The sequence below is a fragment of the Enterobacter asburiae genome (genome assembly GCF_008080435.1).
GTDB lineage: Bacteria > Pseudomonadota > Gammaproteobacteria > Enterobacterales > Enterobacteriaceae > Enterobacter > Enterobacter asburiae_C.
Genome location: NZ_VRKN01000003.1, coordinates 112,642 through 343,327 on the forward strand (window position 1 = coordinate 112,642; position 230,686 = coordinate 343,327).

Annotated in this window: 205 protein-coding genes, 1 tRNA gene and 10 pseudogenes (2 of these 216 running past the window's edge); 91 read left to right on the plus strand and 125 right to left on the minus strand. The window is 55.3% G+C overall.

Annotated elements, in window-relative coordinates; all coding sequences use genetic code 11:
* Both FU672_RS06395 and FU672_RS06400 read right to left on the minus strand, forming a co-directional pair.
* Window positions 1-270, minus strand: partial view of an SAM-dependent methyltransferase gene (locus FU672_RS06395; protein ID WP_148242599.1) — the start only. It extends 438 nt beyond the left edge of the window; 270 of the gene's 708 nt are visible here — the first part of the coding sequence; the start codon lies at window positions 268-270; the stop codon falls past the left edge of the window.
* Window positions 271-279: 9 nt separating this feature from the next.
* Entirely contained in the window at window positions 280-537 is a 258-nt protein-coding gene (locus FU672_RS06400) for a YjhX family toxin (RefSeq protein ID WP_148242600.1), read from the minus strand.
* A 314-nt stretch (window positions 538-851) separates the two neighbouring features.
* On the opposite strand from FU672_RS06400, the gene FU672_RS06405 reads away from it, so the two are divergent.
* Window positions 852-1,256, plus strand: coding sequence for a GNAT family N-acetyltransferase (locus FU672_RS06405; protein WP_148242601.1), 405 nt, complete (start codon window positions 852-854; stop codon window positions 1,254-1,256).
* Window positions 1,257-1,319: 63 nt separating this feature from the next.
* On the opposite strand, the gene FU672_RS06410 is transcribed toward FU672_RS06405, so the two are convergent.
* Together FU672_RS06410 and FU672_RS06415 are read right to left on the minus strand one after the other, a co-directional pair.
* Window positions 1,320-1,407 (minus strand) — tRNA-Ser (locus FU672_RS06410).
* A 130-nt stretch (window positions 1,408-1,537) separates the two neighbouring features.
* Window positions 1,538-3,166 (minus strand): ABC transporter substrate-binding protein, encoded by a 1,629-nt coding sequence (locus FU672_RS06415; RefSeq protein ID WP_148242602.1) that lies wholly within the window; start codon window positions 3,164-3,166, stop codon window positions 1,538-1,540.
* A 269-nt stretch (window positions 3,167-3,435) separates the two neighbouring features.
* Here FU672_RS06415 and yccA point away from each other — a divergent pair, with 269 nt between their 5' ends.
* Together yccA and tusE are read left to right on the plus strand one after the other, a co-directional pair.
* Window positions 3,436-4,095, plus strand: a complete 660-nt coding sequence (gene yccA, locus FU672_RS06425; RefSeq protein ID WP_023335168.1) for an FtsH protease modulator YccA — start codon at window positions 3,436-3,438, stop codon at window positions 4,093-4,095.
* 87 nt (window positions 4,096-4,182) lie between these two features.
* Complete coding sequence (gene tusE, locus FU672_RS06430; protein ID WP_047364346.1) at window positions 4,183-4,512, plus strand: sulfurtransferase TusE; 330 nt, start codon at window positions 4,183-4,185, stop codon at window positions 4,510-4,512.
* Here the strand turns inward: tusE and yccX are convergent.
* The 3 genes from yccX to FU672_RS06445 are packed head-to-tail and all read right to left on the minus strand — an operon-like array spanning window position 4,509 to window position 6,158.
* Window positions 4,509-4,790 carry an acylphosphatase gene (yccX, locus tag FU672_RS06435; RefSeq protein WP_059310384.1) on the minus strand — a complete coding sequence of 94 codons (282 nt, stop codon included), beginning with the start codon at window positions 4,788-4,790 and terminating at the stop codon, window positions 4,509-4,511. The genes tusE and yccX overlap by 4 nt on opposite strands.
* 11 nt (window positions 4,791-4,801) lie before the next feature.
* A complete protein-coding gene (locus tag FU672_RS06440; protein ID WP_148242604.1) occupies window positions 4,802-5,590 on the minus strand; it encodes an AraC family transcriptional regulator in 789 nt (262 codons plus the stop codon).
* 10 nt (window positions 5,591-5,600) lie between these two features.
* Window positions 5,601-6,158 (minus strand): kinase inhibitor, encoded by a 558-nt coding sequence (locus FU672_RS06445; RefSeq protein ID WP_148242605.1) that lies wholly within the window; start codon window positions 6,156-6,158, stop codon window positions 5,601-5,603.
* Window positions 6,159-6,332: 174 nt separating this feature from the next.
* Here FU672_RS06445 and rlmI point away from each other — a divergent pair, with 174 nt between their 5' ends.
* Together rlmI and hspQ are read left to right on the plus strand one after the other, a co-directional pair.
* Window positions 6,333-7,523 (plus strand): 23S rRNA (cytosine(1962)-C(5))-methyltransferase RlmI, encoded by a 1,191-nt coding sequence (gene rlmI, locus FU672_RS06450; protein WP_148242606.1) that lies wholly within the window; start codon window positions 6,333-6,335, stop codon window positions 7,521-7,523.
* A gap of 60 nt (window positions 7,524-7,583) precedes the next feature.
* Window positions 7,584-7,901 carry a heat shock protein HspQ gene (gene hspQ / locus FU672_RS06455; RefSeq protein ID WP_148242607.1) on the plus strand — a complete coding sequence of 106 codons (318 nt, stop codon included), beginning with the start codon at window positions 7,584-7,586 and terminating at the stop codon, window positions 7,899-7,901.
* A gap of 36 nt (window positions 7,902-7,937) precedes the next feature.
* On the opposite strand, the gene FU672_RS06460 is transcribed toward hspQ, so the two are convergent.
* A complete protein-coding gene (locus tag FU672_RS06460; RefSeq protein ID WP_008499920.1) occupies window positions 7,938-8,351 on the minus strand; it encodes a CoA-binding protein in 414 nt (137 codons plus the stop codon).
* Window positions 8,352-8,524: 173 nt separating this feature from the next.
* On the opposite strand from FU672_RS06460, the gene csgI reads away from it, so the two are divergent.
* Window positions 8,525-9,187 (plus strand): curli synthesis inhibitor, encoded by a 663-nt coding sequence (csgI, locus tag FU672_RS06465; protein WP_121425765.1) that lies wholly within the window; start codon window positions 8,525-8,527, stop codon window positions 9,185-9,187.
* Between the two features lie 80 nt (window positions 9,188-9,267).
* Window positions 9,268-9,726: a methylglyoxal synthase gene (gene mgsA, locus FU672_RS06470; protein WP_048991031.1), complete on the plus strand. Its 459-nt coding sequence runs from the start codon at window positions 9,268-9,270 to the stop codon at window positions 9,724-9,726.
* Window positions 9,727-9,784: 58 nt separating this feature from the next.
* On the opposite strand, the gene helD is transcribed toward mgsA, so the two are convergent.
* Complete coding sequence (helD, locus tag FU672_RS06475) at window positions 9,785-11,839, minus strand: DNA helicase IV (protein WP_148242608.1); 2,055 nt, start codon at window positions 11,837-11,839, stop codon at window positions 9,785-9,787.
* Window positions 11,840-11,962: 123 nt separating this feature from the next.
* Here helD and FU672_RS06480 point away from each other — a divergent pair, with 123 nt between their 5' ends.
* Window positions 11,963-12,409 carry a YccF domain-containing protein gene (locus tag FU672_RS06480; protein WP_148242609.1) on the plus strand — a complete coding sequence of 149 codons (447 nt, stop codon included), beginning with the start codon at window positions 11,963-11,965 and terminating at the stop codon, window positions 12,407-12,409.
* A gap of 19 nt (window positions 12,410-12,428) precedes the next feature.
* Window positions 12,429-14,591 carry a YccS family putative transporter gene (gene yccS, locus FU672_RS06485; protein WP_148242610.1) on the plus strand — a complete coding sequence of 721 codons (2,163 nt, stop codon included), beginning with the start codon at window positions 12,429-12,431 and terminating at the stop codon, window positions 14,589-14,591.
* Here yccS and FU672_RS06490 read toward each other — a convergent pair.
* The gene (locus FU672_RS06490; protein ID WP_148242611.1) at window positions 14,548-15,174 is read right to left on the minus strand and encodes a TfoX/Sxy family DNA transformation protein; all 627 of its coding nucleotides are present in this window, start codon (window positions 15,172-15,174) and stop codon (window positions 14,548-14,550) included. The two genes, yccS and FU672_RS06490, sit on opposite strands and share 44 nt — an antisense overlap.
* Before the next feature lie 217 nt (window positions 15,175-15,391).
* On the opposite strand from FU672_RS06490, the gene sulA reads away from it, so the two are divergent.
* Window positions 15,392-15,901 carry an SOS-induced cell division inhibitor SulA gene (sulA, locus tag FU672_RS06495; RefSeq protein WP_121425762.1) on the plus strand — a complete coding sequence of 170 codons (510 nt, stop codon included), beginning with the start codon at window positions 15,392-15,394 and terminating at the stop codon, window positions 15,899-15,901.
* 354 nt (window positions 15,902-16,255) lie between these two features.
* Window positions 16,256-17,311: a porin OmpA gene (ompA, locus tag FU672_RS06500; RefSeq protein WP_148242612.1), complete on the plus strand. Its 1,056-nt coding sequence runs from the start codon at window positions 16,256-16,258 to the stop codon at window positions 17,309-17,311.
* Between the two features lie 63 nt (window positions 17,312-17,374).
* On the opposite strand, the gene matP is transcribed toward ompA, so the two are convergent.
* The gene (gene matP, locus FU672_RS06505) at window positions 17,375-17,827 is read right to left on the minus strand and encodes a macrodomain Ter protein MatP (RefSeq protein WP_063143983.1); all 453 of its coding nucleotides are present in this window, start codon (window positions 17,825-17,827) and stop codon (window positions 17,375-17,377) included.
* A gap of 186 nt (window positions 17,828-18,013) precedes the next feature.
* Between matP and FU672_RS06510 the strand changes: the two genes are divergently transcribed.
* On the plus strand, window positions 18,014-19,774 hold the full coding sequence (locus FU672_RS06510; protein WP_148242613.1) for an AAA family ATPase: 1,761 nt from the start codon (window positions 18,014-18,016) through the stop codon (window positions 19,772-19,774).
* A 68-nt stretch (window positions 19,775-19,842) separates the two neighbouring features.
* Complete coding sequence (gene fabA / locus FU672_RS06515; protein WP_008499931.1) at window positions 19,843-20,361, plus strand: 3-hydroxyacyl-[acyl-carrier-protein] dehydratase FabA; 519 nt, start codon at window positions 19,843-19,845, stop codon at window positions 20,359-20,361.
* Between the two features lie 71 nt (window positions 20,362-20,432).
* Here the strand turns inward: fabA and rmf are convergent, their stop codons facing one another.
* The 6 genes from rmf to rlmKL all read right to left on the minus strand — a co-directional run bounded on the left by rmf (window position 20,433) and on the right by rlmKL (window position 28,360).
* A complete protein-coding gene (gene rmf / locus FU672_RS06520) occupies window positions 20,433-20,600 on the minus strand; it encodes a ribosome modulation factor (protein ID WP_013097261.1) in 168 nt (55 codons plus the stop codon).
* Between the two features lie 256 nt (window positions 20,601-20,856).
* The gene (pqiC, locus tag FU672_RS06525; protein WP_148242614.1) at window positions 20,857-21,423 is read right to left on the minus strand and encodes a membrane integrity-associated transporter subunit PqiC; all 567 of its coding nucleotides are present in this window, start codon (window positions 21,421-21,423) and stop codon (window positions 20,857-20,859) included.
* Complete coding sequence (pqiB, locus tag FU672_RS06530; RefSeq protein WP_148242615.1) at window positions 21,420-23,060, minus strand: intermembrane transport protein PqiB; 1,641 nt, start codon at window positions 23,058-23,060, stop codon at window positions 21,420-21,422. The genes pqiC and pqiB overlap by 4 nt, the downstream gene beginning before the upstream one ends.
* A 4-nt stretch (window positions 23,061-23,064) precedes the next feature.
* Window positions 23,065-24,318, minus strand: a complete 1,254-nt coding sequence (gene pqiA, locus FU672_RS06535; protein ID WP_148242616.1) for a membrane integrity-associated transporter subunit PqiA — start codon at window positions 24,316-24,318, stop codon at window positions 23,065-23,067.
* A gap of 13 nt (window positions 24,319-24,331) precedes the next feature.
* A complete protein-coding gene (locus FU672_RS06540) occupies window positions 24,332-26,239 on the minus strand; it encodes an ABC transporter ATP-binding protein (protein ID WP_148242617.1) in 1,908 nt (635 codons plus the stop codon).
* A 12-nt stretch (window positions 26,240-26,251) separates the two neighbouring features.
* Window positions 26,252-28,360 carry a bifunctional 23S rRNA (guanine(2069)-N(7))-methyltransferase RlmK/23S rRNA (guanine(2445)-N(2))-methyltransferase RlmL gene (rlmKL, locus tag FU672_RS06545; protein WP_148242618.1) on the minus strand — a complete coding sequence of 703 codons (2,109 nt, stop codon included), beginning with the start codon at window positions 28,358-28,360 and terminating at the stop codon, window positions 26,252-26,254.
* 98 nt (window positions 28,361-28,458) lie between these two features.
* Between rlmKL and FU672_RS06550 the strand changes: the two genes are divergently transcribed.
* Complete coding sequence (locus FU672_RS06550; RefSeq protein ID WP_148242619.1) at window positions 28,459-29,568, plus strand: YcbX family protein; 1,110 nt, start codon at window positions 28,459-28,461, stop codon at window positions 29,566-29,568.
* Here the strand turns inward: FU672_RS06550 and zapC are convergent.
* Window positions 29,565-30,107, minus strand: coding sequence for a cell division protein ZapC (gene zapC / locus FU672_RS06555; protein WP_148242620.1), 543 nt, complete (start codon window positions 30,105-30,107; stop codon window positions 29,565-29,567). The genes FU672_RS06550 and zapC overlap by 4 nt on opposite strands.
* A 165-nt stretch (window positions 30,108-30,272) precedes the next feature.
* The gene (pyrD, locus tag FU672_RS06560; RefSeq protein ID WP_148242621.1) at window positions 30,273-31,283 is read right to left on the minus strand and encodes a quinone-dependent dihydroorotate dehydrogenase; all 1,011 of its coding nucleotides are present in this window, start codon (window positions 31,281-31,283) and stop codon (window positions 30,273-30,275) included.
* Window positions 31,284-31,531: 248 nt separating this feature from the next.
* Here pyrD and ssuE point away from each other — a divergent pair, with 248 nt between their 5' ends.
* From ssuE to ssuB, 5 genes are read left to right on the plus strand one after another with little or no spacing between them, the layout of a single operon-like run.
* Complete coding sequence (gene ssuE / locus FU672_RS06570; protein WP_148242622.1) at window positions 31,532-32,107, plus strand: NADPH-dependent FMN reductase; 576 nt, start codon at window positions 31,532-31,534, stop codon at window positions 32,105-32,107.
* On the plus strand, window positions 32,100-33,062 hold the full coding sequence (locus FU672_RS06575) for a sulfonate ABC transporter substrate-binding protein (protein ID WP_148242624.1): 963 nt from the start codon (window positions 32,100-32,102) through the stop codon (window positions 33,060-33,062). The genes ssuE and FU672_RS06575 overlap by 8 nt, the downstream gene beginning before the upstream one ends.
* Entirely contained in the window at window positions 33,059-34,204 is a 1,146-nt protein-coding gene (gene ssuD / locus FU672_RS06580; protein WP_148242625.1) for an FMNH2-dependent alkanesulfonate monooxygenase, read from the plus strand. Before FU672_RS06575 ends, ssuD begins: the two co-directional genes overlap by 4 nt.
* Before the next feature lie 9 nt (window positions 34,205-34,213).
* The gene (gene ssuC / locus FU672_RS06585; RefSeq protein WP_023311016.1) at window positions 34,214-35,005 is read left to right on the plus strand and encodes an aliphatic sulfonate ABC transporter permease SsuC; all 792 of its coding nucleotides are present in this window, start codon (window positions 34,214-34,216) and stop codon (window positions 35,003-35,005) included.
* A complete protein-coding gene (gene ssuB, locus FU672_RS06590; RefSeq protein WP_148242627.1) occupies window positions 35,002-35,772 on the plus strand; it encodes an aliphatic sulfonates ABC transporter ATP-binding protein in 771 nt (256 codons plus the stop codon). Before ssuC ends, ssuB begins: the two co-directional genes overlap by 4 nt.
* A 49-nt stretch (window positions 35,773-35,821) precedes the next feature.
* On the opposite strand, the gene pepN is transcribed toward ssuB, so the two are convergent.
* Window positions 35,822-38,434 (minus strand): aminopeptidase N, encoded by a 2,613-nt coding sequence (gene pepN, locus FU672_RS06595; protein WP_148242629.1) that lies wholly within the window; start codon window positions 38,432-38,434, stop codon window positions 35,822-35,824.
* Between the two features lie 255 nt (window positions 38,435-38,689).
* Here pepN and pncB point away from each other — a divergent pair, with 255 nt between their 5' ends.
* The 4 genes from pncB to FU672_RS06615 all read left to right on the plus strand — a co-directional run bounded on the left by pncB (window position 38,690) and on the right by FU672_RS06615 (window position 44,559).
* A complete protein-coding gene (pncB, locus tag FU672_RS06600) occupies window positions 38,690-39,892 on the plus strand; it encodes a nicotinate phosphoribosyltransferase (protein ID WP_148242631.1) in 1,203 nt (400 codons plus the stop codon).
* Window positions 39,893-40,058: 166 nt separating this feature from the next.
* Window positions 40,059-41,459 carry an asparagine--tRNA ligase gene (asnS, locus tag FU672_RS06605; RefSeq protein WP_148242632.1) on the plus strand — a complete coding sequence of 467 codons (1,401 nt, stop codon included), beginning with the start codon at window positions 40,059-40,061 and terminating at the stop codon, window positions 41,457-41,459.
* 606 nt (window positions 41,460-42,065) lie between these two features.
* The gene (locus tag FU672_RS06610) at window positions 42,066-43,184 is read left to right on the plus strand and encodes a porin (RefSeq protein ID WP_316043721.1); all 1,119 of its coding nucleotides are present in this window, start codon (window positions 42,066-42,068) and stop codon (window positions 43,182-43,184) included.
* A 184-nt stretch (window positions 43,185-43,368) separates the two neighbouring features.
* Window positions 43,369-44,559: an amino acid aminotransferase gene (locus FU672_RS06615; protein ID WP_148242633.1), complete on the plus strand. Its 1,191-nt coding sequence runs from the start codon at window positions 43,369-43,371 to the stop codon at window positions 44,557-44,559.
* Between the two features lie 49 nt (window positions 44,560-44,608).
* Here FU672_RS06615 and FU672_RS06620 read toward each other — a convergent pair whose 3' ends face one another.
* The 7 genes from FU672_RS06620 to cmoM form a co-directional block, all read right to left on the minus strand.
* A complete protein-coding gene (locus FU672_RS06620) occupies window positions 44,609-45,256 on the minus strand; it encodes an MBL fold metallo-hydrolase (protein WP_148242634.1) in 648 nt (215 codons plus the stop codon).
* 20 nt (window positions 45,257-45,276) lie between these two features.
* A complete protein-coding gene (gene mepK, locus FU672_RS06625; protein WP_187360785.1) occupies window positions 45,277-45,828 on the minus strand; it encodes a peptidoglycan L,D-endopeptidase MepK in 552 nt (183 codons plus the stop codon).
* 174 nt (window positions 45,829-46,002) lie between these two features.
* On the minus strand, window positions 46,003-47,826 hold the full coding sequence (gene ldtD, locus FU672_RS06630) for a L,D-transpeptidase (protein ID WP_148242638.1): 1,824 nt from the start codon (window positions 47,824-47,826) through the stop codon (window positions 46,003-46,005).
* A 178-nt stretch (window positions 47,827-48,004) separates the two neighbouring features.
* On the minus strand, window positions 48,005-52,456 hold the full coding sequence (gene mukB / locus FU672_RS06635; RefSeq protein ID WP_148242640.1) for a chromosome partition protein MukB: 4,452 nt from the start codon (window positions 52,454-52,456) through the stop codon (window positions 48,005-48,007).
* Window positions 52,456-53,160 carry a chromosome partition protein MukE gene (mukE, locus tag FU672_RS06640; protein WP_148242642.1) on the minus strand — a complete coding sequence of 235 codons (705 nt, stop codon included), beginning with the start codon at window positions 53,158-53,160 and terminating at the stop codon, window positions 52,456-52,458. Before mukE ends, mukB begins: the two co-directional genes overlap by 1 nt.
* On the minus strand, window positions 53,141-54,463 hold the full coding sequence (gene mukF, locus FU672_RS06645) for a chromosome partition protein MukF (RefSeq protein ID WP_023311005.1): 1,323 nt from the start codon (window positions 54,461-54,463) through the stop codon (window positions 53,141-53,143). The genes mukE and mukF overlap by 20 nt, the downstream gene beginning before the upstream one ends.
* 3 nt (window positions 54,464-54,466) lie before the next feature.
* A complete protein-coding gene (cmoM, locus tag FU672_RS06650; protein WP_023311004.1) occupies window positions 54,467-55,246 on the minus strand; it encodes a tRNA uridine 5-oxyacetic acid(34) methyltransferase CmoM in 780 nt (259 codons plus the stop codon).
* Window positions 55,247-55,370: 124 nt separating this feature from the next.
* Between cmoM and elyC the strand changes: the two genes are divergently transcribed.
* Window positions 55,371-56,150, plus strand: a complete 780-nt coding sequence (gene elyC, locus FU672_RS06655; protein WP_032658191.1) for an envelope biogenesis factor ElyC — start codon at window positions 55,371-55,373, stop codon at window positions 56,148-56,150.
* On the opposite strand, the gene FU672_RS06660 is transcribed toward elyC, so the two are convergent.
* The 13 genes from FU672_RS06660 to FU672_RS06720 all read right to left on the minus strand — a co-directional run bounded on the left by FU672_RS06660 (window position 56,127) and on the right by FU672_RS06720 (window position 71,057).
* Window positions 56,127-57,020: a YcbJ family phosphotransferase gene (locus FU672_RS06660; protein ID WP_148242644.1), complete on the minus strand. Its 894-nt coding sequence runs from the start codon at window positions 57,018-57,020 to the stop codon at window positions 56,127-56,129. The two genes, elyC and FU672_RS06660, sit on opposite strands and share 24 nt — an antisense overlap.
* A 142-nt stretch (window positions 57,021-57,162) precedes the next feature.
* Window positions 57,163-57,909 carry a 3-deoxy-manno-octulosonate cytidylyltransferase gene (gene kdsB / locus FU672_RS06665; RefSeq protein WP_148242646.1) on the minus strand — a complete coding sequence of 249 codons (747 nt, stop codon included), beginning with the start codon at window positions 57,907-57,909 and terminating at the stop codon, window positions 57,163-57,165.
* Window positions 57,906-58,088: a protein YcaR gene (gene ycaR / locus FU672_RS06670; protein ID WP_006174474.1), complete on the minus strand. Its 183-nt coding sequence runs from the start codon at window positions 58,086-58,088 to the stop codon at window positions 57,906-57,908. The genes kdsB and ycaR overlap by 4 nt, the downstream gene beginning before the upstream one ends.
* A gap of 45 nt (window positions 58,089-58,133) precedes the next feature.
* Window positions 58,134-59,363 (minus strand): winged helix-turn-helix domain-containing protein, encoded by a 1,230-nt coding sequence (locus tag FU672_RS06675; protein WP_148242647.1) that lies wholly within the window; start codon window positions 59,361-59,363, stop codon window positions 58,134-58,136.
* Between the two features lie 44 nt (window positions 59,364-59,407).
* Window positions 59,408-60,385, minus strand: coding sequence for a tetraacyldisaccharide 4'-kinase (gene lpxK / locus FU672_RS06680; protein WP_148242648.1), 978 nt, complete (start codon window positions 60,383-60,385; stop codon window positions 59,408-59,410).
* The gene (msbA, locus tag FU672_RS06685; RefSeq protein ID WP_148242649.1) at window positions 60,382-62,133 is read right to left on the minus strand and encodes a lipid A ABC transporter ATP-binding protein/permease MsbA; all 1,752 of its coding nucleotides are present in this window, start codon (window positions 62,131-62,133) and stop codon (window positions 60,382-60,384) included. Before msbA ends, lpxK begins: the two co-directional genes overlap by 4 nt.
* Before the next feature lie 36 nt (window positions 62,134-62,169).
* A complete protein-coding gene (locus FU672_RS06690) occupies window positions 62,170-64,434 on the minus strand; it encodes a ComEC family protein (RefSeq protein ID WP_148242650.1) in 2,265 nt (754 codons plus the stop codon).
* A gap of 214 nt (window positions 64,435-64,648) precedes the next feature.
* On the minus strand, window positions 64,649-64,936 hold the full coding sequence (gene ihfB, locus FU672_RS06695; protein ID WP_008499965.1) for an integration host factor subunit beta: 288 nt from the start codon (window positions 64,934-64,936) through the stop codon (window positions 64,649-64,651).
* Window positions 64,937-65,106: 170 nt separating this feature from the next.
* Window positions 65,107-66,780 carry a 30S ribosomal protein S1 gene (gene rpsA, locus FU672_RS06700; protein WP_014169387.1) on the minus strand — a complete coding sequence of 558 codons (1,674 nt, stop codon included), beginning with the start codon at window positions 66,778-66,780 and terminating at the stop codon, window positions 65,107-65,109.
* A gap of 111 nt (window positions 66,781-66,891) precedes the next feature.
* Window positions 66,892-67,575, minus strand: a complete 684-nt coding sequence (cmk, locus tag FU672_RS06705; protein WP_013097305.1) for a (d)CMP kinase — start codon at window positions 67,573-67,575, stop codon at window positions 66,892-66,894.
* Window positions 67,576-67,760: 185 nt separating this feature from the next.
* Complete coding sequence (gene aroA / locus FU672_RS06710) at window positions 67,761-69,044, minus strand: 3-phosphoshikimate 1-carboxyvinyltransferase (RefSeq protein ID WP_148242652.1); 1,284 nt, start codon at window positions 69,042-69,044, stop codon at window positions 67,761-67,763.
* A 69-nt stretch (window positions 69,045-69,113) separates the two neighbouring features.
* On the minus strand, window positions 69,114-70,202 hold the full coding sequence (gene serC, locus FU672_RS06715; protein ID WP_148242654.1) for a 3-phosphoserine/phosphohydroxythreonine transaminase: 1,089 nt from the start codon (window positions 70,200-70,202) through the stop codon (window positions 69,114-69,116).
* 162 nt (window positions 70,203-70,364) lie between these two features.
* Complete coding sequence (locus FU672_RS06720) at window positions 70,365-71,057, minus strand: DUF421 domain-containing protein (protein WP_148242655.1); 693 nt, start codon at window positions 71,055-71,057, stop codon at window positions 70,365-70,367.
* 127 nt (window positions 71,058-71,184) lie between these two features.
* On the opposite strand from FU672_RS06720, the gene ycaO reads away from it, so the two are divergent.
* From ycaO to pflA, 4 genes are all read left to right on the plus strand, one after another.
* Window positions 71,185-72,945 (plus strand): 30S ribosomal protein S12 methylthiotransferase accessory factor YcaO, encoded by a 1,761-nt coding sequence (ycaO, locus tag FU672_RS06725; RefSeq protein ID WP_148242656.1) that lies wholly within the window; start codon window positions 71,185-71,187, stop codon window positions 72,943-72,945.
* 406 nt (window positions 72,946-73,351) lie between these two features.
* Window positions 73,352-74,209, plus strand: coding sequence for a formate transporter FocA (gene focA, locus FU672_RS06730; protein ID WP_129996308.1), 858 nt, complete (start codon window positions 73,352-73,354; stop codon window positions 74,207-74,209).
* Between the two features lie 51 nt (window positions 74,210-74,260).
* Window positions 74,261-76,543 (plus strand): formate C-acetyltransferase, encoded by a 2,283-nt coding sequence (gene pflB / locus FU672_RS06735; protein WP_148242657.1) that lies wholly within the window; start codon window positions 74,261-74,263, stop codon window positions 76,541-76,543.
* A 204-nt stretch (window positions 76,544-76,747) separates the two neighbouring features.
* Window positions 76,748-77,488 (plus strand): pyruvate formate lyase 1-activating protein, encoded by a 741-nt coding sequence (gene pflA / locus FU672_RS06740; protein ID WP_063144423.1) that lies wholly within the window; start codon window positions 76,748-76,750, stop codon window positions 77,486-77,488.
* Between the two features lie 36 nt (window positions 77,489-77,524).
* On the opposite strand, the gene FU672_RS06745 is transcribed toward pflA, so the two are convergent.
* The 10 genes from FU672_RS06745 to lrp all read right to left on the minus strand — a co-directional run bounded on the left by FU672_RS06745 (window position 77,525) and on the right by lrp (window position 91,542).
* Complete coding sequence (locus FU672_RS06745; protein WP_054829900.1) at window positions 77,525-78,046, minus strand: anti-virulence regulator CigR family protein; 522 nt, start codon at window positions 78,044-78,046, stop codon at window positions 77,525-77,527.
* A 123-nt stretch (window positions 78,047-78,169) separates the two neighbouring features.
* Window positions 78,170-79,318 (minus strand): MFS transporter, encoded by a 1,149-nt coding sequence (locus FU672_RS06750; RefSeq protein WP_148242658.1) that lies wholly within the window; start codon window positions 79,316-79,318, stop codon window positions 78,170-78,172.
* A 275-nt stretch (window positions 79,319-79,593) separates the two neighbouring features.
* The gene (locus FU672_RS06755; protein WP_033145086.1) at window positions 79,594-80,457 is read right to left on the minus strand and encodes a dimethyl sulfoxide reductase anchor subunit family protein; all 864 of its coding nucleotides are present in this window, start codon (window positions 80,455-80,457) and stop codon (window positions 79,594-79,596) included.
* 1 nt (window position 80,458) lies between these two features.
* Window positions 80,459-81,076 (minus strand): DMSO/selenate family reductase complex B subunit, encoded by a 618-nt coding sequence (locus tag FU672_RS06760; protein ID WP_021240882.1) that lies wholly within the window; start codon window positions 81,074-81,076, stop codon window positions 80,459-80,461.
* 10 nt (window positions 81,077-81,086) lie between these two features.
* Window positions 81,087-83,531, minus strand: coding sequence for a dimethylsulfoxide reductase subunit A (gene dmsA / locus FU672_RS06765; protein WP_148242659.1), 2,445 nt, complete (start codon window positions 83,529-83,531; stop codon window positions 81,087-81,089).
* Window positions 83,532-83,741: 210 nt separating this feature from the next.
* Window positions 83,742-85,034 carry a serine--tRNA ligase gene (serS, locus tag FU672_RS06770; RefSeq protein ID WP_008499983.1) on the minus strand — a complete coding sequence of 431 codons (1,293 nt, stop codon included), beginning with the start codon at window positions 85,032-85,034 and terminating at the stop codon, window positions 83,742-83,744.
* Between the two features lie 92 nt (window positions 85,035-85,126).
* Window positions 85,127-86,470 (minus strand): replication-associated recombination protein RarA, encoded by a 1,344-nt coding sequence (gene rarA / locus FU672_RS06775; RefSeq protein ID WP_148242660.1) that lies wholly within the window; start codon window positions 86,468-86,470, stop codon window positions 85,127-85,129.
* A 9-nt stretch (window positions 86,471-86,479) separates the two neighbouring features.
* On the minus strand, window positions 86,480-87,094 hold the full coding sequence (gene lolA, locus FU672_RS06780; RefSeq protein WP_148242661.1) for an outer membrane lipoprotein periplasmic chaperone LolA: 615 nt from the start codon (window positions 87,092-87,094) through the stop codon (window positions 86,480-86,482).
* Between the two features lie 128 nt (window positions 87,095-87,222).
* The gene (locus FU672_RS06785; protein WP_148242662.1) at window positions 87,223-90,912 is read right to left on the minus strand and encodes a DNA translocase FtsK 4TM domain-containing protein; all 3,690 of its coding nucleotides are present in this window, start codon (window positions 90,910-90,912) and stop codon (window positions 87,223-87,225) included.
* A 135-nt stretch (window positions 90,913-91,047) separates the two neighbouring features.
* Window positions 91,048-91,542, minus strand: coding sequence for a leucine-responsive transcriptional regulator Lrp (lrp, locus tag FU672_RS06790; protein ID WP_000228469.1), 495 nt, complete (start codon window positions 91,540-91,542; stop codon window positions 91,048-91,050).
* A 544-nt stretch (window positions 91,543-92,086) separates the two neighbouring features.
* On the opposite strand from lrp, the gene trxB reads away from it, so the two are divergent.
* The 5 genes from trxB to infA all read left to right on the plus strand — a co-directional run bounded on the left by trxB (window position 92,087) and on the right by infA (window position 97,910).
* Window positions 92,087-93,055, plus strand: coding sequence for a thioredoxin-disulfide reductase (trxB, locus tag FU672_RS06800; RefSeq protein ID WP_148242664.1), 969 nt, complete (start codon window positions 92,087-92,089; stop codon window positions 93,053-93,055).
* Between the two features lie 114 nt (window positions 93,056-93,169).
* Window positions 93,170-94,936, plus strand: coding sequence for a heme ABC transporter permease/ATP-binding protein CydD (cydD, locus tag FU672_RS06805; RefSeq protein ID WP_148242665.1), 1,767 nt, complete (start codon window positions 93,170-93,172; stop codon window positions 94,934-94,936).
* Entirely contained in the window at window positions 94,936-96,657 is a 1,722-nt protein-coding gene (gene cydC / locus FU672_RS06810; RefSeq protein WP_148242666.1) for a heme ABC transporter ATP-binding protein/permease CydC, read from the plus strand. The genes cydD and cydC overlap by 1 nt, the downstream gene beginning before the upstream one ends.
* A 45-nt stretch (window positions 96,658-96,702) precedes the next feature.
* Window positions 96,703-97,407 carry a leucyl/phenylalanyl-tRNA--protein transferase gene (aat, locus tag FU672_RS06815; protein ID WP_148242667.1) on the plus strand — a complete coding sequence of 235 codons (705 nt, stop codon included), beginning with the start codon at window positions 96,703-96,705 and terminating at the stop codon, window positions 97,405-97,407.
* Window positions 97,408-97,691: 284 nt separating this feature from the next.
* A complete protein-coding gene (gene infA, locus FU672_RS06820) occupies window positions 97,692-97,910 on the plus strand; it encodes a translation initiation factor IF-1 (RefSeq protein ID WP_002211347.1) in 219 nt (72 codons plus the stop codon).
* 71 nt (window positions 97,911-97,981) lie between these two features.
* Here infA and FU672_RS06825 read toward each other — a convergent pair whose 3' ends face one another.
* From FU672_RS06825 to clpS, 3 genes are all read right to left on the minus strand, one after another.
* A complete protein-coding gene (locus tag FU672_RS06825; protein ID WP_410053323.1) occupies window positions 97,982-98,443 on the minus strand; it encodes a hypothetical protein in 462 nt (153 codons plus the stop codon).
* A gap of 420 nt (window positions 98,444-98,863) precedes the next feature.
* The gene (gene clpA, locus FU672_RS06830) at window positions 98,864-101,143 is read right to left on the minus strand and encodes an ATP-dependent Clp protease ATP-binding subunit ClpA (protein WP_023335109.1); all 2,280 of its coding nucleotides are present in this window, start codon (window positions 101,141-101,143) and stop codon (window positions 98,864-98,866) included.
* Between the two features lie 27 nt (window positions 101,144-101,170).
* Entirely contained in the window at window positions 101,171-101,491 is a 321-nt protein-coding gene (clpS, locus tag FU672_RS06835) for an ATP-dependent Clp protease adapter ClpS (protein ID WP_006174393.1), read from the minus strand.
* 267 nt (window positions 101,492-101,758) lie between these two features.
* Between clpS and cspD the strand changes: the two genes are divergently transcribed.
* Window positions 101,759-101,980 carry a cold shock-like protein CspD gene (gene cspD / locus FU672_RS06840; protein WP_006809408.1) on the plus strand — a complete coding sequence of 74 codons (222 nt, stop codon included), beginning with the start codon at window positions 101,759-101,761 and terminating at the stop codon, window positions 101,978-101,980.
* A 70-nt stretch (window positions 101,981-102,050) separates the two neighbouring features.
* Here the strand turns inward: cspD and macB are convergent, their stop codons facing one another.
* The gene (macB, locus tag FU672_RS06845) at window positions 102,051-103,991 is read right to left on the minus strand and encodes a macrolide ABC transporter ATP-binding protein/permease MacB (protein ID WP_148242669.1); all 1,941 of its coding nucleotides are present in this window, start codon (window positions 103,989-103,991) and stop codon (window positions 102,051-102,053) included.
* Window positions 103,988-105,103 carry a macrolide transporter subunit MacA gene (macA, locus tag FU672_RS06850; protein WP_148242670.1) on the minus strand — a complete coding sequence of 372 codons (1,116 nt, stop codon included), beginning with the start codon at window positions 105,101-105,103 and terminating at the stop codon, window positions 103,988-103,990. Before macA ends, macB begins: the two co-directional genes overlap by 4 nt.
* Before the next feature lie 159 nt (window positions 105,104-105,262).
* On the opposite strand from macA, the gene FU672_RS06855 reads away from it, so the two are divergent.
* On the plus strand, window positions 105,263-106,219 hold the full coding sequence (locus FU672_RS06855) for a VirK/YbjX family protein (RefSeq protein WP_148242671.1): 957 nt from the start codon (window positions 105,263-105,265) through the stop codon (window positions 106,217-106,219).
* On the opposite strand, the gene FU672_RS06860 is transcribed toward FU672_RS06855, so the two are convergent.
* Entirely contained in the window at window positions 106,216-107,874 is a 1,659-nt protein-coding gene (locus FU672_RS06860; RefSeq protein ID WP_148242672.1) for an ATP-dependent endonuclease, read from the minus strand. The genes FU672_RS06855 and FU672_RS06860 overlap by 4 nt on opposite strands.
* Window positions 107,875-108,164: 290 nt before the next feature.
* On the opposite strand from FU672_RS06860, the gene aqpZ reads away from it, so the two are divergent.
* The 4 genes from aqpZ to hcr all read left to right on the plus strand — a co-directional run bounded on the left by aqpZ (window position 108,165) and on the right by hcr (window position 112,718).
* Entirely contained in the window at window positions 108,165-108,860 is a 696-nt protein-coding gene (aqpZ, locus tag FU672_RS06865) for an aquaporin Z (RefSeq protein ID WP_014883193.1), read from the plus strand.
* Window positions 108,861-109,042: 182 nt separating this feature from the next.
* Window positions 109,043-109,942 carry a LysO family transporter gene (locus tag FU672_RS06870; RefSeq protein ID WP_148242673.1) on the plus strand — a complete coding sequence of 300 codons (900 nt, stop codon included), beginning with the start codon at window positions 109,043-109,045 and terminating at the stop codon, window positions 109,940-109,942.
* A gap of 144 nt (window positions 109,943-110,086) precedes the next feature.
* Window positions 110,087-111,739: a hydroxylamine reductase gene (gene hcp / locus FU672_RS06875; RefSeq protein ID WP_148242674.1), complete on the plus strand. Its 1,653-nt coding sequence runs from the start codon at window positions 110,087-110,089 to the stop codon at window positions 111,737-111,739.
* Between the two features lie 10 nt (window positions 111,740-111,749).
* Window positions 111,750-112,718, plus strand: a complete 969-nt coding sequence (gene hcr / locus FU672_RS06880; RefSeq protein WP_148242675.1) for an NADH oxidoreductase — start codon at window positions 111,750-111,752, stop codon at window positions 112,716-112,718.
* A gap of 90 nt (window positions 112,719-112,808) precedes the next feature.
* Here the strand turns inward: hcr and FU672_RS06885 are convergent, their stop codons facing one another.
* A complete protein-coding gene (locus FU672_RS06885) occupies window positions 112,809-113,243 on the minus strand; it encodes a DoxX family protein (RefSeq protein WP_148242676.1) in 435 nt (144 codons plus the stop codon).
* A 151-nt stretch (window positions 113,244-113,394) separates the two neighbouring features.
* Between FU672_RS06885 and poxB the strand changes: the two genes are divergently transcribed.
* The 4 genes from poxB to FU672_RS06905 all read left to right on the plus strand — a co-directional run bounded on the left by poxB (window position 113,395) and on the right by FU672_RS06905 (window position 118,706).
* Window positions 113,395-115,113 (plus strand): ubiquinone-dependent pyruvate dehydrogenase, encoded by a 1,719-nt coding sequence (gene poxB / locus FU672_RS06890; RefSeq protein ID WP_148242677.1) that lies wholly within the window; start codon window positions 113,395-113,397, stop codon window positions 115,111-115,113.
* A gap of 38 nt (window positions 115,114-115,151) precedes the next feature.
* Window positions 115,152-116,153 carry a low-specificity L-threonine aldolase gene (gene ltaE, locus FU672_RS06895; protein ID WP_148242678.1) on the plus strand — a complete coding sequence of 334 codons (1,002 nt, stop codon included), beginning with the start codon at window positions 115,152-115,154 and terminating at the stop codon, window positions 116,151-116,153.
* A gap of 10 nt (window positions 116,154-116,163) precedes the next feature.
* Complete coding sequence (locus tag FU672_RS06900; protein ID WP_148242679.1) at window positions 116,164-117,600, plus strand: SDR family oxidoreductase; 1,437 nt, start codon at window positions 116,164-116,166, stop codon at window positions 117,598-117,600.
* Window positions 117,601-117,692: 92 nt separating this feature from the next.
* Window positions 117,693-118,706: a 3-beta-hydroxysteroid dehydrogenase gene (locus FU672_RS06905; protein ID WP_148242680.1), complete on the plus strand. Its 1,014-nt coding sequence runs from the start codon at window positions 117,693-117,695 to the stop codon at window positions 118,704-118,706.
* 160 nt (window positions 118,707-118,866) lie between these two features.
* Here the strand turns inward: FU672_RS06905 and FU672_RS06910 are convergent, their stop codons facing one another.
* From FU672_RS06910 to gspC, 15 genes are all read right to left on the minus strand, one after another.
* On the minus strand, window positions 118,867-120,651 hold the full coding sequence (locus FU672_RS06910) for a glycoside hydrolase family 19 protein (protein ID WP_148242681.1): 1,785 nt from the start codon (window positions 120,649-120,651) through the stop codon (window positions 118,867-118,869).
* A 132-nt stretch (window positions 120,652-120,783) separates the two neighbouring features.
* The gene (gene iagB, locus FU672_RS06915) at window positions 120,784-121,224 is read right to left on the minus strand and encodes a type III secretion system invasion protein IagB (RefSeq protein WP_148242682.1); all 441 of its coding nucleotides are present in this window, start codon (window positions 121,222-121,224) and stop codon (window positions 120,784-120,786) included.
* Between the two features lie 108 nt (window positions 121,225-121,332).
* Entirely contained in the window at window positions 121,333-124,044 is a 2,712-nt protein-coding gene (locus FU672_RS06920) for a glycosyl hydrolase family 18 protein (protein WP_148242683.1), read from the minus strand.
* Between the two features lie 240 nt (window positions 124,045-124,284).
* On the minus strand, window positions 124,285-125,082 hold the full coding sequence (locus FU672_RS06925; RefSeq protein ID WP_148242684.1) for a prepilin peptidase: 798 nt from the start codon (window positions 125,080-125,082) through the stop codon (window positions 124,285-124,287).
* The gene (locus FU672_RS06930) at window positions 125,079-125,564 is read right to left on the minus strand and encodes a type II secretion system protein M (RefSeq protein WP_148242685.1); all 486 of its coding nucleotides are present in this window, start codon (window positions 125,562-125,564) and stop codon (window positions 125,079-125,081) included. The genes FU672_RS06925 and FU672_RS06930 overlap by 4 nt, the downstream gene beginning before the upstream one ends.
* Window positions 125,561-126,694 carry a type II secretion system protein GspL gene (gene gspL, locus FU672_RS06935; protein ID WP_148242686.1) on the minus strand — a complete coding sequence of 378 codons (1,134 nt, stop codon included), beginning with the start codon at window positions 126,692-126,694 and terminating at the stop codon, window positions 125,561-125,563. The genes FU672_RS06930 and gspL overlap by 4 nt, the downstream gene beginning before the upstream one ends.
* A 15-nt stretch (window positions 126,695-126,709) precedes the next feature.
* The gene (gspK, locus tag FU672_RS06940; RefSeq protein ID WP_148242687.1) at window positions 126,710-127,720 is read right to left on the minus strand and encodes a type II secretion system minor pseudopilin GspK; all 1,011 of its coding nucleotides are present in this window, start codon (window positions 127,718-127,720) and stop codon (window positions 126,710-126,712) included.
* Complete coding sequence (gspJ, locus tag FU672_RS06945; RefSeq protein WP_148242688.1) at window positions 127,717-128,319, minus strand: type II secretion system minor pseudopilin GspJ; 603 nt, start codon at window positions 128,317-128,319, stop codon at window positions 127,717-127,719. The genes gspK and gspJ overlap by 4 nt, the downstream gene beginning before the upstream one ends.
* Window positions 128,316-128,696: a type II secretion system minor pseudopilin GspI gene (gene gspI / locus FU672_RS06950; RefSeq protein ID WP_148242689.1), complete on the minus strand. Its 381-nt coding sequence runs from the start codon at window positions 128,694-128,696 to the stop codon at window positions 128,316-128,318. Before gspI ends, gspJ begins: the two co-directional genes overlap by 4 nt.
* On the minus strand, window positions 128,689-129,174 hold the full coding sequence (gspH, locus tag FU672_RS06955) for a type II secretion system minor pseudopilin GspH (RefSeq protein WP_148242690.1): 486 nt from the start codon (window positions 129,172-129,174) through the stop codon (window positions 128,689-128,691). The genes gspI and gspH overlap by 8 nt, the downstream gene beginning before the upstream one ends.
* Complete coding sequence (gspG, locus tag FU672_RS06960) at window positions 129,174-129,623, minus strand: type II secretion system major pseudopilin GspG (protein WP_014169334.1); 450 nt, start codon at window positions 129,621-129,623, stop codon at window positions 129,174-129,176. Before gspG ends, gspH begins: the two co-directional genes overlap by 1 nt.
* Window positions 129,624-129,626: 3 nt before the next feature.
* Window positions 129,627-130,835 carry a type II secretion system inner membrane protein GspF gene (gene gspF / locus FU672_RS06965; RefSeq protein ID WP_148242691.1) on the minus strand — a complete coding sequence of 403 codons (1,209 nt, stop codon included), beginning with the start codon at window positions 130,833-130,835 and terminating at the stop codon, window positions 129,627-129,629.
* Entirely contained in the window at window positions 130,835-132,313 is a 1,479-nt protein-coding gene (gspE, locus tag FU672_RS06970; RefSeq protein ID WP_148242692.1) for a type II secretion system ATPase GspE, read from the minus strand. Before gspE ends, gspF begins: the two co-directional genes overlap by 1 nt.
* A 15-nt stretch (window positions 132,314-132,328) precedes the next feature.
* Window positions 132,329-134,248: a type II secretion system secretin GspD gene (gspD, locus tag FU672_RS06975; protein WP_148242693.1), complete on the minus strand. Its 1,920-nt coding sequence runs from the start codon at window positions 134,246-134,248 to the stop codon at window positions 132,329-132,331.
* 13 nt (window positions 134,249-134,261) lie between these two features.
* Window positions 134,262-134,993: a type II secretion system protein GspC gene (gene gspC / locus FU672_RS06980; protein WP_148242694.1), complete on the minus strand. Its 732-nt coding sequence runs from the start codon at window positions 134,991-134,993 to the stop codon at window positions 134,262-134,264.
* Window positions 134,994-135,293: 300 nt separating this feature from the next.
* Between gspC and FU672_RS06985 the strand changes: the two genes are divergently transcribed.
* Together FU672_RS06985 and FU672_RS06990 are read left to right on the plus strand one after the other, a co-directional pair.
* Entirely contained in the window at window positions 135,294-136,859 is a 1,566-nt protein-coding gene (locus FU672_RS06985) for an ExeA family protein (protein WP_148242695.1), read from the plus strand.
* Complete coding sequence (locus FU672_RS06990) at window positions 136,859-137,494, plus strand: type II secretion system protein GspB, cryptic system variant (RefSeq protein WP_148242696.1); 636 nt, start codon at window positions 136,859-136,861, stop codon at window positions 137,492-137,494. Before FU672_RS06985 ends, FU672_RS06990 begins: the two co-directional genes overlap by 1 nt.
* Here FU672_RS06990 and FU672_RS06995 read toward each other — a convergent pair whose 3' ends face one another.
* From FU672_RS06995 to FU672_RS07005, 3 genes are all read right to left on the minus strand, one after another.
* Window positions 137,495-138,118 carry a helix-turn-helix domain-containing protein gene (locus FU672_RS06995; RefSeq protein WP_148242697.1) on the minus strand — a complete coding sequence of 208 codons (624 nt, stop codon included), beginning with the start codon at window positions 138,116-138,118 and terminating at the stop codon, window positions 137,495-137,497.
* A 271-nt stretch (window positions 138,119-138,389) separates the two neighbouring features.
* A complete protein-coding gene (locus tag FU672_RS07000) occupies window positions 138,390-139,220 on the minus strand; it encodes an N-acetylmuramoyl-L-alanine amidase (protein WP_148242698.1) in 831 nt (276 codons plus the stop codon).
* Window positions 139,217-139,540, minus strand: a complete 324-nt coding sequence (locus FU672_RS07005; RefSeq protein WP_023310944.1) for a heavy metal-binding domain-containing protein — start codon at window positions 139,538-139,540, stop codon at window positions 139,217-139,219. The genes FU672_RS07000 and FU672_RS07005 overlap by 4 nt, the downstream gene beginning before the upstream one ends.
* 97 nt (window positions 139,541-139,637) lie before the next feature.
* Between FU672_RS07005 and FU672_RS07010 the strand changes: the two genes are divergently transcribed.
* The 6 genes from FU672_RS07010 to artJ all read left to right on the plus strand — a co-directional run bounded on the left by FU672_RS07010 (window position 139,638) and on the right by artJ (window position 144,157).
* Window positions 139,638-140,156, plus strand: a complete 519-nt coding sequence (locus FU672_RS07010) for a lipoprotein (protein ID WP_063144468.1) — start codon at window positions 139,638-139,640, stop codon at window positions 140,154-140,156.
* Window positions 140,157-140,382: 226 nt separating this feature from the next.
* Window positions 140,383-141,111, plus strand: a complete 729-nt coding sequence (gene artP / locus FU672_RS07015; protein WP_148242699.1) for an arginine ABC transporter ATP-binding protein ArtP — start codon at window positions 140,383-140,385, stop codon at window positions 141,109-141,111.
* A gap of 19 nt (window positions 141,112-141,130) precedes the next feature.
* On the plus strand, window positions 141,131-141,862 hold the full coding sequence (artI, locus tag FU672_RS07020) for an arginine ABC transporter substrate-binding protein ArtI (RefSeq protein WP_008500032.1): 732 nt from the start codon (window positions 141,131-141,133) through the stop codon (window positions 141,860-141,862).
* 6 nt (window positions 141,863-141,868) lie between these two features.
* Window positions 141,869-142,585 (plus strand): arginine ABC transporter permease ArtQ, encoded by a 717-nt coding sequence (gene artQ, locus FU672_RS07025; RefSeq protein WP_148242700.1) that lies wholly within the window; start codon window positions 141,869-141,871, stop codon window positions 142,583-142,585.
* Entirely contained in the window at window positions 142,585-143,253 is a 669-nt protein-coding gene (gene artM, locus FU672_RS07030; RefSeq protein WP_148242701.1) for an arginine ABC transporter permease ArtM, read from the plus strand. The genes artQ and artM overlap by 1 nt, the downstream gene beginning before the upstream one ends.
* Window positions 143,254-143,425: 172 nt before the next feature.
* Window positions 143,426-144,157 carry an arginine ABC transporter substrate-binding protein ArtJ gene (gene artJ / locus FU672_RS07035; RefSeq protein ID WP_148242702.1) on the plus strand — a complete coding sequence of 244 codons (732 nt, stop codon included), beginning with the start codon at window positions 143,426-143,428 and terminating at the stop codon, window positions 144,155-144,157.
* Between the two features lie 81 nt (window positions 144,158-144,238).
* Here the strand turns inward: artJ and FU672_RS07040 are convergent, their stop codons facing one another.
* Both FU672_RS07040 and FU672_RS07045 read right to left on the minus strand, forming a co-directional pair.
* Window positions 144,239-145,711, minus strand: coding sequence for a sensor histidine kinase (locus tag FU672_RS07040; protein WP_148242703.1), 1,473 nt, complete (start codon window positions 145,709-145,711; stop codon window positions 144,239-144,241).
* On the minus strand, window positions 145,708-146,430 hold the full coding sequence (locus FU672_RS07045) for a winged helix-turn-helix domain-containing protein (RefSeq protein WP_148242704.1): 723 nt from the start codon (window positions 146,428-146,430) through the stop codon (window positions 145,708-145,710). The genes FU672_RS07040 and FU672_RS07045 overlap by 4 nt, the downstream gene beginning before the upstream one ends.
* A gap of 144 nt (window positions 146,431-146,574) precedes the next feature.
* On the opposite strand from FU672_RS07045, the gene FU672_RS07050 reads away from it, so the two are divergent.
* Genes FU672_RS07050 through FU672_RS07060 form a run of 3 tightly spaced genes read left to right on the plus strand, consistent with a single transcriptional unit; the run spans window position 146,575 to window position 148,225 of the window.
* On the plus strand, window positions 146,575-147,171 hold the full coding sequence (locus tag FU672_RS07050) for a cytochrome b/b6 domain-containing protein (RefSeq protein WP_148242705.1): 597 nt from the start codon (window positions 146,575-146,577) through the stop codon (window positions 147,169-147,171).
* 9 nt (window positions 147,172-147,180) lie between these two features.
* Entirely contained in the window at window positions 147,181-147,951 is a 771-nt protein-coding gene (locus tag FU672_RS07055; RefSeq protein WP_148242706.1) for a molybdopterin-dependent oxidoreductase, read from the plus strand.
* Window positions 147,952-147,979: 28 nt separating this feature from the next.
* The gene (locus FU672_RS07060; protein ID WP_023335068.1) at window positions 147,980-148,225 is read left to right on the plus strand and encodes a pentapeptide MXKDX repeat protein; all 246 of its coding nucleotides are present in this window, start codon (window positions 147,980-147,982) and stop codon (window positions 148,223-148,225) included.
* A 40-nt stretch (window positions 148,226-148,265) separates the two neighbouring features.
* Here the strand turns inward: FU672_RS07060 and rlmC are convergent, their stop codons facing one another.
* From rlmC to nfsA, 9 genes are all read right to left on the minus strand, one after another.
* Complete coding sequence (rlmC, locus tag FU672_RS07065; protein WP_148242707.1) at window positions 148,266-149,393, minus strand: 23S rRNA (uracil(747)-C(5))-methyltransferase RlmC; 1,128 nt, start codon at window positions 149,391-149,393, stop codon at window positions 148,266-148,268.
* A gap of 40 nt (window positions 149,394-149,433) precedes the next feature.
* On the minus strand, window positions 149,434-149,907 hold the full coding sequence (locus tag FU672_RS07070; protein ID WP_148242708.1) for a YbjO family protein: 474 nt from the start codon (window positions 149,905-149,907) through the stop codon (window positions 149,434-149,436).
* Window positions 149,908-149,972: 65 nt separating this feature from the next.
* Complete coding sequence (gene potI / locus FU672_RS07075) at window positions 149,973-150,818, minus strand: putrescine ABC transporter permease PotI (RefSeq protein WP_023310934.1); 846 nt, start codon at window positions 150,816-150,818, stop codon at window positions 149,973-149,975.
* Window positions 150,815-151,768, minus strand: a complete 954-nt coding sequence (gene potH, locus FU672_RS07080; protein ID WP_148242709.1) for a putrescine ABC transporter permease PotH — start codon at window positions 151,766-151,768, stop codon at window positions 150,815-150,817. Before potH ends, potI begins: the two co-directional genes overlap by 4 nt.
* 9 nt (window positions 151,769-151,777) lie before the next feature.
* Entirely contained in the window at window positions 151,778-152,911 is a 1,134-nt protein-coding gene (gene potG / locus FU672_RS07085; protein WP_024907855.1) for a putrescine ABC transporter ATP-binding subunit PotG, read from the minus strand.
* A gap of 98 nt (window positions 152,912-153,009) precedes the next feature.
* Complete coding sequence (potF, locus tag FU672_RS07090; RefSeq protein ID WP_148242710.1) at window positions 153,010-154,122, minus strand: spermidine/putrescine ABC transporter substrate-binding protein PotF; 1,113 nt, start codon at window positions 154,120-154,122, stop codon at window positions 153,010-153,012.
* A gap of 351 nt (window positions 154,123-154,473) precedes the next feature.
* A complete protein-coding gene (locus tag FU672_RS07100; RefSeq protein ID WP_020884871.1) occupies window positions 154,474-154,950 on the minus strand; it encodes a YbjN domain-containing protein in 477 nt (158 codons plus the stop codon).
* 63 nt (window positions 154,951-155,013) lie between these two features.
* Window positions 155,014-155,916 carry a 30S ribosomal protein S6--L-glutamate ligase gene (rimK, locus tag FU672_RS07105; protein WP_148242712.1) on the minus strand — a complete coding sequence of 301 codons (903 nt, stop codon included), beginning with the start codon at window positions 155,914-155,916 and terminating at the stop codon, window positions 155,014-155,016.
* 69 nt (window positions 155,917-155,985) lie between these two features.
* Window positions 155,986-156,708, minus strand: a complete 723-nt coding sequence (gene nfsA / locus FU672_RS07110; protein WP_148242713.1) for a nitroreductase NfsA — start codon at window positions 156,706-156,708, stop codon at window positions 155,986-155,988.
* Between the two features lie 184 nt (window positions 156,709-156,892).
* On the opposite strand from nfsA, the gene FU672_RS07115 reads away from it, so the two are divergent.
* Window positions 156,893-157,162, plus strand: a complete 270-nt coding sequence (locus FU672_RS07115) for a GrxA family glutaredoxin (RefSeq protein WP_148242714.1) — start codon at window positions 156,893-156,895, stop codon at window positions 157,160-157,162.
* A gap of 30 nt (window positions 157,163-157,192) precedes the next feature.
* On the opposite strand, the gene FU672_RS07120 is transcribed toward FU672_RS07115, so the two are convergent.
* On the minus strand, window positions 157,193-157,567 hold the full coding sequence (locus tag FU672_RS07120; RefSeq protein WP_148242715.1) for an inner membrane protein YbjM: 375 nt from the start codon (window positions 157,565-157,567) through the stop codon (window positions 157,193-157,195).
* 273 nt (window positions 157,568-157,840) lie between these two features.
* On the opposite strand from FU672_RS07120, the gene FU672_RS07125 reads away from it, so the two are divergent.
* A complete protein-coding gene (locus tag FU672_RS07125; protein WP_014169303.1) occupies window positions 157,841-159,526 on the plus strand; it encodes an aspartate:alanine antiporter in 1,686 nt (561 codons plus the stop codon).
* A gap of 372 nt (window positions 159,527-159,898) precedes the next feature.
* Complete coding sequence (locus FU672_RS25085) at window positions 159,899-160,495, plus strand: GIY-YIG nuclease family protein (protein ID WP_044594536.1); 597 nt, start codon at window positions 159,899-159,901, stop codon at window positions 160,493-160,495.
* A gap of 27 nt (window positions 160,496-160,522) precedes the next feature.
* On the opposite strand, the gene FU672_RS07135 is transcribed toward FU672_RS25085, so the two are convergent.
* From FU672_RS07135 to FU672_RS07150, 4 genes and pseudogenes are all read right to left on the minus strand, one after another.
* Window positions 160,523-160,738, minus strand: a complete 216-nt coding sequence (locus FU672_RS07135; RefSeq protein WP_148242716.1) for an ogr/Delta-like zinc finger family protein — start codon at window positions 160,736-160,738, stop codon at window positions 160,523-160,525.
* A gap of 94 nt (window positions 160,739-160,832) precedes the next feature.
* A pseudogene (locus FU672_RS07140) lies at window positions 160,833-160,988 on the minus strand (phage late control D family protein); the annotation flags it as partial.
* A pseudogene (locus tag FU672_RS07145) lies at window positions 160,985-161,443 on the minus strand (phage tail protein). The pseudogenes FU672_RS07140 and FU672_RS07145, both read right to left, overlap by 4 nt.
* Window positions 161,421-161,636, minus strand: a pseudogene (locus tag FU672_RS07150) (phage baseplate assembly protein V); the annotation flags it as partial. The pseudogenes FU672_RS07145 and FU672_RS07150, both read right to left, overlap by 23 nt.
* Before the next feature lie 129 nt (window positions 161,637-161,765).
* Between FU672_RS07150 and FU672_RS07155 the strand changes: the two are divergent.
* Both FU672_RS07155 and FU672_RS07160 read left to right on the plus strand, forming a co-directional pair.
* Window positions 161,766-162,671, plus strand: coding sequence for an endonuclease/exonuclease/phosphatase family protein (locus FU672_RS07155; RefSeq protein WP_148242718.1), 906 nt, complete (start codon window positions 161,766-161,768; stop codon window positions 162,669-162,671).
* Complete coding sequence (locus FU672_RS07160; RefSeq protein ID WP_148242719.1) at window positions 162,668-163,180, plus strand: hypothetical protein; 513 nt, start codon at window positions 162,668-162,670, stop codon at window positions 163,178-163,180. Before FU672_RS07155 ends, FU672_RS07160 begins: the two co-directional genes overlap by 4 nt.
* Before the next feature lie 74 nt (window positions 163,181-163,254).
* Here FU672_RS07160 and FU672_RS07165 read toward each other — a convergent pair.
* Both FU672_RS07165 and FU672_RS07170 read right to left on the minus strand, forming a co-directional pair.
* Window positions 163,255-163,694, minus strand: a pseudogene (locus FU672_RS07165) (phage virion morphogenesis protein).
* Window positions 163,687-163,839, minus strand: a pseudogene (locus FU672_RS07170) (phage tail protein); the annotation flags it as partial. The pseudogenes FU672_RS07165 and FU672_RS07170, both read right to left, overlap by 8 nt.
* Here FU672_RS07170 and FU672_RS07175 point away from each other — a divergent pair.
* Window positions 163,831-164,438, plus strand: a pseudogene (locus tag FU672_RS07175) (phage portal protein); the annotation flags it as partial. The pseudogenes FU672_RS07170 and FU672_RS07175 overlap by 9 nt on opposite strands.
* Window positions 164,439-164,478: 40 nt before the next feature.
* On the opposite strand, the gene FU672_RS07180 reads toward FU672_RS07175, so the two are convergent.
* From FU672_RS07180 to FU672_RS07195, 3 genes and pseudogenes are all read right to left on the minus strand, one after another.
* The gene (locus tag FU672_RS07180; protein WP_148242720.1) at window positions 164,479-165,507 is read right to left on the minus strand and encodes a DUF4435 domain-containing protein; all 1,029 of its coding nucleotides are present in this window, start codon (window positions 165,505-165,507) and stop codon (window positions 164,479-164,481) included.
* Window position 165,508: 1 nt separating this feature from the next.
* Entirely contained in the window at window positions 165,509-166,708 is a 1,200-nt protein-coding gene (locus tag FU672_RS07185; protein ID WP_148242721.1) for an AAA family ATPase, read from the minus strand.
* 607 nt (window positions 166,709-167,315) lie between these two features.
* Window positions 167,316-168,221, minus strand: a pseudogene (locus tag FU672_RS07195) (replication endonuclease); the annotation flags it as partial.
* 26 nt (window positions 168,222-168,247) lie between these two features.
* On the opposite strand from FU672_RS07195, the gene FU672_RS25450 reads away from it, so the two are divergent.
* The 6 genes and pseudogenes from FU672_RS25450 to FU672_RS07220 all read left to right on the plus strand — a co-directional run bounded on the left by FU672_RS25450 (window position 168,248) and on the right by FU672_RS07220 (window position 171,882).
* On the plus strand, window positions 168,248-168,430 hold the full coding sequence (locus FU672_RS25450; RefSeq protein ID WP_410053324.1) for a hypothetical protein: 183 nt from the start codon (window positions 168,248-168,250) through the stop codon (window positions 168,428-168,430).
* Between the two features lie 63 nt (window positions 168,431-168,493).
* A pseudogene (locus FU672_RS07200) lies at window positions 168,494-168,715 on the plus strand (tyrosine-type recombinase/integrase); the annotation flags it as partial.
* Between the two features lie 183 nt (window positions 168,716-168,898).
* Window positions 168,899-169,219 carry a metalloregulator ArsR/SmtB family transcription factor gene (locus tag FU672_RS07205; protein WP_148242723.1) on the plus strand — a complete coding sequence of 107 codons (321 nt, stop codon included), beginning with the start codon at window positions 168,899-168,901 and terminating at the stop codon, window positions 169,217-169,219.
* A 40-nt stretch (window positions 169,220-169,259) separates the two neighbouring features.
* Window positions 169,260-170,549 carry an arsenic transporter gene (locus FU672_RS07210; protein WP_148242724.1) on the plus strand — a complete coding sequence of 430 codons (1,290 nt, stop codon included), beginning with the start codon at window positions 169,260-169,262 and terminating at the stop codon, window positions 170,547-170,549.
* Window positions 170,550-170,561: 12 nt separating this feature from the next.
* On the plus strand, window positions 170,562-170,993 hold the full coding sequence (arsC, locus tag FU672_RS07215; protein ID WP_148242725.1) for a glutaredoxin-dependent arsenate reductase: 432 nt from the start codon (window positions 170,562-170,564) through the stop codon (window positions 170,991-170,993).
* A gap of 118 nt (window positions 170,994-171,111) precedes the next feature.
* Window positions 171,112-171,882: an SDR family NAD(P)-dependent oxidoreductase gene (locus FU672_RS07220; protein ID WP_148242726.1), complete on the plus strand. Its 771-nt coding sequence runs from the start codon at window positions 171,112-171,114 to the stop codon at window positions 171,880-171,882.
* On the opposite strand, the gene FU672_RS07225 is transcribed toward FU672_RS07220, so the two are convergent.
* Window positions 171,879-172,430 (minus strand): TetR/AcrR family transcriptional regulator, encoded by a 552-nt coding sequence (locus tag FU672_RS07225; protein WP_023335053.1) that lies wholly within the window; start codon window positions 172,428-172,430, stop codon window positions 171,879-171,881. The two genes, FU672_RS07220 and FU672_RS07225, sit on opposite strands and share 4 nt — an antisense overlap.
* An 81-nt stretch (window positions 172,431-172,511) precedes the next feature.
* Between FU672_RS07225 and FU672_RS07230 the strand changes: the two genes are divergently transcribed.
* Both FU672_RS07230 and FU672_RS07235 read left to right on the plus strand, forming a co-directional pair.
* On the plus strand, window positions 172,512-173,726 hold the full coding sequence (locus FU672_RS07230) for an MFS transporter (protein WP_148242727.1): 1,215 nt from the start codon (window positions 172,512-172,514) through the stop codon (window positions 173,724-173,726).
* On the plus strand, window positions 173,716-174,528 hold the full coding sequence (locus FU672_RS07235; RefSeq protein ID WP_148242728.1) for a Cof-type HAD-IIB family hydrolase: 813 nt from the start codon (window positions 173,716-173,718) through the stop codon (window positions 174,526-174,528). The genes FU672_RS07230 and FU672_RS07235 overlap by 11 nt, the downstream gene beginning before the upstream one ends.
* Window positions 174,529-174,586: 58 nt before the next feature.
* On the opposite strand, the gene FU672_RS07240 is transcribed toward FU672_RS07235, so the two are convergent.
* The gene (locus FU672_RS07240) at window positions 174,587-175,819 is read right to left on the minus strand and encodes an MFS transporter (protein WP_148242729.1); all 1,233 of its coding nucleotides are present in this window, start codon (window positions 175,817-175,819) and stop codon (window positions 174,587-174,589) included.
* Window positions 175,820-175,987: 168 nt separating this feature from the next.
* Here FU672_RS07240 and FU672_RS07245 point away from each other — a divergent pair, with 168 nt between their 5' ends.
* The 3 genes from FU672_RS07245 to deoR all read left to right on the plus strand — a co-directional run bounded on the left by FU672_RS07245 (window position 175,988) and on the right by deoR (window position 178,159).
* Window positions 175,988-176,716, plus strand: coding sequence for a phosphatase PAP2 family protein (locus FU672_RS07245; protein ID WP_148242730.1), 729 nt, complete (start codon window positions 175,988-175,990; stop codon window positions 176,714-176,716).
* Between the two features lie 8 nt (window positions 176,717-176,724).
* Complete coding sequence (gene ybjG / locus FU672_RS07250) at window positions 176,725-177,333, plus strand: undecaprenyl-diphosphate phosphatase (RefSeq protein ID WP_148242731.1); 609 nt, start codon at window positions 176,725-176,727, stop codon at window positions 177,331-177,333.
* Window positions 177,334-177,400: 67 nt separating this feature from the next.
* A complete protein-coding gene (deoR, locus tag FU672_RS07255) occupies window positions 177,401-178,159 on the plus strand; it encodes a DNA-binding transcriptional repressor DeoR (protein ID WP_148242732.1) in 759 nt (252 codons plus the stop codon).
* 67 nt (window positions 178,160-178,226) lie between these two features.
* Here deoR and dacC read toward each other — a convergent pair whose 3' ends face one another.
* Window positions 178,227-179,432 (minus strand): serine-type D-Ala-D-Ala carboxypeptidase, encoded by a 1,206-nt coding sequence (gene dacC, locus FU672_RS07260; RefSeq protein WP_148242733.1) that lies wholly within the window; start codon window positions 179,430-179,432, stop codon window positions 178,227-178,229.
* Window positions 179,433-179,672: 240 nt separating this feature from the next.
* Here dacC and FU672_RS07265 point away from each other — a divergent pair, with 240 nt between their 5' ends.
* Complete coding sequence (locus tag FU672_RS07265) at window positions 179,673-180,299, plus strand: glutathione S-transferase family protein (protein WP_148242734.1); 627 nt, start codon at window positions 179,673-179,675, stop codon at window positions 180,297-180,299.
* Here FU672_RS07265 and FU672_RS07270 read toward each other — a convergent pair whose 3' ends face one another.
* The 6 genes and pseudogenes from FU672_RS07270 to FU672_RS07295 all read right to left on the minus strand — a co-directional run bounded on the left by FU672_RS07270 (window position 180,300) and on the right by FU672_RS07295 (window position 184,336).
* Entirely contained in the window at window positions 180,300-181,418 is a 1,119-nt protein-coding gene (locus FU672_RS07270) for a PQQ-dependent sugar dehydrogenase (protein WP_148242735.1), read from the minus strand.
* Between the two features lie 107 nt (window positions 181,419-181,525).
* Complete coding sequence (gene bssR / locus FU672_RS07275) at window positions 181,526-181,909, minus strand: biofilm formation regulator BssR (RefSeq protein WP_148242736.1); 384 nt, start codon at window positions 181,907-181,909, stop codon at window positions 181,526-181,528.
* A gap of 60 nt (window positions 181,910-181,969) precedes the next feature.
* The gene (locus FU672_RS07280) at window positions 181,970-182,278 is read right to left on the minus strand and encodes a hypothetical protein (protein ID WP_148242737.1); all 309 of its coding nucleotides are present in this window, start codon (window positions 182,276-182,278) and stop codon (window positions 181,970-181,972) included.
* Between the two features lie 21 nt (window positions 182,279-182,299).
* Window positions 182,300-182,556: pseudogene (locus tag FU672_RS07285) on the minus strand (bacteriocin immunity protein).
* Window positions 182,550-182,807: a DUF7683 domain-containing protein gene (locus FU672_RS07290; RefSeq protein WP_127341147.1), complete on the minus strand. Its 258-nt coding sequence runs from the start codon at window positions 182,805-182,807 to the stop codon at window positions 182,550-182,552. The pseudogene FU672_RS07285 and the gene FU672_RS07290 overlap by 7 nt, the downstream one beginning before the upstream one ends.
* Entirely contained in the window at window positions 182,804-184,336 is a 1,533-nt protein-coding gene (locus FU672_RS07295; RefSeq protein ID WP_148242738.1) for an S-type pyocin domain-containing protein, read from the minus strand. Before FU672_RS07295 ends, FU672_RS07290 begins: the two co-directional genes overlap by 4 nt.
* A gap of 265 nt (window positions 184,337-184,601) precedes the next feature.
* Here FU672_RS07295 and rimO point away from each other — a divergent pair, with 265 nt between their 5' ends.
* Window positions 184,602-185,927: a 30S ribosomal protein S12 methylthiotransferase RimO gene (gene rimO, locus FU672_RS07300; protein ID WP_148242739.1), complete on the plus strand. Its 1,326-nt coding sequence runs from the start codon at window positions 184,602-184,604 to the stop codon at window positions 185,925-185,927.
* A 63-nt stretch (window positions 185,928-185,990) separates the two neighbouring features.
* On the opposite strand, the gene gsiD is transcribed toward rimO, so the two are convergent.
* From gsiD to iaaA, 5 genes are read right to left on the minus strand one after another with little or no spacing between them, the layout of a single operon-like run.
* Window positions 185,991-186,902, minus strand: coding sequence for a glutathione ABC transporter permease GsiD (gene gsiD, locus FU672_RS07305; RefSeq protein WP_148242740.1), 912 nt, complete (start codon window positions 186,900-186,902; stop codon window positions 185,991-185,993).
* 1 nt (window position 186,903) lies between these two features.
* The gene (gsiC, locus tag FU672_RS07310; RefSeq protein ID WP_116343413.1) at window positions 186,904-187,824 is read right to left on the minus strand and encodes a glutathione ABC transporter permease GsiC; all 921 of its coding nucleotides are present in this window, start codon (window positions 187,822-187,824) and stop codon (window positions 186,904-186,906) included.
* 5 nt (window positions 187,825-187,829) lie between these two features.
* Entirely contained in the window at window positions 187,830-189,368 is a 1,539-nt protein-coding gene (gene gsiB / locus FU672_RS07315; protein WP_148242741.1) for a glutathione ABC transporter substrate-binding protein GsiB, read from the minus strand.
* Between the two features lie 23 nt (window positions 189,369-189,391).
* Window positions 189,392-191,263, minus strand: a complete 1,872-nt coding sequence (gene gsiA / locus FU672_RS07320; protein WP_148242742.1) for a glutathione ABC transporter ATP-binding protein GsiA — start codon at window positions 191,261-191,263, stop codon at window positions 189,392-189,394.
* Window positions 191,264-191,274: 11 nt separating this feature from the next.
* Window positions 191,275-192,213, minus strand: coding sequence for a beta-aspartyl-peptidase (gene iaaA / locus FU672_RS07325; protein WP_148242743.1), 939 nt, complete (start codon window positions 192,211-192,213; stop codon window positions 191,275-191,277).
* A 187-nt stretch (window positions 192,214-192,400) separates the two neighbouring features.
* On the opposite strand from iaaA, the gene moeA reads away from it, so the two are divergent.
* Window positions 192,401-193,633, plus strand: coding sequence for a molybdopterin molybdotransferase MoeA (gene moeA / locus FU672_RS07330; RefSeq protein WP_148242744.1), 1,233 nt, complete (start codon window positions 192,401-192,403; stop codon window positions 193,631-193,633).
* Between the two features lies 1 nt (window position 193,634).
* Complete coding sequence (moeB, locus tag FU672_RS07335) at window positions 193,635-194,387, plus strand: molybdopterin-synthase adenylyltransferase MoeB (RefSeq protein WP_148242745.1); 753 nt, start codon at window positions 193,635-193,637, stop codon at window positions 194,385-194,387.
* 98 nt (window positions 194,388-194,485) lie between these two features.
* On the opposite strand, the gene fsa is transcribed toward moeB, so the two are convergent.
* Complete coding sequence (gene fsa, locus FU672_RS07340; RefSeq protein WP_148242746.1) at window positions 194,486-195,148, minus strand: fructose-6-phosphate aldolase; 663 nt, start codon at window positions 195,146-195,148, stop codon at window positions 194,486-194,488.
* Window positions 195,149-195,276: 128 nt separating this feature from the next.
* Between fsa and FU672_RS07345 the strand changes: the two genes are divergently transcribed.
* The 4 genes from FU672_RS07345 to FU672_RS07360 all read left to right on the plus strand — a co-directional run bounded on the left by FU672_RS07345 (window position 195,277) and on the right by FU672_RS07360 (window position 201,028).
* The gene (locus FU672_RS07345; RefSeq protein ID WP_148242747.1) at window positions 195,277-196,176 is read left to right on the plus strand and encodes a glycyl-radical enzyme activating protein; all 900 of its coding nucleotides are present in this window, start codon (window positions 195,277-195,279) and stop codon (window positions 196,174-196,176) included.
* 4 nt (window positions 196,177-196,180) lie between these two features.
* On the plus strand, window positions 196,181-198,613 hold the full coding sequence (locus tag FU672_RS07350) for a formate C-acetyltransferase/glycerol dehydratase family glycyl radical enzyme (RefSeq protein WP_148242748.1): 2,433 nt from the start codon (window positions 196,181-196,183) through the stop codon (window positions 198,611-198,613).
* A 193-nt stretch (window positions 198,614-198,806) separates the two neighbouring features.
* Window positions 198,807-199,622: a Cof-type HAD-IIB family hydrolase gene (locus FU672_RS07355; protein ID WP_148242749.1), complete on the plus strand. Its 816-nt coding sequence runs from the start codon at window positions 198,807-198,809 to the stop codon at window positions 199,620-199,622.
* A 149-nt stretch (window positions 199,623-199,771) separates the two neighbouring features.
* Window positions 199,772-201,028 (plus strand): DUF1479 domain-containing protein, encoded by a 1,257-nt coding sequence (locus FU672_RS07360; protein WP_148242750.1) that lies wholly within the window; start codon window positions 199,772-199,774, stop codon window positions 201,026-201,028.
* Here FU672_RS07360 and FU672_RS07365 read toward each other — a convergent pair.
* Window positions 201,025-202,098, minus strand: coding sequence for a LacI family DNA-binding transcriptional regulator (locus FU672_RS07365; protein WP_148242751.1), 1,074 nt, complete (start codon window positions 202,096-202,098; stop codon window positions 201,025-201,027). The two genes, FU672_RS07360 and FU672_RS07365, sit on opposite strands and share 4 nt — an antisense overlap.
* Window positions 202,099-202,386: 288 nt before the next feature.
* Between FU672_RS07365 and FU672_RS07370 the strand changes: the two genes are divergently transcribed.
* Together FU672_RS07370 and FU672_RS07375 are read left to right on the plus strand one after the other, a co-directional pair.
* Window positions 202,387-203,688, plus strand: a complete 1,302-nt coding sequence (locus FU672_RS07370) for an MFS transporter (protein WP_148242752.1) — start codon at window positions 202,387-202,389, stop codon at window positions 203,686-203,688.
* A gap of 17 nt (window positions 203,689-203,705) precedes the next feature.
* Window positions 203,706-206,069 (plus strand): glycoside hydrolase family 31 protein, encoded by a 2,364-nt coding sequence (locus FU672_RS07375; protein ID WP_148242753.1) that lies wholly within the window; start codon window positions 203,706-203,708, stop codon window positions 206,067-206,069.
* A gap of 90 nt (window positions 206,070-206,159) precedes the next feature.
* Here the strand turns inward: FU672_RS07375 and FU672_RS07380 are convergent, their stop codons facing one another.
* Window positions 206,160-207,755: an ABC-F family ATPase gene (locus FU672_RS07380; RefSeq protein ID WP_148242754.1), complete on the minus strand. Its 1,596-nt coding sequence runs from the start codon at window positions 207,753-207,755 to the stop codon at window positions 206,160-206,162.
* A 222-nt stretch (window positions 207,756-207,977) separates the two neighbouring features.
* Here FU672_RS07380 and ldtB point away from each other — a divergent pair, with 222 nt between their 5' ends.
* Window positions 207,978-208,898 (plus strand): L,D-transpeptidase, encoded by a 921-nt coding sequence (gene ldtB / locus FU672_RS07385; protein WP_148242755.1) that lies wholly within the window; start codon window positions 207,978-207,980, stop codon window positions 208,896-208,898.
* Between the two features lie 43 nt (window positions 208,899-208,941).
* Here the strand turns inward: ldtB and FU672_RS07390 are convergent, their stop codons facing one another.
* The 9 genes from FU672_RS07390 to mntR form a co-directional block, all read right to left on the minus strand.
* Window positions 208,942-209,658 carry a GntR family transcriptional regulator gene (locus FU672_RS07390; protein ID WP_148242756.1) on the minus strand — a complete coding sequence of 239 codons (717 nt, stop codon included), beginning with the start codon at window positions 209,656-209,658 and terminating at the stop codon, window positions 208,942-208,944.
* A 15-nt stretch (window positions 209,659-209,673) separates the two neighbouring features.
* A complete protein-coding gene (locus FU672_RS07395; RefSeq protein WP_148242757.1) occupies window positions 209,674-210,996 on the minus strand; it encodes a PTS sugar transporter subunit IIC in 1,323 nt (440 codons plus the stop codon).
* A 51-nt stretch (window positions 210,997-211,047) separates the two neighbouring features.
* The gene (locus FU672_RS07400) at window positions 211,048-212,424 is read right to left on the minus strand and encodes a glycoside hydrolase family 1 protein (protein ID WP_148242758.1); all 1,377 of its coding nucleotides are present in this window, start codon (window positions 212,422-212,424) and stop codon (window positions 211,048-211,050) included.
* 163 nt (window positions 212,425-212,587) lie between these two features.
* Entirely contained in the window at window positions 212,588-213,625 is a 1,038-nt protein-coding gene (locus tag FU672_RS07405; RefSeq protein WP_148242759.1) for an aldo/keto reductase, read from the minus strand.
* Window positions 213,626-213,727: 102 nt separating this feature from the next.
* Complete coding sequence (locus tag FU672_RS07410) at window positions 213,728-215,251, minus strand: efflux transporter outer membrane subunit (protein ID WP_148242760.1); 1,524 nt, start codon at window positions 215,249-215,251, stop codon at window positions 213,728-213,730.
* Window positions 215,251-216,822, minus strand: coding sequence for a DHA2 family efflux MFS transporter permease subunit (locus FU672_RS07415; RefSeq protein WP_148242761.1), 1,572 nt, complete (start codon window positions 216,820-216,822; stop codon window positions 215,251-215,253). Before FU672_RS07415 ends, FU672_RS07410 begins: the two co-directional genes overlap by 1 nt.
* On the minus strand, window positions 216,819-217,913 hold the full coding sequence (locus tag FU672_RS07420) for an HlyD family secretion protein (protein WP_148242762.1): 1,095 nt from the start codon (window positions 217,911-217,913) through the stop codon (window positions 216,819-216,821). Before FU672_RS07420 ends, FU672_RS07415 begins: the two co-directional genes overlap by 4 nt.
* 101 nt (window positions 217,914-218,014) lie before the next feature.
* Entirely contained in the window at window positions 218,015-219,124 is a 1,110-nt protein-coding gene (locus FU672_RS07425) for an anion transporter (protein ID WP_148242763.1), read from the minus strand.
* On the minus strand, window positions 219,121-219,594 hold the full coding sequence (gene mntR, locus FU672_RS07430; RefSeq protein WP_023310887.1) for a manganese-binding transcriptional regulator MntR: 474 nt from the start codon (window positions 219,592-219,594) through the stop codon (window positions 219,121-219,123). The genes FU672_RS07425 and mntR overlap by 4 nt, the downstream gene beginning before the upstream one ends.
* A gap of 183 nt (window positions 219,595-219,777) precedes the next feature.
* Here mntR and mntS point away from each other — a divergent pair, with 183 nt between their 5' ends.
* Both mntS and FU672_RS07440 read left to right on the plus strand, forming a co-directional pair.
* The gene (mntS, locus tag FU672_RS07435) at window positions 219,778-219,906 is read left to right on the plus strand and encodes a manganase accumulation protein MntS (protein ID WP_148242764.1); all 129 of its coding nucleotides are present in this window, start codon (window positions 219,778-219,780) and stop codon (window positions 219,904-219,906) included.
* Between the two features lie 283 nt (window positions 219,907-220,189).
* Window positions 220,190-221,773 carry a phosphoethanolamine transferase gene (locus FU672_RS07440; protein WP_148242765.1) on the plus strand — a complete coding sequence of 528 codons (1,584 nt, stop codon included), beginning with the start codon at window positions 220,190-220,192 and terminating at the stop codon, window positions 221,771-221,773.
* A gap of 101 nt (window positions 221,774-221,874) precedes the next feature.
* Here FU672_RS07440 and ompX read toward each other — a convergent pair whose 3' ends face one another.
* Window positions 221,875-222,393, minus strand: coding sequence for an outer membrane protein OmpX (ompX, locus tag FU672_RS07445; RefSeq protein ID WP_023310884.1), 519 nt, complete (start codon window positions 222,391-222,393; stop codon window positions 221,875-221,877).
* Between the two features lie 354 nt (window positions 222,394-222,747).
* Here ompX and rhtA point away from each other — a divergent pair, with 354 nt between their 5' ends.
* Both rhtA and dps read left to right on the plus strand, forming a co-directional pair.
* Window positions 222,748-223,635, plus strand: coding sequence for a threonine/homoserine exporter RhtA (gene rhtA, locus FU672_RS07450; protein WP_148242766.1), 888 nt, complete (start codon window positions 222,748-222,750; stop codon window positions 223,633-223,635).
* A 299-nt stretch (window positions 223,636-223,934) separates the two neighbouring features.
* Window positions 223,935-224,438, plus strand: coding sequence for a DNA starvation/stationary phase protection protein Dps (gene dps, locus FU672_RS07455; protein WP_010428924.1), 504 nt, complete (start codon window positions 223,935-223,937; stop codon window positions 224,436-224,438).
* 45 nt (window positions 224,439-224,483) lie between these two features.
* Here dps and FU672_RS07460 read toward each other — a convergent pair.
* Window positions 224,484-224,689, minus strand: a pseudogene (locus tag FU672_RS07460) (IS4 family transposase); the annotation flags it as partial.
* Between the two features lie 200 nt (window positions 224,690-224,889).
* The gene (locus FU672_RS07465) at window positions 224,890-225,621 is read right to left on the minus strand and encodes a hypothetical protein (RefSeq protein ID WP_148242767.1); all 732 of its coding nucleotides are present in this window, start codon (window positions 225,619-225,621) and stop codon (window positions 224,890-224,892) included.
* A gap of 86 nt (window positions 225,622-225,707) precedes the next feature.
* On the opposite strand from FU672_RS07465, the gene FU672_RS07470 reads away from it, so the two are divergent.
* From FU672_RS07470 to ybiO, 5 genes are all read left to right on the plus strand, one after another.
* A complete protein-coding gene (locus FU672_RS07470) occupies window positions 225,708-226,448 on the plus strand; it encodes an SHOCT domain-containing protein (RefSeq protein ID WP_233423440.1) in 741 nt (246 codons plus the stop codon).
* A 609-nt stretch (window positions 226,449-227,057) separates the two neighbouring features.
* The gene (gene glnH, locus FU672_RS07480) at window positions 227,058-227,801 is read left to right on the plus strand and encodes a glutamine ABC transporter substrate-binding protein GlnH (RefSeq protein ID WP_023310880.1); all 744 of its coding nucleotides are present in this window, start codon (window positions 227,058-227,060) and stop codon (window positions 227,799-227,801) included.
* Window positions 227,802-227,894: 93 nt separating this feature from the next.
* The gene (gene glnP / locus FU672_RS07485) at window positions 227,895-228,554 is read left to right on the plus strand and encodes a glutamine ABC transporter permease GlnP (RefSeq protein WP_121931111.1); all 660 of its coding nucleotides are present in this window, start codon (window positions 227,895-227,897) and stop codon (window positions 228,552-228,554) included.
* The gene (gene glnQ / locus FU672_RS07490; RefSeq protein ID WP_148242769.1) at window positions 228,551-229,273 is read left to right on the plus strand and encodes a glutamine ABC transporter ATP-binding protein GlnQ; all 723 of its coding nucleotides are present in this window, start codon (window positions 228,551-228,553) and stop codon (window positions 229,271-229,273) included. The genes glnP and glnQ overlap by 4 nt, the downstream gene beginning before the upstream one ends.
* 125 nt (window positions 229,274-229,398) lie before the next feature.
* Window positions 229,399-230,686: the 5' portion of a mechanosensitive channel protein gene (gene ybiO, locus FU672_RS07495; RefSeq protein WP_148242770.1), read on the plus strand. 926 nt of this gene lie beyond the right edge of the window; the window shows 1,288 of its 2,214 coding nt (coding positions 1-1,288); it begins with the start codon at window positions 229,399-229,401; its stop codon lies beyond the right edge, outside the window.

Below are 230,686 nucleotides of genomic sequence, written 5' to 3' on the forward strand. Positions count from 1 at the left end.
AAAAATTTTTCCATCCAGACCCCGTTCGCTGAAACGCGCTGCGTTTTCGCCCGGCGTAATCCACAGATCGGCGGCAAAAACCGTGGCGTCATATTTTTCGGCGAGCAGGATAGAAGAGATCCCTTTCCCGCAGCCGAGATCGAGAATGCGCATCCCTGGATCAATCTGCAGTTGAGCAACCAGCTCCTCGGTAAGCCGCATGGCGTTTGGGCCCATCATGGCGTCGAGCAAAAAAGCGCGGTCATAGCTATCTGTGTAAGGTGTATTCATCACTTCTCCTTAGCGATTATCCAGCTGGGCGCGAACGTTGTTCAGCCCGGTGGTGTTGATGCGGTAAGGCTGCCCGTTCATGGAACGGATCAGCTTTTTGGTGCGGAGTTTTTTAAAGACGTTAAGCGTGCAGTCGCTCAGCACCAGCCCTTCACGGGTGTAGCACTCAACGGACGTAACGCGGCCAGAACTGTCGCGGACGTGAACAATACGTCCACCTTTGGCGAGAACGTGTAAGGTACGTTGTTCCTGACGGGATAAATTCATACTGGAAAACCTGTGTAATCATCATGCGTAAAAACGAGCCCACACCCGCAGGTGCGCGCGTAAGGTTTAAGCGCAGCGATAACCAGTCCGTCCTGAAAAGGGCGGGAAACTGATTATCTGATGAAAACATTCTCCAGCATCAAAGCCTCGGTAAGAGATAGCAAGATATTTACGGGGTGAATGATAACGCCTGTTTTTTACAGGGAAATAGCGGGGTTTTAAAAGTGTGAGGCGGATCGGTCCTAAAAATCGTGTTTAGTCAGTTTTACTGCCAGACTGGGGCATCCTGATGAACACTGACTGGAGCTCTTTTTATGCCTGATAACTATACCGTTGTTGAAACCGTCCCCACTGCAGAAGCGTTTTGTCGGCTGCGCGAAATCTCGGGTCTTAGCCCTCGCCCGCTGGAGGCGGCCCGAAAAGCGCTGCCCGGCAGCTGTTATGGCATGCATATTCTGTGTGAGGGAAAACCGGTGGGTATGGGGCGCATCGTGGGGGACGGCGCGCTGAATTTTGATATTGTCGACGTCGCCGTAGATCCCCTTCATCAGGGAAAAGGGCTTGGCAGAGTCATTATGGAAACGCTTGTTACATGGCTGGATAACCATGCCTGTAAAGGGGCTTATGTTTGTTTAATGGCAGATGTGCCTGAGCTGTATACGAAATTTGGTTTTACTCTTGTTCGCCCGGCGAGCGAAGGAATGGTCAGAATCTGGTGATGGGCAAACCCGCATTAAGCAAAAGAAAAACCCCAGGTTAACGAGTAACCTGGGGTTTATATCTGGCGGAAGCGCAGAGATTCGAACTCTGGAACCCTTTCGGGTCGCCGGTTTTCAAGACCGGTGCCTTCAACCGCTCGGCCACACTTCCTAAGTGAGGCGAACTATAAACACCTCACCGCGTGCTGTAAAGAGTAGCTACACTCGTTCGCTGTAAAAATAGTCAAAACGTGTTTAATCGGTTGAACTGACGACACATCGACGATTTTATCAGCACAGGCTTAGTGTTTTTTGATGTACATGTCTTTCGTGAAATAGTACCCCAGCTTATCCGGCGTAAATCCCCCGACCCACGGTTTCACCAGGTGCGTACGGACGTAGTGATAAACCGGAATGGCCGGCACATCACGACCCAGCAGATCTTCCGCCTGCTGGTAGAACTTACCCCGCTCCTCCGCTGTTTTGGCTTTTGCGGCATTGATTAGCGCCCGATCGTAGTCCGGATTGCTGTACTGGCTGGTGTTTTCGCTGTCGCCCGTGCGGAAGTTGTTCAGGAAGGTCGCAGCATCGTCGTAATCGGCAATCCACGCGTACCGCACCGCGTCAAAGTTGTGGGTGTGCATGGTATCCAGCATGGTTTTCCACTCCTGGTTTTGCAGCTTTGCATCCACGCCAAGGTTTTTCTTCCACATGGAGCTGGCCGCAATCGCGATACGCTGATGCGATTCAGAGGTGTTGTAGAGCAGATTGAAGCTCAGAGGATGGCTGGCGTTATATCCGGCCTCGTTCAGCAGCTTTTTCGCCTCAGCGATGCGCTTGTCCAGCGGCCAGCTGGCGTAATCCGGGTTCTGTAGCTTAACGCCGCCAATATCCGGCTGGCTGATGAGCCACGCCGGGCGCTGCCCCTGCCCTAATACTTTCCCGGCAATGATGTCTTTATCCAGCGCCATGTTCAGCGCCTTACGTACGCGCGCGTCGTTGAACGGCGGCCGGGTGGTATTGAATTCGTAGTAATAGGTCGCAAGCTGCGGAGAGACATCCAGCTGGCTGCCCAGGGTTTTCTTGAGCTGAGCAAACTGGTTAATCGGCACCGTGTACACGATATCAATTTCACCCGCTTTATAGCGGTTCACATCCGAGGCCTCGGACGTGATGGGCAGCCAGGTGACTTTGTTAATCACGGTGTGCGCGTTATCCCAGTAGCGCGGGTTGCGCTCTGCCACGATGCGTTCGTTGACCACCCACTGCGACAGCTTATACGCCCCGCTGCTGACGAAATGTTCCGGTTTGGTCCACTTATCCCCGAAACGGCCAATCAACACTTTATCCACCGGCACCAGCGACGGGTGCGCCAGCATCGCGAGGAAGGCTGCGTTTGGCTGTGTGAGCGTTACTTCCAGCGTGGTGTCGTTAATCGCTTTTACGCCCAGCGTATCAGGTGCTTTTTTCCCCTGGGCGATATCGGCCGCGTTGGCGATGTGCATGTTGCCCGGATAGCTCGCGTACGGCGAAGCTGTTTTCGGGTCGATCAGGCGCTGCCAGCTCCAGACCACATCTTCAGCGGTAATCGCCGTGCCGTCGCTCCAGGTGATGCCTGGACGCAAATGGAACGTCCAGACGGTGTTGTCCTTATTCTCCCATTTTTCCGCCAGTCGGGGCTGAATGTCTCCTGCAGGAGAGACGCTGACCAGCCCTTCGAATAAATCACTGATAATATTGAATTCGACATCGCTTTCGACTTTATGCGGGTCGAGCGAGGCCGGTTCACTGCCATTATTCCTGACCAGCTCCTGTTTATCGGCCAGCGCGGTTCCGGCTGGCACGTTAGCTGCCCAGGCTGCCGTGCTGGCGCACAGGATCCCTGCGGTTAACAAAGAGAGCGTAAAGTGCGTGCGTGTTTGTGGTTTCATTTCCTTCGCCTTATTGTCTGTTTTATAACGATCCGGGAATAACTCTTAGCGTTCGAATGGTAATAACGCAATATTTTTCAGTAACCTATAAGAGCTTGATCTGGTAAATTGTCGCAAACCGCTGTTCATACTGGTGAAACTGACTTCTGCAGAAGAAATAACCACCTCCAGCGCTAACGTGCTGAGTAAAGATGGGTAAAACCACTTTGAGACTGGCGTGCCGTTTCCTATTCTTTCCGCTAATTACATCTGTCATAAGAGAGTGACTCATGGATCGTATAATTACTTCTTCACGCGACCGCACATCGCTACTCAGTACCCACAAGGTGCTGCGCAATACCTATTTCATGCTCAGCCTGACGCTGGCATTCTCAGCGATCACTGCCACCGCCAGCACCGTGCTGATGCTGCCCTCTCCGGGGCTGATCCTGACGCTGGTGGGTATGTATGGTCTGATGTTCCTGACCTACAAAACCGCTGACAAGCCCGTCGGTATTCTGTCCGCGTTTGCCTTCACCGGCTTCCTGGGCTACATCCTGGGACCGATGCTGAATGCGTATCTGTCTGCCGGTATGGGTGACCTTATCGGCATGGCGCTGGGCGGTACCGCGCTGGTGTTCTTCTGCTGCTCGGCCTACGTGCTGACCACCCGTAAGGACATGTCCTTCCTCGGCGGTATGCTGATGGCGGGTGTCGTGGTAGTGCTGGTGGGTATGGTGGCAAATATCTTCCTGCAGCTGCCTGCCCTGCATCTGGCCATTAGCGCCGTGTTTATTCTGATTTCTTCAGGCGCGATCCTGTTTGAAACCAGCAACATCATTCGCGGCGGTGAGACGAACTATATCCGCGCCACCGTGAGCCTGTATGTGTCGCTGTACAACATCTTCGTCAGCCTGTTGAGCATCCTGGGCTTCGCCAGCCGCGATTAAGCCGCAGCGCTGTGAACCTGGCCCCGCTTATGCGGGGCTTTGTTTTTTGCTACACTGCTGCGGTTTTTGACTGACGCGTGAATGACTATGTTGAGTTTTGAAGGCAAAGAGATCGAGACCGATAACGACGGTTATCTGAAAGAGAGTGGCCAGTGGAGCGAAGCGCTGGCAGAAGTGATTGCAGAGAAAGAAGGGATTATCCTCTCTCCCGAACACTGGGAAGTGGTGCGTTTTGTCCGCGAGTTCTATCTTGAATTCAACACCTCTCCGGCGATCCGCATGCTGGTCAAAGCCATGGCCAATAAGTTCGGCGAAGAGAAAGGCAATAGCCGCTATCTGTATCGTCTGTTCCCGAAAGGTCCGGCAAAACAGGCCACCAAAATTGCCGGCCTGCCTAAACCGGTGAAATGCATTTAATAGCGAATACCGAAGTTCATATATTCCCGCCCGGGTTGATGCGGTTCCGTTAACACCTTATCAACCCGTGCGCTGCGCGGCCCACCCGCTTTCAGCCACGCCACCAGCTTGTCGACCTGCTCCGCTTCGCCGCAGGCGACCACCTCAACGCTGCCGTCATCCATATTTCGCGCGTATCCCGTGAGCCCAAGCTCAATCGCTTCGCGCTGGGTACTGTAGCGGAATCCGACGCCCTGAACAACGCCGTGAACCCAGGCAATGGTGCAGACTTTTGACATTCATCTTCTCCTTAACGTAGCGTTTTCGGTAAACAGCCATAGTGTTGCCGGAAACGGGCGGTGAAACGAGAGCTGGAAAGATACCCACATTGTAATGCGATTTCGCCAATCGGTAATCGGGTTGACTGTAACTGTGACAAAGCAACGGCCATCCTCACCTCCTCCACAATCTGGCGAAAACTCTGTGACTCGTCACGTAACCGTCTTCGCAGCGTCGGCACGCTTAAGGCCAGACGGCTGGCGACGTCCTGCGCGGTCCAGGCTCTGGCGGGCGATAGCATAATGAACTGCCGCACCTGCTCGGTCAGGTTACTGTTTCGCTCAATAAGCAGCGGACCTGCCACGCCATCATGCAGCAAGGCCAGCAAAAGACCGAAGGCCTGATGCTTTTGTAGCGCCTCCGGTAAATCCTGACGCACGGCGTGCAGCAGGTTGTCCCACATAAACGCCAGCCCCTCGCTCAGCGGGGCGCAGAGCGAATGCAACGTCGTGCGCGGCCAGGATTTCAGGTAATGCGCTTTAAACTCGGCAACGATCTCCGGAGACAACATCAGCAAGTCCGATCGAAACATGCCGTTCGCCGGCTGATTGATAATCTCCATCACCGTATTGGCAGGGATAATGATGAGTTGATCCCGTGTCGCCTCCAGGCGGTTATCATCCTGAACAATCACCTTACTGCCGTGAGTGATATGACAAATCGCCGGAAAAAAGAGTTTAACCTGGTGCAGGCGATGCATTTTGCTGGCAGTCACTTCACCCGCGGTAAGATGTTTATGTCGAAAATGGAACGCCTGCACTCTGCCATCCTTATCTGCTGTAGGTTGCTGTTAACTGAGCCTTTGCCAGAACGTGACTATTGATCATAAAACCGACCAGCGCGCCGCTGGCATTTTTGTCGACGGGCAGTTTATCCATGTTCAGGGCCCAGACGGTAATCTGATAGCGGTGAGGCTTATCCCCTGCGGGTGGACATGCACCGCCGAATCCAGAATAGCCGAAATCATTACGCCCCTGCACAACGCCGGCAGGTAATTTCTCGCCGTTCGGGTTACCGGCATCAGCGGGCAGCGTCATTGTATTTGCCGGTATATTGGCTACGGTCCAGTGCCACCAGCCACTGCCGGTGGGGGCATCCGGGTCATATACCGTGACGGCAAAACTTTTCGTACCGGCGGGCGGATTTTTCCATGCCAGCTGTGGAGAGATATTCCCACCATGGCAGCCAAATCCCTCAAATACCTGCTGTTGCACTAACCGGCGTTCGCCGGAAATATCCTGGCTGGTGATGCCGAAAGGCGTTGCCGCTAAAACCTGAAAACTCATCGCCGCCAGAGCGGCTATTGCTATCACACTGCGCTTTTTCATGGGTGCTTCCTCTGCTGTACCGGAAGCCCCACTGTAAAGCCTGCTGCAATGTCGTGATGTGCCTAAGCGATTTGATTTTGTGCCGAAACGCTCAATGGCATCCGCAGATGATTGCGCCTTGCTGAATGTGCTACTCTACGCGCCATTTCCGTGAAATCGACAGAACAGCAAATTATGAGTGTACGTTTAGTGTTAGCCAAAGGGCGCGAGAAGTCATTACTGCGCCGTCATCCCTGGGTCTTTTCCGGCGCGGTTGCCCGTATGGAAGGTAAAGCCAGCCTCGGTGAAACCATTGATATCGTTGACCATCAGGGGAAATGGTTAGCGCGAGGCGCTTACTCGCCAGCGTCCCAGATCCGGGCTCGCGTCTGGACGTTCGATAAAGATGAAACCATCGACATCGACTTCTTCGTCCGCCGCCTGCAGCAGGCGCAGCAGTGGCGCGACTGGCTGGCAAAACGCGACGGGCTGGACAGCTACCGCCTGATTGCCGGCGAGTCCGACGGTATGCCGGGCGTGACCATCGATCGCTTCGGTAACTTCCTGGTGTTGCAGCTCCTGAGCGCCGGAGCGGAATACCAGCGTGCCGCGCTGATTAGCGCGCTGCAAACGCTGTTCCCGCAGTGCGCCATTTATGACCGCAGCGATGTGGCGGTGCGCAAAAAAGAGGGCATGGAGCTGACTCAGGGGCCCGTCACGGGCGAACTACCACCCGCTCTTTTGCCGATTGAAGAACACGGCATGAAGCTGCTGGTGGATATTCAGGGCGGGCACAAAACGGGTTATTACCTCGACCAGCGCGACAGCCGTCTGGCTACGCGTCAGTACGTTGCCGACAAACGCGTGCTGAACTGCTTCTCCTATACCGGCGGTTTTGCCGTTTCGGCACTGATGGGCGGTTGTGCTCAGGTGGTGAGCGTGGACACCTCGCAGGAAGCGCTGGACGTGGCAAAACAGAACGTCGAGCTCAACAAGCTGGATTTGAGCAAAGCGGAGTTTGTACGCGATGACGTCTTCAAGCTGCTGCGCAAATATCGCGACCAGGGCGAGAAGTTCGACGTCATCGTGATGGATCCGCCAAAGTTTGTGGAAAACAAAAGCCAGCTGATGGGCGCGTGCCGTGGGTATAAAGATATCAACATGCTGGCTATCCAGCTGCTGAACCCGGGCGGGGTTCTGCTCACGTTCTCCTGCTCCGGCCTGATGACCACAGATTTATTTCAGAAAATCATCGCCGACGCCGCAATAGATGCTGCCCGTGATGTACAATTTATAGAGCAGTTCCGTCAGGCAGCCGATCACCCCGTGATTGCTACCTACCCGGAAGGACTGTATCTGAAAGGGTTTGCCTGTCGCGTCATGTAACTTGAAAAGAGAAATATTGCCCGCACATTGAGTGTAAGTCGTATTTCCCGGGAGGTGACTATGATTGCCAGCAAATTCGGTATCGGCCAGCAGGTCCGCCACACTTTGCTAGGGTATTTGGGTGTGGTCGTGGATATCGACCCGGAGTATTCCCTTGATGAACCGTCAGCAGACGAGCTGGCGGTGAACGCAGAGCTTCGCGCCGCGCCCTGGTACCATGTGGTGATGGAAGATGATGATGGACAACCCGTTCACACCTATCTGGCCGAAGCGCAGCTGAGTAGCGAGCTGCAGGAAGAGCATCCGGAGCAACCCACAATGGATGAACTTGCTCAGACTATCCGCAAACAGTTACAGGCTCCGCGCCTGCGGAACTAAGCGTGTAAAAAAAGCCCGATGAACGGGCTTTTTTTATTACTTCGCCAGCCCCAGACGGGGGATGTCGATCGCCGGACAACGGTCCATGACGACGTTCAACCCCGCATCCCGCGCCAGCACGGCGGCCTGCTCGTTAATCACACCCAACTGCATCCACAGCGTTTTCGCGCCTACGGCGATAGCGTCCTGCGCGACTTCCCACGCTGCCTCGGAATTACGGAAGACATCGACCATATCAATTTTTTCCGGCACGTCAGCGAGCGTGGCATAACCCTGCTGACCCAGCAATGTTTTCCCCGCCACTTTTGGCGAGACCGGGATGACGTGATAACCCTGATCGAGAAGGTATTTCATCACCCGATAGCTTGGACGATCGGGTTTATCGCTCGCGCCCACCAGCGCAATGGTACGCGTGGATGTCAGAATCTCGGCAATATCGTTCTCTTTCATGGTTTTCCTCCTGGCTTTTTTAAAAGTGTACGCCAAACCGCACATCTCAACCATCCATCCCATACAGATGCATGAGGGCAAAACGGCGAAATATGTCTATATGTTAGTAAACGTGATTCTCGAAAAATCTAGATACATTAATACGGCGACAGGATTTCTGACGGGAGCCTTCTATGAAAACCGGTATTGCCACTGCTCTGATTGCGTTAGTGATGCCGGTCTGCGTTTTTGCTACCACGCTCCGGCTCTCTACTGACATTGACCTCCTGGTACTGGACGGGAAAAAGGTCTCCAGTTCGTTATTGCGGGGTGCAGACAGCATCGAGTTAGATAACGGACCGCATCAGCTGGTCTTCCGGGTAGAAAAATCGATCGGCCTGGCTAATCACGAGCAAAGGATGTACATCTCCCCGCCGCTGATCGTCAGCTTTAATACCCGACAAATCAGTCAGGTGAATATCACCCTGCCTCGCCTTGAAACGGAGAAGGAATCTGCGGCCTTCGACGCTTCCCCCCGCATTGAACTGCTGGACGGGGATGCGATGCCGATTCCGGTGAAGCTGGATATTCTGGCGTTGACGGCCTCACCGAAAGGCCCGGATTACGAGGCCGCGACCCAGACCTATAACAAAGCGGGTAAACGCGCCTCGCTTCCGCAGTTTGCCACCATGATGGCCGACGACAGTACGCTGTTATCCGGCGTCTCTGAACTGGACGTTATTCCTCCCCAGTCCCAGACCCTGACGGAACAGCGCCTTAAATTCTGGTTCCAGCAGGCCGATCCCGACACGCGGGCCCGGTTTTTACAGTGGGCAAAACAACAACCTTCATCATAAGCCACATTTTTTACGCCTTTCTCTTGCAGCGTCAGACGGTTCCCGTCATCGTGTAGTCAGTTAACCTGATGGATATGATTATGGAACTGACGACACGCACGCTGCCTGAACGCAAACACATTGCTCTTGTGGCGCACGATCACTGTAAACAAATGCTGCTTAACTGGGTTCGCCGCCATCAGTCTTCGCTGGAAAAGCACGCGCTCTCAGCGACGGGGACAACCGGTAACCTGATCCAGCGCGAAACGGGTCTGCAAGTGAATGCTATGCTGAGCGGCCCGATGGGTGGCGATCAGCAGGTCGGCGCGCAAATTTCTGAAGGGAAGATTGATGTGCTGATCTTCTTCTGGGATCCGCTGAATGCGGTTCCGCACGACCCGGATGTCAAAGCCCTGCTGCGTCTGGCGACGGTGTGGAATATCCCGGTGGCGACGAACCTGTCGACGGCGGATTTCATCATCGAATCGCCGCAGTTTAACTCGCCGGTTGATATCCTTATTCCGGACTATCAGCGTTATCTTTCCGAGAGATTGAAGTAGTTTTTTTGCCGGGTGGCGGCTACGCCTTACCCGGCCTACAAAACCTTGCCTGACATCGTTATGGTTTACGCGCTACCGGCACATCAATACTCTTCAGGATATCGACAAACACGGATGGCTCTTCTTTATTGAACAGCAGCCACACGCGATGCCGCGCGCGGGTGATGGCCACATACAGCAAACGCCGCTCTTCGGCATCCGGGAAGTCTTCCGGCACCGGCAGTAGGGCCTCTTCCATCACCGACTCGCGGGCCGGCGCCGGGAAACCGTCGCTACCGTCTTTCAGCCCCACCACAATCACATAATCGGCCTGCTGCCCTTTGCTGGCGTGAATGGTCATAAATTCAAGCTGCAGTTTCGGCCAGCGGGTGGCGGCTTTTTCCAGCGCCGCAGGTTTGAGGTGATGATAGCGCGCCAGCACCAGAATACGTTCATCGGGCTTCGCGTAGCCGCTGAGCTTGTCCAGCAGCGGTTCCAGCTGGTCATCCGCCAGCAGGGTGACCGCTTTTTTATCTCCTGGGCGCAGGCTATTGAGCGGCTTTGCCAGCTGATGCGGGTTCTGCTGGATAAAGCGGTTGGCGATCTCACCAATTCGTGAATTGAAGCGGTAGGTGGTGTCCAGATCGCTGCGATCCCCTTCACCAAAATAGTGGTGGAACGCGGTCGTCAGGGAGAGCTGCGCCCCGCTGAAGCGATAGATGGCCTGCCAGTCGTCCCCCACCGCAAACAGCGACGTATGTTTATTTTGCGCCCGTAGCGCCGAGAGCAGTGCAGCACGCTGTGGAGAGATGTCCTGGAACTCATCCACCAGAATATGTTTCCACGGGCTGACAAAACGCCCCTTCTCAAGAATGATGATGGCCTGATGGATCAAACCGGAGAAATCGACGGCATTTTCCTCTTTCAGCGCGGTTTTCCAGGCTTTCAGCAGCGGAGCCATCAGCTTGACCCGCTTCGAAAACAGATCGCGGATCGCCTCCGGCGCGCTTTCAATCATTTCTGCCTGCGATCCGCCGTGCATTCGCATCAGGCTGACCCAGCGGTCAAGTCGCGAACCCAGCCGACGCGCCAGTTTATCATCCTGCCAGAAGCTGCCCTCTGGCACCTCCCAGTTGAGCTCTTCCTCCAGCCACTGACGCCACCCTTTCGCCTGCGCCTTCTTCTCACTGCACTGCTGGCGCCACGTTTTGATGAACAACGCCTGACGTGCCTGCGCGTCGTTTTCCAGTTTACTGATGGAAGGCACTTTTTTACTGCCCTGCTGAATAATATGCAGCGCAAGGGCATGGAAGGTTCTGGCTGTGATATCCCGGGTGTTCAGACGTTCCTGGATGCGTTCGTCCATCTCCTGGGCAGCCTTACGGCCAAAAGCCAGAAGCAGAATTTGATCGGCTACCGCTTCCCCGGTCGTCAGCAACCAGCCGGCACGCGCCACCAGCACCGACGTTTTACCGCTACCGGCCCCCGCCAGCACCAGCAGCGACTGCTCGCCGTTGACCACCGCGCGCGCCTGGGCCGGATTGAGCGGTGACGATTCCACCGTACTGAAAAAGTCGGCGTATTGGGTGAGCATGGCGTCCGTCCAGGCCTGGTTATGGGCGAGACGGCTTTTATCCTTATCGTTCAGCCAGGCCTGACACTGGCGCCAGGCGTCGCGACAATTGTCAAACTCCTCGAGACGCGTCACGGAGAGCGGCAGCGCCGAGAGCGCCTGTCGGATCTTTTGCTGCAACCCGGCAGTCTGTTGACGAGTCAGCCACGAATGCTGCGCATTGCTTTGCGCGATATCGTCCAGCACCTGCTGGAGCACCTGGGCGGCAATCACGCTCATATCCTGGCTCCACTGCTGCCAGAGTGCGTTCAGGTGATGATGGAAACGCTGAGTTTCCGCCCACTCGGTGCCATGAAGACGCACGACTTTATCGTCAGGCAGAACGAACTCCAGTTCGCCCCACACCAGCCCGCGTTTGCAATGGATAGCCAGAAGATGATTAAACGGAATAAGGTATTCGTGGCGTTCCCCGGAGACTTTCACCCCGGCATTAAGGAGAACCACCCTGTCGTAAGGGTGTTGCGCCAGGCGTTTGCCTAACGACGTTGCTTTCAGTTCCATGTTCCGCCAAATCCACGAAGAGATAATTTACCTGACAGTTTAACTGCCAGTTTTAAGGTGCTCCAGCCTAAAAAAACGTTACAATCATTGGGCGTTAATTTTATCGAAAGGAAGTGAGGGTTTATGCGTACCGTTCTGAATGTGTTGAATTTTGTGCTGGGCGGTTTTGCCACCACCCTTTCCTGGCTTTTTGCCACGCTGGTGAGCATCGTCCTGATTTTCACGCTTCCCCTGACCCGTTCCTGCTGGGAAATCACAAAACTCTCCTTAATTCCCTACGGGAATGAAGCCATCCACGTTGACGAGCTGGATCCGGAGAGCAAAAACGCCCTGATGAATACGGGCGGAACCCTGCTGAACATTCTGTGGCTGATTTTCTTCGGCTGGTGGCTGTGCATCATGCATATTTTTGCCGGTATTGCGCAGTGCATCACGATTATTGGTATTCCGGTGGGGATCGCGAACTTTAAGATCGCCGCTATCGCCCTTTGGCCCGTCGGTCGCAGGGTTGTTCCGGTAGAAGTGGCCCAGGCGGCGCGTGAAGCAAACGCTCGTCGTCGTTTTCAGTAAATAAGGACTGGCCGCGTTTATGCTAAGCCCACTGCTTCGCCGTTATACCTGGAACAGCACCTGGCTTTACAACGTCAGGATATTTATCGCGCTTTGCGGCACGGTTGCCCTGCCCTGGTGGCTGAATGATGTCAAGCTCACCATTCCACTTACGCTGGGGGTGGTAGCCGGGGCGCTGGCGGACCTGGACGATCGTCTGGCCGGGCGTTTACGTAACCTGGTCATTACGCTTGTCTGCTTTTTTATTGCGTCAGCGTCTGTTGAGTTGCTTTTCCCATGGCCCTGGCTGTTTGCCCTGGGTCTTACGCTCTCAACCAGCGGGTTTATTTTGCTGGGTGGCCTTGGACAGCGTTATGCCACCATCGCTTTTGGTGCATTGCTGATCGCCATCTACACCATGCTGGGCGTTTCCCTGTACGACCAGTGGTACCAGCAGCCGGTTCTGCTGTTGCTGGGCGCCATCTGGTATAACCTGCTGACGCTTACCGGTCATCTGATTTTCCCGGTTCGCCCGCTGCAGGATAACCTTGCCCGCAGCTTTGAGCAGTTAGCCCACTATCTGGAACTGAAATCCCGGCTGTTCGACCCGGATATCGAGGAAGAAAGCCAGGCTCCGCTCTACGATCTGGCGCTGGCAAATGGCCAGTTAGTCGCCACCCTTAACCAGACAAAAGCCTCTCTTCTTACCCGTCTGCGCGGCGATCGTGGTCAGCGCGGAACCCGAAGAACCTTACACTACTATTTTGCCGCCCAGGACATTCATGAACGTGCCAGCTCCTCGCACGTTCAGTATGCCGCCCTGCGCGAAAAGTTCCGCTACAGCGACGTGATGTTCCGCTTCCAGCGTCTGCTGTCCATGCAGTCCCAGGCGTGCCAGCAGCTCTCGCGCTCCATTCTGCTGCGCACGCCCTATCAGCATGACCCCCGTTTTGAACGCGTATTCAGCCATCTTGATGCGGCGCTCGATCGCGTTCAGGCCAGCGGAACGTCACCGGAACACATCAAAGCGCTGGGCTTTCTGCTGAACAACCTGCGGGCGATTGATGCTCAACTGGCGACAATTGAGTCCGAACAGGCGATGGCACAGCCGGGCAGTGAGGTGGAAAACCAGCTTGCTGATGACAGCGTGCACAGCGTTAGCGACATGTGGCTGCGGCTGAGCCGCAACTTTACCCCGGAGTCGGCTCTCTTTCGCCACGCGGTGAGAATGTCGCTGGTGCTGTGCGTGGGTTATGCCTTTATCCAGATAACCGGGCTGCACCACGGCTACTGGATCCTGCTCACCAGCCTGTTCGTCTGCCAGCCGAACTATAACGCCACCCGACATCGTCTTGCGCTGCGCATTATCGGCACGCTGGTCGGCGTCGCGATCGGCCTGCCAGTGCTCTATTTTGTGCCCTCCGTTGAAGGTCAATTGATCCTGATCGTGATCACCGGCGTGCTGTTCTTCGCGTTTCGCAACGTGCAGTATGCCCATGCCACCATGTTCATCACGCTGCTGGTGCTGCTCTGCTTTAACCTGCTGGGTGAAGGGTTTGAAGTCGCCCTGCCCCGCGTGATTGATACCCTGATTGGCTGCGCGATAGCCTGGGCCGCGGTCAGCTTTATCTGGCCGGACTGGCGTTTCCGCAATTTGCCGCGCGTGGTAGACAGGGCGATGAACGCCAACTGTCGATACCTTGACGCTATCCTGGAGCAGTACCACCAGGGGCGCGATAACCGCCTGGCTTACCGGATAGCACGTCGCGATGCGCACAACAGTGATGCCGAACTGGCCTCCGTTGTCTCTAACATGTCAACGGAGCCTCGCGCCACGGCGGAGATTCGTGAGACTGCGTTCCGCCTGCTCTGCCTGAACCATACGTTCACCAGCTATATTTCGACGCTGGGTGCCCACCGTGAGAAACTCACCAACCCGGGTATTCTCAACCTGCTCGATGACGCCGTCTGTTATGTCGATGACGCGCTTCATCACCGACCAGCCGATGAGCCCCGCGTTCAACAGGCGCTTGATGAACTGGCTCAACGCATTGCGCATCTTGACCCAGGAAACGACAGCAAAGCGCCGCTGGTTCTTCAGCAGATAGGCCTGCTTATCGCTCTGCTGCCTGAAATTTGCCGGCTGCAACAGCAAATCGCTACCTGGAGAAGTGATTCTCCTGTGGCTCAGGCAGCGCATTAAACCACTCCGTCAGCTCCCGGCGAATGCCTGCCGGGAGTGCCGCCTCATGCAGTCCCACAATGGCACCCTCCAGCGCGAAGAGCACTTTAATACTGAGCGCTTTGTTTTTTGCCCGCATCTTCAGCCAGCTTTCCCTCGCGCCCAGCGCCCGCAGCGTCTCTTCATTAGTAATACCCGCTTCGAAGAGCAACACTTCCAGCTGAAAAGTGAGGTTTGGTAGATCTTTAAGACGGTTTCGCTGATGCCGCTGATAACGCTCTTTCCTTGCCGCACTGAGCGCAAACGAGGAGAGCTGAAGCAACCGCTCCCTGTCCTGCCATAATCCGTCATCCACACGATAATAGTTGAGCAGCACCGGGCGGCCTCGCTTCATCAACGTCAAAAATGAAGAGGCATTTTTGACACAGTATTTCGCACTCTCCTCACAAGCCCGAAGATAAAGTTCGCCGTCTGACACCATGGCAAAAACCGCATCATCCACCGCCAGGGTGTAGCCTCCAAACAACGCGCGGTGATGTATCTCGCCAAGCGGAGAGAGGTATTCCTGGGATTTATAAATCCGTTCATAAGATATCTTTTTCATGATATTTCCCTTCAAAATCATAAAGTAACAACGAAATTTCTTACTAGCGGATCCGTTAGCAGGAAAATAGGCAACTTATCGCCGTTGAGCAAGATGATTTTTCGAGGGGCATCAATATTGAATGAATTTTGCGAGTCGCTTTCCGAAAATGAGGTTGATCTTTATGCATACAGGGGTTACTGTATATTCATACAGTAACTACAGGGCTGGAATGAATATGCACACTTCAGGCTATGCAAATCGCTCAACCTCTCTCTCTTCTACCGCAGGCAATGTCGCGCAGAATTCCGTCGAGCGTGTTTCCACGGGGCTTATCAGTGAAGTGGTTTATCGTGAAGACCAGCCCCTGTTGACGCAACTTCTGTTGTTGCCGTTATTGCAACAGCTTGGTCAGCAATCACGCTGGCAGCTTTGGCTCACGCCTCAGCAAAAACTGAGCCGTGAGTGGGTTCAGTCGGCAGGCCTTCCGCTCACCAAGGTCATGCAAATTAATCAGCTCTCGCCTTGCGATACCGTTGAGTCGATGATCCGCGCGTTACGCACCGGAAATTACAGCGTGGTGATTGGATGGTTACCGGAAGAATTGACGGAAGAGGAACATTTCCGTCTGACTGAAGCAGCTGAAGAAGGGAATGCGATCGGGTTCATTATGCGTCCGGTTCGATCGGATTCTTACCGCAGAGGACAACTTTCTGGGCTAAAAATTCACTCGAATTTGTATCATTGAGTGAAATTAAGATTTTTCCTGGAATTTTTTTTGACCACAAGATGGGATTTAAGTTCCCGGCCTCAAAATTGCGGCAAGGCTTGTCTGGTGCGGTTCTCCTTAATTTTATTGCACAAAATTCGTTCGGAAAATGTTAAATAATCGATATACGGAACTTTTTTTTTCATATGCCTGACGGACTTCACACTTGTAAGTTTTCAGCTACGTTGTAGACTTTACATCGCCAGGGGTGCTCGGCCTAAGCCGAAGATATCGGTAGATTTATATTTGACCACGCCCCCCGGTGAAGGATTTAACCGTGATTCTCTCCTGAGACTTTCATGGCGAATTTTGGATGATAACGAGGCGCAAAAAATGAAAAAGACAGCTATCGCGATTGCAGTGGCACTGGCTGGCTTCGCTACCGTAGCGCAGGCCGCTCCGAAAGATAATACCTGGTATGCAGGTGGTAAACTGGGCTGGTCTCAGTTCCACGACACCGGCTGGTACAACAGCAGCCTGAACAATGATGGCCCTACTCACGAGAGCCAGCTTGGTGCAGGTGCGTTCGGTGGCTATCAGGTTAACCCGTATGTTGGTTTTGAAATGGGTTACGACTGGTTAGGTCGTATGCCATACAAAGGCGACACCATCAACGGCGCTTTCAAAGCACAGGGCGTTCAGCTGACCGCTAAACTGGGCTACCCAATCACTGACGATCTGGACGTGTACACCCGTCTGGGCGGCATGGTATGGCGTGCAGACTCCAGCAACAACATCGCTGGTGACAACCATGATACCGGTGTTTCCCCAGTATTCGCTGGTGGCGTTGAGTGGGCTATGACCCGTGACATCGCTACCCGTCTGGAATACCAGTGGGTTAACAACATCGGCGACGGCAACACCGTTGGTGTTCGTCCAGACAACGGCATGCTGAGCGTAGGTGTTTCCTACCGTTTCGGCCAGCAGGAAGAAGCAGCACCAGTTGTTGCTCCAGCGCCGGCTCCAGCTCCAGAAGTACAGACCAAGCACTTCACTCTGAAGTCTGACGTTCTGTTCAACTTCAACAAAGCGACTCTGAAACCAGAAGGTCAGCAGGCACTGGATCAGCTGTACTCTCAGCTGAGCAACCTGGATCCTAAAGACGGTTCTGTAGTGGTTCTGGGCTTCACCGACCGTATCGGTTCTGACGCTTACAACCAGAAACTGTCTGAGAAACGTGCTCAGTCTGTTGTTGATTACCTGATCTCTAAAGGTATCCCAGCTAACAAGATCTCCCCACGTGGTATGGGCGAATCTAACCCAGTTACTGGCAACACCTGTGACAACGTGAAAGCTCGCGCTGCACTGATCGACTGCCTGGCTCCAGATCGTCGCGTAGAGATCGAAGTTAAAGGCATCAAAGACGTTGTAACTCAGCCAGCGGCATAAGTTATCGTCTTATAAAAAAACCCCGCCATGCGGGGTTTTTTATTGTCTGCAGAAAAGAAAAATCTATTTTTTACCCAACAGAGCCTGAAGGTCGTTCTTCAGTGTCGACATCTGGTTGGCGTACTTCTCTTTATGTTCGGCATCCTCAATTAACTGCACAATGGTTTCCGAAAGCGTTTTGCCCCGACGTTGTGCCAGCCCGGCCAGGCGTTGCCAGACAACGAACTCCAGGTCGATTGATTTTTTGCGAGTGTGCTGATGCTCAGCATTAAAATGCCGTTTGCGTCGCGCGCGGATAGTTTGCTTCATCCGGTTTAACAACGCGGGATTGATGTGTTTCTCAATCCAGCTGTTAACCTGTACCGGTTCATTTTCGAGGGTCAGCAAAATATCCACGGCTTCTTGCGCAGCGCTGGCTTCGATGTAGCAGGTGATCAGCTCCCCTTCACGGTGCTTTTTGACCAGGTACTTCCATTTCCAGCCGCTTTCAAGATTTTCCAGTTGTTGATATTTCATTGCGATCTCAGTGTTACCACGTAACTCTGTTCAGAATATCAGTTTTTTAGCAATCTGCTGAAAAGAAATCATATCCTGTGAGTGAATGCAGCCAATCGCCCTGTCGAAATACCCAATCCTGCTTGGGTAGAGCCCCCCGCTTACGGTATACTCCACGTTTTTACATCTGACTAAAAAACATCAACTTTGACCATTACGAAACTTGCATGGCGTGACCTTGTTCCGGATACCGAAAGTTACCAGGAACTGTTTGCACAGCCCGAACTCGCAAAAGAACACGAATTCATCCTTAGCGATACGCAGCCTCGTTTGCATTATGCGCTGGAGCAGGTGTTAAGCCCATGGGCAACGGCGCCCTTCATGCTGCTCAAGGCCCCGGAAGAGGCGGAATACCTGACGCTGCTCGGAGATGCCGTGCGCCAGCTGAAGCCAGGAGCGAACGCAGTTTTTGGCGGCCAGTATCGTATTGCGGGACATGATGTCACTTTTGAACCGGCGGCGCAGGTCGATGGCCGTTTTGCCGCTAAGGGCGAGGTGGTTACCGCTAACTGGGTCGAGGCGGAACAACTCTTTGGTTGTCTGCGCCAGTTTAACGGCGAACTTTCGCTCCAGCCGGGGCTGGTACATCGCGCAAATGGCGGTGTGCTCATCATCTCACTGCGCACCCTGCTCTCGCAGCCGCTGTTGTGGATGCGTCTGAAAACCATCGTGCACCAGCAGCGTTTCGACTGGGTCGGCTACGATGAGTCTCGTCCTCTGCCTGTCTCTGTTCCGTCTATGCCGCTGTCGCTGACCGTCGTGCTGACGGGCGACCGTGAATCGCTGGCGGACTTCCAGGAAATGGAACCAGAACTCGCTGAGCAGGCGGTGTATAGCGAATACGAAGACAACATCCAGATTGCTGACGCCGACGATATGGCGCAGTGGTGCCAGTGGGTGATGGCCGTTGCTGAACGTTTTGCGCTGCCAACCCCTGCGGCTGACGCGTGGCCGGGCTTAATCCGCGAAGCGGTACGCTACACCGGTGACCAGGAAACGCTGCCGCTTTGCCCGCTCTGGATCGGCAAACAGCTGCGTGAAGTGGGTGTGATCAGCGGTGACGGGGCGTTCACCGGAGAACAGCTCACTCAGATGTTGGCTCAGCGTGAGTGGCGAGAAGGCTATCTTGCCGACCGTATGCAGGATGAAATTCTGCTGGAACAAATTCTGGTGGAAACCGAAGGCGAGCGCGTCGGGCAGATCAACGCCCTGTCGGTGATTGAATTTCCTGGCCATCCGCGCGCATTCGGGGAACCGTCCCGTATCAGCTGCGTTGTGCACGTTGGTGATGGCGAGTTTACCGATATCGAACGGAAAGCCGAGCTGGGCGGCAACATTCACGCGAAAGGCATGATGATCATGCAGGCGTTTTTGATGTCAGAACTGCAGCTTGAGCAACAGATCCCCTTCTCCGCCTCGCTGACGTTTGAGCAGTCCTACAGCGAAGTGGATGGCGATAGCGCCTCTATGGCCGAGCTGTGCGCCTTAATCAGCGCCCTGGCGGAAGTGCCCATCAATCAGAACATCGCGATCACCGGTTCGGTGGACCAATTCGGTCGTGCCCAGCCAGTGGGAGGCCTCAACGAAAAAATTGAAGGCTTCTTCTCAATCTGTCAGCAGCGCGGTTTAAACGGTAAACAGGGTGTGATTATTCCTGCTCCCAACGCACGCCATTTGAGCCTCAGTCAGGATATTCTGGATGCGGTTGAGCAAGAGCAATTCACCATCTGGGCCATCGAAGGGATTGAGGATGCGCTACCCTTACTGACAAATCTGGTTTGGGATGGCGAAGGGCAAACCACCCTGATGCAGACTATCCAGGAGCGCATAGCTCAGGCGACACAGCAGGATGCTCGTCATCGTTATCCATGGCCGTTACGCTGGTTGGGCTGGTTTAGTTCGAACTGATCGGACTTGTTCAGCGTACACGTGTTAGCTATCCTGCGTCCTTCACTAAAATAAGGCTTACTGAGAACATGGTAGATAAACGCGAATCCTATACAAAAGAAGATCTTCTTGCCTCTGGTCGCGGTGAACTGTTTGGCGCAAAAGGCCCACAGTTACCGGCCCCGAACATGCTGATGATGGACCGTGTCGTGAAAATGACCGAAACCGGCGGCAACTTCGATAAGGGTTACGTAGAAGCAGAACTCGATATCAACCCGGACCTGTGGTTCTTCGGTTGCCACTTTATTGGCGATCCGGTAATGCCTGGCTGTCTGGGCCTGGATGCCATGTGGCAGCTGGTTGGCTTCTATCTGGGCTGGCTGGGCGGCGAAGGTAAAGGCCGCGCACTCGGTGTGGGCGAAGTAAAATTCACTGGCCAGGTTCTGCCTACAGCGAAGAAAGTCACCTATCGTATTCACTTCAAGCGCATCGTTAACCGCCGCCTGATTATGGGCCTGGCAGATGGCGAAGTGTTGGTAGATGGTCGTCTGATCTATAGCGCAAGCGACCTGAAAGTTGGCCTGTTCCAGGACACTTCCGCGTTCTGATCGTGCTTTTCGCACCCGCAGAAAGGCGAAACCTCCGCATTGCGGAGGTTTCTTTTTTGAAAGAGACGTTATCAGGCTATGAGTGCCCTGTCGCCGATGGCTTCTCGCCAGCCTCCAAGCCATTGTGACCTTTGATTTATCGTCTGATAAGGACACATTTCTTTAGAACGTCCAGCGATGCCGGCCTGATAACCACGTTGATGAGCCCGTTCCAGGCGATCTCGTTTCTGTCTCTTCATGCCTCGTTTCCCTCATTCTTTTGTCTGGTGGAAAGAAAACAGTGTCTGCACTAAATGCACAGGCACAGATAACGAATACCCCGAATTACTCGCAGCGTCAATGTTCAAAATTCATACGGGTGTCATATTTGTGAGCTACCTGGAAGTTCATTTGTACAAAAATTGTGATGTGGCACAACTAACAATCTGAAGTGAAAACGAAAAAAAAACCGCAATCAGCGACAGGCCAACTGCGGTTTTTGATGATGAATTTTACTTATGGCAGCCGGGAAATCTCCCTCGCGATGCTGGCCGACTCCTGGCCCCAACCCTGAGCCAGGACTTTGACCATTTCGTCATAGCCATCTTTCTGCTGCTTCAGCTCCAGATGGAAAGGACGCTTAATCAGCTGCCCCTGATGATTCAGCAACCACTCCCCGCTGATCACCACCGCACCGTCATAACGGCCGTGGAAGCCTGTTACCGTGACGTTCAGCGTATCCTGATCGTTACCCAACGGCTGCGACGCGACAACCCACCCCGGAAGCTGACTGCCCAGATTGGCCACCAGCGTGTTGCGCAGCTGCTGATCCAGAGGGCTGGCCCACAGGTTGTTCGTCGCAATCACGTATTTAACGTCGCTGGTCTGATAGACCACGCCGTTTCCTGCCAGATAATCCGGCACGGCAACCTGCTCAACCCACAGCTGACGGTTTCCCTGGCTGGCCGTACTTTGCCCACCGCTGTGGGTAGCCACAGGCAGCTGATAGTAGCTTTTATTATCTACCCCTGAACTGCACGCCGTTAACAGCAGAGCGCCAACCATCAATAGCCACTTGTTCATTCTTTTGCCCTCTTCGGCTCAGGATCCTTTTTATCTTTCGCTTCGAACACCAGCGCATTGCTCTTCTCGTTGAGCGTTTTCAGCACCGGCTGCAGTTCACGCAAGACCTGATCAAGACGCTGCATATCTGCCACCATCTTGTTGTAGGCCGCAGAGCCCGGCTGGAAGCCCTGCATACTGCGGTTCAGCTCACGCAGCGTTTTCTGCATGTCCTGCGGCAGCTGCTGCATACTCTGGCTCGCCGTGATCTTGTTGATGTTATCCAGCGTGGTTTGCAGACGACGCATCGTTGCCTGGCTTTCGCTCAGAGAGTTCGTCGCCGCTTCAATCATCGGATTCAGTGGCAGATTGTTGATCTTATCCAGCGTCTCCATCAGACGCTGCTGGATCTGAGCCAGACCGCTGCTTACCGTTGGAATGATCTTGTAGCCGCCAAATTCACGGATACCGGTAATCGGCGGTGCTTTCGGGTAGAAGTCCATATCCACGTACAGCGCACCTGTCACCAGGTTACCCGTTTTCAGCGATCCACGCAGGCCTCGTTCCATCAGTTGACTGATATGGGCGGCAATATCCTGATTCTCACCAATCTGATTAAGCAGACGTTCCGGCTCGATGCGGATCAGCACAGGAATACGATAATCATCGTCCAGCATCTGGCTCAGACCCGGGACAAAGAATGGAACTTGTCCAACCGTACCAAGACGAATACCTCGGAACTCAACCGGCGCTCCCGGCTGCAGACCGCGGACGGAATCTTTGAAGAACATCAGGAAGTCAATGTGATCGGTATAGAGCGCGTCCTGAATGCTTCGCTGATCGTCAAAGAGTCTGAACGCCGTTTTCTCCGCAACCGGCTGCCCCAGATCCTGCCCTTCTGGCACATCAAAGCTCACCCCGCCGCCAAACAGCGTGGTTAAGGAACCCATTTCTACGCGCATCCCCGCAGAGGTAAGATCCACCGCGATCCCACTGTCCTTCCAGAAGCGAACGTTGCTGGTTACCAGACGATCGTTTGGCGCATTGATGAACAGCTGATAGCTGATGGTACGCTTTTGCGCGTCGAAGGTGCTGGTTTCAACGGAACCGACGCGGTAGCCGCGGAACAGTACCGGGTCGCCCGCCGTCAGCTGGCCCGCTTTTTTGCTGTCGAGGATCACGCGGATACCCTTGGCATCAGGCGGCGCAAGCGGCGGTGAATCAAGAAGCTGATATTGCCCTGGATGGCTACCCTTCGTGCCGGGCTTCAGTTCAATATAGGCCCCAGAGAGCAGGGTTCCTAAGCCGCTGATCCCCTCACGTCCCACCTGCGGTTTAACCACCCAGAAAACGGAATCGCCATGCAGCAGTTTTTCCATGCCGGCATTAAGGCGCGCCTTAATCTCCACATGGGTTAAATCATCGGTCAGGGTTGCGCTTTCGACCACCCCCACATCCACGCTACGGCTTTTGATGGTCGTTTTACCGCCCTCAATCCCCTCGGCATTGGTGGTTATCAGCGTGACTTCCGGTCCCTGATGGCTGTAATGATAAAACAGGATCCATGCACCGATCAGCGCAGTCACGATGGGAAAAATCCACACCGGCGACCAGTTTTTGACCTTCTGCACTTTCGCCTCTCCACTCTTATTTTCCATGCTCTTACTCTTCCTCATGGCTTGATTCAGGCTCACGATCCCACGATAAACGAGGGTCGAAGGTCATGGCCGCAAACATGGTCATAATCACAACCAGTGCAAACATTAAAGCCCCCATCGCGGGATAAATATTCATCAAACCGCCCATCCGCACCAGCGCAGAGAGAACAGCGATGACAAACACGTCAATCATTGACCAGCGTCCGACAAACTCGACCACTTCATAAATCAGGTGCATGCGCTCGCTGTCGCGTTTCCCATGACCTTTCGCATCCCAGCAGAGCCAGGCGATGGCGATCATTTTTAGGGTTGGCACCATAATACTGGCGATAAAAATGACGCCGGCGACCGGATAAGAACCTTCACCCCACAGCAATACCACCCCGGCCAGGATCGTCGAGGGCATTTTGTCGCCGAGCAAATTGGTGATCATGATCGGCAGAATATTGGCCGGCAGATACAGCATGATGGACGTGACCAGCAGCGCCATCGTCCACTGCAGACTATTTTTACGGCGTACGTGACCTTTCGTTTCGCAGCGCGGACAAACGTCGAGATCGGCGGGCAGCACGGCGGTGCAGCATGGGCAAGAACGCAGCCCCTGACGAATACCGGGCACACCGACCTTCACCGTCTGCGCAAGCGTCGGCGCCGGGGCGATATCATCCCACACCCAGCGCCTGTCCACGCACTGGAATGCGCGCAGCTGCAGGACGCAGTACAGGCACCACGGAATAAAGCTGCTGCCAATCCCCACATCGCCGTACGCCATCAGCTTCACGAAACTGACCAGAATGCCCGCCAGAAAGATTTCGGCCATGCCCCAGCTTTTGAGCTGAAAAAGGATACGCGCGAGCCGGATTTTCAGGGGCGCCGGCATCCTTACGCGGTTGACCAGCAAAAGGATAACGACCAGGCAAAAAGCCGGGACTATCTGGACAAACAGGAGAAAAAAGGTGCCGAGGCTGGCGTAATCTTCCGAAAACATTACGCCCGGGATTTCAAGCAAATCCACCTGGCTGGTTATCCCCCCCACCTTCATATAGATGAAGGGGAAGAGATTGGAGAGCAGCAGCATGAACAATGCTGCCAGAGCGTAAGCAGTGGGACGCTGCCGCGGCGCATCCCACTCGGTTGTCAACGTCGCACCGCAACGTGGACACAGGGCTTTATGTCCGTGACCAAGCTCTGGCAACGCCACGAGCATATCGCATTGCGAGCATAAAATATGCCTGTCGGCATGGTGCTGGTCACACATATGTTATCCCTGTTTATGCGCCGTTTTTCAGAGACTCAAGGTACTCCCAGCGCTCAAATGCTTCTTCCAGGGCTTTTTCAGCCGCGGACAGTTCAGACAGTACTTTCTGAGTATAGTCATGCGATTGGCTAAAGAATGACGCATCAGCAACCTGTTTTTGCAGATCCTCAAGCGCGGCCTCCAGTTCTTCCAGACGCTGAGGTAGCCCCTCCAGTTCGCGCTGCAGGTTATAACTTAGTTTAGCCGAGGTTTTCTTGACAGTTTCTGCTTTTGTTACAGCAGGTTCAGAACTTGTTTTGGACTTTGACTGTTTCTGCGCCAGAGACTGCGATTGCTGCCCTTTTGCATCGTGATAACCGCCTACGTATTGTCCAATTCGCCCTTCACCTTCGAAGATCCAGCACTCGGTCACGGTGTTATCAACGAACTGACGATCGTGGCTAACCAGCATCACGGTACCCTGATAACCGTCAATCAGTTCTTCGAGCAGTTCCAGCGTTTCGACATCCAGGTCGTTCGTTGGTTCATCGAGAATCAACAAGTTACTTGGTTTCAGGAACAAACGCGCCAGCAGCAGACGATTACGCTCTCCTCCAGATAACGCACGCACTGGGGTCATTGCACGTTTCGGATGGAACAGGAAGTCCTGCAGATAGCCCAGCACGTGGCGCGGTTTGCCATTAACCATCACCTCTTGCTTACCTTCAGCAAGGTTATCCATTACCGTTCTGTCTGGGTCCAGTTCTGCACGGTGCTGGTCGAAGTAGGCGACTTCCAGCTTTGTCCCGCAGTGAACACGGCCGCTGTCAGCCTGCAGCTGACCGAGCATCAGCTTGAGTAACGTGGTTTTACCACAGCCGTTCGGGCCAATGAGCGCAATTTTATCGCCACGCTGCACCTGAGCGGAGAAGTCTTTCACCAGAACTTTCCCATCGACCTGGTAATCCACATTTTCCATTTCAAAGACAATCTTACCGGAGCGAGATGCCTCTTCGACCTGCATCTTCGCGCTCCCCATCACTTCACGGCGAGCACTGCGCTCGTTACGCATCGCTTTCAGGGCACGCACGCGGCCTTCGTTACGGGTACGGCGGGCTTTGATACCCTGGCGGATCCAGACCTCTTCCTGTGCCAGCTTGCGGTCAAACTCAGCATTTTGCAGCTCTTCCACACGCAGGTTTTCTTCTTTTTCCAGTAGATAGGTATCGTAATCGCCAGGATAAGTCACCAGCTTACCGCGATCGAGATCGACAATACGCGTTGCCATATTGCGGATAAACGAACGGTCGTGTGAGATGAAAATAATGGTGCCGTTAAAGGTTTTCAGGAACCCTTCCAGCCAGTCAATCGCTTCGATATCCAGGTGGTTGGTCGGTTCATCCAGCAACAGCACCTTCGGGCCGCTGACCAACGCACGCCCAAGCGCCGCTTTACGCAGCCAGCCGCCGGAGAGCGCCGACAGCTCCATATCCGCATCCAGACCTAACTGATCCAGCACTTCCGTAATACGGCTTTCAAGCTGCCACAGACCGTGATGATCCAGAAGCTCCTGCAGGCGTGCCATCTCATTGAGATTTTTTTCACTTGGGTCGGTCATCACCAGATGTGAAATTTCGTGATAGCCCTTCAGGTATTCAGCTTGCTCAGAAATCCCTTCTGCAACGAAATCATAAACGGTACCCGCCACGTTACGAGGAGGGTCCTGCTGCAGACGGGAAACAATCAGATCCTGCTCGTAAACAATGCGCCCGTCATCCAGGCCCTGTTCACGGTTGAGGATTTTCATCAGCGTGGATTTACCCGCGCCGTTACGGCCTACAAGACAGACGCGTTCGTTGTCTTCAATATGCAGTTCAGTATCATCGAGAAGTGGCGCATCGCTAAAAGAGAGCCACGCGCCATGCATGCTAATTAATGACATTTATTTTTCCTTTCAGACCGCGGTAATCAACCAGCAGTTATGAATTTGACGGTTACGGGCAAAGTCCTGAGACAGCGTTTTTTGGCTGATTTCTTGTGCTTTCAGTCCCAGGTCAGCTAAACCGTCATGATCCATACGGAAGCCGCGTTTGTTGTTCGAGAACATAATGGTGCCGCCCTTACGCAGCAGGCGCTTCAGGTCGGTCATCAGGCGCAGGTGATCGCGTTGTACGTCAAAGCTATCTTCCATACGCTTGGAGTTGGAGAAGGTCGGCGGATCGATAAAGATCAGATCGAACTGCTCGTCGGTATCACGCAGCCAGCCCAGCACGTCGGCCTGCATCAGGCGATGCTGACGTCCGGTTAAACCGTTAAGACGCAGGTTGCGCTCCGCCCATTCCAGATAGGTACGGGACATATCCACCGTGGTGGTGCTCCGCGCGCCGCCCAGACCGGCATGCACGCTCGCGCTACCGGTATAGGAGAACAGGTTGAGGAAATCTTTGCCCTTGCTCATCTCGCCCAGCATGCGACGGGCGATACGGTGGTCAAGGAACAGGCCGGTATCCAGATAGTCGGTCAGGTTTACCCACAGGCGGGCGTTGTATTCGCCCACTTCGATAAAATCGCCCTTCTCATTCATCTTCTGGTACTGGTTTTTCCCTTTCTGGCGCTCGCGGGTCTTCAGCACCAGCTTGTTCGGCGTGATGCCGAGCACGGCGATGGTGGCCGCAATCACATCCAGCATGCGCTGACGCGCTTTTTGCGCATCAATGGTTTTCGGTGGAGCATATTCCTGAATCACCACCCAGTCCGCGTAGCGGTCAACCGCCACGTTGTACTCCGGCAGGTCGGCGTCGTACAGGCGGTAGCATTCAATCCCTTCCTGCTTCGCCCACTTTTCATATTTCTTCAGGTTCTTGCGCAGGCGGTTGGCATAATCTTCCGCCACGCCAGATGGCTTGCTGTCCGCCGTTTTCTCCGCCAGATGGTAGTTCTTCTGCACGCAGTCCAGCGGACCGTTTTTCGCCTTAAACTGGCGATCGGCACGCAGCTGCAGGCAGCTCAGCAGCTCCGGCGAGGCGCTAAACAGAGACAGGTTCCAGCCGCCGAAGTAGTCCTTCATGTTGCGGCCCAGCAGGCTGTGCAGGGCAATCAGCGCCGGTTCACTGTCCAGACGCTCGCCGTATGGCGGGTTGCTGATCACGGTACCGTACGGGCCTTTTGGCAGCGGGTTGGTCAGATTCGCCACGTCTTTCACCTCGAAGGTAACCAGCTCGCCGATACCGGCGCGACGGGCGTTGCTGCGCGCGCGTTCAATTACGCGCGGGTCGCTGTCCGACCCGTAGAAGTGGGAGGTGTACTCCGCCAGACCTTTGCGTGCGCGGGTCTGCGCGTCGTCTTTGACCTCTTTCCAGAGCGCTTCGTCGTGCTGCGCCCAGCCTTTAAAGCCCCAGTGACCGCGATGCAGGCCCGGCGCGCGGTCAGTTGCCAGCATGGCCGCTTCAATCAGCAGCGTACCGGAACCACACATCGGGTCGAGCAGCGGCGTGCCCGGCTGCCAGCCGGAGCGCATTACGATGGCGGCGGCCAGCGTTTCTTTAATTGGCGCCATACCAGTACGATCGCGATAGCCGCGCAGGTGCAGACCTGCGCCGCTCAGATCGAGAGAAATACTCGCCGTGTCACCGTTCAGCCAGACGTTAATACGCAGATCCGGATTTTCGCGATCGACGTTCGGGCGTTCCTTATTTTTACGCGTGAAGCAGTCCACAATGGCGTCTTTTACGCGCAAGGCACCGTACTGGCTGTTGCGGATCTCATCGTTCACGCCGTTGAAATGCACTGCAAAGGTGGCATTTGGCGTGAAGATCTCTGTCCAGTCGATCATCTGGACGCCGGTATAGAGGTCCAGGTCGCTATAGACCTTGCACTCTTTCATCGGCAGCATTATGCGCGACGCCAGACGGCTCCACATCAGGCTCTGGTAAATAAGCCGCGTGTCGCCCTCAAAATGGACACCACCCTGAACCACCTGGCACTCTTGCGCGCCCAGGCTTTCCAGTTCAGTTTTTAACAGCTCTTCCAGCCCACGGGCCGTACTGGCAAACAGAGAATTCATATCGTCACTTTTACTCTTAGAAAATTGTCGCGCATTATAGCTAATATGGCGTGTATGTCATAAAGTTGAAGGCTTATTTTCATTTGTGGGAGTGTGCAGTGGCGACGTTATCCAGGCTTTTTATTCATCCGGTGAAATCCATGCGTGGCATCGGCGTCTCTCACGCGCTGGCCGACATGAGCGGATTCGCCTTCGATCGTATTTTTATGGTCACCGAGCCTGACGGCACGTTCATTACCGCACGCCAGTTCCCGCAGATGGTTCGCTTTACCCCTTCCCCGCTTCATGACGGTTTGCACCTTACCGCGCCGGACGGTTCCAGTGTGGTCATTCGCTTTGCTGATTTTGCGCCTGTCGATGCGCCAACGGAAGTGTGGGGCAATCATTTTACCGCGCGCATCGCCCCGGATGAAATTAACCGCTGGCTGAGCGATTTCTTCTCCCGTGACGTGCAGCTGCGCTGGGTTGGGCCTGAACCGACGCGTCGCGTGAAGCGTCATGACGCCGTTCCCCTCTCCTTCGCCGATGGCTTCCCGTTCCTGCTGACTAACGAAGCCTCACTGCGTGATTTACAAGGCCGCTGCAAAGCCAGCGTTCAAATGGAACAGTTTCGTCCGAACCTGGTGGCGACGGGTGTCGACGCCTGGGAAGAGGACACCTGGAAAGTGATCCGCATTGGCAGCGTCATTTTTGACGTGGTAAAGCCTTGCAGCCGCTGCATTTTCACAACGGTAAGCCCTGAGAAAGGCCAGAAGCACCCTTCCGGCGAACCGCTGAAGACGCTGCAGTCGTTCCGCACCTCGCAGGACAACGGCGATGTGGATTTCGGTCAGAACCTGATCCCGCGCTCCAGCGGCGCAATCCGCGTCGGTGATGAGATAGAGATTCTTGCCCGAGGGCCTGCAAGAGTGTACGGCTCAGGTCAGGAAGAAGAAATGGTCGACGTTGAGACGAATGTCGCCTCTGCGGTAGATATTCACTGGCAGGGCAACGTCATCCGTGGCAACAACCAGCAGGTATTACTGGAGCAACTGGAGCAGGCAGGTATTCGCGTACCCTATTCCTGTCGCGCAGGCATTTGCGGATGCTGCCGCATCAAGCTGGTGGATGGAGAGGTCAGTGCGCTGAAAAAATCAGCAATTGGGAATGACGGCACAATTCTGTGCTGTAGCTGCATACCGAAAACGTCCGTACAGCTGGAAGCTTAAACCGCCTGTTCGAGGCTGAAGGAATCTACGCGCAGCTGTGGCTTCAGCCTGTCATTCATCACTTTAATGGCATCGCCAAGCTGCATCGTCCGCCCGGCAATGGTTACGCCGGGCTGCGCCAGCAGACAGAGTGCGGCATTTTCGCCCGGCTCAACCACTAACAGACTCACCTCTTCTGCGGTATCGCTCAGATTAACGCTGGCCGCATCGCCCGTTGCCGGGGTCCAGCTCAAGGCGTGCGCAAGAAAATGCCAGCTTTTTGGCATTTGCGGTTTCAGGAAGCGGATAGCCACCAGCGCATTTAATACCAGCTCGGCACGCTGCTCTTTAGAGAGCACCAGATCGCGGCATTTTTCTTCAAAGGAGAAATAAAGCGCCGCATCGTCAACGCAAAAGCCCGACGGGGAAAACGCGTCCGGGGTTAACATTCGGCGGGCAAAACGAGAACGAAACAACATGCCATTAGCTAAATCGAGCATCATTCGGTCATGCTCGTCGCAAAAATACCAGCGCCAGTTATCGTCAGGTTTAATTCGCATGTGTCTCTCCCGTCCCCAAACGTCCTGTACTAAAAATGTCCTGATTGCCGCTTTGTTTATAACACCATTAATAAAAGACTATAATGTCTAAATAAGCAACAGTGACGGAATATAAAACAACCAGGGCTGGAAATAAAGCCCTGGTTGTCTGATTAAGAGAAAAGATTAGATATGAGTAACGATTTCTTTAATCAGCGGCGGTCCTTTAAAAATAAAGCCGGAATAGATTTGCACCAGTGACGCACCCGCCGCCATCTTCTCGCGCGCAGCAATCACTGAGTCAATGCCACCGACGCCAATAATTGGCAGACGTCCTTTTAATTCTGCAGACAGGGCACGAATAATTTCGGTGCTTTTTAATTGCACCGGACGTCCACTTAACCCACCCGCTTCGTCACAGTTTTTCATTCCCTGCACGAGGGAGCGATCGAGGGTGGTATTGGTTGCAATCACACCATCAATATTATGGCGAACTAAACTGTCGGCAACCTGGATCAATTCTTCGGCAGAAAGATCCGGGGCGATCTTAACCGCGACCGGAACATATTTATGGTGGATCGTCTGGAGTTCATTTTGTTTATTTTTAATGGCACTCAGAAGATCGTCCAGCGCTTCGCCATATTGTAAGGAACGCAGACCCGGGGTATTGGGTGACGAAATGTTCACCGCAATATAACCGGCATAGGCATAGACTTTTTCCATACAAATCAGATAGTCATCTTTACCCTGCTCTACCGGCGTGTCTTTATTTTTACCGATATTGATGCCTAATATTCCATCAAAATGGGCTTTTTTTACGTTCTCAACAAGGTGATCAACACCGAGATTATTGAAGCCCATGCGGTTGATCAGCCCTTCGGCTTCAACCAGGCGGAACAGGCGCGGCTTGTCATTTCCCGGCTGCGGTCTCGGTGTGACGGTACCGATTTCAATGGAGCCAAAGCCCATCGCGCCCAGGGCTTCAATGCACTCGCCATTTTTGTCCAGACCAGCCGCCAGACCCAGCGGATTTTTAAAGGTCAGACCCATGCACTGCACAGGTTTTTCCGGCACATTCTGACGCACCAGAGCGGCCAGAGGCGTTCCGGTAATACGACGTAATTGCTGCATTGTAAATTCATGAGCGCGCTCAGGGTCGAGCTGGAAAAGGGCTTTACGAACGAAGGGGTAGTACATGAACTCTCCTGGATTCCCGGTGTGCAAACCGGGAGTGGATTATGGGCGATCCACACGCGAAAGGGAATTGACCTGCGGCAAAAAATCAGCGTAAAACGCAATCGTTTACCTCCCTGTCTATTTCTTATGCACTTTTTCGCATTTTAATTGCAGATAAATCATTTAGTGGAATAACCGCGCGGTGTCACACTCCTGAAAATTGTTATGAATGTTAGATAAAAGCAAACAATTGGTTATAAGGAGGAAGTATGCGCGTCATTACCCTGGCCGGAAGTCCACGATTCCCGTCGCGCTCCAGCGCCCTGCTGGAATATGCCCGCGAAAAACTCAATGCCCTGGATGTGGAAGTGTGCCACTGGAACCTGCATAACTTCGAACCTGAAGATTTGCTCTATGCCCGTTTCGACAGCCCTGCGCTGAAAACCCTCATTGAGCAGCTTCACGGCGCTGACGGTTTAATTGTGGCAACGCCCATTTATAAAGCCTCTTTTTCCGGAGCGCTGAAAACCCTGCTCGATCTGCTTCCGGAACGCGCCCTGGACGGCAAGGTCGTGCTGCCGCTGGCAACGGGCGGTACGGTTGCCCATTTACTGGCCGTGGATTATGCCCTGAAGCCGGTGCTGAATGCGTTGAAAGCGCAGGAGATCCTCCACGGCGTTTTCGCAGATGACTCCCAGGTTATCGATTATCAACATAAACCTCATTTCACGCCAAACCTGCAAACCCGCCTCGATAATGCCCTGGAAACCTTCTGGCATGCTCTGCACCGCAGGGATATCCAGGTGCCGGCGTTTGGTCAGCCTCAAGGAGTCGCACATGTTTAAAACGTTAACCCGTATCGGACTGGCAGGTCTGATGGCGCTTACCTCGCTGGCTCATGCCGCGGAAACGGCTCCGGAAAGTTTACGCATTGGCTATCAGAAAGGCAGCGTCAGCATGGTGCTGGCGAAAAGCCACCAGCTTCTGGAAAAACGCTTCCCGGACACCAAATTCTCCTGGGTGGAGTTCCCGGCTGGCCCGCAGATGCTGGAGGCCCTGAACGTCGGCAGTATCGATCTTGGCAGCACGGGTGACATTCCGCCGATATTCGCCCAGGCGGCGGGAGCCGACCTCGTCTATGTTGGCGTTGAGCCGCCCAAACCGAAGGCCGAAGTGATTCTGGTGCCTGAAAACAGCGACATTAAAAGCGTCGCCGATCTCAAAGGCCATAAAGTTGCTTTCCAGAAAGGTTCCAGCTCACACAACCTGCTGCTGCGTGCCCTGCAAGAAGCCGGGCTCAAGTTCACTGATATTCAACCTGTTTACCTGACGCCTGCCGACGCGCGCGCCGCGTTCCAGCAGAAGAACGTTGATGCCTGGGCCATCTGGGATCCGTACTACTCCGCCGCATTACTGCAGGGCGACGTTCGCGTGCTGAAAGACGGTACCACGCTGAAACAGACTGGCTCGTTCTATCTTGCCGCGCGCCCTTATGCGGAAAAGAACGGCGCATTTATTCAGGGCGTACTGGATACCTTTACCCAGGCCGATGCGCTGACCCAGACCCAGCGTCAGGAGAGCATTGCCCTGCTGGCGAAAACCATGGGCTTACCTGAGCCGGTGATTGCGAGCTATCTCAACCACCGTCCGCCGACCACCATTACGCCCGTGGACGCGCACGTCGCCGCGCTTCAGCAACAAACTGCTGACCTCTTCTATCAAAACCGCCTGGTTCCAAAACAGGTCGATATTCGCGAACGCATCTGGCAGCCCGCAGGCAAAGAAGGAGCTAAATCATGAGTCTGAATCTTTTCTGGTTTTTACCCACCCACGGTGATGGACACTATCTCGGTACAGAAGAGGGTTCACGTCCGGTTGACCATGGCTATCTGCAGCAGATTGCGCAGGCGGCAGACCGAATCGGTTTCACCGGGGTACTGATCCCAACCGGACGCTCGTGCGAAGATGCCTGGCTGGTCGCCGCGTCGATGATCCCGGTCACCCAGCGTCTGAAATTCCTGGTCGCGTTACGCCCAAGCGTTGTCTCCCCCACCGTGGCGGCGCGTCAGGCGGCAACGCTGGACAGACTGTCCAACGGTCGCGCCCTGTTTAACCTGGTGACGGGCAGCGACCCGCAGGAGCTGGCGGGCGATGGGGTATTCCTCGACCATACCGAGCGCTATGAAGCCTCCGCCGAGTTCACCCGCGTCTGGCGACGTCTGCTGGAAGGTGAAACCGTCACCCTTGAAGGCAAGCATATTCACGTTCGTGACGCGAAACTCTACTTCCCGCCGGTGCAGCAGCCGCGCCCGCCTCTCTATTTTGGTGGATCGTCGGACGTTGCCCAGGATCTGGCGGCAGAGCAGGTCGATCTCTATCTGACCTGGGGCGAACCGCCTGAGCTGGTGAAAGAAAAAATTGCCCAGGTACGCGCTAAAGCGGCCGCCCATGGCCGCAAGGTTCGCTTCGGCATTCGCCTGCACGTGATTGTGCGCGAAACCAATGAAGAAGCCTGGCAGGCCGCCGACCGTCTGATTTCCCATCTGGATGATGAGACCATCGCGAAGGCGCAGGCCGCGTTTGCGAAAACCGACTCCGTCGGACAGCACCGAATGGCGTCCCTGCACAACGGCAAGCGCGAGAACCTGGAGATCAGTCCGAACCTGTGGGCGGGCGTCGGTCTGGTGCGCGGCGGTGCGGGCACGGCGCTGGTCGGCGACGGACCGACCATAGCCGCCCGGATTAATGAATACGCTGACCTGGGTATCGACAGCTTTATTCTCTCCGGTTATCCGCATCTGGAAGAGGCGTACAAGGTGGGCGAGCTGTTGTTCCCGCATCTGGATGTCGCCATTCCGGAAATTCCGCAGCCGCAGCGGCTTCAGCTTCAGGGCGAAGCCGTGGCGAACGAGTTTATTCCACGCAAAGCCGCACAGAGCTAAGGAGTGACCATGTCTGCCACCTCACAAAAATGGCTGCTGCGCGCCGCGCCGTGGTTTTTACCCGTCGGCATTGTGGCTCTCTGGCAGCTCGCGTCGTCCACCGGCTGGCTGTCGAGCCGCATTCTGCCCTCTCCGGAGGGCGTCGTAGAAGCGTTCTGGTCGCTGAGCGTGAGCGGTGAGCTATGGCAGCATCTGGCGATCAGCTCCTGGCGCGCCGTGATTGGGTTTTCCATCGGCGGCAGCATCGGTCTGGTTCTGGGCTTGATCAGCGGCCTTTCCCGCTGGGGCGAGAGGCTGCTGGATACGTCCATTCAGATGCTGCGCAACGTACCGCATCTGGCGCTGATCCCGCTGGTGATTTTGTGGTTTGGCATTGATGAGAGCGCCAAGATCTTCCTCGTGGCGCTGGGCACATTGTTTCCGATTTATATCAATACCTGGCACGGCATCCGTAATATCGATCGCGGCCTGGTGGAGATGGCGCGCAGCTACGGCTTATCGGGTTTTTCCCTCTTTATACACGTGATTCTGCCCGGCGCCCTGCCCTCCATTATGGTCGGGGTGCGTTTTGCGCTCGGCCTGATGTGGCTGACGCTGATTGTGGCGGAGACCATCTCGGCCAACTCCGGCATTGGCTACCTGGCGATGAACGCCCGCGAATTCCTGCAAACGGACGTGGTGGTGGTTGCCATCATCCTGTATGCCCTGCTCGGCAAACTCGCCGACGTCAGCGCCCAGTGGCTGGAGCGCAGCTGGCTGCGCTGGAACCCGGCCTACACCCTTCAGGAGGCGAAAGCATGAATACTGCACGACTGAACCAGGGAACACCGTTACTGCTGAACGGCGTGACCAAACGCTACGGCGAAAACACCATTCTTAACGGGTTGGATCTGCATATTCCCGCAGGACAATTCGTGGCCGTTGTCGGGCGCAGCGGCGGCGGCAAGAGTACCCTGCTACGGCTACTGGCCGGACTGGAAGCCCCCAACAGCGGTGACATTCTGGCAGGAACGACGCCGCTGGCAAATATTCAGGACGATACCCGCATGATGTTTCAGGATGCGCGCCTGCTGCCGTGGAAGACGGTTATCGACAATGTCGGGCTCGGTCTGAAGGGCAACTGGCGGGATGAGGCCCGCCAGGCGCTGGCCGCCGTTGGGCTGGAAAATCGTGCGGGTGAATGGCCTGCAGCCCTCTCGGGTGGGCAGAAGCAGCGCGTGGCGCTCGCGCGGGCATTGATTCACCGTCCGGGCCTGCTGTTGCTTGATGAACCGCTCGGCGCGCTCGATGCCCTGACGCGGATAGAAATGCAGGATTTGATTGGATCCCTGTGGCAGGCGCACGGCTTTACGGTACTGCTGGTGACGCATGACGTGAGCGAAGCCGTCGCGATGGCTGACCGGGTGCTGTTAATAGAGGACGGGAAAATAGGTCTGGATCTGTCGGTGGATCTTCCGCGGCCTCGTCGCGTGGGCTCGGCAAGACTGGCAGAGCTGGAGGCAGAAGTGCTGGAGCGGGTGATGAAGCGCGGGGGTACAGAGTTACAGCGAGCTAAGGCTAATGCCTGATGCCCTCACCCCGGCCCTCTCCCTGTGGGAGAGGGAGGGTTAACTTTTATTATGCTAACGCTTTAGCAATCTTCTCGTACAGATCGCCAGACAGGTTTTCCAGTCCTTTCAGTTGCTCCAGCGCGGCACGCATCTTCGCCTGACGCTTCGCATCGTAGCGTTTCAGCCGGATAAGCGGCTCAATCAGGCGGGACGCCACCTGCGGGTTACGGCTGTTCAGCTCGGTCAGCATTTCCACCATGAACTGATAACCGCTGCCGTCTTCGGCGTGGAACGCGGCCGGGTTGCTGCTGGCAAACGCGCCAATCAGAGAACGCACGCGGTTAGGGTTGCTCAGGGTAAAGGAGCGATGCTTCAGCAGGCTACGCACTTTGCTAAGTGCATCAGCCGCCGGGCTGGTCGCCTGCAGGATGAACCACTTGTCCATCACCAGGCCATCCTGGTGCCACTTGTCGTCGTACTCCTGCATTAGCGCATCACGGCACGGCAGTTCGGCGGCAACGCTTGCGCCCAGCGCGGCCAGCACGTCGGTCATGTTATCCGCTTCGTGATACTGCTTGCTCACCAGGGTGTTCGCCAGCTCGGTTTCACCAAACGCAAGATAGCGCAGACAGGTATTGCGCAGAGAACGTTTACCAATGTCCGCGTGTTCCACGCGATAAGCGTCAAGCTTATTGGCGTTATAAATCGCCAGGAACTCATCGGCCAGTTCTGCAGCCAGCGTACGGGTCAGGGCTTCACGCACCGCCACGATGGCAATCGGGTCGATGATATCAAACAACTCGGCGATTTCAGTCGCTGATGGCAGGGTCAGAATTTCAGCCGCCAGCGCCGGATCAATCTTCTCATCCAGCAGGATCGCGCGGAACGCGTCAGCCACATGGACAGGCAGCGACAGCGGCTGGCCCTGCTGATGACGGTTTACGTTGAGCTTAATGTAGGTCGCCAGCAGGCTTTGCGCCGCATCCCAGCGGGAGAAATCGTTACGCGCGTGACGCATGAGGAACGTCAGTTGCTGATCGCTCCACTTGTACTCCAGCTTCACCGGCGCGGAGAATTCACACAGCAGCGCAGGCACCGGCTGGAAGTAGACGTTATCGAAGATAAAGGTCTGCTCGGCCTGGGTCACGTTCAGCACGTGGTGTACCGGGTGGCCGCCCTTCTGGAGAGGAATAACGTTGCCTTCGTTATCGTACAGCTCAATGCTGAACGGAATATGCAGCGGATATTTCTCTTCCTGCTCCGCCGTCGGCGGCGTGCGCTGGCTGATGGTCAGGGTGTACTGCTCGGTTTCCGGATTGTAATCGTCTTTGACGGTGACAACTGGCGTACCGGCCTGGCTGTACCAGCGGCGGAAGTGAGAGAGATCGACGTTAGAGGCATCTTCCATCGCCTGCACAAAATCGTCGCAGGTGGCCGCACTGCCGTCATGACGCTCGAAGTACAGCTGCATCCCTTTCTGGAAGTTCTCCTCGCCCAACAGAGTGTGGATCATACGGATAATTTCAGCGCCCTTCTCGTACACCGTCAGGGTGTAGAAGTTGTTCATCTCGATGACTTTATCCGGGCGGATCGGGTGCGCCATTGGGCTGGCATCTTCCGCAAACTGCAGGCCACGCATGGTGCGCACGTTGTTGATGCGGTTCACCGCGCGTGAACCCAGATCGGAGCTGAACTCCTGATCGCGGAAGACGGTCAGGCCCTCTTTCAGGCTCAGCTGGAACCAGTCGCGGCAGGTAACGCGGTTACCGGTCCAGTTGTGGAAATATTCGTGGCCGATGACGCGTTCAATATCGAGATAGTCTTTGTCCGTTGCGGTATCGGTACGCGCCAGCACGTATTTGGAGTTAAAGACGTTAAGGCCTTTGTTTTCCATCGCGCCCATGTTGAAGAAATCGACGGCGACGATCATATAGATGTCGAGGTCATATTCGAGGCCGAAGCGCTCCTCGTCCCACTTCATGGAGTTGATGAGCGAGGTCATCGCCCACGGCGCGCGGTCCAGGTTGCCGCGGTCAACAAACAGCTCCAGCGCCACCTCGCGGCCTGAGCGCGTTTTGAAGGTATCGCGCAGCACGTCGAAATCCCCCGCCACCAGCGCAAACAGGTAGCACGGTTTCGGGAAGGGATCCTGCCACTGTACCCAGTGACGGCCATTCTCCAGCTCGCCTTCGCCTACGCGGTTACCGTTGGAGAGCAGGAAGGGATACAGGGTTTTATCGGCGATGATTTTGGTGGTAAAGCGCGCCAGGACGTCCGGACGGTCGAGATACCAGGTTATGTGGCGGAACCCTTCCGCTTCACACTGGGTACACAGCGCCACGCCTGACTGGTAAAGCCCTTCCAGCGCAGTGTTGGCGGCAGGGCTGATTTCATTCACGATGCGCAGCGTAAACTGTTCCGGCAGGTTGTCGATGACCAGCTGGTTGTTTTCTTCTTTATAGTCTGACCAGGCTTCATCATTAATATGCAGGGAGACCAGCGTCAGGTCTTCACCATCCAGACGCAGCGGCACCGCAGTTGCGCTGTGGCGCGTCACCTGGCTCACCGCCGTGACAACGGTTTTAGTGGCATCCAGGTCAAAAGTCAGATCGATTTCGCTAATCAGGTAATCCGGCGCACGGTAGTCGTGGCGGTATTTGGCTTGTGGCTGTTGTGTCATAGAAAACCTTATGCATCGTTTGTCGAGTAACGTTTCAATATATTCCTGTTGCGCAAAACGCGCTATGCAGAATGTTCATCTTTTCAGGGTCAAAACCTTTTTTTTGCTACATTTGTATAACACGGGGCACAAAATGCCCTCGACCATAAAACGCGCTTATGTTGTGATCGGGGTTCAATAAATCACTAAACAAGGTATACTCCGGAGTTGTTTATTGTACTAAACGCTCCTGTGAGAGGATGCTACTGCGCACCTATGACTCAATTCGCTTCTCCAGTTCTGCATACGTTGCTGGATACCGACGCGTATAAACTGCATATGCAGCAAGCCGTTTTCCACCATTACTATGACGTTCATGTCGCGGCGGAATTCCGCTGTCGTGGCGACGACTTGCTTGGTATCTATGCAGACGCCATTCGTGAACAGGTCGATGCTATGCAGCATCTGACGCTGCAGGACGAGGAATATCAGTGGCTTTCTGGCCTGCCTTTCTTCAAAGCCGACTACCTGAACTGGCTGCGCGATTTCCGCTTTAAGCCGGAGCAGGTCACCGTGCTTAACGATAACGGCAAGCTGGATATTCGCCTTGAAGGTCCGTGGCGGGAAGTGATCATGTGGGAAGTGCCGCTTCTGGCGGTGATCAGTGAACTGGCTCACCGCTACCGTTCGCCGGAAACGGGCATCGAGCAGGCGGTCGCCGCGCTGGAAAATAAACTCGCTGCCTTCTCCACGCTGACCGAAGGGCTGGACATGTCCCGCTTCCGCCTGATGGACTTTGGCACCCGTCGCCGTTTCTCGCGTGACGTTCAGGAGGCCATCGTTAAACGTCTGCAGCAGGAGCCCTGGTTCGTTGGCACCAGTAACTACGATCTGGCACGTCGCCTCAGCCTGACCCCAATGGGCACCCAGGCGCACGAGTGGTTCCAGGCGCATCAGCAGATAAGCCCCGACCTGGCCAACAGCCAGCGCGCGGCACTGGCCGCATGGCTTGAGGAGTACCCGAATCAACTCGGGATCGCCCTCACCGACTGCATTACGATGGATGCCTTCTTGCGCGACTTTGGTCCCGAGTTCGCTGAACGTTACCAGGGGTTACGCCACGATTCCGGGGATCCGGTTGAATGGGGAGAGAAGGCCATTGCCCATTACGAGAAACTCGGCATCGATCCGATGAGCAAGGTGCTGGTCTTCTCGGATAATCTTGACCTGGCGAAAGCGGTCGAACTCTATCGCCATTTCAACACCCGAGTGAACCTGAGCTTCGGAATTGGCACCCGTTTGACCTGCGACATTCCTCAGGTGAAACCACTGAACATCGTCATAAAATTGGTGGAATGTAACGGCAAGCCGGTGGCGAAACTCTCCGACAGCCCGGGTAAAACCATCTGTCATGATAAAGCGTTTGTCCGCGCACTGCGCAAAGCGTTCGATCTCCCCCAGATTAAAAAAGCCAGTTAAGCGCTTACGGGAGCCTTCATGGCTCCCTTCTTCTTATTTATTTCTCAATTCTTCTCTTTTGACCGCGAAATTTACTTGTCTGGTAGCGGATGGCAGGTAACATAGATATCCCCCCATAAGGGTGGACAAGTGTTTATTTTTTCCGACTATTAACAGAGAGAATATTATGAGCGTTGTGCCTGTAGCCGACGTACTCCAGGGCCGTGTCGCCGTTGACCAACAAGTCACCGTGCGCGGATGGGTGCGTACCCGCCGAGATTCTAAAGCTGGCATCTCCTTCCTCGCCGTCTATGACGGTTCCTGCTTTGATCCTGTACAGGCCGTCATTAATAATTCTCTGCCCAATTACAATGATGACGTTCTGCGCCTGACAACGGGTTGCTCCGTCATTGTTACCGGCGTGGTTGTGGCATCACCGGGTCAGGGCCAGAGCTTCGAAATTCAGGCCTCTGCGATTGAAGTCACCGGCTGGGTTGACGATCCGGACACCTATCCGATGGCGGCAAAACGTCACAGCATTGAATATCTGCGTGAAGTCGCCCACCTGCGTCCGCGTACCAACCTGATTGGTGCTGTGGCGCGCGTGCGTCATACGCTGGCACAGGCGCTGCATCGTTTCTTCGATGAGCAGGGTTACTTCTGGGTGTCTACCCCGCTGATCACCGCGTCCGATACTGAAGGTGCGGGTGAGATGTTCCGCGTCTCGACGCTGGACATGGAAAACCTGCCGCGCACGCCTGAAGGTAAAGTGGACTATGACAAAGACTTCTTTGGTAAAGAAGCTTTCCTGACGGTATCGGGTCAACTCAACGGCGAAACGTACGCCTGTGCACTGTCTAAGATTTACACCTTTGGCCCAACTTTCCGCGCCGAAAACTCCAACACCAGCCGTCACCTGGCGGAATTCTGGATGCTGGAGCCTGAAGTGGCGTTCGCCGACCTGGACGATGTTGCGGGTCTGGCGGAAGCGATGCTGAAGTATGTCTTCAAAGCAGTGCTGGAAGAGCGTCCTGACGACATGAAATTCTTCGCAGAACGCGTAGACAGCGATGCTGTGGCACGTCTGGAGCGTTTCGTCTCTGCCGACTTTGCGCAGGTAGACTATACCGACGCGGTGGCGATCCTCGAGAAATGCGGTGAGACGTTCGAGAACCCGGTTTACTGGGGCGTTGACCTGGCGTCTGAGCATGAGCGCTATCTGGCCGAGAAACATTTCAAAGCGCCGGTTGTCGTTAAAAACTACCCGAAAGACATTAAGGCCTTCTATATGCGCCTTAACGAAGACGGTAAAACCGTGGCTGCGATGGACGTACTGGCACCGGGCATTGGTGAAATCATCGGTGGCTCTCAGCGTGAAGAGCGCCTTGACGTGCTGGATGCGCGTATGGAAGAGATGGGGCTCAACCCGGCTGACTACAGCTGGTACCGCGATCTGCGCCGTTACGGTACCGTACCGCACGCCGGTTTTGGTCTGGGCTTTGAGCGTCTGATTGCCTACGTTACCGGTGTTCAGAACGTACGCGACGTGATTCCGTTCCCACGTACTCCACGTAACGCCAGCTTCTAATCGGTAAAAAACTAAAATGGCCAGCCTATGCTGGCCATTATTTTATTCTGCATTGTCAGTTTTCGTCAGCGCAAAGTCAGCATCTTTAAACCTTCACCCCGTCACAACCACTACCTGTTACGTTTTGTTTCCGCGAAATATCCAGCCACAAAAAATAAACCCCATTCTTATTGCGATTATTACTTTCTCAAGCAATAGCACAAATTTCAACCACTTTTACAGCCATCCAGAAGGCTTTTTTGGGTCATAAGAAAAACAGAGTCGTTTAACGTCTGTTTATACGAATCGCCTTTATCTCAATTAATCATAAGCAATTCATATATATAGGATAGATTTTGCCGTTTAATTCGCCAGGGCGTTCTGAAGTTTGAGGTGGTTCACAAAGTTCCCAAAAATACATATTTAGTTACACATATTTTCTTTATGTTACTTAATCTTGAGAATTGTAGCACTTTCAGGCTAGCGAAACGCTTCGCCGAATGGAAAGATGCCTGTCAGATACATAAAGACACCAAACTCTCATCAATAGTTCCGGAAATATTTATTGACAGAATTTATTGACGGCAGTGGCGAGTGTCATAAAAAAACCAATGAGGGTAATAAATAATGATGAAGCGCAATATTCTGGCAGTGGTAATCCCTGCCCTGCTGGTAGCCGGTGCAGCTAACGCTGCAGAAATCTATAACAAGAACGGCAACAAGCTGGACTTCTACGGTAAAGTTAACGCCGAGCACGATTTCGTGACTTCTGGTGATAACACCAACAATAACGACGCTACCTACGCGCAGATCGGTTTCAAAGGCGAAACTCAGATCAACGACCAGCTGACCGGTTACGGCCAGTGGGAATACCGTTTCGTGGCCAACCAGGCTGAAGGTGGTGCTCAGACTAACAAAAACCGTCTGGCCTTTGCTGGTCTGAAAGCGGGCGACGCTGGAAGCATCGACTACGGTCGTAACTACGGTATCGTTTACGACGTAGAATCTTACACCGATATGGCACCGTCCTTCTCTGGTATGACCTGGGGCGGCAACTATGTTGATAACTTTATGACCAGCCGCAGCACCGGTCTGCTGACCTACCGTAACAGCAACTTCTTCGGTCTGGTTGACGGCCTGAGCATGGGCGTTCAGTACCAGGGCAAAAACGACCGTACTGATGTTAAAACTGCTAACGGTGATGGCGTAGGCTACTCCCTGGGCTACGATTTCGGCGAAGGCTTCGGTGCAATCGCATCTTACAGCAACGCTAACCGTACTCTGAATCAGAAAGCTGACGGTGAAGGCGACAAAGCTGAAGCATGGGGTCTGGGTCTGAAATACGATGCCAACAACATCTACCTGGCAACCACCTATGCTGAAACCCGTAACACCACCCGTACCGGGTCTGATGGCGATGCTGGCTTTGCTAACAAAACGCAGAACTTTGAAGTTGTTGCTCAGTACCAGTTCGATTTCGGCCTGCGTCCAGCAATCTCCTACGTGCAGACCAAAGGTAAAGACCTGGCTGGTGTGACCAATTCTAAAGGCACCTTCAAAGGTGGCGATGCAGATCTGGCTAAATTCATCCAGGTTGGCGCAACTTACTACTTCAACAAAAACTTCAACGTGTGGGCTGACTACTACATCAACCTGCTGGACAAAGACACAGACTACGCGCAAACCGTTGGCGGCCTGAACGGCAACGACGATATGGCTGCTGTAGGTGTGACTTACCAGTTCTAATCAGTACACCACGTTGTTATATGCTTAATGAACAGGGCTTCGGCCCTGTTTTTTTATGCGTGACAGAAAATAATGGCGACTTTTGAAAAGCCGCACGCTTTTCGTCGCAAACGGTTGGCATTTTGTAAATCTACCGTTAACCTGATAGCGGATTTCACTTCTGTAATCACAATGGAACTTCGTCATGTTTGAGAACATTACCGCCGCTCCTGCCGACCCTATTCTGGGCCTGGCCGATCTGTTTCGTGCCGACGACCGCCCTGGCAAAATCAACCTGGGTATTGGTGTATATAAAGATGAAACCGGTAAAACTCCGGTACTGACCAGCGTTAAGAAAGCTGAGCAGTATCTGCTGGAAAACGAAACCACCAAAAACTACCTCGGTATTGATGGTATCCCTGAATTTGGTCGCTGCACCCAGGAGCTGCTGTTCGGTAAAGGCAGCGCAATTGTGAGTGACAAACGTGCCCGTACAGCACAGACCCCAGGCGGTACCGGTGCGCTGCGCGTGGCGGCGGATTTCCTTGCGAAAAACACCTCTGTTAAGCGTGTCTGGGTAAGCAACCCAAGCTGGCCGAACCACAAGAGCGTGTTTAACTCTGCGGGTCTGGAAGTGCGTGAATATGCTTACTACGACGCGGCAAAACACTCTCTCGACTTTGACGGCCTGCTGGCGAGCCTCGGCGAAGCGCAGGCAGGTGACGTGGTGCTGTTCCATGGCTGCTGCCACAACCCAACCGGTATCGATCCGACGCTTGAGCAGTGGGAACACCTGGCGAAGCTGTCCGTTGAAAAAGGCTGGCTGCCGCTGTTTGACTTTGCCTACCAGGGCTTCGCCCGTGGTCTGGAAGAAGATGCCGAAGGCCTGCGCGCGTTCGCAGCCGTGCATCAGGAGCTGATTGTCGCAAGCTCGTATTCCAAGAACTTCGGTCTGTACAATGAGCGTGTGGGTGCCTGTACGCTGGTCGCGGCTAACGAAGAGACCGTCGATCGTGCGTTCAGCCAGATGAAATCGGTTATCCGCGCTAACTACTCTAACCCACCGGCACACGGTGCGTCTGTTGTTGCCACTATCCTGAGCAACGATGCGCTGCGCGCCATCTGGGAACAAGAGCTGAACGATATGCGTCAGCGTATTCAGCGCATGCGACTGCTGTTTGTGAACACCCTGGCTGAGAAAGGCGCGGACCGCGACTTCAGCTTTATCATCAAACAGAACGGCATGTTCTCTTTCAGCGGCCTGACCAAAGAGCAGGTTCTGCGTCTGCGTGAAGAGTTTGGCGTGTACGCCGTAGCGTCTGGCCGCGTGAACGTTGCAGGCATGACGCCTGACAACATGGCGCCGCTGTGCGAAGCGATTGTCGCCGTACTGTAATTTGCGCCCATAAAAAAGCCTGCGTTATGCAGGCTTTTTTTTATTCTGGTTACCAGACAGGCATTTCATCCTGAAGGAACGGGTTATGGAGCCGTTCATAGCCCAGCGTCGACATCGGACCGTGTCCAGGGATAAACGTTACATCATCACCCAGCGGCAATAACTTTTGTTTAATCGACTGAATCAGCTGCCCGTGATCGCCGCGCGGAAAATCGCTGCGTCCTACGCCACCCTTGAAGATCACATCGCCGGAAATCAGCAGACGGGACTGGTCATCAAAGAAGACGATATGGCCTGGCGTATGCCCAGGACAATGCAACACCTGTAAAGTCACATTCCCTACGTTAACGCGCTCTCCTTCGTTCAGCCAGCGATCGGGCGTCAATGGCAGACACTCATCAAGGCCAAACATGCGGCTTTGGGCGGGTAACCCCTGCAGCCAGAACTCATCTTCTTTTTCCGGGCCAATAATCGGCACACCGTAGTGTTCAGCCAGTTCAGCCGCTGCACCCACATGGTCGAGGTGACCATGCGTCAGTAAAATCTGCATGAGCGTCACACCGCTGTCGGCGACTTCCTGCTTGATTTTCTCAGCGTCACCGCCGGGATCGACAAGCGCGGCCAGTTTAGTCTGTTCGCACCAGATCAATGAACAATTCTGGGAGAACGCGGTAACCGGAATAATACGATAGTTCATACTGCTCCTGTGTTTCGTTATTACCAGTGCCGAACCGGACCGGTATCAATATGCACAAAGTTGCTGCTGGGGTAATATCCTACACCACCAGCGCGCATAGATAACGCGGCTTTGCGAATATTGGCTAACGAAACGCCTTCAATATGGAAATCCATTGCCTGTCCCTTCGTGTGATAGCTTTTTTTCGCTACCCCGCGACTGTGGGCGCGCAGTTCATTATTGGTATCAATCGAGCGATAGCCAGAAATGAGCTGCACCGGCTTGCTGGTGCCCAGCAGGCCCTGAAGGCGGAAAATCTGATCAAACAGTCCAGGATCGATGGCTTTTATTTTATTCGCGCGGTAATCACGGAAAAAATGGTTAAGTCTTGCTAATTCATCCTGAATATAGCCTCTGCCATCGAAAAACTCCGCTTTTAGCGACTCACCGGTATGAAGATTGTTGAGCGTTAAAACTCGCGGACGAGGTGTCGAGAGGGTGGCAAATGCTGGCGTCGGCAAGATGGCCGCTGCGCCAAGCGCAACACCACCTAACGCCAGCAGTTTGCGGCGATTAGCGTCAAATTTGTCCATGATAATCAGGTCTACAGGTAAAAGAAATCGTAATATGCTTAGCGCACGAAGGGCACCTTAACTGGCAAAACCAGGTACGTCAAGGCGCCCAACCCCAGTGAATACGCGGCTTGCAGCGATATAGCCCACTATTCACCATAACTTACGACAATCATTTTTCCCGAACTGCTTCATTTACCTGATTAATTGTTCCGCTTTTGGCAAAATTTGTGCGCCGGATCGCGCGGTGAGATCATAATTGTAAATATCTGTACGATACTGGGTACGCCCGTCTTCACCCACAAACGCCGTCAGATAGTAAAGATTGACCGGAATATTGTGGCGAATATTAACGTAACGCGTATCCCCCTGTTTCAGGGCATCCGAGATACGCGTATCGTTCCAGCCCGCATCCTGCAACAGCATATTGGCCAGCTCCGAGGCTTTGTTGACGCGCACGCAGCCAGAACTGAGCGCGCGAGTATCTTTCTGGAACAGGTTGTGGTTCGGCGTATCGTGCAGATAGATAGCTTCTGAGCTTGGCATATTGAATTTGTAGCGCCCTAAAGAGTTATGCGCCCCGGGAGCCTGCTGGAAACGGAACGGCAGATTCGACGCAGTGATCGTCGACCAGTCGACCATATAAGGATCGATGGCCTCTTTACTGTTCCACCCACGCATCACCGTATAGCCATGACGTTCCAGATAACCCGGATCGTTCCAGATCTTCGGCAGAATGTCTTTTCGCGCCAGAGTCGGCGGTACGTTCCACGGCGGGTTAACCACCACGTTATTCAGCGCACTGCTCATCATCGGTGTTTTACGATCCGGACGCCCGACAATTACGCGCGAGGCCAGTTTTTCGCTGCCATCCTGATAATAAACCAGGGAATACGCCGGGATGTTAACCATAATCCCGGTTGAGAGCGTTCCCGGCAGCAAGCGCAAACGCTGGATATTGAGCGCCAGCACCCCTGCCCGCTGCGCAGGCGATACGTTCAGCCAGTCACGCGTCGTCTGGCCAATGACGCCATCGGCCCCCAGTCCCTGAGCGGCCTGGAATTGTTTAACGGCCGCAACCAGCTCGCGATCGTAAGCCGCGGGTTTGTCGCTCAGGACAACGGCTTTCTTCTCTTTTACAGGAGCTGACGGGCTGACGGCGACGTTTTGTGGATCATCACCCGGGAGAGCAATCTTTGGCCCGCTTTCCAGAATACCGGAACGCGCCAGGATCTCGCGCAGAGCGGGAACATCGCTGCTCCACTGCCCCGGACGCAGCGTCGCGGTACCGCGCATTTGCGGCCATGGACGCGTGTCCCCCACCAGCGCGAGGAGCGACTGGTGCAGAGTGGCATATTGTGGATGCGCCGGTGCCAGGCTGGCAATAAAGCGCGGCAGTTCGCCATTATCCAGCGCTAACTGCCATTGGTTAATCACCGACAGCGCCGGCGTCGCGAGCTTATACGGTTTATCGCTGTACAGCCAACGGTTGCCATTGACCGGAATGCCCGCCACGAACTGCAGGTAGCCCATCATGGCATCGGAAAGCACCACGTCCCGCGCCTGCCCGGTGACGGCAGGATCGGTTAACAGCTCAACCCACTTTGTAAACTGCGGCTGAAACCCTGCAATCGCGACCTCCGCCAGCTGCTGCTGGAAGGCGCGCACGGCATCGCGGTTTTCCCACATCGGTTTCATATCGCGGGCAGCATAGAGGAGCGTGAGCTGATTGATATAGACAGGCGTGTAGCCTGACGGCAGCTCCGACTGCAATTGCTGACTGAGCGACTCGGCGTCGATGCCTTCCGGCAGCGGTTTAATACCGGCCATGATAGCCGTTGCCGGAGACTGCTCCAGCGGCTGGGACAACGACGTTGGCTGCGCGCCTGTCGTTGCCGAGCTGTCAGTCGGCACAATTTCAGGCTCGTCGGCCTGGGCGGTTAACAGCGGAGCAAACATCACTGCCAGGCATAAACTCAGCGCAGACAGCTGACGACCACATTCTTTCTTAAGCAACATCCCTTGCCCCCTGTTTTCACGACATGCCCATCACGTTGGGGCTTTATTTCATTATAGGTAGACGGCTAAGCTGTTGCCTTACCTTATGTAAAGAAGTTTAAAGATAACGCAGCCCTAAGCACAAGTTAAGTTTAAAAAAAAAGCGGCGCCAGTGCGCCGCTTCGGGTCAGAAGACGTTTCAGGAAGCGTCTGCCGTGGTGTCCGGCAATGACTCTGGCGGCTGCGGCGCAAAGCCACGCAGCCCCACAACGTGAACGTGTTCGCTGTTCTGGAACACCTTACGCACCAGTTTGTAGGTAGTGCCTTTCTCGGGGCTGATGTTTTCCGGCGCCGCGATAATGAGCTGCATATCGAGACGTTCGCAAAGCTCGAACAGCGTGGCAATTGAGCGGGCATCAAGACGCGCCGCCTCATCCAGGAACAGCAGTCGGCATGGCGAGATGTCTTTGCCGCGCAGGCGACGCGCTTCATCTTCCCAGCTCTGTACGACCATCACCAGAATTGACATCCCGGTACCGATCGCTTCACCGGTAGAGAGCGCCCCGGATTCCGCACGCAGCCAGCCGTCTGAGCCACGGTTTACCTCAACTTCCATTTCCAGGTAGTTACGGTAGTCCAGCAGCTCTTCACCGATGGTTTGCGGCGTACGTTGCCCCATATCAATCTGCGGGTTCAGGCGCTGATACAGCTTCGCCAGCGCTTCGGAGAAGGTCAGACGGTTGCTGTTGAACAGATCCTGGTGCTGCTCGTGCTGCTCAGACAGCACTTCCAGCAGCGTCGCGTGGGCTTCACGCACGTTAACATTGAGACGCACGCTGTTCACCTGACCAAACGACACGCTCTGCAGACCCTGGTTCAGCTGACGAATACGGTTCTGCTCGCGCTGAATGGTTTTGCGAATGATGTTCGCCACGCTGCGGGAGCTGATCGCCAGCTTCTGCTCGCGGGAGGTCAGCTCCTCCGTCAGGCGACCCAGTTCGATTTCCATCTGTTCGATGGCTTCGACCGGATCGTCGGTACGGATGATGTCCTGACGAATACGCTCGCGCAGGTGCTGGTAAACCGCCACGAAGAACTGAATTTTACGTTCCGGACGTTTCGGATCCTCCGATATACGCAGCACATCGCGCAGGTGTTCGTTATCCGCCACTGCCAGACGCAGCGCACCGAGCGCCTTATCCGACATAGAACGCAGCTCATCGGCAGAGAGGTACGCCAGTTCACGACGGTGCAGACGACGCTCAACGTTATTGTCTTTCACCATGCGCATCACCGCGCACCAGCCCGCCTTCGCGGTCACGACCTGCTCACGCATTTCATGATAGTCGCGCTCCAGCTTGCGCAGGCGACGGGTCAGGTTATCCATTTCCGCTTCGCAGAAGGTCAGCGCTTTTTCCAGCTGATTACGACGCGCACGGTTATTGCTGAGCTGAGAATGCAGCTCGTCACGACGAATACGCGCGCGCTCTTCTGCCCCGCTGTCGGCACGAACGCCAATGTCCTGAAGCTCTTTCTGCAGGTCGTTTAACAGCTCTTTCTTGGTGTCGAAGGAGCTTTTCAACGAAGCCAGTACCTGGTTGTACTGGTTCAACTGAGCGGAGTGGCTGCGCATTGCTTCGCGGGCGCGAGTACGTTCCGCTTCTGCCTGCTCCAGGCGCTGACGCAGTTTTTCGTTCAGGTCGCTATTACCGCTCAGCATTTCAGCCGAATCGGAGTAGCCAAAGTGGGCCCGACGCTGTACCACTTCCGTCAGGGCAAACGCCTGCTGACGCGCTTCGCGCTGCACCTGCTGCGACCAGGCATAATCTTCTTTTAACTGCTCGAACTGTTCCGGGTCGCTCTGCAGTACAGACACGACGGGCTCCAGCTTCGCCAGCTGATTGCCGTGCTGCTGAACGAAACGCGCGGCTTCCTGCGCTTCATCCAGACGCTCCTGGATCTCATCCACACGGTCAGCCAGCGTGTCATCCGCCAGCAGGTTCAGGCGTGGCAGAATGCGGTTAAGGGCTGCAACCCCCTCTTTCGCCTGTTCAAACTGAACGCGACTCTGCTGATTATCACTTTCATGACTGGTAAGCGCACGTTCCAGCTCGCCACGGCGGGTATTGAGCTTGCGGATTTCGGCTTCCGGATCCGCGTCAAACGCCACGGCGAGATGGCTGCCGATAAAGCGGCTGAACGCCTGGTGCAGACGCTGGGTTTTCTGCACGTCAAACGACAGGGTCGCAAAACGTTCAGACAGCTTTTCGCGCTCGGCGTGCAGGCTTTCGATGCGGCTTTCGCGCGCGGCGCGGCCAAACAGCGGAAGCTCAGGGAAGCGGGAGTAACGCCACTGACGGTCGGCGATTTTCACCACTACCGCTTTTTCCAGCTCGTCGACGCTGAATACGCTGTCATCGAACGACTGCGGATCCCCTTCGATCAGGTAGAGATCTTCCGGGCAATCTTCCAGGCCTGCAAGCTGCTCAGAAATCAGCGACAGATCCGGGACCACAATCGCGTTGCGGGATGGCCCGTACAGCGCAGAGAAGTACGGGGCGTCGTCAAGGCCAACATCGTCATAAATCTCGGACAGCAGCACGCCGCCAAAACGCTCGGCTAGTGCATTCAGACGCGGATCTTCTGACCCGCCCGGCTGGCTTAAGCGCTCAATTTCTTCATCAACGTCGCGCTTGCGGGCGCCGACTTCATCACGCTCAACAATGGCTTCGCGCTCTCGCTCCAGCAGTTGCTGCAGGTATTCGGTCACCTGCTGGCTGGACTCAAACTGCTCGCCGCACTGCTCGCTGAGCTGGTTCAGGCTGCTTTGAGCCGCCAGCCAGACCGGCGCTCGTTGCAAGAGCGTCTTCGAACGGGACTGAATCTGCTCCAGCTCCTGACGCAGCGTCATACGCTGTTCGCTGGCGTTTGATACGGTATCGGACAAAGCCGCAATACGCGCTTCCAGCTCCTGATGCAGGGCCTCAAGCTCGTCGAAATCGTAATTTTTTCCCTGACGCTTACAGAAATCCGCCAGCAGACGCTCGGCTTCCTGCTGCTCGCGCAGGCGCTGCTCCAGCTCGTTCAGACGCATACGCAGCGGCTGAACCTGCTCGGCCAGATGGCGCTGGTTCACACCGTCGCGCAGCAGTTCACGCGCAACGTCCCAGGCTTCGCTACGCGCCAGCGGGCCGTTAATTGCGACCACCAGCTGATAAGCCTGCTCAAACTGGCTGTGCGCCGTTTGCGCGACGCTCATTTTCTGTTCGAGGGACAGCAGTTTCTCGGTGGCTTCCTGCTCTTTGGCCTGGAAGGTATCCAGCCACTCGTCGGCGCTATCCGGCGTCAGGTCAGGCAGATGACACAGCTCTTTCGCACGCTGTAATGCCTGCAATGCCTGGGTGTACTGAATCGCTCGCGTCTGCTGCACATCAAGGGCCTGCTGGTAATCGGCAAGCTGGTTTTTCAGCTCATCCACTTCCAGCTCAGCCGCTTCGGCGCGGGCTTCGTTCTCTTCCTGCATGTCGGCGGCTTCAGCCACCACTTCATTTTGCTCTTCGAGACGAATTTGCAGTTCATCGAGGTCCGCTTCATAGCGCTCGATTTTTTCCTGCTGACGCAGCGCGGTCTGCACCAGGTTCAGGTGATCGCTGGCGGCCTGGTAATCGGCTTCCAGGTCGCCTTCAGCACCGTTGTGCTCACCCAGCTCGCGCGCCATTTCGACGTGCTTGTACTGCTCGGCCACCAGCTGTTTGCGGGAGGTAAACAGCTCGCGGCGGTATTCTAATGCCTGATCGAGATGCACGCGGCGCTCGTTGGCGTGGCGCATGTAGTCCGCCGCCACGTAGTTGGTGGCTTCGCTGATCAGGTGTTTAAACAGGTCGCGGTCAGACTGGGTAACGCGAATCGCTTCCAGCGTCATGCGGTTTTCACGCAGCGCTGCTTCCATATCCTGGAAGGCCTTACGCACGCCGCTGTTTTCCGGCAGCAGGTAGTCGCGCAGGGAGCGGGTAATCGCGCTGGAGATACCGCCGTACAGAGACGCTTCGATCAGGCGGTAGTATTTGCTACGGTCTGATGCCGTGCGCAGACGACGCGCCACCACGCCCAGATCGAACATCAGCGAGTGGTAGTCGGTAATGGAGTTGAACTGCTTGAACTGCACGCCTTCGATAGCTTCGAGCTTGTCCTTCAGCTCCTGCAGCGTCAGCACGCGCGCCTGACGTTCGTTCAGGGTTTCCGTCAGCAGCGCCGTCGGCTGCACGGACGTTGGCAGCCCCTGGATCGCAAACGGTTTGATATCCACTTTACGGTCGCGACCGGCGACCTGCTGCAGGCGCACGCCTACCACCACACGCTGATGACGGGAGTTAATGACGTCCAGAACCGAATAACAGACCCCAGCCTTCAGCTTACCGTGCAGACCTTTATCACGGGAGCCGCTTGTTGCCCCCGCTTCGGTGGTGTTACGGAAGTGAAGCAGCGTCAGGTCAGGGATCAGCGCCGTGACAAAGGCCGCCATGGTGGTGGATTTACCCGCACCGTTACCGCCGGAGAGCGTCGTGACCAGCTCATCCAGATCGAACGTTCGGGCAAAGAAGCCGTTCCAGTTAATCAGCGTCAGTGAGCGAAATTTACCGCGTTCAATCATTACTCTTCCTCCCCGCTATCCGGCAGATTCTCTTCATGCTCATCATTGAGCTGCAAATGGTTTTCCACCGGCATCGCTTCACCGTCGCGGATCATGCGAAGCTGCGCTTCACGCGCGTCATCGCCCGCACGCACGTCGGCGCCGAAGCGGAAGACAGATTCCGTGATGCGGAATTTGCTGCTGTCGTGGCCCATAAACCAGACCATCCCCAGACGACGCAGACGGTTCAGGGAAGAGCGAACCTTTTCCTGTAATTTCTGACGGTCAAGATCCGACCCCGTTGAGCGGTTGTTCACCAGCTTGAGCAGCTTGCTCTCATCTGCCAGCGTCAATAGCTCGTCGTAAAGTTCCTGCTGGGTGAAGATCCCTTCATTCGCCAGACGTTCCGGGCTGAGGTAGAGGTAGCAGAGAATTTTGCCGACCATCATATCCAGCTCGGAGAGCACGGAACGCGGAATCAGCGTCGTGGAGCGCGGGCGCAGGTAGAAAAACCCTTCCGGCGCGCGGATAAGCTCCACGTTGTAGCGTGCGTAAAACTCTTCCAGGTACTCCTGGAAGTCCATCAAAAAGGCGTGATTATCCAGCTCGTCTAAGCCAATGTGACGACCGGCACGCAGCTGGCTGTCCAGCGCCGGAAATAACGGATTCGCCAGCGCCTGTGCCAGCTTAACTGGCATCACTTTTTCAATATTTGTCAATGACATGCGCCTGTACCTTGGCTCCGTAATCGTTAATTGGCTGCCACTTCGGCGGCAGTCCGGTGAAATCTGCTTGCGCGACGCCCAGACGCACCGCCTGGTCTACCACAATACGGGCAATGTCGAAATGGCGCGCGCGAGGGTATTGCGCCAGATAGTCGCGCACCACGAGCCCAAGATCCAGCGGCACTTGTCTGGTTTTGTAGACAGCGAGCTGTTCTTCGATCATCGCCGCAAGCTGCTCGCGAATTTCGTTAAATTCTTCGTATTCCAGATCCGGCGGCAGCTCACCGGTCACCTCTTCATCGCGCAGCGCCATCTCTTCGTCGCGCATATCCAGCAGACGATCGGCATTGGCGTAGGTCAGCGCCCACGGCGCATCGAAATAGGTCTGCACCGACTGACGCAGACGCTGAGCAAAGACGCGGTTTTTATCCATATCAATCGCGGTACGGATAAATTTATGCACATGGCGGTCGTAGCCGATCCACAGATCGATCGACTGCTGGCCCCAGCTGATAATGCGATCGAGTTTACTCTGTAGATCGAACACCAGACGGTCGATAAAATGCAGATCGTCATGCGCCAGCGTCGCGTCCTGGATGCGCAGCAGGTTAGCCTGCAGCTTGTCCCCTGCGGCTTCCAGCGTATCCTGGAGCTCCCTTAACGTACCGGAGGTCTCTGACAGCAGAAGTTCACAGCTGGAGATGGCTGCTCGCCAGTCTTTATTCAACAGTTGCGCGATATCGTCTTTCACCTGCTGCTGCTGTTCGTCCATCAGGCGCTGGGTGAGATCGATACTGTCGAAAATCTCGGCCACCGAATATTTCAGCGGCGCGTAGACGTTACGGTGCCAGTGGAATTCGTCACCGTTTTCATCCGCCGCGTCGGCGGCGCGCTTAAGCTCACCCGCCACGATCGAGAGCTGCATGGAAAGACGCAGCGTGGAAAATTCACGCTGGCGGATGTAGTAATCGGTGATGCCGATGCCCAGCGGCGTCAGGCGATAGATGGCGTTTCCTTCCGCCTGCTCGCTGGTAAAGCGGTTCAGCAGACGTTGACGCACCATATCGTTGATCGCGTTGTTGGCACGCACGCTAATGGTTTCGCTGGTTTGCTCAAACGCATCACTGACATGGCGGAACGCATCCACCAGTTCACCCTCGCTCATTTCACCGTCCAGCCGTTCGCCGTTCAGCGTGGCAACCGCCAGCAGGAAAGAGAGTCTGTCTACCGGCAGCGAGATGGAGAAATCGTTTTTCCTGGCCCAGGCAACCAGTTCGGGGACTGTCTGGGAAAATTCACTCATAGGTTATCCTTGCATCTGCGGCTTGTGCGCGGTGACGTGAATATAACGGCCAAGGCTGATAAAAGGCTCCTGGCGGCAATACCGCGTTTCTAATTCTGTTAAGGTGTCAAAACAGTCACGCTGTTTGTGTTTTTCACGCAGATAATCATGAAACACCCTGACGCCCGTCTTCCCGACGATCTGCCAGCCGATCGCTTCCAGCCAGCCATAAACCTGCTGTGGATCGCGCGGATAGTCCGGGGAAAGCGTGCGCTTTTTCTTTTTGGGCATCCCGACCTGAACATAGTCGAAGTTTCCTGCAACCATGTTGTGCATCAGGAAGCCGTTAGCATTGTAGAACATCAGCGACAGCGTGCCGCCCGGGCGTAACATCGACCACAGGGTTTGTAACACGCTTTGCGGATCGGCAACCCACTCCAGCACCGCATGAAACAATATCAGATCAACCTGGGTTTCCAAATGCTGTGCGATGTCCTGAGCGGCGCATTGTATAAAATGCATGTTGTCGCTCACACCTTTCTCTTCTGCAGCACGCGTCGCGCGGGCGACCATTTCAGCAGAAAGATCGCAAAGCGTGACGTGATGACCGCGCTCGGCCATTTTTATCGCCGTCTGCCCTTCACCGCCACCGGCGTCCAGCACGCGCAACGTTTGCCCGCCAAAGGTGGCCAGAATGGTGTCCAGATCCTGCCAGAGGATCGTCTGACGGAGCTGCCCTTTCGTGGTGCCATAAATGTTGCGCGAAAACTTTTCCGCGATGTCATCAAAATTGCGATCCCGCATTGGGAGAGTTCCACTCGCTAACTGCAAAACCGCTATTTTGTCACACCCGCGCGGAGAATGAACCTCTCTGGTGTAATATCACGGGTAATCACCTGCTATATGGTCAAAAAAGGAACCAAAAAGGATGCTTTTTACCCTTAAGAAATACATTGGAGGGATGATGCTTCCCCTTCCGCTGCTGCTCATCATCATCGCGCTGGGGCTGGCGCTGGTATGGTTCAGTCGCTTTCAGAAGAGTGGCAAAACGCTTATCACGCTCGGCTGGTTTGTCTTGCTGCTGTTGAGCCTGCAACCGGTCGCGGATGGTCTGCTACGCCCCATCGAAAACAAGTATCCGACATGGCAGGGAAATCAGAAAGTGGCGTACATCGTAGTACTGGGCGGCGGATATACCTGGGATCCTGACTGGGCCCCCAGTTCAAACCTGATCAACAACAGCCTGCCACGGCTAAACGAAGGCATTCGCCTCTGGCTGGCGAATCCGGGATCAAAAATGATCTTCACCGGCGCGGCGGCCAAAACGAACCCGGTGAGTACGGCTGAAGCAGGCGCCAGGGTCGCGGAATCACTCGGCGTGCCGCGTTCCTCAATCATCACCCTGGACAGCCCAAAAGATACTGAAGAAGAGGCTGCCGCAGTGAAGCAGGCGATTGGCGATGTCCCGTTCTTGCTGGTGACCTCCGCCTCACACCTGCCGCGCGCGATGATTTTCTTTGAGAAGCAAGGCCTGCACCCGCTTCCCGCACCGGCAAACCAGATGGCTATCGACGCCCCGCTCAACCCGTGGGAACGGGCGATCCCGTCCCCGGCGTGGCTGATGCATAGCGATCGCGTCGGTTATGAGACGCTCGGACGCCTCTGGCAGTGGCTGAAAGGATCGTCAGGCGAGCCAGGGCAGGAGTGATTTTGTTGCCAGATCGAAATTTGCGCGATTAAAACGTCCGGTATTCACCAGCTGCGCGACTTCGTCCCAGAGCAGATAAAGCCAGCGCCGCCAGAGAAACGCTTCTGCAACGGGCGCGCGTTGAAGGTAGTGCCACAGTAAACCTTCCGCCGCCCCGCTGTCGCTGAGCCTGAACAGCTCATATTCGCGCGGAGCCCAGAGCATGATCCCCGGCCCGAGCATCGCCAGAAGCTGATCGCTGCGGGAGTCTTTGAGCATGCTGCGCAGGGTGAAATTACCGTGGATCAGCACGCAGTTGTCATTAAAACCCTCGAACAGCGCAGGTAAGCACTCGCGGGTGCGAAACAGAATACGTTTGTCCTGCATGGTTAAACCGGTATTGTTGAACTGGTTAAGCGTTCCCCACAGGACCTCAACCCGCTGGCGATACCACAGAGGCCACAGGTTTTCCTGGGTGCTGTCGACCGGACCGACAAGTCCGCGGCTATCCTGACGGTGCCAGGCCAGCAACGCCTCGACAATCTGGTCTTTTAACTGCTCCCAGCGTTCCGGTGTGCGCGCGGGCGCTTCAACGGGCACGCCGCGTAAACGCTCAATCAGCAGCACGTCCGGGCCGGGGTGTTCCTCGTGCGTCATCACGCCGTACACCGTCGGCATACGGACGGTCCCCTCCCGCGCCAGCATCGACATTTTCCATGCAAGCTGCCTGGCAACGCCCGGCGAGGTGAAACTTCTGGCCATCAGCGGCATTGGGTTACCCTGACTGTCATACAACGACCAAAGCGCGGTATCGGCCTTTTCACTCACGCATTCGACCCGGCTTAATTTCTCACCCAGCAGATGGCTAAGTTCGGCACGCAGCTGTTCCATATGAGATTACCCCCATTAAGACTACTGCTTTTATAATGAGCGTCCTGAAGGAAGATGTCACCCGGAAGAGATCAATTAGGGAAAAGAAAGGGGAATTAGCCAAGGAGAGGACATCCCCCCGACTGGAGGGATGCAGGCGGTATTAGCGCAACTCGGCGCGGACGCGCTCAAGATCTTCCGGCGTATCAACGCCCGTTCCAGGCACTTCGCTGGCAACGGCAACGTGAATTTTTTCGCCATACCAGAGCACGCGAAGCTGCTCCAGCATTTCGATATGCTCCAGCGGACTCGGCGCCCAGGTAACATACCGACGAATAAAGCCGGCGCGATAGCCGTAGATCCCGATATGGCGCAGGAAGGTATCACCAATGGTCTCTCTGGAGAGCGCAAAGCGATCGCGATCCCACGGAATCGTGGCGCGGGAGAAATAGAGCGCATAGCCTTCGGCATCCATGACCACCTTCACCGCATTCGGATTGAATGCCTCTTCAGCGTGGTGAATGGGCACCGCGAGCGTCGCCATACCAACCTGACGCTGAGCCAGGTTTTCTGCCACCTGACGGATAATCACCGCCGGGATCATCGGCTCGTCGCCCTGCACGTTAACGATGACCGTATCATCACTGAAACCACATTTCTCAACCACTTCCGCCAGACGCTCGGTGCCGGACTGGTGATCGGCGCGGGTCATGCATACCTCACCGCCTGCCGCCTCAACCGCACGGGCGACGTCAGGATGATCGGTTGCAACAATCACGCGATCGGCACCGGATTCACGCGCACGCTCAAGGACATGCACAATCATCGGCTTGCCGTTGATATCCACCAACGGCTTACCCGGCAGACGCGTTGAGGCATAACGCGCAGGAATAATGACAACAAAACTCATGGTTTGCTCTCTTCTGCCACCAGGGAACGAGCTTCATTTTCCAGCAGTACCGGAATGCCGTCACGCAGCGGGAAAGCCAGGCTGTCGAGCTTGCAAATCAGCTCCTGTTTGTCCTGGCTGTAGTAGAGTTTGCCGTTGCATACCGGGCAGGCAATAATTTCAAGTAAACGGTGATCCATAGTTCCTCCGTATGGGTAATCGCTAAAGCTTAACACATTCCCTTTTCAGGGAGTGCCTGTTTCCCAGCCACTTCGACAGGATGTAAACAGTCCGTCGGGTATCCGGCCCAACGTCACGTTCCGGGCACTTTGCCAGCGCGCGAATTCGCTAATGGCAAACGTTAACCCTTTTTCCAGGCTTGCCGTTACCCTGACGCCCTCTTCCAGATAAAGCGCAATGATTTCAAGCGTGCCGGTCTTGCGGTGCATTTTGGCGTCCATGCGCCCGACCAGTTGCCCCTTATGCAGCAGCGGGAGAACAAAGTAACCATACTGGCGCTTTGGGGCCGGGGTATAACATTCCAGCCGGTAGCTAAAATCGAACAGCTGCTCGGCGCGCTTTCTGTCCCAGATGACCGGGTCGAAAGGCGACAACACCGCACTGTGGGTTGCCTGAAGTTTCCCCTCCAGGGCCAGAGGCAGTAGCGGGAGGAGATCCGCATGCAGCCACATTTCGCCCAGCGTTTCCACCGTGACGGGGATGACGCGCTGTTCGCGTTGCCATATGTCCAGCAGCGGTTTCAGGGCGGGCTGGCGAAGGCGATAATAATCTGCCAGCCATTGCGTGCGGAAAATCCCCAGGCTGCGGGCGCTGTTCTCCAGCATGATGGCCTCGGCCGCCTCCCGGGTAAGCAGGTCACGCTCGTCGTCCCAGTGCGGCATCACGCGATGCGTCAGGTCGTAGACGCGCTGAAAATTACGCCGCTCAATCACCATGACTTTGCCAGAGGTGAACAGCCCTTCGAGATGACGTTTATGCGGCTTCCACTCCCACCAGCCGCTGGTGCCTTTGCGCGGGTGTTCAAAATCGGCGGAGCGTACGGGACCGTTTTCCTGGATATGCGCGATAAGCTGCTCAATTTCAGCCGCATGTTCCAGCATCCACGCCTGCCGGTATTTCCAGCCCATCTTTTCCGGGGCAAGCATACGGTGGCGAACCAGGGCAAAATCGCTGCGGGGCAGGAAGCAGGCTTCGTGCGCCCAGTACTCCATTAACTCCCCCTTGCTGAGCGCCTCATCCAGCCACTGCGAAGGATAATTTCCCAGGCGGCTAAACAGGACCAGGTAAGGGCTTCGCGCCACAATGTTAATGGTGTCGATTTGAAGTAGCGACATGCGCTGGACGGTAGAGAGAATATCGGCAGGCTGCGCGCGGCGGCGGGGCTTTTTGAGCAGCCCCTGCGCGGCAAGGTGTAAATGACGTGCGGCTGAAAGCGAGAGTTGCGGTAAAGACATGCGTTTTCCTGTCAGTCAAAGCGCCACCAGAACCGCGTAAGCGTTTATTTTACCAACGCAATCAGTTCCTTGAGCAAACGTTCCGGCTGCTCGCCGCTGAGTTCAGCGTCAACCGGCAGATACCACCAGTTTTCTTTCGCGAAGGCACGGCATTTCACCGCATCTTTTTCGGTCATGATCAGCGACTGCCCGGGGACGGTCAGGGCATCTACCTGCCCTTCCACCAGCGCCTGGTGGTCGGCCAGCGGAACGCGTTTTTCCAGCCGGGCACCACTCTGTTCCAGCGTCGCGAAGAAGCGCGGCGGATGACCAATACCCGCCATCGCCACCAGTGAAGGCAGCTCAGCAACCGCCCGGCGTTCCCCCGTCACCAGGTTGATCGCCAGACCCGGCTGCAGGTGCATCGGGATTTCTCCCGCGTTTGCCTCACCACCGTTCACAATCACCGCATCAACGGACTTAAGACGCGAAGCGCGTTCGCGCATGGGGCCGGCCGGCAGCCACCAGCCGTTACCGAAACGGCGAACGCCGTCGATGACCACAATTTCTTTATCACGCGCCAGGGCGTAGTGTTGCAGACCATCATCCGTAATGATGATTTGCACCGCGTGTTCGGCAAGCAGTGCCTGAACGGCGTCGCTGCGCACTGGAGAGACCGCAACCGGCGCGCCGGTACGCTGATATATCAGGACCGGTTCATCGCCCGCTTCGGCGGTTGTAGTTTCCGCCGTCAGCAGAAGAGGATACTGCGCCGCTTTACCGCCATAACCGCGCGATACTACCCCCGGGCGGATACCGCGTTTTTGCAATTGCTCCACCAGCCAGATCACCACCGGCGTTTTACCGTTGCCGCCCGCCGTAAGATTACCGACAACCACAACCGGAACCGGCGCGCGCCAGGCACGCTTCAGCCCCAGACGGTATAGCAGACGGATAGTGCCGCTCACCAGGCCATACAGCCAGGAGAGCGGCAAAAGCAGCAGCCACAGCGGGGATTCACCGGACCAGATGCGTGCAATCATTGTTGACCAAACTGCATCTTATGCAACTGGGCATAAACGCCGCGGTGTTCCAGTAGATCGGCATGGCTTCCGCGTTCAACAATGACGCCATCCTCAACCACGACGATTTCATCAGCCTGCTCGATAGTCGACAGACGGTGCGCAATCACCAGTGAGGTACGGTTCTTTTGCAGCTCATCCAGCGCGGACTGGATAGCGCGTTCAGATTCGGTATCCAGCGCGGACGTCGCTTCGTCCAGGATCAGAATTGGGCTATCGCGCAGCAGCGCACGCGCAATGGCGATACGCTGTCGCTGACCACCGGAGAGCAGTACCCCGTTCTCACCGATTATCGTATCCAGACCGTTATCCATCTTGTTGATAAAGTCCATTGCGTAGGCCATACGCGCGGCGTTCTCAATCTGCTCGCGGCTGTACTCATCCGTGCGTGCATACGCAATGTTGTTAGCCACAGTATCGTTGAACAGGTGCACGTTCTGGGAAACCAGCGCCACCTGGTTACGCAGCGACTGCAGGGTATACTCCCGCAGGTCATGACCGTCTAACAGGATCTCACCTTCGTTAATGTCGTAGAAACGGGTCATCAGGCTGGCAATAGTCGATTTACCCGAACCAGAACGGCCCACCAGCGCAACGGTTTTACCCGCCGGAATAGACAGGTTGATATTACGCAGGGCAGGCACTTCGCGGCCTGGATAGGTAAAGGTCACGTTGCGGAATTCAACGTCTCCGTTTGCACGCTCGATCACGCGCTTACCTTCATCTTTTTCCTGTTCGGAATCCAGAATGCTGAACAGCGTCTGACAGGCGGCCATCCCACGCTGGAACTGGGCGTTCACGTTGGTCAGTGATTTCAGCGGACGCATCAGGGCAATCATAGAGGAGAAGACCACGGTAATGGTACCCGCCGTCAGCGTCTCCATGACGCTCGGGAAGCTTGCGGCATACAGGACGAATGCCAGCGCCAGGGAGGCAATCAGCTGAATAATCGGGTCAGAGATGGAAGAGGCCGAAACCATTTTCATCCCCTGAAGACGCATTTTGTTGCTGACTTTATCAAAGCGTTTGGTTTCGACGTCCTGACCGCCAAAAATCAGAACTTCTTTATGCCCTTTCAGCATCTGTTCCGCGCTGGTCGTTACCTGCCCCATCGTGTTCTGCATAGTTTTACTGATATTGCGGAAGCGCTTTGAGACGACGCGGATGGCAACAGAAACTACCGGTGCCAGAACGATAAGGATGATCGACAGCTGCCAGCTGTAATAGAACATCATCGCGAACAGGCCGATGATTGACGCGCCTTCACGCACAACGGTAATGAGTGCGCTTGAGGACGAGGAGGCAACCTGCTCGGAGTCGTAGGTAATACGGGACAGCAGCGTCCCGGTAGACTGCTTGTCAAAGAACGAGACCGGCATGCCCATCATGTGACTGAACAGACGACGGCGCATGGTCATAACCACTTTCCCTGATACCCAGGAAATACAGTAGCTGGAGATATAGCTGGTGATGCCGCGTAAGATCATCAGTCCGATAACCACCAGAGGCATCCAAAGCAACACTGAGCGATCCGTTTTACCAAAACCGTCGTCCAGTAACGGTTTGAGAAGCGATAGCATAAAAGTATCGCTGGCTGCGTTGAGGATTAACGCTACTCCCGCCACGATCAGGCCTGTTTTAAAGGGCGCAATCATCGGCCAGAGTCGGCGGAAGGTTTGCCACGTGGAGAGATCTTTGTCGTTATGCATTCAAAAAACCAGCATTCGTTGAAATAGCCGCATATTCTACCCGTTATCGACGGGCGCGCCAAACCACTGATGATACCAAACGGGTAAAAATTGCTCTCGCAAGCGCCGGATTTGCCAGTGATGTTGCAAGAATGTCACCGATATTTGTCCAGAATGAGGGGTATCGTGCCAGATATACCCCTCTTTTCGATAACGTCGGACAATTTTTGCCGACGGGAATCGCCATGCGTTATACCGGGCCGCTGAATCCAGGGCGATCTGACCTTCTACCCGCTGTACCAGCGGCAATGAAGACGAGGTATTGCTGCCATGATGGGGCACCTGTATGAGCGTGGACGTCAGGTAACGCCAGTAATGGCTAAGCATAGCCTGTTCCGCTTGCGCTTCAATGTCCCCTGTTAGCAGAACACTCTGCTCACCGTCGTCCACCTTTACCACGCAGGAACGGTTGTTTCCCTGAGCCGGATAACTTTCAGGGGGCCAGTGGACGGTGAAGGTGAGTCCCTGCCATCGCCATCTCTGCCCGCGAAAACAGGGGCGATGTCCCGCCTGGCGCAAGGGGCTTCTTACCCACACTTCTGGCCACGCTTTTTGCAACGATGCGAGACCTCCCGCATGGTCGAGGTGTTCATGGCTGAGAATAACGCCTTCCGGGCGCAGGTTATGCCAGCGAAGCCACGGAATAATTAGCCGCTGCGCGCTATCCCCGCCCGGCCAGGCGAGCCCGGTATCATAGAGAATGGCTTTCCCCTGCCGTTCAATGACCATCGCCAGCCCCTGCCCTACATCCAGCATATGCAGCGTCCAGCTCTCGCTTTTTGCCGTTCGCCAGAGAGGGAATGTGAGTAAGACACTTCCAGCCAGGCAAACGGCAGGAAGAGTTTTCCAGGCACGAAAGCGCCAGACAATGATGATAAACCAGGGCAGTAACGTCATGTACTGCCAGCGTTGATCGACACTCTGCCAGCCATCAGGCAGACGCATGAGGAGCCAGAACAACCCTGCAAGTGACTTATCGGCTGCGAACCAGACAACGCTTTCCAGTGCCGCCAGCGGTAGGAGGTGAAGCAGCATGCCAAGCAGGATCAGCGGCACGGAGACAAACGTCACCAGAGGAACGGCAAAGAGATTCGCAACCAGGGAAGAGATGCTGAAGCCATGGAAAATCAGGACCTGAAACGGCATAAGCAGCATCAGCATGCCAACCTGCAGATAGAGCAGGTTCAGTAGCGGCCGTATACGTCGTGCCCGCTGCCAGTCAGGAAGAGGTAACCACTGAAACCAGAAAATCAGCGCGGCGACGGCAAATGCGGACAGGGCCAGACTCTGCGAAAGTACGGCTAAGGGATCGCTTATCAGGATCGCCGCGATACAGCAGACCCATACCTGCCAGGGAGACCATTGACGGGCAGCGATCCGCAACATTGCAAGCACAGCAAGCGCGATGACCGTTCGTAGCACAGGAGGTTGCAGACCGGTAAGCCAGGCGTAGAAAGCGGCAAAGCATAATCCGGCCAGGAGAGGCATTTGCCAGTGGACCCGGTGGCTGGGTAATAAAAACTGGAACCCACGTGCGAGTAACCAGACAATGGATGCCGCCAGCGCGATATGCAGACCCGAAATCGCCATCAAATGCAGCGTCCCGGTTTCACGCATCAGGTCTTTTATTTCCCTGGGCACATCCAGACGTTCCCCCATTCCCAGTCCGAGGATAACCGCCCCCCAGCGGTAAGCAGAAAGTCGGTTTTGCAGTGACATCAGATATTGCGCTCGCAGGCTGCAGCGCCCATCGACGAGTTCAGCACGAGTGAAACGCCCGCTCAGCGTTTGATGTCGGGCAAAAGCGCTGCGCTGAGAATCATATCCGCCGTCGTTCAGTTCGCCGTGGGCAGGCCTGAGCCTGAGCGTCATGCTCCAGCGCTGACCGGCACACATTTTCTGTGGCAAATAACTGCCATACAGCGTTACGCCGGTGGAGGCCCACCATCGCTTGCCATCAACGCTGAGAATGTTTCCCTGATGCAGCGTTGCGCCATCTGTGGCGGTGATCTCTACCTCAGCCTGCACAGCACCCGTGGTTAAATGTTGCATCGGCCAGACGCTCTCCTGCGCGGCAAGCATACCCCATACACAAAATAACAAGCCGATCCCGACGTACTTCAGTCGTACGTTTCGCCATGCGGCCAGCGCTATCCCGCCAATAATCATTATCCACACGGTATGACGTGATGGCAGTTCAGGTAACCAGAGTAACGGGGCTATCGCCAGAATGGCGCAGACTCCAAGCGCGGGAATTCCCATTGCTACCTCCCTGTTTCAGAGGGGCAGTATGTAAGCAGGCAGAGTGAGTTGTCAGGTGAGAAGAATGTGTTTTACAGCACGCGCTGTGCTGTTTTTATCGGTTTGCAGAAAATGAAACGAAAAATGCGGGGCATCTTCAGAATGAAAGCGACAGAGACAAAAAAAGCACCCGCAGGTGCTTTTTTTCGAACCCAGTTTAACCGGCTGGCTAAACTCAGTTGCCGTAAATATTGGCGCGATCGCGCAGTTCTTTACCCGGCTTAAAGTGTGGAACGTACTTACCTTCCAGCTCGACTTTATCGCCAGTTTTCGGGTTACGCCCGGTACGTGGAGCACGATAGTGCAGAGAAAAACTACCGAAACCGCGGATTTCAATGCGCTCGCCCTGGGCAAGAGTGGAGGCCATATGCTCCAGCATCTCTTTTACGGCATCTTCCACTGCCTTGGCAGGGATATGCGGTTGCTGACTGGCAAGTCTTTCAATCAATTCTGACTTGGTCATGATTCCTCCGGTTCCTTTCAAACCAATTAGCTGAACAGCTCATTAAACAAGGGCGGCCGTAGCCGCCCTTTGTTATTGATTACAGGACGAATCCTGCAATCTGTCAAGTTTGCTCCTCATCCTTCGCGCTGTAAATGCGTTACAGCGCAAATGATGCTGAGAACCTGATATTACTCGCCTTTAGCTGCTTTGAAAGCTTCAGCCATTGCGTTGTTAGAGAAGTTTGCATCTTCCTGTTTGTTAACAGTTGCGATTGCATCTTTCTCATCAGCTTCGTCTTTAGCACGAACAGACAGGCTGATTGCACGGTTCTTACGGTCAACACCGGTGAACTTAGCTTCAACGTCGTCGCCTACGTTCAGAACCAGAGTGGCATCTTCAACGCGGTCACGGGAAGCTTCAGAAGCGCGCAGGTAACCTTCAACGCCGTCAGCCAGTTCTACGGTTGCGCCTTTAGCGTCAACTGCAGTCACTTTACCGTTTACGATTGCGCCTTTCTTGTTCAGTGCAACCCAGTTGTTGAACGGATCTTCTGCGAGCTGTTTAACGCCCAGGGAGATACGCTCACGCTCTGCGTCAACCTGCAGAACAACTGCTGCGATTTCGTCGCCTTTTTTGTATTCACGAACTGCTTCTTCGCCTGCAACGTTCCAGGAGATGTCAGACAGGTGAACCAGGCCATCGATGCCGCCGTCCAGGCCGATGAAGATACCGAAGTCAGTGATAGACTTGATTTTACCTTCAACACGGTCGCCCTTGTTGTGGGTTTCCGCGAACTGCTGCCATGGGTTGTTTTTGCACTGTTTCAGGCCCAGGGAGATACGACGACGTTCTTCGTCGATATCCAGAACCATCACTTCCACTACATCACCAACGTTAACAACTTTGGATGGGTGGATGTTTTTGTTGGTCCAGTCCATTTCGGAAACGTGCACCAGACCTTCAACGCCTTCTTCGATTTCAACGAAGCAGCCGTAGTCAGTCAGGTTGGTTACGCGACCAGTCAGTTTAGTACCTTCTGGGTAACGCTTAGCGATAGCTACCCATGGATCTTCGCCCAGCTGTTTCAGGCCGAGGGATACACGAGTACGCTCGCGGTCGAACTTCAGCACTTTAACAGTGATTTCGTCGCCCACGTTCACGATTTCGCTTGGGTGCTTAACGCGTTTCCACGCCATGTCGGTGATGTGCAGCAGGCCATCAACGCCGCCCAGGTCAACGAATGCGCCGTAGTCAGTGAGGTTCTTAACGATACCTTTGACTTCCATGCCTTCCTGCAGGTTTTCCAGCAGCTGATCGCGTTCTGCGCTGTTTTCGGATTCGATAACGGCACGACGGGATACAACAACGTTGTTACGCTTCTGGTCCAGCTTGATTACTTTGAACTCAAGCTCTTTGCCTTCCAGGTGCAGAGTGTCACGAACTGGACGAACGTCTACCAGAGAACCTGGCAGGAACGCACGAATACCATTCAGCTCAACAGTGAAGCCACCTTTAACTTTGCCGTTGATAACACCGACCACAGTTTCAGCTTCTTCGTAAGCTTTTTCCAGCGTGATCCATGCTTCGTGACGTTTAGCTTTCTCACGAGAAAGCAGGGTTTCACCGAAGCCGTCTTCTACTGCGTCCAGAGCAACGTCAACTTCGTCACCTACCTGGATTTCCAGCTCGCCCTGGGCGTTTTTGAACTGCTCTGCCGGAATGGCGGACTCAGATTTCAGACCGGCGTCAACCAGTACTACGTCTTTGTCGATAGCAACAACAACACCGCGAACGATGGAACCCGGGCGGGTTTCGATTGTTTTTAAGGATTCTTCAAACAGTTGAGCAAAAGATTCAGTCATGTTTAATCTTCAGGTTAATATTAACGTCCACCTGGCTCCGTGCCGGATGGGGTTGTTTCACATACCCGCCGTCAATCCATTGCAGCGGGGGTACTACTAAATCGGTCGCGATTACGCGAGTGCCAGTTTTTGGCGCGCATATTGTAGCGCTTTTTCAATCACTTGCTCAATAGTTAAACTGGTTGAATCCAGAACTAATGCATCTTCTGCAGGAACAAGTGGGGCGACGGCGCGGTTACGATCGCGGTCATCGCGCTCTTTTATCTCGGATAAAAGGCGATCAAAGTTAACACTAAACCCCTTTTCCTGCAACTGAAGCATGCGGCGTTGAGCACGTTCTTCCGAAGAGGCGTCAAGGAAAATTTTCACAGGTGCATCAGGGAAGACCACGGTTCCCATATCGCGTCCGTCAGCGATCAGACCCGGAGCTTCACGGAACGCGCGCTGACGACGCAACAGCGCCTCACGAACGCGCGGGAAGGCCGCAACCTGGGAGGCCGCATTCGCCACTTCCTGAGTACGGATTTCGCCGCTCACGTCTTCCCCTTCAAGGATGACTTCCAGGTTGCCATCAGTCGACACGAAACGCACATCCAGATGCGCAGCCAGCGGAACCAGCGCCTCTTCAGACGCGACATCCACGTGGTGATGCAGCGCGGCCAGCGCCAGCACGCGATAGATTGCTCCCGAATCTAAAAGATGCCATTGCAATGCTTCCGCCATCGCTTTGCACAGAGTACCTTTCCCTGCGCCACTCGGCCCATCAATGGTGATTACCGGGGCAACTGCCGTCATCTTTTTCTCCTTAAATAAGGCATACCGTTTACATGAACGCCGCGCATTATACGCGCCAACGTGCGCAACTGTTACCTTTGCGTGCAAATTACGGAATGATTGAAGCAGAGTGTAGAAGAAATGAGCGGAGGTGTTCGTAATGAAGCGTAAGCAAATGCCGCATCGGGCGATGCGGCAAGGCGTTATCAGGCCAGCGTGCTAATGCGTGCCAGCTGTTCGAAGTAGTCCGGGAAGGTTTTCGCGGTACATTTCGGATCAAGAATAGTGACAGGCGTGTCTGACAGCGCCACCAGCGAGAAGCACATCGCCATACGGTGATCGTTGTAGGTGCCGATTTCCGCAAACTGCAGTTTTGCCGGAGGGGTCACGCGAATGTAGTCTTCGCCCTCTTCCACCTCGGCACCGACTTTACGCAGCTCTGTCGCCATCGCGAACAGGCGGTCCGTCTCTTTTACGCGCCAGTTGTAGATGTTACGCAGCGTGGTGGTGCCTTTGGCAAACAGCGCCGCCGTGGCAATGGTCATCGCCGCATCCGGGATATGGTTCATATCCATGTCGATGGCGTTCAGCTCGCCGTGGGTACAGGAGATGAAATCATCGCCCCAGGTGACATTGGCGCCCATTTTTTCCAGCACGTCCGCAAAACGGATGTCGCCCTGCACGCTGTTACGGCCAATACCGGTCACTTTTACCGTGCCGCCTTTAATCGCCCCCGCGGCCAGGAAGTAGGACGCGGATGACGCATCCCCTTCAACCAGGTAGTTACCCGGAGACTGGTACTGCTGCGCCCCGCGCACCACGAAGCGCTGATAAGCCTGGTTTTCCACCTCAACACCAAAGGTTTTCATCAGGTGCAGCGTGATATCAATGTACGGTTTGGAGACCAGTTCACCTTTAATCGTGATAACCGTATCCTGCGGTGCCAGCGGCGCGGTCATCAGCAGTGCCGTCAGGAACTGGCTGGAGACGCTGCCGTCAACCTCGACGTGACCGCCGGTAAAACCGCCGCGCAGACGCAGTGGCGGATAATTTTCCTGCTCCAGATACTCAACCTGCGCGCCACCCTGACGCAGGGCATCCACCAGGTGACCAATCGGACGCTCTTTCATGCGCGGCTCGCCGGTCAGCACAATGTTGTTGCTTCCCAGGCACAGGGCCGCCGCCAGCGGGCGCATCGCGGTTCCCGCGTTGCCCAGAAACAGCTCAAGCTCTTCGCCCGAGCGCAGCGCGCCGCCATTGCCGGTCACTTCGCAGCGGGTACGATCGTCGGAGAGAGTGTAATGAACGCCCAACGCTTTCAGCGCATTGAGCATATGGCGCACGTCATCGCTGTCCAGCAGGTTTGTAAGGACGGTGGTGCCGTTTGCCAGAGCTGCCAGCAGCAGAGCGCGGTTCGAGACACTTTTTGAACCAGGCAGATTAATGGTGCCATCTACCCGCGCGATAGGTTGTAACGTCAGGGATTCCATGAAAACTAAACTCTCAACTCAACATAATAAAAACCCCGCAGGGACGCCGCGGGGGTGAAAAACAGCAAATTAACCGTGACGACGTTCGAAGTCGATCATGAAATCCGTCAGGGCTTTAACGCCTTCCAGCGGCATCGCGTTATAGATGGAGGCACGCATGCCGCCAACGACACGGTGACCTTTGAGCGCATGCAGGCCTGCCGCGAAGGACTCTTCCAGGAACACTTTGTCCAGGTTGCTGTCCGCCAGCTGGAACGGTACGTTCATGCGGGAACGGTTAGCGTTCGCCACATCGTTGCGGTAGAAATCACTCTTGTCGATCACGCCATACAGCAGTTCGGCTTTCTGCTGATTCACCTTGTCCATCTGCGCCACGCCGCCGTTTTGCTTCAGCCATTTGAAGACCAGGCCGGAGAGATACCAGGCAAACGTTGGTGGAGTGTTGAACATAGAATCGTTATCGTTCAGCACGGTGTAATCGAGAATCGACGGGCAGGATTTATGCGCTTTACCCAGCAGGTCTTCACGCACAACGACGATAGTCAAACCGGCCGGACCGATATTTTTCTGCGCGCCCGCATAGATAACGCCGTAGCGGCTGACATCAATTGGCGCAGACAGAATGGTGGAGGAGAAGTCGGCGGCAACCACGACATCGCTGCCGAAGTTTGGCGTCTCGTCGATGGCAATCCCGTCAATGGTTTCGTTCGGGCAGTAGTGCAGATACGCTGCGTTATCAGAAAGCTGCCACTCGCTCATTGGCTTCACGGCGCGCAGACCGTCAACGGTCACTTTGGCGTCGATAACATTCGGCGTGCAGTATTTATGCGCTTCTTTAATGGCACTTGCCGCCCAGTAACCCGCGTCAACGTAGTCAGCCGTCGTTTTGTCACCGAGGATATTCAGCGGAATACCTGCAAACTGGCCGCGTCCACCGCCGTGACAGAACAATACTTTGTAGTTCGAGGGAATATTCAGCAGATCGCGAAAATCCTTTTCTGCCTCTTCCGCCACCTGAATAAACTCTTTACCCCGGTGGCTGATTTCCATCACCGACGTACCGAGACCGTTCCAGTCACAAAGTTCCTGTTGAGCCTGTTTAAGCACGTCTGCCGGTAACATCGCCGGACCTGAACTGAAATTAAAGACTTGAGCCATTTCCCCTCACCACGCTAAAAGCCATAAGTTATAACTGTGGATATCGGTTTTATCATTCAGTGACACGCGCCGCAATGTCTAAAACTTATGACCCTTAAAATGTGCCCCGCGTCACACAAAACAATCTGCCGTCGCGCTAAGACAAAACCGACAAAATGGCTGTCAGGTGACACGTTTGGCCCGGCTAACCTTCGTCCATTCCGGATTTGCACAGCGAGGGCATAATTGACGATCCCCCGGCTGCATCGCAACAACATGGCTACATCTTACGCAAGCATACTCGCCTGATTCAGGTACCGTTCTGAACCGCTCGATCAGCATATCCGGCAGGATACACAGTCCCGGCTTCACCTCGTCGTCAGAATAGTAGTAGACGCTGATCTGCCCGTTGGTTTCCATGATCGCCAGCCGCACCTGCCCAAGCTGTTCAACGCTATTCAGGCGTAGCTCCATAAAGAACTCAAACTCGGTCATATTGGCGCTTTGTACATTTTCCCAGGCCAGCTGTCCGTCCTCAACGATAACGACCGGCTTCCCTTCAAGCAGATCTTCCAGCTTTTCGCTTTTCGACATCAGCCACATGACAAGACGGTAAAGTAGCGCCAGTGAGACAAAAACGATAAACACCGGCACCATCGGCACATCATCATAAAAGGCGACGTCTCCCGCCGCTGACCCTAGCGTCAGGATGATCAACACCTCAAAGAGCGACATCTGCCGTACGCCACGACGGCCAGTGATTTTAAGAAACAGAAAGACGAGCACGAAGGTATACAGGCTGCGCAGCGCCACTTCGCCCAGAAATTCAGGAGGAACTTTATCAAACGCCATCCGCTGGAGATCAAATGCTTTCATTTTTCTATGCCTTAACAGTCAGTTACTGCCACTAAGCATAGCCCAGCCATTTATTTTCGCCGAAGATAGCACCCGTCACGCAAAACCCGTATCATTGCGCGCTTTACGTACGATAAAAGTGAACGCCATGACTCAAACGTTTATCCCCGGCAAAGATGCCGCTCTGGAAGATTCCATCGCTCGCTTCCAGCAGAAACTGACCGACCTGGGTTTTAACATCGAAGAAGCCTCCTGGCTCAATCCGGTGCCTCATGTCTGGTCCGTGCATATTCGCGATAAAGACTGTGCCCTGTGCTTTACCAACGGTAAAGGCGCGACAAAAAAAGCGGCACTGGCCTCTGCGCTGGGTGAGTATTTTGAGCGTCTGTCCACTAACTATTTCTTCGCTGACTTCTGGCTGGGTGAAACCATCGCTAACGGCCCGTTCGTTCACTATCCAAATGAAAAATGGTTCCCGCTGACCGAAGATGACGAACTGCCGGAAGGTATTCTCGACGCGCGTCTGCGTACCTTCTACGATCCAGACAGCGAACTGACTGCCAGCATGCTGATCGATCTGCAGTCCGGTAACGACGATCGCGGTATTTGCGCCCTGCCGTTTACCCGTCAGTCTGATGAGCAGACCGTTTATATTCCGATGAACATCGTCGGCAACCTGTATGTGTCCAACGGTATGTCCGCGGGTAACACCCGTAATGAAGCGCGCGTGCAAGGTCTGTCTGAGGTCTTCGAACGTCACATCAAAAACCGCATCATCGCTGAATCCATCAGCCTGCCTGAAATTCCGGCCGACGTGCTGGCGCGCTACCCGGGCGTAGTGGAGTCCATCGCTAAGCTCGAAGCAGAAGGTTTTCCAATCTTTGCCTATGACGGCTCGCTGGGCGGTAAGTACCCGGTTATCTGCGTTGTGCTGTTTAACCCAACGAACGGTACCTGTTTCGCCTCCTTCGGCGCGCATCCTGACTTCGGCGTGGCGCTGGAGCGTACCGTTACCGAGTTGCTTCAGGGCCGCAGCCTGAAAGATCTCGACGTGTTCACCCCGCCAACGTTTGACGACGAAGAAGTGGCCGAGCATACCAACCTCGAAACCCACTTCATCGACTCCAGCGGTTTAATTTCCTGGGATATGTTTAAGCAGGACGCGGACTATCCGTTCGTGGACTGGAGCTTTGCCGGTACCACGGAAGAAGAGTTCGCCACGCTGATGGCGATCTTCAACGCGGAAGATCAGGAAGTTTACATTGCCGACTACGAACATCTTGGCGTCTACGCGTGCCGCATTATTGTTCCGGGCATGTCCGACATCTACCCTGCTGAAGATCTGTGGATGGCGAATAACAGCATGGGCGCGCACCTGCGCGAAACGCTGCTGGCTCTGCCGGGCAGCGAATGGGAGAAAGAAGATTATCTGAACCTGATCGCCCAACTGGACGAAGAAGGCCACGATGACTTCACCCGCGTACGCGAACTGCTGGGTCTGGCGACCGGTAAAGACAACGGCTGGTATACCTTGCGTATCGGTGAGCTGAAAGCGATGCTGGCCCTGGCGGGTGGCGATTTGGATCAAGCCCTGGCCTGGACCGAATGGACCATGGAATTCAACCAGTCGGTCTTCTCTGCCGAGCGCACCAATTATTACCGCTGCCTGCAAACCCTGTTGCTGCTGGCACAGGAAGACGATCGCGAGCCGCTGCAATACCTGAATGCTTTCGTGCGCATGTACGGTGCTGAGGCCGTAGAAGCAGCCAGCGCAGCCCTGAGTGGCGAAGCGCCATTCTATGGCCTGCAGGCTGTTGATAGCGATCTGAAAGCCTTCCCGGCGCATCAGTCGCTGTTGAAGGCCTATGAAAAGCTGCAGAAAGCAAAAGCCGCTTACTGGTCAAAATAAGCGCACATAACATTAGCAGCAGTAGGCGTATTCAATCGTCTGGGCTATATTACGGGGCAATTTCATTGCCCCGTTTTTTATTTTCTTCGGCAATGACTGTTGATTGTAATAATAAAGTTAAACATGGGTAAATATAATAATATTTACCTGGGCTTTACTGTTACTTTTTATGGTAAATACTCCATATTAATTAACTGTTTCAGGGGTGGCTGAACGAAAAAATTCAACTCTTTTCATAACTTTTAAAATTTATTTTTATACGGATAATCAAATACTTACTCCGCATTTGTTGTAAAACCATACACATTGCGGGCCTATAAGCCAGGCGAGATATGATCTATATCAATTTCTCTTCTATAATGCTTTGTTAGTATCTCGTCGCCGACTTAATAAAGAGAGAGTTAGTGTGAAAGCTGACAACCCTTTTGATCTTTTACTCCCCGCTGCGATGGCCAAAGTTGCCGAAGAAGCGGGTGTCTATAAAGCAACGAAACACCCGATGAAGACGTTCTATCTGGCGATCACGGCTGGTGTGTTCATCTCTATCGCTTTCGTCTTCTACATCACCGCCACCACCGGTACTGCCGGAATGCCTTTCGGCATGGCCAAACTGATTGGCGGCATTTGCTTCTCACTGGGTCTGATTCTCTGCGTCATCTGCGGCGCCGACCTCTTCACCTCAACGGTGCTGATTGTCGTGGCAAAGGCCAGCGGAAGAATTACCTGGGGTCAGCTGGCACGTAACTGGCTCAACGTCTACGTGGGTAACCTGGTTGGCTGTCTGCTCTTTGTTTTGTTGATGTGGCTTTCTGGCGAGTACATGACCGCCAACGGTGGCTGGGGCCTTAATGTCCTGCAAACCGCCGACCACAAAATGCACCACACATTTATCGAAGCCGTTGCTCTCGGCATCCTCGCTAACCTGATGGTCTGCCTGGCTGTATGGATGAGCTATTCGGGTCGTAGCCTGATGGACAAAGCCTTAATTATGGTTCTGCCGGTTGCGATGTTTGTTGCCAGCGGCTTTGAGCACAGTATCGCGAATATGTTCATGATCCCCATGGGCATTGTCATCCGCGACTTTGCGAGCCCGGAGTTCTGGACCGCAGTTGGTTCATCCCCGGAAAATTTCTCTCACCTGACTATTATGAATTTCATTACTGATAACCTGATCCCTGTCACTATCGGGAACATTATCGGTGGGGGTCTGTTAGTTGGGTTGACATACTGGGTCATTTACCTGCGTGGCGACGATCATCATTGATGGTTTTCTCAGGCAGTAAATAAAAAATCCACTTAAGAAGGTAGGTGTTACATGTCCGAGCTTAATGAAAAGTTAGCCACAGCCTGGGAAGGTTTTGCGAAAGGTGACTGGCAGAATGAAGTAAACGTACGTGACTTCATTCAGAAAAACTATACCCCGTATGAAGGTGACGAATCCTTCCTGGCTGGCGCAACTGACGCGACCACCAGGCTGTGGGACAGCGTAATGGAAGGCGTTAAACTGGAAAACCGCACTCACGCGCCAGTTGATTTTGACACCTCCGTTGCTTCCACCATCACTTCTCACGATGCTGGCTACATCAACAAAGCCCTTGAGAAAATCGTTGGTCTGCAGACTGAAGCACCACTGAAACGCGCAATCATCCCGTTTGGTGGTATTAAAATGGTTGAAGGTTCCTGCAAAGCGTATAACCGCGAGCTGGACCCAATGCTGAAAAAAATCTTCACCGAATACCGCAAAACCCACAACCAGGGTGTATTCGATGTTTACACCAAAGACATTCTGAACTGCCGTAAATCTGGCGTTCTGACGGGTCTGCCAGATGCGTATGGCCGTGGCCGTATCATCGGTGACTACCGTCGCGTTGCGCTGTACGGTATCGACTTCCTGCTGAAAGACAAATACGCACAGTTCGTCTCCCTGCAGTCTGACCTGGAAAACGGCGTAAACCTGGAAGCGACTATCCGTCTGCGTGAAGAAATCGCTGAACAGCACCGCGCACTGGGTCAGATCAAAGAGATGGCTGCGAAATATGGCTGCGATATCTCTGGTCCTGCGACTAACGCTCAGGAAGCTATCCAGTGGACCTACTTCGGCTACCTGGCCGCGGTTAAGTCTCAGAACGGTGCAGCAATGTCCTTCGGTCGCGTATCCACCTTCCTGGATGCGTACATCGAACGCGACATCAAAGCAGGCAAAATCACCGAGCAAGACGCTCAGGAAATGATTGACCACCTGGTCATGAAACTGCGTATGGTTCGCTTCCTGCGTACCCCTGAATACGATGAGCTGTTCTCTGGTGACCCAATCTGGGCAACAGAATCTATCGGTGGTATGGGCGTTGACGGCCGTACTCTGGTAACCAAAAACAGCTTCCGCTTCCTGAACACCCTGTACACTATGGGTCCTTCTCCGGAGCCGAACATCACCGTTCTGTGGTCTGAAAAACTGCCTCTGAACTTCAAGAAATTCGCCGCTAAAGTGTCCATCGATACCTCTTCTCTGCAGTACGAGAACGATGACCTGATGCGTCCGGACTTCAACAACGACGATTACGCTATCGCTTGCTGCGTAAGCCCAATGGTTGTTGGTAAACAAATGCAGTTCTTCGGTGCGCGTGCAAACCTGGCGAAAACCATGCTGTACGCAATCAACGGCGGCGTTGATGAAAAACTGAAAATCCAGGTTGGTCCGAAATCTGAACCAATCAAAGGCGACCTGCTGAACTTCGACGAAGTGATGGATCGTATGGATCACTTCATGGACTGGCTGGCTAAACAGTACGTCACTGCGCTGAACGTTATCCACTACATGCACGACAAGTACAGCTACGAAGCCTCTCTGATGGCGCTGCACGACCGTGATGTTATCCGCACCATGGCGTGTGGTATCGCTGGTCTGTCCGTTGCTGCTGACTCCCTGTCTGCAATCAAATATGCGAAAGTTAAACCAATCCGTGACGAAGACGGCCTGGCTGTAGACTTCGAAATCGAAGGCGAATATCCGCAGTTTGGTAACAACGACTCTCGCGTTGATGACATGGCGGTTGACCTGGTAGAACGTTTCATGAAGAAAATTCAGAAACTGACTACTTACCGTAACGCTATCCCGACTCAGTCTGTTCTGACCATCACCTCTAACGTTGTGTATGGTAAGAAAACCGGTAACACCCCAGACGGTCGTCGTGCTGGCGCGCCATTTGGCCCAGGTGCTAACCCAATGCACGGTCGTGACCAGAAAGGTGCAGTTGCCTCTCTGACCTCCGTTGCTAAACTGCCGTTTGCTTACGCGAAAGATGGTATCTCTTATACCTTCTCTATCGTGCCAAACGCGCTGGGTAAAGACGACGAAGTGCGTAAAACTAACCTCGCGGGTCTGATGGATGGTTACTTCCACCACGAAGCGTCTATCGAAGGTGGTCAGCACCTGAACGTGAACGTAATGAACCGTGAAATGCTGCTCGACGCGATGGAACACCCTGAGAAATACCCTCAGCTGACCATCCGCGTATCTGGTTACGCAGTACGTTTTAACTCCCTGACTAAAGAACAGCAGCAGGACGTTATCACCCGTACTTTCACTCAGTCCATCTAACTGGAATTGACTGAAATCACGCGTTAAAAAGCGTACAATAAAGGCTCCACGTCAGTGGGGCCTTTTTAGCACCCTCTCCACCTCAGTCTCTTTTGTCCGCTATCTATACTTAATGGATAACAGCCAAAACAGATTTCAACACAGCCAGCTTTGAGCTGTGCATACTCAGGCCCCGGACGGGCCGATGCTGGAGATATCACCGCAATGTCAATTATTGGTCGCATTCACTCCTTTGAATCCTGTGGCACCGTCGATGGCCCGGGTATCCGCTTTATCACCTTTTTCCAGGGCTGCCTGATGCGCTGCCTGTACTGCCATAACCGTGATACCTGGGATACGCACGGCGGTAAAGAAGTGACCGTTGAAGAATTGATGAAAGAGGTGGTGACCTACCGCCACTTTATGAACGCGTCCGGCGGCGGTGTCACCGCATCCGGCGGTGAAGCCATTCTGCAGGCTGAATTCGTACGTGACTGGTTCCGTGCCTGCCGCAAAGAAGGCATTCATACCTGTCTCGACACTAACGGCTTTGTACGCCGCTACGATCCGGTTATCGACGAACTGCTTGAAGTGACCGATCTGGTCATGCTCGATCTCAAACAGATGAACGATGAGATTCACCAGAACCTCGTTGGTGTCTCTAACCACCGCACGCTGGAATTTGCTAAATACATTGCCGACAAAGGCATCAAAACCTGGATCCGCTACGTGGTGGTGCCTGGCTGGTCAGATGACGACGACTCCGCGCACCGCCTCGGGGAATTTACCCGCGACATGGGCAACGTCGAGAAAATCGAGCTTCTGCCCTATCACGAGCTGGGTAAACATAAATGGGTGGCAATGGGCGAAGAGTACAAACTCGATGGCGTGAAGCCGCCGAAGAAAGAGACCATGGAACGCGTCAAAGGTATTCTTGAACAATACGGCCACAAGGTAATGTATTAAAGAAAAGACCCGGTGAAAACCGGGCCTTTTTATATTCTATTTAAAGACGCCGTTAATAACGGACGTCACAATCGCAGTACTCAGCGCAATTAAGACCAGGTCGTCTCCGACCACACGCCATTCATAGCCCGGGTAGGAAGGAAGCTGGCCAAGCATAGAAGCTGGTACGGTTTTCTTCGCAATGCCCGGAGGCAACGGTTTACCGCGCGCCAGGTTTTTCGCGATACCCGGAGGCAGAGAATCATAACCCGTTAAGCCATAATTCAGCGCCAGATGGCGGGCATGATCGAAGCTCACGCGTGCGTCGACATCGTTACCGACGTCTTTACTGTTTTTAAAACTCTTATCCGATTTTCCAGGGTTATCCTGGCCGTTATTTTGCTTATTACCATGGTTACCAGAATTCCCGTTACCATGATTACCGCCATTACCTTGCCCGCCACCGTTTCCGTGACCACCGCCATTCCCGTTTCCAGGATTAGCCATGACCGGAGCCGTTGCAAACGTTAAAGACAACACTACGGCAAGTGCGGTAGTGGAAAAACGACGAATAGACATGATTGCTGCCTTATGGTGGTAGGACTCACATGAATTATCGCCTGGCGCAATAAACAAACAATAAGTAAAACTCTTAGTTGTGACAGGGACAAAAAAGCCTGTCATCGACAGGCTTTTAAGTAATCAGGCATGAGCCACAGGCGTTGGATGTTCGCCCGCTTTGCGCAGCAGCATTAAGAGATAAATAAACGACACGCTGGCGATCATGATAAACAATAAATTATCGGAATAATTCTGCATCAGCATTGCGGTAAACGTCGGCCCTAATAAACTGCCGATGGTATAGCTCAGCAACAGCGCCTGGTTCATTGCCACAAGCTGGTGATGTTCAACTTTCTCACAGGCCCAGGCCATCGCGACCGGATAGAGCGTAAAGCCGGCGGCACCGAGAATAAACAGAGCGGGTGCCATTGCGGCGTTGCTGAGCATCGCAAGACAACCCATGATGACCACGAATACCTGAACGCGCAGCACCAGCAGACGTCCGAAACGGTCCGCCAGACGGCCAATCGGCCACTGCCCGACGATCCCGGCGCTGACCATCACCGCCATCCAGAAACCAATTCCGGAATCGCTTACGCCCTGATGATTAAGATAAAGTGGCATCAGGCCATACAGCGAGCCCAGCACAATCCCGGAAATAATGCAGCCGTTAACCCCAAGACGCGCGTGGCGCAGTCTCAGCATCGGCCAGACATGGGTGGCTTCCTGATGCTCGCTGGACTGATTAACAATGCGTGTAAAGAGCAGCGGCAGGATCGCGGCCAGTACCATCCCCGTCACCCACGGCAGAACGCTCATCAGATCGGTTGGCAGCTTGCTGATCATCAGTTGCCCCAGCACGGTGCCGACGTAGTAAACCATCATATAGGCAGCCAGCAGGCGTCCGCGGTTGCGGGAGGTGCCGCTGCACATCAGCGCACTTTCAACCACCACCCAAATCATCGCGCAGCCTACGCCAGCGATAAAGCGCCATGCCATCCAGCTCCAGAAGCCGACCATCAGGCCCAGCCCGGCACACCCGGCGGCGAAAATCAGCGAAGCCAGATAATAGCTGCGATTAAAGCCAAAGCGCTTGATCAGGCTCCCGGTCACCAGCGTACCCAGCAGGTTCCCGGTAAAAAAGGACGAGCTGACCATACCCACCTGCCAGGTCGGTAAGTTTTCATGGGCGAGCCACAGCGGGACGAGCGTATTTAACACTGCGATCGCCAGGGTCAACAGAAGCAGGCCACAGAGCAACAAAAGCACTGGCCGGGTATAGGTGGTCATGGATTAAAAACCGTGAGGAAGTTCAGATTTCGTGCGCATCATGCCACTGGCAAAAACAAAGTCAATCCACTGATTTAGCCGCCTCGCACAATATGTTCCCTGTCGATTTAAAAAACTTATCCTGCTAATGCCACGCTTGCTATAGATATTAATTATGTATCTGTTTTTATTTATTAATGGGCGAAATTAAAACAAAACGACAGTCGAAAAATTTCATGATCGAAAAAAGAAAAAGCCGGGCACTCAGGCCCGGCTTGATATAACGCAATGCAACGCTAACTGGCGATAGCCATACCAACGGTCATATGCAATCCGTAGAACACACCGCGGCCAATCAGTTCACCCGCCAGTACCAGCACAAAGGCCAGTGACAGCAGCGGCAGCGCGGGCTGATAACCTTTGAGCTGAGGAGCGATCCAGAATACCAACGCCGCGACCAGCAGAACGATGCGCCAGGCCATCAGAGAACCGTAGTCCGGCACCAGGGCAGAAGCCTGCTGGATAGAGCTGTGAATGGTTGCCAGTTCGGCACCCTGCATCAGGGCGACCATCGCACTCACCACCAGCGCCAGCAGCGAAACAGCGGGTAGCAAACGCATTGCCCAGCCATCGACACCCGCTACGCGCAGCAGCAGGTAGCCCAGCAGCGGCCCGCCGATAAACATCGTCAGGAAGAAGCTCATCGGCGTCCAGACGCTGTACCATGTTGGTACGGTGTCGATGGTGTTGTACACCCGAACCATCATCCACACGAACACCACGCCCAGTACCATGGTCACGATCAGCCACAGGCTGCGCAGACCCGCAGGCAATTTCTTCATCGCGGCCAGCAGCCAGCCCAGCCCACCGACAGCAAAGAAGATCGCACCGCTAGCAATCTCGTTACTGAGGGATGAGGCCCCCACGCGGTTCAGAGAGTTGAACGCGCGCATCGGTGAACCCAGGTGCAGCGTAGAGGCGATAAAGCCAATTCCCATCAGCACCCACAGGCCAAACATGCTCAACACTAAACGCTGCTGCTGTTCGGCATTGAGGTTCCCTTTTAACAGCGCCAGCGCGAGCACAATGAAACCACCCGCCACACACTGACCAAAGACCGTGAAGATCATCAGCGGCCATTCATGCCATCCACTTCCCATCTCACACCTCCTTCGGATTTGCCAGGTAGCCGGTGGTGTCACCTGTAGGACGGCTGTTGGCGTTAGGTTTAATCACAATGCTCGGCTTCGTGAAGTGCGCAGACGGCAGCGGTGCCACTGCGGCAAGCTGACCGTGTTTTTGACGCAGCTCTTCAATAGGGCCGAAGTCCAGCGCGCGCAGCGGACATGACTCGACGCAAATCGGCTTTTTGCCATCCGCCACGCGGGTGTGGCAACCGTCGCATTTGGTCATATGACCTTTGGCGGCGTTGTACTGCGGCGCGCCGTAAGGACATGCCATATGGCAGTACCGACAGCCGATGCAGACATCTTCGTCCACCACCACAAAACCGTCTTCACGCTTGTGCATCGCCCCGCTCGGACAGACCTTGGTGCAGGCCGGATCTTCACAGTGGTTGCAGGCAATCGACAGGTAATACGCAAAGACGTTCTGATGCCAGACGCCGTTATCTTCCTGCCAGTCGCCCCCGGCGTATTCATAGATGCGGCGGAAGCTGACGTCCGGGGTCAGGTCTTTGTAGTCTTTACAGGCCAGCTCGCAGGTTTTGCACCCGGTGCAACGGCTGGAATCAATAAAAAATCCATACTGGGTTGTCATCGGCTACTCCTTAAACCTTTTCAACCTGGACAAGGTTTGTGTGGGATGGGTTGCCCTTCGCCAGCGGCGACGGACGCTGCGTGGTCAGCACGTTAATACTGCCCGCCTGGTCGATGCGGTTGGCATCAGGGCTGTACCAGGCCCCTTCCCCCAGCGCCACCACGCCTGGCATCATACGCGGCGTCACTTTGGCTTCAATGTGCACCTCGCCGCGACCGTTGAAGATACGCACGCGATCGCCATTGCTGATGCCGCGTGCTTTGGCATCCATCGGGTTGATCCACATCTCCTGACGGCAGGCGGCTTTCAGTACGTCGACGTTGCCGTAGGTGGAGTGAACACGCGCTTTATAGTGGAAACCGGTCAGCTGCAGCGGGAATTTCGCCGTCAGCGGATCGTTATAGTTTTCAAAACCTGGCGTGTAGATCGGCAGCGGATCGATAACGTCCCCTTCCGGCAGCTCCCAGGTCGACGCGATTTTTGCCAGCTCTTCGGAGTAGATTTCGATTTTGCCCGACGGCGTGGTCAGCGGGTTCGCCTGCGGATCTTCACGGAACGCTTTGTACGCCACGTGGTGCCCTTCCGGATCGCGCTGTTTGTACATACCCTGCTCGCGGAAAGTGTCGAAGTCCGGCAGGTCAGGGATCGCCTTACGGGAAAGTTCATGCAGATGGCGCATCCACCCTTCCTGAGTACGTCCCTCGGTAAACTGCTGCTCAACGCCAAGACGTTTCGCCAGCTCAGAGGTCATCTCATAAATGGTTTTGCACTCGAAGCGCGGTTTAATCGCCTGGTCGGTAAAGATCACATAGGACATGTTGCCGCAGGAGGCATCCAGCGCGAAATCCATCTGCTCAGAGGCGGTGCAGTCTGGCAGCAGGATATCGGCATATTTTGCCGAGGAGGTCATGTGGCAGTCGATGACCACAATCATCTCGCACTTCTTATCATCCTGCAGGATTTCATGGGTACGGTTGATTTCTGAATGCTGGTTGATCAGACAGTTACCGGCATAGTTCCAGATCATTTTGATCGGCACATCCAGCTTGTCCTTGCCGCGCACGCCGTCACGCAGGGCGGTCATTTCCGGACCACGTTCAATCGCATCGGTCCACATAAACATGGAGATGCTGGTCTGAACCGGGTTATCCAGCGTCGGCATACGTTCAAACGGCACTTCATACGAGCCTTCACGCGCGCCAGTGTTACCGCCGTGAATACCCACGTTACCCGTCAGAATAGAAAGCATTGAGATGGCACGGGTCGCGATTTCGCCGTTCGCATGACGCTGCGGGCCCCAGCCCTGGCTGATATAGGCCGGTTTGGCTGAACCAATCTCCCGCGCCAGCTGAACAATACGCTCGACCGGAATACCGGTGATGGTGGACGCCCACTCGGGCGTTTTCGCCACGCCATCGCTACCCTGACCGAGAATATACGCCTTGTAGTGACCGTTAGCAGGGGCGCTGGCTGGCAGGGTTTTCTCGTCATAGCCGACGCAGTATTTATCCAGGAAAGGCTGATCGACGAGGTTTTCGGTGATCATCACCCACGCCAGCGCTGAAACCAATGCCGCATCGGTACCCGGACGGATTGGGATCCACTCGTCTTCACGTCCGGCACCGGTGTCGGTGTAGCGCGGATCGATGATGATCATGCGGGCATTGGATTTGGCGCGGGCCTGTTCGAGGTAATAGGTTACCCCGCCGCCGCTCATGCGGGTTTCGCCCGGGTTGTTACCAAACAGCACGACCAGCTTACTGTTTTCGATATCAGACGGGCTGTTGCCGTCCGCCCAGCCGCCGTAGGTGTAGTTCAGGCCAGCAGCGATCTGCGCCGAGGAGTAGTCACCATAGTGGTTAAGATAACCGCCGCAGCAGTTCATCAGGCGAGCTACCAGCGTTTTACCCGGTGGCCAGGAGCGGGTCAGCGTGCCGCCGAGCGTCCCGGTACCGTAGTTCAGGTAGATGGATTCGTTGCCGTACTCTTTGATAAGGCGCTGCATATTGGTGGCGATAATGTCGTAGGCTTCATCCCAGCTAATCCGCTCGAACTTCCCTTCCCCACGCTTACCGACGCGCTTCATCGGATATTTCAGGCGGTCCGGATTATACACGCGACGACGCATGGAGCGGCCACGCAGACAGGCCCGAACCTGATGTAACCCTTCGTAGTTATCGTCCCCGGTATTGTCGGTTTCGACATATTTTATTTCACCCTCCACCACATGCATACGCAGCGGACAACGACTACCGCAGTTTACGGTACAGGCACTCCACACCACTTTTTCCGGCGTGGTGGCCGGGGACAGAGCATCTGCCGCCGACGCCAGTCGGGTAAAAGGGAGCGTGAAGGCACTGCTGGCTACGGCCAGGCCGCCAATTGCCGTGGTTTTCATCAACCCACGGCGAGTGACCTCGGCAGCCATTAATGCTTCAGGCGCGTTGATTTTCATAGAGACTCACTTTGGTTGCTCACAAAGAAAAGAGAGGCGGCGCAAACCGCTATATAGTTTTATATACAACGAATTTCTTCGTTATCAGCTTTTTATGCTGACTTTCATTCGGAGGAGTATTACTACTTTAGAGGGAGAGGTTATTGCTTCGTATCAAATCAACGGCATAAAAAAAGCGCCCTGAGGCGCTTTTTTGTTTTAAGACAATTATTAGCCGATGTACTGCTGGCCTTTCATGTATGGACGCAACACTTCAGGGATCTCAATACGACCGTCTGCCTGCTGGTAGTTTTCCAGCACGGCAACCAGCGTACGACCCACAGCCAGACCCGAACCGTTCAGGGTATGCACCAGACGGGTTTTCTTGTCAGATTTGCTGCGGCAGCGTGCCTGCATGCGGCGCGCCTGGAAATCCCAGACGTTAGAGCAGGAGGAGATCTCACGGTAGGTGTTCTGCGCAGGCACCCACACTTCCAGATCGAAAGTCTTGCAGGCGCCAAAGCCCATATCACCGGTACACAGGGCCATACGACGGTACGGCAGACCCAGCAGCTCCAGCACTTTCTCAGCGTGGCCGGTCATCTCTTCCAGCGCGTCCATGGACTCTTCAGGACGGACGATCTGCACCATCTCAACTTTGTCGAACTGGTGCATACGGATCAGACCGCGCGTGTCGCGACCGTAAGATCCTGCTTCAGAACGGAAGCACGGAGAGTGTGCCGTCAGCTTAATTGGCAGGTCGTCTTCATCAATGATCTCATCACGCACGAGGTTAGTCAGCGGCACTTCAGCGGTTGGGATCAGCGCGTAGTTGCTGCTGTCGGCTTCCTCGTCCAGCGGACGGGTATGGAACAGATCGCCGGCAAATTTCGGCAGCTGACCCGTACCGTACAGCGTATCGTGGTTAACCAGATACGGCACGTAGGTTTCGCTGTAGCCATGCTGCTCGGTGTGCAGATCCAGCATAAACTGTGCCAGCGCGCGGTGCAGATGGGCAATCTGGCCTTTCATCACCACGAAGCGAGAGCCGGTCAGCTTAACCGCTGCCGCAAAGTCCAGACCCGCGTGCATTTCGCCCAGCGTCACGTGATCGCGCACTTCGAAGTCAAACTCACGAGGCGTACCCCAGCGTTTCACTTCAACGTTGTCGTTCTCATCTTTGCCGACAGGCACGCTGTCGTCAGGAATGTTCGGGATAGCCAGGGCAATATCACGAATTTCGGCCTGAAGAACGTCCAGCTCAGCTTTCGCCTGATCCAGTTCTTCACCCAGTTTGTTCACTTCCAGGCGTAATGGCTCAATATCTTCCCCGCGCGCTTTCGCCTGGCCGATGGATTTCGATCGAGAGTTACGCTCTGCCTGCAGATTTTCAGTTTGTACCTGCAGAACTTTACGACGCTCTTCAAGAGCGCGCAGCTTATCTACATCCAGCTTAAAGCCCCGGCGTGCCAGTTTTTCAGCGACTGCGTCTGGCTCATTACGCAGCAGATTGGGATCGAGCATGCTTATCCTGTGCTTATCGAATTAAAATAGGAAAATGTGGCCACAGCCTGCGGCCACAAGGATACATTGCCAACATTACCGCAACGATTGAACTAACGGTAGCGTTTTATAGGGCTATTTTGATCCTGTCCGGCGAGCCAGGTGAGCTTTTCACCAATCTTGCCTTCAAGACCTCTGTTTGTGGGGTGATAATAGCGCGTTTGTGCCATCTCCTGCGGGAAATATTCCTCCCCGGCAGCGTAGGCATTGGGTTCATCATGAGCGTAACGGTACTCCTGCCCGTACCCCATCTCTTTCATCAGTTTGGTCGGCGCGTTACGCAGATGAACCGGCACATCGTAGTCCGGGCGTTCACGCGCATCAGACATCGCTGCTTTGAACGCGGTATAAACCGCATTGCTTTTCGGCGCACAGGCCAGATAAACAATCGCCTGCGCAATGGCACGTTCGCCTTCCGCAGGCCCCACGCGGGTAAAACAGTCCCAGGCGGAGATTGCAACCTGCATGGCGCGAGGATCGGCATTGCCGACATCTTCTGACGCAATTGCCAGGCAGCGACGCGCGACATATAACGGATCGCCACCCGCTGTGATGATGCGCGCGTACCAGTAAAGCGCCGCATCCGGCGCACTGCCGCGCACGGACTTATGCAGCGCTGAGATCAGGTCGTAAAAACGGTCGCCTTTGTTATCGAAACGCGCGCTGCGTTCACCGGCAATTTCGGTGAGCAGTTCCGGCTTCAGCACCCGCTTCCCGGCATCGTCGACTTCGGCCATATCGGCCATCATCTCCAGCGTATTCAGCGCCCGACGCGCATCGCCGTTGACCAGCCCGGCAATCGCACGACGCGTGTCGTCAGGCAGAACAATATCCTGTCCGCCGTAGCCTCGCGCTTTGTCGTTCATCGCCTGAGTAAGCACTTTTTCGATATCTTCGGTGGTCAGCGATTTGAGCAGGTAAACGCGCGCACGGGAAAGCAGTGCCGAATTCAGTTCGAAAGACGGGTTTTCGGTGGTGGCACCGATGAAGAAAATCGTACCGTCTTCAATATGCGGCAGGAAGGCATCCTGCTGGCTCTTGTTGAAGCGGTGAACTTCGTCCACGAAGAGGATGGTGCGCCGCCCGGCATTGCGGTTCTGCCGCGCACGCTCGATCGCTTCACGGATCTCTTTCACGCCGGAGGTAACCGCCGAGAGACGTTCAACGTCCGCGTTGGCATAGCGGGCGATCACTTCTGCAAGCGTGGTCTTGCCGGTGCCAGGGGGTCCCCAGAGGATCATGGAGTGAAGATGCCCGGCCTCAATGGCGCGCGGCAATGGCTTACCGGCAGCCAGCAGGTGTTGCTGACCGATGTACTGCGCTAAATTTTCTGGCCGCATACGGGCGGCCAGAGGTTGAAACGCATTATCTGAAAAATCGAGCGACAAATTGCCCACTCATGCCTCTTACTTATTGCGTTGGTCATCCACCGTTACGCCCTGCGGCGGGGTAAAGGTGAATTTCGATGCATCAACGGCGCCGTTCTGCTGAGACTTGAGCTGATAGCTGCTGCGCTGATCGTCCTGCTCGACCGCACCGAATTGATTGATTGTACCGTTGCTGCTCACGTTAATGGTGAACTGCTTCAGGTTGCCGTTGCTGCCTTTCGGCGTCAGGACAAACTCGTCACCCGTCTGTTTAATATTGTACTGCTGCCAGTCGCTGGACTGGTTACGGGCAATCAGCATAAACGGCGTATTGCTGGTGGCATCTTTCAGCCAGGTCGCCGTTGCCTGCTCAACGAACGGGTTGAAGAACCATAAGGTTTTACCGTCTGACACCAGGATACTCTCATCCGGCTGGGTCATGTGCCAGTTGAACAGATTTGGGCGTTTTACCCACAAATCACCCTGACCTTCCTGCACCGCGTTACCGCTGCCGTCAGTCACTTTTTGCGTGAAACTGGCGTGGAAGCTGCTTACTTTATCCAGTCGGCTTTTAAGGTCGCTGGCTGCATCAGCCCAGACGCTGCTGGCGACAAAACTGGTGAGTAATGCACAGGCGATGGCGATTTTTTTCATTGTTATTCCTTAAAATACGTCTTCCCGGTATGGGGTTTCCGTCTTCTATTCTGGACCTGCCCGAAGGCAGGCGACAGAAGAAAATGCTTAATTTTGGCTGATTTACCCTTCTTTGCAAACGCTGAAGGTTAATCAAACGGCGGCGGCGCCAGCACCTCGCGGTTACCGTTATGCCCCTGCTCGCTCACAATGCCCTGCGCTTCCATCTGCTCGATGATACGCGCTGCGCGGTTATAGCCGATGCGGAACTGACGCTGCACGCCAGAGATGGACGCTTTGCGTTTTTCGGTAACGAAGTTAACCGCCTGATCGAATAACGGATCCAGCTCTTCACCGCCGTCGAAGCCACCGCCGCCGCCTTCGCTTTCCGTATCGCTGGTAATACCGTCAACATATTGTGGACGACCGCGCGCTTTCCAGTCCTGCACGACGGCGTGAACTTCCTCATCGCGGACGAACGCACCGTGGACACGCACCGGAGAGGTGGAGTTCGGGCCGGAATAGAGCATGTCACCCATACCCAGCAGCGACTCTGCGCCGCCCTGGTCAAGAATGGTACGGGAGTCAATTTTACTTGATACGGTAAAGGCGATACGCGTCGGAATGTTCGCTTTGATAAGACCAGTAATAACGTCCACGGAAGGACGCTGGGTCGCCAGCACAAGGTGAATACCGGCCGCACGCGCTTTCTGCGCCAGACGGGCAATCAGCTCTTCCACTTTCTTACCGACGGTCATCATCAGGTCAGCGAATTCATCGACCAGCACGACGATATAAGGCAGTTTTTCCAGCACCGGATGCTGGGCATCCATGCTGTCACCCGGCTTCCAGTAAGGATCCGGGATCGGACGACCCATGCGCACAGCCTGGGCGATTTTCTCGTTATAACCGGCCAGGTTACGCACACCCAACGCAGACATCAGTTTGTAGCGGCGTTCCATCTCATTGACGCTCCAGCGCAGGGCGTTGGCGGCGTCTTTCATGTCGGTTACCACTTCGGTCAACAGATGCGGGATGCCTTCGTAGACCGACAGTTCGAGCATTTTCGGGTCGATCATGATGAAACGCACATCTTCCGGCTGCGCTTTATAGAGCATGCTGAGGATCATGGCGTTCACACCAACAGACTTACCGGAACCAGTAGTACCCGCGACCAGCAGGTGAGGCATTTTGGCGAGATCGGCCACGACCGGATCGCCAGCGATATCTTTACCCAGCACCACGGTCAGCGGGGATGGGTTATCGCGGAATTTGGTGTTATCCAGCACTTCACGCAGGTAGACGGTCTGACGTTTCTTGTTCGGCAGCTCAAGACCAACGTAAGGTTTGCCCGGTATCACTTCCACCACACGCACCGCAACGGTCGACAGCGAACGCGCCAGGTCGCGGGACAGGTTGGAAATACGTGCGGCTTTAACGCCTGGCGCCAGGTTCAGTTCAAAACGGGTGATCACAGGACCCGGCGAGTAGTTCACCACGTCCGCCTTGATACGGAAGTCAGCCAGACGAGCTTCCACCAGACGCGCCATCTGCTCCAGCGCGAAGGTATCGACCGGTTCCACTTCTGACGGCGGCGGCGTTAACAGATCCAGAGACGGCAGCGGCGTGCTTGGACGCTGCAGCGGACGGCTGTCACCGTTACGCATCAGCAGCGGGTGAATCAGGCTTTCCTGCGGCTGGGGCGCAGGCTGCTGGAACTGCGGCGGCTGTGGTGGCTGCTGCGGTTGCGCATGCGGCTGCTGAACAGGTTGATGCGGCTGCGCGTAGGCCTGTGGTGCTGGCTGCTGGCGCACAGGCTCTGCTTCCGGGATCACGCTCGGGGTAAATAAAGGCTCGCTCGGGCCATCATCCACCAGATCCTTCATCGGCGAGAATTCAAAATCAGACAGCGAGAACGGATTTGCACCAGCCGGTTGTTCACCGGAATAGCGCTGCTGCTGGGTGGCGGCAAACTGGCGCGCCAATTCTGCTTCAGCCGCGTCCTCTTCGTCTTCCAGCACAGGTTCATCGTGCTGATATTCTTCACCGTAGCGTTGATTCTGCTGCGCAGCAAACTGGCGGGCCAGCTCGTCCTGCTGCATTTCATCGGCGTCATCTTCGTACTCAGGCTCGCGCGCTTTCTCTTCGGCCATACGCTGGGAAGGCAGCTTGATACCATAAGAGGCAAGCTCACGACGGGTTGGAACGCGAACGCGGTTAGGGCGAGGCAGTTGCGGACCAATCCCTTCCTTCACCTGAGGACGTGGCGCCCCCCCTGTTGCCAGGCTAAAGACAGGTGCAGCCACGGCAGCGGCCGCGGTAGCCTGCTTCACGCTTTCCGCTACGGGTGCAACTGCAGGCGTCGGGTCGATCGGTGGAACGGAAACAGAAGGCGCTTTCGTAACCGGCTCCTGCACCGGTTCAGGCACAGGCTGGTACCAGGCCGCCAGCTGCTCGCGTTCACGCGCACGACGCTCTTCAACTTCTTCAAAATAGTACATCGGTGGACGAGAGGGTTTTACCTCTTCCACGATTTCAGGTTCAGGCTGCGGCTCAACATAAGGCTGCACAGGTTCAACCGGTTCAGGCACATACTCCTGATAAGGTTGGGCCACAGGCTGTTCATAGTGTGGAAAACCTTGCGGTTCATACGCAGGCTGTGGCGGCTGATAAGGCTGCTGCCACTGCTCCTGCTGCACAGGGATGTAGCTTTCAGGTTCAGGCGCGATAACGGGCTCCGGCGTGTGAACACCGGGTGCAGTCTGCCAGTCAACCTGAGGCTGCTGAATAACGGATTCCGGCGGCGAAACCGGCGCGGATGGCATCACGGCATCGACAGGCGCGGCATACGCCTGCGCTGCGGTCGTCGCGGCTGCGGCCGCCGCAACCGGCTCGGTAACCGAGTGGCCATTTAACAGCGGATCGTATTCGTCAAAGTCACCCGGCGTGGCCCGGCTGCCGGAGAAGAGCACATCGTCGGGATCGACGGCGACACCCGCCGCGCGATACGCCACCTGTTCGTCTTCATCCATGCGTTTACCGGAGAAGAGCGCCGCATCGGTTTTACGGCCTAGCGGGTTGGCAAATTTCTCAGCAACACGCTGACGACGTGCCAGCGCGCCACGCAGAATACGGGCACGACGAGACTCGCGACGCTGCACAGGTGCGTCATCTTCCTCTTCATCTTCGTACTCGTCTTCATCAACCCACGTATCGTCACGGCGGGTACGGTTGCTGGCAAAGGTCAGAATGGTGAGGATAAAACTGCCGATTTTCTCGGCAATGCTCACCCAGGACCAGCCGGTAAAGAGCGTCAGCCCGGCCGCCCAGATGCACAGCAGTGCCAGCGTGCCGCCGCTGCTGTGCAGCATCGGCTGCAGCGCAGAACTCAACAAACTGCCGATCACCCCGCCGGAGGCGAAGTACCAGATATCATCCGCATTGATTGCCGCCAGCCCGCACGAGGTGAGGATCAGCGCCAGCGCGCCAATGAGGCGCAGCGACACGGCGAAATAGTCGATGTAATCATCATTCTGACGATGACGCCACGCAAACCAACATCCGCCAATGATAATGACGGGAAGGGTGTAGGCCATCACACCGAAAATGAAAAACAGCGTGTCCGCAAGCCAGGCACCGGGGACACCGCCTAAATTATGGATAGGCTCATGCCATGCAGTTTGTGACCAGCTGGGATCTGAGGGGTTGAAACTGAGTAAGGCTGCCATCAGCCAGACGGCAAAAAGGGCAATAACAATCAGCAAAGCCTCGAGGAGACGACGTCCGCTGCTTAGCTTCGATAGTGTGACTTCTTTGTCTTCAGTGTATTCCTGGCTCAAAAAAGGCTCTCCAGGTATCAGGCATATCCTGCCTGTTTGCTAAAACGGACAACAGCGCCGGGACTCCCCGGCACTGTTGCTGTATGGATTAACAGGAGTGTAATCAAACTACGCTGATTTTGCACCTGTTCCGTGTTAGCGCGTCTTAATAACCAGACGATTGCTCTGTTTGACCTCTTCCATCACCACATAGGTACGGGTGTCGTTCACGCCTGGCAGACGCAGCAGGGTTTCCCCCAGCAGCTTACGGTAGGCGGACATATCAGGCACACGGGTTTTCAACAGGTAGTCGAAATCACCGGACACCAGGTGACACTCTTGAATTTCTTCAAGTTTTTGTACAGCGGCGTTAAATTGCTCAAACACATCCGGCGCACCACGATTCAGAGTAATCTCAACAAATACCAGAAGTGAGGCATCCAGATAATGCGGGTTCAGCAGAGCCGTATAGCCCTGAATAAAACCCTGTCTTTCCAGTCGGCGCACACGCTCAAGGCACGGCGTCGGGGAAAGACCCACACGTTTTGAAAGCTCGACGTTGGAAATACGCCCATCCTTTTGCAATTCATTAAGAATGTTACGATCGATACGGTCGAGATCTTTGCCAGGGCGCTTCTTGCTATCTACCATTATTATTGTCTCTCTGTATTCCTTCCCTACTCCTGCCTGGACCCTGTGCACATCACTGTTCAGAGCCTGTACCCGTTAGTCATCACATCGCCTGATTATGTATTAGACGCGATGCGGATTCGGGTTCTGTTGGTAAGAAGACCGTTGCCCGAAGGCAGTCACCGACATCACGTATGGCGTCTGTCCACGCCATGCGTAGATTTCACTGACCCGGTAAAAATGGCATTTACGTGCATGCCTATGCGGCATACGGTTAACGCGGTTTTTTTTCTTCCTTGAATGTTTTCGCAAAAGCGCAGGGGATTGTCAAAGCAAAACATCGTTTTTTAGTACAACATACCGGATATTCATTACGGCAGGGTATTAATCCTCATTTTATTGCCTTACAAACGAGCAGTTTTCAGGAGAAAGCGTGATGTTATAGCCCCTCATTCATCGTCTGTGGCTATTACACAGATTGATATCAAAATTGCTGCGCTCTTTTTTTACGACAACAAATTCCCTACAATCCAGCCAAATGTCTGCCAACAACAATGGGGATCTCATGGGCACGGCCAAACACAGTAAGCTGCTAATCCTTGGTTCTGGACCTGCGGGATATACCGCAGCGGTCTATGCTGCACGCGCTAACCTGCACCCGGTACTCATCACCGGCATGGAAAAAGGCGGTCAGCTGACCACCACCACCGAAGTGGAAAACTGGCCAGGGGACCCGAACGACCTGACCGGGCCGCTGCTGATGGAACGTATGCACGAGCATGCCGCTAAATTCGAAACCGAAATTCTGTTCGACCATATCAATAAGGTCGATCTGCAGAACCGTCCGTTCCGCCTGACGGGCGACAGCGGCGAATACACCTGTGACGCGCTGATCATCGCCACTGGCGCCTCTGCCCGTTACCTCGGTCTGCCATCTGAAGAAGCGTTCAAAGGCCGCGGCGTCTCTGCCTGCGCAACCTGCGACGGTTTCTTCTACCGTAATCAGAAAGTCGCGGTCATCGGCGGCGGCAACACCGCAGTGGAAGAAGCGCTCTACCTGGCGAACATTGCCTCAGAGGTGCACCTGATCCACCGTCGCGAAACCTTCCGCGCGGAGAAGATCCTGATCAAACGTCTGATGGATAAAGTGGCAAGCGGCAACATCGTGCTGCACACAAACCGTACCCTGGAAGAGGTAACGGGCGATCAGATGGGCGTTGCCGGTCTGCGTATCCGTGATACCCAGAACACCGATAACGTCGAAACGCTTGAAGTGGCGGGTCTGTTTGTGGCGATCGGTCACAGCCCGAACACCGCGATCTTCGACGGTCAGTTGGAGCTGGAAAACGGCTATATCAAAGTGCAGTCCGGCATTCACGGTAACGCGACCCAGACCAGCATCCCGGGCGTGTTCGCGGCTGGCGACGTGATGGACCACATTTATCGTCAGGCGATTACCTCTGCGGGCACCGGCTGTATGGCCGCGCTGGACGCTGAACGCTACCTCGATGGACTGGCTGAACAAAGTAAATAATCTTTACAAGTCAGTAACAAACGTAAATAAAGGCGGCGATAAGTCGCCTTTATTGTCTCCCCGTTGTAACATTGCGCTGCCCAATTTCTAATAACGTCACCTGCAAAGTACGCAATGGAAAAAACCCGTCAACAAGAGTTAACACGCTGGCTGAAACAGCAAAGCGTTATTTCCCGCCGCTGGCTTACGATTTCCCGTCTCCTGGGATTCGTCAGCGGTCTGTTGATTGTTGCCCAGGCATGGCTGCTGGCCCGCATTCTTAATCACATGATCATGGAGAACATCCCGCGCGAAGCACTCCTGCTGCCCTTTATTGTCCTGATCCTGATTTTTATCCTGCGCGCCTGGGTGGTATGGCTGCGTGAGCGCGTCGGTTTTCATGCCGGACAGCATATCCGCTACGAGATCCGTCGCCAGGTGCTCGATCGTCTTCAGGAAGCCGGGCCCGCGTGGATCCAGGGTAAACCGGCCGGTAGCTGGGCGACGCTGATCCTTGAGCAGATTGACGATATGCACGACTACTATGCGCGCTATCTGCCGCAGATGGCCCTTGCCGTCTTTGTTCCACTGCTGATCGTGATCGCCATCTTCCCGGTGAACTGGATGGCTGCGCTGATTCTGATGGGCACCGCCCCGCTGATCCCGCTGTTTATGGCGCTGGTCGGCATGGGGGCCGCGGATGCCAACCGCCGTAACTTCCTGGCATTGGGTCGCCTGAGCGGTCATTTCCTTGATCGTCTTCGCGGCATGGAGACGTTACGCATTTTTGGTCGCGGTGAAGCGGAAACCGAAAACATTCGCCAGGCATCGCAGGACTTCCGTCAGCGCACCATGGAAGTGTTACGCCTCGCCTTCTTGTCTTCCGGCGTACTGGAATTCTTTACCTCGCTGTCGATTGCCCTCGTGGCGGTCTACTTCGGCTTTTCCTACCTCGGCGCGCTGGATTTCGGCCATTACGGCACGGCGGTAACCCTTTCTGCCGGGTTCCTGGCGCTGATCCTGGCCCCGGAGTTTTTCCAGCCGCTTCGCGATCTGGGGACCTTCTATCACGCCAAAGCGCAGGCGGTTGGCGCAGCCGATAGTCTGAAAACGTTCCTTGAAACGCCGCTGGCACACCCGGAGCGGGGTGACGTAACGCTGAATGCTAAAGACCCCGTGACCATCGAAGCGCAGGACTTTTCCATTCTGTCACCCGAAGGCAAAGTGCTCGCGGGTCCGCTGAACTTTACCTTACCTGCCGGACAACGCGTGGTGCTCGTCGGCACCAGCGGTTCCGGGAAAAGTTCTCTGCTGAATGCGCTATCCGGTTTTATGGCCTACACGGGTTCACTGCGGATCAACAAAACCGAACTGCGCAACCTCGATCCTGACGCCTGGCGTAAACAGCTCAGTTGGGTAGGCCAAAACCCGCAGCTTCCCGCCTCTACGCTGCGTGAAAACGTCCTGCTGGCGCGCCCGGATGCGCGTGAAGATGAACTGCAATCGGTTCTCGACCGCGCCTGGGTCAGCGAGTTTCTGCCGCTGCTCCCGCAAGGGGTAGATACCGTGGTCGGAGACCAGTCCGCCGGGCTGTCGGTCGGACAAGCGCAGCGTGTAGCCGTTGCCCGCGCGTTGCTTAACCCATGCCAGCTGATGCTGCTGGATGAGCCCGCCGCCAGCCTGGATGCCCACAGCGAGCAGCGCGTAATGGAGGCCCTGAACGCCGCTTCCCTGCAGCAAACCACCCTGATGGTCACCCACCAGTTGGAAGGCATTGCCGACTGGGACCAGATCTGGGTCATGGAGAACGGCCGTATTGTTGAGCAAGGCGATTACGCCTCTCTCGTTGCCGCGCAGGGACCGTTTGCCGCCCTGCTGGCGAACCGTCAGGAGGACATCTGATGCGTGCTCTGCTGCCCTATCTTGCTCTCTATAAACGCCACAAATGGATGTTAACGCTGGGGATTGTACTGGCGATTGTCACGCTGCTCGCCAGCATCGGCCTGCTCACGCTTTCCGGCTGGTTCCTGTCGGCCTCGGCCGTCGCGGGCGTTGCCGGGTTGTACAGCTTCAACTATATGCTCCCGGCAGCCGGTGTTCGCGGTACCGCCATCACCCGTACTGCCGGACGCTATTTCGAACGTCTGGTCAGCCACGATGCCACTTTCCGCGTGCTGCAGCACCTGCGTATCTACACCTTCAGCAAACTGCTCCCCCTCTCCCCTGCCGGACTGGCGCGTTTTCGTCAGGGTGAGCTACTTAACCGTGTCGTTGCGGATGTCGACACGCTGGATCACCTGTACCTGCGCGTGATCTCCCCTATCGTGGGCGCGTTTGTGGTGATTGTGGTGGTCACGCTGGGGCTGTCTGTTCTGGATGTTCCCGTTGCACTGACGCTGGGCGGGATCATGCTGCTGACGCTGATCATTCTGCCGCCGCTGTTTTACCGCGCCGGCAAATCCACCGGGGAAAACCTGACGAGTCTGCGCGGGGACTACCGCCAGCAGCTGACCTCCTGGCTTCAGGGGCAGGCAGAGCTGACCATTTTTGGTGCCAGCAAGCGCTACCGTGCGCGGATGGAAAGTACGGAGCTGAACTGGCATGAGGCCCAGCGCCGCCAGTCGGAACTGACGGCCTTTTCTCAGGCGCTGATGATGTTAATCGGCGGCGTGGCGGTGATTGCCATGCTGTGGCTGGCTTCCGGCGATGTCGGGGGGAATTCACAGCCGGGTCCACTTATTGCCCTTTTCGTCTTCTGCGCGCTGGCGGCGTTTGAAGCGCTGGCCCCGGTGACGGGCGCCTTCCAGCATCTTGGTCAGGTTATCGCCTCTGCCCTGCGCATCACCCAGATTGCCGAGCAGGAGCCTGAAGTCACGTTCAGTGCCGGGCAGACCGCTGTACCAGAGCAGGTTGCGCTGACGCTTGAAGATGTCACCTTCACCTATGACAAACAGGCGCAGAACGCGCTGGACGGTATCAACCTTTCTGTTAATGCAGGTGAGCGGATTGCGATCCTCGGCCGTACCGGCTGCGGTAAATCGACGCTGCTGCAGTTGCTGACCCGCGCCTGGGATCCGCAGCGCGGTCATATTCGTTTTAATAATACGTTGCTGACTGATTTCAGCGAGCAGGCCCTGCGCAAGACCGTAAGCGTCGTTCCGCAGCGCGTGCATCTGTTTAGCGCCACGCTGCGCGATAACCTGCTGCTGGCCGCGCCAGAGGCCTCTGATGATGCGCTTCGCGCCGTGCTGGAGCAGGTCGGACTGCAAAAACTGCTTGAGGACGAGGGGTTGAACAGCTGGCTGGGTGAAGGCGGCCGTCAGCTCTCCGGCGGTGAGCTGCGCCGTCTGGCCATTGCGCGCGCGCTGCTGCACGATGCCCCGCTGATGCTGCTCGACGAGCCCACCGAAGGGCTGGACGCCACGACCGAGAGCCAAATCCTTGATTTACTGGCGAATGTCATGACCGGCAAAACCGTGCTGATGGTCACACATCGCCTGCGCGGGCTGGCGAGCTTTGATCAGATAATTGTGATGGACAACGGACACATTATTGAGCAAGGTAATCACACAGAACTGTTGGCGAAACAGGGTCGCTACTACCAGTTTAAACAGCGTCTGTAGACTATATTTGTAGCGTCCTCACTCGCGTACTGGAGTTTTGCTGTCATGCGCCTGGTCCAGCTTTCTCGTCATAACATCGCGTTCCCTTCTCCGGAAGGGGCGCTGCGTGAGCCCAATGGGCTGCTGGCCCTTGGCGGTGATCTCAGTCCCGCTCGACTATTAATGGCGTATCAGCGCGGTATTTTCCCCTGGTTTTCCCCCGGCGATCCGATTTTATGGTGGTCCCCCGATCCGCGTGCCGTGCTGTGGCCTGCGCAGTTTCACGTGAGCCGCAGCATGAAGCGTTTCCATGCGAAATCACCGTACCGCGTCACCCTCAATCATGCTTTTGGTCAGGTCATTGAAGGCTGTGCAGAAGACCGCTATGAAGGAACATGGATAACCCGCGATATTATTACCGCCTACCACCAGCTCCATGAGCTTGGCTACGCCCACTCCATTGAGGTGTGGGAAGGCGGAGCACTCGTCGGCGGCATGTACGGCGTGGCGCAAGGGACGCTGTTTTGTGGCGAGTCGATGTTCTCTCGTGCGGTTAACGCTTCGAAAACCGCGCTGCTGGTCTTCTGCGAGGCGTTTGCCCAGCGCGGCGGACGCCTGATCGATTGTCAGGTGCTCAACGAGCACACGGCCTCCCTGGGTGCTGTTGAAATCCCGCGACGCCAGTATATCGAACTTCTGGATGCCAGCCGTCAGGAGAAGCTCCCGCGCGACTTCTGGATACCGAGAACGCTCTTTATGCCCAATGCATAAATGTTTTCCGCATATTTTTTGCGAGGGTGTTATAATTATGCCGCAGAGTAGCTTCTGCCTGTTGCCCCGCCGCCGTTTGGGACCCTCGCTTCAGATAACGTCCTGACGTTTATCCTGTCGTCTCCCCTTTACGAATGCGCTTCCTGTTCGGTTGTACCGTGACGCTTGGGCAATGCGCCGAAACTGTTTTGCTGCGTTTTAATCGCGCAATTCTTTACTTAATTGATGAATTTCGGCATTATCTTGCCGGTTCAAAACTTGGTAGTGATACCCCAGAGGATTAGATGGCCAAAGAAGACAATATTGAAATGCAGGGTACCGTACTTGATACGTTGCCTAATACCATGTTTCGCGTAGAGCTGGAAAACGGTCACGTGGTAACTGCGCACATCTCCGGTAAAATGCGCAAAAACTACATCCGCATTTTGACGGGCGACAAAGTGACTGTTGAACTGACCCCGTACGACCTGAGCAAAGGCCGCATTGTCTTCCGTAGTCGCTAATTGTTTTCGCCTGTAATGGCAGATGAATATTTAAAAGGTCGGGATTATCCCGGCCTTTTTTATTTATGGCTTTAGTGTTGCTGCGTCGGAAGATGTATTGTCATCCATGGTTGCACAGGAGCGATTAAATCCCCCGCCATAGAATGAGCCATGTCATGGAGTAATCCCGTGAGGTGCGGCAACATATCGCGGTCAAAATGCGATACCAGCAGTACGTGGTTTAACGCCCGGCAGTAGTCGCATTTCGTTTCTGTATCTTCAAGCAACCACTCTTTTTGTCGCGGCTGTTCTGCATCGTCCTCAAATTCCACCACCTGAAAATCACGCATTGATTCTGTGAGGCCGGATTTCACCTCTTCCAGCCAGGCGCCGAGACAGCGGCAAACGGGCTGCGTTTGCGGGAGTGATTTGCAGTCGAGGAGGATTTCGGTGAGCAGTTTGCAGCGCTCGGCAAGGGTTGGGAGATCGGGGTTGAGGGAGAGTTCGGTGTAGAGTTGGGAGATAGACTGGTTTTCCATATTCATAATTTCCATATTAAGAGCTGAAAACTACCACCAGAAACGCCAACTTCGGGTGGCAGACTGAACCGGTTTGGCGTACCGACCATATGGAAAATCGGCGCTTCAAAAGAAGCCCCGGTTCAGCCCACCATATTTGAAGATACGGATTATACCGCAGCTAAAAAAAGAGTGAACGAAACCAGTGACGTTGCGTTGAGCAACATCTTTCCATATGTGTGTAATCAGGACGCCAATCCCGGCACCTGATTTTGCAGGTGCGCCGCCATTTTATTACTGTGGATTTATCCAGCAACTGACTTCGAAAGAAACTGGAAAGCGCCTCGCAAAATTTCTCTGCGGCCTGATGCCCTCACCCCAACCCTCTCCCACAGGGAGAGGGAGAAAACAAAAAAAACGGCAACCGAAGTTGCCGTTTTGCTTTTACCTTACAACTCAGTGAGCCGCTTCCGGCTTGTGCTTCGCCGCACTCTGGAAATCGTACGTCAGTTCGTTCTTCGCCTGGTCCAGCGCCACGGTCACCTGACCGCCGTCCACCAGCGAGCCAAACAGCAGTTCGTTCGCCAGCGGTTTCTTCAGGTTGTCCTGAATCACACGCGCCATTGGACGGGCACCCATCGCACGGTCGTAGCCTTTCTCAGCCAGCCAGTTGCGGGCCTCCTGGCTCACTTCCAGCGACACGCCTTTCTGATCTAACTGAACCTGCAGCTCGACGATGAACTTGTCCACTACCTGATGGATCACGTCGGTAGACAGGTGATCGAACCAGATAATGTTGTCCAGACGGTTACGGAACTCCGGCGTGAAGATCTTCTTGATCTCCTCCATCGCATCGGTGCTGTTATCCTGGTGGATCAGGCCGATGGATTTACGCTCGGTTTCACGCACCCCGGCGTTGGTGGTCATCACCAGCACCACGTTGCGGAAGTCCGCCTTGCGCCCGTTGTTGTCGGTTAGCGTCCCGTTGTCCATCACCTGCAGCAGGATGTTGAACACGTCCGGGTGCGCTTTCTCGATTTCATCGAGCAGCAGGACCGCGTGCGGATGCTTGATCACCGCGTCGGTGAGCAGGCCGCCCTGGTCAAAACCTACGTAGCCCGGAGGCGCACCAATCAAACGGCTGACGGTGTGACGCTCCATATACTCGGACATATCAAAGCGCAGCAGCTCAATGCCCAGCGCTTTGGAGAGCTGAACCGTCACCTCGGTTTTCCCCACGCCGGTCGGGCCAGCAAACAGGAAGGAACCGACAGGCTTGTGGTCATGCCCCAGCCCGGCGCGAGCCATCTTGATCGCTTCGGTTAAGGCCTCAATGGCTTTATCCTGACCAAAGACCAGCATTTTTAGGCGATTGCCGAGGGTGCGCAGCGTGTCACGGTCGCTCTGAGAAACGCTCTTCTCAGGGATACGCGCGATGCGGGCCACCACGGACTCAATATCCGCCACGTTAACAGTTTTCTTACGCTTGCTGGCCGGCATCAGACGCGCACGCGCCCCTGCCTCATCAATCACGTCAATCGCCTTATCCGGCAGATGACGGTCGTTGATGTATTTCACCGCCAGCTCCACCGCCGCACGGACCGCTTTCGCGGTGTAACGCACGTCGTGGTGCGCTTCGTACTTCGGTTTCAGGCCGTTGATGATCTGCACCGTTTCCTCGACGGACGGTTCGGTCACGTCGATTTTCTGGAAACGGCGAGCCAGCGCACGATCTTTCTCAAAGATGTTGCTGAACTCCTGGTAGGTCGTGGAGCCAATCACGCGGATCTTGCCGCTGGAGAGCAGCGGTTTGATCAGGTTCGCGGCATCCACCTGGCCACCGGAGGCGGCACCTGCACCGATGATGGTGTGGATCTCATCGATAAACAGGATGCTGTTGGTGTCCTGCTCCAGCTGTTTTAACAGCGCCTTGAAGCGTTTTTCAAAATCACCGCGGTATTTGGTGCCCGCCAGCAGCGAGCCGATATCCAGCGAGTAGATGGTGCAATCGGCAATCACTTCCGGCACGTCGCCCTGCACAATGCGCCAGGCAAGACCTTCGGCTATCGCGGTTTTACCCACGCCAGATTCCCCCACCAGCAGCGGGTTGTTCTTGCGGCGACGGCACAGCACCTGGATCGCGCGCTCCAGCTCTTTATCGCGACCAATCAGCGGGTCGATACCGCCAACGCGAGCAAGCTGGTTAAGGTTGGTGGTGAAGTTTTCCATACGATCCTCCCCGCCTGCTTGCTCTTCATTGTTATTGACCTGATTGCTGGAATCCGATGCCTGGTTAGGCTCGTCTTTGCGCGTTCCGTGAGAAATAAAGTTAACCACGTCGAGGCGGCTGACTTCGTGTTTGCGCAGCAGGTAGGCAGCCTGTGACTCCTGCTCGCTGAAGATGGCGACTAAGACGTTTGCGCCAGTCACTTCGCTACGTCCGGAAGACTGGACGTGGAATACCGCGCGCTGCAGCACGCGCTGGAAGCTGAGCGTCGGCTGCGTGTCGCGCTCTTCTTCACTGGCTGGCAGCACCGGTGTGGTTTGTTCGATGAAGGCTTCGAGTTCCTGACGTAGCGCCACCAGATCCACGGAGCAGGCTTCCAGCGCTTCGCGGGCAGATGGGTTGCTAAGCAGTGCGAGCAGTAAATGCTCGACGGTCATAAACTCATGTCGGTGCTCACGCGCTCTGGCGAAAGCCATGTTTAAACTGAGTTCCAGTTCTTGATTGAGCATAGGCACCTCCCCCAATTTTATGCCTTATCAGGCCTTTTCCAGCGTACACAGCAACGGATGCTCGTTCTCCCTGGCATAGTCGTTCACCATCGCCACTTTGGTTTCCGCCACTTCGGCTGTGAAGATGCCGCAGATAGCTTTGCCACGATAATGAACGGTAAGCATCAGTTGCGTTGCACGTTCTACATCATAAGAAAAGAACTTTTGTAGCACGTCAATAACAAATTCCATCGGCGTGTAATCATCGTTCATTAACATAACTTTATACATAGATGGCGGTTTTAGCGCGTCGCGCACTTTGTCTTCCGCCAGCTGGTCAAAATCCAGCCAATCGTTGGTCTTACCCATTATGCATAACCACTTTGAATCTACCTCAGATGTTAGATAACAATCATCTATTACTGTCATCCGCGATGTCTGTCACAAACTGTTGCAATAGCGTTAACTGCTTCAAACTTTGGTTGATTATTGTCCCATCTCCAGCGCCAAACGCTTGACGACTTCTTTCGTTTCTCTAAATTGTACAAGCGTGAGATGGCGAGGTTTTGAACAGCCCCCACTCCACCACCGGTTCATTCCATCTTAACTTATAAGATTTACGAAGGATGTCGAAGCATGGAAATGGGTACTGTTAAGTGGTTCAACAACGCCAAAGGGTTTGGCTTCATCTGCCCCGAAGGCGGCGGCGAGGATATCTTCGCTCACTATTCCACCATTCAGATGGATGGTTACAGAACGCTCAAAGCCGGGCAGTCCGTCCGGTTCGATGTACATCAGGGACCAAAAGGCAATCATGCAAGCCTAATCGTACCCGTTGAAGCAGAGACGGTTGCATAGCTCTCTGTTTTATTGTGTACATCCCGCAGTCAAAATGCCAGCCCGATCGGCTGGCATTTTTATTTTCGGGTTATTCCCGAGCCAGCGCGTCCACCGGATCCAGCCGCGCCGCGTTGCGGGCGGGCAACCAGCCAAACAAAATGCCGGTAAAGGTCGAACACAAAAATGCGGTAATAATGGCAACCGGCGAGAAGCCAATCTCCCAGCCAGGTAAAAAGAGCTGGAGCGCAAACGCGATCATCATCGAGAGCGCAATGCCCATCGCCCCGCCGACCAGACACACCAGTACCGCCTCAATCAAAAACTGCTGCAGCACGTCGCTGGCCCGGGCCCCGACCGCCATACGGATGCCAATCTCCCGGGTACGTTCGGTGACCGACACCAGCATGATATTCATCACCCCGATACCGCCGACGACCAGCGAGATCACCGCCACCAGCGTGAGGAACAGCTGAAGAGTACGTGTGGTCTTTTCCGCCGTTTTCAAGAGGCCGTCCATATTCCAGGTGAAGAAATCTTTCTTCCCGTGGCGCAGGGTTAACAGCCGCTCAAGCTGCTGTTCGGCCAGCGCGCTGTCGTAGCCCTCCTTCACGCGCACGGTGATGGAGTTGAGCCAGGACTGCCCCATGATCCGCCCGGAGATGGTGGTATAGGGCAGCCAGACACGCAGGATCTTGCTGCTGCCAAACATCGACTGTTTCTCTTCCGCCACGCCGATGACCGTGGCAGGCATGTTGCCGACCAGGATCACTTCGCCGACCACGTTCGCTTTATTGGGGAAAAGCTGCCTGCGCGAGTTAACGTCCAGCACCACCACCTGCGCCCTGCCCGCCAGCTGCTCGGCGTTGAAGGTGGCGCCTTCGCTGAAGGTCATGCCGTAGACGTTGAAATAGTCTCCGCTGACGCCGTTGGCGCTGGCGGCAACGTCCACATTGCCCACGCGCAGACGCAGGTTTTGCGAAACCGCAGGCGTGGCGGAGTTCACCCACGGCTGCTTCTGAATCGCCGCCAGATCGTCGTATTTCAGCGCCTGCTGATACTGCGGCTCGTCGTCGCCAAAGTCTTTGCCGGGATAGACGTCAATGGTATTGGTGCCGATGGCGCGGATATCTGCCAGCACCAGCTGCTTGGCCGCGTCGCCCACCACCACGATCGACACCACCGAGGCGATACCGATAATGATGCCGAGCATAGTCAACAGGGTACGCATTTTGTTGGCCGCCATCGCCAGCCAGGCCATGGTCAGCGCTTCACGAAAGCCGCTGGAGAATTGTCCCCAGCCGGTTGATGCCGGTAGCGCTTCCTTCGGCGCCGCTGCCCTGGACTCACGCGGCGGCGGATTGCTGACCAGCTCGCCGTCGTGGATCTCGATAATGCGTTCCGCCTGGGCCGCCACCTGCGGATCGTGGGTAACGATAATGACCGTGTGCCCCTGATCGCGAAGCTGATGCAGGATCGCCATCACCTCTTCGCCGGAATGGCTGTCGAGCGCCCCGGTCGGTTCATCCGCAAGGATCACCTGCCCACCGTTCATCAGGGCGCGGGCAATACTCACGCGCTGCTGCTGGCCGCCAGACAGCTGCGAGGGCTGGTACTCCACCCGCTCCGCCAGCCCCAGACGCGTCAGCAGCATCTTCGCACGCTCAAGGCGTTTTTTCCGCTCGACGCCCGCATACACCGCAGGCACTTCCACGTTCTGCGCCGCATTCAGGTGAGAAAGCAGATGGTAACGCTGGAAGATAAAGCCGAAATGTTCCCGGCGCAGCTTCGCCAGCGCGTCGCCGTCCAGCGTGGAGACATCCGTCCCGGCCACGCGATAGGTACCGCTGGTCGGTTTATCCAGGCAGCCGAGAATGTTCATCAGCGTCGATTTACCGGAACCCGATGCCCCGACAATCGCCACCATCTCGCCTGCTTCCACGCGCAGGGAGATGCCCTTCAGCACCTCCACCGGGCCGTCGCCGGAGGGATAACTGCGACGAATGTTATTCAGCTCAAGCAGCGCCGTCATTTGGCGGCTCCGGGCAGGCTTTCGCTGACAACAACCTCCTCGCCCTCTTCCAGCCCTTTCACCACCACCACGTCGGTGTCGTTGCGCGCGCCAATCACTACCTCGCGCTCGCGCGTTTCGCCGTTGCGCAGCACTTTCACTTTATAACGGCTCTCCCCAGCCGATTCACCCAGCGCAGAGAGCGGAATGGTCAGCACGTTCTTCACGCCGGTCAACTGGATATGCACCTGTGCGGTCATGTCCAGACGCAGCACGCCCTGCGGGTTTGGCACCTCAAAGCGGGCATAGTAGAAGATAGCGTCGTTCACTTTTTCCGGCGTCGGCAGAATGTCTTTCAGCACGCCTTCGTAGCGCGTCTGCGGGTCGCCCAGCACCGTAAACCAGGCGTTCTGCCCTGGCTTAAGATGGATAACATCCGCCTCTGAGACCTGGGCTTTGACCAGCATGGTGCTCATGTCTGCCAGCGTCAGAATGTTTGGTGCCTGCTGCGCGGCAATCACCGTCTGACCCTGCAGCGTGGTGATCTGGGTAACCTCGCCCGCCATCGGCGCAACGATTTTGGTGTAGTCGAGGTTGGTTTTCGCCGTATCCAGCGAGGCCTGATTGCGTTTGATTTGCGCGTCAATCGTGCCAATCTGCGCCTGTTTCACCGCCAGTTCAGTGGTGGCAGTATCTAAATCTTGTTTCGAAATAGCCTGGGTTTTGGCCAGCGCCTGCTGACGGGTCAGCGTCACCTGGGCAAGGTTACGCTCTGCCTGCGCCTGCGAACGCTGCGCGCGCAGTTCCATCAGCGTGGCTTCCACCTCGCGGATCTGGTTCTCAGCCTGTTCAGGATCGATAACGCCGAGAAGCTGGCCTTTTTTCACCTTGTCGCCAATCTCAACCGACAGCGTTTTCAGCTGTCCGCTGACCTGAGCGCCGACGTCAACCTTGCGCAACGCGTCAAGCTTGCCCGTCGCAAGGACGTTTTGCTGCAGTTCGCCCGGGCGAACAATCAGTGTCTGATACTGTGGCACCGGCGCATTCAGCACCTTCCATAGCCAGTACCCACCGGCTAAAACCACGACCGCCAGCAGCAGAAACAGCGTTCTGCGTTTTCCCTTGAGGTTCATAAATATTCCAAATAAATGTTCTGGCAATGATAAATGCTGATTCTAACTAAACGACCCTTCAACGAAACCCCTGTTCTCCGAAATCGCCCCAATTTGTTTACGAGATGTTGACATTTCCCCTGCTGAAATAGCGATATTCCAAAAGGATCAGGATCTACCATGTCTTCTATCGTCGATACATCACTTTCAAACCTGCCGCAGCCAAAATCCGGCTGGCAGCTCTTCAAAAACCTGGCTCTCGGTGAGATCGCGCCTGGGCTGGCATGGGAAAAAACCACCTACCGACGTAAGTTCATGCTGCGTTCACTGGCGACACCACTCAGCACCGCGCGTCTGCTGTCTGAGCTTGCAAAGCATCCGCACCTGATGCAAATGCTCCAGGTTCAGCCGGGGCTGCCCTGCCGCCTTCATCGTCCGTGGTTGACGGTCAATATGGATCGACAACGTGCGCTGGAATCGCTGTCCTGGCACTATCAGATGATATGTCGCCAGCTGCCGGCGACGCTGACTCATGGTTACCTTTCTAAGCAGGGCGTGGCCCTGCTGACCTTAACCGGAAAAGAGGAACAGCAATTTACCGTCCGTCTGTGTGCCGATGCGTTTATGGATAAAGAGGGAGAAGCTACCCTCGTTTTCTGTGACAGTCAAAATACGGCGCTGGCGGAGATGACCTTTACGCTATGCCAGTTTGAAGGAAAATCGACGCTGTTCATTGGCGGTTTGCAGGGCGCAAAAGCGCATGTTCCCCATGAGCTGATCCAGGGGGCGACGAAAGCCTGCCATGGTCTGTTCCCGAAACGTCTGCTGGTCGAGGCCGCAATGACGCTCGGCGCCGCGTTCCCGGTAGAGCAAATTGTCGCCGTCAGTAACGATACCCATATTTATCGCAGCTGGCGCTACCGCAAGAAAAAAGAGGGCAAACTGTTGGCCGATTACGACAGTTTCTGGATCTCCATCGGCGGTGAAAAGCAGGAGAACGGTAACTTTATGCTGCCGCTCGTCATGCCGCGTAAACCGATGGAAGAGATCGCCAGCAAAAAACGTTCCGAATATCGCCGCCGCTACGAACTGCTGGATGGCCTGATTCAGCAGGTGAAACAGGCGACCCAACGCTAATCCGCTTTCCCGCGTGCCAGCCACAGTACGCGGGAGAACATCTTCCGCAGCAGGGTCGGAACCGCCTCCACGCCCCGCCTCCCCGCTTCCGTCGCCACTTCAATGGCTAAATCCGGTTTTGACGAACGATGAATGGCTTTGGCGATCACGCGCCGCATGTTCATCGGGACATCGACCGGCACCATGGCAATTCGGTGGAATACGTCGTCGAACCCCTGACGATACATAAAGTGTTCCATGTCCATCGCGGGGAGCATGGTTAAATGGTCGCGCTCTTCTTCCCGCTCGTTATTCAGCAGGCTCCGCACGGTCGAGGCATATTTTTTGCCCGCCTCATCACCGTCTACCAGTACGTGCCACTCGATCCCCATCCGGCGGGCAAATTTTATCAGTGGCTTTAATCCTGACTGGGCGAATTCAATCACCTTAATGCCTTCCGCATCAAAATGGTGGCCGCACTGGCGCGCCAGTTCGTTGATGACCCAGGTTTCCGTTTCCCCCTCTACCAGCAGCCAGCAGCGGGCAAAGAGCGACGACGCCCGGTTAAAGCGAATATGAAACGCGATGCGCCGCCCGTCTTCCGCGTTCAAACCACCCGGCCCAAGCCGGAAAGCAGAGACGCGGGAGGATTCACGCACCAGACGACAGACGTGTTCTACCGGCGTCAGCGATAATAACTCCCCGGAATTGGTGGTCGTAATACGCTGGAGCGGCAGCAGATTCAGCAGATGCCATGCCACAGAGAGCATAATGGGATGCAGGCGCGTTTCCGGGTCTTCCACCAGCAGCAGCGGCCGGGCGTCCCGGTCAAGACGAACGGCACCTTTCGCCTGCAGAAGCGTTGAAAACAGCCCCAGCAAAATCACCCGATGGGTACGACCGCCGGGCCGGTCGATCATTCGGTTAATGATGTCGAGATAACGCCAGCTTCGCTGCTCATCATGAGAGCGGCGGCGCATCAGACGATGACGCGACTCCGACGTTCCCTGCTCGGAAAAATAGTGCTCCAGGAGTTGCACCATTGCGGACAACCCCTGACGGATTTGACCATCGGTAAGATTCTGCGGACGCGACACCAGCTCTCTTGCCAGAAAATCCAGCTCGCGGGCGGTGACTTCCACTTCCGGCATATTCGGTACGGTACCGTTACGAATACGCCGCATAAATCGCGCATCGCGCAAGCGTAACACCGGCGTCAGGCGGATCAGGTGGCGAGCCAGATCGTCGATATTGTCCAGCGGGATCGGGTTGGCTTTCTCATCGAGAAAATCACGCAGGGTGAGTACCCCCTCGTTCTCCGCCATCTCCCCTTCCAGCCGGTAGAAAATCCGGTGGAAACCGTCATCGCACGGCACCCAGCAGGGTGACAGCGGGCGGAAGCGACGCACGCGATGACGTCCGGGCTCGGATTCGCGGAACGTCAGGATGATATGCAGGTGCTTCTCGCGCCCCGTCACGTCGCCGGGCGGGAACCAGAAATCGTCGCGGACGAAGTGATACAGTTCGTCTTCGGGCGAAAGCAGTAACGTCAGCGCATCCAGCAGGCTGGACTTACCCCAAGCGTTCTCGCCGATCAGGACGTTGTTCTGCTCAAGCTGCAGCGACAGGCGGTTAATACCGCGAAACCCGACAATTTCCACACGTTCGAGAAGCATAAATCCCCCGACAAATGATCACTTTTTCCTTCAAGTTATCAGCAGTATAGCGGGAGGCGCTCTGTCACGACAGCACAACATTCACCCTTGCGAGAATTGGTCTATGCTCTATTTACCGCTGATTTGAACAAGGATTGATATCGCATTGCCTAAAATCAAACCAACAGAATTTATTTAAGTGGCGAAGGGGTGTTGTTATTTTTTAGAATAGAGACTCTTTGAGTCGTCATCCCTTTATGACGATATATCCCGCGCGCGGGAAAGCGTGCGGATAATTATTTGAGGTGGTTATGTTTAGAAAATTAGCGGCAGAATGCTTTGGTACATTCTGGCTGGTATTTGGTGGCTGCGGTAGCGCCGTTCTGGCAGCAGCATTCCCGGAATTAGGCATTGGTTTTGTCGGCGTCGCGCTGGCGTTTGGTTTAACCGTATTAACCATGGCGTTTGCCGTGGGACATATTTCCGGCGGTCATTTTAACCCGGCAGTGACGTTAGGTTTATGGGCGGGCGGCCGTTTCCCGGCGAAAGACGTCATTGGCTACATTGTGGCACAAGTGGTTGGCGGTATTATTGCGGCAGGCGTTCTGTATGTGATTGCCAGCGGTAAAGCCGGGTTCGACGCGGCGGCCAGCGGCTTTGCCTCTAACGGCTTCGGCGAACATTCTCCGGGCGGTTACTCCATGCTGTCTGCCATCGTGATTGAAATTGTGCTGACCGCTGGCTTCCTGCTGGTGATCCACGGCGCAACCGACAAACACGCGCCAGCTGGTTTTGCCCCGATTGCCATTGGTCTGGCGCTGACGCTTATCCACCTGATTTCGATTCCGGTCACCAACACCTCCGTTAACCCGGCACGCAGTACCGCCGTCGCCATCTTCCAGGGCGGTTGGGCGCTTGAACAGCTGTGGCTGTTCTGGGTGATGCCAATTATCGGCGGTATCCTGGGCGGCGTGCTGTACCGCACCCTGCTGGAAAAACGCGATTAATCTTTCCCTCCCTCTCCCCGTGGGAGAGGGCCGGGGTGAGGGCAACAAGCCGCGCAACCCCACATAGACACAAGCCGGGTAAGGCGCAACCGCCACCCGGCTTTCTTTTGCCGCTTTACTGAACAGCCTTTATTGGGTAGTGTCTCTGGCGCTCAACAGATACTCAAAAGGACCGGCTGTTCATGTTTTCAGGACTCCTCATTATTCTGCTGCCCCTGATTGCGGGCTACCTTATCCCGCTGCATCAGGAATCCGCATTACGGCTTATCAACCGTTTTCTCAGCTGGATTGTTTACGTCATTCTTTTCTTTATGGGGATAAGCCTGGCCTTCCTGGATAACCTGTCGGCGAATTTACTCTCCATCCTGCATTATTCTGTCGTAACCGTGGTGGTTATTTTGCTGTGCAATATTGCCGCGCTGCTGTGGCTGGAACGTACTATTCCATGGAAAAATCACCATCATCAGGAAAAACTCCCTTCACGAATTGCAATGGCGCTGGAATCATTAAAATTATGCGGCGTCGTGGTGCTCGGTTTTCTTCTTGGGCTGACCGGTTGGGCATTTTTACAGCACGCGACAGAGGCCAGTGAATATACTCTAATCTTCCTGCTGTTCCTGATCGGCATCCAGCTGCGAAATAATGGCATGACGCTGAAACAAATTGTCCTGAACCGTCGGGGGATGATGGTTGCGGTGATTGTTGTCGCCAGTTCAATGGTGGCGGGCGTGATTAATGCCTTTATTCTCGATCTGCCGCTGAAAACCGGCCTGGCGATGGCGTCAGGTTTTGGCTGGTACTCCCTCTCCGGTATTCTGCTGACCGAATCATTCGGCCCGGTGATCGGCAGCGCCGCCTTCTTTAACGATCTGGCGCGCGAGCTGATTGCCATCATGCTGATCCCGAGCCTGGTTCGCCGCAGTCGTTCTACCGCGCTGGGTCTGTGCGGCGCGACGTCGATGGACTTTACCCTGCCGGTATTACAACGCTCCGGGGGGCTGGAGATGGTGCCCGCGGCTATCGTTCATGGCTTTATTTTAAGTCTGCTGGTTCCGGTTCTGATGGCCTTCTTCTCTGCCTGATACTTCTTTGGCGGTAGGTTTCCTGCCGCCAAAATTGCGCTAAATCAATCTCCCTCTATTTTGTCGCAGAAAGCTCTTTTCACCGTTCTGGCACAGGCATAACCTTAAACATGTATATCAAATATAACTTTAACAGGTGTGATTATGTTTTGTGTGCAATGTGAACAAACCATCCGAACTCCGGCAGGCAATGGCTGCTCCTGGGCACAGGGTATGTGCGGCAAAACCGCAGAAACATCTGACCTGCAGGACCTGCTGATTGCTGCCCTGCAAGGCCTTTCCGCATGGGCGTTCAAAGCCCGCGAATACGGCATTGTCGACCACTACGTCGACAGCTTCGCTCCGCGCGCATTCTTCTCCACGCTGACCAACGTTAACTTCGATTCTCCGCGCATTGTCGGCTATGCCCGCGAAGCGATTGCCCTGCGTGAAGCGCTGAAAGCACAGAGCCTGAAGGCGGACGTCAGCGCCCGCGTGGAAAACCCGATGTCAGAACTTCAGCTGGTCAGCGACGATCTGGGCGATCTGCAGCGTCAGGCAGCAGAATTCACTCCGAATAAAGACAAAGCGGCGATTGGCGAGAACATTCTCGGCCTGCGCCTGCTATGCCTGTACGGCCTGAAAGGCGCGGCGGCCTATATGGAACACGCGCACGTTCTGGGTCAGTACGACAACGACATCTACGCCCAGTACCACAAAATCATGGCGTGGCTGGGTACCTGGCCCGCCGATATGAATGCGCTGCTGGAGTGCTCAATGGAAATCGGCCAGATGAACTTCCGCGTGATGAGCATTCTGGATGCCGGTGAAACCAGCACCTACGGCCACCCGACGCCAACGCAGGTCAACGTCAAGGCGACCGAAGGCAAATGCATCCTGATCTCCGGTCATGACCTGAAAGATCTCTACAACCTGCTGAAGCAAACCGAAGGCACCGGCGTTAACGTTTATACCCACGGGGAAATGCTGCCGGCGCACGGTTACCCGGAGCTGCGTAAATTTAAGCATCTAATCGGTAACTACGGCAGCGGCTGGCAGAACCAGCAGGTTGAGTTTGCTCGCTTCCCGGGCCCTATCGTGATGACCTCTAACTGCATCATCGACCCTACCGTGGGCGCGTATGACGACCGCATCTGGACCCGCAGCATCGTCGGCTGGCCGGGCGTGAGCCATCTTGAAGGTGACGATTTCGGTCCGGTTATCGCCCAGGCGCAGCAGATGGCGGGCTTCCCGTACAGCGAAATCCCGCACCTCATCACCGTCGGCTTTGGTCGTGAAACCCTGCTCGGCGCCGCTGATTCGCTGATTGATCTCGTCAGCCGTGAAAAACTGCGCCACATCTTCCTCGTTGGCGGCTGCGACGGCGCGCGCGGCGAGCGGAACTACTTCACCGATTTCGCCACCAGCGTGCCGGAAGACTGTCTGATCCTGACCCTGGCATGCGGCAAATACCGTTTCAACAAGCTGGACTTCGGCAACATCGAAGGTCTGCCGCGCCTGATCGATGCGGGCCAGTGTAACGATGCTTACTCGGCCATCATTCTGGCGGTCACTCTGGCGGAGAAACTGGGCTGCGGCGTGAACGACCTGCCGCTGTCGCTGGTGCTGTCATGGTTTGAGCAGAAAGCGATTGTCATCCTGCTGACCCTGCTCTCTCTCGGCGTCACCAACATCGTGACCGGCCCGACCGCGCCTGGCTTCCTGACGCCGGACCTGCTGGGCGTACTGAACGAGAAGTTCGGTCTGCGTTCCGTGACCAACGTTGAAGATGATATGAAGCAGCTGCTGAGCGCGTAAGGAGTCATTCATGACCATGCCAACCTCACAATGTCCGTGGCGGATGCAGGTTCACCACATCCACCAGGAGACGCCGGATGTGTGGACGCTGTCGCTGCTGTGCCATGACTCCTATCCGTACCGCGCGGGCCAGTATGCGCTGGTCAGTGTTCGCCATTCAGCGGACACGCTGCGCGCCTACACGATCTCCTCAACGCCGGGTGTCAGTGAGTACATTACGCTGACCATCCGCCGCATTGATGACGGCGCGGGCTCTCAGTGGCTGACGCGGGACGTGAAGCGCGGGGATTATATCTGGCTGTCTGACGCGCAGGGTGACTTCACCTGTGACGACAAAGCAGAGGATAAATTCCTGCTGCTGGCGGCGGGCTGTGGCGTAACGCCAATTATGTCGATGCGCCGCTGGCTGGCGAAGAACCGCCCGCAGGCCGACGTGCAGGCGATCTTCAGCGTGCGCTCTCCGGACGATGTGATTTTTGCCGAGGAGTGGCGTGATTATCCGGTGACGCTGGTGGCTGAGCATAACGCGACCCACGGCTTTGTGCCCGGTCGCCTGAGCCGCGAGCTGCTGCAAAGCGTGCCGGATATCGCGAACCGCACCGTGATGACCTGCGGCCCGGCGCCGTACATGGATATCGTCGAGAAAGAAGTGAAGGCGCTTGGCGTGACCCGCTTCTTCAAAGAGCAGTTCTTCACGCCGGTGGCGGAAGCGGCAACCAGCGGCGTTAAGTTCACCAAACTGCAGCCTGCGCAGACCTTCTTTGGCCGCGTGGGGACCACGCTGCTGGAAGCGCTGGAAAGCAACAAGGTGCCGGTAGTGGCAGCCTGTCGCGCTGGCGTGTGCGGTTGCTGTAAGACGAAGGTGGTCTCCGGTGAGTATACGGTCACCAGTTCCATGACGTTGACTGAGGCGGAAATTGCCGAGGGTTATGTGCTGGCGTGTTCGTGTCACCCACAGGGAGATCTCGTCCTCGCATAAGCGTTAAACGTTCGATCGTAGGCCCGGTAAGCGTCAGCGCCACCGGGCTTTTTGTCGGGTGGCACTACGTTTACCCGACCTACAACAACCCTACCGCCATGCGGGCGCTTTACCTACCGCAAACCGCCCTGCTCCTAAAAACGCGACAGCCAGCGAGCCGATAAAGAAGTACACCAGGCTTTCAATCGCCCATGCGCCTACCTTATCGAGGGCGAACGTTTCACCCATTCCCACCATCAGCCACGCCACAATCATCGTAAATGCCAGCACCAGCGCGGCCGGGCGCGTAAAGAGCCCAACAATAATCAGGATCGGTGCCACCACTTCGCCAACCAACACGCCGTAGGCGATAAATCCCGGCAACCCTTTTTCCACCAGCATGCCGCTGATAAAGCCCACGCCGCCAAAAAGCTTGTGCAAACCGTGAAAGAGCATCAGCCCGCCGACGGCAAGTCGTAACAAGAGTTTGCCAAGATCGTCGCACGATAGCTTTTCATTAACAGCAATTAACAATGATTTAACCATTTGAAATGATTCCTGTTTTCACTGAGGTATCACCAGATTATGCCGAATAATTGCGCATGAAAAGCACCTTTTAATTGGGGGGAGATGACGGGCAATACGGAGACTTTCTTCTAAGCTTGTAAGCGATATCACAAAAAGGAGACGGACAACCATGAAACAAACCGTGGCGGCATATATTGCGAAAACGCTCGAGCAGGCTGGCGTAAAACGTATCTGGGGCGTAACCGGCGATTCCCTGAACGGACTTAGCGACAGCCTCAACAAGATGAAGACTATCGAATGGATGCCCACCCGCCATGAAGAGGTGGCCGCTTTCGCCGCAGGCGCCGAAGCACAGCTCACGGGAGAACTGGCCGTGTGTGCGGGCTCGTGCGGTCCCGGCAACCTGCATCTGATCAACGGCCTGTTCGACTGCCACCGTAACCACGTGCCGGTACTGGCCATTGCCGCCCATATCCCCTCTTCCGAAATCGGCAGCGGCTATTTTCAGGAGACGCATCCGCAGGAGCTGTTCCGTGAATGCAGCCACTATTGCGAGCTGGTTTCATCCCCGGAGCAGATCCCTCAGGTGCTGGCGATTGCCATGCGCAAGGCGGTGCTGAACCGCGGCGTTTCCGTGGTCGTTATCCCGGGCGATGTGGCCCTCAAGGCCGCGCCGGAAGGGGCCAGCACCCACTGGTACCACGCCCCACAGCCCGTCGTGACCCCTGCGGAAGAAGAGATGAAAAAGCTGGCACAGCTGCTGCGTTACTCCAGCAATATCGCCCTGATGTGCGGCAGTGGCTGCGCGGGCGCGCACAAGGAGCTACTTGAATTTGCCGGAAAGCTGAAATCGCCAATCGTCCACGCCCTGCGCGGCAAGGAGCACGTGGAGTACGACAACCCGTACGACGTGGGGATGACCGGGCTGATCGGTTTTTCCAGCGGCTTCCACACCATGATGAATGCCGACACGCTGATCCTGCTCGGCACCCAGTTCCCGTATCGTCCGTTCTATCCGGCGGATGCGAAAATCATTCAGATTGATATCAATCCGGCCAGCATCGGCGCGCACAGCAAGGTCGATATGGCGCTGGTGGGCGACATCAAATCCACCCTTGCCGCCCTGCTACCGCTTCTCGAAGAGAAAACCGATCGTAAGTTCCTTGATAAGGCGTTGAGCGACTATCGCGATGCCCGCAAGGGGCTGGACGACCTCGCCAAACCGAGCGACAAAGCCATTCACCCGCAGTATCTGGCGCAGCAGATCAGCCATTTCGCGGACGACGACGCCATCTTTACCTGCGACGTGGGCACGCCAACCGTCTGGGCCGCTCGCTATCTGAAGATGAACGGCAAACGCCGCCTGCTCGGCTCGTTCAACCACGGCTCGATGGCCAACGCCATGCCGCAGGCGCTGGGCGCAAAAGCGACAGCGCCGGAGCGTCAGGTAGTGGCGATGTGCGGCGACGGCGGGTTCAGCATGCTGATGGGGGATTTCCTGTCGGTGGTGCAGATGAAGCTGCCGCTGAAAATCGTGGTCTTTAACAACAGCGTGCTGGGCTTTGTGGCCATGGAGATGAAGGCTGGCGGTTATCTCACGGACGGCACCGAGCTGCACGACACCAACTTCGCCCGCATCGCCGAGGCCTGCGGCATCACCGGTATTCGCGTGGAGAAAGCCTCAGAGGTGGATGAAGCCCTGCAGCGCGCCTTCTCCATCGACGGTCCGGTGCTGGTGGATGTCGTCGTCGCCAAAGAAGAGCTGGCGATCCCGCCGCAGATCAAGCTGGAACAGGCCAAAGGCTTTAGCCTGTATATGCTGCGCGCGATCATCAGCGGGCGCGGTGACGAAGTGATCGAACTGGCAAAAACCAACTGGCTCAGGTAAAACATCTGGCATCGCCTTTTTAACAATAAGGACATGCCATGATCGATTTACGCAGTGATACCGTAACCCGCCCGAGCCGCGCCATGCTCGAAGAGATGATGGCCGCCCCGGTCGGGGACGACGTCTACGGCGATGACCCGACGGTCAACGAACTGCAACGTTACGCGGCTGAACTGAGCGGCAAGGAGGCCGCCCTGTTCCTGCCTACCGGTACGCAGGCTAACCTGGTCGCGCTGCTCAGCCACTGCGAGCGCGGTGAAGAGTATATCGTCGGCCAGGGCGCGCATAACTATCTCTACGAAGCCGGCGGCGCAGCGGTGCTCGGCAGCATTCAGCCGCAGCCCATCGACGCTGCGCCGGACGGCTCCCTGCCGCTCGATAAAGTCGCGGCGAAAATCAAAGCCGACGATATTCACTTCGCCCGTACCAGGCTGCTCAGCCTCGAAAATACCCACAACGGCAAAGTGCTGCCGCGCGAGTACCTGAAAGCCGCGTGGGAATTCACCCGCGAGCGCAGACTCGGCCTGCACGTGGACGGTGCGCGTATTTTCAACGCCGTGGTGGAGTACGGCTGCGAGCTGAAAGCGATCGCGCAATACTGCGACTCGTTCACCATCTGCCTCTCAAAAGGGCTGGGCACGCCCGTGGGTTCCCTGCTTGTCGGCAACGCGGACTACATCAAGCGCGCCAACCGCTGGCGCAAAATGACCGGCGGTGGCATGCGTCAGGCAGGTATTCTGGCGGCTGCCGGGCTGTATGCCCTGAAAAACAACGTGGCGCGTCTGAAGGACGATCACGACAACGCCGCGTGGATGGCGGCACAGCTGCGCGAAATTGGCGCCGACGTGATGCGTCACGACACCAACATGCTGTTCGTTCGCGTGGGCGATGACCACGCCGCTGCGCTTGGTGACTTTATGAAATCACGTGGCGTGCTGATCAACGCCTCACCTGTCGTGCGCCTGGTCATGCATCTCGACGTGAGCCGCGAACAGCTGGCGGACGTGGTGAAACACTGGCAGGCGTTTTTACAGCGATAAGGAGCATCACGTGCCGCAACGAATTCTGGTGCTCGGCGCCAGCGGGTATATCGGTCAGCATCTCACCGCGGCGTTAAGCCAGCAGGGACACCAGGTGCTGGCTGCGGCACGCAACACCGAACGCCTGCAAAAACTCAGTTTGCCTGGCGTCATCTGCCACAACGTTGACCTCAACTGGCCGAAGGAACTTCCCGCGCTGCTGGAAGGGGTCGACACGCTTTACTACCTGGTGCACAGCATGGGCGAAGGCGGGGATTTTATCGCCCACGAGCGGCAGGTGGCGATGAACGTCCGCGATGCCCTGCTGCAAACGCCGGTGAAGCAGGTGATATTTTTAAGCTCGCTCCAGGCGCCCGAACATGAGCAATCCGATCACCTGCGCGCCCGCCAGTTGACGGCTGACACCCTGCGCGGCGCCAACGTTCCCGTCACCGAACTGCGCGCCGGCATTATCGTTGGCGCAGGTTCCGCCGCCTTCGAAGTGATGCGCGACATGGTCTACAACCTGCCGGTACTCACGCCGCCGCGCTGGGTTCGTTCGCGCACTACGCCGATTGCGCTGGAGAATTTACTGCATTATCTGGTGGCCCTGCTGGATCACCCGGCGGAGCAACACCGCGTGCTGGAAGCCGCTGGCCCGGACGTGCTGAGCTATCAGGAGCAGTTCGAACGTTTCATGCGCGTCAGCGGCCGCCGCCGCTGGCTGATCCCCATCCCCTTCCCGACCCGCTGGATTTCGGTGTGGTTTTTGAATGTGATCACCTCCGTGCCGCCGACGACCGCCAAAGCGCTGATCCAGGGGCTGAAACACGATCTGCTGGCGGACGATCGCGCGCTGCGGGCACTCATTCCCCAGGAGCTGATCCGCTTTGACGATGCCGTGCGCAATACGCTGAAAGAAGAAGAGCAGCTGGTGAACTCCAGCGACTGGGGTTACGACGCTCAGGCGTTTGCCCGCTGGCGGCCAGAGTATGGCTACTACCCGAAACAGGCGGGCTGCACGGTGAAAACCCATGCCAGCCTGGCCGCGCTATGGGACGTGGTAAACCAGATTGGCGGCAAAGAAGGTTATTTCTTCGGTAATATCCTCTGGCAAACGCGCGGGGCAATGGATCTGCTGGTGGGGCACAGGCTGGCGAAAGGTCGCCCGGCACGCCCGTATCTTGAGGTGGGCGATGCCGTCGACAGCTGGAAGGTGATCATCGTCGAGCCGGAAAAACAGCTGGCGCTGCTGTTCGGTATGAAAGCCCCGGGGCTGGGCCGACTCTGCTTTACCCTGAAAGACAAAGGCGATCATCGTGAACTGGACGTCCGCGCCTGGTGGCATCCGCACGGAATGCCGGGTCTGTTCTACTGGTTGTTGATGATCCCCGCGCACCTGTTTATCTTCCGGGGAATGGCAAAACGGATTGCGCAACGGGCAGAACAAAAGCAGGAAAATAACTAAATAAAACTCTTATTCTTTCACCTTTCCCATTGCATACCGCCGTAATTCACGAAAGAATGCGCACGAAATTCTTTTCAACACAGTGGATAGATATGAAGGTACTGGTTACCGGGGCGACCAGCGGCTTAGGCCGAAATGCGGTCGAATTTCTGCGCAACAAAGGCATCAGCGTCAGGGCTACCGGTCGCAACGAAGCGATGGGAAAACTGCTGCAAAAAATGGGCGCAGAGTTCGTTCATGCTGACCTGACGGAGCTGGTCTCCTCGCAGGCGAAAGTGATGCTCGCCGGTATCGACACGCTGTGGCACTGCTCCAGTTTCACCTCCCCGTGGGGTACCCAGGAAGCCTTCGATCTCGCCAACGTGCGGGCAACCCGCCGTCTGGGCGAATGGGCCGTCGCCTGGGGCGTGCGTAACTTTATTCATATCTCGTCACCGTCACTCTATTTCGATTATCACCACCATCGTGACGTGCAGGAAGATTTCCGCCCGGCTCGCTTTGCCTGTGAGTTTGCCCGCAGCAAGGCGGCCAGCGAAGAGGTGATTGACCTGCTGGCGCAGTCGAACCCGCATACCCGTTTTACGGTACTGCGTCCGCAGAGTCTGTTCGGGCCGCACGACAAAGTGTTTATTCCGCGTCTGGCGCAGATGATGCACCACTACGGTAGCGTGCTGCTGCCGCGCGGCGGCGATGCGCTGGTGGATATGACCTATTACGAAAACGCCGTTCACGCCATGTGGCTGGCAAGCCAGCCGGACTGCGATAAGCTCATTTCCGGTCGAGCCTATAACATCACTAACGGCGAACCGTGCACGCTGCGCAGCATTGTGCAGCGGCTGATCGACGAGCTGCAGATCAACTGCCGTATCCGTTCAGTGCCCTACCCGATGCTGGACATGATTGCCCGCAGCATGGAGCGTTTTGGCAGTAAATCGGCCAAAGAGCCTGCGCTGACGCATTACGGCGTATCGAAGCTTAACTTTGATTTTACGCTGGATATTTCGCGCGCGGAGAACGAGCTGGGGTATAAGCCGGTTGTGACGCTGGATGAAGGGATTGTGCGCACGGCGGCGTGGTTACGGGATCACGGGAAGTTGCACCGGTAAGCAACCCAGCCTCATGTAGACCGGGTAAGCGCAGCGCCACCCGGCAAAAGACAGAGTGTGCGGTAGACAGTGAGTGCGGCCTGATGCCCTCACCCCGACCCTCTCCCACCGGGAGAGGGTGCAAACAGTAAAACGGCAACCTTTCGGTTGCCGTTTGCTTTTACAAAGCCGTCCAGGCGTCAGACCATGCCAGACCTGCGCCTGGTTCATAGTATGCCGGGGCGTTGTTACACCAACCGCTGTACGGGAACGGTTTGCACTGGAACAGTTTACCGTGGTTGTTCACGATATCACCTGCGTTGTACTTGCTGTTCGCGCTCCACGCCGGGTAAGCACCGTCATCCTGAGAAGGTGTTGATGCTTTCGCTTTCACGTTCAGCAGGTAAGAGGTGGTGCTGCTTAGTTCGCCATCGCTGACGGTCAGGCTCACTTCAATCTGCTGTGCCGTGGCGGATTCTGGCGCCTTGAAGGTCACAACCGCTTTATCCTGACCGGTGACGGTCTGACCATCCTGAGAACGCCAGGTGTAGGTCAGCTTGTTACCATCCGCATCCGTAGACCCTTCCGCGCTTAGAGAAACCTGCGCACCCGCTTCAACGGCACCGATTGGGCCAGCAATATGCGCAACCGGCGCATGGTTCATCGCGACAGGTTCTGCCGGGGTTTCATCCGGCGTTGGTGCTGGCGTTACCGGGGTTTCATCCGGCGTGGTTGCAGAGCCGTCATCGTTCACGATGTTCACATTAAAGAACTTCTGCACACACTTGCTGTAGTCACCCTCTTTAAATGCGCTGAATGGCGTCTGGTAACCCACCAGTTGGCAGGAGTAAGTTGAACCCGTCGGGGTATCCGGACTCCATCCCCAGTCCTGTTCCCAGTAAATCTTCAGGGCACCGGCACCACCTTCGTCGAACTGCTTCATATTGGCGCAGCCCAGCACTTCATTTGCCGGAACAGGCACTTTCAGGTAGTTTGCGAACTCTTTGTAGTACTTGATACGGTTTTGCGACTGGGCAATTTCCGTCGGGCCGCCGCACTCTACGCCGCCGTTGATGATCTGAGTGGTCACGCCAAAGCCAGAGACCAGACCGTTGGCTTTATCGTGATCGTTCGGCTGCCACGTACCGTCGATAACCTGCAGCATGCTGGGTTTTGGCGGCTGTGGATAGGCGAAGAAGAAGATCGCACTCGCCAGGTTCAGCCAGGTGTCCGCCACCAGCTCCGGTTTTTCGAGCAGGGTACGCACGTCACCGTACATCGCTTCAGAGAACGGGCCGTAGTTGTAGTTGTAGGACAGCTGCTTGGCTCCGCGACCGAAGTAGCTCAGGAAGTCACCGTCTTTGTCTTTACCGCACGGCCAGGTCTGCCCCTGCCAGACGTCCGGGTTACATTCGCCGTTATAGCCCCCCTTCTGGCCTTCGCTCCAGCCCATTTCACGCACGTGAACCAGCGCCTGGCGCCACTCGGCTTCCGGACGCCAGCTTTCGTGGCCGCCGGTTTCCTGGGCAAAGTGGGCAAACATGGTTGCCAGCTCTTTGCGGCAGATGGCGTCGCTGTCGCGACCGTCTTTGTAGGTCTTACACAGCGCCGGGAATTTACCCACCGCTTTCAGGAAGTTGCTGTAGGTGTACGCCTGCGCGCGCAGCGGGAATAGATACTCCCAGTCGCTGGCCTTCACGATCCCTTCCACGCGCTTCACGTTTTCCGGGTTCGCCGCACGGCCTGGCTCAATCATTTCAACCTGAGCATTGTCCAGCGTCTGAATAGTCTCTTTTACGGAGGCCATCAGCGGGAAGCTGGTCAGCTCTTTTTCCTTCTTCGCCAGATCGCTGGCTTTCATGGTGTACGGCTCACTGGTGGTCGCCTGCAGCGAGGCAGCCTGCGCCATAAACGGGGCTACGCATGCGCCAGCAACGAGTACACTCAGTAACGTCCTTTTGTTCATTTCAGTATTCCTGTAAATAGAAGTTAAATTATAAATCCCGGCTTATGTATTAATCCGTTAATAAATAAACCACAGACAGCTGTTTTCACTTTTCGAAGAACACCCTCGGGAATTCTTCAAAAATAAAAAACGTTAATCACGTGCTGCTAATTTCAATTGCTGGTATTTCGTCCAGACCTTGTGGGCATATTTCATACGCTGCGGATAGTTCTCTTTTTTTAATCCGGCGTTATACGCACCCACGGCCTCCCAGTTATAGCCATAAACCTTAATCATCCCGGACAGGATGGACGCACCGACCATGATGGAGGTACAGGGCTCGGCCATCAGCCGATATTCATCAATCCCCCGGCTCTCCAGCTCCGTAAAATGCGAACTGTTAATTTGCATCAGCCCGACATCACGGGTGCCATCGTGGTTTTGCCCAACCGCATACGGGTTCATACCGGATTCAACGTTAGCAATGGCATACAATAAATAGGGATCGACATGATAATAATGCGCCGCTTTATCCCAACAGTTTGCCAGTGCGCTTTGGCTTATTATCAATAACAGCAAAATTAATTTTTTCATTTTTACCTGCAGACAGTCTCGGTGATTTCTCCTTACCCACATCCTGTTAAATGAATTTTGAAGCACTCACCACCCGGTTAAAGATGGTGAGTGATTTAGCGGGTGATATTATTTACAGTCCGCAGATGCGCCTTCTTTCACCCATACATCGCTATTGCCTGGTTTATCACCGCGGGTCCACCATTTGGCACGGTATACAGACCCCTGATAGGTGGTCGTTTCGCCACCGTTGTAAACCAGGTCAGAACGCCAGTTCATCTTCACGTTGCTCACCAGTTCCCATGCGTCCACACCGAAGCCAGGCTTGTTACCCTGCGTCCAGTACTTCGCTTTCCACACCAGGTGGTCGGCACTCACGGTGTCGCCACTGTTGTAGATTTTGCTGGCATCCCACGCGGCATATTTGCTGGCGTTAGCATCGACAGGTGCGTCGCAGCTGCCGGTTGCCGTGCCTTCGTCAGATGGCGGAGTGACGTCATCAGACGGCGGTGTTACTTCGTCAGCAGGTGGGGTTACATCGTCAGCAGGCGGCGTGACGTCAGCCGGTTTCGGATTCACCGTTACCTGTACGTTAGACTGCACGCTGGTTTTACCGTCGCTCACGACAACGCTCAGGGTGTAGGAAGAGGCAGAGCTCACTTCCGGCGCAGTGATGTTCACGTTCGCAGTGTCAGTACCGGTCGCGTGCATATCCGCTGGAACGCTCCAGGCATAGGTCAGCGCATCGCCGTCAGGATCCGCAGCCTGCGCATGCAGGGCGTAGGTTTCACCCGCCTGCAGCGTGACCGCTTCCATCTGGTTCACAACCGGCGCCTGGTTGGCTTTCGGTGCTTTGTTCACAACCTGTACATCAATCGCGTTGCTCAGGCCTTTAGCGTCAGTCACCGTCAGGCGGAACACCAGAGTCTGGTCGGAAGTTGCTGCTGCAATGTTAAAGGTCGCTTTCGTTTTGGTGCTGTTGGTGATGGTGACCGATGGGCCAGAAACCTGAGTCCATTTATAGGTAATCGCATCACCATCTGGATCGCTGGAAGCAGAACCATCGAGCGTAACGGTTGCCGGTCCTGAGACGTTCTGGTCGGTAGATGACGCGATTGGCGCGTGGTTGGTTACAACCGGGTCGACCGGAGTAGAACCGCCCATCAGGCTCTCATTCATCGCGTTCAGGATATCGCCGGTATCAGAATCAATAGACCATGCGAAGAGGCCGCCCAGGTTATTCGCCAGAACGTACTTACCTTTTGCAGTTGTTGAACGCGCGTCTTCATAAGAGATCAGATCACCCGTAGATTTGTTGAATACATAAGGTGCTTCAGCGGTTGCGTCGTAACCGGATTCCCAGCCTGGCTTGCCTTTGTATTCGTTAACAATCTGACGGTAGTCAACCACGCCCGGTTCCCAGGTGCCTTTCACCATACCGGTTGCGGTACCGGTGAATGGATTGTCGCCGGTGTAACCATGAACGCCGGTCCAGCCACGGCCATACATACCTGCACCCACGACGATTTTGCCTGGCTGTACGCCCTGTTCAAGCAGCGCGTTAACGCCGTTTTCAGTGGTGTAGCTGGTGTCTGGTCTCCAGGACGGTGCACGCAGCGCAGCCTGGTGGCCCAGATCGGTGTTGCTCCAGCCGCCGTAGAAGTCATAGCTCATCAGGAAGATGTGGTCGAGATACTGTTGAGCGGTGGTGTAATCCACATCCTCAATTTTATCTTTACCGGCACCGATGGCGCTGGTCAGTTCGTAGGTACGGCCAGTCTGAGCGGAAAGTTCGTTCAGCATGGCACGCAGATCGTGCATCAGCGCGGTATAGGTCGCTTTGTCCTGCTGCGGGTTACCCTTGGTTTCCGTCACACCGCCGCCGCCCGGGAATTCCCAGTCGATATCAACACCGTCAAAGAATTTCCAGGTCTGCAGGAATTCTTTGACGGAAGACACGAAGCGCGCGCGAATGGCAGGGTCGCCCATGTGGTAGAACGGATCGGACAGCGTCCAGCCACCGATGGAAGGCAGCACTTTCAGGTCTGGATGCGCTTTTTTCAGCGCCATCAGTTGGCCAAAGTTACCTTTGTACGGGTCGTCCCAGTTAGAAACGCCAGCCTGAGGTTTTTGCAGCGCAGCCCACGGATCGTGGATCGCCACGGTAAAGTCCGGTCGGCCCTTGCAGTCACGCTGAAGCACTTCGAAGCTGTTACCGCCTTCAACGGTTTTCAGACCGTCGTTGATGCCGTCACCGCCACAGATAGGAATAAAGCCATACAGAATGTGGTTCAGGTTCGCAGCCGGAATTTTATCAACCGGGAAGTTACGACCATACACGCCCCATTCAGGGAAATACGCCGCAACCACTTTATCGGTATGCTTAGCGAAGGTTTTGTTGTTCTCCTGCATCGGCGCATTTAGCGGCAGCAGGTGGCTACCGTCGGTATCTGCCACGATGATCAGCTTGCTGGCGCTCTTCGTGCAGCCGCTGGTATTACAGAGTTCAACCTGCTCCTGATAACGTCCGCCCTTTTTCACCTTGAAGGTCGCAGAGCCGTTCGCGCTGCCCGCCCCTGTCCAGACGGTTTTACCATCCAGCAGCACTTTTGCAGAGGTTGGTGCATCACCGCTCCAGACGTTCCACTCGACTTTCACATCCACACCATCGTTGTGTACTTTAACGAGGTTGTTGTAATCCTGTGCCGCCGGGTCGACTTCAACAAGCGCAAACTTGTCATTGCCATAGCCGATAGTCGGCGTACCTGGTGCCGCTGCAAATACTGAGCTTGTTGCGGCTGCAACAAAAAGCGCCAGATATTTAGGCTTCATAAATTTCATTTTTATTTCCTGATAAATTTATTCGTAACGTTAATAACCCATGTCTTCCGTGAGAACATGGATACGTATTTAACCAACCTGAAAACCGTGACAAAAAAGTGTTGCTGCGTTGTATTCCTCCATAAAAAGATACAAGCCCAAATTCCGTGTAGCTTATATCCCTTACGATACACTGAGCGCAAAGAGGCGTCCTTCTCTTCCACCGTCGAAAAAATTTATAAAAAAACTTGACCTGAATATTTAAAATATGAAAGCGAACTGCTGCCCAATAAACACCACTATTCCAGCAAATGAGAGATACGGTCCGAAAGAAATAGTGAGGTTATTTTTATTTAAATGCGTTAACGCGAAATAACCGACAATCCCGCTCAACGCGGCGATTAATTCCAGCGTGGGCAATGTCTGCCAGCCACACCAGGCGCCCAGGGCCGCCAGCAGCTTAAAATCACCATATCCCAGCCCTTCCCGTCCGGTGGTCAGGCGAAACGCCCAGTAGAGTAGCCAGAGAGACAGATAGCCCGCCACGGCGCCGAGCAGCGCATCGCGAAGCGGCAGCGTATGGTCAAAGGCATGGAGCAATAATCCCGCCCACAGCAGAGGCTGGGTCAGGCAGTCCGGCAGCAGCTGGTGCCGCCAGTCGATCATGGCCAGCGGGAACAGGAACGCGGCCAGTAGCCACAGGGAGAACAATGCCTGGACGTCCGGCATACACCAGGCGGTGATACCAAAAAACAGTGCGGAAAAAAGTTCGACCAAAAATATCCGCAATGGGATAGCGGTACCGCAACAGCTACAGCGCCCGCGTAACACAAGCCAGCTAACCAGCGGGATATTCTCCCAGGCGGCCAGCGCGTGCTGGCACGCCGGGCAGTGCGAGACCGGGAACAGCAAATTACCGCCGCCTTCTTCTTCCCCCACCATGCCCGGTACGCGCTCGGCGACGACGCCCAGAAAGCTCCCCACAATGCCGCCCAGGATCGCGCTCATCACCGGAAACCCGACCGGGTAGACGTCCCGCATCAGCGCGAAGGTATTCATGCGGTTTTGCTCCAGGTAAGCTGCACCTCTGCCTTGACGTCGCTGAGATGATCGACCGGGGTGAGGTTTATTTTTTGCAGCCTGACGCCGGAGGTCTGGTTAATTTCCCGCAGCCAGCTTTTTAATTCATACACATTTACACGTTTAACGACGAACGATAATGTTTGTCCATCCTGACGCACATCTGTCAGGGGAAGATTAATTTCCTGCGCACTGCTCTCTACCACCGTACGCGGGTTATCCGTTTTGAGCAGTTGAACCTGGAGATGGTTTTTATCTATTTCACTGCGCATCCAGTTCAGCGTCTCTTTTTGTCTGCTCAGCGTGGCTTTACTGTTTTGAATTATATTATCCAACGGGATCACGACTGCGTAATAGACGGCCGCCCCCACCAGGGCAACGGCACATATTTTTATAATGACTTTTTCCCTGGCGCTGTAATTCTGGTAACGAGACTTAAGCTGCGCGATTCGCTCTTTCATTTATATTTCCCTGCGATCATGGCGGTATAAGGCGCAGCGGTGGAAACAGGCTGCAGGGTGAAATCAAAGTTTTCACCGGCCTGCTTCACAAACGTCTGCAACGCGGTTTGATTTTGCGCACTGACGCTCAGCGTCAGCGTATTCTGTTGGGCATCGTATTCCAGCAGATCAATTTCCATCGCCGGTACGGCCTGCCTGGCTTTCTCCAGCTCTTCAAGCTGCAAAAAGACCCCTTTGGTCTGCTTCTTCAGGTTTTGACCAAAGTGGTATTTGATGTTGGTTTGCTGGCGCATGCTGGGAAAATGGTGCTGGTAAACCTGAACAATCTCCTGCTGAATGGCATTCTCCTGCTGCACCAGCATCCAGGCCATGACGACGCGCGGGCCCAGCAACAGGCCGAGAGAGAGCAGGCCCGCCGCGGCCATCACCGCTTTGATTCCCTTCGAAGCTTTGCCCGCGCCCGCTTTCGCGCTGAATTCACCGTGCAGGAGCGTAACGCGGCAGGCGTGCCACTGCGGCTGGATCAGGACCAGCGGATGCTGCCAGGGGTGCCCGACGTCAACGTCGACGCCAGCAGGCGCGTCACCGTAACAGCACACGTCGCCCTCTCCGGCTTTCTGCATCAGAAGCGGCAGCAGGCTCGCCTCCATTTCGCCAGCAACATGGGGTGATAAACGCAGCCAGTAGCTGTCGTCCAGGGCAACGAGCGTACTCCCCCCTGCCGTCACGGGCAGCAGCCAGGCATCCGGCAGCGCCTGTATGACCTTTAATCCGGCCGCCTGACAGCGGGCTAACCACCCGCGCAGGCAATCGGCGTCGATGGCCACTGCGTCAACCTCGGCGCCCTTCTTGTGGAGCACCGTCCAGTGGAGATTGTCCACGTCGCCAATCATCGTCTCTTCCGCCATCCACGAGAACGCCGTCGCCTGCGAGGCGATTTTCTTCGGCAGCGTGAAGTGGCGGAAGATCATATTGCTGGCGGGCAGCAGCAGACAAACGCGGGCGGCCAGAGGATGGTCCGCCAGCGCGTCCAGGCTCTCCAGCACTTCAACCTGCTCCCTGTCGGAGACACACCACATTATTTTCCCGCCCTCGCGGCTGTCGGGACGGACAAAAAGGACCTGTTTCATAGCGTTCTACTTTTCTTATTCAATCATTCGGTAACGACGTTGCCACGTCACGATCTCACCGGCTTCGTTATTCACCTGAAGCTGGCTCACCACGCGAAGCGTTAATTCATCGGTATTGCCGGTATAATTGACGCGGAAATACCGGCTATTAATGGAGAGATAGTCGGCCACCTGCGGGAGGTCGTCTTTCAACTGCGGGAAGGCCTGCTCCAGCGCTTTGCTGAAGGTTTCCATATTTTCCCAGCCGGTTTCAGGACGCGATTCAATCAGGCGAACGGCATCATCTTCATTGAGTTTTCCCGGGAACAGGGCGGCCAGTAAGGCGGCCTGCTCCGGTTTCAGGGTATTCACATCCACCTTGCTGGCGGAGTCCGGCAGCGCGCACAGCAGCTTGCTCACCTTCGGGTAAGCGGCAGCCGGGAACGCGGGCAGCAGCTTGATCTCAGCTACCGTGCGCATCATCTGGTTTGCCGGTTGACGAGCGGGCACCACGCCAGCCCAGGCATCGGTCTCTGCGCCTTCTTTGGCCGTCGTCGTGTCGCCATCGAGATAGTCCACCAACTGGTCATAAACCTCTTCCGCGTTGGTCTGGCTCAGGCCGCTCTCCGTCAGAAGCTGTTCAACAATCTGCTCTCTGCGGGGCTTTTCCGGCACCGCCGGGGCATTTTGTCCCTGCGCCATTTTTTCGGCCGCCAGCAGGTTGTTGACGTTAAAGCAGTCCTGGGCGTCTTCCACCTGGCTGACCACCGTGTAGTCTTCACCCCGGGTTTCCAGCGGCTGATGCCAGTCACCCTCGGGTGCGAGCGCTTTGCTTTCCCCGCTGGCGTCGGTCTGCAGCCGGTCTTTCACTACCTTTTCCTGCGCCTGCATCGCCCAGCGCAGCTGCTGCTGGCTCACCTGGTAATGCGTTTTTTGCAGGTTGCGGCAGAACTGCTGGCTGATTTTGGCGGCCAGGGCCGACATCATCACCAGCAGGATCAGCACCACCAGCAGCGCCACGCCTTTCTGTTTGCGTAATGCATTCATGATTTTGCTTCCGGTGGCGGTGGTGGTGGTGCGGCCACTTCAGGCAGATCGCCCGGGGTCGTAAACACCCAGCGCCAGGTATCGCCATTTTCCATGGTCAGCGTCAGCTCTACGCCGTCCGGCAGGTGAGCCGGGTCGCTCCAGCTTTTCTGCCAGCCTTGATGGTAAAAACGCCACTGCAGGGATTTCACCTCGCTGACAATCGGCACTTCATCGGGTCTGGCGTCCGCCGGGCCGTCAATCACCGGCCAGACGTCGCGATACAATCGCCCCGCTTCCAGCCGCCAGCGCACGCGCTCCAGCTGGACCGTTCCGCTTACGCCGTTCAGCGTGGTCAGCTCAAGCGCATCGTCCACCTGACGGAACCGCTCCGGCTCGTTGCGCGGCGCGCGCGCCTGCAGCTGGTAGAAATCGCGCTCCATCAGGTTCCAGGCCCGCTGGAGCTGATTGAGCTTCGCCGCGCTGGCATCGGTGGCCGAACTGGTGCACATCGCCCCGTCCAGAATTTGCCAGGCCAGGGTGCCGATCACCGCAAAGATGGTCAGCGCAATCATGATCTCCAGCAGGGTAAAACCACGCTGGCGTCGGGTTCTCTTCACTTGCTCTCTCCCGGCGGAGCGATCTGCAACGCGATAACCGGCTGGCTGTCGTCACTTTCCGCATACACGCGGATGGCGTTAGCCCAGCCGTTGTCGGCAGTTTTGACCCGCTGCTTGCGCCAGTTCCAGCTACGTCCGCCCATGATTTCCGTCCCCCGCACTTCGGCGTCAGGGAAGTCGACTTTCGTGAGCTGCGCCTCCGCCAGCTGATTCTCAGCCACCCAGCTCGCCTGCAGGGTGTCGGCCAGCCCGTGGGTAAAACGCACGTTCAGGGAGACCGAGTTCATCAGCACCAGCGCGGCGGTGGAGAAGATGACCAGCGCGACCATCACCTCCAGCAGCGTCATTCCCGTTTGCTTGTTCTTGCCGTTAGCCATCGTTTTCTACCGATACCGGGGCCGCGCCTTGCGACACCACGCGGAAATGGTGCTGTTTGTCATAGCTTTGCAGCGTCAGGGTGAAGCGGCTGATTTCACCATCCGGTAAGAAGAGCACCTGCGGTTCGGAGGCGACCGTCGCAGCCAGGCGCTGCGGCGAGAGCGAAACGTGCATCTCCTCAGGGAAATCGCCTTTGGTAGTAATACGGCCCGCGGATAACGGTACCCAGCGGCGCTCGCCGTTTTTATCGTCGAGCGTCACCAGCTGATAGTTATCCGTGGTCATCACCAGCCCCACAATATTTCCGTCCATCACCGCACGGTCTGAACCATAATCAACGAGGGCTTTTAATTGCTGGCCAAATATGTCTGCGCCGCTGCGCGAAGGTATTGTTGACACCACCATCATGGCGCAGCTAGCAAATATCACCAGCGCCAGAATAATTTCCAGCAACGTAAAGCCGCGTTGATGTTTCATTATTTCTCTTTCTTATCCAGAGACCAGTTCGTAATATCATCGGCGGTATTGGCTTCACCGTCCGGACCAGCAGAGAAGACGTCAACCGCGCCGTGTTCGCCCGGGCTCACCAGGATATAATCTCCACCCCACGGATCCTGCGGCAGGCGGCGGATATAGCCATCGGCGCGGTAGCCATTAGGGATAGGTGCGATTTCAGGTTTGGTCACCAGCGCCTGCAAACCCTGCTCGGTGGTCGGGTAGCGGTGGTTATCCAGCTTGTACATATCCAGCGAACCTTCGAGCGCGACAATATCGCTGGTCGCTTTTTGCGTATCCGCTTTTTCTTTATTGCCCATTAAGTTTGGCACCACCATACTCGCTAAAACGCCGAGAATAACGATCACCACCATTAATTCGAGCAGCGTGAAGCCCGCCTGGCGAGCCAGGTGTTTTCTTTTTATAGCCATGATTTAACCTACCATATTATTAAGTTGCAGAAGCGGTTGTAATATTGACAGCACGATGAATAAAACAATCGTCGCCATGGAGACCACCAGCGCCGGTTCAAATACCGACAGCGTTAAGGTAATTCGATGCTGCAGTGCCGATTCCTGGTTTTCCGCCGCGCGGTCCATTAAATTGCCTAATTCCCCGCTCTCTTCGCCGGAGGCAATCATGTACAGCATGGTCGGCGGGAATAACTTCGCCTGCTCCAGCGCCGCATAAAGCGATGCCCCCTGGCGCACGGTATCGGCGGCCTGCTCCAGCACCTGCCGGGCGTAGAGGTTTTCGATACCGTCCATGGCGATATACATCCCCTCCAGCAGCGGCACGCTACTGGCCTGCAGGATGCTCAGGGTACGGATATAGCGGGCGCTGTTGATGGCGCACACCAGCTTTTTAATCGGCGAGCCGTTCACCAGCCAGCGGTTCCAGCGAAAACGGTTTTTGGCATTCCTGAGCCAGGTTTTAAAACCGACAAACCCACCGGCCAGGAGACCGACAATATAGATGCCGTACGCCTGCAGGAAATCGCTCACCGCAATTAGCGTGCGGGTGGTGATCGGCAGCTGCTGCTTCATGTGGGTGAACTGCTCAATCACCTGCGGCACCACCGCCACCAGCAGAATGCCGATCACCGCAATGGCCACCACCGTCAGGGTGATCGGGTAAACCATCGCCTGCGTCAGCTTGCTTTTCATCTTCTGGCGCTGCTCGTTGTATTCCGCCAGCTTCTCCAGCACGTCGCCCAGGTGGCCGGTCTTTTCACCGGCCATCACCAGCGTGCAGTAGAGCTTGTCGAAGGTGCGCGGGAACTGGCTAAACGCGTCAAACAGCGTGTGGCCCTCCACCACCTTCTCGCGGATCTCCACCACCATCGCCGCCAGCTTTTTGTCCTCCGTCTGCTTCGAGATCGCTTTCAACGCGCTTTCCAGCGGCAGCGCGGCGTTGACCAGCGTGGAGAGCTGACGGGTGAACATCGACAGCACCGGCGTGGAGAGCTTTGCCCCGGTTTTTGCTTTACCGGACGCCGCCGCCTCGCGGGTTTCGGTGATGCTGACGGGCATCAGCTTTTGCTCGCGCAACATCTGGCGAACCTGCTTTTGCCCCTCGGCCTGCAGGGTGCCGCGCCGGGTTTTGCCCGCGACATCCGTCGCCGTCCAGGCGTAGAAGGCCATTACTCATCTCCCCCGCGCTCGGCGGTGACGCGCATCACCTCTTCCAGAGAGGTGATGCCGCTAATCACCTTCAGCAGCCCGTTTTCGCGCAGGCTGTAGGCCTGCTTAAAGAGCTGCGTTTCGATGGACATTTCGTCCTTATCTTCATGAATGGCCCGGCGTAGGGTGCTGTCCACCACCAGGAATTCATGAATACCGGCACGGCCCTGGTAGCCGCTCTGGCGGCAGTGCTCGCACCCCACCGCGCGGTAGATCGCGTTGGGCGGCGCGTCCATAAAGCTGAACAGCGCTTTTTCATTGGCGTCCAGCGGACTGGTGGACCGGCAGTGCGTACACAGCCGACGCACCAGACGCTGGGCAATGACACCGAGCAACGATGAACCGATTAAAAACGACTCCAGCCCCATATCGCGCAGACGGGTGATCGCCCCTGCAGCGCTGTTGGTGTGCAGCGTAGACATGACCAGGTGACCGGTGAGCGACGCCTGCACCGCAATTTGCGCGGTTTCACCGTCACGAATTTCCCCGATCATCACCACGTCCGGATCCTGACGCAGGATGGCGCGCAGCCCGCGGGCAAAGGTCATGTCCACGCGCGGGTTAACCTGCGTCTGCCCCACCCCTTCCAGCTCGTATTCAATCGGGTCTTCCACGGTCAGGATGTTGCGCTCATCACCGTTCAGCGCCGAGAGAATGGCATACAGGGTGGTACTTTTACCGGAGCCCGTGGGCCCGGTGACCAGAATAATGCCGTGCGGGCGGTCAATCAGCCCTTTCAGCTTCTCCAGCTCTTCATCAATCAGACCCAGCTTGTTGATGTCGGGCTTCAGATTGCTTTTATCGAGCAGGCGCATGACCACGCGCTCGCCGTACTGGGACGGAATGGTCGATACGCGCACGTCGATCGCCTTGCGGCCAATGCGCAGGGAGATGCGGCCATCCTGCGGCAGGCGCTTCTCGGCGATGTCAAGTTTTGACATGACCTTGATGCGCGACACCAGCAGCGGTGCCAGCTTGCGCGCCGGCTGCAGCACCGGGCGCAGCACGCCGTCGACGCGAAAGCGAATGCTCAGCGTGCGCTCGAAGGTTTCGATATGGATATCCGACGCGCCGTCTTTCACCGCCTCGCCGAGAATGGCGTTGATCAGGCGGATCACCGGAGAGTTTTCGTCGTTATCGAGCAGATCCTCGTTATCCGGGATCTCCTCGGTTAACGCCATCAGGTCGATATCCGCGTCCATGTCATCCACCAGCTGCTGCGACACGCCGCTGCTCTGCTGCCAGATTTTGGCCAGCAGCTCGTCAAAGGCCTCCGGCGTCAGGGTCACCGGAACGAACGCGCGTCCCAGCACCCGGCGCACCTCCAGCAGTGCAAACGCCGGGGTATCTTCACGGATATAGACGTCGTTGTTGTAAAACAGAACGCCGTTATCTTTTGCGTAGCTGCTGCTACACAGGGTTTTCGTCGGTTCGTCCACGGTGCCCCCTCCGCCTTAGTGTTTAAACGGATTGCGTGCGGCGCTGGTTTTCACCGGTGCGGCGCTGGCGTCAACGGGAAACGCGGGCAGGACCGCGTTATCCGTGGGTTCAATAATGCCGAGCTTTTTCTCTTCCACGCGCTGCTGCTGGCGGGCACGGATCTGGTCATATTTCTCTTTCGACGCCGCGCTGTAGTTGTCGTCATCACGCAGAACGGTGGTATGGATAAACACCATCAGGTTGCGTTTCGACGTATCCTGCGAGGTGTAGCGGAACAGCTGGCCAACCAGCGGGATATCGCCCAGCAGCGGCACTTTGGAGACCGACTGTTTGGTGACGTTTTCCATCAGGCCGCCGAGCACCACCGTCTGCCCGCTGTGCACCATCACTTCGTTGTTGATGGTGCGGGTGTTAAAGGTTGGGCCGAGGCTGGCGTCTTCCGTCGCGCTGTTGTCAACGCTGGAGACTTCCTGCTCAATCTTCAGGTGGATCATGTCGCCGTCGTTGATTTGCGGCACAATTTTCAGCTTGGTACCGACCGTCTTACGCTCAACGGAGTTAAAGACGTTGTCGCCGCTGGTGGTCTGAGAGCCAGAGAGAACCGGCACATCCTGACCGACGTTGAACGACGCTTCTTTGTTATCCAGCGTGACCACGCTTGGCGTGGAGAGAATATCGTTTTTGCCGTCGGTGGAGAGCGCGGTCACCAGAGCCCCGAAATCGCCGTTAAAGAAGCCGGTCGCCAGGCCGGTGAAGCTCGCCCCTTTCATGGTGCCGTTTTTAATCTGGCTGATAGGCAGGCCGGTAGAGCCGAACTGCACCCCGCCGTGCTTGCTGCTCCACTGCACGCCAAGATCCAGGCCGTTACCGTCCTGCACTTCAGCAATGATCGCCTCTACCAGCACCTGCGGACGGCGGATGTCGAGCTTGTCGATCACCTTCTCCAGAGAGTTCATCACGTTTGGCTGGGCGGTGATCACCAGTGAGTTGGTTGACTCGTCGGCGCTGATGTTCAGATCGCTGGACGCGGTGGCGGTTTTCGCCTTCGGCGTGCCGGCCTTGTCTTTCAGCTGTTCCCCAATCCCGGTGAGCACCGGTACCACCTTCGTGGCGCTGGCATATTTGAGATAGAAGACGCGGGTATTCCCCTCGTTGTTCTGCTCGCGATCCAGCTGATGGATCAGGGAGCGGGTACGCATGCGCGCATCTTCCGAACCGCTGATCACCAGGCTGTTGGTTTCGTCATCCGCCACCACTTTGGTCGCCAGCTGCGGCGCGTTCTGCCCCTTCTGCTCTTCGTTGTTGAGGTTGTTCAACATGTCTGAGAGCTCTTTGGCGGAGGCAAAGCGCAGCGGTACGATCTCGCGGCGCTGAATACCGTCTTTATCAACGCGCTGCACCAGATCCACCAGGCGGTTCACCACCGAGGCTTTACCGGTCAACAGCAGCACGTTGGACGGCTCGAAGTGCACCACGTTACCGATGCCGGTGGCATCGTTAAGCTGGCGCAGCAGCGGCGCCAGTTCACGTACCGGCACATTTTCCATGCGCACGACGCGGGTGATGATCTCATCGCCTTTGCCCGGGTTTTTGCTGTCTGCCAGCGGCGCGCCTGCGGTGCGGGCCACGCTGGAACGCACCACTTTCACCATGCCGTTATCCATCGGGATCACCGACAGGCCGTACAGATCCAGCACGCTCAGAAAGAACTGGTAATACTCATCTTCCGTCAGCACGTTGTAGGTTCGCACCGACACCGTGCCCTGAACGGACGGGTCGACGAGAATGGTTTTATTCAGATTGCGGCCTACCGTATCGATAAACTCGCGGATATCGGTATTTTTAAAGCTCGCGCTAAAGTTGGCTGCAAGCAGCGAACTCGAATATAACGACAATGCGGTCAGCGCCACGCACGCCCATGGAAATTTCTTCATGTCTCTACACTTGTTAATTGTTTAGAACATTAACCCGAATATTTTCAAGGTGAGCGTGACGTCTGACGACGACCTCCGCTTCTTTCATTTTCGACCAGTTGGCAATAATACTTTTTGCCTTTGCTTCATCGGTCATATCGACAGAATTGACTTCTACTGCCACGTCACCCTTTTTCAGCCCTGAATCGCTGTAGAAGGAGGAGGCATTCCTTGGATTAATGTTGTAGCCCTCCAGTTGGCCCTTTTCGATTAACGGCTTTAACACCAGATAATCATTCAGATGCACGCTTTCCGCGCCTGCATCTTTCGTCGATTTGGTCACCGGGTCGCTGTCAACACCGCCCTTAAAATAATCAGGTTTATTTAACGCCAGTACCTGCGTAGCACCTTCGTAATTAACCACCACATTGTCTTTGTTAATTTCCTGAATAAAGGCATCGTTATAACCGGTCAGCGACTCGCCTTCACGGTAGCTCTTCTGACCACCCGGTGTTTTGATAACGGCGAACGAAAGCCAGGCGTCATCGCTGCGCACGATACCTTCGATCTCCGCTGCCAGCGGGGCTTTTACCGCCGTTGCCATGTTGTCCTGACGTACCGCCGCTGTGAAAAGGGTGAATGTCTTGTCGTCACGACGCGTTTTCAGCGGCTGCGCATCGGAATTAGCCAACTTATTCGTAACTTTTTTATAATCTTTAAACGTCAGATATCCTTGCTGGCCGCAAAAAATTAACAGCGCAAACATAATGCAAGGTGTTATCCACCGTGACAGAAATGAGAACCTCATTTTTCATCTGGCCTTTAACAAAGCGAAAATAAGCAGCATCGTGCTGCGCCAATATGTGAGCAAAGAGTAATTTCCCGCTGTAAAAACGACCACTGACTTTGCCGCTAACTTTCATACCGAAAAATATTGACCGTATAAAATCCAGATGTTAGGCCTCGCCGGCAGGATATTTTTACCCTGTGCGCAAATTGACCACCCTATAGCGTTGCTTTACTTTCTCGTCCTGTTGCTATTCCTAATCAGAGACGGTAAGTCGTTATGTATCAGAGCCACTTTAATTTTAAAAATCCGCCCTTTCGGAAAATAACCCGGTTATCCGGGGATTTTCTGGTGCCTTATCATCAGGACGTGTTCAACCTGCTGAAAGAAAAAACCCAACAGGCGGGGATTACTGGGCTCTTTGCTGACGATGCCCCACTGCTGGGCCAGTTCAGCGATGCGCTGAAATCCGCTAATCCTGGCGCGCTTGCCATCAACGCGTTTCCAAAACTGAGTGCCAGTAGCCTGCTGTACAAACTCAACCCGGGAACGAAAGAGAGCAAGAACCGGCTTCAGGCGGTGGATGCCGTACTGCATCAGTGGCAGGAGGGGAAAACCAGGACGAAAGTGCTGGTGATTAGCCATACCGAGGCCATGAAAGAGACCTGTCGGGAAGTGCTGGCTATGCTGCTCACGCGTGCGCAGGAGCTGGGGTTTAGCCTGACCGTCGTACTGATGGGGGCTGCGGAACAGGACGCCGTCCTGATGCAGCAACCGGAGCTGCGTGAATATGCTCACACCCACCACACCCTGCGCCCCCTTACCTGCCGGGAGTCTCTCAGCTACGTTCAGGCGCAGTGTGAAGAGCACGGGTGCGAGAATGCGCCACTCACCCCGGCGCGCGTGCGCAAGATGCATGCGCTGACCCGGGGGAATATCAGCAAGCTGAATGAACTGGCGCACCTGTCGATGCTCGCCGCCTGGACCGAACGTGCAGCCCGGGTCAGCCCGCGTCATTTACGGCTGGCCTCCGGCGAGATCCTGCCCGCGAAAAAACACGGTAAGCGCCTGGCTACCGTCGGTTTATTCGCGTCCGTGCTGTTTGCCGCCTGCGGCTGGTATTTCACCTCCTCGATCGGTGCAAAACTTCCGGTTCAGCTCCCGGTGCCTGTTAGCTGGAAACAGCAGACGCCACACGTTCAGGCCCCGGTGGTGCCGGTTATTGACAACGAGGTGGTAAATCTGCCGGATGCGATGCATCAGCTCTATCTGATGTGGGGGTATGACGCCTCGGCGGACGATGCCCTGTGTCAAAACGCCGCGAAGGTGAACCTGATGTGTAAGCAGGGGAACGCCTCACCGGACGCGCTGGCGCAGGAAGATTATCCGTGGGTAAGTGAACTGAAAACCGGCAACCACCTCAACTATGCTGTGGTCGCCCGCGTCGGGAATAACTCACTCGACCTGCTGATGAACAACCGTACCTGGCAGGTAAGCCGCAGCTGGTTTAACCAACATGCCACCGGGAACTATACGCAATTGCACCGCCTGACGCCGGAAGGTAAAGACGCCATCAGCGCCGCCAGCGATGCGAAAGACATGGGTTGGCTTGACCAGCAGTTAAGCGTGGCCCTTAACCAGCCGGAAACCCATGCCCAGACCTGGACAACGGAGATGATGAAACGCACCCGTGAGTTCCAGCAAAAAATGCATCTGCATGTGGATGGCATTCCCGGGGAAGATACGCTGATGCAGTTAATGCGTGAAACCCATTCCACGCCGAGCGTATTAATACAGGCCTCGCGTTCCACACCGGACGCGACAAAGCAGGAGAAACATTCCTGATGTCTACCATCTGTCTTGCGGCCCAGCGCAGCTACACTACCGGGGAGGCGGTCTGGTTTTCATACCGCCTCCCCAGCCTGAGAAAAATCTTCGGCAACGCTTTTTTATGGACGTTGAGCCTGTGCGCCATGCTGATGGCGGGCGTGTACGCGCATACTTACTGGAGCCTGCGCCATCCTGCGCCGGAACCGGTAAAAAAAGCGCGCGTCGCGAAACCCGAAACGCAGCTTTCCGATATGCACTATGTGTATGTCAGCAAGCCGTTCCCGCATCCGCATCCTCAACCGAAACCGGCGCCTGTGCAGGCCGAGGTACCTGCCATGCAGGATCTGCCGATTAACAGCGATGATACCGACTGGCAGCAGGCACCCGACGGCGCGGAACCACACGATACGTCGCGGGATACGTTACCCGGCACCGAAGCGCATGATGTCGCACCCGCCAGCGCAGGCAGTAACGATGCCTCACTAACCGAGTTGTTTAAGCAGGCGTTAAAAGAACAGGAGCAAGATTATTCTCAAGGCAAAATTCCCGCGCCGCCGGTGGACGAAACGCAGGATAATTCACAGTCGAATGTGCTACATAAGGTGGATAACCGATCGCCTTTGAGTCAGAAAGGCGACCGGCTGGAGTAACTAATATTTTTCAGGCAGCGTTGTCAGGTTAAGGAGTCGACCTTTTTCCACAACAATATACTGACCTTTTTTCAGATCGGAGAGGATTTTAATAATGGTACTGCGCGCCAGGTTGGTGTATTCCTGAATATAATCGTAAATATTAATATCACGTTGATGATGAACAATCAGTTCATTAATCTCGTATAAAAATTCACGCACCACTGAATAAGCACTGCGGGCAACCAGCACATCGTCACGTTTGCTCAGCATGCAGATGTACCAGGAGAGAACTTTGGTCAGTTCAGGCCATAAATTGTTGTCCGTCATCAGTTGGGCGAAGACTTCTTTCCTGATCGAGCGCACCACGGTGTTGGCACGAACGAGGCCGTACATATGGGTTGCGCTGTAGTACATAGAAGAGAGACCAAAAATGCACTGGCCTGTTACCGTGAACATACACAGTTCGTCGGATTCGCGGCGGAATTCAACCTCACCGCTGACGATAATATGAATATATTGTGAATCAGACGTGGATATTTTCTGCCATTTCTTTAAGGCTTTCTCTTCAAAACCTGTCGTTGCAGAAATAATGGCTTCCATTTCATGTTGCGGACGTAATTTTTTTGCATAGATGCTTAACATTGTTATACCCGATTTAAGATGTGAAATTTTAAAATGCAGGTCTAAGGCAAAAAAAACCTTAACCTTCTAATATCTTCCTGATGATGTTCTCAAGGAGGAAAAATAAAGAATAAGTGCGATATATTTATTTGCCGCATTACTTAGCAAGCTATGTGTCTATCTTAAATCCGGATAATTTTAAGTCAATTAACTAAAAATGAATTGAGTTTGTACTTAAGATTAATCTGAAGGGAGTCAGGATGAGCTAAGGCATTCGGGGGCGTCCGAAGGATCACCCCTGCCCGTATTTCTCCAGAAGGGCTTCGGCAATGGCCATCGTTTCGACGTCCGCGACGCCGTTCCACAGGTCAGGCCGAAAATGCATCTGGAACGCCGTGATGATGCGCTTTTGCTGCGCCGGGGTGCTGTCAACCGGTACCTCATAGCCATACCGCGCGAGGAGATCGAGTAATGCCCCGGTATCCACCTGCTGATAGCGCGGACGCCCGTTTATATAGAAGGCGACGCGTGCCGGATCGGGCCACGCACCAATCCCTTGCAGAGCAAGCTGTCGCCACGGGAACAGCGGACCAGGGTCGTCTTTGCGCTGCGGAGCGATGTCCGAATGAGCCACCACATTTTCAGGCCTGATGTTGTAGCGGGTAATAATGTCTCTGGCGAGCGGCACCAGCGCCGCAATTTGCGCAGGCTCAAAAGGGGTAAAGTACTTAACGCCCGACGTTTTTTGCCAGCCACGGTTCTCCAGCTCAATGCCGACAGACGTATCATTGATGCGATTGGTGCCGCGCCAGAAGCTGATACCCGCATGCCAGGCCAGTTCGCTCTCGGGTACCAGCTGCCAGATGCGCGGCTTACCGTCCGGTGCCGGGGGTTTAGCGGGGATCAAATAGTGAGAGCTGACGTTCTTATCCGTCAGCGTGGCCAGCGAGCTGTCAAAATCATCCGCGGTGTAGTGGATCACCAGCACCTTGATGCGCGGATAAGCCGCCTGCGCCTGATGACGCGTATCCAGCTCGTAGGCGCCTTTATCGATAATCCCTTTTTCGGTGACACACCCTGCCAGCAGCAGCGCCAGCAGGAGTGTTGCAAACGAACGCCTCATCGGAGGGTTTTCACCGCCGTACCGCTTACGCTCACCATCAGCATGCTGGCATCTTTCCCGACCGTTTCGTAGTCGATATCAATCCCCACGACCGCATCAGCGCCGAGGGCTTCAGCCTGCTCGCCAAGCTCTTTAAAGGCGATCTCACGCGCTTTGCGCAGCTCTTTTTCGTATGCGCCCGAGCGGCCGCCAACGATATCGCGGATACCGGCAAAAAAGTCACGGAAGATATTAGCGCCGAGAATCGCTTCGCCGGTGACCACACCGCAATACTCAGTTATTGTCTGCCCTTCCAGGGTTGGCGTTGTTGAAAACTGCATGGTTTCTCTCCTTCTTTAGCGTTCAATGCCTTAGGCACAGCATTATCGGTTCGTTACGCTATGATTGAAAGGATAGTTAATAAATAAGGAAATCAACATGCGCTATTCTGCTTTAACACTTTTCGTGCCCTGCGCGCTGGTGCTCAGCGCCTGTACCACCACGGTCACGCCAGCCTTTAAGGATATCGGTACCCGCAGCGGCCCCTGCATCGAGGGCGGCCCGGACACCGTGGCGCAGCAGTTCTATGATTATCGCATTCAGCACCGCAGCAACGATCTCACCGGCCTGCGCCCGTATCTGAGCGACGGTCTGGCAAAACTGCTTAACGACGCCACCCGCGATCCGCAGCATAACGCCCTGCTGAAATCCGATCCGTTCTCCAGCCGCGCCACGCTGCCGGACAGCGCCGAAGTGGCCAGCGCGTCCACCATCCCGAACACGGATGCCCGTAATATTCCACTGCGCGTGAAGCTGACGCAGGGAACCCAAACCTGGCAGGATGAAGTGCTGATGATCCGTGAAGGACAGTGCTGGGCGGTAGACGACGTGCGCTACGTTGGCGGTAGCGTTCATGCCCCGGCAGGCACGCTTCGCCAGTCGATTGAGAATCGCTAAACCCGCCGATACAACCTGGTAACCCCCGTAAAATGTGCGGCATTTCATGCGGAATGCCGACATTTATACTCGCCGACCTTACCGTTCGCTATTTTGTGCTATGTTTAAGAGGAAATACGGGTTATATTTAACTTTTAACGCAGAAATATTGCATAACTATTCTGTCAACGGTACTATCTGCGGCCTCAATTGCTATAGATTGCCTGGATGAGTAAAGACTGCCCCGATGAGTATTAAACTAAACGGCATTAACTGCTTCTACGGCGCACACCAGGCGCTGTTTGACATCACGCTGAACTGCCCGGAAGGCGAAACGCTGGTTTTGCTTGGCCCAAGCGGTGCAGGCAAAAGCTCCCTTCTGCGTGTCCTTAATCTGCTTGAAATGCCCCGTTCAGGTACGCTGGCGATTGCCGGTAACCATTTTGATTTCGCGAAAACGCCGTCTGATAAAGCGATTCGCGAACTGCGTCAAAACGTCGGCATGGTCTTCCAGCAATACAATCTCTGGCCGCATCTGACCGTCCTGCAAAACCTGATTGAAGCGCCGTGCCGGGTGCTGGGGTTAAGCAAGGAGCAGGCGATCGCCCGTGCCGAAAAGCTGCTGGATCGTCTGCGTCTTAAGCCTTACAGCGACCGCTATCCGCTGCACCTTTCCGGTGGTCAGCAGCAGCGCGTAGCCATTGCCCGCGCACTGATGATGGAGCCTGCGGTACTGCTGTTTGATGAACCAACCGCGGCGCTGGACCCGGAAATCACCGCCCAGATCGTCAGCATCATTCGCGAGCTGGCGGAAACCAATATTACGCAGGTTATCGTCACCCACGAAGTGGAAGTGGCGCGTAAAACCGCCAGCCGTGTGGTCTACATGGAAAACGGTTATATCGTTGAGCAAGGTGATGCGAGCTGCTTCGCGAACCCGCAAACCGATGCCTTCAAAAACTATTTATCTCATTGATTGTGTCAGGGGAAATATAATGAAAAAAGTATTACTTGCCGTGCTGCTTGCTGGCGTTACCCTTTCTGCTACCGCAGCCCAGACCATTCGTTTCGCCACGGAAGCCTCTTACCCTCCGTTTGAGTCCATTGATGCAAACAACAAAATTGTTGGCTTCGACGTGGACCTGGCTAACGCCCTGTGTAAAGAGATCGACGCGACCTGTACCTTCAGCAACCAGGCGTTCGACAGCCTGATCCCTAGCCTGAAGTTCCGCCGTATCGACGCCGTGATGGCCGGTATGGACATCACCCCGGAGCGTGAAAAGCAGGTGCTGTTCACCACCCCTTACTACGACAACTCCGCCCTGTTCATTGGTCAGAAAGGGAAATTCACCTCTGTCGACCAGCTGAAAGGCAAAAAAGTCGGCGTGCAGAACGGCACCACGCACCAGAAATTCATCATGGATAAACATCCGGAAATCACCACCGTTCCGTATGACAGCTACCAGAACGCGAAGCTGGATCTGCAAAATGGCCGTATCGATGGCGTATTTGGTGATACCGCGGTCGTGACCGAGTGGCTGAAAGCCAACGATAAACTGGCGCCAGTGGGCGACAAAGTGACCGATAAGGATTACTTCGGTACTGGTCTGGGGATTGCCGTTCGTCAGGGCAACACTGAGCTGCAGCAGAAATTCAACGCTGCGCTGGAAAAAGTGAAGAAAGACGGCACCTACGAAACCATCTACAAAAAATGGTTCCAGAAGTAATTCCTGATGAATGAAATTTTTCCTTTAGCAAGCGCCGCCGGGATGACCGTCGGCCTTGCCGTTTGCGCACTGATTATCGGCCTCGTGCTGGCGATGCTCTTTGCGGTGTGGGAATCCGCGAAATGGTTCCCCGTCGCCTGGACAGGCTCCGCGCTGGTTACCGTGCTGCGTGGACTACCGGAAATTCTGGTGGTCCTGTTTATCTATTTCGGTTCCTCACAGCTGCTGCTCACGCTGTCTGACGGTTTCACCCTCAATCTCGGTTTTGCGCAGATCCCGGTGCAGATGCAGATTGAAAACTTCGACGTCAGCCCGTTCCTGTGCGGCGTGATTGCCCTCTCCCTGCTTTACTCCGCGTACGCGTCGCAAACCCTGCGCGGGGCGCTGAAGGCCGTGCCGCAGGGTCAATGGGAGTCGGGTCAGGCGTTAGGCCTGTCGAAATCAGCGATCTTCTTCCGTCTGGTCATGCCGCAGATGTGGCGCCATGCCCTGCCGGGCCTCGGCAACCAGTGGCTGGTACTGCTGAAAGATACCGCGCTGGTGAGCCTGATCAGCGTTAACGATTTGATGCTGCAAACCAAAAGCATCGCCACCCGTACCCAGGAGCCCTTTACCTGGTACATTGTGGCAGCGGCTATCTACCTGGTGATCACGTTGCTCAGTCAGTACATCCTCAAGCGTATTGACCTGCGTGCGACGCGCTTTGAACGGAGACCAGGCTGATGCTTGAATATTTCCCCGAGTTGATGAAAGGGCTGCACACCAGCCTGACGCTGACCGTGGCGTCCATTATCGTGGCGCTGATCCTGGCCCTTATCTTCACCATCGTCCTGACGCTGAAAACGCCGGTGCTGGTGTGGATTGTGCGCGGTTACATCACTCTGTTTACCGGTACGCCGCTGCTGGTGCAGATCTTCCTGATTTACTACGGCCCGGGCCAGTTCCCGTCGCTGCAGGAGTATCCGGTTATCTGGCATCTGCTCTCTGAGCCGTGGCTGTGTGCCCTGATTGCCCTTTCGCTGAACAGTGCGGCCTATACCACCCAGCTATTCTACGGGGCGATCCGCGCCATTCCTGAAGGACAATGGCAGTCCTGCGGAGCGCTGGGCATGAGCAAGAAAGACACGCTGGCGATCCTGCTGCCATACGCCTTTAAGCGCGCGCTCTCCTCTTACTCCAACGAAGTGGTGCTGGTATTCAAGAGTACATCTCTGGCCTACACCATCACCCTGATGGAAGTAATGGGTCACGGACAGCTGCTGTATGGGCGCACCTATGACGTGATGGTGTTCGGCGCGGCAGGTGTGGTCTACCTGGTGGTTAACGGTCTGTTGACGCTGATGATGCGCCTGATCGAGCGTAAAGCGCTGGCGTTTGAGCGCAGAAATTAACTACGCGAGTGCATAAAACGGTATTTATGGAGCGGGTAACCTGATGGGTTATCCGCTTTTTTTTATCACCAAACAATATTTAATCATTTTTATTGCATATAAATTCATTAAATGACATTGTACATCCATGCCGCAGACACGGCGCATAAATAAGACAGACGGGAGTATTACAATGAAAAAGTTAGTTCTGGCCGCATTACTCGCAACCTTCGCCGCTGGCGCATCCGCTGCTGATAAAATCAATTTTGGCGTGTCCGCCACCTATCCGCCGTTTGAATCGCTGGATGCCAGCAACCAGATCGTCGGTTTCGACATTGACCTGGCAAAAGCGTTGTGCAAACAAATGCAGGCCGACTGCACCTTTACCAACCATGCCTTCGACAGCCTGATCCCGTCGCTGAAATTCAAAAAATACGATGCGGTGATCTCCGGGATGGATATCACGCCTGAGCGCAGCAAACAGGTCGCGTTCACCGACCCGTACTACGCCAACTCGGCGGTAGTGATTGCGAAGAAAGGCGCTTATACCTCTTTCGATCAGCTGAAAGGCAAACGCATCGGGATGGAAAACGGCACCACGCACCAGAAATACCTCCAGGACAAGCATCCTGAAGTGAAAACCGTGGCCTATGACAGCTACCAGAACGCGATTATCGACCTGAAAAATGGCCGCATCGACGGTGTATTCGGCGATACCGCCGTGGTGAACGAATGGCTGAAAACCAATCCGCAGCTGGGTATGGCAACCGAGAAAGTGACCGATCCACAGTACTTCGGTACAGGTCTCGGCATCGCGGTACGTCCGGATAACAAGGCCCTGCTGGAAAAACTGAACGGCGCGCTGAAAGCGATTAAAGCCGACGGTACGTATCAGAAAATCAGCGAGCAGTGGTTCCCGCAGTAAAATTTTTTTGCCGGGTGGCTCGGCCTGCGGGGGTGGTAGTCTGTAGGCCGGGTAAGGCGAAAGCCGCCACCCGGCAATTTCTCACAGTGGCACAAAGAACCTGAACCGTGCCCCGCTCACCGACTCCATCAGCCTGATCCCACCACCGTGCAGCTCCAGCATCCGTTTTACGATTAACAACCCTAACCCGCCGCGATTCTCCCGCGATGCCTGCGGGTTTAACGCAGAAGGACGCTGAAACAGATCGTCACGCAATGCACGCTCTATGCCTGAGCCACTGTCCGCCACCTCAACCTGAAGAAGCCCATTCTCCTGCCAGACCTTAAGCAAAATCTCTCCTCCTGCCGGAGTATGACGAACGGCATTATCCAGCAAATTCGTGACCACCCGCTCAATCATCGACACATCGGCATACACCAGTGGCAGCGGGCCAGGGACGTCTATATGTATTCGCAACTGCCTTGTCTGTGTGGTCAGTTCAAATTTCTGTGCCACATCTGAAATCAACTCAGCCATTGCAAAACGCTCGCGCTGCGGTTTAATTCCCCCATGCTCAAGGCGCGCCAGCTCAAACAGCTGTTGAGAGAGATGGCGCACTTTCTGCCCCTGACGCAGCGCGATAGCCAGATACTGCTTCTGCTCTTCTGCACTCAACGTGGCGGACTTAAGCGATAAGGTTTCGAGATACCCTAGCAGTGAAGTCAGCGGCGTACGAAGATCGTGAGAGATATTGGCGATAAACTCCCTGCGCTGGCGGTCGCTGTCAGCCAGTTGATCCCATTGTGAAGCAATCTTGCGCGACAACTCGATAAACGTATTACGAAGCAGTTCAACTTCGTTTTCAGGTGCCAGATTGACCGGCCGGGCGGCCAGACTTTTTATGGCGCTTATGCTGTCCTGCTCAAGGTCATTTACCTCGCTGGTTAACTGTTCCACTGGACGGGTAACCCATTTTTTGACTAACCACCAGGCCAACGCGCCAAAGATTAATGCCAGTAACAGCGATCCTACGATAGCGTCGGTCAAGGTCTTGTGCCACGCGGTGTTCGCCAGTGCATTGAGGTTTTCGCCCTGGAGAATAATATACAAGTAGGAATGCAGATTGCCGTTAAGGAGGATCGGCGCAACGCTGAACACCTTACGTTGATCCAGACTTCTTGGATCATCACCATACACAGGAAAAGCGGCCCCGGATAAATAGTTGTTTAACGGGGTAAGATCGATCGTTTGACGCTTCATGTGTCCGACCGGCGCCGCGTCTGCCACAATATGTCCCTGAGGCGACACCACGTAGAGTTCAACGCTGGGATTAAGCGTCATCAGGCGATCAAACAGCGATTTGAGATTCTCAGTGTTTGCTTTACCCTGGTTATCCAGAAGCGGTTCACTGTTTACTATCTGCTGCGCCAGCCCCGCAGACAGACGCTGCACCATGGCATCACCATACTGCTTACTGCTATAAAGCTGTACGCCACATGCCACGAACATGCATACAACAAGCGTGGCGCTAAAAAGAAGTGACAGACGCTGGCTTAACGTTAAGTGGCTTATCATGCGTGGGGCTCCGCTTTTTCGACGGCAAATTTGTACCCTTTCCCCCACACAGTCAGGATGATATCTGGCTCTGCAGCATCTTTTTCAATTTTGACGCGCAGACGGTTAATGTGCGTATTTACCGTGTGCTCGTACCCTTCATGCTGATAGCCCCAGACATGATCCAGCAACGATAAACGGGAGAATACCTCGCCCGGATGACGGGCAAACCAGTAGAGCAAATCAAACTCACGCGGGGTTAAGTCGATGGTTTCCCCCCGCAGGCGAACCTCTCGTGCCAGTGGGTCAATCTCCATGCCGTGACAGCGAATAATGCCCGCCTCCAGACGAAGATTTTGTCCCATCGCTTCCTGACGTCGAAAGAGCGCCTTGACGCGAGCAATCAGCTCCAGAACGGAGAACGGTTTAGGGAGATAATCGTCAGCCCCCATCTCGAGCCCCAGTACCCGGTGCGTCTCGCTGGTGCGTGCGCTAATGATAATGACAGGCAGATAGCGGGTCATCTGGCGGATACGGCGACAGATCTCCAGCCCGTCCACGCCAGGCAGCATCAGATCGAGAATGACTGCATCCCATTGCTGTTTTTCCAGTTGAAGCAGCGCACGTTCGCCATCGGCTTCGTGCACAATCTCAAAACCTTCATCTTTTAAGTTCAGGCTCAGGAAGGCGGCGATATCGCAATCGTCCTCCACCAGCAATATTTTCTTTGCGTTACTCATGACCCACGTCCACGCCGTTTCATTACAGATGAGCTTACCTAATAACGCCCGCCGGAGTTATCACATTTTATTTAAACTTCCGTGAGGATGTGGTGACCAAATTTATCTTAGGATTTGACCACGCAATGGGATAACGAGGTCACCATGTCTCTGCCAACAGCTGTTATTCATCCCCTTTGGGTCAGGGTGTGTCACTGGATTAATGCCCTCGCCATGGCTGGCATGGTATTCAGCGGATGGCGAATTTATAACGCCTCGCCGCTGTTTCCATTCTCTTTTCCGTCTTCCCTCACGCTGGGAGGCTGGCTGGGCGGCGCGCTGCAGTGGCACTTCGCCATGATGTGGGTTTTAGGTATTAACGGCCTGATCTACTGCACGTTAGGTATTGTCACCGGTCGCTTTGCACGCACCTTTTTTCCTATATCTGTTAAGGGGTTGCTCAAGGATATAGCGCTGGCCCTGCGGGGAAAACTGCAGCATGCCGATCTCAGCCACTACAACATGGTTCAAAAACTGGCCTACTTACTGGCCATATTAACTGGGGTAATGCTTGTGCTTTCCGGGCTGGTTATCTGGAAATCCGTTCAGTTTCCGCTTTTACGTGAACTGTTGGGAGGCTATGACACCGCACGTTACATCCACTTCTTTTGCATGTCCTTCATTGTCGCGTTTGTCGTGATCCACCTTCTTATGGTGCTGCTTGTGCCTAAAACATTACTGGCCATGCTGCGCGGTCGCTAAGGGTATCTCATGAAAAAGCCTACCTTTCTCTCTTCCCGCGACGCGGAATATCTGGTGAAGGACGCCGAAAAATCCGTAAACGCACAGCGACGTAACTTTCTTAAACAGGGGCTGACGTTAGGCGGGATTATGCTGCTTACGGGGTGTGACCTGAGCGACAATGCCAGTGTTGAAACCGCACTTTTACGAATGTCGCGCTTTAACGATCGTGTCCAGGGCTTCCTGTTTAGCGACCGTCATCTGGCACCTGAATATGCCGAAAGCGACATCACCCGACCTTTCCCGTTTAACGCGTTTTACGATCGCGACCAAATTCCGCAGATCGACGGCCGGGATTATCAACTCGCCATTCGTGGCCTGGTGCGAGACACCCGCAGCTGGTCCCTGCCTGAGTTGTATCGCATGCAGCAGGTAAACCAGATCACGCGCCATATTTGCGTCGAAGGGTGGAGCGCCATAGGCCGCTGGGGCGGTATCCCCTTCCACCATTTTCTGCAGGTGATCGGTGCCGACACCCGCGCCAAATACATCAGCTTCCGCTGCGCAGATGATTACTACACCAGCATTGATATGGCGACCGCGCTACACCCGCAAACGCTGCTCGCCCTGACCTGGGATAACCAAATCCTTCCTCCTGAGTATGGTTACCCCATGAAACTCCGTATTCCGACCAAGCTGGGATACAAAAATCCGAAACATATTCAGGTCATTGAAATCACCAATCGCTTCCCTGGCGGTTACTGGGAAGACCAGGGTTACAACTGGTTTGGTGGCAGTTAATACAACAACGTAAACGACGAGGAATACCATGAAAAAGATGATCATTGCGGCAACCATGCTTTCTGCTCTGTTTATGGCAAATGTGCAGGCGGCAGATTCCATGAGCAAAGAGACGATGGCGAAAGACAACATGTCCAGGCCACACGATAAAATGTGTAAGGACAACATGTGCAAAGACGCCATGAAGAAGGATCACATGGGGAAAGACAAAATGGGCAAAATGGATAACATGAAAAAGGATGAGATGGGTAAAAAAGACGCCATGAGCCAGTAGGCCCGATCGCAGCCGGAGGCCCGTCCTCCGGCTGCTTTGCTTATTGTTTAACGAGCAGCGTCAACACTTCATAATGCGCGGTATGCGGGAACATATCGAAAAGCTGCACGCGTTCAATGCGGTAGCCCGGCAGGCTGGCGATATCCTTTGCCATGCTCTGTGCGTTACAGCTGGAATAGACGATGTACTCCGGTGCCATCTGGCTCAGGTAGTCGCACAGCGCATTCCCGATGCCGCGGCGCGGCGGGTTGACCAGCACCAGCTCCGGCACGTTTCCCTGCCCGGTCGCAAACTGCGTGGAGTCAAGCGCCTGGAAGTGCAGATTGGTCAAACCCAGCTCAGCGGCGGACTGTTTCGCGCAGGCAATCGCTTCGGCAGAAATCTCAATTCCGGTGAGCTGCATCTCTGGCGTGGCGCAGTGCAGGCCAAAGCCGCCCACGCCGCAGAAGAGATCCCACATATGATGGATGTTTAACGCACGGACCCAGTCGCGGGCGGTGGCATACAGGCTGCTTGCCACGGTCGGGTTAGTCTGGAAGAAGCTTTGCGGGCGGATCCACAGCGGCACGCCGTTGAAGTTTTCGGCCAGCGCGTGCTGTTCGGTGAAGAAAATCTCTTTCTCCCCTTCCATGATCGCCATATGCACCGGCTGAATATTCGCCGTAATGACCTTCAGCTGCGGAAGCTGCGCCTGCAGCCACGGCAGCGCCGTGCGCAGCTGCTCCAGCTTGGTTTCCGAACGCAGCACGACGCGCAGCATCATGCCCCCGTCGATCTGGCTTTCCGTCAGCAAAAGGTATTTCAGCTCGCCGCGCTTGCGAGCGACGTTATAAGGCGTTAACCCTGCACGCGCAATAAACGGTTTCAGTGCGGCAAAGACGGGCTCAAACGACGCGGGATACAGCGGACAGTCGGTTAAATCTTCCGGCGTGCCGTCGCGGTGCAGCATCCCCAGCAGCGGTTTTTCAACGCTGCCGCTGACCACCATTTTGGCTTTATTACGAAACCCCTGCTCAGGGCCGCTGACGGGTGCGCACCACTCGCCCACCGCATGTGCTGCCAGCAGCTGTTGCAGGTCGGCCATTTTGGCGGTGAGTTGTTGAGAGACCGGCTGTTCTATCCACTGACAGGAGCGGCAGCGTCCGGCGTCATAGAGTGCGCACTGCATATGAAAACCTTAAGAATAAAGAGGGCTGCGATTATACACATTATTGCAGGCGGAAGAACCGACGGCTGGAGGCGGGGATAAAAAGCAGGAACAGCACCAGCATGTCCGGCAGTTTTTGCATAAACAGCGCGCGCAGGATTTCGCGTTTGGATTCACCGGCAATGCTGAACAGCTCCGGGTAGCCGTATCCCAGCGAGGCGGCCCACAGATAGCCGGCGGCGGTAATTTGCGTCAGCAGATAGACCCAGCGCGCCCAGTTGCGCCCTTTGACCAGCGAAAACGCGCAGTAGATCTCGATAAACACCAGCACCAGACTGCTCAAAAAGACCAGCGTCAGATTCCACGTCTGCACGCTGCGGTGAATAAATTCACCGATGCCGCGCACGCCAAGGGTGTTCAGAATCATCAGCACATCCAGGCAGCGGATCATAATAATGGCGAGCGCCGCCACCTGAACCAGTGCAGGTACGTTAGGACGCGCGTGCGTAATACGTGATTTCTTTAATAATCCCAATGTTTTACTTCCCTGAAAAACAGTGCCGCGTCATACGCGGCACATCACTGGAAATTTTAAATCCTTCAGCCGCGTCTTGCACGCTGGATATCGCGCACGCGCTGTTTTTCCGCGCGCGCCATCAAATACCAGGCGATAAATCCGACAATTCCGACCACGCCGAGGATGATAGAGGCCAGGGCGTTGATCTCCGGGTTGACCCCCATGCGCACGCTGGAGAAGACCAGCATCGGCAGCGTCGTCGCGCCCGGTCCGGAGACAAAGCTGGCGATAACCAGATCGTCCAGCGACAGCGTAAACGCCAGCAGCCAGCCGGAGATCACCGCCGGCATAATCATCGGCAGGGTGATGATGAAAAAGACCTTCAGCGGCGTCGCGCCAAGATCCATCGCCGCCTCTTCAATGGAGCGGTCCAGCTCGCGCAGGCGCGAGGAGATCACCACCGCCACGTAGGCCGTACAGAAGGTGACGTGCGCCAGCCAGATGGTGAGCATACCGCGATCCGCCGGCCAGCCGATGGCATGCGCCAGGGCCACGAACAGCAGCAGCAGCGCGAGACCGGTGATCACGTCCGGCATGACCAGCGGCGCGGTGATCATAAAGGCGAACCCGTTCGAACCGCGAAAACGCCCGAAGCGTACCATCACCAGCGCAGCGATCGTGCCCAGCACAGACGCCATTGTCGCTGCCAGGGCAGCAATGGTCAGGCTCAGCCCCACCGCGCTCATCATCGCATCATCATGGAACAGCTCGCTGTACCAGCGCGTCGACCAGCCCGCCCAGACCGTCACCAGTTTGGAGCTGTTGAACGAGTAGATCACCAGCATCAGCATCGGCGCATACAGGAAGGTAAAGCCGATCACCAGGATCGCTATTCGCCACGGGGAGCGCACTACCGGTAAGTTGTTCATCCGTGGTCTCCCATCTGTTTCTGCTGATGCTTGTGGAACCACATGATCGGCACGATCAGCAGCAGTAACATGACAATCGCCACCGCAGAGGCCACCGGCCAGTCGCGGTTATTAAAGAACTCCTGCCACAGCACACGACCAATCATGATGCTGTCTGGCCCGCCGAGCAGTTCCGGGATCACAAACTCCCCTACCGCCGGGATAAAGACCAGCATCGACCCGGCGATAATGCCGCCTTTGGTCAGCGGGACAATGACGCTAAAGAAGGTTTTTAACGGGCGGGCGCCGAGATCGAGCGACGCTTCCACCAGCGAGTAATCAATACGCGTCAGCGCCGTGTAGATCGGCAGCACCATAAACGGCAGATAGGCGTACACAATGCCGATATAGACCGCGAGGTTGGTGTGCAGGATCGTCAGCGGTTGATCGATAACCCCGAGCCACATCAGGACGTTATTCAGCACGCCGTTGTTTTTCAGGATCCCCATCCAGGCGTAAACGCGGATCAGGAACGAGGTCCACGACGGCAGGATCACCAGCAGCAACAGGATGTTACGCGTCGACGGCTTACTGTGCGCCACCGCCCACGCCAGCGGGTAGCCCATCACCAGACAGCAGAGCGTCGAAATCGCCGCCACCTGCAGCGACTGCAGATACGCTTCGAAATAGAGCGGGTCGTCCGTCAGCTGCAGGAAGTTGCCGAGATTAAGCGTCAGCGTCAGCTGCCCGTCGGCCCAGTCCAGCAGGTTGGTATAAGGCGGGATCGCCCGCGCCATTTCCGCCAGGCTTATCTTGAAAACAATCAGGAACGGCAGCAGGAACAGCAGGATCAGCCACACGTATGGCATGGCGATCACCAGCTTGCGGCCGTGGTTTATCTTAAGGCGCGTCAGCCAGTGGGCAAAGCTGCCCGGTTTGTCTACGCGGGCTGGAGGTTCAAGTGTGCTCATGATCGCTCCTTATACCGTCAGCACGACGCAACTGTCAGCATCCCAGCACAGGCGCACTTCGTCACCCCAGGTCGGCTGTCCTTTGCGGTAGCGATGTTCGTTCTGTAGCTGCGCGCTGAGCATCTGTCCGCTTTTCAGGCGCACGTGATAGATGGACAGATCGCCCAGATAGGCAATGTGCACCACTTCGCCCACGGCAAAGTTATAGCCATCGGCAGGCGGATCCTCACAGAGCATGATCTTTTCCGGACGCAGCGCGACGTAGACCGGCACGTTATCCACCACCGAGTTATCAGGATCGACCTTAAGCGGATGCTGCAGCCCCGGCGATTCGATGACCAGGCCATCCTCCTGACGATCTTTCAGCAGCCCTTCGAAAACGTTAACCGAGCCAATGAACTCCGCGCTGTAGCGGGTGGTCGGATGCTCATAAATCTCTTCCGGCTCGCCAATCTGCACGAACTTCCCGCGGTTCATGATCGCGATACGTCCGGCCATGGTCATCGCTTCTTCCTGGTCGTGGGTCACCATCACGCAAGTCACCCCCACGCGCTCGAGGATATCCACCACTTCGAGCTGCATACGGTCGCGCAGTTTTTTATCCAGGGCACCCATCGGCTCATCAAGCAGCAATAATTTCGGGCGTTTTGCCAGACTGCGGGCCAGGGCCACGCGCTGGCGCTGGCCGCCGGAGAGCTGGTGCGGTTTGCGCTTCGCAAACTCCTGCATGTGCACCAGGCTCAGCATCTCGGCGACGCGCGCGGTAATTTCAGCCTTCGGCAGTTTGTCCTGTTTCAGGCCAAAGGCGATGTTCTGCTCCACCGTCATGTGCGGGAACAGCGCGTAGGACTGGAACATCATGTTAATCGGGCGCTGATACGGCGGCACGCTGGAGAGATCCACGCCATCGAGCATGATTTGCCCGGCAGTGGGCTGTTCAAAACCGGCCAGCATACGCAGCAGGGTCGATTTACCGCAGCCAGAAGCCCCCAGAAGGGCAAAAATTTCGCCTTTATAGATAGTCAGGCTGACGTCGTCCACGGCATGCTGGCCATCGAAAGATTTGGTGAGGTTACGAATTTCAAGAAGCGGGGTGAGCGCTTTACGGACTTTCGCCTGCGGGCGGGGGATCGCGTCATTCACGGGGTGTTCTCCGGCAGAAATCAAATCATGGTGCAGGCGCACCAGAACGGTGCGCCTGTTGCCGGGGGTGCTTCGCGTGCCCGGCCTACGACAAAGGGTTACTTACCGCTTTTCACCTTGGTCCACGCGCGGGTACGCACGCGGTCAATTTTTGGATCCTGGACTTTGAGGGTGAAGAGCTTGGCAAACACATCCGCTGGCGGATAGATAGCCGGGTTATTGCGGATCGCTTCGCTTACCAGCGGCACGGAAGCCTTGTTACCGTTCGCGTAGTAAACGTGGTCGCTGATGTGGGCGATCACGTCAGGACGCATCAGGTAGTTGAGGAACTGATACGCTTCGTCTTTGTTTTTTGCATCAGCAGGCATCGCGAAGACATCGAAGAAGGCCAGCGCGCCCTCTTTCGGTATGAAGTAAGAGACATTCACGCCGTTTTTGGCTTCTTTCGCACGATTAGCCGCCTGCCAGACATCACCCGCCCAGCCGATCGCGACGCAGATGTCGCCGTTTGCCAGGTCGTTAATGTACTGAGAGGAGTGGAAGTAGCGAATATTCGGGCGCAGCTTCAGCAGTAAATCCGTTGCCGGGCCGGTGTAGTCGTCGGCCTTGCTGCTGTTCGGATCTTTGCCCAGGTAGTTAAGCACGGTGGCGAAAATCTCTTCCGGCGCATCGAGGAAAGAGACGCCGCAGCTTTTCAGCTTCTCAAGGTTTTCCGGCTTCAGCACCACGTCCCAGCTGTCCAGCTTGACGTCCGGGCCCAGCACCGCTTTGACTTTATCAACGTTGTAGCCGATACCAGTGGTCGCCCACAGATACGGCATGGCGTATTTGTTGTCCGGGTCATGCTTAGCCACCAGCTTCAGCACTTCCGGATCGAGGTTTTTCCAGTTCGGTAACTTGCTCTTATCCAGCGGCTGGAAGACGCCTGCCGTCAGCTGACGCTCCAGGAAGCTTGCAGAAGGCACCACGAGATCAAACCCGGTGCTGCCCGCCATCAGTTTTCCTTCCAGCACTTCGTTGGAGTCGAAAACGTCGTAGACCACTTTAATGCCGGTCTCTTTTTCAAAATTCGCCACCGTGTCCGGCGCAATATAGTCGGACCAGTTGTAAACATGCAGCGTTTTTTGTTCCGCAGCGAGCGTGCCGGCAGAGACGGCCATCAGAGCACCCGCAACCAGACCCGATAACCATTTTTTATTCAAGGCGATCATATCTTTATTCCTTCTGAAAGCTCGTTAACAAACGAACTAAAACTGTGCAATCTGAAGATATGCAATAATCATGCATAGTTTGTCGCTCTGCCCAAAATAAAAAGAAACCTCTTTACCCGGCAGCTTCCGCTCGCTTTTTTAAGCATCGCAAGAATAACTGTAGCCCGTGTCTCCGGCTATAGCCCAGACGAAAAAACGCCTTTTATCAATTTTTTATGCAGGTTATGTCTACGTGATAAGCCGAAAAGGCCTTCAGGGAGGTGAAAAATTCTTTAAAGAAAGGTTAAAAGCAGCAGAAAAAATGGCCTTCTGCAGCCGCTATGGCAGCGACTGCGCAAAAGTCAGACAGGTTCAGTGAAGAAAATTGGGAGATGCATCATTATTCTCTGCATCATCTTCCGTGCTATACAGCAGATGGTGTGCATTGGCTTCCATCATAACCATCGAAATTTGCTCTTCACTCAAGCGCATAAACCAGGAGAACTGCTTAAACGACAGCCCGGCACCGGAGAATAAAGACTGGCAAACGACCAGTTTTGGCAGATTATCATCCTGTATGTCGAGAAATGCTTTCACCGTCAAAGAACTGGCGTTGATGGCAGATAGGTCGGAGGCCAGCGCCAGCAGCGCAGAGGGCTTCACTTCGGCCAGCGCAGAGAAAAGGATCACGTCGTTAATGAGATCGATTTTGGCATCGAAAATGCCGTCGAAATTCTGCATATGAGGCAGATGCAGCGCCTGGCAGGAATCGCATTCGAAGAACGTAATTCCGGCATCATCAAGCCATTGACGTAACGTATCCAGTGTAGGTACGACCTGTAAATCCATCGCTTTGCAGCCTCTTCAATATAATCTGTGCATAGGGTACGCAAAAAGTGCGTTCAATACCATTCAACCGCCCGTTTTCAGACAGTAACCCGGCGTGGCATGGCGCTCGATCCATGCGATCATTTTACCCGCAATATCGACACCTGTGGTTTTTTCCACGCCTTCCAGCCCCGGTGAGGCATTCACCTCCATGACCAGCGGCCCGCGCGTCGCCCGCAGAAGGTCTACGCCCGCCACGTCCAGCCCCAGGGTTTGCGCCGCTTTCACGGCAATTTCCCGTTCGCGATCGCTGATATCGGCGATTCTTGCAATGCCGCCGCGGTGAAGGTTAGAGCGGAAATCGCCCTCTTTTGCCTGGCGCTCAATGGCCGCCACCACCTCGTTTCCCACCACGAAGCAGCGAACGTCGCGCCCTTTGGCCTCTTCAATGTACTCCTGCACCAGAATGTGGGCATTCAGCCCCCGGAAGGCATCAATCACGCTCTCCGCCGCCTGACGCGTTTCCGCCAGCACCACGCCAATGCCCTGCGTGCCTTCCACCAGCTTGATCACCAAAGGCGCGCCGCCCACCATGTCGATGAGATCGCTGGTATCGTCCGGTGAATGGGCAATACCCGTGACGGGGAGATCGATCCCCTGACGGGCGAGCAGCTGCAGCGAGCGCAGCTTGTCGCGGGCGCGGGAAATGGCGACGGACTCGTTGAGCGGATAGCTGCCCAGCATCTCGAACTGGCGCAGCGCGGCGGTGCCGTAATAGGTTATCTGGGAGCCGATGCGGGGGATCACCGCATCAAAGTGCGGCAGCTTGCGGCCTTTGTAGTGAATCGACGAGGCGGCCGGATCGATGTTCATATAGCAGGACATCGGGTCGAGGATCTCAACCTGATGCCCGCGTTTCGCCGCCGCGTCTCGCAGGCGTTTACATGAATAGAGCGTTCCATCCCGGGACAATATGGCAATTTTCACCCTGCACCTCTCTGAAGACATGGAAAAAGCCTGCGTATCATATATGCAGGCAGGCGCAGGATAAATGGACTATCGCGTCGCCCAGCCCTGTTTGTGCAAATAATCGAGAATAAACGGGCGATTTTCTTTAATGATGGTGCGACGAATATGGTCAGTCCAGGTATCACGACGGTTATTGCTGCCGCGCGTCATGTAGTAGTTCGCCAGCTCTTCATCATATTGATTCAGGACGTCCTGATCGACCGGCTGGTAGTGGTTTTCGTGCACCAGCATGGCGGCAGGAATGCGCGGCTTCAGATCCGGGTTATCCGCAGGCCAGCCGAGGCACAGGCCGAACAGGGGCAGCACATGTTTTGGCAGCTTCAGCAGCTCGGTCACGCTTTCGATGTTATTACGCAGGCCGCCGATGTAGACACCGCCTAATCCCAGCGACTCCGCCGCCGTGAAGGCGTTTTGCGCCATCAGCGCGGTATCCACCACGCCCAGCAATAGTTGTTCGGCCAGCCCCAGCTCGGCCTCCGGGCAGATCTGCAGGTGGCGGTTAAAGTCAGCGCAGAACACCCAGAACTCCGCCGCCTGAGCCACAGGCTTCTGCCCGCCGGTCAGCGTAACCAGCTGTTCACGCATGGCCGGGTCGGTGATGCGGATAATGGAACTGCACTGCAGAAAGCTGGAGCTGGAGGTCGCCCTGGCGCTGTCAATAATCGCAGCACGCTGCGCCTCGGTAATCGACTCATCGGTGAAGTGGCGAATGGAACGGTGAGAACGGAGCAGGTCAATCGTGGGTGTCATCTTGTCTCTCTTTGTCTTGCTTAAACCTTATGCCAGCCAGTATAGGCAATGATTTACGCGATGTAATTGGCGAAACATAGCCTGACTGTATCAAAGCGACAGGCGAAACCTTCTTTAATGGCGGCAGGTTATCGGGCACTATATGTCTTATTCGCCGTCAGGCTTGTTTTTTGAGGAGAGAGAAATGTTTGCAGTAATTTTTGGTCGTCCAGGGTGCCCTTACTGTGTGCGCGCGAAAGAGCTGGCTGAGAAACTGACTGAAGAGCGAGATGACTTCAACTTCCGCTACGTGGATATCCACGCGGAAGGCATCACGAAAGCGGATCTCGAAAAAACCGTCGGCAAGCCGGTTGAAACCGTACCGCAGATCTTCCTCGATCAGAAACACATCGGCGGCTGCACTGACTTTGAAGCTTACGCCAAAGAACATCTGGGCCTGTTTACCGCCCAGTAACGCTAAGACGCCCTCATCCGGAGGGCGTTTTTAATTGTGGTGCCGTCGATGCTTAATCAGACTGCACACAAACAAATAGCACAGCGCGCCAAGGGCGCACCAGAACACTCCACTCAGCAACCACGCCAGCTCCTGCCAGAAACTTCTCGTCGACACATACAGCAAGCGCATCAGCACCAGACACAACGGCGCGGCCAGCATGGCACCCAGCAGCGGTTTCGCCACCTCCCCTTTACGGGAAAGAAAACTGGCTGCGGCACCCGGCAGCGTAAAAAAGAGCAGTCCCAGCTCCGGATGACCCGACGCCCTGAATGCCCCTTTCACATTAAAAGCGAGCGACATGCACACGACGGTGAACAGCAAAAAGCAGCTGATCACTCCCGCCCAGTTTCGTTTAATGTTCAAACTATCCTCCTGACTTATCTCTATCAAATATACCTTCGTCGGGTAGACGCCCAGTCAGATAAAGCAATGCGGCAATCCTTGCCAAAGTACGCACAGGGTGATGCGATAATCAGTAGCTGTCAGTAGCTAATGCGATTAAACTACACGCCAGCTAATGTTTTAGGGAATAAAGCAGGAAACAGGGAGCGTTAACGCCTTTCCCTGACCCAGAAAACAGTAGCCCAAAAAGTCCTTTCATTCAACAACTTACTGGTAAACAAGAAGTTAGCCTCCGTGAATATAAACGTCGCAGACTTGTTAAATGGGAATTACATCCTGTTATTATTTGTGGTACTGGCGCTGGGCCTTTGCCTGGGTAAATTGCGCCTGGGTTCAGTTCAACTTGGTAATTCCATTGGCGTTTTAGTCGTCTCCTTATTATTAGGCCAGCAGCACTTCAGCATTAACACGGACGCGCTCAACTTAGGTTTTATGCTGTTTATTTTTTGTGTTGGCGTGGAAGCGGGACCGAACTTTTTTTCAATTTTCTTCCGCGACGGCAAAAATTATCTGATGCTGGCGCTGGTGATGGTCGGCAGCGCGCTGCTGATCGCGTTAGGGTTGGGTAAACTGTTTGGCTGGGATATCGGGTTAACGGCCGGTATGCTGGCAGGCTCCATGACCTCCACCCCCGTGCTCGTGGGTGCCGGCGATACTCTGCGCCATTCCGGCATGGCCGGCGCACAGCTCTCGACCGCGCTCGACCACCTGAGCCTGGGCTATGCCCTGACCTATCTGATTGGTCTGGTGAGCCTGATTGTCGGCGCACGCTACCTGCCAAAACTGCAGCACCAGGATCTTCAGACCAGCGCCCAGCAAATCGCGCGCGAGCGCGGTCTCGATACCGATTCCAAACGTAAAGTCTATCTCCCGGTGATCCGCGCCTATCGCGTCGGGCCAGAGCTGGTAGCATGGGCAGACGGCAAAAATCTGCGCGAGCTGGGGATTTACCGCCAGACGGGCTGCTACATCGAACGTATCCGCCGTAACGGTATTCTGGCGAACCCGGACGGTGACGCGGTGCTACAGATGGGCGACGACATCGCGCTGGTGGGTTACCCGGATGCCCACGCCCGTCTCGACCCGAGCTTCCGTAACGGCAAAGAGGTGTTCGACCGGGACCTGCTCGACATGCGTATCGTCACCGAAGAGATCGTGGTGAAAAACCATAACGCCGTGGGCCGCCGTCTGGCGCAGCTGAAGCTGACCGACCACGGCTGCTTCCTCAACCGCGTGATCCGCAGCCAGATTGAGATGCCGATCGACGACAACGTCGTGCTCAACAAAGGCGACGTTCTGCAGGTCAGCGGCGACGCGCGACGCGTAAAAACCGTTGCCGACCGCATCGGCTTTATCTCCATTCACAGCCAGGTCACCGACCTGCTGGCCTTTTGCGCCTTCTTTATTGTTGGCCTGATGATCGGGATGATCACTTTCCAGTTCAGCAACTTCAGTTTCGGCATCGGTAACGCCGCCGGGCTGCTGTTTGCCGGGATCATGCTGGGCTTCCTGCGAGCGAACCACCCGACCTTCGGCTACATTCCGCAGGGCGCGCTGAACATGGTGAAAGAGTTCGGTCTGATGGTGTTTATGGCGGGCGTCGGCTTAAGCGCGGGCAGCGGGATTGGTCACAGCCTCGGTGCCGTCGGCTGGCAGATGCTGGTGTCCGGACTTATCGTCAGCCTGGTGCCGGTGGTGATCTGCTTCCTGTTCGGCGCCTACGTGCTGCGCATGAACCGCGCCCTGCTCTTCGGGGCAATGATGGGCGCGCGTACCTGTGCGCCTGCTATGGAAATCATCAGCGATACCGCGCGCAGCAACATCCCGGCGCTGGGGTATGCAGGCACGTACGCTATCGCTAACGTGCTGCTGACGCTGGCGGGTACGCTGATCATCATCATCTGGCCAGGACTCGGATAACTCCTAAGTTTGCGCGTGGTGAAAATTATTTTCGTTACGCGCAGAACTTTTTTATCAGGGGGCAGTCATAACTAGTGCCACTGCTTTTCTTTGATGTCCCCAATTTGTGGAGCCCATCAACCCCGCCGTTTTGGTTCAAGGTTGATGGGTTTTTTGTTGCCTGAATTTTACCAACCGTAAAATCAATTACTTACATCACCACTTTCCCATGCATGGCGACAAAATGGCGACAAAATGGCGACAGCGCCAAAGCACGTCGCAAAAACCTGACTTCAATTCCCCCTGATTTTTCGCCCTCCTCACTACTAAAAACCATCGATTCATGGCAACAAATGAATAAAATCAAAAAAAATAGTCAGCAAGGAAAGCCGAATGTTCGATTTTTACCCTGAGAAAACCTACAGCAGAACGGAAGTCATGAGTGTGCCTTCTCCGGTTCCAGCGGTGAACGGTATTTATTTTTGGTGGTTTAAAGAAATCCCTCCGGGCGTTCCTGCAGAAGGCTGCATAACATTCGACGATTACACTTTGCTGTATGTTGGCATCTCACCAGACCAGCGTGGGAAACCCAACAGTCGTTCGAATTTAAGGAAGCGTATCAAAACGCATTACAGCGGAAATGCTGCTGGTTCCACTCTTAGACGCACGCTTGGAGTGCTACTCAGCCGTGAAAGCAACTTTCCCCTGCGCCGGGTTGGGTCTGGCTCCAGAATGACATTCACTCACCCAGGCGAGCAGTGGCTTGATGCCTGGATGGAAAAGAATGCCAAAGTTCACTGGATACCTGTCGAAGCGCCATGGGAACTTGAGGACACTTTGATCGCATCGATTCCCCTGCCATTGAACATTCAGGGAAATGCTCATGACTTTAGAATGACGCTTTCAGGAATGCGTAGTCAGGCTGCAGCAGAGGCAAGATTGATGGAGATTGCTGATGAAAGGGGTTTCAGAAGAAGACTTTTGGCGTAGTAAAAAAACTACGCCTATGGTCTTAGATCAGTAAGCTAATTGCTCCTGTATTCCCTTCGGATGAGGCGGCGCGGCGCTGATTTTTTGCGGACGGTAAACAGATCGCACGAAAGTCTCATGCGTCACGAACGTATGCCCGCACTCAATATTGGTACACTGGTTGTATCGTTCTTTGGTTTCGCTGGAAACCTGAAAGCTACTGCGTGTATGCGCGGCCTGGCCGCACATCGGACAATTCATCATTTCGTTCAGCCCTCACTCTTAACCAGTTCGCAATAATGATACATCATTGTTCTCAATATGGAACTAATCATTCAATTTCGAACTCATCTATTTTCACTTCGAGATCCAGACTGGTCGTAAACCCGTTATCCGTCAGCGTCAGACTCATCAGGCGCGCATCCAGCACGGAAGTCACATCTTTACCTTCAATGATGATGCTGAAACCGGGGGTTTTACTGTTCAGGTTCAGGAGTTCAGAGCTGAAATTCACCTCAGTAGCCCTCCAACCGTATTTTTCATATTGCCTATTGCAGAGGTGGCGGAGTCCTGCAAATTACTTAGCTGATCGCTGAGGCTGCCAAACATATCAGACAGCGATTCATCCACCCGTTTCAGGCTCAGCGAAAATTCGATGCGCCGGGGCATACCGCTCTCAAAAAATTCTGTTTTTGTCTGGCTCAGACTCTCGATCACAAACATGCCGTAAATCGTCCCGCTCTCCTCAATCAAAGGTTAGGCTTTCCCCAGCTCCGCCATCTGCTCCAACGCCAGTAAAGACAGCCTGCCGCCGGTAATCTCCGGCAGCAGGACGCCGGACATAGTAAGCGAATCGTTATCCGGCCCAAGAAACTGCGTTGTCGGACGCCGGTTAACCCGGCAGTTGGCAGCGTGCCGCCAGCTGCGCTGATACTGTAGCTCCTGATAAGGCAAAAGCGGTTTCCAGATTGCCGCCCATACTCAGCACCACCACCTGCTCATCCGGCGACGGGCACCACCATGTACGGGCACCGCCTGCGCGCAGTGTCAGCCAGTTAATCCAGTTGGTTTCAAGCTCGCCCACTTTCACCCGGCACAGCCAGTTTTCCCGGTCCACTTCGGTCACGGTGCCGGTGCGGATCAAGTTGGTGATAAGGCGCATGATTTCTGTGAGTTATGCGTTCATGTAAAGGATGTTGCCCTTACATTAATCTGTGCGAAATGCTTTACTTTTGTTTTGAGACTGATACAAATAACGACTTGAAAAAAAAATTTAAGGATACCTAACGGAGTGGCCATAAAACATACAGATTTAAAGCTGTTCTATTGGAACACCTCTTTAAATCCACCTAAGTCAACAAAAAAGCCAACACCAGTTGATGTGAATTTTGTTGTTCAACAAATAAATCATCTAACAAATAATAAGTTGGCCGACATTATTTTTTTATCAGAAATAAATGAGGAATACTTCAAAATAATAAACCCACTCATAACAACTGGTAATTTCCTATTCGAATTACTAAATTTCACCACTAAAACAAAAAGTATTTTTGATTTAGCCGTAATTTACAATCAAAACTCAGTAAAAATATCATCATCAGAAGCAATTACTAATTTAGTTTCAAAAACTGATATTAAAGCTGCAGTGAAAGTTGGATTTACTGAACTCGCGAACAACACAGAATTAACTACTTATGTATCTCACTGGCCAAGCTTCCGCACACCTGACGCTGAATTTGTCAAAACACATGCTGCAAATGCATTAAAAGACAATGCAAAAGTACATTTAAACAGCGGAAATCACGTTATTTTTATGGGCGATTATAACACTGAGCCATATTCGATAATATTTTCCACAAATTTAATGGCAACAAATGATAGAAAAAATGTAATTGATAACCCAAACGATTGGCTCTACAATCCTTTTTGGAAATTACTTCATTCAAGAGTTAATTTCGAGCAATCATTAAATCAACATGACCTTGGCTCATGTTATAGCTCTTCTAATAAAAGGCCCAACTGGGCTACATTTGATCAAATGTTCTTTTCTGCAGCATTTCTAAAAAATAAAGGCTGGTCTATAATTGAAGATGAGACTGGACGTTTTTTTGAAAATGACATACTACAAAACATAGAAAAAACAAGCTCATCGATAAATCATCATCCAATTAAAACATTGATTAGGTATTTACCATGATTATGAAACAGAATGCATTTGACGCTATCATAAAAACTGGCATTCGTCAGGCCGATGAAGTACAAAGCAACCTTGATGAAATACAAGATGTATTCAAAGACTTAGATACTTCAATTAAAAAAACATTGGGATCTAACTTTTCCATAGTATTGGTAACTCCATCAGGAATAGAATTATTCTTTAATTTGATATTAAAACAAAACATACCCGATGACCCACAAGTACTTAGAGGGTCGTTGATTATCAAAAATAAAGATGAAAAAGTAAATATTTGCAACTGGCGTCAAGATAGAGAAGGCTATCCATTTGTGTTAATTACTCAAGGCACGCAGTATGAATGCTTAGACAAGGAATCGTTAATAATAGCGCTCAGTGAAATATTCTCTTCTGGTTCACTATGGTTAAAAATAAGAAATAACATTGTGCACAACAATTCATTAAAAGATACCTCAGTAAAACCTGCTAGCGACACAAAAAAGAATGACAATCAACATAAAGAGGAGTCATAATCAATATAAACAAAGCATCATAGCAAAGAAAATTATGATGCTTTCTTTTAATAAAACGCTCACTAAAACAAGACTCATTTCATTTTTTTAATAAATTCGTAATATAGAAAACCCTTCAGCATTTGTAAATTATCATTGTTTATTCCCAGAAAGCGGCGCTCCGCGTAAAGGATCCTCGGTCCTCTAGGGCTGATTCGATCACGCAAGCCGTAATGATGCACCCGTGCAATCCGCTGCACCTTCCCCTCAAACTGCACGCTGGCTGAGTCCGCGCTGGCTGCAGTTTTTAGGTATTTTGCCGTACGCAATTTCGTAAACATCTACCGCTTGATGCGCCCCTTTTTCGTCCGCGCCGTGACCTTCCGTGGCTCGTAGCCAGTGCCCGCCTGATAGTCTGCTGCTGATTCCGGCGCAACTCCTGCGCCAGTTCCCGCATCATGTGCTGACGTGCGGCAGGCTCCAGATTCGCCAGCAGGGCCGCCAGCCACTCGTCTACCTTGTGCAGATTATCCACGTTTCACCGTCCACATCTCTTCTGGCTCATCAGGTTCCAGCTCAGCCTCAACCGTTGAGATACCGCCATCGGTGCTGACCAGCACGCGCTCCGTCAGCTGCAAGTTCAGGCTGATATCACACACGTCGTTGCGCAGAATACCTACTGGTTTGTGCAGTACGGTATGACTACGCAGCCGTATGAGTTCACCAGAGGCAGCATTTTTCACCTGATGGAGCCGGACTTGAACCAGGATATTTACGGCCTGCCAGAATACCTGTCCGCCATCCCCTCCGCCCTGCTGAACGAGTCCGCCACGCTGTTTCGTCGTAAGTATTACATCAACGGCAGCCATGCGGGATTCATCATATATATGACCGATGCCGCGCAGAATCAGGAGGACGTGAACAACATCCGTCAGGCGATGAAAAGCGCCAAAGGACCGGGCAACTTCCGCAATTTGTTTATGTAATCACCCAACGGCAAAAAGGACAGTATTCAGATCATCCCGCTGTCAGAGGTGGCGGCTAAGGATGAGTTTCTGAATATCAAGAACGTGAGCCGGGATGACATGATGGCAGCTCACCGCGTTCCGCCGCAGAGATGGGGATCATGCCGAGTAATGTTGGGGAGTTTGGGGATGTAGAGAAAGCGGCGAATGTGCTTGTTCGGAATTAGCTCATTCCGTTACAAAAAAGAATACTCGAGCTAAACGAATGGATTTCAGATGATATCATCAGGTTCAACAGCTACAAACTTTACTAATAACATAAATGCGCATTAATTTTTTAATGCGCCACTAAAATCATCCATAGTTCTTTTGCAAAATAGTTAGAGTTTCCTTAAAGAAAGGGATATCTCTGTCTATTTGCCTAGCAAGAAAAGCAGAATCAATATCAATTCGCTTTCCAGCCAACTCCTTTTTTTTATCTGCAGCAATTTTTTTAGAAATACCGTCCCGATCATAACGACTTTTCTTGAGATTAAATGTAAAACCTTCAACTTTCTTTAAAATGTTTAACATTATGGCATGAAAATTATGACCTCTTATGAAGAGGTATGCATCATTTTCAGAAAGCCCAATTTTGGCAAAGTACTTGACCATATTCTCAGTTGCATCAACATCACAATAATTGCTCATTTTCCCTTTTATCTGCTGATCAAAGTCATCTACAAAAGCTTCTAACTTAGCTTTAAAGCCACCATCGGCGAGGTCTTCAAACTTAGATGCGTTAGCAATACCCATAATCCCCGAGACGAGTTCCGCCATTATTTTTTCAAAACCTATAATTTGTTCATCACGGTATAGCACCATTAGTTTAATAAAGATTTTATACACAGCCTTAGATATTGAGTCATAAATCCCATCGAAGCTCACGTGATATTGCTCAAGGTCCTCACCAAGCAACTGAGAAACAAAATCATTTATTCCATTCCTATTTAAATATAGATTTTCTTTCGAATGAACATAAGTTTCATATACATATTCATTTTGAAGCAATGCTTTACCCTTGGCATTGTAATTATCAGTAATGAAACTAAAATCACTATCTAAGCAAGCGATACAATGTTTACCAAGTATAATATTCCCTGTTCTCAATAGTTTGAAAATCCTACAGCAACCATCACTAATGACGCCATCATCAAACTCATGTTCAGATGCACAGAAAAACGAAAATGCATAACTATCTTTAAATTCTTTTAATGCATTTATCCAAAGTCGCTTATCGTCATCAGACTCAACCCAAACAAGTACTTTGGGTTTTGGAGAAAACAATTTAGTTTTTTCATAATAGCTGCTACTAATATTAAAACCTAAAGATGCCTCTTCCATTTTAAATATCCATAATCGAAGTCATATTGTAGAATCTTTCGTGAACATTGCCTATCAAAGCTGGGGAATGCGTAGATAATATAAATTTTCTATCTGGGGCTAACCGGGACAGAGATGGTAGTAATAGTTCTTGCCATTCGATATGTAATGATAAGTCAGGCTCGTCAAAGATGAAAACCACATTTTTATCTTTGTTTAAATATACATTTAACAAAAGACTAATAAGTGTTTTTTCTCCTCTTGAAAGATTAAACCATTTAACATCACTTCTATTCTTTAATTTTACACCAATAAACCCATCATTATCTCTAAAAATAGACCGTTTTGTTAAAGCGAAAAATTTACCAAGTTCATCAAAGAGTGGTTCTCCCCAAGGACTTGATAAAACATCCTTTTGGACTTCCTCAACAATTTTATCTATACCTTTCAAAAAGCGATCATCAATTTTCTTACCACTTTTGATTCTCGCCATGATATTTTCTTTGATTAAAGCACTTATCTGATTTTTCACATGTATTTTAGTAATATTAGCCAACTCTTCTTTTTGGCTCGCCTCTTTTAAAACAAACTCATTCAAAAGCCTGTAAAGAGTTTTATCTATATTATTTTCCTTAGCGAATATAGATCTTTTCTCAAGTTCTTCGGCGTTTTCATTTTCTTCGTTATAAAAAAACTCTTCATTCTTAAATAAGATAGAAAAAGGTAAATCTTTTTTGTTTTCCTCAGTATATCCATCAATTTTTTTAGTTATAGCGAAAGTATGAGAAAGCACTTCTTTTCTAGATATACGTCCCTTGACAACAGGGGAATCCGACTCTATTTCAGTTGCCTTAGCTTTAAATTCTTCAACAATACCGAATACAACATCAATTGTGTGACCCAATGACTCTTCAAAATTACTAATAGCTGCAGACTGAACATCTTTTTTTGTCTGATCACTTAAATCATATACACAATCAAAATTATAAACCCTTGACACCAAATTATTAGTAAACTTTATTTGACCAGCCCAGTCTTTTATTAGCAAAGCTGACTCAACATCATGCAAAAAACTTAAGGAAGCATGTATCAAATCTAATACGGTAGTTTTCCCACACCCATTATACCCAGTTAAAACTGTAAAGTTACGGTCTAACTTGAAGTTAAACTCTTTATTTGCTTTCCATATATTAGCCAAACTTATTTCTTCAATATTTATCATTTGCCCTTCCTTTCCATTTAATTCATGCTAAAAACGCATTGAATGGAACAAACCGATTCACTAAAAGCTAAAAAAATTAGTGTAAGTTATTTTTGCTGCTTATGCCAGATAACTGTTTTTTAAGAGATTGCGCGCGCTCGTATCCCCGCCACGCCTGCCCGCTTTATGGAGTGGTTTTCATGCAGGTGCATGACGGGCCGAAAAGCGCGCTAGTTCTGTCGGCCCCGACCCATTGCGATACTTTTTGGATCATGCGAATCCATGCACCATAGACATGCACTGCGTTCTCAAACCGCAGGATGCCATATGAGAGGGAGTTTCACATCGTGCGGAATCACTAATGCGTACTTTCATCCTGGTAACCAGATCGCTTGTCAGCTCCGACAGCCACGAAATCGCAACCTCCTTGTCGTCATCGCTACAATCTGAGCTGGCAACCAGCCAGGTCATAAGTTCTATCCGCTGCAGTGCAAGTGACTCCATGAACAAATCGTTCCCCCCCCACCATTACTGCTTATATATACAGTGCATCATATGATTTTTAAGCTGAAATAGTTTTTTACTCAGCTAACTTCTTGATTAATAGACATGTAATTTCTCTGAGCTGTCAGTACCACTGACGCCATTTGTCATCCTCCTGTAGGCGCTGGTTCCTGTAGAACAGGCGCAACCCGGCTCCAGATGGCAGGCTGCCGCCACGCAGAAGCAGATCCACTTCCGTTTCACTGGCGTCAAAGCCTCTGGATAGCAACTCCGCATCGAGCTGTAGCCATTGGTGTTCCGTAATTTCCTGTTTGTGGCCTTTTCGGCGCTTCGGTTTAACCAGCCGCAGCCTTGCCGTCAGCTCGCGCAGTTCCTTTTTGCTCATGTTTTCGAAGTCCGCCAGCGCTGCAGGTTCTTCGCTGCCCGGTAGTTCGCCCCCTGTCTGGTACGTTTTTTCAACGGGGAGACAGTTATTGCCACAAGTCCAAGGGGCGCGAGCGCCCTGGTCGGCTATCGCCTCCTGAACGTCAATGGCTTTACGAGCCATTTTCCACTTGATTGCGTGTGTGCAGATCCGGCCCTCAACGATGGGGGACCAGATGCCATAAATGCGAATACCGTGATCGCCGTAGGCGCTCGGCTCGTCGTTAAGCTCGTAGGCCGTCCTGACAAGAGGATGCTTACGGGGAATCAACACGCCGCCCTGCTTCATGATGGAGGTGGCAAAGCACCCCGTATCCGCCAGTACGGCATCCAGACGGGCATTTTCCAAAACCGACGCACCTGCATTTTTATCGCTCTGCGCTCTCGCGGCCTGGCCAGCCAGGAAACGCAGCTCACGGTATGCCTGACGTCCTGGAATACCGAAGAAACGGAACTGCTGAACACGGTGCAGGGATGCCCAGTCACTGACGTGTTCGGCGCTATCGCGCAGCGATTTGCCCGTTTCCTTGCTGGTTTCATTTGCCAGTCCGCGCCCGTCGATATTCTTGCTGATGTATTTGGCGATATAGCTGGTCGGGGTGCCTTTATTCTTTCGGGAAGCGGTTTGCTTACGTGGGCAGGCTCGGCCCTGACGTTGGCCAGAATGACCAGATCGGGGTTAAAGCGCTGCTGCTCTCTTGCCATTTTGCCGCGGCTGATGAGCCGGTCCTGCTCCAGTTCACGCTGGACAGGGTCACGGGACTCATTGAAAAAATAGCGTTCCCAAACCTCATCACTCAGCGCTTCGCGGCATAGCTGTTCCTGCTCGTTGTCCGCAGCGTAAAGAAGTGATCAGGTTTGAAAGCGCGGACACCGGCGCAACTTACCCACGTTCTGCGCCACACATTTGCAGCGCATTTTATGATGTCGGGCGGAAACATTCTTGCCCTACAAAAAATTCTCGGTCACCACGACATCAAAATGACCATGAGCTATGCTCACCTGGCCCCTGATCACCTTGAAACAGCCCTGTGCTTCAACCCGTTAGCTACCCTGCCAAATGGCGACAAAGTGGCGACAGCGGTTAGTACTACCCAGTAATCGCCACTCCTTACCACTAACATAACTTATTGATTATATTTAAAATGATTGTTTTAATTAGCCCGTTTACATAAATGGGTTTTTTGTTGCCTGAAGTTCCCCTTCCTCTAATCTCACCTTCTCTCTTGCCATCAAAACATATATGATTAAACATATATAAAAATCACACCTGCAGGAACACTCATGCTCCACCCACTCCAGCTCTTCAAAACCCTCTCCGACGAAACGCGGCTCGCCATCGTTATGCTGCTCCGTGAAGCGGGAGAATTGTGCGTCTGCGATCTCTGCGCCGCCACCGTCGAGTCGCAGCCGAAAGTCTCCCGCCACATGGCTCTGCTGCGCGAGTCCGGGCTGGTTATCGATCGTCGCGAGGGGAAATGGGTCCATTACCGTCTCTCTCCCAACATGCCTGCGTGGGCGGCAACCGTTATCGACAACAGCTGGAACTGCCTGCGGGAAGAGACGCGCATGAAGCTGAAAAACCGACTGACGGGTTCATGCTAATCAAAACATATTCACAAAAACAGATATAACGGAGTAAACGATGTTTCTGGCAGGGACTATTTTTCTGTTTACGCTGGTACTGGTCATCTGGCAGCCCAGGGGGCTCAGTATCGGCTGGAGCGCCACCATCGGCACCGTGCTGGCGCTGGCCAGCGGGGTGATCCACATTAACGATATACCGGTCGTGTGGGATATCGTCTGGAACGCCACGGCAACGTTTATCGCCGTCATCATCATCAGCCTGCTACTGGATGAGTCCGGCTTTTTCGAGTGGGCGGCGTTGCACGTTGCCCGCTGGGGAAACGGTCGCGGGCGATTGCTGTTTACGTATATCGTGCTGCTGGGCGCAGCCGTGGCGGCGCTGTTTGCCAATGACGGTGCGGCGCTGATCCTGACCCCTATCGTTATCGCCATGCTGCTGGCGCTGGGGTTCAGCAAGCAGGCCACGCTGGCATTTGTAATGGCAGCGGGCTTTATCGCCGATACCGCTAGCCTGCCGCTGGTTGTGTCGAACCTGGTCAACATCGTGTCGGCAGACTTCTTCAAGCTGGGGTTCAGCGAATACGCCTCGGTGATGATCCCGGTAGATATCGCCGCGATTGCCGCAACGCTGGTGGTGCTGCATCTCTTCTTCCGCAAGGAAATTCCCCCGGAATATGACCTGGCGAAACTGCGTGAGCCTGCACGCGCGATAAACGATCTTCCGACGTTCAGAACCGGCTGGATCGTGCTGCTCCTTCTTCTCGCCGGTTTCTTCGTACTTGAACCTCTCGGCATTCCGGTCAGCGCCATCGCGACTGCGGGCGCGCTGGTTTTGTTTGCCGTTGCAAAGCGCGGACATGCAATAAACACCGGAAAAGTGCTGCGCGGCGCACCGTGGCAGATCGTTATCTTCTCGCTGGGGATGTATCTGGTGGTGTATGGCCTGCGTAATGCCGGACTGACGGAATATCTCTCAGGCGTACTGGATAGCCTGGCCGGACACGGGCTGTGGGCCACCACGCTGGGAACCGGGTTCATCACTGCGTTCCTGTCATCCATAATGAACAATATGCCAACGGTGCTGATTGGCGCGCTCTCCATTGATGGCAGTACGGCGACAGGATTGATCAGGGAAGCGATGATTTACGCCAACGTGATTGGCTGCGATCTGGGGCCGAAAATCACGCCTATCGGCAGCCTCGCCACCCTGCTCTGGCTCCACGTGCTGGCGCAGAAAAACATGACGATTACCTGGGGCTACTATTTCCGGACGGGCATCATTATGACGCTGCCGGTCCTGTTTGTGACGCTCGCCGCGCTGGCGCTACGTCTCTCCTTCACACTGTAATGAGCCACTGATATGAGCCACATCACTATCTACCACAACCCCGCCTGCGGTACCTCGCGCAACACGCTGGAGATGATCCGCAACAGCGGCACGGAGCCAGAGATTATCTTCTATCTGGAAACCCCACCGTCGCGCGATAAGCTGACCACCCTGATTGCCGATATGGGCATTTCAGTGCGGGACCTGCTGCGTAAAAACGTGGAACCCTATGAACAGCTCGGCCTCGCTGAAGATAACTTCACCGACGACCAGCTTATTGATTTTATGCTGCAACACCCGATCCTGATTAACCGCCCGATCGTGGTAACGCCGCTGGGCACCCGCCTGTGCCGCCCGTCCGAAGTCGTCCTCGACATCCTGCCGGATGCACAGAAAGGGGCGTTTACGAAAGAGGATGGCGAAGCCGTCGTGGACGCCAGCGGGAAAAAAATCTCGCCAAAGTAACCTGTTGATAATGACGCAGTAAGACCTGCCAACCGCATACCCCGCCCACCGACCGAGTTGCATCAGCCGAAACCCGGCACATACTTTTGAGGGTTAATCCTGATGAGGGTATGCAGGTATGGGTCTTAAAAACAAAACCGCCGTTATCTTCGGCGGCAGCGGCGCCATCGGCAGTTCAGTGGCACACGCTCTGGCGCGTGAAGGGGCAGATGTGTACCTCGCCGCACGTGACCACGCCAGGCTGGAGCAGGTCGCCGGCCGTATTCGCGCCGCCGGAGGGTCTGCCAGCACGTTTATGTTCGATGCGCTCGATGATTCCTCGCAGCTCCCGGACCTTGCCAGCATTGATGTCGTCGTCAACGCCACGGGCTTTATGCACGATCAGGGGAAACGCCTTGAGGCGTTAACGCTCGGCGAGTTCAGGCAGGGTTTCGACCCCTTCCTGGCCGCGTATTTTAACATTGCGAAAGCCGTGTCGCCCCGTATGGGCGGCGAGCATGGCGGGACCATAATTACCGTCGTCGCCCCCGCCGCCAACATGGCGATGGCGGGCCATCTCGGGCATATCGTCGGCTGCGCGGGAACGGAAGCCTTGACCCGGGCGCTGGCTGCGGAACTGGGGACACACAATATTCGCGTCCTGTGTGTGCGTTCGCACGCGATAGCCGACGCGGTGCAGGCGGGTTCGTATGTGGGTGCCATTTTCGCCGACAAGGCGCAAGCGATGGGGATTACGGTTGAGCAGTTTCTCGGCGGTGCCGCGCAAAGTACCCTGACGCATCGCCTGCCGACGCTGGCGCAGGTGGCAGACACAATTGCGTTTCTGGCCTCAGATGCGGCAGGCGCCATCACGGGAACCACCGTCAATATGACCGCGGGCGCAACCTAGCAGCCGCCCTCGCCTGCAATCCTGCCCACCATCGCCCGGATCTCTTCGCGGGTTAACGGCGCCCGGTCGGTGACATAGTGCAGCGTCATTCCTTCGATAAACGCGTCCAGCGCGCGGGTGGTCACCGGGTCGAACCACTGTTCGAGCGTGGTCTGGCTCATCTTCATCCAGTCCTGCATCACCGTTTTGAGCGCCGCGCTGCGGTGCATAAAGGCGTAGAGCTGATACATCAGCGCCATGTTGTGCGGCGTGGTCACCTGCGAGCTGTGGATCAGTGTGGTGATGGATTCACACGCCATTTCCGGCCCCGTGACGCCCGCAAAGAAATCCCGGTACTGCTGCGACATCTGCCGGGTAAACCACGTGAAGGCTTCCTCCAGCAGCGGCTCCATGCCGTCGAAATAGTAGGTCATCGACCCCAGCGGCACGCCCGCGCAGGTAGCGATTTTACGGTGCGTGACGGCGTGAATCCCGTGCTCAGCAATGGTATCGAGCGTTGCCTGCAGGATCTTCTCCCGGCGATGCGGATCGTTCGGTGGTCTGCTCATAAATTCCTCACGTGGTTTATGTACAAATGTACACAAACTTGCTAGTGTTGTCGCTATTGTTGTACTTCTGGTGCTACCCCAATGACGCTGACCTCTCCCCGCAAAGCCCTGCAGCTACGCATGTGGGCGCTGTTTATGTTCTTCTTTATTCCCGGTCTGCTGATGGCCTCCTGGGCCACGCGCACCCCCGCCATTCGCGATATTTTGTCCGTTTCTACCGCTGAAATGGGCATCGTGCTGTTCGGCCTCTCGATAGGCTCCATGAGCGGCATTCTCTGCTCCGCGTGGCTGGTGAAGCGCTTCGGTACGCGGGCGGTGATCCGCACCACCATGTGCTTCGCGGTGGTCGGGATGATCGTGCTGAGCGCCGCGCTGTGGTGTGCGTCACCGGTTCTGTTCGCCCTGGGGCTGACGGTATTTGGCGGCAGCTTCGGCTCGGCGGAAGTTGCCATCAACGTTGAAGGGGCGGCGGTCGAGCGCGAGATGAACAAAACCGTGCTGCCGATGATGCACGGTTTTTACAGCCTCGGCACGCTGGCCGGTGCGGGCGTGGGGATGGCGCTGACGGCCACCGGCGTGAGCGCGAATCTGCATATCCTGCTGGCTGCGCTGGTGTGTATCGTTCCGATCCTGACCGGCATCCGGGCCATCCCGGACGGCACCGGTAAGAACTCCGCTGACGAACAGCATTCGGCAGAAAAAGGGCTGCCCTTCTACCGTGATTTCCAGCTGATGCTGATCGGCGTGGTGGTGCTGGCGATGGCGTTCGCGGAAGGTTCCGCCAACGACTGGCTGCCGCTGTTGATGGTGGACGGTCACGGCTTTAGCCCGACCTCCGGCTCGCTGATTTACGCCGGGTTTACGCTGGGGATGACCGTCGGTCGCTTCACCGGCGGCTGGTTTATCGACCGCTACAGCCGCGTGGCGGTCGTACGCGCCAGCGCCCTGCTGGGCGGCCTGGGTATTGCGATGATCATCTTTGTCGATGTGGACTGGATTGCCGGGGTCTCGGTGATCCTCTGGGGGCTGGGCGCGTCGCTCGGCTTCCCGCTGACCATTTCAGCCGCCAGCGACACCGGCCCGGATGCCCCGACGCGCGTCAGCGTGGTAGCGACCACGGGATATCTCGCCTTCCTGGTCGGGCCGCCGCTGCTCGGCTTCCTTGGCGAGCACTACGGGCTGCGCAGCGCCATGCTGGTGGTGTTAGGGTTGGTCATCATCGCGGCGCTGGTGGCCCGCGCGGTGGCAAAGCCGGAAACGAATGAAACGACACTGGAGAAGGGATATGAGCGTTAAACTGATCGCCGTCGACATGGATGGTACTTTTCTGAGCGATGCCAAGACCTATAATCGCCCGCGCTTTCTGGCGCAGTACGCCCGCATGAAGGCGCAAGGCATTCGCTTCGTGGTCGCCAGCGGCAACCAGTACTACCAGCTGATCTCCTTTTTCCCGGAGATCGCGCATGAAATTGCGTTCGTCGCCGAGAACGGCGGCTGGGTCGTGAGCGAAGGTGAAGATGTCTTTAACGGTGAACTGTCGAAAGCCCATTTCGAGACCGTCGCGAACGTCTTAAACGACGTTCCGGGCATTGAGATCATCGCCTGCGGGAAAAGCAGCGCGTACACGCTGAAATGCTATGACGAGGGCTTTAAGGATATCGCGGCGAAGTACTATCACCGTCTCGAAATGGTGAGTGATTTCGACAACCTGAACGATATTTTCTTCAAGTTCGGGCTTAACGTTTCTGACGATGAAATTCCGCGGATTCAGGCGCTGCTGCATGAAAAGCTGAGTGACATCATGGTGCCCGTCACGACCGGTCACGGCAGTATCGATCTGATTATCCCCGGCGTGCATAAAGCCAACGGTCTGCGGATCCTGCAAAAGCGCTGGGGCATAGATGACAGTGAAGTGGTTGCCTTCGGCGATAGCGGCAACGACGTGGAGATGCTGCGTCAGTCCGGGTTCAGCTTTGCGATGGCGAATGCCAGACCGCATATTAAAGCGGTGGCGCGTTTCGAAGCGCCGCACAATAACGATGAAGGCGTTTTAAACGTGATTGAGAAGGTGTTGAACGGGGAGGCACCGTTTAATTGACCGTGTGCGATCTGGTGCCCTCACCCTGACCCTCTCCCACGGGGAGAGGGAAGAAAGATTAAGGTTGCAGGGCGTTCCCGACGCGTTTGTCTTTCAGGAACACCACCATCAGGCCAACCCACAGCACGCCGTTGGCGAGGTTAAACAGGCTGAACAGACCGTTGCCGCCCATCGCGTAGGCATGCTTACTCACTTCGATACCGACGGTAAAAATCAGCATCTGCAGCATCCCCATCGCCGCTGAGACCGTGCCTTTACTCATCTCGCTGGCAAACAGCGTCAGGCGCACCAGCCCGGCGTTGGCCACGCCAATCCCGAAGGCATAGAGGCTGAGCCCCGCCGTCATCCACAGATAGGCGTGGGATGATGCGACGGTCGCAACCGCAGCCAGAATCAGCCCTGCCGCAATCGGCCAGCCGCCCATGATAATCAGTGAACGCACGGTGCGGCGTGACGTCAAACGTGCCAGCACCAGGTTACCGATAATCAGCGCACCAAAGATCGGCACCTGCAGCAGACCATACTCATAGCTGCTGAGTTTTTCACCGCTGATGATAATGACCGGAGACTGCGCGATCCATGCCAGCAGCGGCAGGCTAACGAACCCGGTCGCCAGCGCGCCCGCCACAAAGCGGACATTCTTCAGCACTTCTTTGTAATCCCGACCCAGCTCTTTCAGCGAAAGTTTTTCGCCGATGCGGGTGGCCGTTTCCGGCATCGCACGGTGCAGGCCAAAGAACGCGATGGCGGCGAGAACCGCAAACAGCACAAACATCCCTTCCCAGGGCGCAACATGCACCCACGCGGCACCCACCAGCGGCCCGAGTAAGGGGGCGATCAGCGCCACGTTCGCCATCAGCGCGGTAATTTTGATACACACCGCCTCTTCAAATGACTCCTGAATGGCGGCATACCCCACGGCGCCGATAAAGCACAGGCTCACCCCCTGCAGGAAGCGCAGCAGGGTAAATTGTTCAATGTTTTGCGCCAGCAGCGTGGCGAGGCAGGTGACGATAAACCACACCACGCCCGTCAGCATCACCGGACGGCGGCCAATACGATCCGACAGCGGGCCTAACAGCCACTGCAAAAACATGCCGCCGGCCAGATAGGCGGTCATGGAGGTCGGCACCCACTCAATTCCCGCGTTGTACTGGGCCACAACGGTCAGCATACCGGGCTGGATCATATCGTTGCCGATATAGGTAGAGAATTCGTAGAGCACCAGACACAGGGGGAAAAGCAACGCCTGACGACCCAGACGTGAACCAGAAGAAGAACGGTTTAACATGCAATCTCTTAATAATGACAAAATCGCGACGAGTTTAATGAAATGCCGCAGCCCGAGATAGTGATTTATCGAGGGTAAACAGAAATAAAGCACATATCGTCTTCGTTTAAGGTTTCCTTAATTTGACAGATTTATGATAGCCCCATTACTCGTCAACGACCCCAAATTATGGCACTCACTTCCAGCCGTTCAGAATTGTCTAACTTACAGACAAATAAGACAAAACGACTTTACCGCTTGCCGGGCCGCTTTTATGGTTATCAGCTTTTCGTACTGATCGCCCTTGCCGTGCTTTTCACGTGGCTCTCGCGCAATGAAGCGCTCGACAGATGGATCACCGGCTTTTGGTATGACGCGGCAACGCAGAGTTTTCCGCTGCAGAAAGACCACCTGCTGGATCTGCTGAACCACCGCCTGGCGAAATACATTGCCATCGCCTTAGGTGCCGTGGCGCTGTTTTACGGCGCATACAAGCGTAACGCAAGGCTGGTCACGGCAGCGCTGCTGATGGGCGTTGGCGCGCTGGTAGTGGGCGTGCTGAAAAGCGTGAGCCATCACAGCTGCCCGTGGGATCTGGTGGAATATGGCGGTAAGGCCGTCTCTTATCCCCTGTTCAGTTCCGTCCCTGCTGACAGCGGTCCGGGGCGCTGTTTCCCCGGCGGTCATGCCTCCAGCGGCTTTATGGTGATGGGACTGTTTTTTGCCTTCTGGCGCGAACGTCCGCGTCTCGCCTGGTGCTTCGTCGTGTTGGGCGTGGTGTTAGGTCTGGTGATGGGTTATGGCCAGGTCATGCGCGGGGCACATTTTTTCTCTCACAACCTGTGGGCTGGGTGGTGGGTCTGGTTTTCCCAGGTGGCGGTCTACGGGCTTGTTTCCGCCTGGTTTGCTAAAGAGTGATAACGCTAATGTTAGAGAATCTGAATTATCAGCTGTTTTATCTGATCAACGCCACGCCAGGCTCGCCTGAGTGGACGATCGATTTTGCCACCTTTCTGGCAAAAGATCTGATCAGTATCGTGCCTGCACTGGCTGCGATTCTCTGGCTGTGGGGCCCCCGCAGCCAGGTGAAGGCACACCGCCAGCTGGTGATCAAAGTGGCGATGGCGCTGGGCGTGAGCATTCTGGTCAGTTTCGCACTGGGTCATGTGTTCCCGCACCCCCGTCCTTTTGTGGCTCACGTGGGCTATACCTTCCTGCACCATGCGCCTGATGACTCGTTCCCGAGCGATCACGGAACGGTAATCTTCACCTTCGCGCTGGCTTTCCTGTTCTGGCATCGCCTGTGGTCTGGTGCGGTCCTGATGGTGGCGGCCCTGGCAATCGCCTGGTCTCGCATTTACCTGGGCGTTCACTGGCCGCTGGATATGGTGGGCGGTTTCCTGGTGGGGCTGATTGGCTGCGTGAGCGCGGCTATTCTGTGGAGTCTCTTCGGTGAAGCGCTTTACCGCGCGCTGTCTTCACTCTATCGCGCCATTTTCGCTATCCCGATCCGCAAAGGCTGGATACGTGACTAACCCCAACCTGACAGGTTACACTTGAACCCCCGCCCTGCGGGGGTTCACTTTTTTATCCCGAGGAACTATGGAAACACGTCGCGATGACCGCATTGCTCAGTTGCTACAGGCGCTGAAGCGCAGCGATAAGCTGCATCTTAAGGAAGCCGCCAACCTCCTCGGCGTCTCAGAGATGACCATTCGTCGGGATCTGAACAGCGACAGCGCGCCCGTCGTGCTGCTGGGCGGGTATATTGTGCTTGAGCCGCGTAGCGCCAGCCATTATCTGATCAGCGACCAGAAGACGCGCCTGGTGGAAGAGAAACGCAAAGCCGCACGGCTTGCGGCCTCACTGGTGCAGCCGCACCAGACGCTGTTTTTTGACTGCGGAACCACCACGCCGTGGATTATCGAAGCCATCGACAGCAGCATCCCTTTTACCGCCGTGTGCTACTCCCTGAACACCTTTCTGGCGCTTCAGGAGAAACCCGAGTGTCGGGTGATCCTCTGCGGCGGTGAGTTTCACGCCAGCAACGCCATCTTTAAGCCGCTTAACCTCCAGGACACGCTCAGCAATTTATGCCCGGATATCGCGTTTTATTCCGCCGCAGGCGTCAACGTCCGCCAGGGCGCGACCTGCTTTAATCTGGAAGAGTTACCGGTGAAACACTGGGCGTTAAGCGCGGCGCAGTATCATGTGCTGGTGGTCGATCACAGTAAGTTTGGAAAGGTACGTTCGGCAAGAATGGGCGAGCTGGCGCAGTTCGATGCCATCGTCAGCGACTGCCGCCCGGACGACGAGATAGTGGCCCATGCGAAGGCGCAGCAGGTGAAGTTGATGTATTGAGAGGGGTGCGGTCTGATGCCCTCACCCCGGCCCTCTCCCACAGGGAGAGGGCGAAAACCCATCGAGGTTAGCTGAACCAGCTGCCAAACCACCCGTGGAATTTCATCATCACGAAATCCCACATCCGGCTGAAGAAGCCGCCCTCTTCCACCGCTCCCATCACGATCAGCGGACGCTGTTCAATCGATTTACCGTTTATCTGGAAATCAATCGTCCCGACCACCTGGCCTTTTTTCAGCGGCGCCGTGAGCTGCGGGTCGGTCAGGGTATAGCTGGCCTTCAGGTTTTTCAGCTGGCCGCGCGGGATGGTCACCGAGCCCCCTTCACCGGCGCCCAGATTCACTTCGCTCTTGTCACCAAACCAGACGCGCTGGCTGATGAACGTGGCATCCGGTTTAATCGGCGTCACGGTTTCATAGAAGCGGAAGCCCCAGGTCAGCAGTTTTTCTGATTCGTTAAAGCGAATACGGTCGGTTTTGGTCCCCAGCACCACCGAAATCAGGCGCATGTCGCCCTGGGTCGCAGAGGCCACCAGGTTATAGCCTGCGCCCGCCGTGGTGCCGGTTTTCATCCCGTCCACGTTAACGTTGCTGCTCCACAGCAGTCGGTTGCGGTTCGGCTGGCGGATTTTATTGAAGGTAAACTCTTTCTCTTTATGGATGGCGTATTCATCCGGCACGTCGTGGATCAGCGCTTTTCCCAGCAGCGCCATGTCGCGCGCGGTACTGAACTGTCCCGGGGAATCCAGACCGTGAACCGTTTTGAATGTGGTGTTGGTTAAGCCCAACTTCTGCGCGTAGCCATTCATCAGACCGATAAATGAATCCTGACTTCCCGCGACGTAATCCGCCAGCGCGATACAGGCGTCATTGCCGGACTGGATAATCACCCCTTTATTCAAATCAGATACGGAAACCTGATCCCCTGGCTTCAGGAACATCACGGAAGACCCCCGCAGCGCCGGGTTGCCGGTCGCCCAGGCATCCTTCCCGATGGTGACCATATCGTCCAGCTTGATCTTACCCGCTTTCAACGCCTGGCCTACCACATAGCTGGTCATGATTTTGGTCAGGCTTGCCGGATCGAGTTTCTCATCCGCATTCCCTTCCGCCAGCACTTTACCGCTGGAATAATCCATCAGGATCCAGGCGCGCGCATCCACAGGCGGCGCTTCGGGCGCAGCCTGTTCAGCTGCGTAGAGAGTTGGTGCAAACAGGAAAAGGAGCGCAGAGCCTGTCGCAAGGCTGCGCAGAGAAGTCATTTTACGCGTCATAAATGCCACCCGAGTGTCCATTCAAAAATTACGTCACATCACCGTGTCGCAAGAAGCGATGAGTAATAGCGCACTAAAACGGTTAAAGAAACCCAACGAGGGTAAAGTTATTAAAGTTTATGCAATAACATTCAGATACGCTTTGATTCAGACGATTTTTTTGTCTTCTGTTGCGTAATTGTTGGGTTTATCTCACCATGGCGAAAGCTGACCCGGATTCACATCTCATCAGGAGTAAATATGATTACGCTTTGGGGCAGGAACAACTCGACCAACGTTAAGAAAGTGCTCTGGACGCTGGAAGAGCTGGATTTACCGTTCAATCAAATCATGGCTGGCATGTCGTTCGGCGTGAACAAAGAGGCCGACTATCTGGCCATGAACCCGAACGGCCTGGTGCCGCTGCTGCGCGATGATGAAACAGACGCCACGCTTTGGGAATCCAACACCATTGTCCGTTACCTCGCCGCCCAGTACGGTCAGGGCCGTCTGTGGGTAGAAAGCCCGGCCCGGCGTGCTCAGGGTGAAAAGTGGATGGACTGGGCGAACCAGACGCTTTCACCAACCCACCGCGTGATCCTGATGGGGCTTATCCGTACGCCAGAAGCCGAACGCGACTATCCCGCTATTCATGCCGCGCAGGACGCCTGCGAAAACTTGTTTGCGATGATGGATGACGAACTGGCGAAGCACGCCTGGTTCTCCGGTGAGGCCTTCGGCACAGGCGATATCGCCGTGGCGCCGTTCGTCTGGAACCTGACCAATATGGGCCTGAAGTGGACGCCACGCCCTCACCTTGAGCGCTGGTTAAAACAGCTGAGCGAACGCCCGGCCTATCGCAACGTGGTGATGATCCCGGTCACCTGATTACGTACCGGACGGGCTGACTTTTAACAGCTGCCCGTCCGTCTCGTCGGTCAGAACATATAAATAGCCATCCGGCCCCACCCGCACATCACGAATACGTTGATTCCGGTCGCCCAGAATTCGCCCGTCCTCCGTCACTTTATTGCCGTCCACGCTCAGCACAATCACGTCTTTTTCCTTCAGCGCGCCGATAAACAGCTTGTTTTTCCACTGCGGGAAAACGTCGCTGTTGTAGAACGCCATGCCGCTCACAGCGGGTGACACTTTCCAGACGAACAGCGGTTTTTCGGTTCCCTCAACGTGCTCGCCTTTGGCTTCCGGGATTTTCAGACCGCTGTAGTTAATGCCGTGCGTCGCCAGCGGCCAGCCGTAGTTCTTTCCTTTCTCCGGAATGTTGATCTCATCCCCGCCGCGCGGGCCGTGCTCGTTCAGCCACAGCGTGTCGCTCCAGGGATTCATCGCCATCCCCTGTGGGTTGCGAATGCCGTAAGACCAGATTTCGGGTCGCGCGCCGGGGGTATTCACAAAGGGGTTATCCGGCGGCACTTTTCCGTCTTCGGTAAGGCGCACGACTTTACCCTGCAGCTTGTCCAGATCCTGCGCCGTCGGACGCTGGTTGTTCTCGCCGAGTCCGATAAAGAGCGCGCCTTTGCCGTCGAATACCAGTCGCCCACCAAAATGGTTCCCGGTGGAGAGTTTCGGCATCTGGCGGAACACCACCTGGAAAGCGTCAATGCGCGTCAGATCGTCGCTCAGCCGGCCATAGCCCACCGCTGTTCCGGCTTTGCCGTCACTCCCTGCTTCGGCAAAGCTCAGCCAGATGCGGCGTGATTTTTCAAAATCCGGGGCGAGGACCACGTCCAGCAATCCTCCCTGACCGTTTGCCCAGACCTTCGGCACGCCGACAATCGGATCGGACAGCCCTTTTCCGGCCTGCCAGCGTTTGAGCTGACCGTCCTTCAGTGTCACCAGCAGGCCTTTATTGTCCGGCAGAAACGCCAGAGACCAGGGGTGATCGAGTTTATTTTGCAGCACCTCGACCTTGACCGCCTCTGGGGCAGCAAGAAGCGAAAACGAAATAAACAACGCAGGCAGGGAAATCAGCGAGGATCGAGGCATAACGCGCTCCTTTATCGGCATATGGCATAAAGGTTAGCCACTGCATCCGGGCGCGTTACCACTTTTACAAAAGCTTAATCAGAAGGGGGAGTTGCCTCCCCCTGGGTTCAGTGCTGTACAAGCTTCTCGTGCTCGTTCAGGCACATGATGCATAGAGAGAGCGTGGTCAGGCAGTTTTCAAGCTTCTCCGCGTTAACAGCGATAAAATTCGGGCAGTCGTGGCGTCCATTCATCAAACATACCCCAGCGATGGAGAGCATCTCAGCGGCGCGGCGCAGCGCGATAAGCTCACTTTCGCCGTATTTCGCCTTCAGGGTCGGTGCTTTTTCACGCATGAAATTGCAAAGTTCAAACAGGTTATCACGCAGATGTTCGCTTTCGCTGACTGACATATACCCTTTTGCCTTCCTCAACTGCAGGTACGCGGCCAGGTCGATTCGGGCGTTGATCAGCTTGTTCAGCAGATCGCGTTTAAGTCTGTCAACGGTCATGCTCTTTCCTCCTCTGTCAGCCATTGTGCATAATCAGGATAAGTACATTTTTTGTACAGTTTAATGCCTGGGATCAACTTTTATTAACTGATTAACATTATTTACAATGTTACAACGTCTGCCCGGCGCATCCGCCTTGCAAAGAGTGTATAAATCCCCCGCAATACGCTGTAAAATCCCGCCCTGATAACTCCATAATTGATGAATTTTTAACCTATGAGCAATGTTACGCACCAGCCGAAAATCGGCTTCGTTTCCCTGGGCTGCCCGAAAGTCTAAAATAATACATTGCTGCCTTTTTTCTAATCCCCAGTATGACTGGCTTAGGCGTAAAAAAGCCGGGATAAAACCCGGCGCTTGAATCAACATTTAATGCTGTCTCCCGCAAATTCATTCTTCACGAAAGCCGGGTTTACCATTGGCTTTACGCCATTGTTTAACCTCTTTAACCACCCCTTCAGGACTATCTTCACGGTCATCTCGGGGGGAGTAGATAAGGTCAGACCCGTCAGGATGCTCGGTCAGGCGCTTAAACTCCAGTATGTTTTTATATCTTCACTTTCTGAAGTGTCCGCAACGTTGAAGAGTTTACGGACGAACTCCAGGAACTCGTTTTCTGTGTAGTCACTGAATGACCGCTTCAAGATGTTTCCCCGCCAGCGATTTGCACGATAACGTCTTCCGAATAGAATTTTTCGCCGAGTAAATTTTCTAAATCCAATGCCTGTTTTTGGCTAACATTGAACCCTGCGATGCCTTTGACAAATGCATCTTCGTCATCCGGCCCCCACCCCATGACAGCAGCAACTCCTTTCAGTTTGCTCTTAGGGATCTCAACCTCTAAAACCAATTCTTCGCTTTTTTTATCAAAAACTTCCACAGAATAGATTACCATCATTTTTCTACCTTTCTGGTTGGATCTGCTGGCTTGGTTTGCTCACCTGTTATGTGATTGAACTCGCCTAAATGGTTACGGCCCGAACGGTCATAAACTTCGACTGTGCCATGTTGAGAGTCCCATTCATAAATTTTACCTTTGGCATCTTTCCATCTTGCCCGAAGTTGTCCGCCACCTTGAATAGCTGTCTTACGTGGTGCTCTTTTCGCATCAGGGAATGCTGGTAATGGTGGGGTCCCTTTTGGTGCTGTGTGGTATTTGTGATCCGCATTTAGATAGACGTAAATCGGATCAAAGGTCCCTGCTGGATGCACCAGAATATAATCCCGGAATGAACGTTCTCCCGGTGCTGGGGTAACTGTTGACCACGGGCTGTTGATTTCACTTTCCGGGTAAACCAGTACATTCGGAGGAATATAGACATTGTTCTGGTTGCCAGTGTTGGTCGGGGAAGAATATCCCGGATCGTCAGGAGTCCAAACGATTGTCGGCTTATCTGCGCCATCCTCCCAGAACTCATAGTTCCTGGTGGTGGTGTTCTTCTGAAGCATACGCACAGGCACTTTATCCTGTCCGCCTCTGGCGCTGACGTGGAAGCCTTTCGGCCTCATAGCGCCGAACTGGTCAGCCTCCCAGCGAAAGCGAACACGGGTCGGAACATCTTCTTTATTCCGTGCGGCCTGCTCAAGGCGCATTTTATCAATGTAGTCCTGTTCGCCACTGTTGAGCTTTGGCGAGTAGAACATGCCAAACAGAAAAACGGTTGGAGGACTCGGGGCTATCCAGCGACCAGCCGTCGAAAGATTTCCTCCGATTTTCTGCACTGCTGCGTATCCGGCCTCAATTGCTGCATCAGTGGCGATCCCTGCTGTAGTCGCGGCCCTTGCTGTTGCCATCCCTGCGGTCGCAGACGCTTTGGGGGCATCCGAGGAACTGAAAAGGCGCTTATACCACGGGCGGTTATCTTCTGGTGGTGGAGTCGGTTCGGCTGGTTTGAGTTTCTTTGCAGCCTGCGCGTGTTGGACGGGTTCCGATTCTGTTTGTTCCGGTTGAGGAAGTGCTCGGTAGTAGCCAACATGACCGAAATTATCAACAGATTCCTGATCAGTTCCTGCGTCAGTGCAGCCTTCACCTCGCAAACATGATTTTGCAAAAACGGGTAGAGCACTCAGGGCAGCAACGGCAACAGCTTTGTTTACTGGAGGTTCTGACATACCGAACGGATCGCTAATCTCCACAGTGCCAGGGGCGATCAGGAAGTTCGATCCACTTGGACAGTCACAATGGATGATTGAACCATCAACGGCGACCGCTTCGCCGTTCGTTTGTCGGTGATCTCCACTAACAATGACTCCGATTTTCCCACATTTCGGACAAGGTGTGGTCTTATCGCCGATATAGAGTTTCCACTTTCCCATGACAGACATACCAGGGCGTGCGGCTATGCATCGTGAGCCTGTAGAGGTTTTATCCCCGTCTAGCCCAACATTTTTACCGTGAACAGTACAGCCTCTGTTTACAGATGCCATAGTGACCGCCTTAGTTCAGAAAATTCTCTGTTATACTGTTGCATAAGTCCCTCTACTTGTTATAAAAATAATCCACCAGGTCATTTTACAAGCAATAACCATACGTTCAATAGGTATTAATTCTAATCAAAACATCGTTTCTTAATCAGAAGAATTGGTTGGCACCGAAAACCTGCCGCGAGCACAATTCTTCAGTACAAATTCCCCCCCAAACTCTGTAGAATCCCTGCCCTGACCATTCCAAAAATCGAACAATTTTTAACCTATGAGCAATGTTACGCACCAGCCGAAAATCGGCTTCGTTTCCCTGGGCTGCCCGAAAAACCTGGTGGATTCCGAACGCATCCTGACCGAACTGCGCACCGAGGGCTATGACGTGGTGCCAAGCTACGACAACGCCGATATGGTGATCGTTAACACCTGCGGGTTTATCGACAGCGCGGTTCAGGAATCACTGGAAGCCATCGGTGAAGCCCTGACGGAAAACGGCAAAGTGATTGTTACCGGCTGTCTGGGCGCGAAAGAAGACCAGATCCGCGAAGTGCACCCGAAGGTGCTGGAGATCACCGGCCCGCACAGCTACGAGCAGGTGCTGGAACATGTTCATCACTACGTGCCAAAACCAAAGCACAACCCGTTCCTGAGCCTGGTGCCAGAGCAGGGCGTGAAGCTGACGCCGCGCCACTACGCATACCTGAAAATTTCCGAAGGCTGTAACCATCGCTGCACCTTCTGCATCATCCCGTCCATGCGTGGCGATCTGGTGAGCCGTCCAATTGGCGAAGTGCTGGCGGAAGCTAAACGTCTGGCCGATGCGGGCGTGAAGGAGCTGCTGGTCATCTCCCAGGACACCTCGGCCTACGGCGTGGACGTGAAGCACCGCTCCGGTTTCCACAACGGTGAGCCGGTGAAAACCAGCATGGTCGGCCTCTGCGAGCAGCTGTCTAAGCTTGGTATCTGGACGCGTCTGCACTACGTCTATCCGTACCCGCACGTTGACGACGTGATCCCGCTGATGGCGGAAGGCAAAATTCTGCCGTACCTGGATATCCCGCTGCAGCACGCCAGCCCGCGTATCCTGAAGCTGATGAAGCGTCCTGGCTCCGTTGACCGCCAGCTGGCGCGCATCAAGCAGTGGCGCGAGATCTGCCCGGATCTGACCCTGCGCTCCACCTTCATCGTCGGCTTCCCGGGTGAAACCGAAGAAGACTTCCAGATGCTGCTCGACTTCCTGAAAGAAGCGCGTCTGGACCGCGTAGGCTGCTTCAAGTACAGCCCGGTAGAAGGCGCAACCGCCAACGAACTGGCGGACCAGGTGCCGGAAGAGGTGAAAGAAGAGCGCTGGAACCGCTTTATGCAGCTGCAGCAGCAGATCTCTGCCGAGCGTTTGCAGGAAAAAGTGGGCCGCGAGATCATGGTCATCATTGACGAAGTGGACGAAGAAGGCGCGATTGGCCGCAGCATGGCGGATGCCCCTGAAATCGACGGCGCGGTGTACCTGAACGGCGAAACCAGCGTTAAGCCGGGTGATATTATTCGCGTGAAGGTTGAAAACGCGGATGAGTATGACCTGTGGGGTAGCCGGGTTTAAACTCAGCACTCCTCTTTTGTAGGCCGGGTAAGGCGTAGCCGCCACCCGGCACATTTCACTGCACTACCCCTTAATCCTTGGATCCAGCGCGTCGCGCAGCCCGTCACCCAGCAGGTTAAACGCCAGCACGGTCAGAAAAATCGCCAGACTCGGGAAGATCGCCACGTGCGGTGCAATCACCATATCTGCCCTCGCCTCGTTCAGCATCGCGCCCCACTCCGGCGTTGGAGGCTGAGCCCCTAACCCCAGAAACGACAGGCTGGCCGCCGAGATAATCGACACGCCGATACGCATGGTGAAATAGACCACGATGGACGACACCGTACCCGGCAGAATATGGCTGAACAGGATCGTGGCGTCGCTGGCCCCCATACTGCGGGCAGATTCGATAAAGGTCTGCTGTTTCAGCACCAGCGTGTTGCCGCGCACCAGGCGGGCAAAGGCCGGAATCGAAAAGACCGCGACCGCAATGATGACGTTTGCCATGCCGCTGCCCATGATCGCCACCACGGCAATCGCCAGCAAAATGCCGGGAAACGCAAACAGCACGTCGCAGATGCGCATGATGATGCGATCCCACCAGCCTTCGTAATACCCGGCAACGAGCCCCAGCACGGTACCGATGGTCGCGCCGATCAGCACCGCAAACACCCCGGCGGCAAGCGAGATCTGCGCCCCGACCAGCACGCGGCTAAAGATATCGCGCCCGAGGGAGTCCACGCCAAACCAGTGCAACATCGACGGCCCGTCGTTCAGACGGTCGTAGTCAAAATAGTTTTCCGCATCAAACGGCGCCACCCACGGCGCAATCACCGCCATCGCAATCAGCAGCAGCACAAGCAACCCCGCGGTCATCGCGACCGGCTGACGGCGAAAACGACGCCAGAATTCAGACCACGGGGTGCGGATGTGGTCCGGTTTTAGCCCCGGCATCGCGTTTAAAACGGCCTGGCGTCGCCAGTTCAACAATCGCATCTTACTTATACCTGATGGCTGGGTTAATGGCAGCGTAGAGCACGTCCACCACTAAGTTGATAAGAATAAACTCCAGCGAGAAAAGCAGGACTTCCGCCTGAATCACCGGGTAGTCACGCATCTCGACGGAATCGACCAGCAGACGTCCCAGCCCCGGCCAGTTGAAGACCTTTTCCACGACGATGGAGCCGCCCAGCAGGAAACCAAACTGGAGCCCCATCATTGTCACCACCGGGATCATCGCATTGCGGAACCCGTGCTTGAGAATGACCCACTTCTCGCTGACCCCTTTCGCCCGCGCGGTGCGAATATAATCTTCGCTCAGCACGTCAACGAACGAGGCGCGGGTAAAGCGGGCCATTACCGCCGAAACAGCAGCCCCCAGCGTCATGGAAGGCAGGATGTAATGCTTCCAGGTATCGGCCCCGACTGTCGGCAGCCAGCCCAGCTCAACGGAGAAGATCTGCATCAGCAGCATCCCCAGCGCGAACGCAGGGAAGGAGATGCCGGTCACCGCCAGCGCCATGCCGAGCTTGTCCGGCCAGCGGTTACGCCAGACGGCTGCGACAATCCCGGCGCCAAGCCCAAACACGACCGCCCAGCTCATACTGGCAATCGTTAACCAGAACGTCGGCATAAAGCGGCTGGCAATCTCCTCCGACACCGGACGGCGCGACACCATCGAGATACCAAAATCGCCCTGCAGAACGTTGCAGATATAATGGATAAACTGCATATACAGCGGCTGGTCGAGGCCAAGTTGTTTACGCACCAGGTCAATGACGGTGGCATCCGCTTCAGGCCCGGCAACCAGACGCGCCGGATCGCCCGGCAGCATATGGACAAACAAAAATACCAGGACCGCCACAATCAGCAGCGTCGGGATAAGCCCCAGCAGGCGTTTACAAACATAATTCAGCATGAGGTTTATTTTAAATCCGCATCGTCAAAGCTAAAGCCCGTGTCCGGCATGATGTAGAACCCGGTCAGCGCTTTGTTATGGGCTGACACCAGTTTCTCCACCACCAGCGACACCCACGGTGACTCTTTCCAGATAATATCCTGCGCGTCTTTGTAGAGACGTGCTTTCTCTTCCGGTTTGGTGGTTTTCAGGGCATCGGCCAGGTCTTTGTCCACCTGCGGGTTGCTGTAAAACGCGGTGTTGAACAGGGTTGGTGGCCAGTTCTGCGAGGCAAACAGCGGCGACAGCGCCCAGTCTGCTTCACCGGTCGACGCCGTCCAGCCGGTATAGAACATCCGCACGCCGCTCTCTTTCTGCCCTTTCCCCTCCACTTCTGCCGCACGCTGTCCGGCATCCATTGCGGTCACCTGCGCCTTAATGCCGACCTGCGCCAGCTGCTGCTGGGTAAACTGCAGCACCTTCTGGGCGGTACTGTGATTATGCGAGGACCACAGCGTGGTGCTGAAACCGTTCGGGAAGCCCGCCTCTTTCAGCAGCTCGCGCGCTTTGGCGGGATCGTACGGCCACGGCTGATAGCTTTGCGCATACGCGATAGCCGGCGGCAGCACGCCGGTCGCCGGAATGGCATAGCCCGCAAAGGCGACCTTCACCAGCGCCTGACGGTTAATGGCGTAGTTGATGGCCTCACGCACCTTCGGGTTATCAAACGGCTTTTGCGTGACGTTCATGCTGATGTAGCGCTGCATGATCGACGGGCTGGCGACCAGCTCCAGCTTGCTGTTTTTCTGCAGAATGGCGGCCTGCTCATACGGGATCGGGAAGGCAAACTGCGCCTCGCCGGTTTGCAGCATCGCCGCGCGGGTGTTGTTATCCACCACCGGGCGCCAGGTGATGGTGTCCAGCTTCGGCAGCCCCTGCTGCCAGTATCCGGCGAATTTCTTCACCTTCACAAAATCGGTCTGGTTCCAGGTGAGCAGTTCGTAAGGGCCAGTGCCAACAGGGTGGAAACCGATCTCCTTGCCGTATTTCTTCAGCGCGGCAGGGGAAATCATCGCCGTTGCCGGATGGGCCAGAATATTGATAAACGCGGAGAACGGCTCTTTCAGGGTGATTTTTACCGTCGCCGGGTCAACCACCCCGGTGCTGGCGATATTTTTATACAGGTTATAGCGCTTGAGGCTATTTTCCGGATTGCTGGCGCGATCGAGGTTAACCTTCACCGCCTCCGCATTGAAATCTGTCCCATCCTGGAACTTCACGCCGGTTCGGAGCTTAATGGTATACACCAGCCCGTCATCGGACACGGTGTACCCCTCCGCCAGCACGTTTTTGAGCTTCATCTCTTTATCCAGGCCGAAAAGGCCCTGATAAAACGATTTCGCCACCGCCTGAGAGAGCGTGTCGTTGGCGTCATACGGATCGAGCGTGGTGAAATTGGAGCCGACGGCAACCACCACATCTTTGGCAGCGAACGCGGGAGCAGCGGCCAGGGCTGCCGTCACGCTCGCGGCTAACAACCATCTACGCGCTACAAATGTAACCATTGTGTTCTCCTGCCTGTTGTAAGTTATAACCGCGAAAAAGCATTGTCCTGACGCGGGGGAGCCACGAAATGACCCGGACCGACCTCGCGCAGCGTCACGCGCTCCACGGCCTCGCCGCGTTTACGAATATTGCTCGGCATTTCATCCTGCAGCAGCACGCGCTGGCCGTGACGATGCGCGGGATCGGCAACCGGGACCGCCGCGATGAGCTTGCGGGTGTAGGGATGCTGCGGGTTCTCAAACACCGCTCTTCGAGGCCCAATCTCCACGATCTGCCCCATAAACATCACCGCCACGCGATGGCTGATGCGTTCGACCACGGCCATATCGTGCGAGATAAACAGGAAGGCGATGCCCATATCCCGCTGTAAATCCAGCAACAAGTTGATGATCTGCGCCCGGATAGAGACATCCAGCGCCGAGACGGACTCATCGGCAATCACCACTTTCGGGTTTAGCGCCAGCGCGCGGGCGATGCAGATACGCTGCCGCTGTCCGCCGGAAAATTCGTGCGGATAGCGCCAGGCGTGTTCCGGCTTCAGGCCGACGCGCTCCAGCAGCCAGGCAACGCGACGCTGTGCCGCTTCGCCGTCGAGCAGGTTATGTACCCGCAGCGGCTCCATGATCGAATACCCCACCGTGTGGCGCGGATCGAGGGAGGCGTACGGATCCTGGAAAATAAACTGAATATCCCGCCGCACCGCCTGCAGCCTGCTGTCCGGCAGGGTATCAATGCGCTCACCGTTAAAGGTAATGCTGCCTTCCTGTGATTCCACCAGACGAAGCAACGCGCGCCCGGTAGTGGATTTACCGCAGCCGGACTCCCCCACCAGCGACAGCGTTTCACCCGGCCAGAGATCGAAACTGACGTTTTCCACCGCATGCACTTCGCGCTTTACGCGGTTCAACACGCCGCTGCGCAGCGGAAAACGGGTGACCAGATCGCGCACTTCCAGAATGGGCTTACCCGGCACCACGGTGTCCTGCTCGCGCTCATCCTCCTGCTGCTCAGACGCCTCAAGGGAAATTAGCGGAAAACGGCGCGGCAAATCACTGCCGTTCATCGCTCCCAGGCGCGGAACCGCCGCCAGCAGCGCTTTGGTGTAAGGATGCGCGGGCGCGTGAAAAATCTGCTCGACCGGGCCGGTTTCCACCGCGCTGCCCTTGTGCATCACCAGCACCCGATCGGCGATATCGGCGACCACGCCCATATCGTGGGTGATGAAAATCACCCCCATCTCCATCTCCTGCTGCAGCACTTTGATGAGCTGCAGGATCTGCGCCTGAATCGTCACGTCCAGCGCCGTCGTCGGTTCATCGGCAATCAGCACCGCCGGACGGCAGGAGAGCGCCATGGCAATCATCACCCGCTGGCGCATACCGCCGGAAAGCTGATGCGGGTAGCGCCCCAGAATGGCCTGCGCCTCCGGAATGCGCACCAGCTCCAGCATCCGTCGGGCCTCTTTGAGCGCTTCATCGCCGCTCAGCCCCTGATGCAGGCGGATGGACTCGGCGATTTGCTCCCCAACCGGGAAAACCGGGTTCAGGGAGGTCATCGGCTCCTGGAAGATCATCGCTATATCCGCCCCGCGCACACCCTGCATCTGCGAACCGCTTAGCTCATTTAAATCAATAACCTGACGGTTGCGGCGGCGCAGGAGCATTTTCTCGCTGCTGATTTGCCCACCCGTCTGTTCCAGCAGGCGCATCAGCGCCAGCGCGGTGATCGATTTACCGGAGCCGGATTCGCCAACAATCGCCAGCGTCTCGCCGCGCCTGAGCGTGAACGATAAATTCTGTACTGCGGGGATGAACTGCCGCTCTTCCTGAAACGCAATATTCAGCTGATGGACAGCCAGCACTTCGCGGTTGTCCAGTTCTTCACTGTGCGGCACGCGCTGCCCCCTTATTCACGATAGATCCCGGTGCTCGGTTCATCACCGGCATAACCCCAGGCACGATACATGCCTTCGCTGTTGAACGGCAGGGCCACGTTGCCCTCACGATCCACCGCAATGAGTCCGCCGACGCCGCCCAGGGCAGGCAGTTTCTCCATCACCACGCGCTCGCAGGCTTCGCTGAGGCTTAAACCGCCGTAATCCATTAGCGCGGTGATGTCGTAGGCCGCAAGGGCGCGGATAAACACTTCCCCGGTTCCGGTACACGACACCGCCGCCGTCGCGTTATTGGCATAGCAGCCAGCGCCCGGCAGCGGGCTGTCGCCGACGCGCCCGGGCAGCTTGTTGGTCATCCCGCCCGTTGAGGTCGCCGCCGCGAGGTTTCCGGCCTTATCCAGCGCCACCGCGCCGACCGTGCCCATTTTGGTGGTTTCATCGAGCGGCGCGGTATGGTCAAGCTGCGTCATGCCCGCCGTACGGGCTTCCAGCAGCTGCTGATAGCGTTCTTCCGTGGAAAACAGATCGGGCGATACCGGTTCCATCCCATGCTCGAAGGCAAACGTCTCCGCTCCTGCCCCCGTCAGCAGCACGTGCGGACTCGCTTCCATCACCAGACGCGCGGCCAGCACCGGATTGCGCAGATGACTCACGCCCGCCACGGCGCCCGCTTTCAGGGTAATGCCGTCCATCACGCAGGCATCCAGCTCGTGCGTTTCATCCCGGGTAAAGACCGAACCGATCCCCGCATTAAATAACGGGCACTCTTCCAGCAGGCGCACCGCCTCGGTGACCACATCCAGCGCGCTTTCGCCTGCTTCCAGCATTTTCTGGCCCGTTTCCACAATGGCGTACAGCGCGTCGATATAGCGCTTTTCCTGCTCGGGACTGAGCTGTGCTCGGGTGATTGCCCCGGCGCCACCATGAATTGCGATTACCGCATTAACCATTCGCATCACCCGTTAGCCTGATTTGCGGCTTTTTCTATAAATATCATTATCGTCGATGAAACTTCAGATGATTTTTGAATATAGAAAGACGTAACAGTGATGTAAAGCGTGCACCCTTCGGTCATACAGTTAGCCGCACTTTTCTGTCATAATGAGCGCTTTCGTTGTTACTCCGCAGGAGCCCACCATGGATTTTACCGCCGGACTGATGCCGCTTGAGACGGCACTCACGCAGATGCTTGACCGACTTTCCCCGCTGCATGACGTTGAGACGCTGCCCCTCGTGCGCTGTTTTGGCCGTATTGCCGCACGCGATATCGTCTCTCCGCTTAACGTGCCGGGGTTTGATAATTCCGCGATGGACGGTTACGCGGTACGCGTGGCGGATCTCCAGACGGGTAACGCCCTGCCGGTGGCAGGTAAAGCCTTTGCGGGTCAACCGTTTAGCGGTGAATGGCCTGCGGGAACCTGCGTGCGTATCATGACCGGCGCGCCGGTTCCGGCTGGCTGCGACGCCGTGGTGATGCAGGAAGAGACCGAACAGACCGACGACGGCGTGCGGTTTACCTCGAACGTTAAAGCGGGCCAGAACATCCGCCGCACGGGCGAAGATATCACGCTTGGCGCAACGGTCTTTGCCGCCGGACAGAAGCTGACGGTAGGTGAACTGCCCGTGCTGGCGTCGCTCGGCGTTGCTGAAATCGACGTTATCCGCAAGGTGCGCGTTGCCGTTTTCTCCACCGGCGACGAGCTGCAGCTTCCGGGCCAGCCGCTGCAGGACGGCCAGATTTACGACACCAACCGCCTGGCGGTACACCTGATGCTGGAGCAGCTAGGCTGCGACGTGATTAACCTCGGCATCATTCCTGACGATCCGGAAAAACTGCGTGCCGCGTTTATCGAGGCGGATAACGCTGCCGACGTGGTCATCAGCTCCGGCGGCGTCTCCGTGGGCGAAGCGGATTACACCAAAACTATCCTTGAAGAGCTGGGCGAAATCGCCTTCTGGAAGCTGGCTATCAAGCCGGGCAAACCGTTCGCGTTTGGCAAGCTCACGCACAGCTGGTTCTGCGGCCTGCCGGGTAACCCGGTCTCGGCGGCACTCACCTTCTACCAGCTTGTGATCCCGTTGCTGGCGAAGCTTTCTGGCAACAACGCCAGCCCACTGCCGGAGCGCCAGCGCGTACGTGCCGCCACGCGCCTGAAAAAATCACCGGGTCGTCTCGATTTCCAGCGCGGTATTCTGACGCGCAACGCTAGCGGTGAGCTCGAAGTGAGCACCAGCGGGCACCAGGGCTCACACATTTTCAGCTCCTTCAGCCAGGGCAACTGCTTTATCGTGCTGGAGCGCGAGCGCGGCAATGTGGAAGCTGGCGAATGGGTTGAGATCGAGCGTTTTAACCACCTGTTCGGAGGCTGACATGACGGTGGAACTGAGCGACCCGGAGATGATGCGCTACAACCGCCAGATTGTTTTGCGCGGTTTCGATTTCGAAGGGCAGGAAGCGCTTAAAGCATCCAGCGTGCTGGTTGTCGGTCTGGGTGGTCTGGGCTGCGCCGCCGCGCAGTACCTTGCGGCGGCGGGCGTGGGCAGGATGACGCTGCTGGATTTCGATACCGTATCGGTGTCCAACCTGCAGCGCCAGACGCTGCACAGCGACGCGACGGTTGGCCAGCCGAAAGTGGACTCTGCCCGCACGGCGCTGGCGCGCATCAACCCCAACGTTCAGTTCACCCTGATTGACGCGATGCTGGATGACGACGCGTTGTCCGCGCAGATTGCGCAGCATGACCTGGTGCTGGACTGCACCGATAATGTCGCCGTCCGTAACCAGTTAAATGCTGGCTGTTTTGCCCACAAAATCCCGCTGGTCTCCGGCGCGGCGATCCGCATGGAAGGGCAAATCAGCGTCTTCACGTACGCGGAAGGTGAACCCTGCTACCGCTGCCTGAGCCGTCTGTTTGGCGAGAACGCGTTGACCTGCGTTGAGGCGGGCGTGATGGCGCCGTTGGTCGGTGTGATTGGCTCACTGCAGGCGATGGAAGCGATCAAAGTCCTGGCGCGCTACGGCACGCCTGCCGCGGGGAAAATCGTGATGTATGACGCGATGACCTGCCAGTTCCGCGAGATGAAGCTGATGCGCAACCCGGGGTGTGAGGTGTGCGGAGGTTAAACCCTGCTGCGGCCTGATGCCCTCACCCCGGCCCTCTCCCACAGGGAGAGGGAGAAAATCGTAGGCCGGGTAAGCGTTAGCGCCACCCGGCAACCGCGTCAGATAGACGTCCTTCCAAACGCCCCCTGCCAGTCCTGCTCAAACTTCACAATCGCCGCATCCACTGCCGGAGAGGTAATAAACTGCTGCGCCACGTCCAGCGGCAGCGTGATGGACTCGCACCCTGCCAGCAGGCAGTCCAGCGCCTGACGCGGCGTTTTGAAGCTCGCGGCCAGCACCTTTGACTGCGGGGCGTGCAGCGTCAGCAGTTGCTGTAATTCCACAACAGTCTGGATCCCGTCTCCGCCCTGCGCGTCCACGCGGTTAACGTAAGGCGCTACATACTCAGCCCCCGCCAGCGCGGACAGCATCCCCTGCGCGGCACCGTAAACCGCCGTACCCAGCGTCGGGATCCCTTCTGCTTTCAGCAACTTAATCGCCGCAAGCCCTTCTGCAGTCACCGGCACTTTCACCACCAGGTCGTTAATGATGGCGCGCAGCTTACGCGCGTCTTCCACCATCCCTTCGGCGGTGGTCGCCATCACCTGGGCGAACAGACGGCCTCTGCCACCCAGCGCATCGTGCAGTGCTGGCAGCAGCTCGTCCAGCGGTGTTTTACCTGCCGCCACAATGCTTGGGTTAGTGGTCACGCCCGCCAGCGGAAAGATACGCGCCAGCTTTTTGACTGCCGCAACGTCTGATGTGTCGAGATAAAGTTCCATGATGTCACCCTCAAAATTAGCCTGCACTTACCCTATCACGACAAAACCTGCTCAGTAGTTGACCTGCATCAATATAACTTTCATTCGAAAGTAATTTAATCTTCATATGCAAGATGAGAGGCAAAAACATGATCTTCAATATTCAGCGTTACTCTACCCACGATGGCCCCGGTATTCGTACCGTGGTGTTCCTGAAAGGCTGCTCGCTGGGCTGTCGCTGGTGTCAGAACCCGGAAAGCCGCTCCCGCAGTCGGGACGTGCTGTTTGATGCGCGTCTGTGCCTGGACGGCTGCGACCTGTGTCAGCAGGCGGCACCAGACTGTATCGAACGCGCGCTGAATGGCCTGGTCATCCACCGCGAAAAGCTGAGTGAAGAGACGCTTAATGCCCTCACCAACTGCTGTCCGACGCAGGCGCTTACCGTCTGTGGTGAAGAACAGCAGGTCGAGGAGATCATGGCGACCGTACTGCGCGACAAACCCTTTTACGACCGCAGCGGCGGCGGGATCACCCTCTCCGGCGGTGAGCCGTTTATGAACCCTGAGCTGGCACATGCTCTGTTTAAAACCAGCCACGAACAGGGTATCCACACCGCCGTGGAAACCTGCCTTCACGTGCCGTGGCACTATATCGCGCCGTCACTACCGTATGTCGATCTGTTCCTCGCCGACCTGAAGCACGTCGACGGTGAGGTGTTCAAACAGTGGACGGACGGTTCGGCTAAGCGAATCCTGGATAACCTGAAACGCCTTGCGGCTGCCGGGAAAAAAATCACCGTCCGCGTGCCGCTGATTCAGGGCTTTAACGCCGATGAAGCCTCAGTTACCGCCATTACCAACTTCGCCGCCGATGAACTCGGCGTCGAGGATATTCATTTTCTGCCGTATCACACGCTGGGCATGAACAAATACACCCTGCTCGGCCAACCCTACTCTGCCCCTGACAAACCGCTGGATAACCCTGCCCTGCTGGACTTCGCGCAGCAGTACGCCTGCCAGAAAGGGTTAACCGCGACCTTACGAGGATAAAATTATGACAACCCTGAATCTCAACACCCTCAGCGAGCGCATTAAAGCGCATAAAACGGCCCTGGTGCATATCGTCAAGCCGCCGGTCTGTACCGAGCGCGCGCAGCATTACACCGAAATGTATCAGCAGCACATGGACAAGCCGATCCCGGTGCGTCGCGCCCTGGCGCTGGCGCATCACCTGGCGGAACGTACCATCTGGATAAAACACGACGAGCTGATCGTCGGTAACCAGGCAAGCGAAGTGCGCGCCGCACCGATCTTCCCGGAATACACCGTCTCCTGGATTGAGAAAGAGATCGACGATCTGGCCGACCGTCCGGGCGCAGGCTTTGCGGTGAGCGAAGAGAACAAACGCGTGCTGCACGACATCTGCCCGTGGTGGCGCGGCCAGACGGTGCAGGATCGCTGCTACGGGATATTCACCGACGAGCAGAAAGGCCTGCTGGAAACCGGCATTATCAAAGCGGAAGGCAACATGACCTCCGGCGACGCGCACCTGGCCGTTAACTTCCCGCTGGTGCTGGAGAAAGGTCTCGACGGCCTGCGTGCCAAAGTGGCCGAACGCCGCTCGCGCATCAATCTGACGGTGCTGGAAGACCTGCACGGGGATCAGTTCCTGAAAGCCATTGATATCGTGCTGGAAGCGGTAAGCCTGCACATCACGCGTTTTGCCGACCTGGCGCGTGAAATGGCCGCGACCGAAACCCGCGAAAGCCGCCGCGACGAGCTGCTCGCAATGGCGGAAAACTGCGACATCATTGCCCACCAACCGCCAAAAACCTTCTGGCAGGCGCTGCAGCTGTGCTACTTCATTCAGCTGATCCTGCAGATTGAGTCCAACGGCCACTCCGTCTCCTTCGCGCGCATGGACCAGTATCTCTATCCGTACTACCGCCGCGACGTCGAGCTGAACCAGAGCCTGGATCGCGAACACGCCATCGAACTGCTGCACAGCTGCTGGCTGAAGCTGCTGGAAGTGAACAAGATCCGCTCCGGCTCGCACTCCAAGGCTTCCGCCGGTAGCCCGCTGTACCAGAACGTCACCATCGGCGGCCAGAAGCTGGTCAACGGCGAGCCGATGGACGCGGTGAACCCGCTCTCCTACGCGATTCTGGAATCCTGCGGTCGCCTGCGCTCCACCCAGCCAAACCTGAGCGTGCGTTACCACGCGGGCATGAGCAACGACTTCCTCGACGCCTGCGTGCAGGTGATCCGCTGCGGCTTCGGCATGCCCGCGTTCAACAACGATGAAATCGTGATCCCGGAATTCATCAAGCTCGGCGTTGAACGAGACGATGCCTACGACTACGCGGCCATCGGCTGCATCGAAACCGCGGTCGGCGGTAAGTGGGGTTACCGCTGCACCGGGATGAGCTTTATCAACTTTGCCCGCGTGATGCTGGCCGCGCTGGAAGGCGGGCGCGACGCCACCAGCGGCAAGGTGTTCCTGCCGCAGGAGAAAGCGCTATCTGCCGGTAACTTCGACAACTTCGACGAAGTAATGGCGGTGTGGGACAGCCAGATCCGCTACTACACCCGCAAATCCATCGAGATTGAGTACGTGGTGGACACCATGCTGGAAGAGAACGTCCACGATATTCTCTGCTCGGCGCTGGTGGACGACTGCATCGAGCGCGCGAAAAGCATCAAGCAGGGCGGCGCGAAATATGACTGGGTCTCCGGCCTGCAGGTGGGCATCGCCAACCTCGGCAACAGCCTGGCGGCGGTCAAGAAGCTGGTATTCGAACAGGGCATTATCGGTCAGCAACAGCTGGCGGCGGCGCTGGCGGATGACTTCGACGGGCTGACCCACGAGCAGTTGCGTCAGCGTCTGATCAACGGCGCACCGAAGTACGGCAACGATGACGACAGCGTGGACATGCTGCTGACGCGCGCCTATCAGACCTACATTGAAGAGCTGAAGCAGTACCACAACCCGCGCTACGGCCGCGGCCCGATTGGCGGTAACTACTACGCGGGCACCTCCTCTATATCCGCAAACGTGCCGTTTGGCGCGGCGACAATGGCCACCCCGGACGGACGTAAGGCGCACACCCCGCTGGCGGAAGGCGCAAGCCCGGCCTCCGGTACGGACCACCTCGGCCCGACGGCGGTCATTGGCTCGGTGGGTAAACTGCCGACGGAAGCGATTCTCGGCGGCGTGCTGCTGAACCAGAAGCTCAACCCGTCGACGCTGGAAAACGACAGCGATCGCCAGAAGCTGATGGTGCTGCTGCGCACCTTCTTCGAGGTGCATAAAGGCTGGCATATCCAGTACAACATCGTCTCACGCGAAACGCTTCTGGAAGCGAAGAAACATCCTGACCAGTATCGTGACCTGGTGGTGCGCGTCGCGGGCTACTCGGCGTTCTTCACCGCCCTGTCGCCGGATGCGCAGGACGATATTATCGCCCGTACTGAGCATACGCTGTAACGGTGTATCCCTTAAGGGGAAATGCGCACGCTGATGCCCTCACCCCGGCCCTCTCCCACAGGGAGAGGGAGAAAACACTAAAAACGGCAACCCAGGTTGCCGTTTTGCTTCTGCTTTCGAATGAAATTAAATTTGTGCTCCCCGTCACCTTGTTATTAGAATGTTTCAAAACGCAGTGACCCAGGAGCACAGTATGACCGTTAAAGTTATCGTCACCGATATGGACGGAACTTTCCTTGATGATGCCAAGCAGTACGATCGTGACCGCTTCCAGGCACAGTTTGAACAGCTTAAAGCCCGCAATATTGAATTCGTTGTCGCCAGCGGCAACCAGTATTACCAGCTCATCTCCTTCTTTCCGCAGCTGAAAGACAGGATCTCCTTCGTGGCGGAAAACGGCGCGCTGGTGTTCGATCGCGGCGAGCAGATTTTCCACGGCGAGCTGACGCGTCATGAATCGCAAATCGTGATTGGCGAACTGCTGAAAGACAAAGGGCTGAACTTTGTGGCCTGCGGGCTGGAGAGCGCCTACGTCAGCGATAAAGCGCCCGATGAATTCGTCAAGCTCATGTCAAAACACTATCACCGCTTAAAACGCGTCAGCGATTACCACGAGATTGATGACGTACTGTTTAAGTTTTCCCTGAACCTGCCGGACAGCGATATCCCGAATCTGGTCGACAAACTGCACGTGTCGCTGGACGGCATTATGAAGCCGGTCACCAGCGGCTTTGGTTTTGTCGATTTGATTATCCCCGGCCTGCACAAGGCCAACGGCATCAGCCGCCTGCTGAAACGCTGGGCTGTCTCCCCGCAAGAGTGTGTCGGCATTGGCGACAGCGGCAACGATGCCGAAATGTTGAAGCTGGTGAAATACTCCTTCGCCATGGGCAATGCGGCAGAGAGCATTAAAGAAATCAGCCGCTATAGCACAGACGACAACAATCGTCAGGGTGCGCTGAACGTCATTCAGGCCGTGCTCGACAACCATTCCCCGTTCGACGTCTGATCCTTTCCTCGCCGGAGCGTCGCTCCGGCCTCTCACTCTTTTTCCGTCCTGTGGCTTGCGTCAAGTTTTTAAACTTGCATTAACTTAATTTTAACTTAAAGTATCACTTGTAGACATTTTTACTTTCGAATGAAAGATGCGAGGCAGTTATGACCTTTACCAGTGAAACCTTGCCAGCGGATCACAAAGCGGCAATCCGTCAGTTAAAACGCGAGTTACGCGCACAGATAGGTGACGTACAGGCGGTGTTCAATAAGCTCAGCGATAAGATCGCCACCCGCGTGGCGGAAATCAACGCCCTGAAAAACAAAGGCGAGTCTGTCTGGCCAGTGATTCCGTTTGCGGACGTGAAAAACGGCACCCTCACCGCAGAACAGCGCGAAGCCGTTAAACGCCGCGGCTGCGCGGTGATTAAAGGTCATTTCCCGCGCGAGCAGGCGCTGGCGTGGGATCAGTCGATGCTCGACTACCTCGATCTCAACCAGTTTGACGAGGTCTATAAAGGGCCCGGCGATAACTTCTTCGGCACCCTAACGGCCTCTCGCCCGGAGATTTACCCCATTTACTGGTCTCAGGCGCAAATGCAGGCGCGCCAGAGCGAAGAGATGGCGCAGGTGCAGTCGTTCCTGAACCGTTTATGGACATTCGAGAGCAACGGTAAAACATGGTTCGACCCGGACGTAAGCGTGATTTATCCGGATCGTATTCGCCGCCGTCCGCCGGGCACCACCTCGAAAGGGCTCGGCGCGCATACCGATTCCGGCGCGCTGGAGCGCTGGCTGCTGCCGGCCTATCAGCAGGTGTTTGCCCGCGTGTTTGACGGCAACGTCGAGAAATACGATCCGTGGAACGCCGCGCACCGCACCGAAGTGGAAGAGTACACCGTCGATAACACCACCAAATGCTCGGTGTTCCGCACCTTCCAGGGCTGGACGGCGCTGTCGGATATGATCCCCGGACAGGGCTTGCTGCACGTCGTGCCAATCCCGGAGGCCATGGCTTATATCCTGCTGCGTCCGCTGCTGGACGACGTGCCGGAAGACGAACTTTGCGGCGTGGCGCCGGGGCGCGTGCTGCCGGTTTCCGAGAAGTGGCACCCGCTGCTGATCGAGGCACTGACCAGCATTCCGGCGCTGGAAGCGGGCGATTCCGTGTGGTGGCACTGCGATGTGATCCACTCCGTCGCGCCGGTGGAAAATCAGCAGGGCTGGGGCAACGTGATGTACATCCCTGCCGCACCAATGTGCGAGAAGAACCTCGCCTACGCGAAGAAGGTCAAGGAAGCGCTGGAAACCGGCGCGTCGCCGGGAGACTTCCCGCGTGAAGATTATGAAAAAACCTGGCAGGACCGCTTTACCGTGAACGATCTCAACATCCACGGCAAGCGTGCGCTGGGCATGGTTTAACTGTCGTACAGCCCTTCCCGCTCCACGGCGGTGCGTCGTTTTCCCTGACGTATCCGCCGTACCGATTCCCGTACGGTCAACGTGCCGTTAAGCAGTAACGTCCCCACCGGCGCGTCCGGGCGCATCAGCCGTTGCTGGAGCATATGCACCGCTTCCGTTCCCAGCTCATCGCGGGGGACATGCACGGCCGTCAGAGGCACATCCTGAATCGCCGCCAGGTTAAACCCGTCAATGCTCATCACCGACACGTCCTGCGGCACGCGCAGACCGTGGTTTTGTAATGCGCTAATGGTGCCCGCCGCCATAAAGTCGCCGCCGACCAGAAACGCGGTTGGTAAATCCTTCCCCTGCACTTCACTGAGCCAGCTGCTGACCATCTGTTCCGTTTCACGCGCGCTGAAGCTGGGCACCACCAGCAGATCGCGTTTATCGTTGTAGGTCAGATTGTGGGACTGCCACGCATCGCGGATCCCCGACAGGCGCAGCTCCATGGTGTAGCGCCGCAGGCACAGCACGTTCATCACCTCGCGGTGCCCCATCTCGAACAGATATTCAGCCGCCCGCTCGCCAATCGCGCGATGGTCCGGCGCGACGGCAGGCAGCCGCATGTGCCGGTCGCGGCAGTTAATCAGCATGCAGGGTTTACCCACATCCACCGCCAGATCGTGGATGTGCGGATCGTCGATGCCAAGAAGGATTGCCGCCTGAGTATCCGATTCGTTCATGCGTGCCAGAAACAGCTGGGCGTCACTGTCATTCTCCTCCAGTGCGCAGTAGCGAAGGCGCACATCGTGGGACGCCAGGCCTTTACTCACGCTCTGGATCACGCGGTAGTAAAAGATGTCGGACCGCTCGTCGAAGGCGCGCTGGGGGGCAAAAACCACCAGGCTGTTGAGCAGTAACCGTCCCGCCGCCATGCCCTCCATCACCCCCAGCTCCCGCGCGCACGCCAGCACTTTTGCACGCGCTTTTTCACTGGTATTCGCTTTCCCCGCCAGCACCCGTGACACGGTGCTGATCGAGAGCTGCGTACGGGCTGCGATTTCGGTGATTTTTAGCCTTTTGTCCATTTTGTGATCTGTCTCCATTTGCTAAATGAAAAAATTTTCATAGCGTATCTGTCAGGTAATAACTGGCATAAAGGTGATCATGCCAGAGGGTTTACGTTAGTTATGAGAAATTTTTCACAAAATCCACTATTGCCCACTCATTTTCTCCCTTAAGGTGAACTTGTCACACAACTTCCATACTAGTTGTATACCAACTCAGACAGTTTAAACGGATAGAAATCAAAGGCATAAAAATCTGTGTGACACCTGAACCTCCGTCCCCTTACCGTCCGTCTTGTGGAGAGTAAAATGAGTCAGGACATCAATAACACCGTTGCGACAAGCAAAACCCGTCGCGTCATCAAGAACCTGCGCTGGTACGTGCTGGTGCTGTTCTTACTTGGCGTCACCGTTAACTACATTACCCGAAATTCACTGGGGATCCTCGCCCCGGAACTGAAAGAGAGCCTCGGGATCACCACCGAGCAATACTCCTGGATCGTCGGCGCGTTCCAGATTGCCTATACCATTTTCCAGCCCCTGTGCGGCTGGCTGATTGACGTTATCGGCCTGAAAATCGGCTTTATGGTCTGCGCCGGGATCTGGGCGCTGATGTGTATTTTCCACGCGGGCGCCGGAAGCTGGCTGCACCTGGCTATTCTGCGCTTCTTTATGGGCGCGTCTGAGGCCGCCGCTACCCCGGCGAACGCCAAAACCATCGGCGAATGGTTTCCGAAATCAGAACGTCCTGTTGCCGCCGGCTGGGCGGGCGTGGGCTTCTCCATCGGCGCGATGCTGGCTCCGCCTATCATCTACTTTGCTCACGCCTCGTTCGGCTGGCAGGGCGCGTTTATGTTTACCGGCGTGCTGGCGCTGCTGTGGGTGATCCTCTGGTGGGCGTTCTACCACAACCCGGAGCAGCACCCGAACCTGAGCAAAGACGAGCTGGCGTTTATCAAGCAGGATAACGAACCGCCTGCGGTGAGACTGCCCTTCCTGACCGCGCTGAAAACCGTCTCGAAAAACAAACGTTTCTACGGTATCGCCATCCCGGCCTTTATGGCGGAACCGGCCTGGGCGGTGCTGAGCTTCTGGGTGCCGCTGTACCTCGCCAAAGAGCACGGCATGGATCTGAAGCAAATTGCGATGTTTGCCTGGTTGCCGTTCCTCGCCGCCGATCTCGGCAGCGTGGCGAGTGGCTACCTGACGCGTCTGTACACCCGTCTGTTCGGCTGCTCCCGCGTTAACTCCGTGGTCGCAAGCTCCGTGACGGGCGCGTTCCTGATGATCTCTCTGGGCATCGTGGCCATTACCCGCGACCCGTATATCACTATCGTGCTGATCTCCATCGGCGGCTTCGGGCACCAGATCATCTCCTGCATGCTCAGCGCCCTGGTCGTTGAGTCGTTCGACAAAGGCCAGATGGCGACCGTCAACGGCATGCGCGGTTCTGCGGCGTGGATCGCCAGCTTCCTGTTCTCGCTGTTAATCGGTATGACTGCCGACAAAATCGGCTTTAACCCGCTCTTTATTGCCATGGGCTTCTTTGACCTGATTGGCGCTGTCTTCCTGGTAGCATTTATTGCTGAACGTCGCGCTAAGCGCGCCTGATAGTGGATGTATTGCATATGAAAACCCTGAAAAGCTGGACCCTTGATACGCAGTCGGCAAACCATCTTGAACTGCTGGTCGATAACCAGCACCGCCTGTGCCTGTATGTGCTGGAAGAGAACCTTTTCCGCGTGCTGATTAAGCACAAAGGCGAGCTGGCGCTGGACCGCACCTGGAGTATCGCACCGGAAAAAGACGTACCCTGGGAAGGTCGCCGTCGTGACGACATAAGCGGGTTCTCCTGCCCGGCCTGGACCCTGATGCAGCAGGGTGAGACGTTAACCGTGGCAACCGAACAGCTGCGCGTGACCGTCCACCAGCCGCTGTGGCTGGAGTGGCACTACCGCGACGAGGCGGGTGAGTGGCAGCCGCTGGTTACTGACCGTCCAACCAGCGCCTACCTGCTGAACGCCCACGGCGATGGCGTGGCGCACTACCTCAGCCGCCGTAAGGACGAGCGTTTCTACGGCCTGGGCGAGAAAGCGGGCGATCTGCAGCGCAACGGCAAACGCTATGAGATGCGCAACCTCGACGCGATGGGCTATAACGCGGCCAGCACCGACCCGCTGTACAAGCACATTCCGTTCACTATCGCCCACCGCGACGACGTCAGCTACGGTCTGTTCTACGACAACCTGAGCAGTTGCTGGCTGGATCTGGGTAACGAAATCGACAACTACCACACCGCCTATCGTCGCTGGCAGGCGGAAGCGGGCGATATCGATTACTACATCTTTACCGGCAAGCGCGTGCTGGACGTCACCAAAGCTTTTGTTCGCCTGACCGGGAAAACGCTGTTCGGACCGAAATGGAGCCTGGGCTACAGCGGCTCGACCATGCACTACACCGACGCGCCGGACGCCCAGAATCAGCTGATGAACTTCATCCGCCTGTGCGAAGAGCACGCCATTCCATGCGACTCGTTCCAGCTCTCCTCCGGCTATACCTCCATCAACGGCAAGCGCTACGTCTTTAACTGGAACTATGACAAGGTGCCGCAGCCGAAGGTGATGAGCCAGGCGTTCCACGACGCGGGGCTGAAGCTTGCGGCAAACATCAAGCCGTGCCTGCTGCAGGACCATCCGCGCTATAACGAAGTGGCGGAAAGCGGCCTGTTTATTCGCGATTCAGAAACCGATGCACCGGAACGTTCCAGCTTCTGGGATGACGAAGGATCGCACCTCGACTTTACCAACCCGCAGACGGTGCAGTGGTGGCAGAACAGCGTCACCACGCAGCTGCTGGAGATGGGTATCGACTCCACCTGGAACGACAACAACGAATATGAAGTGTGGGACGGGGAAGCGCGCTGCTTTGGCTTCGGCAAGGAGATCGCCATCAAGCACATTCGCCCGGTGATGCCGCTGCTGATGATGCGCGCCTCGCTGGAAGCACAGCAGCGTTTCGCGCCGGAAAAGCGTCCGTATCTAATCTCCCGCTCCGGCTGCGCCGGGATGCAGCGCTACGTCCAGACCTGGAGCGGCGATAACCGTACCAACTGGGACACCCTGCGCTATAACATCCGCATGGGGCTTGGCATGAGCCTGTCCGGGCTGTTCAACGTCGGCCATGACGTCGGCGGTTTCTCAGGCGACAAACCGGACGCCGAGCTGTTCGTGCGCTGGGTGCAGAACGGCGTGATGCATCCGCGCTTTACCATTCACTCGTGGAACGATGACCACACCGTGAACGAGCCGTGGATGTATCCGGGCGTCACGCCAGCCATTCGCGGCGCGGTTGAGCTGCGTTACCGCCTGCTGCCGTACCTCTACACCCTACTCTGGCAGGCGCACGCCGACGATGAGCCGATGCTGCGCCCGACCTTCCTCGACCACGAGCACGATGCGCAGACCTTCGAAGAGTGCGATGACTTCCTGCTGGGCCGTGACCTGCTGGTGGCCAGCGTCGTCGAAGCCGGGCAGCGCGAGCGCTGCGTCTGGCTGCCGGATAACGACACCGGCTGGTACGATTTTTACACCCACGCGTGGTATGCGGGCGGACAATCAGTCGTCCTCGACGCGCCGCTGGAAAAACTGCCGCTGCTGGTGCGCGCCGGTGCCGGTCTGCCGCTCAGCGAACGCATTACCCACGTGAGCGCCGAGAAAGACAACACCCGCGAGCTGAAGCTGTTCCCGGTGAAGGGCGTCGGGACAACCTCGGGCATGCTGTTTGAAGACGATGGCGAAAGCTGGGGCTACCAGAACGGCAATGCGCTGTGGGTGGAATGGGAAATGGTGTGCGACGGCGCAACCATCAACCTGAAGGTTAACGCGCGCGGGGATTATCGTCCGGCGTGGAACGCGCTGAAGGTGTCGTTACCGGCGGGGGAAAAACGTAAGCTGCTGGTGAATGGGGTTGAAGGGGGCGAGTGGGTGGTGTAGTGCGGCCTGATGCCCTCACCCTACCCCTCTCCCACTGGGAGAGGGAACAGAACGTAGGCCGGGTAAGGCGAAGCCGCCACCCGGCTTTTTTTAGTTCTCGATACCTTTACTGCGCAGGTAATCTTCGTAGTTTCCGGTAAAGTCCACCACGCGCTCTGGCGTAATTTCGATCACGCGGGTCGCCAGCGAGCTGACGAACTCGCGGTCGTGAGAGACGAAGATCAGGGTGCCCTGATACATCTCCAGCGCCATGTTCAGGGATTCGATAGATTCCATATCCAGGTGGTTAGTCGGTTCATCCATCACCAGAATATTCGGTTTTTCCATCATCAGCTTGCCGAACAGCATGCGGCCCTTCTCACCACCGGAGAGCACTTTGGCCGGCTTTTTGATGTCGTCCTGGCTGAACAGCAGACGCCCCAGAATGCTGCGCACCGCCTGCTCGTCGTCGCCTTCCTGCTTCCACTGGCTCATCCAGTCGAAGACGGTGAGGTCGTTTTCGAACTCGTATTCATGGTCCTGCGCGTAGTAACCAATCTGCGCGTTTTCAGACCACTTCACGGTGCCGTTGTCCGGCTGCAGTTCGCCGACCAGGGTTTTCAGCATGGTGGATTTACCCACGCCGTTGGCACCGAGGATGGCAATCTTCTCGCCCACTTCCAGCAGCAGGTTGAATTTTTTAAACAGCGGGCCGTTCTCAAAGCCTTTTGCCAGGGCTTCCACTTCCAGCGCGTTGCGGAACAGTTTCTTGTCCTGCTCGAAGCGGATGAACGGGTTCTGACGGCTGGAGGCTTTGACTTCGTCCAGTTTGATTTTGTCGATCTGACGCGCACGCGAGGTCGCCTGACGCGACTTAGAGGCGTTGGCGCTAAAGCGGCTGACGAAGGACTGCAGGTCAGCAATCTGCGCTTTCTTCTTGGCGTTATCCGCCAGCAGACGCTCACGCGCCTGGGTGGCCGCCGTCATGTACTCGTCGTAGTTGCCCGGGTAAACGCGCAGCTCGCCGTAGTCCAGATCCGCCATGTGCGTACAGACCATGTTCAGGAAGTGACGGTCGTGCGAAATGATGATCATGGTGCTGTCGCGATCGTTCAGCGTCTGCTCCAGCCAGCGGATGGTGTCGATGTCCAGGTTGTTCGTCGGTTCGTCGAGCAGCAGGATGTCCGGGTTAGAGAACAGCGCCTGTGCCAGCAGCACACGCAGCTTCCAGCCTGGTGCCACTTCGCTCATCGGACCGTAGTGTTGTTCAACCGGAATGCCCACGCCCAGCAGCAGCTCGCCCGCGCGCGCTTCCGCAGAGTAACCGTCCATCTCACCGTACTGCGTTTCCAGCTCGGCCACTTTGTAGCCGTCTTCTTCGCTCATTTCGGCCAGCGCGTAGATGCGATCGCGCTCCTGCTTCACTTCCCACAGTTCCCCATGCCCCATGATCACAGTGTCGAGCACGGTGAACTCTTCGAAGGCGAACTGATCCTGACGCAGCTTACCGATACGCTCGTTAGGGTCGAGCGATACGTTGCCGAGCGTCGGCTCCAGGTCACTGCCGAGGATCTTCATAAAGGTGGATTTTCCGCTACCGTTGGCACCAATCAGGCCGTAACGGTTGCCGCCGCCAAATTTGACGGAAATGTTTTCGAACAGCGGCTTACTGCCAAACTGCATAGTGACGTTGCTGGTAACTAACACGGGGAGATTCCTGCGAAAAGTGTGATAAACACGGCATTATGCCACAATTCCGAATTGAGATCCCGTGTTGCGGCAATCCACTAAACTTTAACAAAATCGAAAAAAATGTGATTTCGTACACATCTGAATTCCCTGTGAGCGGGAATGCACATATAATGCGCTCCCATCACAGATTCAGACTTATCAACTCATCGCCAGAATGGCTTAGATACCTCGCACAACATGAACATGAAATTAACAACGCTTTTTGCGGCGGCGTTAGCCGTAGTAGGTTTTTGTAAGACCGCGTCTGCGGTGACGTATCCCCTGCCAACAGACGGTAGCCGTCTGGTGGGCCAGAACCAGGTTGTGACGGTACCAGAAGGTAACTCCCAGCCACTGGAGTATTTCGCTGCGCAGTACCAGCTGGGCCTGTCTAACATGCTGGAAGCGAACCCGGGCGTTGACCCGTATCTGCCGAAAGCGGGTACCGTGCTGAATATTCCTCAGCAGCTGATCCTGCCGGATACCGTTCATGAAGGTATCGTGATTAACAGCGCCGAAATGCGTCTGTATTACTACCCGAAAGGCACCAACACCGTGATCGTGCTGCCAATCGGTATTGGCCAGCTGGGTAAAGATACCCCAATGAACTGGACCACCAAAGTTGAGCGTAAGAAAGCGGGCCCAACCTGGACCCCTACCGCCAAAATGCACGCGGAATACATCGCTGCGGGCGAACCGCTGCCAGCCGTTGTGCCGGCAGGCCCGGATAACCCAATGGGCCTGTACGCGCTGTATATTGGCCGCCTGTACGCTATCCACGGCACCAACGCTAACTTCGGTATCGGCCTGCGCGTAAGCCACGGCTGCGTGCGCCTGCGTAACGACGACATCAAATTCCTGTTCGAAAACGTGCCGGTTGGTACGCGCGTGCAGTTCATCGACGAACCGGTGAAAGCGACCTCAGAGCCAGACGGCAGCCGCTACATTGAAGTGCACAATCCGCTGTCCACCAGCGAAGACCAGATCAACAACAACGAAGTCGTTCCTGTGACGCTGAACAGCGCGGTGCAGGCGGTGACTTCTCAGCCAGACGTAGAAACGGCGATTGTTGACCAGGCCGTGCAGAACCGCTCCGGTATGCCGGTGCGTTTGAACTGATAATGAAGCATTAAAAAAGCGGGCCTCGTTGCCCGCTTTTTTTTTACCCGTTATTCACGATCACGATCCCGCCGTGGTCGTAGCGATAGTGGCAGTGGGCATACTCCAGCGGTGTGCCATCCTCCAGATAAATCACCTGCTCCACTTCCAGTACGGGATCGGTCTGCTCGCAGACCAGATGTTCCCTGTCCAGCGCGTTGGGCTTAAGCGCCCGCACCACCCGGTACGACCCCATAATTTTCAGCCCCAGCGTTTCCTGCACGTACTGGAACACCGAACCTTCAAGATGGTTTTTCGTCAGGCCCGGCACCAGATTCATCGGCATCACTGTGGAATCCAGCGACATAGGTTCACCGTTCAGCAAACGGAGTCGAATGAAGTCATAGATCGGCGCATCGGCGTTAATCATCAGCGACGCCTGCTCTTTCTCGTTCGGGAAGCGCAGCTCGAAATGCACTACCTGGCTGGTCACCGTGCCCAGATGTTCCCAGGTTTTGGTCGCGCCAAAGTAGTCGCTGCCGGAAAGATCCCACTGCGAAAGCTGGAGGAAATTTTTACGGATGAACGTGCCCTGCCCCTGACGGGTATAGACCAGACCTTCGACAATCAGCTGGCGCATCGCCTGCTGGATGGTCATCCGGCTGGAGTTGAACTCCGCCGCCAGCGCAAACTGGTCCGGCAGGGGTTCGTTGGCGGCGTACTGCTGGCTGATAATGCGTTTCTTAATTTCCCGCGCTATGGTGATGTACTTCGCCGCCATCGTCCTTCCTTTCAGTTAGTTTTCTATCCCGCTGTTTTTCAACGCCACTCGCTCGGCAATCTTGAGGAAAGGCAGGTAGAAGAATACACCAAATACGATGATTGCCAACTGCACCACCACCGCCCGCCAGTCCCCCGCCGTGGCCAGCCAGGCGCTGAGAATGGGCGGCGTGGTCCACGGGATCATCACCACGCAGCGCGACATTAACCCCAGCGTGGTACAGAGCCAGGCGAAATAAATGCCGATGGCGGGCAGCAGCACAAACGGAATCATCAGCGGCAGGTTAAACACGATCGGCAGGCCGAAAATCACCGGCTCGTTGATGTTGAATAAACCGGGCGCCAGCGACAGACGCGCCACCTGCTTCGCCGACTTTTGTCGGGAGAAGATAAAGATGGCAATCAGCAGCGAGATCGTGCTGCCCGTGCCGCCCACCATGCCAAACGTCGGCACGAAGATGTTATTGATAATATGCGGGATGGGCTGACCGTTGGCGAAGGCCAGCATGTTCTCGTTGGTGTTGATCAGCAGGAACGGCTCCAGCACCACGCTGTTAACGACGGACTGATGAATACCGAGCGTGAACAGGAAGTTACCGAAGCTGTAGATGAAGATCGTCCCCGGCAGGCTGGTGTTGATCAGCCGCAGCGGCTGCTGAATGAAGGTAGTGATCAGATGGATCAGATCCGTGTGCAGCACGTTTGCCAGTATGGCCGCCAGCACCGCAAACAGGGAGAGCGTGAGGATGGTCGGGATCAGCGCGGTAAAGGATTTACTCACCGCCGGAGGCACGTTTTCCCCGAGGGAAATGTGCAGCGCCTTCAGGCGCGAAATGGCGATAAACACTTCCGTTGAGAGCAGCCCAATCAGCACCCCGGCGAAAATCCCGGTTGAGCCAATATTGGCGAACGTCAGCACCTGGGTGACGCCCACCGCAGCGTCGCTGCCGACGGGCGTAATCTGTAAGCGCATCGGCATCATGATGATGAAGCTGCTGACAGCGATAACCACCGCCGAGACCGGATTGTCGAAATCTTTGTTGCGCGCCAGCGACCAGGCAATCATCGGGGCCAGCAGCAGCGCGGCGATGTTCAGCGTGCCGTTGATAATCGCCTCGCCCCACACCTTAAACTGCGCGAGCGTGTCGCCGTGAAAAATCCACGGAAACACCACGTTGTTCACCAGCACCGCCAGGCCGGCGAGGATGAATATGGGCATTACCGTGGCGAAGGCGTCGCGCAGGGAACGCAGGTGCACCTGGTTTGCCAGGCGCGCCGAGAACTCAACAAACTTATCGACAAAGGACTGCATGTGCGGTGTTATTTTTGTTTCAGACATAGCGGATAGTTCCCATCAATCAGTCACAAAAACGGCCCGGCAGCGTACGGCTTACATCTCGCGCCCGTTGGTATGGATAACCTGTTTTAACCACGCGTAGCTCTTCTTCGGCACGCGCTTCAGGTCTTTCAGATCGTGGTTTTCCCGGTTGACATAGACCACGCCGTAGCGCTTACGCATGTCGCCCTGAGAGCTGAGAATGTCGATTAACCCCCAGCCGAGGTAGCCGATCACCTCTGCCCCGTCCTCGAACATCGCCTCCTTCATGGCATCGATATGCGCCCGGTGGTAGTCGATGCGGTAGGTGTCCTCGATCGGATTTACGCCGTCCCAGGACTCAATCACCCCGATGCCGTTTTCGATCGGGAATACCGGCAGGCGCCAGTCGTTGGCGTAGCGGGTGATGATGGTGCGAAAGCCCAGCGGATCGATCTGCCAGTTCCACTCGGTGGCCTTCAGGTACGGGTTGTTTTTCTCGCCGTGCAGCAGGTAATAGTTGACCGGGGTGCCTTCCGGGATCGCATCGCTGTCCAGCGTTTTGCTGGCGTAGTAGCTGAAGGCCATATAGTCGTTTCGGGTGCGCGCCAGCAGCGCTAAATCCTCGGCGCGGTAGATATCGCCAAAGCCTTCCTGCTCTACCACCGCCATCACCGCCGGGCTGTAGCCCTGCCCGGCGAAGACGCGCAGCAGGTTCTGGTTGAGGAATTCGTCGTACTGCTGGGCGCAGAAGATATCGCGCGGTTTGCAGGTGGCCGGGTAGATCAGCTGGTGTGCCAGCATACCGCCCATCAGCTGACCGGGTCTGGTCTGGTGCAGATACTCGGTCAGCGCCATGTGCGCCACCATCGTATGATGCTGCAGCTCGTACAGCTCGCGCAGGGTTTGCTCGCCTTTCATATAGCCGGAAATGCGGAAGGCTTCCGGCATATGGAAGATGTTCTGCTCGTTAAAGGTCAGCCAGTACTTCACGCGGTCGCCATAGCAGTCGATCATCTTTTTGCCGTAGCGGATAAAGGCGTCCATCACGCGGCGGTCGTTGAAGCCGTTGTACTCCTGCGCCAGCGCCAGCGGCATATCGAAATGGTACAGGCAGACCATCGGCTCGATGCCGCGGGCGATCAGATCGTCGATAAAGCGGTCGTAAAACGCGATGCCCTCGTCGTTAAAATCGCCGTCGCCCTGGGGGCAGACGCGGCTCCAGGCGATCTGGAAGCGGTAGCAGTTCATGCCCAGATCCTGCATCAGGTCGAAATCTTCCCGGTAGCGGTGGTAGGAGTCGGTCGCGACTTTCCAGTCGGAAATGTTCTCCCCGGCTTCGCGAATGTCGTAGACCGACATGCCTTTCCCGCCCTCGTTCCAGGCACCTTCCGTCTGCATGCTGGATACCGAGTTGCCCCATAAAAAGTTGGCCGGCAGTGAATTGTTCATGGTTCCCCCCTATATGACTAGTCATTTAAAGTTTAATGACTAGTCATATAGGCGAAGATGAAAGGACGATCAAAGAGAAGGATCGTTTTTTGTGAGATGGATTGAAATAATGACCAGGGAAAGTAGCCCCGGTAAGCGAAGCGCCACCGGGGATGAAGGGGTATTACTGTGCGAGCTGATTGCGGCGATATTCACCCTGCCGCTCCAGCATCCAGCCGGGATATTCGCGCGGTAGCGCGCTCACCGCATCGAGCTGTTTAAGCTCCTCTTCGCTTAAGCGGATCCCGGTCGCGGCGATATTGTCGTCCAGCTGTTCAACGCGTTTGGCACCAATAATCACGCTGGTCACGGCTTTTTGATGCAGCAGCCACGCCAGCGCGATTTGCGCGACGGAGACGCCCTTGCTTTCGGCGATAGGGCGCATCACGTCCACGCAGTCGAAGGCGCGATCTTTATTCACCGGCGGGAAGTCAAACTCCAGACGGCGGCCACCGGCTTCACTCTGCCCGTCGCGGCCATATTTTCCGCTCAGCAGGCCGCCTGCCAGCGGGCTCCAGACCATCAGCCCGACGCCTTCGCTCTGCATCATCGGCATCAGGTCGCGCTCCAGATCGCGCCCGGCAATGGTGTAATACGCCTGCAACGACGCGAAACGCGCCAGCCCAAGACGTTCAGAAATACCGAGCGCTTTGGCAATCTGCCACGCCGCCCAGTTCGAGACGCCGATGTACCGGACGTGGCCGTGCTGCACCAGGTTATCCAGCGCATAAAGCATTTCTTCAATCGGCGTTGCAGGGTCGAAACCGTGAAGCTGGTAGAGATCGATATGATCGAGCTGCAGACGGCGCAGGCTCTCCTTCACGCTGCTGATGATGTGATAGCGCGAGCTGCCACGCGAGTTCACCCCTGCCGTTCCCGTTTCGCCGAACACTTTAGTGGCGACCACCACGTTCTCGCGCGGGATTTTCAGGTTTTTCAGCGCCTGACCGGTGATCTCCTCCGAACGTCCTTCCGAGTAAACGTCCGCGGTGTCGATAAAGTTGATCCCGGCATCCAGCGCGCGGCCCACCAGTTGCTCGGCCTCACTTTGCTGGAGCTGGCCAATCTTGCCCCACATGCCGCCCTCGCCGCCGAAGGTCATGGTGCCGAGGCACAGTTCAGAAACAAACAGACCGGTGTTGCCCAGTTTTTGATAACGCATAAGTTATTCCTCGCATGTCGATTGGGTACCCGATAGTTATACCCGCCCCTCAGCCATCGCGAATGTGGTGTTCCTGTCCGTTTCTTGCCCAATCCTCTGAATTTATCCGCGCGGGGCGTCGCCAAAGACGCTGTAGTCCGGTAATTGCACCTGCTGATACGGCTCCCAGCCGCCGCCGAGGGCCTTGTAGAGCGCCACCAGATCGAGCGCGCTCTGCACCTGCGCCTGTGCGCGCTGCTGCTGGGCCTGCGCCAGCTGTCGCTGGGCGTCCAGCACGTCAATAAAGCTGGCGATCCCCTGCCGGTAGCTGTCGCTCGCCAGATCAAACGCGTTTTGCAGGGCGTCGATCGTTTTTGCGAGACCCGCTTCACGCTGCTGGTCGGTGCGATAGCTCACCAGCGCATTCTCGACATCGCCGAGTGCGGTCAGCACCGTCTGACGATAGTCCAGCACCGCCGCCCCCTGCTGCACGCGCGCCACCTTCACGCTGGAGACCAGTCGACCGCCCTGGAAGATGGGAATAGAGACCTGCGGGCCGAAGCTGTAGAAGTGGCTGCTCCAGTCGGTCAGCCAGTTTGTTTCGCTGTTGCGCAGGCCAAACTGCCCGGAGAGCGTAAAGCTCGGGAACAACTCCGCCACCGAGACGCCGATTTGTGCCGTCGCGGCGTGAAGGTTCGCCTCCGCTTCGCGCACGTCCGGACGGCGTCGCGCCAGGGTTGACGGAATACCCGTTTGCACAATATCCGGCAGGGCAGGCATCGGCTGCGCAGACTGGAGTTCGCCGTCCAGCGCCCCCGGCGGCTTGCCGAGCAGGATCGCCAGGCCATTCATCGCCTGCCGCTCCTGCGCCTGATATTGCGGAAGCTGTGCTTCAAGGTTGCCTGACTGCGCCCGGGCGTTTTCCACATCCATCTGCGGCGACAGCCCGCCCCGCTGACGGCTTTCAGTCAGATCCAGCGTCTGCTGCGCGCTTTTAATCTGGGTGTTCAGCGTGGCGATAATGCTCTGCGCCCCGCGCAGCTGTAGCCACGCGCGCGCCACTTCGGCTTCCAGCGACACCAGCGCGTCGTTACGCTGCTCAATAGCCGCATTCTGCTGCGCTTCGGCGGCTTCCACCTGACGACGCACCTTGCCCCACAGGTCGATTTCCCACTGGGCGTCGAAGCTGCCCTGGTAGAGGTTAACCGGCTGCGTCAGCGGCCCCAGCGCGCCTTTCAAATTGGGATCGATGCTGTCCACCTGGTCGTACACGCCGTGGGATTTCAGCTCACCTTCCAGCCCAAGCTGCTGGCGCGTCGCCTGCAGATTGCCGTTGACCGACGGATAAAACGCCCCGCCCGCCTGGTTAATCTGTTCACGCGCTCCGGCAATGCGCAGCACCGTCTGCTGCAGCGTCAGGTTTCCGGCGATGGCGCGTTCAACCAGGCCGTCGAGCTGCGGCGAGCCGAAGGTCTTCCACCAGCGCGGATTGGTCGCGGCGGAGGTGGTTTGCGATTTCACCGCGCTGTCGCCCTTATCGTTCCAGTGCGTGACGGAAGGTGGTGCGGGCTGCTGGTAGTCCGGCCCGACGGCGCAGCCCACCAGCAGCATCATTATCATCAGAGGGTGTAAACGTCTGTGTATCATCAATGTGCTCCTGCACTCCCCTCGCTCTTAACCGGCGAGAGCAACAAACAAAACGGAATCAGTAACAAGGCCACTGCGCTCAGAATGGTGAAGACGTCGATGTAGGCCAGGAAGCGCGACTGCTCAATCATGGTCTGGTACATGCGCCCGGTGGCGATGCCGGTGGGGTCACCCACCTGGGTGGTGAAGTTCTGGATCGCCTGCGCGCTTTCTCGTATCGCCTGCTGGAACTGCTCGTTAAATGGCGAGGCGTGATAAGCCAGATGGGCGCTATGCGCCTGCGCGCGTTCGGTGATGGCCGCCGTTGAGAGGGATATGCCAATCGAGCCCGCTACGTTACGGAACATGGTGAACAACGCCGCCGCATCGGCGTTGAGCCGCCTCGGTATCGAGATGAAGGCAATGGTGGTCAGCGGCACAAACAGGAACCCCAACCCTATCGACTGGGCGCTGCGGAACAGCACCAGGGTTTCGAAGTCGATATCCGGCGTCAGCGTGCGCGACCAGAAGAACGACACCGCCAGACAGGTAAAGCCAAAGGCAATAATCCAGCGCGTCTGCACCACCGGCATCAGCTTCAATACCAGCGGGATAGTTAAGACGATCAGCACCGCCCCAGGCGACAGCACCAGCCCGGACCAGGTGGCGGTATAGCCCAGGTCCTGCTGCGCCAGCTGCGGGATCACCACCGAGCTGCCATAGAGGATCATCGCCATCCCCGCCATCAGCAGGCTGGAAATGGCAAAGTTGCGGTCCTTCATGCAGTGCAGATCTACCACCGGCTTTTTGGCATACACCAGCCAGTAGATGGCGCCGATAATGCCGATAAGCGTCAGCACCGCGAAGGTGCGGATAAAGTTTGAGTAGAACCAGTCTTCATCTTCCCCGCGGTCGAGCATCACCTGCAGACACCCGAGACCTAAGGCGATGAGGCCGATCCCCGTCCAGTCGATACTCAGCTTCTCTTTTGATTTACTCTCCCACGACGGATCTTCCAGCAGTTGGTAGATCGCCAGCACCGTCACAATTCCCACCGGAATATTGATAAAGAACACCCAGCGCCACGAGTAGTTGTCGGTGATCCAGCCGCCCAGCGTCGGGCCAAGCACCGGCGCAACGATAATCGCAATGGAGGAAAGACCAAACGCTTTGCCCCTGTCTTCGGGTTTGAAGTAGTCGAGCAGCACCGACTGCTGCGTGGGCTGCAGCCCGCCGCCAAAAAAGCCCTGCATCACGCGGAACAGGATGATCTGCCACAGCTCGGTGGCGATCCCGCACAGGAACGAGCAGACGGTGAACATGACGATGCAAATCAGGAAGAACTGTTTGCGGCCAAACACCCGGCTCAGAAACGCCGAGATGGGCAGTACAATGCCGTTCGCGACCAGATAGCTGGTTAACACCCAGGTGGATTCGTCATAGCTGGACGAGAGCGAGCCTGCCACGTGGGGCAGCGCCACGTTGACAATGGTGGTATCCAGAATTTCCATGAACACCGCCAGGGTGACGACAAACGCCACCGCCCACGGATTACTGGCGGGTTTCCAGCTGTCGTGGCTGTGATCCGTCATTCCACCGTCACCTTCGGTGCAACCGACAGCCCCAGCGGCAGCGGTTTGTTCGGATCGAGGCCTTTATCAATCACGATTTTGACCGGCACGCGCTGCACAATTTTGACGAAGTTACCGGTGGCATTTTCTGCCGGGAAGGCGGAGAAGCGTGAGCCGCTGCCCTGCTGGATACTGTCTACGTGGCCCTCAAGCTCCATATCCGGCCACGCGTCGACGGACACGGTGACTTTATCACCCGGCTTCATGCGCTCAAGCTGCGACTCTTTAAAGTTCGCCACCACCCACACGTTCGGGGAAACCAGCGAGAACAGCGCCGTTCCCGCCTGCACCAGCGTGCCGGGCTGTACGTTGCGTTTGGTGACAACGCCGTCGAACGGGGCGCGGACTTCGGTATAGGAGAGGTTAAGATTGGCGGTTTCCAGCTGCGCTTTAGCCTGATCGACCTGACGCTCGCGCGCTTCAACATTGGTTTCCTGCTGGCGGATTTGCAGCTGTACCTGTTCCGCCACTTCCAGCTGTGCCTGAGCGCTGGCCAGCCCTGCCTGTGCGCTACGCAGTTGAGCGTTCGCGGAATCAATACTTTGCTGGGTGGTCGCGCGCGGGTCGACGCCGCGCTGGCGACGGTACTCTGCCTGCGCGTTCGCCAGATCGGCCTGCGCTTTCAGCACCTGCGCTTTGGCTTCGTCACGCTGGGCGGGATACTGGACTTTTGAAAGCGCCAGCTGCGCCTGGGCCTGATGCAGCTGCGCGATAGCCAGCCCAAGCTGGGCCTGAGCCTGATCGCGCTGCGCGGTGGTATCACGCGGATCGATGACCACCAGCAGATCGCCCTTTTTCACGCGCTGGTTATCGCGCACGCGCAGCTCGGTGACGTAGCCTGCCGTCTTGGGGGCAATCGTCACCACGTCACCGTCGGTAAAGGCGTCGTCAGTCGTCTCTTCGTTACGGGTTAAAAACCACCAGACCAGCGCCACGACGACCATTACCCCCGCGACAATGCCGAGGATAATTAACGGTTTCTTGCCCGGGCGCTTACGCTCATTATTGTTTTTGTCCTGCTCGTCAGCAGGCGGGTTTTGATCTTCAGCCATAGGTCAGCAACGGTCCTGTCAGTGAGCGGCATCACACTATGCCGTTCACTAAAGCTAGGACGTTGCTATACGTTTGCCAGGAAAAACTGACAAATTACGCACTATATGAGAAGGAATATTCCGAAACCGATCGCCGCGGCCCACACCAGCATCGGAATCGACCAGACGTGGAAACGCCACCAGATACGACGGTCGTTGGCCATACGCAGGGCAATCAGGTTTGCCAGCGAACCGGGCAGCAGCCCAAACCCACCGATGTTCACCGCCCAGGCCAGGAGCGTGTCGGGCGGAACATAGTTGAGCAGCAGAATGGTGGAAGGCACGTTGCTGATAAACTGCGACAGGCCAATCGCCGTCAGCCACAGTCCCGGCTGAGACAGCGTACTTACGCTGTGCAGAACGTTCTGCAGCACCGGAAGCTGGATAAGGAGATGCACATCAATAAACATCGCCATAAAGACCAGCAGCAGCGTCCAGTCCACGCTCACCAGAACGCGACGCGCCAGGACGATAAACCCCGCGGCAACGAGCAGGACGCCCGCCAGCTCATACTTCAGCTCCAGCGCGAACAGAAAGACGATGTATAACCCGAGACAGCTCCACACCAGACGAGGCTGCCACTGCGGACCCGTTGTGCCGCTGTGGTATTGCAGTTTTTTGTCCGGAAACGCGAACCAGCACACCGCCAGCAGCGACAACATCATCACCAGCGCCAGAGGGGCCATCTGCCAGGTAAAGGCGGCGAACGACAGCCCGGACCGTCCCCAGAGAAGGATATTTTGCGGGTTGCCGATTGGCGTCAGAAGTGAGCCTGCATTAACGGCCAGCGCTTCAAAAATGATCAAGCGACTTACCGGGATCTCGCACAGCTTACGCAGCGTGAGCGTGAGGGGCACGATGATAAACAGCGCCACATCGTTGGTCAGAAACGTCGACAGCACCGCGGCGGAGAACACCATAAACAGGGACAGCCTGCGCTCGGTGGCAAAGCGGCGCACCATTTTACGTCCCAGAACGTCAAAATAGCCGCTCAGCTCGACCCCTTTGGTGAGCATCATCAAGCCGCTCAGGGTAATGATGGTGCGCCAGTCAATCGCGGCGGGCCAGGCGTGTGGCGCAAACGGCACAAAGAGGCTTAACCCTGCGCCAATGATTAATAAGAGATGGAAGAAACGATCGCGTGCCAGGGCCTGCAGTCCAGGAATTTTCATTCAGCGGAGGGACCATATTTAAGCGTAAACTCACGAAACTTCACCAGCGTCTCTTCGCTCACGTGGTGTTCCATTCCTTCCGCATCCCGGCGGGCGATCTCCGGGCTGACGCCCAGCACCAGTAAAAAATTCTCGACAAGCTGATGGCGCTCGCGGCTCTCCTGCGCGAGTTTCTCCCCTTCCGGCGTCAGAAAAACACCGCGCCAGGGGATCATTTCAATTAAGCCCACGGAGGCCAGGCGTTTTAACATTTTAGCGACAGTAGGCTGTGAAACCCCCAGCCTGGCGGCCATATCGACCTGTCGCGCTTCACCGACCTCACGAATCAGATCGGAAATGAGTTCAACATAATCATCAATCAGTTCACGCCGGTGCGCTTCACGGACCTGGCGAAAACCTTCGACATGTTCTTCAACATTCACCAGTTGCGTCGTTTTCCTCATTGTCGGATGACCTGCGCGACGGTTCATTGTACTTCCTCAGTGGGGTGACGCTTCCAGCGCCCGGTTTCGAGAGCGCACATTGTAAACCATAGCTCCGCAAGCACAAAAAATTAACGAAATAGCCATAGCTATACAATATAGCCTGTGCTATATCTGTATGTAATGCAGTCACCCTTCACGGATCGAAGGGATCAAAACTCAGGAGGTCTTATGAACGAATTCAAGAGGTGCATGACCGTGTTTACCCACTCTCCCTTTAAAGTGCGCTTAATGCTGTTGAACATGCTGTGCGATATGTTTAACAACAAACCGCATCAGGACGACAAACCTTCCCGCTAAGCGGCGTTGCGGTACGCCGCTTCATTTTCCCGTCACAATCTCGCTGTAAACTGGCTTCCAGCCGCCTTATTCCCGATCTTTTTTACGGATTTGCAATCCCCTTCGCAAAACATCTGCTTAGCAACTGTTGATATTATTTAGCGCTCGCACTATCTTCTTGCAGCCCTGCACAATTTGCGGCTCGCTGAAGCGGACCCTCATTCCCTCTCCACGCACTGTCAGGCAGGTTATGACCCTTGACGCCAGGGTGAGCACATGGCGTTTTCATCCATGATAGTGACCTATGAATGTAACCCTGATAGATACCGTTGTGACCCGCAGCCGGGCCTTAAGCCCGTGGACGGGTTTTTACTTTTTGCAGTCATTACTGATTAACTTTGCGCTGGGTTATCCCTTTAGTCTGCTCTACGCGGTGGCGTTCACCTGCGTTCTGCATTTGCTGTGGCGAGCCGCACCGCGCGTGCAAAAAGCGTTAATCGGGATCTGTTCGCTGGTCGCTGCACTCTATTTCCCGTTTGGTCAGGCTTACGGCGCGCCAAACTTTAATACCCTGCTGGCGCTGCACTCGACGAATATGGAAGAGTCGACGGAGATCCTGACGATCTTCCCGTGGTACAGCTATGTGGTCGGGCTCTTTATCTTCGCGTTGGGCGTTATCGCCATCCGCCGTCAGTCGGGCGAGAAAAAATCCTGGGGTAAGATCGAACTACTCTGTCTGGTGTTCAGCGTTGCCGTGGCGTTTGTCGCCCCCATCCAGAATATTCCCTGGGACGGTAAGCTAAGGCTCACCAATATCGGCTATCCGGTTTTCCGCTTCGTGAAAGACGTCGTGGTAAATAATAAAGAGGTTCTCGACGAACAGGCGCGCATGGCTGAGCTTTCCAACATGAAAGACACCTGGAACGTGCTGGCCGTTAAGCCGAAATATCACACCTATGTGGTGGTAATCGGCGAAAGTGCCCGTCGCGATGCAATGGGGGCGTTCGGCGGACACTGGGATAACACACCGTTTGCTAATTCGGTTAAAGGCACGCTGTTTACCGATTATGTCGCGGCCAGCGGCTCGACGCAGAAATCGCTCGGCCTGACGCTTAACCGGGTCGTCGACGGCAAACCCCAGTATCAGGATAATTTTGTCACCCTGGCAAACCGCGCGGGTTATCAGACCTGGTGGTTCTCCAATCAGGGGCAAATTGGCGAATACGATACGGCCATTGCCAGTATCGCTAAGCGTGCCGACGAAGTGCAGTTCCTGAAGAACGGCGACTTTGAAGCCGACAAAAACACCAAAGACGAAGCACTGTTGAAAATGACGGCACAGGTCTTCGCCACCCCGCGCACCCAGCCTCAGCTGATCGTCCTGCACCTGATGGGGTCACACCCGCAGGCCTGCGATCGAACCGGCGGGAAGTACGCAGAGTTCGTGCAGTCCAAAGAGACGTCTTGCTATCTCTACACCATGACGCAAACCGACGACCTGTTGAGCAAGCTGTACGATCAGCTACGCAATACGGGCGACAGCTTCTCCATGGTCTATTTCTCGGATCACGGGCTGGCGTTTAAAGAGCGTGGTAAAGAGGTGCAGTACCTGGCGCACGATGACAAGTTCCAGCAGAACTTCCAGGTGCCGTTTATGGTGCTGTCGAGTGATGATAAAACACATCGCGTTATTAAAGCGCGTCGTTCGGCAAATGATTTCCTGCAGTTCTTCTCGCAGTGGACGGGGATTACAGCCGAGCAGATAAAAACTGCTTACCCGTTTGTCTCAAACAAGAAAGCTCCCCCAGTGTACGTTACCAACTTCAAGTTACAGAAAGTTGACTACAACCATCTGGGTACGGATATTTTTGATATTAAGAGTAAGTAGCGGTCTGATGCCCTCACCCTGGCCCTCTCCCACGGGGAGAGGGAAAAGACAAAAAAAAATCCGCCACATTGGGCGGATTTTTTATTAGCTCACCGGAGTGATTAGAAGCGGTAACCTACGCCCGCGATCCAGGTGCCAACGTCAACGTTGCGGATACGGCTCTGCTCATAGGAGAAGTCCAGAGCAACGTCCTGGATTGGGTTGAACTGCAGGCCTGCGCCATAGGAGAAGCCATAGTCGCTGTTGCTTGCAGTGCGGCTTTCGCTCTGGTTTTCAGTCTGCTGGAATTTACCGTAGCCAACACCTACAACACCGTAGATGCTTGCCCAGTCATTCAGACGGTAAGCTGGACCAGCGGTGATACCGTAGTACTGGCCTTTGTTGTATGCGCCGTTTTCAGAACGATCTTTCTCGGTGTAGGTGAAAGAACCGATCACGCCCAGTGGGTTGTTATCCTGCTCGTAGCGATACTTCAGGTTGAAACCGTTAGCTTTGTTCATCACGCCCTGATAGTCGCTCTGAGCGTAACCACCAGTAACAGTAGAAGTAGCAGCTACAGCGGTACCTGCGGAAACAGCCAGTACAGCGGCCAGTGCTGAAAGACATGCAATTTTTTTCATAACCACCTCAAATGTGCTTCAAGTAAGTCCGTAAGTTTTAAATATATCAAAAAAATTTGCGAAACTCTTTGTGATTCGTGATGTCTAATGAAACCTTTCCTGTAACAGAACGTTTCCAGCCTCAGCTATCTCTTTCAAATCACATGCAATTTTCACTACTAAATGCGCATAGTGCGCGTACGCGCCGTTACATTCATCCAGATTATTCCTAATCTATCAGGCGATAAATCCACCAGCGCTTAACCATTTTACGGATTTGACGTGGTTTTTTTTCAACAGCGCCTCAACCGTTACCGCTTATTTCCTTTACACTGCAACCTTTACCTCATTTGACATAAGCTGACAGGAGAAAGGATGCCTGGGTTATCCCGCACGTCGTCGGTTTGGCTGCCGGTAGCAGTCATACTCATTGCCATGTTGTCCATTCAAAGCGGTGCTTCGCTGGCAAAATCACTTTTTCCGCTGGTCGGTGCGCCTGGGGTGACAGCCCTGCGTATCGTGCTGGGCACGGCGATACTGGTGGTCATTTTTAAACCCTGGCGTCTGCGCTTTAAAAAGGAGCAGCGTTTACCCCTGCTGTTTTATGGACTCTCCCTGGGGGCGATGAACTATCTGTTCTACCTCTCTATCCAGACGATACCGCTGGGGATCGCCGTCGCGCTGGAGTTTACCGGCCCGCTGGCGGTGGCGCTTTTCTCCTCACGACGTGCGGTCGATTTTATCTGGGTCGTGTTAGCCGTGCTGGGGTTATGGTTCCTGCTTCCCCTGGGCCAGAGTGTCACTGAGATTGATCTGACGGGCGCAGCCCTGGCGCTGGGTGCAGGCGCCTGCTGGGCTGTCTATATACTCACGGGCCAGCGTGCAGGAGAAGAGCACGGTCCGGCGACCGTCGCGTTGGGGTCACTGATCGCTGCCATCGTCTTTGTGCCCATTGGCATGGCGCAGGCTACCGAATCTATCTGGCAATGGTCCGTCATGCCCATCGGGCTGGCGGTCGCGATTCTCTCTACCGCACTCCCCTATTCTCTGGAGATGATTGCCCTTACGCGTCTGCCGACACGCATATTTGGCACCCTGATGAGCATGGAGCCTGCGCTAGCCGCCATTTCCGGGATGGTGTTTCTCGGCGAAACCCTGACATTGACCCAGACGCTGGCGCTCTGCTCGATTATCGCGGCATCAATGGGCTCGACGCTCACCATGCGCCCTGAACCTAAAGTTGAGAAAGTGGATATCAGCTAAGGCCATATATTCTGCATGGCTTCCGCGCCATGCAGAATAAGGGCCAGAAAGACAGACGTTATAATTTTTTACACACTTTGCTCTATTTTCGAAATATCCCTCTGGGTTTACGTCCTCATCCAGTAATTAAGATTGATCTGTATCAATTTAAAAATTACCCATTAATTTCAATAAATTAAATTCTCAATCAACTTCTCGCTATTAAACCGATAGGCACAGCCAAACCGCAGACAAAAAATCCGGTGCTATACTTAGTCCCGTAATTACCTGGGACATAAACATCAAGAGGATATGAGATTATGAGTACCGCTAAACTGGTGAAAACGAAAGCGTCTAATCTGCTTTATACCCGTAACGATGTATCGGATAGCGACAAAAAAGCGACCATTGAGTTGCTGAATCGCCAGGTGATCCAGTTCATCGATCTTTCGCTGATCACCAAGCAGGCCCACTGGAATATGCGCGGTGCAAACTTTATTGCCGTTCATGAAATGCTGGATGGCTTCCGCACGGCACTGGTTACCCACCTCGATACGATGGCTGAACGTGCCGTTCAGTTAGGCGGCGTGGCGCTGGGTACCACGCAGGTGATCAACAGCAAAACGCCACTGAAGAGTTATCCGCTGGATATCCATACCGTTCAGGATCACCTGAAAGAGCTGGCGGACCGCTACGCGATTGTGGCAAATGATGTGCGCAAAGCGATTGGCGAAGCCAAAGACGAAGATACCGCAGACATTTTCACCGCCGCATCCCGCGACCTGGATCAGTTCCTGTGGTTTATCGAATCTAACATCGAGTAATTCATATAATTGCTCTATTAAACCCTCGCCATGACGCGATGCCGTTCACATAAGCGGAGCGGCACTGTGTTTCACTGAATAAAGGGTTTTTGATATCTTAACCGCCCGCGGCCTTCATGGTCGGGGGCGTTTTATTATGAACAACGCTTCCAGATTTCCACGCAGATGTTCCAGCTTTTTCGAGATGGTTCCTGGTGACGCTCTATTTCCAGCACTAGCATGTCCGTCGCTATAAGCCAGGACGCGATCTTGAGCAAGGTGTTAACGTCGGGTCGAGGATAAAAAAACGGCAGAGCGCATAATCGCTCTGCCGCCAAACGCTAATGCTTAATTTTTCGGCGAAAAAAGAGAGCAAGACATATGATATAAATCATATTTTCAATGAATGTTAAAAAAGCAGCCTCGCTGTTGGCCCTTCACTCGCCCGAACAGACGAGGAAGCTTGCTGCCCTTACTGTTCAACGATCGAAATAACATTCCCGGTTCGCAGATCTACCCGCGCAGAGACAGTCTCTTTGACTACGCCACCAAAGGCGTTGGTGCCACGGAATGTGGTATCTATCGTGGCATGCGGATCGTCGGTCAGAACCAGATGATACCGTGTGGAGAGGTGTTTGTAGGAGGAATCATCATGCATGTCGGCTTTGATCATGGCCTCTAACGGACGATAAGCCCCGTTCCAACCGCTAAAATTATCCTGAAATGTATCGAAGTTGATGCGTTTTGCCAGCATCTCAGGACTGGAACGGTATTCAGTGAAACACCAGTTCGCTATCACGCCAAACGGTGTGTCACCCTGCGTGGTGTAGCTGTTCTGGCTCACGCAGGCATAAAACCCCTCTTCTGACGCGACGGGCACCTGACGATATGCCATATAAGCAGCCACAATCTTGTGTCGCGTATCCTTACGCTCCCTACGATACTCGATAAGGGTTTTATCGGCATATTTGAAAGGCGGCGGGGAGACATCCGCATTCTGCGGCTGATCCTGTTTTTTCACGACGGCCGGACTGCGGTCGGCCGGTAGCAGGATGGCACTGATTACGCAGAGGCCCAGAAAACCGCCCAGATAAACGGCACTGACTTGCTTACGACCGGGCATTTTGACCAGCGAAGGTTTAATCAGGCCAATAATAAAGGCCACAAACAGAATAAATGCGATTAAAGAAAGAAAAGTGCTCATCGTTATCCTTTTGACTGTATATATCCATTAAAAAACAATGTCATATTATCAGAAAATAAGATCTAATTAGGGAGTAATTCACTCTTATGCGCCAGCACCGGAAGAGACGTGGCGGTCGTCTTCATTCTGCCGGCAGGATTCTTTCTTCGCATCCGCTCGCTGACCTCTCCGCGTCTGAAGCAGATCATCCGGTAAATACCGTGTACACAATCGCCTTTCAAGAAGTGCAGTTATCCCGGGTATGCAATATGATAGATGATTCATTTTGCAGTGACTTCAATCCGATGCAGGCCAAATGCATCGGTCTTCTTAAAGGGAGTTTTTTGATGAAAGAAAATAAGCACGTCAGCAAATTCGAAGCAAACCATCTCAATCCTGGTGAAGCCGTTCTGCAGTGGGGAGAAGGCTATATCGGCAAAGTGATGGGACAGGGTAAGGACAAACAGCACAACGGTGCACTGATCGTTACGGGCCAGCGAGTGGCATTCTACCGTAAAGGTTTTCTCGGCGAGGTGATTGAGACTATCCCGTTAAAATCCATTACGTCGATTGAACGCAAGTCCACGCTGGGTCACCGGGTCATTCGGATCCATACTTCCCACGACGATCTGGAATTTAAGATGTTCAGCAAGGATGCAGAACTCGCCCTGATTGAGGCGATTGAAGCTGGCCGCGGAGTGAAGACGGAAACACCAATAGCCGAACCGGCTATGACCCATCAGGATCCCTATGAGCAGCTCAAAAAGCTTTCCGAACTCAAAGAGAGCGGGATCATTTCGGAAGAAGAATTCCAGGCCAAAAAAAGCAAATTAATGGAGCTGATTTAACGTTCCTTCCTCCGGGTTAACAGGGGAAATTATTGGATTCCGCAGCCAATTCACCGGAGAACGGTTTTTGCTATCTTAATCGCCCTCGGCCTTGCTGGTCGGGGGCGTTTGTTGCCTCACGCCGTAATAGCGGTCCGCGGGAGCGATGTCAGCACCATTTTCTCCACGCCGTGCACCTCACAAGATATCCCTCGGACATATCAGTACTCTGGCAGTGAAGGTTTCTCTTTCCGTGCCTGTTTTGACACTTTCAGTTTCAGCTGCCTGTCACCTGTGCCATTGGTGAGGGTTTTGCACATCTATGGTGCATAGTTTTTGTCTGCACACCTGCAAAAGTGAACGAAATGTAATAATCACCTCACACAACCGTTAACGGAAGATTGTTTTTTCGTCAGAATTTACGCTAAATATCTCCCCGTCAGTTGATCCAAACGACGCGCACCAAAACAGTGCTCCGCTTTGGTGCAATAAAAGCTCATTGCCCCATTTATTGTGCAATGCATGACATCATCCCCTTTGCAAAACAATAGCTTGTAAAGTTGGCACGATTTTTTCATTGTGCCACCTGTTCTCGCAGGGGATCGCCCCGTGGATATAAAAGGAAATGCTATGAAGTCTGTATTAAAAGTTTCACTGGCTGCACTTACCCTGGCTTTTGCAGTGTCCTCTCAGGCTGCCGACAAACTGGTTGTGGCGACCGACACGGCGTTCGTTCCGTTTGAATTCAAACAGGGTGATAAATACGTTGGTTTTGATGTGGATCTGTGGGCCGCTGTCGCAAAAGAACTCAAGCTGGATTACACCCTGAAGCCTATGGACTTCAGCGGCATCATCCCGGCACTGCAAACCAAGAACGTTGATCTGGCGCTGGCAGGCATCACCATTACCGATGAACGTAAAAAAGCGATCGACTTCTCTGACGGCTACTACAAAAGCGGCCTGCTGGTCATGGTCAAAGCCGATAATAACGACGTAAAAAGCGTGAAAGATCTCGACGGTAAAGTGGTGGCAGTGAAGAGCGGCACCGGTTCTGTTGATTACGCGAAAGCAAATATCAAAACCAAAGACCTGCGTCAGTTCCCGAACATCGACAACGCGTACATGGAACTCGGTACCAACCGTGCTGACGCTGTTCTGCACGACACGCCTAACATCCTGTACTTCATCAAAACAGCCGGTAACGGCAAGTTCAAAGCCGTTGGTGAGTCTCTGGAAGCACAGCAGTACGGTATCGCGTTCCCGAAAGGCAGCGACGACCTGCGCACGAAAGTTAACGGTGCGCTGAAAACGCTGAAAGAGAACGGCACCTATAACGAAATCTACAAAAAATGGTTCGGTACCGAGCCTAAATAATTTCACCTGAATTCAGGTTTGTAACGCCCGGTGGCGCTGCCGCTTACCGGGCCTACGTTTTTCGTTTTTCACCACGGTATACAGGAATACATCATGCAGTTTGACTGGAGCGCCATCTGGCCTGCCATTCCTATCTTGCTTGAAGGCGCTAAAATGACCCTGTGGATTTCGGTCCTGGGTCTGGTTGGTGGGTTGATTATCGGTCTTGTCGCCGGTTTCGCCCGCACCTACGGCGGCTGGATCGCAAACCACATCGCACTGGTTTTCATCGAAGTGATCCGCGGCACCCCTATTGTCGTGCAGGTCATGTTCATCTACTTCGCCCTGCCTATGGCCTTTAACGACCTGCGCATTGATCCGTTCAGTGCCGCTGTCGTGACCATTATGATCAACTCAGGCGCTTACATCGCGGAAATCACCCGCGGTGCGGTGCTGTCGATTCATAAAGGTTTCAGTGAAGCCGGTCTGGCGTTAGGTCTTTCTCGTCGCGAAACGATCCGCCACGTTATTCTGCCGCTGGCGCTGCGTCGCATGCTGCCACCGCTCGGTAACCAGTGGATTATCAGCATCAAAGATACGTCGCTGTTCATTGTTATTGGCGTGGCTGAACTGACCCGTCAGGGGCAGGAGATCATTGCTGGCAACTTCCGCGCGCTGGAAATCTGGAGTGCGGTAGCCGTTGTCTACCTGATCATTACTCTGGTTCTGAGCTTCGTTCTGCGTCGTCTTGAAAGAAGGATGAAAATCCTGTGATTGAATTTAAAAACGTTTCCAAGCACTTTGGCCCAACCCAGGTGCTGCACAATATTGATCTGAACATTAAGCAGGGTGAAGTAGTGGTGATTATTGGGCCATCCGGCTCCGGTAAATCCACCCTGCTGCGCTGCATCAACAAGCTGGAAGAGATCACCAGCGGCGATCTGATCGTCGACGGTCTGAAGGTGAACGACCCGAAAGTGGATGAGCGCCTGATTCGTCAGGAAGCGGGCATGGTGTTCCAGCAGTTCTACCTCTTCCCGCACCTGACGGCGCTGGAAAACGTGATGTTTGGCCCACTGCGCGTGCGCGGTGCCAACAAGGCGGCAGCGGAAGTGCTGGCGAAAGATCTGCTGGCGAAAGTGGGCCTCGCCGAGCGTTCGCATCATTACCCATCCGAGCTGTCCGGTGGTCAACAGCAACGAGTGGCGATTGCCCGCGCGCTGGCGGTCAAACCGAAAATGATGCTGTTTGATGAGCCTACGTCCGCACTCGACCCGGAGCTGCGCCACGAGGTGCTAAAAGTCATGCAGGATCTGGCAGAAGAAGGGATGACGATGGTTATCGTGACCCACGAAATTGGCTTTGCTGAGAAAGTGGCGTCCCGCCTGATCTTTATTGATAAAGGCCGTATCGCGGAGGACGGTAACCCGCAGGAGTTGATTGCGAACCCGCCGAGCCAGCGTTTGCAGGAGTTCCTGCAGCACGTCTCCTGATCTTTCGCTTTACACGTAAGCCGGGCATGCCCGGCTTTTTTACGCCAGATTGTTCCCAAAAATCCCCCTCCTCACCTCGACTTCTATACTTATCATTTTGTTCGACATTTTCACCGGAGGACGCCGTGCCGTGGATCCTGTTGCTGTTGATTAGCCTGTTTAGTGCGCCATCGTTCGCCGTCGCGATCCCCGGCATCACCACCGGAACCCCCGCGACGAAGGAGAGTGCGCCGCCACCGGAACCCGATGTCGAACAGAAAAAAGCCGCCTACGGCGCCCTCGCTGACGTCCTTGAGAACGACACCTCCCGGCAGGAACTTATTGGCCAGTTGCGGAAAGTGGCCGCCACGCCGCCGCAGGCGTCAGTGCCAACCCTCACCCCTTTACAGGTGGAGGAGCAAAAAACGGTGCTGGAAAACGTCACCGACGTGAGCCGCCACTACGGGGAAGCGCTCTCCTCGCGCTTCGCTCAGCTTTACCGCAACCTGATTGGCTCACCGCATAAGGCATTTAACCCGCAAACGTTTACCGCCGCCGCCACGCAGTTCCTGATGCTGGCGGGTGCGGTGTTTCTTTTTTACTGGCTGGTGCGTCTGTGCGCGTGGCCGCTGTACCGCAAAATGGGGCAATGGGGACGCAGGAAGAATCAGCAGAGAAGCAGCTGGCTGCACCTGCCGTTGATGATAGCCTCAGCGTTTATCATCGATTTACTGCTGCTGGCGTTGACGCTGTTTTTAGGCCAGATGCTGGCCGACAGGCTGAATGCAGGCAACAAAACCATCGCCTTTCAGCAATCGCTTTTCCTGAATGCCTTTGCCCTGATTGAGTTCTTCAAGGCGCTGCTGCGGTTACTCTTTTGTCCGCACGTACCGGAGCTGCGTCCTTTCTCCATTCGGGATGCAAGCGCGAAGTACTGGGCGCTGCGTCTGAGCGTGCTCAGCGGGTTGATTGGCTACGGTCTGCTGGTTGCCGTGCCGATCATCTCCAACCAGGTAAACGTCCAGTTTGGCGCGCTGGCAAACGTGCTGATCATGATCTGCATTACCGTCTGGTCGCTGTATCTTATCTTCCACAATAAAAAAACCATTACCCAAAGCCTGCTGAATCTGGCCGATCGCTCCCTCTCGTTCTTTAGCCTCTTTATTCGCGCATTCGCCCTGGTGTGGCACTGGCTGGCAAGCGCTTACTTCATCGTACTGTGCTTCTTCTCGCTGTTTGACCCGGGCAATAGCCTGAAATTTATGATGGGGGCGACGTTCAAAAGCCTGGCCATTATCGGCATCGCGGCATTTGTGTCGGGGCTGCTGTCGCGCTGGATCTCGAAAACCATCACCCTGTCGCCGCAGGTCCAGCGTAATTATCCGGAACTGCAAAAACGGGTAAACGGCTGGATGTCGGTATCGCTCAAAGTGG

Excerpts from the sequence above, each read along its gene's own strand:
- FU672_RS06400 (WP_148242600.1), bottom strand. The coding sequence starts at position 537 with ATGAATTTATCCCGTCAGGAACAACGTACCTTACACGTTCTCGCCAAA.
- FU672_RS06405 (WP_148242601.1), top strand. The coding sequence starts at position 852 with ATGCCTGATAACTATACCGTTGTTGAAACCGTCCCCACTGCAGAAGCG.
- FU672_RS06415 (WP_148242602.1), bottom strand. The coding sequence starts at position 3,166 with ATGAAACCACAAACACGCACGCACTTTACGCTCTCTTTGTTAACCGCA.
- yccA (WP_023335168.1), top strand. The coding sequence starts at position 3,436 with ATGGATCGTATAATTACTTCTTCACGCGACCGCACATCGCTACTCAGT.
- tusE (WP_047364346.1), top strand. The coding sequence starts at position 4,183 with ATGTTGAGTTTTGAAGGCAAAGAGATCGAGACCGATAACGACGGTTAT.
- yccX (WP_059310384.1), bottom strand. The coding sequence starts at position 4,790 with ATGTCAAAAGTCTGCACCATTGCCTGGGTTCACGGCGTTGTTCAGGGC.
- FU672_RS06445 (WP_148242605.1), bottom strand. The coding sequence starts at position 6,158 with ATGAAAAAGCGCAGTGTGATAGCAATAGCCGCTCTGGCGGCGATGAGT.
- rlmI (WP_148242606.1), top strand. The coding sequence starts at position 6,333 with ATGAGTGTACGTTTAGTGTTAGCCAAAGGGCGCGAGAAGTCATTACTG.
- hspQ (WP_148242607.1), top strand. The coding sequence starts at position 7,584 with ATGATTGCCAGCAAATTCGGTATCGGCCAGCAGGTCCGCCACACTTTG.
- FU672_RS06460 (WP_008499920.1), bottom strand. The coding sequence starts at position 8,351 with ATGAAAGAGAACGATATTGCCGAGATTCTGACATCCACGCGTACCATT.
- csgI (WP_121425765.1), top strand. The coding sequence starts at position 8,525 with ATGAAAACCGGTATTGCCACTGCTCTGATTGCGTTAGTGATGCCGGTC.
- mgsA (WP_048991031.1), top strand. The coding sequence starts at position 9,268 with ATGGAACTGACGACACGCACGCTGCCTGAACGCAAACACATTGCTCTT.
- helD (WP_148242608.1), bottom strand. The coding sequence starts at position 11,839 with ATGGAACTGAAAGCAACGTCGTTAGGCAAACGCCTGGCGCAACACCCT.
- FU672_RS06480 (WP_148242609.1), top strand. The coding sequence starts at position 11,963 with ATGCGTACCGTTCTGAATGTGTTGAATTTTGTGCTGGGCGGTTTTGCC.
- yccS (WP_148242610.1), top strand. The coding sequence starts at position 12,429 with ATGCTAAGCCCACTGCTTCGCCGTTATACCTGGAACAGCACCTGGCTT.
- FU672_RS06490 (WP_148242611.1), bottom strand. The coding sequence starts at position 15,174 with ATGAAAAAGATATCTTATGAACGGATTTATAAATCCCAGGAATACCTC.
- sulA (WP_121425762.1), top strand. The coding sequence starts at position 15,392 with ATGCACACTTCAGGCTATGCAAATCGCTCAACCTCTCTCTCTTCTACC.
- ompA (WP_148242612.1), top strand. The coding sequence starts at position 16,256 with ATGAAAAAGACAGCTATCGCGATTGCAGTGGCACTGGCTGGCTTCGCT.
- matP (WP_063143983.1), bottom strand. The coding sequence starts at position 17,827 with ATGAAATATCAACAACTGGAAAATCTTGAAAGCGGCTGGAAATGGAAG.
- fabA (WP_008499931.1), top strand. The coding sequence starts at position 19,843 with ATGGTAGATAAACGCGAATCCTATACAAAAGAAGATCTTCTTGCCTCT.
- rmf (WP_013097261.1), bottom strand. The coding sequence starts at position 20,600 with ATGAAGAGACAGAAACGAGATCGCCTGGAACGGGCTCATCAACGTGGT.
- pqiC (WP_148242614.1), bottom strand. The coding sequence starts at position 21,423 with ATGAACAAGTGGCTATTGATGGTTGGCGCTCTGCTGTTAACGGCGTGC.
- pqiB (WP_148242615.1), bottom strand. The coding sequence starts at position 23,060 with ATGGAAAATAAGAGTGGAGAGGCGAAAGTGCAGAAGGTCAAAAACTGG.
- pqiA (WP_148242616.1), bottom strand. The coding sequence starts at position 24,318 with ATGTGTGACCAGCACCATGCCGACAGGCATATTTTATGCTCGCAATGC.
- FU672_RS06540 (WP_148242617.1), bottom strand. The coding sequence starts at position 26,239 with ATGTCATTAATTAGCATGCATGGCGCGTGGCTCTCTTTTAGCGATGCG.
- rlmKL (WP_148242618.1), bottom strand. The coding sequence starts at position 28,360 with ATGAATTCTCTGTTTGCCAGTACGGCCCGTGGGCTGGAAGAGCTGTTA.
- zapC (WP_148242620.1), bottom strand. The coding sequence starts at position 30,107 with ATGCGAATTAAACCTGACGATAACTGGCGCTGGTATTTTTGCGACGAG.
- pyrD (WP_148242621.1), bottom strand. The coding sequence starts at position 31,283 with ATGTACTACCCCTTCGTTCGTAAAGCCCTTTTCCAGCTCGACCCTGAG.
- ssuE (WP_148242622.1), top strand. The coding sequence starts at position 31,532 with ATGCGCGTCATTACCCTGGCCGGAAGTCCACGATTCCCGTCGCGCTCC.
- FU672_RS06575 (WP_148242624.1), top strand. The coding sequence starts at position 32,100 with ATGTTTAAAACGTTAACCCGTATCGGACTGGCAGGTCTGATGGCGCTT.
- ssuD (WP_148242625.1), top strand. The coding sequence starts at position 33,059 with ATGAGTCTGAATCTTTTCTGGTTTTTACCCACCCACGGTGATGGACAC.
- ssuC (WP_023311016.1), top strand. The coding sequence starts at position 34,214 with ATGTCTGCCACCTCACAAAAATGGCTGCTGCGCGCCGCGCCGTGGTTT.
- ssuB (WP_148242627.1), top strand. The coding sequence starts at position 35,002 with ATGAATACTGCACGACTGAACCAGGGAACACCGTTACTGCTGAACGGC.
- pepN (WP_148242629.1), bottom strand. The coding sequence starts at position 38,434 with ATGACACAACAGCCACAAGCCAAATACCGCCACGACTACCGTGCGCCG.
- pncB (WP_148242631.1), top strand. The coding sequence starts at position 38,690 with ATGACTCAATTCGCTTCTCCAGTTCTGCATACGTTGCTGGATACCGAC.
- asnS (WP_148242632.1), top strand. The coding sequence starts at position 40,059 with ATGAGCGTTGTGCCTGTAGCCGACGTACTCCAGGGCCGTGTCGCCGTT.
- FU672_RS06610 (WP_316043721.1), top strand. The coding sequence starts at position 42,066 with ATGATGAAGCGCAATATTCTGGCAGTGGTAATCCCTGCCCTGCTGGTA.
- FU672_RS06615 (WP_148242633.1), top strand. The coding sequence starts at position 43,369 with ATGTTTGAGAACATTACCGCCGCTCCTGCCGACCCTATTCTGGGCCTG.
- FU672_RS06620 (WP_148242634.1), bottom strand. The coding sequence starts at position 45,256 with ATGAACTATCGTATTATTCCGGTTACCGCGTTCTCCCAGAATTGTTCA.
- mepK (WP_187360785.1), bottom strand. The coding sequence starts at position 45,828 with ATGGACAAATTTGACGCTAATCGCCGCAAACTGCTGGCGTTAGGTGGT.
- ldtD (WP_148242638.1), bottom strand. The coding sequence starts at position 47,826 with ATGTTGCTTAAGAAAGAATGTGGTCGTCAGCTGTCTGCGCTGAGTTTA.
- mukB (WP_148242640.1), bottom strand. The coding sequence starts at position 52,456 with ATGATTGAACGCGGTAAATTTCGCTCACTGACGCTGATTAACTGGAAC.
- mukE (WP_148242642.1), bottom strand. The coding sequence starts at position 53,160 with ATGTCATTGACAAATATTGAAAAAGTGATGCCAGTTAAGCTGGCACAG.
- mukF (WP_023311005.1), bottom strand. The coding sequence starts at position 54,463 with ATGAGTGAATTTTCCCAGACAGTCCCCGAACTGGTTGCCTGGGCCAGG.
- cmoM (WP_023311004.1), bottom strand. The coding sequence starts at position 55,246 with ATGCGGGATCGCAATTTTGATGACATCGCGGAAAAGTTTTCGCGCAAC.
- elyC (WP_032658191.1), top strand. The coding sequence starts at position 55,371 with ATGCTTTTTACCCTTAAGAAATACATTGGAGGGATGATGCTTCCCCTT.
- FU672_RS06660 (WP_148242644.1), bottom strand. The coding sequence starts at position 57,020 with ATGGAACAGCTGCGTGCCGAACTTAGCCATCTGCTGGGTGAGAAATTA.
- kdsB (WP_148242646.1), bottom strand. The coding sequence starts at position 57,909 with ATGAGTTTTGTTGTCATTATTCCTGCGCGTTATGCCTCAACGCGTCTG.
- ycaR (WP_006174474.1), bottom strand. The coding sequence starts at position 58,088 with ATGGATCACCGTTTACTTGAAATTATTGCCTGCCCGGTATGCAACGGC.
- FU672_RS06675 (WP_148242647.1), bottom strand. The coding sequence starts at position 59,363 with ATGTCTTTACCGCAACTCTCGCTTTCAGCCGCACGTCATTTACACCTT.
- lpxK (WP_148242648.1), bottom strand. The coding sequence starts at position 60,385 with ATGATTGCACGCATCTGGTCCGGTGAATCCCCGCTGTGGCTGCTGCTT.
- msbA (WP_148242649.1), bottom strand. The coding sequence starts at position 62,133 with ATGCATAACGACAAAGATCTCTCCACGTGGCAAACCTTCCGCCGACTC.
- FU672_RS06690 (WP_148242650.1), bottom strand. The coding sequence starts at position 64,434 with ATGGGAATTCCCGCGCTTGGAGTCTGCGCCATTCTGGCGATAGCCCCG.
- ihfB (WP_008499965.1), bottom strand. The coding sequence starts at position 64,936 with ATGACCAAGTCAGAATTGATTGAAAGACTTGCCAGTCAGCAACCGCAT.
- rpsA (WP_014169387.1), bottom strand. The coding sequence starts at position 66,780 with ATGACTGAATCTTTTGCTCAACTGTTTGAAGAATCCTTAAAAACAATC.
- cmk (WP_013097305.1), bottom strand. The coding sequence starts at position 67,575 with ATGACGGCAGTTGCCCCGGTAATCACCATTGATGGGCCGAGTGGCGCA.
- aroA (WP_148242652.1), bottom strand. The coding sequence starts at position 69,044 with ATGGAATCCCTGACGTTACAACCTATCGCGCGGGTAGATGGCACCATT.
- serC (WP_148242654.1), bottom strand. The coding sequence starts at position 70,202 with ATGGCTCAAGTCTTTAATTTCAGTTCAGGTCCGGCGATGTTACCGGCA.
- FU672_RS06720 (WP_148242655.1), bottom strand. The coding sequence starts at position 71,057 with ATGAAAGCATTTGATCTCCAGCGGATGGCGTTTGATAAAGTTCCTCCT.
- ycaO (WP_148242656.1), top strand. The coding sequence starts at position 71,185 with ATGACTCAAACGTTTATCCCCGGCAAAGATGCCGCTCTGGAAGATTCC.
- pflB (WP_148242657.1), top strand. The coding sequence starts at position 74,261 with ATGTCCGAGCTTAATGAAAAGTTAGCCACAGCCTGGGAAGGTTTTGCG.
- pflA (WP_063144423.1), top strand. The coding sequence starts at position 76,748 with ATGTCAATTATTGGTCGCATTCACTCCTTTGAATCCTGTGGCACCGTC.
- FU672_RS06745 (WP_054829900.1), bottom strand. The coding sequence starts at position 78,046 with ATGTCTATTCGTCGTTTTTCCACTACCGCACTTGCCGTAGTGTTGTCT.
- FU672_RS06750 (WP_148242658.1), bottom strand. The coding sequence starts at position 79,318 with ATGACCACCTATACCCGGCCAGTGCTTTTGTTGCTCTGTGGCCTGCTT.
- FU672_RS06755 (WP_033145086.1), bottom strand. The coding sequence starts at position 80,457 with ATGGGAAGTGGATGGCATGAATGGCCGCTGATGATCTTCACGGTCTTT.
- FU672_RS06760 (WP_021240882.1), bottom strand. The coding sequence starts at position 81,076 with ATGACAACCCAGTATGGATTTTTTATTGATTCCAGCCGTTGCACCGGG.
- dmsA (WP_148242659.1), bottom strand. The coding sequence starts at position 83,531 with ATGAAAATCAACGCGCCTGAAGCATTAATGGCTGCCGAGGTCACTCGC.
- serS (WP_008499983.1), bottom strand. The coding sequence starts at position 85,034 with ATGCTCGATCCCAATCTGCTGCGTAATGAGCCAGACGCAGTCGCTGAA.
- lolA (WP_148242661.1), bottom strand. The coding sequence starts at position 87,094 with ATGAAAAAAATCGCCATCGCCTGTGCATTACTCACCAGTTTTGTCGCC.
- lrp (WP_000228469.1), bottom strand. The coding sequence starts at position 91,542 with ATGGTAGATAGCAAGAAGCGCCCTGGCAAAGATCTCGACCGTATCGAT.
- trxB (WP_148242664.1), top strand. The coding sequence starts at position 92,087 with ATGGGCACGGCCAAACACAGTAAGCTGCTAATCCTTGGTTCTGGACCT.
- cydD (WP_148242665.1), top strand. The coding sequence starts at position 93,170 with ATGGAAAAAACCCGTCAACAAGAGTTAACACGCTGGCTGAAACAGCAA.
- cydC (WP_148242666.1), top strand. The coding sequence starts at position 94,936 with ATGCGTGCTCTGCTGCCCTATCTTGCTCTCTATAAACGCCACAAATGG.
- aat (WP_148242667.1), top strand. The coding sequence starts at position 96,703 with ATGCGCCTGGTCCAGCTTTCTCGTCATAACATCGCGTTCCCTTCTCCG.
- infA (WP_002211347.1), top strand. The coding sequence starts at position 97,692 with ATGGCCAAAGAAGACAATATTGAAATGCAGGGTACCGTACTTGATACG.
- FU672_RS06825 (WP_410053323.1), bottom strand. The coding sequence starts at position 98,443 with ATGGAAATTATGAATATGGAAAACCAGTCTATCTCCCAACTCTACACC.
- clpA (WP_023335109.1), bottom strand. The coding sequence starts at position 101,143 with ATGCTCAATCAAGAACTGGAACTCAGTTTAAACATGGCTTTCGCCAGA.
- clpS (WP_006174393.1), bottom strand. The coding sequence starts at position 101,491 with ATGGGTAAGACCAACGATTGGCTGGATTTTGACCAGCTGGCGGAAGAC.
- cspD (WP_006809408.1), top strand. The coding sequence starts at position 101,759 with ATGGAAATGGGTACTGTTAAGTGGTTCAACAACGCCAAAGGGTTTGGC.
- macB (WP_148242669.1), bottom strand. The coding sequence starts at position 103,991 with ATGACGGCGCTGCTTGAGCTGAATAACATTCGTCGCAGTTATCCCTCC.
- macA (WP_148242670.1), bottom strand. The coding sequence starts at position 105,103 with ATGAACCTCAAGGGAAAACGCAGAACGCTGTTTCTGCTGCTGGCGGTC.
- FU672_RS06855 (WP_148242671.1), top strand. The coding sequence starts at position 105,263 with ATGTCTTCTATCGTCGATACATCACTTTCAAACCTGCCGCAGCCAAAA.
- FU672_RS06860 (WP_148242672.1), bottom strand. The coding sequence starts at position 107,874 with ATGCTTCTCGAACGTGTGGAAATTGTCGGGTTTCGCGGTATTAACCGC.
- aqpZ (WP_014883193.1), top strand. The coding sequence starts at position 108,165 with ATGTTTAGAAAATTAGCGGCAGAATGCTTTGGTACATTCTGGCTGGTA.
- FU672_RS06870 (WP_148242673.1), top strand. The coding sequence starts at position 109,043 with ATGTTTTCAGGACTCCTCATTATTCTGCTGCCCCTGATTGCGGGCTAC.
- hcp (WP_148242674.1), top strand. The coding sequence starts at position 110,087 with ATGTTTTGTGTGCAATGTGAACAAACCATCCGAACTCCGGCAGGCAAT.
- hcr (WP_148242675.1), top strand. The coding sequence starts at position 111,750 with ATGACCATGCCAACCTCACAATGTCCGTGGCGGATGCAGGTTCACCAC.
- FU672_RS06885 (WP_148242676.1), bottom strand. The coding sequence starts at position 113,243 with ATGGTTAAATCATTGTTAATTGCTGTTAATGAAAAGCTATCGTGCGAC.
- poxB (WP_148242677.1), top strand. The coding sequence starts at position 113,395 with ATGAAACAAACCGTGGCGGCATATATTGCGAAAACGCTCGAGCAGGCT.
- ltaE (WP_148242678.1), top strand. The coding sequence starts at position 115,152 with ATGATCGATTTACGCAGTGATACCGTAACCCGCCCGAGCCGCGCCATG.
- FU672_RS06905 (WP_148242680.1), top strand. The coding sequence starts at position 117,693 with ATGAAGGTACTGGTTACCGGGGCGACCAGCGGCTTAGGCCGAAATGCG.
- FU672_RS06910 (WP_148242681.1), bottom strand. The coding sequence starts at position 120,651 with ATGAACAAAAGGACGTTACTGAGTGTACTCGTTGCTGGCGCATGCGTA.
- iagB (WP_148242682.1), bottom strand. The coding sequence starts at position 121,224 with ATGAAAAAATTAATTTTGCTGTTATTGATAATAAGCCAAAGCGCACTG.
- FU672_RS06920 (WP_148242683.1), bottom strand. The coding sequence starts at position 124,044 with ATGAAATTTATGAAGCCTAAATATCTGGCGCTTTTTGTTGCAGCCGCA.
- FU672_RS06925 (WP_148242684.1), bottom strand. The coding sequence starts at position 125,082 with ATGAATACCTTCGCGCTGATGCGGGACGTCTACCCGGTCGGGTTTCCG.
- FU672_RS06930 (WP_148242685.1), bottom strand. The coding sequence starts at position 125,564 with ATGAAAGAGCGAATCGCGCAGCTTAAGTCTCGTTACCAGAATTACAGC.
- gspL (WP_148242686.1), bottom strand. The coding sequence starts at position 126,694 with ATGAAACAGGTCCTTTTTGTCCGTCCCGACAGCCGCGAGGGCGGGAAA.
- gspK (WP_148242687.1), bottom strand. The coding sequence starts at position 127,720 with ATGAATGCATTACGCAAACAGAAAGGCGTGGCGCTGCTGGTGGTGCTG.
- gspI (WP_148242689.1), bottom strand. The coding sequence starts at position 128,696 with ATGGCTAACGGCAAGAACAAGCAAACGGGAATGACGCTGCTGGAGGTG.
- gspH (WP_148242690.1), bottom strand. The coding sequence starts at position 129,174 with ATGAAACATCAACGCGGCTTTACGTTGCTGGAAATTATTCTGGCGCTG.
- gspG (WP_014169334.1), bottom strand. The coding sequence starts at position 129,623 with ATGGCTATAAAAAGAAAACACCTGGCTCGCCAGGCGGGCTTCACGCTG.
- gspF (WP_148242691.1), bottom strand. The coding sequence starts at position 130,835 with ATGGCCTTCTACGCCTGGACGGCGACGGATGTCGCGGGCAAAACCCGG.
- gspD (WP_148242693.1), bottom strand. The coding sequence starts at position 134,248 with ATGAAGAAATTTCCATGGGCGTGCGTGGCGCTGACCGCATTGTCGTTA.
- gspC (WP_148242694.1), bottom strand. The coding sequence starts at position 134,993 with ATGTTTGCGCTGTTAATTTTTTGCGGCCAGCAAGGATATCTGACGTTT.
- FU672_RS06985 (WP_148242695.1), top strand. The coding sequence starts at position 135,294 with ATGTATCAGAGCCACTTTAATTTTAAAAATCCGCCCTTTCGGAAAATA.
- FU672_RS06990 (WP_148242696.1), top strand. The coding sequence starts at position 136,859 with ATGTCTACCATCTGTCTTGCGGCCCAGCGCAGCTACACTACCGGGGAG.
- FU672_RS06995 (WP_148242697.1), bottom strand. The coding sequence starts at position 138,118 with ATGTTAAGCATCTATGCAAAAAAATTACGTCCGCAACATGAAATGGAA.
- FU672_RS07000 (WP_148242698.1), bottom strand. The coding sequence starts at position 139,220 with ATGAGGCGTTCGTTTGCAACACTCCTGCTGGCGCTGCTGCTGGCAGGG.
- FU672_RS07005 (WP_023310944.1), bottom strand. The coding sequence starts at position 139,540 with ATGCAGTTTTCAACAACGCCAACCCTGGAAGGGCAGACAATAACTGAG.
- FU672_RS07010 (WP_063144468.1), top strand. The coding sequence starts at position 139,638 with ATGCGCTATTCTGCTTTAACACTTTTCGTGCCCTGCGCGCTGGTGCTC.
- artP (WP_148242699.1), top strand. The coding sequence starts at position 140,383 with ATGAGTATTAAACTAAACGGCATTAACTGCTTCTACGGCGCACACCAG.
- artI (WP_008500032.1), top strand. The coding sequence starts at position 141,131 with ATGAAAAAAGTATTACTTGCCGTGCTGCTTGCTGGCGTTACCCTTTCT.
- artQ (WP_148242700.1), top strand. The coding sequence starts at position 141,869 with ATGAATGAAATTTTTCCTTTAGCAAGCGCCGCCGGGATGACCGTCGGC.
- artM (WP_148242701.1), top strand. The coding sequence starts at position 142,585 with ATGCTTGAATATTTCCCCGAGTTGATGAAAGGGCTGCACACCAGCCTG.
- artJ (WP_148242702.1), top strand. The coding sequence starts at position 143,426 with ATGAAAAAGTTAGTTCTGGCCGCATTACTCGCAACCTTCGCCGCTGGC.
- FU672_RS07040 (WP_148242703.1), bottom strand. The coding sequence starts at position 145,711 with ATGATAAGCCACTTAACGTTAAGCCAGCGTCTGTCACTTCTTTTTAGC.
- FU672_RS07045 (WP_148242704.1), bottom strand. The coding sequence starts at position 146,430 with ATGAGTAACGCAAAGAAAATATTGCTGGTGGAGGACGATTGCGATATC.
- FU672_RS07050 (WP_148242705.1), top strand. The coding sequence starts at position 146,575 with ATGTCTCTGCCAACAGCTGTTATTCATCCCCTTTGGGTCAGGGTGTGT.
- FU672_RS07055 (WP_148242706.1), top strand. The coding sequence starts at position 147,181 with ATGAAAAAGCCTACCTTTCTCTCTTCCCGCGACGCGGAATATCTGGTG.
- FU672_RS07060 (WP_023335068.1), top strand. The coding sequence starts at position 147,980 with ATGAAAAAGATGATCATTGCGGCAACCATGCTTTCTGCTCTGTTTATG.
- rlmC (WP_148242707.1), bottom strand. The coding sequence starts at position 149,393 with ATGCAGTGCGCACTCTATGACGCCGGACGCTGCCGCTCCTGTCAGTGG.
- potI (WP_023310934.1), bottom strand. The coding sequence starts at position 150,818 with ATGAACAACTTACCGGTAGTGCGCTCCCCGTGGCGAATAGCGATCCTG.
- potH (WP_148242709.1), bottom strand. The coding sequence starts at position 151,768 with ATGAGCACACTTGAACCTCCAGCCCGCGTAGACAAACCGGGCAGCTTT.
- potF (WP_148242710.1), bottom strand. The coding sequence starts at position 154,122 with ATGATCGCCTTGAATAAAAAATGGTTATCGGGTCTGGTTGCGGGTGCT.
- FU672_RS07100 (WP_020884871.1), bottom strand. The coding sequence starts at position 154,950 with ATGGATTTACAGGTCGTACCTACACTGGATACGTTACGTCAATGGCTT.
- nfsA (WP_148242713.1), bottom strand. The coding sequence starts at position 156,708 with ATGACACCCACGATTGACCTGCTCCGTTCTCACCGTTCCATTCGCCAC.
- FU672_RS07115 (WP_148242714.1), top strand. The coding sequence starts at position 156,893 with ATGTTTGCAGTAATTTTTGGTCGTCCAGGGTGCCCTTACTGTGTGCGC.
- FU672_RS25085 (WP_044594536.1), top strand. The coding sequence starts at position 159,899 with ATGTTCGATTTTTACCCTGAGAAAACCTACAGCAGAACGGAAGTCATG.
- FU672_RS07135 (WP_148242716.1), bottom strand. The coding sequence starts at position 160,738 with ATGATGAATTGTCCGATGTGCGGCCAGGCCGCGCATACACGCAGTAGC.
- FU672_RS07160 (WP_148242719.1), top strand. The coding sequence starts at position 162,668 with ATGATTATGAAACAGAATGCATTTGACGCTATCATAAAAACTGGCATT.
- FU672_RS07180 (WP_148242720.1), bottom strand. The coding sequence starts at position 165,507 with ATGGAAGAGGCATCTTTAGGTTTTAATATTAGTAGCAGCTATTATGAA.
- FU672_RS07185 (WP_148242721.1), bottom strand. The coding sequence starts at position 166,708 with ATGATAAATATTGAAGAAATAAGTTTGGCTAATATATGGAAAGCAAAT.
- FU672_RS07205 (WP_148242723.1), top strand. The coding sequence starts at position 168,899 with ATGCTCCACCCACTCCAGCTCTTCAAAACCCTCTCCGACGAAACGCGG.
- FU672_RS07210 (WP_148242724.1), top strand. The coding sequence starts at position 169,260 with ATGTTTCTGGCAGGGACTATTTTTCTGTTTACGCTGGTACTGGTCATC.
- arsC (WP_148242725.1), top strand. The coding sequence starts at position 170,562 with ATGAGCCACATCACTATCTACCACAACCCCGCCTGCGGTACCTCGCGC.
- FU672_RS07220 (WP_148242726.1), top strand. The coding sequence starts at position 171,112 with ATGGGTCTTAAAAACAAAACCGCCGTTATCTTCGGCGGCAGCGGCGCC.
- FU672_RS07225 (WP_023335053.1), bottom strand. The coding sequence starts at position 172,430 with ATGAGCAGACCACCGAACGATCCGCATCGCCGGGAGAAGATCCTGCAG.
- FU672_RS07230 (WP_148242727.1), top strand. The coding sequence starts at position 172,512 with ATGACGCTGACCTCTCCCCGCAAAGCCCTGCAGCTACGCATGTGGGCG.
- FU672_RS07235 (WP_148242728.1), top strand. The coding sequence starts at position 173,716 with ATGAGCGTTAAACTGATCGCCGTCGACATGGATGGTACTTTTCTGAGC.
- FU672_RS07240 (WP_148242729.1), bottom strand. The coding sequence starts at position 175,819 with ATGTTAAACCGTTCTTCTTCTGGTTCACGTCTGGGTCGTCAGGCGTTG.
- FU672_RS07245 (WP_148242730.1), top strand. The coding sequence starts at position 175,988 with ATGGCACTCACTTCCAGCCGTTCAGAATTGTCTAACTTACAGACAAAT.
- ybjG (WP_148242731.1), top strand. The coding sequence starts at position 176,725 with ATGTTAGAGAATCTGAATTATCAGCTGTTTTATCTGATCAACGCCACG.
- deoR (WP_148242732.1), top strand. The coding sequence starts at position 177,401 with ATGGAAACACGTCGCGATGACCGCATTGCTCAGTTGCTACAGGCGCTG.
- dacC (WP_148242733.1), bottom strand. The coding sequence starts at position 179,432 with ATGACGCGTAAAATGACTTCTCTGCGCAGCCTTGCGACAGGCTCTGCG.
- FU672_RS07265 (WP_148242734.1), top strand. The coding sequence starts at position 179,673 with ATGATTACGCTTTGGGGCAGGAACAACTCGACCAACGTTAAGAAAGTG.
- FU672_RS07270 (WP_148242735.1), bottom strand. The coding sequence starts at position 181,418 with ATGCCTCGATCCTCGCTGATTTCCCTGCCTGCGTTGTTTATTTCGTTT.
- bssR (WP_148242736.1), bottom strand. The coding sequence starts at position 181,909 with ATGACCGTTGACAGACTTAAACGCGATCTGCTGAACAAGCTGATCAAC.
- FU672_RS07280 (WP_148242737.1), bottom strand. The coding sequence starts at position 182,278 with ATGTTGATTCAAGCGCCGGGTTTTATCCCGGCTTTTTTACGCCTAAGC.
- FU672_RS07290 (WP_127341147.1), bottom strand. The coding sequence starts at position 182,807 with ATGATGGTAATCTATTCTGTGGAAGTTTTTGATAAAAAAAGCGAAGAA.
- FU672_RS07295 (WP_148242738.1), bottom strand. The coding sequence starts at position 184,336 with ATGGCATCTGTAAACAGAGGCTGTACTGTTCACGGTAAAAATGTTGGG.
- rimO (WP_148242739.1), top strand. The coding sequence starts at position 184,602 with ATGAGCAATGTTACGCACCAGCCGAAAATCGGCTTCGTTTCCCTGGGC.
- gsiD (WP_148242740.1), bottom strand. The coding sequence starts at position 186,902 with ATGCGATTGTTGAACTGGCGACGCCAGGCCGTTTTAAACGCGATGCCG.
- gsiC (WP_116343413.1), bottom strand. The coding sequence starts at position 187,824 with ATGCTGAATTATGTTTGTAAACGCCTGCTGGGGCTTATCCCGACGCTG.
- gsiB (WP_148242741.1), bottom strand. The coding sequence starts at position 189,368 with ATGGTTACATTTGTAGCGCGTAGATGGTTGTTAGCCGCGAGCGTGACG.
- iaaA (WP_148242743.1), bottom strand. The coding sequence starts at position 192,213 with ATGGTTAATGCGGTAATCGCAATTCATGGTGGCGCCGGGGCAATCACC.
- moeA (WP_148242744.1), top strand. The coding sequence starts at position 192,401 with ATGGATTTTACCGCCGGACTGATGCCGCTTGAGACGGCACTCACGCAG.
- moeB (WP_148242745.1), top strand. The coding sequence starts at position 193,635 with ATGACGGTGGAACTGAGCGACCCGGAGATGATGCGCTACAACCGCCAG.
- fsa (WP_148242746.1), bottom strand. The coding sequence starts at position 195,148 with ATGGAACTTTATCTCGACACATCAGACGTTGCGGCAGTCAAAAAGCTG.
- FU672_RS07345 (WP_148242747.1), top strand. The coding sequence starts at position 195,277 with ATGATCTTCAATATTCAGCGTTACTCTACCCACGATGGCCCCGGTATT.
- FU672_RS07350 (WP_148242748.1), top strand. The coding sequence starts at position 196,181 with ATGACAACCCTGAATCTCAACACCCTCAGCGAGCGCATTAAAGCGCAT.
- FU672_RS07355 (WP_148242749.1), top strand. The coding sequence starts at position 198,807 with ATGACCGTTAAAGTTATCGTCACCGATATGGACGGAACTTTCCTTGAT.
- FU672_RS07360 (WP_148242750.1), top strand. The coding sequence starts at position 199,772 with ATGACCTTTACCAGTGAAACCTTGCCAGCGGATCACAAAGCGGCAATC.
- FU672_RS07365 (WP_148242751.1), bottom strand. The coding sequence starts at position 202,098 with ATGGACAAAAGGCTAAAAATCACCGAAATCGCAGCCCGTACGCAGCTC.
- FU672_RS07370 (WP_148242752.1), top strand. The coding sequence starts at position 202,387 with ATGAGTCAGGACATCAATAACACCGTTGCGACAAGCAAAACCCGTCGC.
- FU672_RS07375 (WP_148242753.1), top strand. The coding sequence starts at position 203,706 with ATGAAAACCCTGAAAAGCTGGACCCTTGATACGCAGTCGGCAAACCAT.
- ldtB (WP_148242755.1), top strand. The coding sequence starts at position 207,978 with ATGAACATGAAATTAACAACGCTTTTTGCGGCGGCGTTAGCCGTAGTA.
- FU672_RS07390 (WP_148242756.1), bottom strand. The coding sequence starts at position 209,658 with ATGGCGGCGAAGTACATCACCATAGCGCGGGAAATTAAGAAACGCATT.
- FU672_RS07395 (WP_148242757.1), bottom strand. The coding sequence starts at position 210,996 with ATGTCTGAAACAAAAATAACACCGCACATGCAGTCCTTTGTCGATAAG.
- FU672_RS07400 (WP_148242758.1), bottom strand. The coding sequence starts at position 212,424 with ATGAACAATTCACTGCCGGCCAACTTTTTATGGGGCAACTCGGTATCC.
- FU672_RS07405 (WP_148242759.1), bottom strand. The coding sequence starts at position 213,625 with ATGCGTTATCAAAAACTGGGCAACACCGGTCTGTTTGTTTCTGAACTG.
- FU672_RS07410 (WP_148242760.1), bottom strand. The coding sequence starts at position 215,251 with ATGATACACAGACGTTTACACCCTCTGATGATAATGATGCTGCTGGTG.
- FU672_RS07415 (WP_148242761.1), bottom strand. The coding sequence starts at position 216,822 with ATGACGGATCACAGCCACGACAGCTGGAAACCCGCCAGTAATCCGTGG.
- FU672_RS07420 (WP_148242762.1), bottom strand. The coding sequence starts at position 217,913 with ATGGCTGAAGATCAAAACCCGCCTGCTGACGAGCAGGACAAAAACAAT.
- FU672_RS07425 (WP_148242763.1), bottom strand. The coding sequence starts at position 219,124 with ATGAAAATTCCTGGACTGCAGGCCCTGGCACGCGATCGTTTCTTCCAT.
- mntR (WP_023310887.1), bottom strand. The coding sequence starts at position 219,594 with ATGAACCGTCGCGCAGGTCATCCGACAATGAGGAAAACGACGCAACTG.
- mntS (WP_148242764.1), top strand. The coding sequence starts at position 219,778 with ATGAACGAATTCAAGAGGTGCATGACCGTGTTTACCCACTCTCCCTTT.
- FU672_RS07440 (WP_148242765.1), top strand. The coding sequence starts at position 220,190 with ATGAATGTAACCCTGATAGATACCGTTGTGACCCGCAGCCGGGCCTTA.
- ompX (WP_023310884.1), bottom strand. The coding sequence starts at position 222,393 with ATGAAAAAAATTGCATGTCTTTCAGCACTGGCCGCTGTACTGGCTGTT.
- rhtA (WP_148242766.1), top strand. The coding sequence starts at position 222,748 with ATGCCTGGGTTATCCCGCACGTCGTCGGTTTGGCTGCCGGTAGCAGTC.
- dps (WP_010428924.1), top strand. The coding sequence starts at position 223,935 with ATGAGTACCGCTAAACTGGTGAAAACGAAAGCGTCTAATCTGCTTTAT.
- FU672_RS07465 (WP_148242767.1), bottom strand. The coding sequence starts at position 225,621 with ATGAGCACTTTTCTTTCTTTAATCGCATTTATTCTGTTTGTGGCCTTT.
- FU672_RS07470 (WP_233423440.1), top strand. The coding sequence starts at position 225,708 with ATGCGCCAGCACCGGAAGAGACGTGGCGGTCGTCTTCATTCTGCCGGC.
- glnH (WP_023310880.1), top strand. The coding sequence starts at position 227,058 with ATGAAGTCTGTATTAAAAGTTTCACTGGCTGCACTTACCCTGGCTTTT.
- glnP (WP_121931111.1), top strand. The coding sequence starts at position 227,895 with ATGCAGTTTGACTGGAGCGCCATCTGGCCTGCCATTCCTATCTTGCTT.